This window comes from Curtobacterium sp. VKM Ac-2889 (assembly GCF_015350855.1).
Taxonomy (GTDB): domain Bacteria; phylum Actinomycetota; class Actinomycetes; order Actinomycetales; family Microbacteriaceae; genus Curtobacterium; species Curtobacterium poinsettiae.
In genome coordinates this window covers 305,917-536,602 of sequence record NZ_JADKSC010000002.1, presented here as the reverse complement: position 1 = coordinate 536,602, position 230,686 = coordinate 305,917, and the positions used below count along the sequence as shown (strand labels likewise).

The window sequence follows — 230,686 nt, the reverse complement described above, 5'->3', positions numbered from 1 at the left end:
GCTCCGCCGGTCTCCTCGCCAACCACAAGGCGGCCATGGAGCTCATGGGTGCGTGGGACCCGGGCGTGATCGCATCGCTGACGCCGGACGCCAAGCCGCTGCCCGACCTCGGCTGGTTCCCGTTCCCCGCGACCGACGGTGGCAAGGGTGACCCGAAGTCGATGATGGGTGGTGTCGACGGCAACTCCTGCTCCGCACAGGCCCCGAAGAAGGCGTGCACCGACTTCCTGAACTTCATCGTGCAGAAGGACAACCAGGAGGCGTACTACAAGGCCTTCAACGCCATCCCGGTGAACAAGGACGCCCAGTCGGTCGTCGACTCGGACTACCTGAAGTCGGCCCTGGCCGCCTACCAGGACGCCCCGTTCGTCTCGCAGTACCTGGACACCCTGTACGGCCAGAACGTCGGCAACGCGCTGAACACCAGCGTCGTCGACCTGCTGGCCGGCAAGGGTGACGCGAAGGACATCGTCGAGACCACCAACCAGGCTGCGGCCAAGGGCTGAGCATGGCCCTCGACACCTCGCTCGGTACGACTCCGGCCACCGGGTCGGACACGGCCGCGGGGACGTCCCCGGCGGGGAGCGGTTCGCCGCTCCCCGCCGGTCGGCGGACCACGCGCCGCATCGCGGACTGGCGGAAGCGCGTCGAGATCGCGGTCCTCGCCGGACCCGCGGTCATCGTCTTCGTCACGTTCGTGATCCTGCCCGTGGGCCTCGCCGCCTACTACGGGTTCTTCAAGTGGCAGGGCTACGGCCCGCCCACCGACTTCGTCGGGCTGCAGAACTACCTGATCATCTTCCAGGACAAGGCGTTCCACGCGGTCCTGATGCACAACGGCTTCATCGTCGTGCTCTCGCTGGTGCTGCAGGGGCCGATCGCGATCGTGCTCGCCCTGCTGCTCAACCAGAAGATGCACGGCCGCGGGCTCGTCCGCGTGCTCGTCTTCGTGCCGTACGTCATCTCCGAGGTGATCGTCGGCACCGGGTGGAGCCTCATGCTCCAGTCGAACGGCGCCGTGAACGACCTGTTCCAGAGCATCGGCCTGGGCGGACTCCGTGCGGACTGGCTGTCGAACCCCGACATCGCCATCTGGACGCTGCTCGTGATCATCTCGTGGAAGTACATCGGCTTCGCGGTGATCCTGTTCCTCGCCGGCCTGCAGAGCATCCCCGAGGAACTGTTCGAGGCCGCCGCCATCGACGGTGCCGGCTACTGGCAGATCCAGCGGCGCATCACCCTGCCGCTCCTCGGACCGACCATCCGCATCTGGGCGTTCCTGTCGATCATCGGCTCGCTGCAGCTGTTCGACCTCGTCTACATCATCTGGGGCCAGTACATCGCCTCGACCGCGGGTACCTCGACGATGGCGACGTACATGGTCGCCAACGGCCGGACCTCGGGCAACTTCGGCTTCGGCAGCGCCGTCGCGGTCGTGATGTTCGTGATCTCGCTCGTGGTCGCCCTGATCTACCAGCGCTTCGTACTCCGCCGTGACACCGCGGGTGCACTCACCGAGAGGAAGAACTGATGGCCACCACGAGCATCGTCGCCCCCGGGCGCCGGGCCGTGCGGGAGCGCCGGTCCAGTGCCGCGATCGGACGCGCCAACCCGCTGACCTACGTCGTCGCGATCCTGTTCGTCGCCGCCAACCTGGCACCCGTGCTCTACATCGTGCTGGGCGGCTTCCGGACCAACTCACAGATCACCACGAGCCCCGCCGGGCTGCCGGCACCGTTCGAGTTCGGCAACTACGGCTCCGTGCTGTCGAGCGGCATCTTCTGGCAGCAGCTCGGCAACTCGACGATCAGCGCCGTCACGACCACCCTCGGGGTCGTCGTGCTCGGGCTGATGGTGAGCTTCGTGCTCGCCCGCTACCGGTTCGCCGGCCGCGGGGCGCTCTACGCCCTGTTCGCCGCGGGCCTGATGTTCCCGATCACCGTCGCGATCACCCCGCTGTACCTGCTCGTCAAGGACCTCGGTCTGACGAACAGCCTGGCCGGCGTGATCCTGCCGCAGATCGCGTTCGCGCTGCCGACCACCGTGATCATCCTGGTGCCGTTCCTGCGCGCCATCCCCGACGAGCTCGAGGAGGCCGCGTCGATCGACGGGGCGAGCCGTCTCGGGTTCTTCTTCCGGATGGTCGTGCCGCTGTCGCTGCCCGGCGTCGTCACGGTCGGCATCCTGGCGTTCATCGCCAGCTGGAACAGCTACATCCTGCCGCTGTTCATCCTGAACAACGAGGCCGCCTACACGCTGCCGCTCGGGGTCCAGTCGTTCTCGTCGCAGTACTCCGTCGACACCGCCAAGGTGCTCGCGTTCACCTCGATGTCGATGATCCCGGCGCTCGTGTTCTTCACGATCTTCCAGCGCCGCATCGTCGGCGGCCTGACCGGGGCGGTGAAGGGGTGACCGCGACCGACGCGACGCGGACCGCCGGACGCGACCCGCGCCTCCAGGCCGACAGCGCGACGGACGCGACCGCGACGACCGCGACCGCGACCGCGACCGCGACGGACGCGACCGCGACCCCCTCCGGCCCCCGCGCCGACGCCCTGCTCGCCGAGATGACCCTCGACGAGAAGGTCGCCCAGCTCGTCGGCTACTGGCTCGACCAGAACGGCGTCGTCGCCCCCATGCAGGGCGAGATGGCGGCCGTGCAGCAGGGCGGCATCCTGGCGGACATCACCCGCGACGGCATCGGGCAGTTCACCCGCGTCTACGGCACCCGCCCCGTCGAACCCGACGAGCGTGCCGCCTGGCTCTGGGCGGAACAGCGCCGCCTGCAGTGCGAGACCCGGCTCGGGATCCCGGCGCTCGTCCACGAGGAGTGCCTGACCGGCCTCGCCGCGTGGAAGGCCGCGACGTTCCCGACGCCGCTGGCGTGGGGCGCGTCGTTCGACCCGGAGCTCGTCGAGCAGGTCGGCGCCGCGATCGGTGCGTCGATGCGGCAGCTCGGCGTCCACCAGGGCCTCGCGCCGGTCCTCGACGTCATCCGCGACCCGCGTTGGGGGCGGGTCGACGAGTGCATCGCCGAGGACCCCTACCTGGTCGGCACGGTCGGCACCGCGTACGTGCGCGGGTTGCAGTCGGCCGGGGTCGACGCGACCCTGAAGCACTTCCTCGGGTACTCGGCGTCGCAGGCGGGGCGGAACCACGCCCCCGTGCACGCCGGGGCCCGTGAGGTCGCGGACGTGTACCTGCCGCCGTTCGAGATGGCGCTGCGCGACGGGGGCGCCCGGAGCGTCATGAACTCGTACGCCGAGATCGACGGCGTGCCCGTCGCGGCGAACGGCGAGCTGCTGACCGGCCTGCTCCGCGACCGGCTCGGTTTCGACGGCACGGTCGTCGCGGACTACTTCTCGGTGGCGTTCCTCGAGGTCATGCACGGCATTGCCGCCGACCGTGGCGAGGCCGCGGCGCTGGCGCTCGAGGCCGGCATCGACGTCGAGCTCCCGACCGGTGACGCGTACCTCGCACCGCTCGTCGAGCGGGTCCGCAGCGGGCAGGTGGACGAGGCTCTCGTCGACCGTGCCGTGCTCCGGGTGCTCCGGCAGAAGGAGCGGCTCGGCCTGCTCGAACCGGATGCCTTCGCCGAGGACGCCCCCACCGGGATCGACCTCGACACCCCGCTGCACCAGGCGCTCGCGAAGCGGCTGGCAGCCGAGTCGCTCGTGCTGCTGTCGAACGAGGGCGGCAGCGCCAGCGTCGACAGCGGCACCGCCGACGGCACCACCCCCGTCCTCCCGCTCGCACCGGGGGCCTCGGTCGCCGTCATCGGCCCGAACGCCGACCGCGCCGAGGCGCTGCAGGGCTGCTACTCGTTCGCCAACCACGTGCTCGCCTCGCACCCCGACCTGCCGCTCGGCTTCGCGATCCCGACCGTCCGCGAAGCCGTCGCCCAGGCGCTCGGTCCGGCAGCGGTCCGCTTCGCCACGGGCTGCGCCGTGACGGGGAACGACCGGGCCGGCTTCGCCGAAGCCGTTGCGGTCGCATCCGCCTCGGACGTCGCGGTGGTCGTCGTCGGCGACCAGGCGGGCCTGTTCGGCCGGGGCACGGTCGGCGAGGGCAACGACACCGAGTCGCTCGACCTGCCCGGCGTGCAGCGCGAGCTGGTCGAGGCCCTCGTCGCGACCGGCACCCCCACCGTGATGGTGCTGCTCACCGGCCGGCCGTACGCGATCGGCTGGGCGCTCGACGGCGACCAGCCGCGCCCGGCCGCGGTCGTGCAGGCGTTCTTCCCGGGAGAGGGCGGCGGGCCGGCGATCGCCGACCTGCTGACCGGCGTGGCCTCGCCCTCGGGCCGGCTGCCGCTGTCCTTGCCCCGGTCCGCTGGTGCGCAGCCGTTCACGTACCTGCACCCGCGGCTCGGCGGTCCGTCCGACGTCACCGCCGCGGACTCGACGCCGGTGCGACCGTTCGGTTTCGGCCTCGGCTACACCGACTTCGCGTACGACGAGCTCGTCGTCGACCCGGACGTCCGGTCCGACGGCGTCTTCACCGTGTCGGTGACGGTCCGGAACACCGGGGTGCGCGACGGCGAGGACGTCGTGCAGCTCTACGGGCACGACGTGCACGGCAGCGTCACCCGGCCCGAGGTGCAGCTCCTCGGCTACGCGCGCGTCGCGGTCGCAGCGGGGGAGTCCGTGCGGGTCCGCTTCCGCGTCCCGGTGCAGCGCTTCGCGTTCACCGACCGTCGGATGCGCAGGGTGGTCGAGCCCGGCGACGTGCAGGTCTGGGTGGCGTCGCACGCGGCGGCGTCGCGGCCGTCAGGCTCGGTGGCAGCGGGTGGGATCGTCGCCTCGGGCGACGGTCCGGTCCGACACCCCGTCCCCGGCACCGCCACCCAGCGCGCCACCGTCGCGGTCACGGGCGCGGTGCACGAGGTCACCCCGGGCGACCCCCGCCTGGTGGCGTGGTCGCTCGTCTGACCCGGTGACGGACCACGTGCCCTGGGCGTGACCGGGTGACGGACAGGAGGCGCGGTGCGGGCTCGCACCGCGCCTCCCGTCCGTCAGCGGGTCCTGATCACCCGACCGGCTCGAGCCGGTCGCAGAGGTCCAGTGACCAGACGGCAACGCCCGTCAGGCCGAGCCGCTCCGCCAGCGCGACCCGCGCACGCAGTGAGCGTGCGTCGGACCACCAGAGCACCTCGCCGCTCGGCAGGGTCGCGGTCCACTCGCCGACCGTCGCGTCCCAGCGGGCGGTCGCGCCCGCCTTCCGGACCCGGAGCCGGGCCTGGGCGTCGGAGAGCTGACCGGCCGGACGCTTCCCCTTCCAGTGGTAGCCGTACCCGGCGACACCGAGCACGATCTGGTCGGCGGGAGCGAGGCTCACGAGTGCACGGGCGGCCTTCGACGACCACGCGAGCGAACCGACCGGACCGGGTGCGTCCGGCTCCCAGGGGCCGTGCTGGTCGTAGGCCATGAGCGTCAGGTGGTCGAGCGGGGCACGGAGGGCGCGCACGTCGTAGCCGAGGCGGGCGTACCCGGCCGCGGTGGTCGACGCGGACAGGGCGATGTCGAGCCGGACGTCGTCGCCGACGGCGGCCCGGAGCTCGCGGGCGAAGGCGGTGAGACCGGGTTTTTCGGCCGGGGTCAGCGCCTCGAGGTCGATCATGACCGAGTCCCAACCGCCCGTGGCCACGTCGGCGGCGAGTGATCGGACGACCCGGGCGCGGTTCGCGGGCGAGGTGAGCAGCCTGCGGGCGATCGGCTCGCTGAAGTCCCCGTCGGCCTCGGAGTAGTTGCTGACGAGCAGCTGCGCGGTGAGCCCGTTGGCGTGTGCCCGGTTGCGCTGGGCCTTGGCGGCGCGCGACGGTGCGGTGACCTTCGACCCCGTGCGGTTCAGCAGCAACCCGTCGACGCCGACCACGTCCATCGCGGCGGCGTTCGCGTCCACCAGGACGGTGTCGGCGTTCTCGGGCTGGAAGCCGGTCACGTCGAACCCATCAGCGTGGGCGGCGGTCGGGGCCGTGTAGCCGGCGAGTGCGAGTCCTGCGGTGAGCGCGGCGGCGAGCAGTGCGGAGCGGCGTCGACGCGGGGTGCCGGTCATGCGGTGGGTCCGTCCGGTCGTCCGGGGTGGCCGGGTGCCGACCACGGCGGGAGCTCGGCCGACGGATACCCGCCGTGCTGGTCGGGCGCCCGCAGCATCGGGTTGACGGCACGCAACCGGATGCCGGAGGTGTCACCGGCGACCCCGCGGACGGCGCTCGCCAGCAGGAACGCGACGACGTCAGCGGTGCTGCCGTCCGGGTCGTAGCCGTGCCAGGGGTGGTCGTCGCCCTGGGCGCGGCGCAGGGCGCTGGCGAACGTCGCGTCGGCGTCCTCGATCTCCACCTCGCAGTCGAGCACGACGCGGAAGCGCGAGCCCTCGCCCGGGGGGACACCGAGGTCCGTCGTGGCGCGGGGGTCCGGGTCCGCCGGGTCGAACGACCGGAGCGCCGCCGACGGTGCGGTGCCGAACGCGGCGCGGTACTCGGCCGCCATCCGCCCGGCGTTGCTGAAGTGCCAGTGCTTCGCGACGTCCGCGATGGTGCGACGGTCCGCCGGTGTCATGGAGAGCAGGTCGCGGCGGACGCCCTCGAGCCGGACCCCGCGCAGGTACGACGCTGGCGAGGTCTGCAGCTCCCGCCGGAACGCGCTCTGCAGGCCTCGGGTCGACAGGTTCGCGGCGGCGGCGATGTCCGGTACCGAGATCGCTTCGCGGGCGTGTGCGTGCACGAACCGCAGCGCCTCGTGCACGGTGCGGGACAGCCGTGCTCCGCCGTGCTCGGGACCACTCGCCGTGGTCGGTGCCTGGTCCATACGTGGGAGCGTACGAGGCGCTCGTGTGGATCGGCCTCCGACGCCACGACGCCGTCGGTATCCGAGGTGCGCGGATGTGACCCGCACCCGTTCGGGGGGGCATTGTGGACGCCGCGCGAGGCGTTTACCGTCCAAGAGGTACTCAAACTGTCCTCCTCCGAACAGGGTCGGAGGCTCGGGGACAGATCGGAGGATCTGATGAGTGGTTACGAGCGTGCACCGGGGGTCGCCCCGGTCCACATCACCTCCTACCGGGCGCGGGCACGGGCTGCCAGACGCGGCTGGATCGTGCAGTCCGAGGACGACGTCAACCGCGAGCGCTTCACCTTCGGGGACCTCCGCGCGCAGCGTGGACCGAACCCGTGAGCAGCGACCGCTGACGCGCGACGTCCGTCAGCGCAGGCGGTCCGCCAGGAACGCCGCCTGACGCTCCCAATGCCGGAAGCCGCCGCCCTCGTGCCCGTTGTACGGGTACACGGCGATCTCGCGGTCGGTGGAGCCCAGGGCGTTGAACGCGGCGAAGGTCGTGCGCGGCGGGACGACGTCGTCCATCAGCGCGACCGAGAACAGCGCCGGTGCGGTGATGCCGGCGGCGTGGTTCACCCCGTCGAAGTACGCGGCGGTCTCCCACACGCCCTCGGCCGCGTCGCGGTGCACGGCGAGGTACTGCGCGAGCTCCAGGTACGGACCGCCCACCGCGACGTCGGTGCCGTTCCGCCAGTCGGCGAGGAACGCCACGTCGGGCAGCACCGCGGTGATCGGTCCGACGTGTGCCTCGACCAGGGCCGCTGCGGCGATGGCGATCCCGCCGCCCTGGCTCCCGCCGGTCAGCGCGATGCGATCGGGGTCGACGCCGGGCAGCGTGCGGACGGCGTCGACCAGGCGGACCGCGTCGGTGTACACGCGGCGGTAGTAGTGGTCGGCAGGGGAGCCGATGCCGTTCGTCATCCACCCGCTGGCGTGCGGTGCGGAGCCGTGCGGGTCCGGGGTGTCGCCGCCGGCCCACCCGGAGCCCTGGCCGCGGGTGTCCATCACCACGTGCACGTACCCGGCGAGGGCCCAGTGCACGCGCTCACCCGGGCGACCGCGGCCACCGCCGTAGCCGAGGAACTCGACGACGACCGGCAGTGCGCCCGGGTCGTCGGTCACGGGACGGTTGACCCACGCCCGCACCGGGTCACCGGCGAACCCGGGGAACGTCAGGTCCTCGACGACGAGACCGGTGACCGGGGTCTCGGCCGGCGCGAGGGCCGGCTCGACCCCCTCGCCCGCGGTCCGGGCGGCGGCGATCGTGTCCGCCCAGAAGGCGTCGAAGTCATCTGGGCGCCGGACGTCGGAGCGGTGGGCGCGGAGCGCGTCGAGGGGCAGGTCGGTCAGTGGCATGGTGTGTCCTCCAGGACGATCGTGCCCCCGGCACCGTCGAGGACGGCGCCGGGGGCACGGAGTGTCGGTTCAGCGCGCCGCCGCGCGGTACTGCTCGAGCACCTCCGGGTGCGGGTCGGACGGCACGGTGGTCGTCGCGGTGTCCCACGTCGGCAGGGCTCCGGTGAGCGCCCACACGGCCTGCTTCGCAGCCCCCGCGGCGACGTACTCGCCGGGCTCCGGCACCAGGACGTCACGGCCGAACACCTGCGCGGCGACGGCGCGGACCGCCGGGTTCCGCGCAGCGCCCCCGATGAGCAGCAGCCGCTCGACGGTCACGCCGGTGTCCTGCACCGCGGCCAGTCCGTCGGCGAGGGCGCAGAGCATCCCCTCGACGGCCGCCCGGGCCAGGTGCGCCCGGTCGGTGGTCGCCGGCGTCATGCCGAGCAGCGAGGCGGTCGCGTCCGGCCGGTTCGGCGTGCGCTCGCCGACGAAGTACGGCACCAGGACGAGGCCGTCGGCCCCGGCCGGCGCCTGCAGTGCCAGCTCGCCGAGCGCGTCGTGGTCGACGCCGAGCAGGCCGCCGATCACCTCGAGCACGCGGGCCGCGTTGAGCGTCGTGACGATCGGGAGGCGCGACCCGGTCCCGTCGGCGAAGCCCGCCACGGTCCCGCTCGGGTCACGCACCTCGGCGTCGCTGACCCCGAAGACCGTGCCGCTCGTGCCGAGGGACACCGCGACGTCGCCCGGGCCGAGACCCAGGCCGAGCGCTGCCCCGGCGTTGTCACCGAGTCCGGCGCCGACGACGAGGCCGGAGGGCGCGACCGCGCCGCCGGGCAGCTCGACGTCGGTGGACAGGGTGCCCATCGCCTCGTCGGGAGCAACCACGCGGGGCACGACCACGGCGCCGTCGTCACCCATCGACGCCGGCCGCATCGGCCGCCCGAGTGCGAGCTCGAACAGTTCCGGGTCGTACTCGCGGCGCACCGGGTCCCAGTACGCCGTGCCGCTGGCGTCGGACGCGTCCGTCGCCAGGGCCTCCAGGTCGGGGCCGAGCGGACTCTCGTCCGCCGGACCGTACCCGCGGAGCCGCCATGACAGCCAGTCGTGGGGGAGCGCCACGGCCGCGACGCGGGCCGCGTTCTCGGGCTCGGCGTCGCGGAGCCACCGCAGCTTGGTCCCGGTGAACGACGCGACCGGCACCAGCCCCGTCCGGGCGACCCACGCCTCCTGGCCGAGCTCGTCGACCATCTGCGCGGCCGCGTCCGCACTGCGGACGTCGTTCCAGAGCAGGGCGTCGCGGACGACGCGGCCCTCGGCGTCGAGCGCGACCATGCCGTGCTGCTGCCCGGCGACGGCGACGGCACCGACGTCGTCGAGGCCGCCGGCGTCCGCGACGGCGGCACCGAGGGCGTCCCACCAGTGGCGGGGGTCGACGGAGGTGCCGTCCGGGTGGGAAGCGCGGCCCTCGCGGACGACCGCACCGGTCACGGCGTCACGGATGGTGACCTTGCAGGACTGGGTCGAGGAGTCGACCCCCGCGACCAGGTCAGCCACGAGCGCCCATGAGGTGCTCCATCGCGAGCTGCTGCAGGCGGACGAAGCCGAAGCCCTTGCCGCCGAAGTAGGCGTCGGTGTCGAAGTCCTCGTAGGCGGAGCGGTCGGCGAGGAACGTGTCGTACGACTCGCCGTCGTTCAGCGTCGGCGTCGACAGCTCGCCGACCTTCGACGCCTCGAGTGCCGCCTGCACCTCGGGGTCGGCGCGGAACGCCTGCGCACGCTCCTTGAGGAGCAGGTACATGCGCATGTTGGCCGACGCGGAGTCCCAGACACCGCTGATGTCCTCGGTGCGGCTGGGCTTGTAGTCGAAGTGGCGCGGGCCGTCGTACGCCGGGCCGCCCTGCGGGGCACCGTGCTCGAGCAGGTCGACGAGCGAGAACGCGTTCTGCAGGTCGCCGTGGCCGAACACCAGGTCCTGGTCGTACTTGATGCCGCGCTGACCGTTGAGGTCGATGTGGAAGAGCTTGCCCTGGTAGAGCGCCTGGGCGATGCCGGCGGTGAAGTTCAGGCCCGCCATCTGCTCGTGGCCGACCTCGGGGTTGATGCCGAACAGCTCCGGGCGCTCGAGCGTCTCGGTGAAGGCGATCGCGTGGCCGAGGGTCGGCAGGAGGATGTCGCCGCGGGGCTCGTTCGGCTTCGGCTCGATGGCGAACCGGATGCCGTAGCCCTTGTCGGTGACGTACTGGGCGAGCAGGTTGACGGCCTCGCGGTACCGCTCGAGCGCGGCCTGCACGTCCTTGGCGCTGTCGTACTCGGAGCCTTCGCGGCCACCCCACATCACGAACGTCGAGGCGCCGAGCTCGGCGGCGAGGTCGATGTTGCGCAGGACCTTGCGGAGCGCGAAGCGGCGGACCTGTCGGTCGTTCGAGGTGAAGCCGCCGTCCTTGAAGACCGGGGCGGAGAACAGGTTCGTCGTGACCATCGGCACGACGATCCCCGTCGACTCGAGGGCGCCCTTGAGGCGGTCGATCTGGGTCTGGCGCTCGGCGTCGGTGGAACCGAACGCGAACAGGTCGTCGTCGTGGAAGGTCAGGCCGTAGGCCCCGAGCTCGTCGAGCTTCTCGACCGCCTCGACCACGTCGAGGGCGGGACGGGTCGGCCCGCCGAAGGGGTCCGAGCCGTTGTAGCCGATGGTCCAGAGACCGAAGGAGAACTTGTCTGCACGGGTGGGCGTCGTTGCCATGGTGGTCACCGTTCGTCGTCGAAACAAAATGTTGCCGCGCCCAACATAAGCGGTAGTGTTGGCTGTGGCAAGCACGTGATCGCAAAGGAGCGAGCGGATGGCACAAGAACGACTGCGGGTCGCGATGGTGGGGCACGGCTTCATGGGAGCCGCACACTCACAGGCGTGGCGGACCGCTCCCCGGTTCTTCGACCTCGGGGCCGACCCGGAGATGGCGGTGATCGTCGGGCGTGATCCCGAACGCACCGAGGCAGCCCGGCAGCGGTACGGCTGGCAGGCGGCGTCCACCGACTGGCGTGCCGTCGTCGCCGATCCGGACATCGACGTGGTCGACGTGGTGTCCCCGGGGTCCTCGCACGTCGAGATCGCGATCGCCGCGCTCCAGGCCGGCAAGCACGTCCTGTGCGAGAAGCCGCTCGCCAACACCGTTGCCGAGGCCGAGGCGATGACCGCCGCTGCCGCTGCAGCCCGGGCGCACGGGGTCCGCGCCATGGTCGGGTTCAGCTACCGCCGCGTGCCTGCGATCGCGTTCGCCCGGCAGCTGGTGCAGGACGGCCGGATCGGCACCGTGCGCCAGGTCCGCGCGCTCTACCTGCAGGACTGGTTGTCGGACGAGGACGGCCCGATGACCTGGCGGCTCGACAAGTCGCTCGCGGGCTCCGGTGCGCTCGGCGACATCGGCGCGCACGCCATCGACCTGGTCGAGCACGTCACCGGTTCGTCGCTCGCCACCGTGTCGGGCACGCTCGAGACCTTCGTGACCGAGCGTCCGTTGATGGCCGAGGGGGTCGGGCTCTCCGGCACCGCGTCGAGCGAACGCGGGCAGGTCACCGTCGACGACGCCGCGTTCTTCACGGCACGGCTCAGCGGCGGCGCGGCCGACCGTGCGATCGGCACCTTCGAGGCGACGCGCTACGCGACCGGGCGGAAGAACGGCCTGACGCTCGAGATCAGCGGTTCCGACGGCGCGATCCAGTTCGACCTCGAGGCGATGAACGAGCTGCGGTTGTACGAGTCGAACGCCCCGGCTGGGGAGCAGGGCTTCCGGCGCATCCTGGTCACCGAGCCCGAGCACCCCTACATGGCCGCGTGGTGGCCGACCGGACACCTCATCGGGTACGAGCACACGTTCAGCCACCAGGTGAAGGACTTCATCGACGCCGTCGCCACCGGCACCGACCCGTCACCGTCGTTCGCCGACGGCCTGCACGTGCAGCGGGTCCTCGACGCCGTCGAACGCAGCGCGGCCGCCGGCAGCACCTGGACGGCGACCTCGTGAGCGCCGCCGAGCAGACCCGCCGGGCGCTCGTCGTCCGCGGCGGGTGGGACGGCCACCAGCCCGTCGAGACCACCGACCTGTTCATCCCGTTCCTGCAGGAGAACGGGTTCGAGGTCCGGGTGTCGGACTCGACGGCCGTCTACGCCGACGCCGCCGTCATGGACGAGGTCGACCTGATCGTGCAGGTCGTCACGATGTCGACCATCGCCGACGACGAGTTCGCCGGGCTGCAGCGCGCGGTCCTGGGCGGCGCCGGACTGGCCGGCTGGCACGGCGGCATCGCGGACGCGTTCCGGAACACCGCCGACTACCTGCACATGGTCGGCGGCCAGTTCGCCCACCACGCCGGCAAGCACCCCGACGAGCGCGTCGGGGAACAGTCGGACACCTACATCCCGTACACGGTGCACATCACCGACCTCGGGCACGAGCACCCGATCACGCAGGGCGTCGAGGACTTCGACCTCGTCACCGAGCAGTACTGGGTGCTGTCCGACGAGTACAACGACGTCCTCGCGACCACCACTCAGGACGCGCGCGACTTCGACGCCTGGAACCGACCGGTCACCGCACCGGCGATCTGGACACGGCAGTGGGGCGAGGGCCGCGTGTTCGTCTCCGCACCAGGGCACCGCCTCGAGGTCGTCGAGTCGCAGCCACTCCGCACCATCATCGAACGGGGACTCCTGTGGGCAGCACGGTGAACGAGGGGGTGCTCCGGGTCGGCGTGGTCGGCGTCGGGGTCATCAGCCAGCAGTACTTCGAGCACTTCCCGGCCCTGCCCGGACTCGAACTCGCCGCGGTCGCCGACCTCGACGTCGCCCGTGCCCAGCAGGTCGGTGCGGCACAGGGCGTGCGCGGCACCACCGTGGACGACCTGCTCGCCGCCGACGACGTCGACGTGGTGCTCAACCTGACGATCCCGGCCGCACACGCCGACATCGCCACCCGGGCACTCGCCGCCGGCAAGCACGTCTACGGCGAGAAGCCGCTAGCGATGTCCACCGCCGAGGCCGCACCGGTGCTCGAGGCCGCCCGCACCGCCGGCCTGCGCGTCGGCAGCGCCCCGGACACCGTCCTCGGCACCGGCATCCAGACCGCGCGCGCCGCGCTCGACGACGGCGCGATCGGCACCCCGGTCGGCGCAGCCGTCGCCTGGAGCGCCCCCGGGCACGAACGCTGGCACCCCGCGCCGGCCTTCTACTACCAGCCCGGCGGCGGACCGCTGCTCGACATGGGGCCGTACTACCTGACCAGCCTCGTCACGTTCTTCGGCCCCGTCGTCCGGGTCAGCGGCAGCGCGACCCGCTCCACCCGCGAGCGCACCGTCGCCACGGGGCCGAACGCCGGCACCCCGATCCCGGTCGACATCGACACGCACGTCGTCGCGATCCTCGAGCACGAGGGCGGCGTGGTCTCCACCGTGACCGTCTCGTTCGAGGTCTGGGCCACCCGCGCCCCGCTGTTCGAGGTGTACGGCACCGCGGGCACCCTGGGCGTCCCCGACCCGAACCGGTTCTCGGACACCGTGTCGATCGCCACCGCCGACGACCGCTCGTGGCGGGACCTGCCGGTCGCCGCCGGGTACGCCGACGCCGGTCGCGGCTACGGCCTCGCCGACATGGCCCACGCGATCGCGACGGACCGGCCGCACCGGGCCTCCGGCGACCTCGCGTTCCACGTGCTCGAGGTCATGGAGGCGGTCTCCGCCGCCGCCCGAGACCACTCGGTCGTCGATGTGCACTCGCGCGTCGAGCGACCCGCCACCGTCCCGGCCGGGTCCGCGCCCGGATCCTGGTGACGGAACCCGACCACCGCGAAGAAGGACGACGACGATGACGACGACGGACGCGAGCGACACGACGGACACGACCCGGGCCTCCCGGCCGGTCACCCTGTTCACCGGACAGTGGGCCGACCTGCCCTTCGAAGAGGTGGCCCGACTCGCCGGCGAGTGGGGCTACGACGGGCTGGAGATCGCCTGCTGGGGCGACCACCTGGACGTCCGGCGCGCCGCGACGGACCCGGAGTACGTCGCCGGGCGCAAGGCGATCCTCGAACGCAACGGGCTGCAGGTCTGGACGATCGCCAACCACCTGGTCGGCCAGGCCGTGTGCGACGACCCGATCGACCAGCGGCACGAGGACATCGTGCCGCCGCACGTGTGGGGCGACGGCGACCCCGAGGGCGTGCGGCAGCGTGCGGCCGAGGAACTGCAGTGGACCGCCCGTGCCGCCGCCGCGCTCGGGGTCGACACCGTCACCGGCTTCTCCGGGTCGTCGATCTGGAAGACCGTCGCCGGGTTCCCGCCCGTGCCGCCGGCGATGATCGACGCCGGGTACCAGGACTTCCACGACCGCTGGTCACCGATCCTCGACGTCTTCGAGGAGGTCGGGGTCCGGTTCGCGCTCGAGGTGCACCCGTCCGAGATCGCCTACGACTACTGGACCGCGAAGCGCTCGCTCCAGGTGTTCCAGGACCGCCCGGCGTTCGGGTTCAACTTCGACCCGTCCCACTTCGTCTGGCAGGACCTGGACCCCGCCGCGTTCCTGCTCGACTTCGCCGACCGGGTGTACCACGTGCACTGCAAGGAGTCGGTGAAGCAGCTCGACGGGCGCAACGGCCGGCTCGGGTCGCACCTGCCGTGGGGTGACCCCCGGCGCGGGTGGGACTTCGTCACCGCCGGCCACGGGGACGTGCCGTGGGAGCGGGTGTTCCGCGTGCTGAACCACATCGGGTACGCCGGCCCGACCAGCGTCGAGTGGGAGGACGCCGGCATGGACCGCCTCGTCGGCGGGCCCGAGGCGCTGGCGTTCGTACGGCGGCTCGGCACCATCGCGCCGCCGGAGGCGTCGTTCGACGCCGCGTTCTCGCAGTCGCGCTGACCGGGCCGCCTGCGTTCGAACGCCCTCACCGCTTCCGGGCGTACCTGCTGAATCCGGGCACACCTGGTCGTTCGTTTCGACCAGGTACGCCCGATCCCGCTCTCCATCGCAGGCGTTCTGGGAAGGACCGAGCACGCGAAGATGGGCAAGCAAGCAAGCAAGCAAGCAAGCAAGCAAGCAAGCAAGGACCGACCGAGAGGACCCGATGGCACGTACAGCTGCAGCACCCGGTGTCGCGCAGACCCCGGCGCTGCGCAACGCCGCACGTGTCCTCCGCCTGGCGCACGAGGACGGTCCGATCACCCGCGCCGAGCTCACCCGCCGCACCGGACTCAACCGCTCAACCACGCTCACGCTCGTCGGCGAACTGGTCGAACTCGGGCTGGTGCACGAGGACGTGCCCGGGACCGGCAGCACGAGTGCTGGCGTCGGCCGCCCGAGCCCGGTGGTCCGTGCCTCGGCCGAGGTGGTCGCGGTCGCCGTCACGGTCGAGGTGGACGCCGTGACCGTCGCACTCGTCGGACTCGACGGCAGCGTGCGCACCCGCGCGGTGGCGGCGAGCGAGAGCGCCCCGACCGCTGCCGAGGCGGTCGAGACCATCGCCGGACTCCTGGACGAGTTGATCGCCGGGGAAGGCCCGCCCACGCGGATCGCCGGAATCGGTGTCGCGGTCCCCGGGACCGTGCGGGTCGAGGACGGCGTGGTCCGCTACGCGCCGCACCTCGGCTGGCACGACGAACCGATCGCCCGTCCCCTCGCCGAGCGCACCGGTCTGCCGGTCCGGGCCGCGAACGACGCGAACTCCGGCGCCTGGGCGGAGCGGCTGTACGGCAGTGGCCGCGGAGTCGACGACCTGATCTACCTCAACGGTGGCGCGAGCGGTATCGGCGGCGGCGTCATCAGTGCCGCTCGGCCCCTCAGCGGTGCGGACGGGTACGCCGGCGAGCTCGGTCACACCTTCGTCGCAGCGAACGGTGTCCGTTGTCACTGCGGTGCTGTCGGGTGTCTCGAGACCGAGGCGTCGCGTGATGCCCTGGTCGCTGCCGCCGGCGTCGCCTCGGACGACCCGTCAGCGCTCGCCGCGGCGCTCGCGCAGCGCCGTCCCGAGGTCGAGCGGGTGGTCGACCGCCAGGTCACGGCCCTCGCGACCGCACTCCGCAATGCCATCCACACCGTCAACCCCGAGGTGGTCGTCCTCGGTGGGTTCCTCGGAGTGCTCCTCGGCCACGTCGGGAACCGCATCGAGGCCGAGGTCCGGGCCCAGTCGATGGCTGCCGTGACCGAGCGGCTGCGCATCGCACCGGCGGCGCTCGGTGCCGATGTCCTGCTCCGAGGCGCTGCTGAACTCGGGTTCCGTGATCTGCTGCGCGACCCGACGGCAGCGCGGCTCAGACCGGCCACCGCGGCGCCCGCGGCGCCCGCGGCGACCACGGCCACCACGCCCGCGGCATCCGCCGCCGCCCCCTCCACCACCCTCACGTCCGGCCGCGACGACGCGGCCGAGGAAGCGAGAACCGCATGACCTCCACCCAGCGCACCAGTGTCCTGCTCGGCACCCAGGACCTCACCGTCGAGGACCGCCCGGTCCCTGGCGTCGACGCCGGCGACGTGCTCGTCCGGGTCGCCGCCGTGGGCGTCTGCGGCTCCGACGTGCACTACTACCGCCACGGCCGCATCGGCGACTTCGTCGTCGAGGAGCCCCTCGTCCTCGGCCACGAACTCTCCGGCACGATCGAGGCGGTCGGCGAGGGCGTCGACCCGTCCCGTGTGGGGGAGCGCGTGGCCATCGAGCCGCAGCGCCCCTGCCACCGCTGCGCGCAGTGCCTGGCCGGTCGCTACAACCTCTGCCCGCACATGCGCTTCTACGCGACGCCGCCGGTCGACGGCGCCTTCACCGAGTTGGTCACGATCGAGTCCGAGTTCGCGCACGTCCTGCCCGACTCCGTCTCGTTCGAGGCAGGTGCGCTCCTCGAGCCCCTGTCGGTCGGCATCGCCGCCGTCCGCAAGGCCGGCATCGTGCCCGGTTCGTCGGTGCTCATCGCCGGTGCCGGTCCGATCGGCATCATCTGCGCGCAGGTCGCGAAGGCGTTCGGTGCGTCACGCATCGTCGTCAGCGACCTGGTCCCGGAGCGCCGTGCGCGGGCCCTGGAGTACGGCGCCACCGAGGTCGTCGACCCCACCGCCGTGTCCGTCGCGTCCGACATCGTCCCCGTCGACGCGTTCATCGACGCCAGCGGTGCGCCCCGTGCGGTCTCGGACGGCATCAAGGCGGTCGGTCCGGCGGGTGCCGCGGTGCTGGTCGGGCTCGGCAACTCCGAGATGACCCTGCCGGTCGAGCACATCCAGAACCTCGAGGTCACGGTCACCGGGATCTTCCGGTACACGAACACGTGGCCGGTGGCGATCCAGCTGGTCGCGTCCGGGCAGGTCGACCTCGACTCGCTCGTCACCGGCCGGTTCGGGCTCGACGACGTCCGCGAGGCTCTCGAGAGCGACACCGACCCGGAGTCGCTCAAGTCCGTCGTCTACCCCGGCGGCGTCCCGGCCTGAGCCGGCACGGTGCAGGCTTCGCTGGCTCGGGCCGCGTTGCGTGCCTGGTGCGGTGTTGCGGCGGGGCACGGTGCGTGGAAGTGCGCACCGGGTGACGACGTGGGCACGGTGCGGACGGGAGGCGCGGCGCCGGGCCGCCCCGCGCCTCCCGTCCGGCACGGTGCAGGCTTCGCCGGCCCGGGCCGCGTTGCGTGCCTGGTGCGGTGTTGCGGCCGGGCACGGCGCAGGCTTCGCCAGCCCGGGCCGCGTTGCGTGCCCGGTGCGGCGTTGCAGCCGGGCACGGTGCGTGGAAGCCCGCACCGGGTGACGACGCGGGCACGGTGCGGACGGGAGGCGCGGGGCCGGGCCGCGACGTGCCTCCCGTCCGGGACTATGCACGGTCTGTCGGACGGTGCGGTCTCGGCCGCTTGGTGCGGTGTTGCGGCGGGGCACGGTGCGTGGAAGTGCGCACCGGGTGACGACGTGGGCACGGTGCGGACGGGAGGCGCGGGGCCGGGCCGCGACGTGCCTCCCGTCCGGCACGGTGCACGGTCTGTCGGACGGTGCGGTCTCGGCCGCTTGGTGCGGCGTTGCAGCCGGGCACGGTACGTGGAAGTGCGCACCGGGTGACGACGTGGGCACGGTGCGGACGGGAGGCGCGGTGCCGGGCTGCGACGTGCCTCCCGTCCGGCACGGTGCGGGCTTCGCTGGCTCGGGCCGCGTTGCGTGCCCGGTGCGGCGTTGCAGCCGGGCACGGTGCGTGGAAGCGCGCACCGGGTGCCGACGCGCGCGCGGTGCGGACGGGCGGCGCGGGGCCGGGCCGCGACGTGCCTCCCGTCCGGCACGGTGCGGGCTTCGCCAGCCCGGGCCGCGTTGCGTGCCTGGTGCGGCGTTGCAGCCGGGCACGGTGCGTGGAAGCTCGCACCGGGTGACGGCGCGCGCACGGTGCGGACGGGCGGCGCGGGGCCGGGCCACGACGTGCCTCCCGTCCCGCACGTGACCCGGAACGGGGCCACCGCCGCGTCACCGGGACGCGCTACGGTTCGCGCATGACCGCTTCACCGGCCGCCGTCGTGCCGCAGCGCACCGACCGGCGCGCGCTCGTCTCCTGGGCGCTCTGGGACTGGGGGTCGGCCGCGTTCAACGCGGTCGTCACCACCTTCGTGTTCAGCACGTACCTGGCGAGCCGGGCGTTCGTGGACCCGGCGCTCGTCGGCGACACGTCGGCGGCGGGCAAGGCGATCGTGGAGCGGGAGCTCGCGCACAACGCCGCCGTCGTGTCGACCGCACTGACCATCGCGGGGATCGTCGTCGCGCTCGTGGCGCCGGCCATGGGGCGGCTCGCGGACTCGTCCGGACACCGCCGTCGCTCCGTCCTCATCGCCACGATCGGTGTCGCGCTGTCGATCGGCGGCATGGTCTTCGTCGCGCCGAGCCAGCCGTACCTGTTCCTCGGCGCAGCCCTGCTCGGCATCGGCACCGTGGCCTACGAGATCGCGACCGTCGGGTACAACGCCATGCTCGGGCAGGTCGCCTCCGGGGAACGCACCGGCCGGGTGTCCGCCATCGGGTGGGCGGCTGGGTACTTCGGCGGGATCGTGCTGCTCGTGCTGCTGCTCGTGCTCTGCATCCAGGACTTCCGGGGCGACGGGGTCGTCGGCGGGCTCCTGCAGCTGCCGGCGACCGTCGCCACCGGGCAGTGGGACGTCCGCGTCGCGATCGGCATCGCCGCCGTCTGGCTGGCCGTCAGCTCGATCCCGCTGTTCCTCACCGTGCCCGAGGCAGTGCCGGACCGCACCCGCGGCGGTGGCGTGTTCGGCGCCTACGCGGACCTCGGTCGCGACATCGCCCGGCTCTGGCGCGAGCGGCGCAACGTCCTGGCGTTCCTGCTCGCCAGCGCGGTGTTCCGCGACGGCGTCGGTGCCGTCTTCACGTTCGGCGGGATCGTCGCCGCCCAGGTGTTCGGGTTCACGCCGTCCCAGGTCATCCTGTTCGCCATCGCCGCGAACGTCGTGGCCGGCATCGCGACGTTCGTCTCCGGACGCCTCGACGACCGGTTCGGGTCGCGTGCGCTCATCATGGTCTCGCTCGTCGGACTCGCCGTCTGCGGGGTCGGGGTCTTCGCCGCCGGCAACGAGACGCAGTGGTTCTGGGTGCTCGGGCTGACCCTCGCGGTGTTCGTCGGCCCGGTGCAGTCGTCGTCGCGTGCCCACCTGGCGCGGTTGACGACCCCCGGCCGCGAAGGCGAGCTCTTCGGCCTCTACGCCACCACCGGCCGCGCCGCGTCGTTCCTCGCGCCGGCGCTGTTCGGCGTCGCGGTGACCGTCGGTGGGTCCACCCGGTTCGGGATCCTCGGCGTGGTCGTCGTGCTCATCGCCGGGCTGGTGCTCATGGCGTTCGTCAAGCGAGAGCCGCAGGTGCAGGGCTGACAGCGACATCCGCTGCTGCTATCGTCACCGTCGGACAGCCGGAACGATGGGGGGACCGTCATGGGGGCGTCAGAACTCAGGATCGAGTCGGAGACACTCGCGTCGGTCGCGACCGCGCTCACCGACGCCCGCACCGCGCTCGGTGCGGACACCGACCGGTTCACGGGACAGAGCACCGCGTGCCTGGGAGTGTCCGAGGTCATCAGCCGGACGGCGGGTCTCTCCCTGGCACACCAGGGCATGATCGATGCCGTCGACTCCGCGCTCGAGCAAGCCGCGACGTTCCCCCACGACCTCGGTCTGCAGGTCGATGCAGAGGAAGCAGCACTCGCCGCGAAGGCGGACGGCAAGTGAGCGGCGAAGAGCCCGACGTCGGCGATCCGGCCGGCATCACCGCGCTCGCCGGGCACTGGCACGACCGCGCCGACGCGGTGCAGGACGCACTCGCGAAGATCGGCGCGGCGTCGGACGTCACTGCCTCGCCGTCGTGGAAGGGGGAGGCCCAGACGCGGTTCGCGGCCCTGCTCGACGACATGCGCCCGAGTGCCACGGGGCTGGTCGCCCTGTTCGACGCGGCGGGCGACGCCTTCGACCAGTACGCGAAGGACGTCCAGCGGATCAAGGACGACGCGGACACCATCCGCCTGCAGCGCGCGACGCTGGCGATCGCGGTCGCCGCCCAACAGTCCGCGATGCCGGCGATCGAGCGAGCAGCGAAGGCGGACGGCGCGACCGAGGCGGACGCCACGAGCCTCTCGAACGCACAACGGGCGGTCACGGAGAACGCCGACCAGTCGTCGGCGCTCGATGCGCAGTGGGACCAGCTCGTGCTCGACCGCGCAGCTGCGGACGCCGCCCTGCTCCGTGTGATCACGGGGCCGGAGACCCTCGGGCGGTTGGGGAGCATCGACGGTCGTGGCGTGGGCCTGTCCGACGCGGACCTGGCGAGCACCCTCGCGTCGTTGTCGCCGACCGAGCTCGGCGCGCTCTTGATGCTCGACCGGAACCTCGCCGACCGCCTCGGTGAGATGTCCCCGGAGGACGTCGCGGCGCTCTGGAAAGCACTCGGCGGTGGACAGGACACCACGGGCGCAGACCACACGGCAGCGCAAGACGCCCTGATCGGTCTGCTGCCCGCGGTCGTCGGGAACCTCAGCGGGCTGCCCGCCTGGGCGCGGGACCGGGCGAACCGGATGACCCTCGTGACCGCGACGGCGCAGGCGGAGCAGGACCTCGCCGACGCGAAGGAGCGGCGGGAGGGGCTCGGATGGCCGGCGTCCCAGTCAGCGGACATGTCCATCGACGCGGCGCAGGCGGACCTGGACGCCTACCGCAACATCGAGAAGACCCTCGCTTCGAGCAAGGAGCCCGGTCGCACCCTGCTGACCCTGGACACCGGACACGAACCACCGCTCGCCGCGGTCGCCGTGGGGGACGTCGACACGGCGTCGAACGTCTCCTACATGGTGCCGGGTATGGGAACGACGACGAAGGACATGTCGGGGTGGACCACGGCGGCGCAGAACCTCTGGCAGACGCAGGAGGACCTCGAGGACTCGGGTGGCAGCCACGCGGTGGTCGCGTGGATCAACTACGAGCCGCCGCCCGTGCCGAGCGGGCCGACGACCTTGGGCGTCCTGCACGGGGACGCGGCGCGAGTCGGTGCCGACCGCCTCGCGGATGATCTGCTCGGGTTCCAGGCATCTCGATCCGATCCACCGACCCTCAACGTCGTGGCGCACTCGTACGGCACGACGACCGCAGCAGACACCCTGCACGGCAAGGGCGTCCACGTCGACAACTTCGTGAGCGTCGCGTCGGCGGGGATCGAGGGCGACGTCGGTGGTGCAGCGGGCATCGACGCCGACCACGTCTACGCGGGACAGGGATCGTCCGGCCTGCCGACGAAGGACCCGGCCGACAACCCGCGCGACCAGTGGGCGTGGTTGGGCCGACTCGGCAGCGGGCGGGAGAACCCGATGGACTCGTCGTTCGGGGCCACCACGTTCGGGACCAACGGCGGGGACCCGTCAGAGGGCGCCGGCGTCACCATGCACGACCCGATCGGGTACGGCGGTGGCGACGGGTACTTCGACCTCGGCACCGAATCCTTGAACAACGTCGCCAGGGCGACCGTCGCCGACGGCACGGGGATGACCCCGGCGGACGATGCTGGTGTGAGCGAGCACGACCAGATGCTGCTCGACAACATGATGGGACCGTCTCTGTGAACCGACGACCGGCGATGATCGGCCTGGTGATGCTCGTCACGATGCTCGCGGGCTGTGCGGCGGGAACCCCGAACAAGGAGAACAGCATGAGCGCAGCACCGACGGCGGAGCACCAGCGGGAGCTCGCGGTGGCGTACGTCGACTCGACGATGAAGCGTTCCGGCGTGGACTGGGACGCCGATCGGTCCGAGGAGTACGCGCAGGACTGTGTGCTCGCCGACGGCTCGACCGGCGCACTGTACAACGTCGTCCGCACCGGCGCGGGGGTCGCCGACCCCGAGGCCGTGACGAAGTCGGTGGGCACGGCGTGGTCTGCGGACGGGCTCACCGTGGAGTACTCGACGGACCGGATGACCTCCGGGGCGAAGCGGTACCTGGTGAACGGGAGCGGCGGGGACGTCGAGCGCATCCAGTTCGGCGCGGCGACGACGAAGTCGAGCATGAGTGGTGTGTCGCGGTGCGGCACCGGGAACGCCGCCGACCTCGGCTGAGCCACCAGGATTCGGCTGAGCCACCGGACTCGGCTGCTGGGCGCGAGCGCTGCCAGGAGGCACGGTGCCGGTCCGTCCACAGGCTGCGGTTGTGCGCACGGTTGGGCACAGGACCGTGCTCGCGTCGGACGCCACGGGCTCGGGTGCGCCAGGATGGGTCCATGACCGACCAGCGCATCGCCGTCGTCGTCCTCGCCGCCGGGCAGGGCACGCGCATGAAGTCGTCCACGCCCAAGGTGCTGCACCGGCTCGCCGGGCTGCCGCTCATCGGGCACGTGCTGCGCACGGCGTCGTCGCTCAGCCCCGAGCACGTCGCCGTGGTCGTGCGGCACGAGCGTGATCGTGTCGCGGCCGAGGTCGTCGAGCGCGCCCCTGACGCGATCATCGTCGACCAGGACGCCGTCCCCGGCACCGGCCGTGCGGTCGAGGTGGCGGTCGACGCCCTGCCCGCCGACTTCGACGGTGCCGTCGTCGTGCTCTCCGGCGACGTGCCGCTGCTCGACGCGGCGTCGCTCCGCCTGCTCGTCGATGCCCATGTCGGTGCCGCCAACGGGGCGACCTTCGTCAGCGCGATCGCCCCCGACCCGACGGGCCTCGGACGGATCGTGCGTGATGACGCCGGCGCCTTCGTCAGCGTCGTCGAGCACAAGGACGCGACGGCCGAACAGCTGGCCATCACCGAGGCGAACGCGGGCATCTACGCGTTCGACGTCGCGCGGTTGCGGGCGGTCCTGCCGTCGCTCACCACGGCGAACGCGCAGGGCGAGAAGTACATCACCGACGCCCCCGCGCTGATCAGTGAGCGCGGCGGGCGCATCGACGTCGTCACCCTGACCGACCCGTGGCTCGTCGCCGGCATCAACGACCGTGCGCAGCTCTCCGACGCTGCGCGCGAGCTCAACGCCCGCATCGTCCGCGGCCACCAGCGCGCCGGTGTCACCGTGCAGGACCCGGCGACCACCTGGATCGACCTCGACGTCACCATCGAGCCCGACGCCGAAGTCCTGCCCGGCACCCAGCTCATCGGTGCCACCGCGATCGCCGCCGGTGCCGTCGTCGGTCCGGACACCACGCTGCGCGACACCGAGGTCGGTGCCCGCGCCACGGTCAACCGCGTCGACGCCACCCTCGCGGTGATCGGGGACGGCGCCTCGGTCGGCCCGTTCGCCTACCTGCGGCCCGGCACGATCCTCGGCGACGACGGCAAGATCGGCACCTTCGTCGAGACGAAGAACGCCCGGATCGGTCGCGGCAGCAAGGTCCCGCACCTGTCCTACATCGGCGACGCCGAGGTGGGCGAGGACTCGAACATCGGCGCGAACACCATCACCGCGAACTACGACGGCGTGCACAAGCACCGAACCGAGGTCGGCTCGAACGTCCGTACAGGCTCGCACAACGTGTTCGTCGCCCCCGTTAGGATTGGTGACGGTGCGTACACCGGCGCCGGGACCACCGTCCGCAAGGACGTTCCGGCAGGATCGCTCGCGATCAGCTACGCCCCACAGCGCAACACCGACGGATGGGTCGAGGAACACCGACCCGGCACACCGGCGGCCGAGGCTGCTCGGCTCGCGAACGGCGAATAGATCCTGGCGACCACCCGTCGCCGACATCGACCCCTCGTGGGTCAGGGAGTGAGCACCGCACTTGTCCGGAATCAAGACAACCGGCCAGAAACGACTCGTCCTCGTCTCGGGGCGAGCACACCCGGCGCTCTCTGCCGAGATCGCGGAGGAGCTCGGGGTCGACCTCGTGCCGACGGATGCACGGACGTTCGCGAACGGTGAGCTCTACGCCCGCTTCGACGAGTCGGTCCGTGGCTGCGACGCCTTCGTCATCCAGTCGCACACCGCGCCGATCAACGAGTGGCTCATGGAGCAGCTCATCATGGTCGATGCCCTGAAGCGTGCCTCGGCGAAGCGCATCACCGTCGTGGCGCCGTTCTACCCCTACGCCCGCCAGGACAAGAAGGGCCGCGGCCGCGAGCCGATCTCGGCTCGCCTCGTCGCCGACCTGTTCAAGGCTGCCGGCGCGCACCGCATCATGAGCGTCGACCTGCACGCTGCGCAGATCCAGGGCTTCTTCGACGGCCCCGTCGACCACCTGTTCGCGATGCCGGTGCTGCTCGAGCGCTTCCGCCAGATCCTCGACCCGAAGACGCTCACCGTCGTGTCGCCGGACATGGGCCGCGTCCGTGTCGCCGACATCTGGTCCGAGAAGCTCGGCGCGCCGCTCGCCATCATCCACAAGCGTCGCGACCCGCTCGTGCCGAACCAGGTCTCGGTGCACGAGATCGTCGGTGACGTCAGCGGTCGCGTCTGCCTGCTCGTCGACGACCTGATCGACACCGGCCGCACGATCGCGAAGGCTGCCGAGGCGCTCAAGGACGCCGGCGCCACGGGTGTCGTCGTCGCCGCGACCCACGCCGTGTTCTCCGACCCCGCCACCGAGCTGCTGCAGAGCGAGTTCATCGACCGCGTGGTCGTGACGGACACCCTGCCCCTGCCGATGGACAAGCGCTGGGACCGCCTCGAGGTGCTGCCGATCGCGCCGCTCATCGCCCGTGCCATCCACGAGGTCTTCGACGACGGTTCCGTGACGTCGATGTTCGACGGCGCAGCGTAGCGAGCCGTCGACCCATGGGCACAGCGCACGGCGCAGGACCATCTCCGCGACGTGACGTGTCCCGTTGCCCGTGGTGACCCATCCCGCGCGTGACGCCCTCGCGGCCCGGCTCCGGGCCGCGGGGAGCGTCTTCGCCGAGGACGAAGCCGACCTGCTGCTCGAGGCCGGTGACGGTGAGCCGGTGCGACTCCGCGCCCTGGTGCAGCGTCGGCTGGCCGGTGAGCCGCTCGAGTACGTGCTCGGCTGGGCCGCCTTCGATGGGCACCGCATCCGGGTGACCCCCGGGGTCTTCGTGCCGCGCGCCCGCACCACCGTCGTCGTCGAGCAGGCTGCGCGTCGGCTGCAGCGCTACGACCGCGTGGTCGACCTGTGCTGCGGCGCGGGTGCGATCTCGGTCGCCCTGTTCGGACGCGTCGGCGCGCTCGACCTCGTCGCCACCGACATCGACCCGGACGCCGTCGACGTCGCGGCCGAGAACATCGGCGACCGCGGCATCGTCGTCGCAGGCGATCTGTTCGCGCCGTTGCCCGAGCGGTTCCGCGGGGCCGTGACGGTCATCGCGGTGAACGCCCCGTACGTGCCGACGGCCTCGATCGCGTTGATGCCGACCGAGGCCCGGGAACACGAGCACCGCATCGCCCTCGACGGTGGTGCGGACGGTCTCGACCTGCACCGTCGGATCGCCGCGAGCGCGGGGGAGTGGCTCCGGCCCGGTGGCGCGGTCGTCATCGAGGTGTCCGAAGCCCAGGCCGAGGCGTCCGCCGCTGCGTTCGCGGCCGCCGGCTTCACCACCGCCGTCGAGCGGGACGCCGAGGTCGACGGCACCTGCATCGTCGCGACCCTGCCCGCCTGACCGCACCCTGCCCGCCGGTGCTCGGTGCCCCGTGCCCGGCCCCCGCCGCCGAGTGGTCACGACATGCCGCTCAGGTTCGCCGGGGCGGCACGAAGTGTCGCCTGCGCGTCCGCGAACGGACGCTTCCTGCACCCCCGGCGCGACGCATGTGGCGTGTCACGCGACCGGGGTGAGGGGCGGAGCGGGCCGGCACCGGTCCTCCAGGCCGTCGGGTGACCGGAGCACGCCTGCGGCCAGTGGTCACGACATGCCGCTCAGGTTCGCCGGGGCGGCACGAAGTGTCGCCTGCGCGTCCGCGAACCGACCTTTCCTGCTCCCTCGGCGGACCTCAGCGGGCGTGTCCCGCGACCCTGCGACTCCGAGACTCCGCTGCCGGAGCGTCAGCGCGCGTCGACCGTCACCGTGTGCCAGCCCGTCGCCCCGTTCGGCGCCGGCGGCCGGTCCATGCTCGTCTGCACCTCGCCGTCCGCACTGGTCGCGCGCACCTCGATGCGGTGCGAGCCGGAGGTCGGCGTCCACCGCACCACCCACTGCCGCCAGGTGTCCGCGGAGACCGAGTCGGCGAGTTCGGCGCGCTGCCAGTCGCCGCCTCCGACGCGGACCTCGACGGCCTTCACGCCCTTGTGCGGCTGCCATGCGACCCCGGCGATCGCCACCGGCTTGCCCGCGGTCACGGTCGACCCGTTCCGCGGTGTGTCGATGCGCGACTCGAGCTTGACCGGGCCACGCTCCGACCAGCCGCGCGGGGTCCAGTAGCCCTGCGCGTCGGCGAAGCGGGTGACCTCGAGCTCGGTGACCCACTTCGTCGCCGAGACGTACCCGAACAGCCCCGGCACGACCATCCGCACGGGGAACCCGTGCTCGGTCGGCAGGGGTTCGCCGTTCATCCCGACCGCGAGGAGCGCCGCGGTGCCGTCGTCCTGCAGCACGTCGAGCGGGGTGCCGGCGGAGAACCCGTCGATGCTCCGTGAGAGCACCATGTCGGCGTCGCCCGTCGGACGCGCCCGGGCGAGGAGTTCGCGGATCGGGTAGCCCAGCCAGCGGGCCGTCCCGATGAGGTCACCGCCGACCTCGTTCGACACGCAGCTCAGCGTGGCGACGTGCTCCTCGAGCGGCAGGGCGAGCAGCTCGTCCCACGTCAGCGTGATCTCGTTCTCCACCGCTCCGTGGATCCGGAGCGACCAGTCGGCGGGGTCGACCATGGGCACGCGCAGGGCCGTGTCGATCCGGTAGAAGTCAGCGTTCGGCGTGATGTACGGGGTGATGCCGTCGACGTCGAGCGACGCACCGGCGGGGACCGCCGGTGCCGCGGTCGCCGCCGCGGGCAGCCGGATGGCCCGCCGGGCAGCAGCGGCCGCCTGCATCGCGGACGACCCGAGCCGGGAGGCGGTGCCCACCACGACCGCGAGGCTCGCCGTCGCGACGCCCCAGATCAAGAACGTCCGGCGCTCCGCCGAGGCGGGTCGCGGGGACGCTGACGGCACGGCAGCCGCTGCTTCCCACCGTCGCAGCCGCTGGAGCAGCAGGCGCAGGACGACCACGGCCGCGGCGATCCCGAGGACCGTCGGGGCGCCGTCCAGGCTCCCGCTGCCCGAGCGGGTGCTGACGGCCAACAGCGCCAGCACACCACCGGCGGCGAACACGAGCGCACCGAAGGGCGGGCGTGCGCGCTCGAGGACTCCGGCACCGGCACTGATCGCGATGACGATCACCGTCATGAGCCCGAACAGGGCGACCTTGTCCCCGGTGCCGAACACGGCGACCATGAAGTCCTTCGCACCCGGGGGAGCGAGGTCGATGACCGCTGAACCGACGGCGACCAGGGGGCTGCCCGCCCCGCCGAGCAGCAGTGCGCCGAACTCGGCGACACCGAGGAACGCGGCGGCGGCCACGACGCCGACGATCGCGGCGATCAGCGTACAACGTCGGTTCGAAGGTGCATCGGGCCCGCGCGTCCCGGAGGACGGATCCGCCGTCGGTCGGCCGATCGGTTCGTCCGTCGTCTCGGTGGTCACCGCCCGAGCGTAGGTCGTCAGGCCGCTCGTGGGCTGTGTGCGGGCTTCCCCGCGCGTTCACCGGGTCCGGCCAGCAGGTGGCGCGCGCCTCGTGGGAGGATCAGACCGTGCTGCAGCGTCCGGATGGTGTCCCGCGGTCCGGTCGTGCCCGCGGCGCCGGGCGGACACCGATGTCGCCGGCACGTCGACTCGCCACCCTGCGCTGGGTCATCGTCGCCGTTTGGATGGCACTCCTGATCACCCGGATCGTCGTCGTCTCGACGGCACCCAGCGTGGACCTGTCCTGGTACGGCATCGTCGAGTTCGGTGCGATCGGACTCGGTGTCGTGGTCATCGTGATCGCGGTGGTGCGGACCGCGACGGCACGGCGGCGGCAGGCGGACGAGGCGCTCGCGCTCGCCATCCGTCGGATCGACCCGACGGTGTGGCTGGTGCCGGCGGCGCCGACGCCCGAACTCCGCGGCGTCATCGACGAAGTCCGTCCGGACACCCACCTCGGTTCGCGCGTGACGTGGGCCTTCGGCGCCACCGAGGCCTCCCTGTGGGAACTCGACGAACGGCGGGCGACCCGGCTGCTCGTGATCCGGTGGAGTCGGGTCGTGCACGTCGGGCTCGAGGACGTGCCGGAACGGACGGACGGCTCGGGTGCCTCGCGCCGCTCGGGTGGCTCGGGTCGCGCTGGCGGCTCGGACGGTGCTCGCCGAGCCTGTGCGGTGGCGATCCACCACGTGCGGCCGGACGACACCCCGGCCGTCGCGACCTTCTTCGTCCGGACTGCACCGGGTTCGCGGCGGCTGCTCGGGCGTGGTCCGCGGCTGGACCGGCTCGTCGCCGACCTGGCACGGGAGCGCATCGTCGCCTGATGCGACGAAGGGCCCCGCGTTCGGCGAGGCCCTCCGTGCTGCGCACGCACCGACGTCGGTCGTCGGCGGGCGCGGTTCGTCAGTGCGTCGACGGCTCCTGCTCGACCTCGCGGCGGTCGTCGTCGGACCACAGCGTGTGGAAGGTGCCGTCCTTGTCGATGCGCTGGTAGGTGTGCGCTCCGAAGAAGTCGCGCTGGCCCTGGATCAGCGCTGCGGGCAGCCGGTCGGACGCGAGCGAGTCGAAGTACGACAGCGCGGACGAGAAGCCCGGCGCGGGGACACCGGATGCGGCGGCGATCCCGACGATGCGCCGCCAGGCTGCTTCGCCCTCGGCGACGGCGTTCGCGAAGTACGGGTCGACCAGCAGCGACTCGAGCTTCGGGTTCTCGTCGTACGCCTCGACGATGCGGTTCAGGAACTGCGCCCGGATGATGCAACCGCCTCGCCAGATCTTCGCGACGTTGCCGAGGTCGATGTCCCAGCCGTACTCCTTCGCCCCGGCGATGATGAGGTCGAACCCCTGCGCGTACGCGACGACCTTCGAGGCGTAGAGCGCCGCACGGACGTCGTCGGCGAAGGTGTCCGGCACCTCGGCGATCTGCGGACGGTTCTTGACCGACTGCTGCACGGCGGCACGCTGCGTCGGCTTGGACGACACCGCACGGGCGAACACGGCTTCGCCGATGCCCGACACCGGGATGCCCAGACCCACCGCGTTCTGCACGGTCCAGACGCCGGTGCCCTTCGAGCCGGCCGCGTCACGGATGACGTCGACGAGCGGCTTGCCGGTGTCGGCGTCGCGCTGCTTGAGGACCTCGCCGGTGATCTCGATCAGGTAGGACTCGAGGTCGCCCTTGTTCCACTCGTCGAAGACCTGCACCAGGTCCTCCACCGAGAGCCCGCCGACGCGACGGAGCAGGTCGTACGACTCGGCGATGAGCTGCATGTCGGCGTACTCGATGCCGTTGTGCACCATCTTGACGAAGTGCCCGGCGCCGTCGGTGCCGATGTGGGTCACGCACGGTTCACCTTCGGCCACCGCGGCGATCGACTTGAGGATCGGCCCGAGCGTCTCCCAGGCCTCCTTCGAGCCACCGGGCATGATCGACGGGCCCTTCAGCGCGCCCTCTTCACCACCGGAGATGCCGATGCCGACGAAGTTCAGCCCTTGCTCGCGCAGATCGTGCTCACGGCGGATGGTGTCGTGGAAGTTCGCGTTGCCCCCGTCGACGATGATGTCGCCCGGCTCGAATCGTTCGGCGAGCTGCCCGATCACGGCGTCGGTGCCCTTGCCGGCCTGCACCATGATGATCGCGGTGCGGGGCTTCGACAGCGACGCGACGAACCCGTCGATGTCCTCGGACGCGATGAACCCTGCGTCGCCGTGCTCCTGGAGCAGTTCCTCGGTGCGGGCGTACGTGCGGTTGTAGACCGCCACCGTGTTGCCTTCGCGCGATGCGAGGTTGCGGGCAAGGTTCGAGCCCATCACTGCGAGTCCGACGACTCCGATGTTCGCCTGACCGTTGTTGTCTGCCACGAGGGTCTCCTTTGTCCTGACGTTGGCGCCCAACCTACGACCGGTGGTCTGGGACCGCACAGGAGTTCCGGGAACTGGGGACCAGAGTTCACCGGATCAATACTGTGGAGGGATGAGCGAGTTCGCTGTCCACCCGCCCGTCCTCGTCATGGGAGTCTCGGGCTCCGGCAAGTCCACCATCGGCCAGACCCTCACCGACGCACTGGTCGCGCAGGGCGAACCCTGTGTCTTCGTCGATGCCGACGACCTGCACCCGGCCGCCAACAAGGAGAAGATGCGGCAGGGCACGCCGCTCACCGACGAGGACCGCTGGCCGTGGCTCGACGCCTGCGCCGAGCGGATCGCCGCGGTCGAGGCCGACGGGTCCCGGTGCGTGATGGCGAACTCAGCGCTCAAGCGCGTCTACCGGGACCGTCTGCGCGCATCCGCACCGGGGCTCGTCATCGCCTTCCTCGACGGGTCCCGCGACCTCATCGCCGAGCGGCAGTCCCACCGTCACCACGAGTACATGCCGACGACCCTGCTCGACTCGCAGTTCGCGACCCTCGAGCGGCCGCAGCCCGACGAGGCGGCGGTCGCGGTGTCGATCGACGGATCGGTCGACGACACCGTGCGGGAGATCCTCGCCGCGCTCGCGGTCACCACCGACTGACGAACGTCGACGACCTGCGACGGATCCTGGCAGTTCCTCCACAGGGCGCAGCGCGGCCGTCGTCATCCCCATCCGACCCCTGGTCTCGTCTGCGTCGACGGGGACGCTCGTACCGTCGTTCCATGACCACGATCACTGGGGCCCGTTCAGGTACCACCGTTGATACCATCGACTCCATGGCCATGACCCTCCGACTCGACGATGCCGAGGCAGCGGCGTTGCGCAAGCGTGCTGACCTCGAGGAGCGCTCGATGCAGGACGTCGCCCGCGCCGCCATCCGCGAGTACGTCGAGCAGCACAGCCGCAGCGACCTGATCGACGGCATCCTCGACCGAGAACTCCCGCGCTACGCCGAGGCGCTCGAACGACTCGGCAAGTGATCCACCTCACGACCGACGAGGCGTTGCACATCGCTCGTCGGACCCTGGGGGCTGACTCCGTGATCCGCGACGTCGGACTGCTCGAGGCGGCGGTCGCGCGACCCGCCGCGTCGGTGGGCGGGAACGACGCCTACCCGGCACTGGTCGAGAAAGCGGCGGCGCTCGTCCACTCCGCCATCCGGAACCACGCCTTGGTCGACGGCAACAAGCGCCTCGGGCTGATGCTGCTCGTGGTCTTCCTCGGCGTGAACGGTGTCCGGCTCCACGCCTCGAACGATCAGGCGTACGACTTCATCGTCGCGATCGCGGAAGGGGAACTCGATGCCGTGACGGAGATCGCCGCTGCTCTGAGCGCGATGGTCTCGGACGCCTGACCGGCCGCTCGGACGGACGGCGGTCAGCGGTCAGCGGTCAGCGATCAGCGATCAGCGGCGCACCGCACTGATCGCCCCGTGCGGCCGGTGCTCCGGAGCCGTGCGGGTGTGGACGTCCGCGACGTCGAACCCCGCTTCGTCCAGCAGCGCCGCCAGGGACGCGACCGGCCAGCGGTACGCGGTGACGACCGCGTGGTCGAAGGCCTCGACCGCGGCGCCCTCGAAGAACCCGAGCAACAGCCCACCGCCGGGGGCGAGCACCCGACAGAACTCGGCGAGTGCCCCACCGATCTGCGATGGGTCGTGGTGGATCACCGAGTACCACGCGAGGACCCCGTCGACGCTGCCGTCCGCCAGCGGCAGCGCGTCGAGCGACCCGACCCGGAAGTCGAGGTCCGCGTCCACAGCGCCGTGCGTCCGTCGTGCGTGCTCGACGAACTGCGGCACCGCGTCGATGCCGGTGACGCGGTGCCCCTGCCGTGCGAGGTGCGCCGTCCAGTGACCGGGACCGCACCCGGCGTCGACCAGGGGACCGCTGCGACCGGCTGCCCAGGCGTCGACGAGTCCGCGGTCGTCCGGGTGGACGGCGCTCATCGACCCGAGCAGTGCCGCGTACTCATCGGCCCGAGCACCGTACGCCGCCGTCACCCGCTCCGTCATGTGCCCGACGGTACCGGCGCATCACTGAACCGTGCGAGGTTCCGTGTTCCGTGCGACCCGGCAACCTCGCACCAGGCACGGAACCTCGCACCACGCGGCCACCAGCGCGCCGCACCCCGCACCACGCGCCCCCCCCCGCTCAGAGCTTGAACGTCGCCTTCGGGATGTCGGACACGATGCGCCGGGCCGTGTGCACGGCGTCCTCCTCCGAGATCTGGTGCGTGACCACGAGTGACGCCAGGTACGCCGCGTCCGCCCGCCGAGCCATGTCGTGCCGCGCCGGGATCGAGCAGTACGCGCGGGTGTCGTCGATGAACCCGGAGGTCTTGGTGAACGACGCCGAGTCGGTGACGGCCGAGCGGTAGCGCCCGATGGCCGCCGGGGTGTCGATGAACCACCACGGCGCGCCCGCGTACACGGCGGGGTAGAAGCCCGCGAGCGGCCCGATCTCGCGCGAGAAGACGGTCTCGTCGACGGTGAACAGCACCAGGTGGAACCCGGGAGCGGTGCCGAAGGACTCGAGCAGCGGCCGGAGCGGCTCGGTGAACGACCCGACGGCCGGCAGGTCGTGGCCGGTGTCCGGCCCGAAGCGCTCGAGCGTCGGGGTGTGGTGGTTCCGGATCACCCCGGGGTGCAGCTGCATGACGAGGCCGTCCTCGACGCTCATCTCGGCCCAGCGGTAGAGCATGTCGTGGCGGTACGCCGTCGCCTCGGCATCGGTGACCGAGGACGCATCCCGCAGCGCCGCCGCGTGGATGCGTTCCCGCTCGCTCGACGACAGTGGGGCGGAGCCCGCGTCGAGCACCCCGGTGTCGGTGGCGGTCGCGCCGTGCTCGATGAAGTGGTGGCGACGTGCGCGGAGCGCCGCCAACAGTCCTGCGTGGGTACCCGTGTCGATGCCTGCGGCCTCGCCGATCGACGCGACCACGGGCCTCCAGTCCGACCGCGTCGGGTCGAACACGGCGTCCGCGCGGAACGTCGGGAGGACCCGGCCGGTGAAGCCGGGGTCGGCGGCGAGCTGCGCGTGCGCAGCGAGGTCGTCCGCCGGGCCGTCCGTGGTGGCGAGGACCTCGATCCCGAAGGTGTCGAAGAGCGCGCGTGGCCGGAAGGCGGGGGATGCCAGCAGGCCGGCGATGTGGTCGTACTGGTCGTCCGCGTTCGCGGCGGACGGTGCCTGGTCGAGCCCGAACACGTCGTGGAGCTCCGTCTCGAACCAGTAGCGCACGGGGGTCCCGAGGAAGTCGTCCCAGTGCTCCGCCAGCTGCCGCCAGACGGCACGGCCTGGCGGCGTCGGCTCAGCGGCATCGCGCCAGCGATGCGCCGACGCCGCCGGGCGAGCCTGCGAGCCCGGGCGGGGCCCCGACAGGTCCGCGCGTCCCAGCGCAGCCAGGTCCACCCCGTTCGCGTGCAGCAGGCGGAGCACGTAGTGGTCGGGCGTGATGAGCAGCGACGCGGGGTCGCTGAACGGCTGGTCCGCGGCGATCAGTGCTGCATCGACGTGCCCGTGCGGCGAGATGATCGGGGCGTCCTTGACCGCCTCGTACACGGTGCGTGCCACGGCTCGGGCCCCGGGGTCGGCGGGGAACAGCCGGTCGGGGTGCGGCGCGAGCCGGGTGGGGGTGCTGGTGCGGGTCATCATCGACTCCTTCGGGGCGGCGAGTTCGGGGCGGTGAGTTCTGGGGGCGTGCGGGATCAGGCGGTGCCAGCCAGGGGCGCCGGCCCGGTCGACTCGCGCACGGTCAGGTGGGTGGGCAGGGCGACGGCGCCGGACATGTGCTCCCCGGGCAGCTCGTCTGCGGGCAGGGCGCCGAGGCGGCCGAGCAGCATCCGGATCGCGACCCGGCCGGCCCGTTCGATCGGCGAGGTCATCGTGGTGAGCGGCGGGTTGCAGAAGTCGGCGCCGAAGATGTCGTCGCAGCCGACGATGCTCATGTCCCGGGGGACGCGGACCCCGCGCTCCCGCAGTCGGGCGAGCATCCCGATGGCGATCAGGTCGTTGAAGGCGATGCACGCGGTCGCCCCGGCGTGCACGGCGGCGTCGGCAGCGGCGGCACCGGAGTCCACGAAGGGCGCGTGCGGGCCGATCCGGGCGACGCGGACGCCCAGGCGCTTGGCGACCTGCACGAGTGCTCGCCACCGTCGCTCGTTCGACCACGAGCTGTCTGGCCCGGCGACGTACAGGATCTCCCGGTGTCCCAGCGACACCAGGTGCTGGACCGCCTGCTCGACGCCGCCGGGGGTGTCGATGAGCACCGAGGGCACGCCCGCGGGCCTGCGGTTCACGACGACCAGGGGGATCCGCTCGGCGAACCGGGCGATCTGCGCGTCGGACAGGCGGGACGCGGTGAGCACGACCCCGTCGGCCTTCGCCCCGACGGCGGTGAGCGCGGCCATCTCGGCGTCTGCGGACTCCTCGGTGTCGACGAGCAACTGGGTCCAGCCGGCCCCGGCGAGCTGGTGCTGCGTGCCGCGGATGACGTCGAAGTAGAACGGGTTCGTGATGTCGGACACGAGCACGGCGACGGCGCGGGTGCGGCCCGAGGTCAGCGCCCGGGCCTGCGAGTTGGCGACGTACCCGAGCTCGCGGGCCGCCTGCTGGATGCGCTCCTGGGTGACGGGGTTGACCCGGTCGGGCAGGGACAGGGCGCGGGAGACGGTGGAGGCGGCGACCCCGGTCGCGTCGGCGATGTCGCGGATGGTGACGCGACGCGCGGCACCAGCGGCGGCACCGGCAGCGCGAGCACCGCCTGCAGCGCCGGCAGTGCGAGCACCAGCGGCGGTGCCCGCGCCAGCGGCGCCAGCGGCACCAGCAGCGCCCGCGGCACCGCCCGTGCGCCCGCCGCCGTCCGTCGAGAGGTCCTTCACGAGGCCGAACGTATTCGCGTCTGGCAACAAGTGGCAACCGGTTGCCGCATGTTGCCAACGGCGGAACAGTGGTGCCACCGAGCAGCGCCGCTCGGAGGAGGTCTCGAGGAGGAAACCCCCGTGAAGACGCGAAGACTGCAAGTCCGCACCCTCGTCGGTGCCGTCGCCGTGGTCGCCCTCGCCGCACTGTCCCTGCAGGGATGCGCCGTGGTGAACGGCAGCGGCGACGACCCGAACACCCTCCGCGTGATGATGGGCGCGGACACCACCTACCCCAAGGAACGCAAGCAGTGGCAGCGGGACACCGCCGCCGAGTTCAAGCGCACCACCGGTGCGGACATCCAGTGGGAGACCTACTCGTCCGCGCAGGAGGAACTGACCGCGATCCAGACGAGCGTCATCTCCGGCCAGGGCCCCGACGTCTACGCGATCGGCACCACGTTCACCCCGACCGCCTACGCCACCGGCGCCTTCGTCGAGATGGGCACGAAGGAGTGGGACGCGATCGGCGGCAAGGACCAGTTCGACCCCGCGTCGTTCGGCATCTCCGGTCCGAGTGCGTCGAAGCAGATCGGGATCCCGTTCGCCAGCCGGCCGTTCGTGATGGCCGTGAACAAGGACCTGCTCGCGAAGGCCGGGATCACCGACATGCCCACCACCTGGGACGAGCTGACCGCCGACGCGAAGGCCACCACGGGTGACGGACGGTACGGCATGGCGATCGCCTACGCCGACGGCTTCGACCCGTGGAAGTTCGTGTGGGGGATGGCCCAGAACGCCGGCAACACGATCGTCGACGGCTCGAAGGCCGAGATCGACAGCAAGGCCGTCGAGAACGCCTACCGCACCTACTTCGACTGGGTCACCAAGGACGGTGTCGTCGACCCGGCCGCGATCGGCTGGAACAACGCCCAGGCCCTGGCACAGTTCACCGAGGGCAAGGCCGCGTTCTTCCCGATGACCACCACCACCGCGATCAACTCGTTCAAGGGCACCAAGGTCGACGGCGACTACGAGTTCGCCCTGCTGCCCACCGTCCCCCCGGGTGCGACCGAGCGGCCGTCCGACGGCATCGAGGCCGCCAGCATCCTGTCCGGCGACAACTGGGTCGTCGCCGACTACGGCACCAAGCAGAAGCTGTCGTTCGCGTTCGTCAAGCAGCTCAGCGCCCCGAAGGCGCAGCTCGAGTACTACGACCTGTTCGGCAACCTGCCGACCAACGCATCGGCCGCCGCCGACCTGGCCGCCGACAACCCGCAGCTCAAGCCGATCATCGACGCCGGCCGCCTGTCCAAGCCGACCGCGTTCACCGGCGCCTGGTCCGACATCCAGCTCGCCCTGGTCGACGTGGTCGTGCAGTCGATCCCGTCGCTGAAGTCCGGCGAGGTCACCGACGACCAGCTCCGCAAGCGCCTGCAGGACGCCCAGAAGGACGCCCAGGCCACCCTCGACCGTCAGAAGAACGGAGGTCTGTGATGACCAGCACGCAGACCAGGCCCCGCACCGATTCGGCGCCGCCCCGCCCGGTCCGTCCGGCCGGCAAGACGCCCCTGTACAAACGCGAGCGCCCGCTGTGGATGCTCCTGCCCGGCGGGCTCCTCATGCTCGCCGTCATCGTGGTGCCGCTGGTGGTGGGCTTCTGGATCGCGATGCTCGACCTCGACCAGTACACGCTCCGCCAGTGGTTCAGCGCCCCGTTCGTCGGGTTCGCCAACTTCACCGAGGCGTTCACGAACTCGCCGCTGCTGCACTCGATCTGGATCTCGGTGTCGCTGTCGGTGCTCGTCACCGCGGTGACCGTGCCGATCGGCGTCGCCGCCGCGATCTCGACGCAGAACCGGTTCCCCGGTCGCGGGCTCGTCCGCTCGATCTACCTGATCCCGTACGTGCTCCCGGCATTCGTCGTCGGCACGTTCTTCCGCACGATGCTCCAGCCGCAGGGAGTCGTGAACTCGATCCTGCACACCGACGTGCTGTGGCTGAACGGCTCGGCGTCGTACTGGGCGCTCGCCGGCGTGATGATCTGGACGAGCTGGCCCTTCGTCTACCTGCTGTCCCTGGCCGGGCTGCAGGCCGTGGACAACGAGGTGCACGAGGCCGCCGCACTCGACGGGGTGACCTGGTGGGCGAAGCTGCGGTACATCATCTTCCCGTACCTGCGCGGCCCGCTGAGCCTCGCGGTGATCATCTCGATCCTGCACAACATCAACAACTTCACGCTGCCGTTCGTGCTGTTCGGCATCCCGCTGCCGTCCAGCGTCGAGGTGATGCCCGTCCTGACGTACATCGCGAGCTTCCAGTCGTTCCGCTTCGGCCTGTCCGCGGCGATGGCGATCTGCTCACTCGTGATCGTCGCGATCCCGCTGTTCGTCTACCTGCGGGCGGTCAAGCTCGACACCGGCGACGACGCCGGCCCCAACCGGAAGCAGCGTCGCGCCGACCGCGCCACGCTCGCCGCCGCCCCGACCGCCGCCGACATCGACGGAGCACGCGCATGACCACCCCGAGCACGTCCTTCAGCACCCGCACCCGCCCCACCGCGACGCTCACCGAGAGCATCACGACCGGCAGCGGCGGACGACGGACCAAACGCCCCTACGACACCGACGTCACCCGGCTGCTGCCGCGCTGGCTGCTCGTCACCGTCATCGCGGTGATCATCGCGTTCATCGCCGTCCCGGTGCTCTACATCCTGTTCGGCTCGGTCAACTCCGACGTCGCGGTCGCCCGCGGCGAGTACTTCCCGTCCGAGTTCACCCTGTCGAACTACGTCGAGATCTGGTCCACCGTCGCCCTCGGCGAGGGACTGGTGAACTCGATGCTCACCGCCGGAGCCGTCGCCGTCGCGAGTGCCGCGCTCGCCGTGTCCACGGCCTACGTGCTGGTGCGGTTCCGGTTCCTCGGCCGCCTGACGATCCTCCGCGGACTCCTCGCCCTGCAGTCGATCCCCGGCACGCTCCTGCTGCTGCCGGTCTTCGTGGTGTTCTCGAACATCGCCAGTGCCACCGGCGTGCAGATCATCGGCACCCGGTGGGGCCTGTTCGTCACCTACCTGACGTTCGCGCTGCCGTTCTCGACGTGGGTCATGGTCACGTACCTGCGCGGCCTGCCGAAGGAACTCGAGGAAGCGGCGCGCATCGACGGCGCCAGCTCGACGAAGATCCTGACCAAGATCGTGCTCCCACTGTCGTGGCCGGGCATCGTCGTGTCCGCGATCTTCGCGTTCCTGCTCGGGTGGAACGACGTCCTGTTCTCCACGATCATGACGACCCCGAACACCCGGACGGTCGCCGTGGTGCTGCAGGTGCTCGGCACCACGCAAGAGGGCGGTGCCGTCCCGATCTACGGCCAGATGATGGCCGCCTCGATCGTGTGCGCCGTCCCCGTCGTCGCCCTGTACCTGATCTTCCAGCGCTACCTGGTCGGCGGTCTGACCGCCGGCTCCGTCAAGTAGGCCGCAACCCAGAACCGGACTGGAGGCCCGAGGCGGCCCCGCCACGCGCCTCCCGTCCGAACGAAAGGACACCATGACCGACCAGCCCACGTGGGAACTCTCCGGTTTCGGCGACGAGATCGACGCCGACCCGGTCGTCCAGGTCGCGGTCCTGCAGGCGCTCGGCGCGAGCGCCATCGAGGTCCGCAGCGCCTGGGGCGTCAACGTCGTCGACCTCGACGACGACCAGCTCGCCGGACTCCACCGGCTGCTCGACGAGCGTGGGCAGACCGTGTCCGCGATCGCCTCGCCGATCGGCAAGGTGCCCGTCGACGAACCCGTCGAGCACGAGGTCGCACGCCTCGCCCGCGCGATCCGTGCCGCGCACGCCCTCGGCACCACGAACATCCGGATCTTCTCGTTCTACTTCGAAGGTCGGCAGCCGGACGACGTCCGTGACGACGTCCTCGTCCGGATGCGGGCGCTCGCCGACCTCGCCGAGCGCGAAGGGGTGACCCTGCTGCACGAGAACGAGAAGGACATCTACGGCGACGTCCCCGCGCGCGTGCTCGACATCGTCGAGAGCGTCGGTTCGTCCGCGCTCCGACTGGCCTGGGACAACGCGAACTACGTGCAGTGCGGAGTCCGGCCCTTCACCGACGGCTGGGAGCAGCTCGCCCCGTACGTCGACTACCTGCAGGTGAAGGACGCCCTCGCCGACGACTCGTCGGTGGTGCCGGCGGGCGAGGGCGACGGCGAACTGCTCCAGACCCTCACCGCGCTCCGCGACGCCGGGTACTCCGGGTACGCCTCGCTCGAACCGCACCTCAGCGACTTCACCTCCCTCGGCGGGTTCTCCGGCCCCGCGGCCTTCGGTCGTGCCGGCCGGGCCTTCCGCACCCTCACCGACCAGATCGGAGTCACCCTGCGATGACCACCCCACTGAAGTTGGCAGTCGTCGGCGCCGGCGTCATCGGCCGTCACCACGCCACCGTCGCCGTGCACCACCCCGACCTGCAGGTCGTCGCCTTCGTCGACGCCGTGCCCGAAGCCGCCACGAGCGCGGCCGACGCGATCGAGGCGATGGGCGTCGCCCGTCCGATCACGACGTCCACCATCGGAGAGGCGATCGACCAGTCCGACATCGACGTCGTCGCGATCTGCTCGCCCTCGGGCATGCACGTGCAGCTGGCCGAGGCCGCCCTGGCCGCCGGCAAGCACGTCGTCATCGAGAAGCCGCTCGACACCACGATGCCCCGGGCGCGGCAGATCGCGGCGCTCGCCGCAGCCGCTCGCGACCGCGGGCTCGTCACGAGCGTCATCAGCCAGCACCGTTTCGACCCGGCCTCGGCGGCCGTCGCCCGGGCGGCGCACGACGGCGGGTTCGGCACCGTGACCTCGGGCCTGGCGAGCGTGGCCTGGTACCGGTCGCAGGGGTACTACGACTCCGGTGACTGGCGCGGCACCTGGGCGCTCGACGGCGGCGGCGCGGTGATGAACCAGGGCGTGCACACCGTCGACCTGCTCGTCTGGGCGCTCGGCCGTCCGGTCGAGATCTCGGCCCAGACCGGGCTCCTCGCCCACGACCGCATCGAGGTCGAGGACACCGCGGTCGCCACCGTCCGGTTCGACGGCGGGGCGCTCGGCGTCGTCCACTGCACGACCGCCGCGTACCCGGGGCTCTCCGCCCGGTACGCCGTGTACGGCACGCACGGGTCCGCGATCGTCGACGACGACCGGCTCGCCTACTTCCACATCGCCCCGGACACCGCGACGCTCGAGTCCGCCGCGACCACGTCGAACGCCAGCGCGGTCGCCGGAGCCGTCGACCAGAAGGACGACGTCGTCCCGCCCGAGCACGTCGTCGGCGGCCCGGCCGAGCCCGACCACTTCGCCGCCGGGCACGCTCGGCAGTACACCGACATCGTCGACGCGATCCGGCAGGGCCGCGAACCGGGCGTCACCGTCGACGCCGCCCTGGTCTCGCTCGCCACCGTCCGCGGGCTCTACGTCAGTGCGACGCTCGGACACCCCGTGCGCATCGACGACGTGATCGAGGGCACGTACGACGACGTGGTGCCGGTCGTCGGCGGGCCTGATCGAGGGCAAGGCAGCGCCAGCCCAGCCGACGTGGTGCCGGTCGTCGGCACCCCCGCAACCGCCGCCGCGACCGAAGGAGCCACCCGATGAAGTTCTCCGTGTTCACCGCCTCCACCCCCGACTGGACCCCCGCCGAAGCCGCCGAGACCCTGGCGGCGCAGGGCTGGGACGGCATCGAGTGGCGCGTGGTCGACGACCGCCCGGCCGCCGGCGAAGCCATCCCCGCCGAGCGGTCGTTCTGGGCGGGCAACAACTCGACGTGGCAGTACACCGGCATCCGCGACCGGGTGGGCGACATCGCCCGGATCACCGACGGTGCCGGACTCGAGTACTCGGGCATCGGCGGCTACCAGCCGGCCGCGGACCACGACGGCGTCGAGACGATGCTCCGCGTGACGAGCGAACTCGGGGCCCGCCAGGTGCGGGTCACGATGCCGCACTACCGAGCCGAGAAGGAGCGCACGGGGGAGACGTACGGTCAGCTGTTCGACCGCACCCGGGCCGACCTCGAGTGGGTCGCGGCGCGTGCGTCGGAGCTCGGCGTGAAAGCACTCGTCGAGCTGCACCACATGACGATCACGCCGTCGGCATCCGCGGCACTGCGGCTGATCGACGGTCTCGACCCCGCGCACGTCGGCGTCATCCACGACCTCGGCAACCTCGTGATCGAGGGGTACGAAGACCACCTCGCCGCCTTCGAACTGCTCGGGCCGTACCTGGCACACGCCCACGTGAAGAACGCCCGCTGGGTCGACACCGGCGACACCCGTGCCGACGGCAGCTCGATCTGGCAGCACGAGTGGGCACCCCTGCGCACCGGCCAGGCGTCGGTGTCCGAGTACCTCGACGCGCTCCGCCAGGTGGGCTACGACGGCTGGGTCACCATCGAGGACTTCTCCACCGACCTGCCGCTCGAGGCCCGCACCGCCGACAACCTCGCCTACCTCCGCTCGCTCGTCCCGGTGACCGCATGACCGATCGCCGACCGGGCATCGTCCACGTGGGGGTGGGCGCGTTCGCGCGCGCCCACCTCGCCTGGTACACCGCCCACACCGACGGCGAACCGTGGGGGATCACTGCCTTCACCGGGCGCTCGCCCGACGTCGCCGACGCCCTGACTGCCCAGGGCTGCCGGTACACGCTGGTCACCCGCGCCGCGTCCGGCGACAGCGCCGAGGTGGTCGACACGATCACGGCCGCCCACCCGGGCAGCGACGACACCGCCTGGAGGCACGTGGTCGCGTCCCCGGAGACGACCATCGTCACGCTGACGGTCACCGAGCAGGGCTACCGGCCCGGTTCCGACGTGCCGGCCCGGTTGGTCGCAGGGCTCGATGCCCGCCGCACCGCCGGCTCCGGGCGCATCGCGCTGGTCAGCCTCGACAACCTGACGCACAACGGGGCGGTCCTGCGCGACGCCGTGCTCGACGCCGTCACCGACGACGCCCTGCGCGACTGGATCGAGGCGAACGTCACGTTCCCGAGTTCGATGGTGGACCGGATCACCCCGGCCACCACCGACGACGACGTCGCGCACCTGCCGGAACTGCCGGGTGCGCTCGCCGGCGACCGGGTCCCCGTCGTCACCGAGCCGTTCGCGGAGTGGGTGCTCGAGGACGCCTTCGACGGGATCGACCGCCCGGCGTGGCAGACGGCGGGCGTCCGGATCGTCGACGACGTCACCCCGTACGAACAGCGGAAGCTCTGGCTGCTGAACGGCTCGCACTCGCTCCTGGCCTACCTGGGGCTGCAGCTCGGCCACGACACCGTGGCCGAGGCGATGGACGACCCCGTCTGCCGCACCGCCGTCGAGCAGCTCTGGGACGAAGCCGCGCTCGAGCTGCCCCTGCCCGAGGCCGAGGTCACCGACGCCCGCGCGGCCCTGGTCGAGCGGTTCGCCAACCCGCGCATCCGGCACACCCTGCGGCAGATCGCGTCCGGCGGCTCGCAGAAGCTGCCCGTCCGCATCGTCGACGTCGTGCGGCACCGGCTCAGCCGCGACCCCTCGGCCGGTATCGGCGCCGGGGCGGCCACCGCCCTCGCCGCGTGGTGGCTGCACGTCACGGGGCGGCCCGACCTGGTGGGCGACCCCGGCGCCCCCGGGCCAGACTCGGACGTGCACGACGTCCTGGCCGTCGTCGCCCCCGAACTCGACACCACCCCCGTGGTCGCTGCCGTGACGGCGGCGGCCGAGGGCATCCGCACCGCCGCGGCAGCAGCCCGCCAGAGCTCCAACGGAGGAGTCCACGCATGACCGACACGAACACCACGAACCCCGCGGCCCCGGTCCCCGGCGCCACCGACAGCGGGCCGGCCGAGACCACCGCCGGCCGTCCGGACACCTGGGCCTCGGCGGACCGCGGGCAGCTGATCGAGCGGGCCGAGGTCATCGTGACCAGCCCGAACCGGAACTTCGTGACGCTCAAGCTCACGACCGCCGACGGCGTCACCGGACTCGGCGACGCCACCCTGAACGGCCGGGAACTCGCCGTCTCCGCGTACCTGTCCGAGCACGTCGTCCCGCTGCTCGTCGGCCGTGATGCCAGCCGCATCGAGGACGCCTGGCAGTTCCTGTACCGGTCGTCGTACTGGCGCCGCGGACCGGTCACGATGGCCGCGATCGCCGCCGTCGACATGGCCCTCTGGGACATCAAGGCGAAGGTCGCCGGGATGCCGCTCTACCAGCTGCTCGGCGGGGCGTCGCGCACCGGGCTGATGGCGTACGGCCACGCCTCGGGCAAGGAACTGCCCGAGCTGTTCGACTCCATCCGAGAGCACCAGGAAGAGGGCTACCGCTCCATCCGCGTGCAGACCGGTGTCCCCGGCCTCGAGTCCATCTACGGCATCGCGTCGAACACGACCACCGAGGGCAACGCCGGCGTCCGCTACGACTTCGAACCCGCCCAGCGCGGTGCGTACCCGGCGATGGAGGACTGGGACACCCGTGCCTACCTGCGCCACGTGCCCACCGTGTTCGAGGCCGTCCGCAACGAGTTCGGCCCGGAGCTGCCCCTGCTGCACGACGGTCACCACCGGATGACCCCGCTGCAGGCCGCGAAGCTCGGCAAGTCGCTCGAGCCGTACGACCTGTTCTGGCTCGAGGACTGCACCCCCGCAGAGAACCAGGAGGCCCTGCAGCTCGTCCGGCAGCACACCACGACGCCGCTGGCGATCGGGGAGGTCTTCAACACCATCTGGGACTTCAAGGACATCATCCGCGACCAGCTCATCGACTACGTCCGCGGTGCCGTCACGCACATGGGCGGCGTCACCCCGCTCAAGAAGACGATGGAGTACGCGGCGCTGTACCAGGTCAAGTCCGGGTTCCACGGGCCGACCGACATCTCCCCGGTGGGGCTCGCCGCGCAGATGCACCTCGGGCTCGCGATCCACAACTTCGGCATCCAGGAGTACATGCAGCACGGACCGCAGACCAACCAGGTGTTCCACCAGACGTTCACGTTCACCGACGGCTACCTGCACCCGGGGGACGAGCCGGGTCTCGGGGTCAGTCTCGATGTCGACGAGGCCGGCAAGTACCCGTACGAGCAGGCGTACCTGCCGTTCAACCGCCTGGCCGACGGCACCGTCCACGACTGGTAGTACCCGGCATCCTGCTGGCACAGTGGTCGCATGGAGTTCGCCGACGTCGCCAGGGAGCTGCTGCTCGTCGCGCCGCCGGACTTCGTCGCCGAGCGCACCGCACGGCAGCGCGCGGTGCGCAAGGACGACCGTGCCCTCGCCACGGCGATCGGGAAGCTCCGGAAGCCCTCACCGGCCGCCTGGGTGATCGACCTGCTCGCCCACGACGGTGCCCTCGACGACGCCGTCGACCTCGGACCGGCGCTCCGCAAGGCCCAAGCCGACGCCGACCCCGACGCGATCCGGACCCTCCGTCGGCAGCGCGCCGAGGTCGTCGACGCCCTCGCGCAGGCCGGTGCGGACCTGGCGTCCGACGCCGGACATCCCGTCACCCCGGCGGTGCTCGAGCAGGTCCGGTCGACGATCGAGGCGGCGATGGCGGATCCGCACGCCGGCGCGGCCGTCCGGTCGGGGCTGCTCGTGACGGCGCTCGAGAGCGTGGGGTTCGACGCGGTCGACCTCGACGGGGCGCTCGCGGATCCGGACGCGGTGCCCGATGCCTGGTCCGGCAGCGATGCCCCACCCATCCCCATCTCCCAGGCGAGGGGTGCGCGGAAGGCGAGCCGTGCCTCCAGGCCCGCGCAGCGCGACGCCGCGGAACCGGACGCCGAACCCGAACCGAAGCGCGACCCGGCCGCCGACCGGAAGGCCGCGCGCCAGGCCGAGACCGCAGCGCGCACGGAGTCCCGCGACGCCGACGCAGCACTCGACACCGCCGAGGCCGATCTCGAACAGGCGGAGGAGCGGCGCGCGGAGCTCCAGCGTGCCCTCGAGCAGGCCGAGGCCGAGATCACCCGGCGCGAGGCAGCCCGCGACGAGGCCGAGGCGGCGAGCGACCGCGCGCGGGACGTCCTCCACGCCGCGCAGGAGCACCGTCGGCAGGTCCGTCGCTGAGCGAACCGACGCGTCCTCATCACCTCGGATGAAAAGCGGTCGCGCGGCTCGGTCCCCGTGCAGCGCGGCCCATACGCTCGCGTCATGACCTCCTTCCTCCGCCGGTACCGGCACCTGCTGGCCCCCGCCGCCGGCGCCGTGTACCTCGTGCTCTGGATCGTCGCCGAAGCCGGACGTGCGGGACTCGCCGACCACGTCGTCGTGGTGTCGGCCTTCGCCGTCGCCATCGGCCTCGCCGCGTGGATGCCCGCGACCGCGCTCGGACTGGTCGTCGGCATCCCGCTCCTGCAGGCTGCCCGGCTGCTCCCCCGGCCGACCGACACGACCTGGCCGGAGTACCTGGCGATCGCGATCGTCGTCGGCGTCGTCGGCGCCGGTCGGTCCGACCTGCTCCGCTACCTCGCGGTCCCCGTGCTCCTGCTCGCGAGTGCGGCGGCCGCCTGGGCGATGGCGGTCCCGACCGCTGCCGACCAGGACGTCTGGGGCAGCTGGGTGGGGAACGCGGGCGGGACCCGGTCGGACCTCGTCACGATCACGTTCGCGTTCGTCGGGGTCAGCGGTGTCGCCTGGGCCGTCGGCGTGGCCATCGGTGCCGCGTGGCGGATCGGCCTCGCCCGGGTCCGTGTGGTCGAGGCGCAGCGCCGCACCGAGGTGACCACGACCGAGCTCCGCGCCGAGCAGGACCGTGCCCGCATCGCCCGCGACGTGCACGACTCGCTGGCCCACTCACTGGCGGTCGTCGTGTCCCAGGCCCAGGGGGCCGCAGCCATCGCCGTGCGGGACGAACACGCTGCCCGGGCGCTGGAAGACATCGCTGACGTGAGCCGCTCGGCACTGGGCGACGTCCGGGCCCTGGTCGAACGCATCCAGGCGAGCGACGACGCCGACCGTCACGGCTTGCTCGATGTCCCCGACCTGGTCGAGGACATGCGGGAGCTCGGGATGACCGCGACGTTCGAGGAGCACGGCGCAGCCGGTCAGGTCCCCGCGGGCAGCGCCAGCGCGGTGCACCGGATCGTCCAGGAGAGCCTGACGAACGTGCTGAAGCACCAGGGGCGGACAGCGACGGCCCGGGTGGCGCTCGACTGGCGCGGGCCGGGGCTCGGCGTCGTCGTGACGTCACGGGGCAGCGAACCGCTCGTGGCGCTCGACGGTGCCGGTTCCGGTGTCGCCGGGATGCAGGAGCGTGCACGACTGGCCGGCGGCTGGCTGCGTGCCGGTGTGGGCGACACCACGGACGAGTGGGTGGTCACCGCGTGGCTGCCGACGACCGCCGCCGTGCCGACCACGGCGACGCACGACACCGACACCGACACCGCGGCCGTCCGGCCGGAGCGCGTCCGATGAGCGCCGTCCGCGTCGCCGTCGTCGACGACCAACGACTGTTCGCCACCGGGATGCAGATGCTCGTGGACGCCCAGGACGACATGACCTGTGTCGGGACCGCCGGCGACGGTGCCGCCGCCCTCGAGCTCTGCGCCGCCGAACACCCCGACGTGCTGCTGCTCGACCTGCGGATGCCGGTCATGAACGGCATCGAGACCCTGACCCGGCTCGCCGCGTCGACCCAGGACCGCCCGCGGGTCGTCGCGCTCACGACCATCCGCCGCGACGACGCCGTGCTCGCCGCACTCCGCGCCGGCGCCGCAGCGTTCCTGACGAAGGACGCCCTGCCCGACGTCGTCACCGCGACCATCCGCGACGTGCACGCGGGCCGACCGGCACCGACGGAAGCGGAGGCGCTCGACCTGCTGCGCGCGCAGGGCACCCCGGCCGTCACCGATCGGCGCGACGAGGTGCTCGACTCGCTGACGGCTCGCGAGCGCGAGGTCTTCATGCTCGTCGCGAAGGGGCTCAGCAACGCCGAGATCGCCGAGTCGGTCTTCCTGAGCGACGCCACCGTGAAGACCCACGTCCGCGCCGTCCTGACGAAGCTCGGCCTCCGGAACCGGATCCAGGTCGTCATCACCGCACACGAACGCGGCCTCGTCCGCGCCTAGGGGGAACCATGCAGATCACGAACCGCGTCGCGAAGACCGGCACCCTCGTCGTCGTCCTCGCCGGACTGGCCACCGCGGTCGTCCACGGGCTGCCCGAACGCGCCGACGTCGCGGTCGCACCCACCGTCGAACAGGACAGCACCGCGTGGGCGATGCCGCTCGACGCCTTCGTCGCACCGGCCTCGTCGAAGACCACGTACGCAGAGGACCTCGTGGCCGAGCCCTGCCTGCGGAAGGCCGGCATCGACGATCCGGCGCCCTGGGCGACCGCGGCCGGGCTGCAGGCCGACGACGACGCGGCAGACACCGCCGCCCGGGCGAACCCGTCACCCGCACTCGCGACCACCCGGCCCCTCACCGCGGCGCTCGCCGAGACCCGCGGCTACCACGGGTCGTCCGTGGCCGGTGCGAACCAGGCGGGCATGCGGAAGTGGGGGGACGACCCCGACCGCCAGGCGGCGTTCGCGGCACTCCCGGATGACGTGGCCGCCCGCTGCTGGAAGGCCGCCCGGAAGACCCTCGGTACCACGCTGCGCGGCACCGAGCAGGCGGCGTCCGAGCTCGCCCAGCGCCTGACGTACCTGGCTGCGCTGGACGCACGTCAGGACGACACGGTCCGGACGGCGGCGGCCGAGTGGCGCACCTGCATGGCGCCGTCCGGTGTGCCGGACCTGCCGGAGGGGCCGGAGGGCATGCCGACCCCCTCGATGCACGTCAGCGTCCGTGACGGCGACCAGGTCGTCCTGTTCTCGGACGACCCAGGGAAGGCCGAGGTCGCCGTCGCCGAACGGGACGTCGCGTGCCAGGAGTCCTCCGGCTACCGCAGCGCGCTGTACGCGGCGGAGTGGGAACGGCTCCTGCACGTCACCGCGACCGACGCCGCCGTGCTCCGGAAGGGGTCGACCCGGCAACCGCAGGTGGATGCCCGCCTCGACCGGGTGATCGCGCGGCTCGCGCCGGCGGCGCCGGCCGGGATCGACTGACGCGGCGGTCGCGGGGAGCGGTCCTGGGGGGAGCGCCCCGCGCCCGTCGCATGGGGACGACGGACAGGAGGCCCGTGGCGGGACAGCCACGGGCCTCCTGTCCGTCGCGGTTGGCGTCCGGACCGTGCCGCGCGACACGCCCGGACGGCCCTGCTAGACTCAGTCCCTGACTTCGGCGAGGGCTGCGTACGCGCGGCCGTGATCGACGCGGTGGGATACCCGGCAAGACCCTGGGATCGTTCCTCACGCGTGCACGCGTTCGAGTTGCAACACCACAGACCCCCACGATGCCGGCACCCCGGCGTCGTCCCCGACACCAGGAGGCACCATGGCCGACTACACCAAGCTCGCAGCGGAAGTCCGCACCAAGTTCGGCAAGGGCGCTGCTCGCAAGCTCCGCGCGGCCGACAAGATCCCCGCCGTCGTCTACGGCCACGGGACCGAGCCGAAGCACATCTCGCTGCCCGGTCACGAGACCATGCTGCTCGTCCGTACCGCCAACGCGGTCGTCGACCTCGACATCGAGGGTGCTGCCCAGCTCGCCCTCGTCAAGGACGTCCAGCGTGACCCGGTGCGTCAGATCATCGAGCACATCGACCTCGTGGTCCTCCGCCGTGGCGAGAAGGTCACGGTCGACGTGCCCGTCGTCATCGAGGGCGAGTCCTTCTCCGGCACCATCCACGTGCAGGACCTCAACACGATCTCGCTGCTCGTGCTCGCCACCGACATCCCGGAGCACGTCTCCGTGAACGTCGAGGGCCTCGAGGACGGCGTGCAGATCCACGCCTCGCAGCTCGAGCTCCCCGAGGGCGCCGAGCTCGAGACCGACCCCGAGGCGCTCGTCGTCGCGATCGTCACCCCGCGTGGCACCGCTGACGACGACGCTGCGGACGAAGCCTCGGCCGAGGCCGGCGCCGAGTCGGGTGCCGAGGGCGCCGCGGACTCCGAGTAACACCCCCTTCGAAGACATCTGGTCGACGCTGTGACGGACAACATCCTCGTGGTGGTCGGGCTCGGGAACCCCGGGCCCGACTACGCGGGCAACCGCCACAACGTCGGCCAGATGGTCCTCGACGAACTCGCGTCCCGCATGGGTGCGACGTTCAAGAAGCACAAGACGCCGAACCAGGTCGCCGAGGGGCGCCTGGTGCCCGGCGGCACACGACTCGTGCTGGCGAAGCCCGGGTCGTTCATGAACACCTCGGGCGGACCGGTCTCCTCGGTGCTCGGGTTCTACAGCGCCACCCCGGCCGACCTCGTCGTCGTGCACGATGAGCTCGACCTGCCGTTCGACACCGTCCGCCTGAAGGGTAGTGGCGGGCACGGCGGGCACAACGGGCTGCGCGACATCATCAAGGCCACCGGGACGAACGAGTTCATGCGCGTCCGGGTCGGCATCGGGCGTCCGCCCGGTCGGCAGGACCCGGCCGACTACGTGCTGCGTGACTTCTCCGCAGCCGAGAAGAAGACGCTCCCGATCCTGCTGGCCGACGCCGCCGACGCGGTCGAGGCGATCGCCGAGGTCGGCCTGCTCGCCGCACAGCAGCGCGTGCACGCTCCGTCCTGAGTGTTCCGCGCTGTTCGCCCGTCGCGCACGGCGCGGTCGGCGTCGGTGGTGGCCGGTACCATCTCCTGAGTGACGATCTCGGGCATCATCCCTGCGCTCTCGCGCGCCTCCGCCTTCGATCGCGTGCTGCGCGCCGCACCGCGCGACGCCGACTTCTCCGTCGTGGACGGCCTGCGCGTGCCGCTGCTCGGTGCGCTGCTCGCCGAGCGCAACGGTCCGCAGTGCGTCCTCGTCATCACGGCGACTGGGCGTGAAGCCGAAGCGGTCCGCGAAGCGTTCGGCAGCTACGTCCCCGACGCCGAGGTGCTCGAGTTCCCCGCGTGGGAGACCCTGCCGCACGAGCGTCTCAGCCCGAGCCCCCAGACCGTCGGCACACGCATCGCGACGCTCCGCAAGCTCGCTGCGTGGCAGGCGACGGACCCGACCGAGCGGCGCCAGACCGTCGTCGTCGCGAGCGTCCGAGCCGCGCTGCAGCCGATCGCGAGCAACCTGACGTCCCTGGCGCCGGTGGTGCTCCGGACCGACTCGCGGGGCAACGACCTGGCGGCGATCTCGGCGCAGCTGGTGGACCTCGCCTACTCGCGCGTCGACCTCGTCACCCGCCGTGGTGAGTTCGCGGTGCGCGGTGGCATCCTCGACGTCTTCCCGCCGGCGGCCGACCACCCGGCGCGTGTCGACTTCTTCGGCGACGAGATCGAGGCGATCAAGGCGTTCTCCGTCGCCGACCAGCGCACCACCGAGGACGACCTCGGTTCGGTCGAGCTGACCGCCTCGCGCGAACTCCTGCTCAGCGAGGAAGTCCGGCAGCGGGCCCGCGAGATGCTGCACGAGTTCCCGAACCTGTCCCAGATGCTCGCGAAGATCGCCGAGGGCATCCCGGTCGAGGGCATGGAGTCGCTCGCTCCGGCGCTCGTGCAGGACCTCGTTCCGATGACCTCCTACCTGCCGGACGACGCCACCATCGCGGTGTTCTCGCCCGAGCGGGTGAACGGCCGCGCGAACAGCCTGGCCGAGACGAACACCGAGTTCCTGCAGGCGGCCTGGAGCGCAGCGGTCGCCGGGGCACAGGCCCCGATCGACCTCGACGCGGGCAACTTCCTGACCGTGCAGCAGCTCAAGAACACCCGCGGGCAGCGCACCTGGTGGACGGTGTCGCCGTTCGACTCCGGCCTCGACGAAGGGGACACCGAGCGCGTCCTCACCGACGCCGAGGCCGCTGCCGAAGCCGGCGAGTACATCCGCGTCCGGGCGGAGGCGGTGCCGAGCTTCGCGGGCAGCGCCGACGGGGCGATCGCGCACGTCAAGTCGCTGACCGACGACGGGTGGGCGGTCGTGGTGACCGCGCAGGGGCAGGGCCTGGTCGAACGTGCGGTGCAGGTGCTGGCCGACGCCGGGGTCGCCGCCCGTGCCGCAGCGGTCGACGCGCCGCCCGAGCCGGGGTTCGCCGTCGTGACGACCGCGACCGTCGAGCACGGTTTCGCCATCCCCGACCCCCGCATCGCGGTCCTGAGCGAGGCCGAGTTCTACGGCCGCAGCGTCCAGCAGGGGGCCCGCACCGTCAAGAAGCTCGCGAGCCGGCGCAAGAACGTCGTCGACCCGCTGCAGCTCAAGCCGGGCGACGTCGTCGTGCACGCGACCCACGGCATCGGCAAGTTCGTCGAGCTCGTCAGCCGCGAAGTGAGCTCGGGTGGACGCAACGCGGTGAAGACGCAGCGCGAGTACCTCGTGCTCGAGTACGCGCCGTCGAAGCGCAACTACCCGGGCGACAAGCTCTTCGTGCCGACCGACCAGCTCGACCAGCTGTCCCGCTACGTCGGTGGTGAGTCCCCGACCCTGTCGAAGATGGGCGGCTCGGACTGGTCCGCCGCCAAGTCGAAGGCGCGCAAGGCCGTCCGCGACATCGCCGTCGACCTGGTCAAGCTGTACTCGGCGCGGATGGCGTCGAAGGGGCACGCGTTCGGTCCCGACACCCCGTGGCAGCGCGAGCTGGAAGAGGCGTTCCCGTTCGCCGAGACCGCCGACCAGCTCACCACGATCGACGAGATCAAGCGCGACATGGAACGGCCGATCCCGATGGACCGCCTGCTCTCCGGCGACGTCGGCTACGGCAAGACCGAGGTCGCGATCCGTGCCGCGTTCAAGGCCGTGCAGGACGGCAAGCAGGTCGTCATGCTCGTCCCGACGACCCTGCTCGTCCGCCAGCACATGGAGACCTTCCAGGAGCGCTTCGCCGGGTTCCCGGTGCACCTGCGCGCCCTGAGCCGGTTCCAGACCGAGAAGGAGTCGAAGGAGACCATCGCCGGGCTCGCCGACGGCACGGTCGACATCGTCATCGCGACCCACCGGATCCTGTCGCAGGGCATCACGTTCAAGGACGTCGGTCTCGTCATCATCGACGAGGAACAGCGGTTCGGCGTCGAGCACAAGGACCAGCTCAAGAAGTTCAAGACGAACGTCGACGTGCTGGCGATGTCGGCGACCCCGATCCCGCGCTCGCTCGAGATGGCGGTCACGGGCATCCGCGAGATGTCGACCCTGGCCACCCCGCCAGAGGACCGGCACCCCATCCTGACCTTCGTCGGGCCGCAGTCCGACCTGCAGGTCGCCGCCGCAATCCGCCGCGAGCTCCTGCGTGAGGGCCAGGTGTTCTACGTGCACAACCGGGTGAAGGACATCCAGTCGGTCGCCGCACACCTGGCCGAGATCGTGCCGGACGCCCGCATCGCCGTGGCGCACGGGCAGATGTCGGAGACCACCCTCGAGCAGGTCATGGTCGACTTCTGGGAGCGTCGCTTCGACGTCCTCGTCTCGACGACGATCATCGAGACCGGTCTCGACATCGCGAACGCCAACACGCTCATCATCGACAAGGCCGACAAGTACGGGCTGTCGCAGCTGCACCAGCTGCGCGGTCGGGTCGGCCGTGGCCGCGAGCGCGGGTACGCGTACTTCCTCTACGACTCCGACAAGCCGCTGTCCGAGACCGCGCAGGACCGCCTCGAGACCATCGCCGCGAACAACGAGCTCGGTGCGGGCATGCAGGTCGCCATGAAGGACCTCGAGATCCGCGGGGCGGGCAACCTGCTCGGTGGTGAGCAGTCCGGCCACATCGCGGGTGTCGGGTTCGACCTGTACCTCCGGATGATCGGCGAGGCGGTGTCGCAGTTCCGTGGCGACGTCGCCGAGGGGCAGACCGAGCTCCGCCTCGAGATCCCCGTCGACGCGCACATCCCCGAGGACTACGTCGAGTCCGAGCGGCTCCGGCTCGAGGCGTACCAGAAGCTGTCGGCGGCCTCGGCTCCGACGGCGCAGCCGAACGCGATCGACATGGTGCTCGACGAGCTCACCGACCGCTACGGGCAGCCGCCGCAGGCCGTGCAGACCCTGGTCGAGGTCTCCCGCCTGCGTCGGATGGCGCAGCAGGTCGGCTTGTCCGACGTCGTCGTGATGGGTTCCAACCTGCGGGTTGCCGGCAAGGAACTCGCCGACTCGTCACAGGTGCGCCTGAAGCGCATGTTCCCGGGGGCGCGCTGGTTCCCGCAGCAGAACGCGTCGAGCATCCCCGTGCCGCGCCCGCACGACCAGGCGCTGCCGGACGACGCCCTCATCCAGTGGGTGGAGAGCATCCTCACCGCCGTGTACGGGGCGACGACCCCGGCGGAGGCGCCGGCCGCGTAGACGCGGCCCGTGACGGACTGGTCCACGGCGCGCACGCCGCTCGCGACGATCCACGCGTCGAACGACGCGTGCCGTGTCGCGGAACGGGTGCGAAGCCGCTACTCGGTGTCCTCGGCCTCGGACAGTTCGCGGCGCGCGCGGTACGCCCGCGCACGCAGGGTGACGACGACCGCCGACGCGACGATGGCGATGCCCGATCCGACGAGCACGGCGAGGACGCCCTCGTCGAGGATCTCCTCGTTGCGGGCGAACGCCAGCTCGTTCATGAGCAGCGACACCGTGAACCCGATGCCGCCGAGCACGCCGACGGTGATGATGGAGAAGAACGACAGCGACGAGCGGCCGGGGGAGCGGAAGATCCGCGTGGCGATCGTGCCGAACAGGGTGATGCCGATGACCTTGCCGACCGGTAGCGCGAGGACGACCGCCCAGAACGTGGGGGAGAGCTCGCTGATGCCGACCGCGGGGATGATGACGGCGGCCGACGCGAACGCGAACACCGGCAGCACGATGGCGTTCGACCACGGCTCGACGTTCTCGTGCAGGGTGTGGCCCGGGCGGCGGGGCAGCACGAGCCCGAGGGCGACGCCGGCGATGGTGGCGTGCACACCGGAGTGGTAGACGAGCCACCAGGTCAGGAGCCCGACGACGACCATCGCCACGATGATCAGCGTCTGTCCGGAGCGCCCCGGACGGAGCATCCGGCCGAGCAGCCAGAACGCCGCGAGCGTGACGACGGCACCGGCGAGGGCCAGGAAGTCGGTGTCGTGGGCGAACACCACGGCGATGATGATGATCGCGATGAGGTCGTCGAGGACGGCCAGCGCGAGCAGGAACACCCGGATGCCGCTCGGCAGCCCGCGACCGAACATGGCGAGCACCCCGAGCGCGAACGCGATGTCCGTCGCCGTCGGGATCGGCCACCCGTGCGTGTACTGCGTGCCCGCGGTGACGAGCAGGAAGATGCCGGCCGGGACGAGCACGCCGCCGACCGCGGCGATGGCGGGGATGATCGCGGTCTTGGGGTTCGACAGCTCACCGTCGACGAGTTCCTGCTTCAGCTCGATCGCGACGAGCAGGAAGAAGACCGCGAGCAGGCCGTCGCTGATCCAGTGCGCGATCGACAGGTCGAGGCCGAGGGCGCCGAGCGGCAGGTGCGCGTCGAGCAGCCGTTCGAGGCCGGGGCCGACCGGGGAGTTCGCCACCAGCAGGCCGAGGACGGCGGCGGTGAGGAGCGCGATGGCGCTGAAGCGGGGGGAGCGGACGAGGGACGACATGGATCTCCGTCTCGAGGGGTCGGGTGAGTGTCCGTCGACCAGACTTCCCGACACACCACCGCCAGTCTACGGGAGTGGGACCATGGCCGGATGACCGCCGTACCGGACCTCGTGACCGTCGTCGACCGCCTGCTCGCCGAGGACGGCGGGTGCGTCTGGAACCGGGCGCAGACCCACGCCTCACTCGCCCGGTACGCCGTCGAGGAGTCGTACGAACTCGTCGACGCCATCGACGACGGCGACCCGGCCGACGTCCGCGAGGAACTCGGCGACCTGCTCTACCAGGTGGTCCTGCACGCGGGGATCGCCGCCCGGGCGGGGGACTTCACGCTCGAGGACGTCGCCGCCGGGGTGCGGGACAAGATGACCAGGCGGCACCCGCACGTGTTCGGTGACGAGACGGCGGACACCGTCGAGGACGTCGTGCGGGTCTGGCGTGCGGCGAAGGCGTCCGAGAAGGCGAGCCGGCGGAGTGCGTTCGACGGGGTGCCGCGGGCGATGCCGCCGCTGGAGCGTGCGGTGAAGCTGTTGGAACGGCTGCAGGAGCGTGGGGACGCCGACGCGGTCGTCGCCTCCGTCGTCGGGGCCGGTTCCGGCGTCGGCCTGGAGGCCCGTGGTGCGTCCGCCGCGCTGGCGGCGGACGACGGGGTGGGCACGGCCGACCCCGTGTGGGGGCGAGCGGTGCTCGGGGAGATCGCGGCTGCAGCGGGGCGCGGGGTGGACCCGGTAGCGAGTCTGCGGGCCGCGGTGACGGAGCTCGAGGAGGCCGGTCGCGCTGCAGAGTGATCCCCGGTGCGCGAGGTCGCTCCGGGCTCGGAGGATTCGGGCGGGAGAGAACGGGCGCCCTCCCAACCCGAAAAAGAGAGGGCGCCCGTGAGCGGGCGTCGGCTCCACCAGGGAGAGGGGCCGACAGGGAATCCCGCTCGAACCGCGGGACGCACTGCAGCACGTCGCCCCGCGAACGATCCGGAACGTGGATCAGGCACGATCCGGACCGAGGTTCTGCATGCAGTATGCCAGTGGATCGGAAGGCGCGCAAGCCGGGGACGGCCGTCTGCCAGAATTGGCCGCATGGCAACGACCGTGACGGCACCCCGTGGCATGCGTGACTTCCTCCCGGCGGACAAGGCCCGGCGCGAGCACGTGCTCGGTGTCGTGCGGGACGTCTACTCGCGGCACGGTTTCGACGAGATCGAGACCCCGGTGGTGGAGGACGCTGCGCGGCTGCACTCCGGGCTGGGTGGCGACAACGAGAAGCTGGCGTTCGCGGTGATGAAGCGCGGGCTGACCACCGAGGACCTGCAGGGCGCCGTGGCCCCGCTGGACCTCGCCGACCTCGGTCTGCGGTTCGACCTGACCGTTCCCCTCGCACGCTTCTACGCCTCGCACCGTGCGGAGCTGCCGTCGGTCTTCCGTTCCGTGCAGATCGCCCCGGTCTGGCGCGCTGAGCGCCCGCAGAAGGGCCGCTACCGCCAGTTCGTGCAGTGCGACATCGACATCCTGGGGGAGCCCGGGCAGCTCGCCGAGATCGAGCTCATCCGCGCGACGACGGCGGCCCTCGACGCCCTCGGTGTCAGTGGCACGACGATCCGGATCAACGACCGCCGGATCCTCCTGGCACTCCTCGCGTCGTGGGGGATCACCGAGCCCGCTGCTGCCGACCGCGCGCTCATCACGATCGACAAGCTCGACAAGATCGGCGCGGACGGCGTCGCGGCAGAGCTCCGCAGCACCGTGGGCGCCGACCTGCCCGGGCTCGAGGACACCATCCGCGCGCTCGAGGCCGCGGACTGGACGTCGGTCGAGGGCGCGCCGTGGCTGGACGCCGAGGCCTTCGCCGACCTGCTCCGCCTGCGCGAGGCGCTGCCCGGGGTGGACCTGCGGTTCGACCCGACGCTCGTGCGCGGCATGGGCTACTACACGGGCACGATCTTCGAGGTCGCGCACCCCGACTTCGGCTACAGCCTCGGTGGCGGTGGCCGGTACGACGGCATGATCGGCCGGTTCCTCGGGCAGGACGTCCCCGCCGTCGGGTTCTCGCTCGGCTTCGAACGGCTCGTCGACCTGGTGACCCTGCCGGAGTCCGCCGAGGCCGACGCCGTCGTGCTCGTGTACGACAAGGACGTCGACCCGGTCCGGCTCGCCGCGCTGAAGACCGAGGCGCTGGCGTCCCACCGGCGCGTCCGGCTCGAGCGCCGCACGAAGAACACGAAGAACCTGCTCGCCGGCCTCGCCGCGCAGGGCTTCACGGCGTTCGCGACCGTCTCGGCCGACACCGCGTCGCTCGAGGGCGTCGCGTTCCGCCCGCTCGACTGAGCACCCTGTCCCCGTTCCAGCACGGACTCGTCCACAGGTCGGCGTCACGGCCGACGTCGTGTTCACCTCCGCTCGCTAGGATCGACACCGCAATCACCACAACCAATGTGTAGGGAGTACCCCGTGGCCCTGATCGATGCCGTAGGCGCACGCGAAGTCCTCGATTCCCGAGGCAACCCGACGGTCGAGGTCGAGGTCCTCCTCGACGACGGCGTCGTGTCCCGCGCGCTCGTCCCGTCCGGTGCATCCACCGGCGCGTTCGAGGCGTACGAGCTGCGCGACGGCGACGCCTCGCGCTACGGCGGCAAGGGCGTGCTCAAGGCCGTCGACGCCGTCCTCGACGAGATCGGCCCGGCGCTCGAGGGCTTCGACGCCACCGACCAGCGCCTCGTCGACGCCGCGCTCATCGAGCTCGACGGCACCGAGAACAAGTCCCGCCTCGGCGCGAACGCGATCCTCGGTGCCTCGCTCGCCGTCGCCCGTGCCGCAGCCGACTCGGTCGACCTGCCGCTGTTCCGCTACCTCGGCGGCCCGAACGCGCACACGCTGCCCGTCCCGCTGATGAACGTCGTCAACGGCGGTGCCCACGCGGACACCAACGTCGACATCCAGGAGTTCTTCCTGGTGCCGTACGGCGCCGAGTCCTTCTCCGAGGCACTCCGCTGGGGCGTCGAGACCTACCACGCCCTCAAGGGCGAGCTGAAGAAGCAGGGCCTGGCCACCGGCCTCGGCGACGAGGGTGGCTTCGCGCCGGAGCTCGCGTCGAACCGCGCCGCGCTCGACTTCCTGCTCACCGCGATCGAGAAGGCCGGCTACACGCCCGGCAAGGACATCGCCGTCGGCCTCGACGTCGCGTCCACCGAGTTCTTCTCGGACGGCAAGTACCAGTTCGAGGGCAAGCAGCTCTCGAGCCAGGAGTTCACCTCCTACTTCGCCGAGCTCGTCGCGAACTACCCCCTCGTCACCATCGAGGACCCGCTGGCCGAGGACGACTGGGAAGGCTGGTCGCACCTGACCGCCGAGCTCGGCGACAAGGTCCAGATCGTCGGCGACGACCTGTTCGTCACGAACCCGAAGCGTCTGCAGCGGGGCATCGACGAGAAGGCCGCGAACTCGATCCTCGTCAAGGTCAACCAGATCGGCACGCTCACCGAGACCCTCGACGCGGTCTCGCTCGCGCACCGTCACGGCCTGACCTCGATCCTGTCGCACCGCTCCGGCGAGACCGAGGACACCACGATCGCGGACATCGCGGTCGCGGTCGACGGTGGTCAGATCAAGACCGGCGCCCCGGCCCGCTCGGACCGCGTCGCGAAGTACAACCAGCTGCTCCGCATCGAGGAAGAGCTCGGCGACGCCGCGGTGTACGCCGGCCGCTCGGCCTTCCCGCGCGCCGCGTCGCTGTAACCAGCCGGGCCAGCAGCACCCGCACCACCGAGACGCCGTCCTCCTCCACGAGGACGGCGTCTCGTCGTGTGTGCGGCCCCGGACTGCCGAGCGGTCAGCATGCGCCGTGCGGTCAGCACGTGCCGAGCGGTCAGCACGCGCCGCGCGCGCTGCGTCGAGTGGTCACGAGTCGTCGGCTGGCCCGGGCCCGGACGACAGGACGTGACCACCGGACGTGCGTCGGGCGGTGTGTGGTGACCACTCCGAGTGCGGGGCGGACGGACGGGCCGGAGCCGTGCCTCCCGGCTGCCTCGATCGGACCCGGACCCGCCCGCCGCCGGCGTCACGCCGTCGTGTCAGCCTGACGCCCCGAAGTCCGTGAGACGCCGCCGGATCCGGAGGCGTCTCGACGAGACGACGGCGTCTTCTGGTGGGCAGCACCGTGGGACGCGAGACGCTGAGAGGGCGCCGAACGGCCGCGTGCCGGGCTGCCCGACCGACCAGCCCGGGTTATCGTCGGACCGTGCCCAGCCAGAAGCCCCGCGTCCGCCGCGTCCCCGTGGCGATGCCCGACGGCAGCACGCCCGCGCACCCCTGGTACCGCTCGATCCACTTCTCCGGGTTCAGCCTGCTCATGCTCGCGATCATCGTGCTGTTCGTGGTGGTGCTCGCGCCGTCGCTCCGGACGCTCATCCAGCAGCAGGAGCAGATCGCCCAGCAGCAGCAGGAGGTCGCCAACCAGAAGGCCGACGTCACGCAGAAGAAGCAGGACGTCGCGCGCTGGGACGACCCGGCGTACATCGAGGCGCAGGCCCGCGACCGGCTGCTCTACGTGTACCCGGGCGAGGAGAGCTACCTCGTGATGGGCACCGAGGACAAGCGGGCCGCGAAGACCCCGACCACCGACTCCGGCACCCCCGTGAGCGCGAAGGTGCAGACCCCCAAGGTCGACTGGGTGCAGGCGATGCTCTCGTCGGTGCTGCAGTCCGGACTGACGGACGAGCGTGCTGCCGACCTCGTCGCCCCCGACGTCTCCGGTACGGGCGACAGCAAGTAGTCCGAGGCGCGGAGCCGTCCGGGCCGACGGTGCGCGGGGTTCCGCTTCTCCGGTAGGCTCACGTTCCCGTGACGACCCCTCCCTTCGACCCGCCCTCCGAACGCGACGTCCAGGTCGTGTCGGCGCAGCTCGGCCGACCGGCACGTGACGTCATCGGGATCGCGGCACGCTGCGTCTGTGGCAACCCCACCGTCGTCTCCACGAAGCCCCGGCTGTCGAACGGCACCCCGTTCCCGACGTTCTACTACCTGTGCCACCCCGCGGCCACCGCTGCGGTCAGCACCCTCGAGGCCAACCAGGTCATGCCCGAGCTGGCAGCCCTGCTCGAGGACCCCGAAGTCGCCGCGCAGTACCGCGCGGCCCACCAGGCCTACCTGGCCGACCGCGAGTCGATCGAACACGTCGACGAGATCGACGGCATCAGCGCCGGTGGCATGCCCACCCGCGTGAAGTGCCTGCACGCCCTCGTCGGACACGCCCTCGCCGCCGGACCCGGCGTCAACCCCATCGGCGACCTCGCGCTGGAGCGCGCGGACTGGTCGCCCTCCCGGTGTGTGTGCCGGGCGTATGATGACGGTGCAGACGCTGGAGTCGGGGCGGGTGGCGGCGAAGTCTGACCCGACTCCCGCACACCCCCATCCAAGGAGATCATCCCCCGTGCCCAAGATCCTCGTCGTCGGCGGCGGTTACGCCGGTTTCTACACCGCATGGAAGCTCGAGAAGCACCTTCGCCAGGGCGAAGCCGAGGTCGTCATGGTGGACCCGCTGCCGTACATGACGTACCAGCCGTTCCTGCCCGAGGTCGCCGCCGGTTCGATCGAGCCGCGTCACGCGGTCGTCGCGCACCGCCGCCACCTCAAGAAGACGCGCGTCGTCACGGCGAAGGTCACCAAGGTCGACCACGCCACCAAGACGGCGACGATCACCCCGACCGAGGGCGAGGCGTGGGAGGAGTCCTACGACCAGATCGTCATGACCGCCGGCGCGGTGTCCCGCACGTTCCCGATCCCGGGCGTCGCGGACGAGGCCATCGGCCTGAAGACCATCGAGGAAGCCGCGTCCATCCGTGACCGCATCCTCAGCAACTTCCACAAGGCGGCGAACCTGCCGGCCGGTCCCGAGCGCGACCGCCTGCTCACCGTCGTCGTCGTCGGTGGTGGCTTCGCCGGCATCGAGGTGTTCGCCGAGCTCCGCTCCTTCGTCACCGACCTGCTGAAGAGCCACCCGCAGCTGTCCTTCGACGACACGCACTTCCACCTGGTCGAGGCGATGGGCCGCATCATGCCCGAGGTCTCGCTGGAGACCTCGCACTGGGTGCTCAAGAACCTCGCCGAGCGCGGCGCGACCGTGCACCTCGAGACCCAGCTGGCCTCGGCCGTCGGCGGCGTCTGCGAGCTCAAGACGAGCGACGGCGCGATCGAGACGATCCCGTCCGACCTCATCATCTGGACCGCCGGCGTCATGGCGAACCCGATGGTCAAGGGCACCGACTTCCCGCTCGAGCAGCGTGGCCGCATCCGCGTGCAGCCCGACCTGCGCGTGGTCGACGACAACGGCGTGATCGCCGACGCATGGGCCTGCGGCGATGTCGCAGCCGTGCCGGACCTGACCGGTGGCGGTGTCGGCGGGTTCTGCGTGCCGAACGCCCAGCACGCCGTGCGCCAGGCCAAGCAGCTCGCGAAGAACGTCGTCGCGACCATCCGTGGCGAGGCGACGACCGACTACAAGCACGAGAACCTCGGTGCCGTCGCGGGCCTCGGCCTGGGAACCGGTGTGTTCCAGTCCGGCAAGTTCGCCATGAAGGGCTTCCTGGCCTGGGGCGCACACCGCGGCTACCACGGCCTGGCCATGCCGTCGTGGGAGCGCAAGTGGCGCGTCATCGGCGACTGGGTCGGTGGCTTCTTCCTGGGCCGCGACATCGTGTCGCTCGACGACCGCGAGACCCCGCGTGCCGCGTTCGAGGCGTTCGCGTCCCGTCCGAAGCCCGCTGCCGAGGCCCCGGCTGGGCCCGCCGCAGCCCCCGCTCCGGAAGAGGGCAAGGTCGCCGGTGCCGCCGGCCCCGTCTACGGCGAGCCCGCGAAGGACGTCTCGAACGCCCCCGAGCCGGTGACGGCCCCGGCCGACGCCAAGTAGCACCGCTCGCCACGAAGGCGGTCACCCCGTGCGGGGTGACCGCCTTCGTGCATCGGTAGGCTGTTGCGGCCCGCCCCCGTGGCCCAATCGGTAGAGGCACGCGACTTAAAATCGCTGAGTTGTGGGTTCGAGTCCCACCGGGGGTACCGACTTCGAGAACCGACACACGACTTACAATCGCTGAGTTGTGGGTTCGAGTCCCACCGGGGGTACCAATTACCGCGCACCCCGCGGAACCCGCACGACCAGTAGCATCGACGATCGTGGTCGGACTCGGAAGCGCACTCGCCAACCTGCAGAACGCCCTCCGCCGACCGGAGGCCCACGTCGAGGTCGTCGACGGCGAGAGCGTCCCGGTCGGCATGCTCCTCGGCACCCTCGGTGCGCTGCTCCTGGACGCCGGCAGCTCCGTCACCGACGTCCGGTCGGCGCTCGAGAAGGCCCGGGACGCCGCCGGGGTCGGACCGACGCTCGCGATCGGCGTCCTGCCCGCCCTGGTGATGGTGAGCGAGGTCTCCACCGGCGCCGCCACCATCGTCAACGCCGAGGGCATCGAACTGTCCTCCCGCCAGGCGGCTCGTGCGAACCGCGTGGTGCTCGGGCTCGAGAGCGGCTCCATCGCCCTCGCCGAGATCCCCGCCCGCGTCCGGGCCATCCGCGCCGGCACCGTCCCGCCGCCCGCCCTGCCGTGGATCCTCGGCAACGCCCTGACCTCGGCCGGCCTGGCCGTCGTGTTCCGCTGCCCGTGGTGGGCGATCGTCCTGGCGCTCGTCGTCGGTGGGCTGGTCGGGGTGATCGGCCTGGTCCTCCGGCGCTTCCGCGAGGCCGTTGCGATCATCCCGTTCCTGGCCGCGTTCGTGTCGACGGCCATCGTCGGCCTCGTCGCCGCGGGTGCCGGGTTCGAGCAGGTCCCGCTCTTCGCCGTGTGCGCTCCGGTGGCGGTGTTCGTCCCCGGCGCCCTCATCACCAATGCCCTGCTCGAACTCACCGCCGCGGACATCGTCACCGGGTCGTCGCGACTGGTGCAGGGCCTCATCATGCTCGGCTTCATGGCCGCCGGCATCGCGTCGGGCAGTGCCCTGACCGGGCTGCACGTGGACCCGTCGTCGGCAGCGCTCGTGGGCGAGGTCGCGGGCGTCGGCACGGACCTGGCCGGCTGGGAGGCCGTGCCGGTCTACTGGGTCTCGTGGGTGGCGGTCGTGGTGCTCGCGGTCGGACTCGGCCTGGTGTTCCGGTCCGGGTGGCGCCTGACGCTCGTGTCGGTGGCGGTCATGGTCACCGCCTACGCCGTGGTGAGCGGGACGACGCCGCTCTGGGGCAGTGTCGTCGCGACCGGCGCCGCAGCGGCGCTGCTCTTCGTCGCGACACGGTTGCTCGAGCGGCTGGTGCCGGCGATCCCGGCGACGGTGTCGTTCTTCCCGGCGTTCCTGCTGCTCGTGCCGGGGACGGTCGGTCTGGTGGCGGTGGCCACCTTCGACCCCGAGGCGCTCGCCACTCCGCTCGCGACCTTCGTCAGCCTGTGCATCGGGACGAAGATCGGCGGGCTCCTGCCCGGCCTCTTCGCCCGCAACGCGCCCCGGCGCGCGGTGGACGCGACCGGCTGACGGACGGCAGGCGCGGGGCGGCGTCACCACGGGCCTCCAGGCCGTCGCCGTCCGAGCGCCGTCCGAGCACCGTCGTGACGCGACCAGTGGACCCGGTCGGGAGGCCCGGCTCGTTTCAGACGCGCGCCGCGCGCCGCTCGGTGCGCAGCCAGACCAGGGCCGCGATCGCGGCCGCCACGCACGCTGCGGCGATCCCGACGAGCAGTACCGGGGCAGCGTGCGTCCCGGTGGTCCCCGAGTAGACGGCCGTGGTCAGCGCCACGGCGACCACCGCGAGCGCGACGTACCGACCGCGCGAAGCGGCGAGCAGCGCGCTGCCGGCGGACCCGGTGACGGGCAGCAGGGTCGCGACCACGGCACCCAGGCCGCCGACGCACAGCGTGATGGCGAACTCCGACCCGAGCGACACCCAGAAGCCCCCGCCGGCGAGCAGGCTGTGCAGCACCCAGCCGACCGCCGCGAGACCGAGCAGGGCCAGCACCCGCCAGGTCGCTCCCCGGGCGCTCCCGGCGATCCCGGTACCGAGGCGGAGCGGGCCGGTGCCCAGACCGGGCCTGCCCGACGGGACGAGGACGACGCCGACGATGAGGGCGGGGGAGAGGTCTGCCACGCGCGTGATGCCGCAGGCCACGAGCGCCGCGAGCACCAGCCACGGCGACACCCGGAAGCCGATGGTCCGGTGGTCGGTGCCCGCTGCCCACCGTGTGGCGAACACGACCGCGGCGGTCAGGACCGCGGTACCGGCGAGGACCGCGATCGCCAGACGGGCGTACCGGGCCTCGAGCTCGACACCGACGCCGAGCAGGGTGCAGAGAGCCGCGACGGACACCGCGATGGTGATGGATGCCCAGGTCGGCAGGACGTCGTCGCCCCGGGCACGGTCGGACCGGGAGCGGTTGCGGCCGAGGAGCCCGGCGAACGGCGACCGGAGACGGCCGCGGGCGACGGCGGCCACCAGCGCCAGCGGCGCGGCGATCAACAGGAGGAACCCGGCTGCGACGGCGGTGGCGACCAGGACGGTCCGCCACGAGAACGCGGCCTGGATGGTCGGGACGGTGCCGTCGTAGGAGGTCGCCGCGGTCCAGTCGCCGGCGGGGCCGGACCAGTCGGTGTGTCCTCCGGCGCTGCCGACGCCGGCCGGGCTACCGGTGCCGGAGCCACTGCCGCTGCCTGAGCCACCGCCGGCCGTGGGGCCGTTGCCACCGTTGCCGTGGTCGCCGCTGTCCGTTCCGGTGCCGGTGCCGGGCGTGCCAGCGCCGGGCGTGCCGTCGACGCCGGTGCCCGCCGTGCCGGGGGTGCCCGCCGTCGCGTCGGAGCCCGGCGTCGGCCCTCCGGGGGTCCCCGGGGTGTCCGTCGCGCCCGGGGTCGGTGTGCCGGTCGGCGCCGTCGTCGCGGATCCCGCCGTGACCCGCACGGCGGCCGAGGACCGGGAGTAGTTGCCCGCAGCGTCGTGCTGCGTCGCGGTGAGCCGGTGCTCGCCGGCGCGCAGGGTCGATCCCGCGGTGGAGCACGACCACGAGGCGTCCGTCCCCACCAACACGCCGCACACCGGAGCACGATCGACGTACACCGTCACGCGAGCGCCGGGCTCGCCGGTGCCGGTCACCGTCGTCGACCGGGTGCCGATCCGCTGGCCGTCGTCCGGCGTCGTGATGCGCGGGGCAGCCGGTGCGGTGCGGTCGACCGTGACCGTCACGGGCGCCGAGGCCGCGCTCCGCAGGTCGGACCGGTAGCCGCGCGCGGTACTGGCCGTCTGCGAGGCGGTCACGGTGAACCGGCCGTCCGCTCGGGTGCCGAGTGCTGCGACCCACCGACCGTCCGGGCCGACCGGGGCGGTCTGCTCGGTCGTGGACCCGGACACCGACAGCGTCACCGTCGATCCGGGGAACCCGGTGCCGGACACGGTGCCGCCGGTGGGGCCGGCAGCCTGCAGGGTCGGCGGGACGATGACGTCCGAGGCCGGAGCGTTCGCGACGGGGAGTCCGGTGGCGACGAGGTCACGCACCGTGAAGACCTGCTGCGGGCCGGACCGGACGGTGCCGAGGCATGCCCAGGATCCGTCGGACCCCACCCGAGCCGTGCACCCGGACGAACCGGTCGCGGTCGGACCGGACACCCGGACGCTGTGCCCCGGCGTGCCGGTGCCGTGGAAGCGGGTGGTGCCCGTCGTGACGTCACCGGGATCCGCGATCGTGGGCCGCACGGCCGGACGCGTGGGGGTCGGCAACGGAGCGCCCGGTCGGCCCGTGCTCGGCGGCGCGATCTCGCTCGGATCGGGACTCGCCGTCGGCTCGGCCGTGGGCGGGGACGCGTCGGTGGGAGCCGCTGCGGCTCGGGGTTCCGCAGCCGCGGCGGCCTGGGGCTCCGCAGTCACGGCGACCGCGACGGCCGGTGCTGCCGCGGCACCGAGGAGGGCCGCGACGAGGACCGTCGTCGCCGCTGCGAGCAGGGCGAAGCGGGGTCGACGACGAGGGCCGTCGCCCCCGACGGCCCCTTCGTCCACGTTGTCCCCGCGCGTGTTCACCGGACCCATCCCACGGGATCGAGCGCCTCTGGTCAATACACCTCGCGGATGAGGTTGCGGATCGGGCAGCAGTCCGAATGCGCGGTGTGCGTGACTCGGGAATCGGCCGTGAACACTGCTCAGCGAACGGAGCATGCAGACTGCATCGATAGACTTCACGACGGCCGTTCAGGCCATCGCAGCACCGCGGATCCCGACGCGCAAAGGAGTACGCCCGCATGGACACCGGACTCGTCACGACGCTCATCGTCGTCGGAGTGGTGGTGGTCATCCTGGTGATCATCGGGATCTACCTCTGGGTGACGTACAACGCCCTCGTCACGCTCAAGGTGCGGGTCGACGAAGCCTGGAGCGACATCTCGGTGCAGCTGAAGCGCCGCGCCGACCTCATCCCCACGATCGTCGACACCGTCAAGGGGTACGCCACGCACGAGAAGGCGGTCTTCGACGACGTGACGAAGGCCCGCGCCGAGACCCTGTCGGCCGGTGACGCCGACACGGCCTCCGCTGCCGAGGGACACATGCAGAAGGCACTGAAGAGCGTCTTCGCGGTGGCCGAGGGGTACCCGCAGTTGCAGTCGAGCCAGAACTTCCTGCAGCTGCAGTCCGAGCTCGTCGACACCGAGGACAAGATCCAGGCCGCTCGACGGTTCTACAACGGTGGCGTGCGCGAGCTGAACACGAAGATCCGGGTGTTCCCGAACTCCACGTTCGCGAAGAACCGCGGCTTCACCGAGGCCACGTTCTTCGAGACGAACGAGCCGGCGGCCATCGCCGAGCCGCCGCGCGTCCAGTTCTGACCCCAGCGTCGGAGCCGACGTGTACAGCGCCATCGCGCGGAACAAGCGGAACACCGTCGTCATCGTCCTGGTGTTCCTGCTGATCATCGGTGCGCTCGGGTTCCTCGGCGGGTACCTCGCCGGGAACGTCTCGATCGGGTTCATCGTCCTGGTGGTCGCACTGGGCTACGCCGTGCTGCAGTACTTCCTGGCGGCACGACAGGCCACCGCCATCGCGGGTGGGATCGAGATCGACCGGGCCGCCGAGCCGCGACTCTGGCGCACCGTCGAGAACCTGGCCATCTCGACCGGCATGCCGATGCCCCGGGTGTTCGTCATCCCCGACCCCGCCCCGAACGCCTTCGCCACCGGGCGGGACCCCGAGCACGCGGTCGTCGCGGCGACGACCGGGCTGCTCGAGCTCATGGACGAACAGGAGCTGCAGGGCGTGATGGCGCACGAGCTCGGGCACGTCCGCAACTACGACATCCGGGTGTCCACGATGGTCTTCGGTCTCGTCGTGGCCGTCGGATTCATCGCCGACATCCTGCTCCGCATCTCGGTCTTCAGCGGTCTGTCCGGCGGGCGGAACCGCAACTCGGACAACGGCGGCAGCGCCAACCCGGTCCTGTTGATCGCCGGCATCGCCGCCGTCGTCGTGGCCCCGATCGCCGCGGCGGGCGTGCAAGCCGCGGTGTCCCGGCAGCGCGAGTACCTGGCGGACGCGACGGGCGTGATGACCACGCGGTACCCCGAGGGCCTGGCGCGGGCGCTCGAGAAGCTCGGGGCGTACGGCCGTCCGGTGCAGACGCAGAACTCCTCGATGGCGCACCTGTGGATCGCCGACCCGATGCGCCCCGGGGTGATGGACCGGCTGTTCTCGACGCACCCGCCGCTGCCCGACCGCATCGCTCGTCTGCGCGCGAACGCCGAGCGGTTCTGACGGGTCAGCGAGCGTCACCAGCGTCGTCGACTGCCGCGTCCTGCTCGGCACGCGCGACCGGCTGGGCCGCATCCGTGTCGTCCGCGGACACGTGCGGCACCAGGGGGAGACCGAGCGCTCCGGCAACGGCAGGTGCTGCGGTGCCACGATCGGTCACCTCGATCGCCCCCAGGCCCTGCCAGCTCGCGGTCCGCCGCAGGGTCTCGGCGAGTCGCTCGGGGTCCAGGTGCTCGCCGGGTTCCTGCCACGCGGTCCGGACCCGGAGCACGCCCCGCTGCCGGTCGCTCTTCAGGTCGATCCGACCGACGAGCCGGTCGTCCTGCAGCACCGGGAGCACGTAGTAGCCGAACACCCGCTTCGGCGCCGGCGTGTAGATCTCGATCCGGTAGTGGAAGCCGTACATCCGCTCGGCCCGCCGTCGGAACCAGACGACCGGGTCGAAGGGGCTCAGCACCGCGTCCGCCGTCAGCTGCCGGGGTACCCGCGCATCGGCGTGGAGCCAGGCCCGCTCGCCCCAGCCCTCGACCCGCACCGGGACGAGTTCCCCGGCGGCGGCGAGTGCGGCGATCGCGGCGGCGGTGTCGTCGGAGCGCAGTCGGTAGTAGTCCGCGATGTCCGCTCGGGTGCCGACACCGAGCGCGCGCGATGCCCGACGCACGAGTTCGAGCACGGCGTCGGCGCGTGCCGGAGCGGTCTCGAGGAAGCCGTCGGGCAGCACCTGCTCGGGCAGGGCGTAGACGCGCTCGAACCCGGCGCGTCCGGCGCTGACCGTCTCGCCCCACCGGAACATCTGCTCGAGCCCGAGCTTCACGTCGCTCCACCCCCACCAGGGGCCACGTCGCACGTTCGACTCGTGCTCCACCGCGCTGGCGGGCATCGGCCCCTCGCCCCGCAGCAGGGCGTGCAGCTCGCGGCGGACGGCAGCGGTCCGGGTGACCCCGTCGATCCTGGTCGGTCCGGCGTCGCGCTCCCGCAGGGCGTCCATCCGCCACCGGAACAGCCGCAGGTCGTCGCGGGGGATGAACGCGGCCTCGTGCGCCCAGTACTCGGTGTACGGGCCGGACCGCCCGAGCGTCAGCCGGTCGAGCGTCGAGCGGTCGTAGGTGCCGAGCCGGGCGAAGAGCGGCAGGTAGTGGCTGCGTTCGAACACGTTGACGGAGTCGATCTGCAGCAGGCCGAGCCGCCCGAACGCGGCGTTCACCGCACGTGTCGACACCGGGTCGGCGGGTGGTCGTCCGAACCCCTGTGCGGCGAGTGCGACCCGACGGGCCTCGGCGGCGGAGAGCGTCGACCTGGGCATGCGGCGACGCTACCGAAGGCCGCCGACACGAGGATCCATGCACGTATGCCGCATCTGGCACCTGACCGGAAGCACGTCGGTACAATCAGGCCATGGCATGGGGAAGCAAGCAGACTCATCCCGACCCCGTGGTCGAGGAATCGGTCCCGATCGGCGTCCGCATCGCCGGTGCGTGGTCGTGGCGAGCGCTCGTCGTCGTGGGTGTGATCGCCGTCTTCATCTGGCTGGTCACGGTCTTCAGCGAGATCCTCATCCCCTTCCTGGTCGGGATCGTCGTCTCGGCGCTCCTGGTGCCGATCTCGAACTGGCTGCAGCGCCACCACGTGCCGAAGTGGCTCGCGGTCGTCATGAGCCTGCTCGGCGGCGTCGCGGCCCTGGGTGCCCTGGTCTGGCTCGTCGTCGACCAGGTGATCGCGTCGTACCCGTCCCTGCGTGACCGGACGATCGACCAGTACGCCAACATCAAGGACTTCGTCCTGAACTCCGGGTTCGGCATCAGCCAGACCGACGTCAACGGCTGGCTGGACGACGGCACGAAGTGGCTGCAGGACAACTCCGCGTCGATCCTGTCCGGTGTCGCCAGTGCCGGGTCGGGCGCGACCCATGCGTTCGCAGCGCTCTTCATCACCCTGTTCACCACGATCTTCCTGCTGATCGACGGCAAGAACGTCTGGCGCTGGTCCGTCCGGCTGTTCCCGAAGAAGGCGCGTGCAGCGGTCGACGGCGCCGGTGTCGCCGGCTGGATCACCCTGACGAGCTTCATCCGGGTGCAGATCTTCGTCGCCTTCGTCGACGCGGTCGGCATCGGCCTTGGGTCCTTCATCGTCGGGCTCTTCTTCGGTGGCATGCCGCTCGTGATCCCGATCGCGGCCTTCGTCTTCCTCGGCGCCTTCATCCCGGTCGTCGGCGCCATCGTCACGGGCTTCTTGGCGGTGTTCGTCGCACTGATCTTCAACGGCCCCCTCGCCGCCGTCCTGGTCCTCGGCGTCGTGCTCCTCGTGCAGCAGATCGAGGGGCACATCCTGCAGCCCCTCGTCATGGGCAACGCGGTCAAGGTCCACCCGCTCGCGGTCGTCCTCGGCGTCACCGCGGCGTCGGGTCTCGCCGGCATCGCCGGAGCCTTCTTCGCCGTGCCGCTGATCGCGACGCTGAACGCCATGGTCACCACCATCGCGAGCGGCCGCTGGCGCCGGCTCGACTCCGACCACGTGCTCGAAGCGACGCCGAAGCGCGGGCAGCACGGCCAGATCCAGTTGCTCCGGCGGCGCCGGCACAAGGTCGGCGACGACGTCCCGGCCCCGGGTGTCGACGCTGGTCCCTCGGCCGAAGAAGGCACCGCCAGCACCAACTGAGCGTCACACGAGTTCGCCGCCGCGGCTCGGAACGACGATGATGGGGGAGTGACCGACACCAGCGCATCCCCGCACACGCTCACCGCGATCCCGACCCTCGCGGACATCGAGGCGGCGCGCGAGACCATCAAGGGCGTCGCGCGAGTCACCCCGATGGAGACGTCGCAGTTCCTCGCCGAACTGCTCGGGTCCCCGGTGCACCTGAAGTGCGAGAACCTGCAGCGCACCGGTGCGTACAAGGTGCGCGGTGCCTACAACCGGCTCTCCACCCTGTCCGCCGAACAGCGCGCCAAGGGCGTCGTCGCCGCCAGTGCCGGCAACCACGCGCAGGGCGTCGCGCTCGCTGCGCGCGAGCTCGGGATCCCCGCGACGATCTTCACGCCGGTCGGGGTCGCCCTGCCGAAGCTGCAGGCCACCCGCCACTACGGCGCCGACGTCGTGCTGCGGGGCCACTCCGTGGAAGAGGCGTTGAGCGCCGCGAAGGACTTCGCCGCCCACACCGGTGCCGTGTTCATCCCGCCGTTCGACCACCCGGCCGTCATCGCGGGGCAGGGCACGCTCGGCCTCGAGATCATCGACCAGGTGCCGGACGTCGACACCGTGGTGGTGCCGATCGGTGGCGGCGGTGTCATCTCCGGCATCGCACTCGCGGTCAAGGGCATGGCCGAACGGCTCGGTCGGCCGATCCGGGTGATCGGCGTGCAGGCCGAGAACGCCGCTGCCTACCCGTCGTCGATCCGCGCCGGTGAACCCGTCACGATCACCACGAAGCCGACCATCTCCGACGGGATCGCGGTGGCGCGGCCCGGCGACCTGAACTTCCCGATCATCCGCGACCTGGTCGACGACATCGTCACCGTCTCGGACGACGACACCGCCCGCGCCCTGCTCGTCCTGCTCGAGCGCGCCAAGCTCGTGGTCGAGGCCGCGGGGGCCGTCGGCGTCGCCGCGATCATGTCCGGCGCCGTCCGCGACACCGGCCGCACCGTGGTGCTGCTGAGCGGCGGCAACATCGACCCGCTGATGATGGAGCGCGTGATCACCCGCGGTCTCGTTGCAGCGTCCCGGTACATCGGGATCCGCATCATGCTGCCGGACCGCCCGGGCCAGCTGTCCCGCGTCGCCCAGGTCATCTCGGACGCCGGCGCGAACGTGGTCGAGGTGCTGCACACCCGCCACGGGCAGGGCCTGGTCATCAACGAGGTCGCGCTCGACCTGTCGATCGAGGCCCGCGGCCCCGAGCACGCGCAAGAGGTCATCCAGCGTCTGCACGAGGTCGGGTTCCGCCCCGAGCTCCTGGAGCACTAGTCCGCGACGGGCTGACGCGACATGAACGCTGTCGTGCGACAGCGTTCATGTCGTTCCGCGTCCGCCCCGCGCCCTGGGCGCGACCAGCGGAGAGACAGGAGGCCCATGGCGGTCTCGCCACGGGCCTCCTGTCTGCAGTGGGCCGGGTCTACGGCTCGTAGCGCTCGATCTTGACGACCTCGACGGCGATCTCCTTGCCGTTCGGCGCCGTGTAGGTGGCCTTGTCGCCGGCCTTGAGGCCGACGATGGCCGCGCCGACGGGGCTGACCGGGCTGTAGACCGTCAGGTCCGAGCCCTCGGCCACGATCTCGCGGCTGCCGACCAGGAAGGTGGACTCGTCGCCGGCGATGACCGCCGTGACGACGGTGCCCGGCTCGACGGTGCCGTCGAACTCGGCTTCGCTGACGGTGGCGTGCTTGAGGAGCTCGGTGAGGACGCGGATGCGGGCCTCGATCTTGCCCTGCTCGTCCTTGGCGGCGTGGTAGCCGCCGTTCTCCTTGAGGTCGCCCTCTTCGCGAGCGGCCTCGATGCGGCGCGCGATCTCGGCACGGCCCTCGCCGCTCAGCTCGTCGAGCTCCGCCTTGAGACGGTCGTGCGCCTCCTGGGTCAGCCAGGTGACCTGCGTGTCGTTGCTCATGTTCTGTCCCTTCGACCATGAAAAAACGAGACCGGCCGAGTGGTCGGTCTCGAGAGGCGAATCAGGACAGTCTAGGGAATCCAGCAGTCGTGGATCAACCCGGTCACGCCCCGCGTCGTCGTGGTGACCTGCGTGGAGATGCTCCGACTGCGCTGTTCGGACGCCGGCACGGTGATCTCCTTCCAGCCCACGATCGAGTAGCTCTTGTCGAGCACCTGGACGGCGCACTTCGCCTCGACGCCCGGATCGACGGACACCTGCGAGTGGACGACGGTGCTGTGCTCGGACAGGACCTCGTACCCGATGACGTCCTGGTCGAGGCCACGATCGGACTGGTCGAGCCCCGCCCAGATCACCCACGCCCCGAAGACCACGACGACCGCGATGGCCGCGACGATCGCGAAGAGGCGGCTGCGGCGCTTGCGGGCCGGGGTGCGGCCGTAGCGCTCGTCGAGCGTGGCGGTCTGGTGCTGTTCGGACAGTTCGGGGCTCCCGGGGTGGATATCCTGATCCCAGGGTAGTTCACGCGATGCTGTGCGCTGCCCGCGTCCGACGCCGCTCACCCGCAGTGAGGAACCCCACGTGCCCTACCGCCTGCTGGCAGTCCACGCCCACCCCGACGACGAGTCGAGCAAGGGTGCCGCGACCGCCGCGAAGTACGTGGCCGACGGGCACCAGGTGCTCGTCGTGTCCTGCACCGGCGGCGAGGCCGGCGACATCCTGAACGACCAGCTCGGCGAGCCGGCGACGAGCCGTGCGCACCGCGACATGGCCGGGTACCGCCGCACCGAGATGGCCGCGGCGCAGCAGGCACTCGGCATCGACCACCTGTGGCTCGGGTACCACGACTCGGGGTTGCCCGACGCCGAGAAGGGCGAGACGGTGCGGCCGGGCACGTTCTCGACGGTCCCGCTCGAGTACAGCACCGAGGCGCTGGTCCGCGTGATCCGCCGGTTCCGCCCCCACGTGCTCGTCACCTACGACGAGAACGGCGGCTACCCGCACCCCGACCACATCCGCACGCACGAGGTGTCGATGGCCGCGTGGTCCGCCGCCGCAGACCCGTCGGCGTACCCGACCGCCGGTGCACCCTGGTCGATCGCGAAGCTCTACTACGAGCGCACGATGAACCCGCGCCGTTTCAGCACGATCTTCGAAGCCCTGCAGGAGCGCGACCCGGACAGCCCCGCGGTCGAGCAGCTGCGCGAGTGGGTCGAGCGGTTCGCCGACCGGCCCGACCTCGCCACCACCCACGTGGACGTGCACGAGTACTTCGACCAGCGCGACGCCGCACTCCGCGCGCACGCCAGCCAGGTCGCCCCGGACAGCGCCTTCTTCTACTGGCCGAACGACCTCCTCGCGACGGTGTGGCCGACCGAGGACTACCAGCTCGTGGAGGCACGCGTGCCGACCGAACTCCCGGAGACCGACCTGTTCGCCGGGATCCCAGCCGACAAGGAACCGACCTCGTGAGCACCATCGCGGCGGCACTCGCCGCCACCCCCAGTCCCAGCCCCTCGGTCGTCCCCGACGTCGACGTCACCCCGGGTGTCGTCGGGTTCATCGCGATCGCGCTCGTCGCCATCGTGACGATCCTGCTCGTCGTCGACATGACCCGGCGCATCCGCCGGACCCGCTACCGCGCCGAGGTGCGGGAGCGGCTCGAGGCCGAGGCGAACGGCACCGCGGGTGACGGCACCGCGACGGACGAGCCGGAGGGGCGTGCGGCCGAGGACGGCCGGGCCGACGTCGGCGACGACACCGAGCGCGGCTGACGCGACCGGGTAGGGACTGGAGGCCCGTGGCGGCATCGCCACGGGCCTCCCGTTCGCCTTGTGCGCGCGCCGACCGGAACCGGGCGCGGGCGCACCAGGAACGTGCGACGGTCAGCGCACGGGGTCCAGCGCGACGATGAGCACGCCGACCCACTGCGCACCGAACGCCACGACGGTCAGGGCGTGGAACACCTCGTGGAACCCGAACTGCGTCGGCACCGGGTTCGGCCGCTTGAAGCCGTAGACCAACGCCCCGATGATGTACGCGACGCCGCCGGACAGGATGAGCACGGTCATCGGGACGCTCGCGGCGAAGAACTGCGGCAGCAGCGCCAGGGCAGCGCACCCGAGCACCAGGTAGATCGGCACGTACAGCCAGCGGGGCGCGTTGATCCAGAGCACCCGGAACGCGATGCCGAGCGCTGCGCCCGACCACATCACCCACAGCACGACGACCATCAGCGTGTGCGGCAGGGCGCAGATCGCGATCGGCGTGTAGGTGCCGGCGATGAGCAGCAGGATGTTCGTGTGGTCGATGCGCTTCAGCACGGCCTTCACCTTCGGCCCCCACGGGAACCGGTGGTAGGTCGCCGAGACGCCGAACATCGCCAGCGACGTCGCCATGAACACGGCACTGCCGACCTTCGCCGCGGTGCTGTCGGCGAGGGTGATCAGGACGACCCCCATCGCGATCGCGAACGGGAACGCGCCGAGGTGGATCCAGCCGCGCCAGGCGGGACGGGGCTCCGAGGTGGGGGCCGTCGCCTCTTCCGTGAACGGGACGTGGGGGAGGGTGCCGGTCTCGTGCTCGTCCTGCATGGACCCGACCATAGGGCCTGATCCCGAACGACCGCCACGTGTCCGCAGAGCGGGCACCCCCAGGGCTCTCGTCCAGGTGGTGCACTACGCTCGGTGCGTGACCGGGACGGCGGGATGGACAGGGCGGGGGATCCTCTACCGCGCCTACCAGCGCCGGATCCGCCGCCAGCTCGAAGGGGCCGCGAAGCCCAAGCACGTCGCCATGATCGTGGACGGCAACCGCCGCTGGGCGAAGCAGCTCGGGCTCGAGTCCGCCGCACACGGCCACCGCGCCGGCGCCGCGAAGATCCCGGAGTTCCTGACCTGGTGCGACGACCTCGGCATCGAGGTCGTGACGCTCTACCTGCTGTCCGCCGACAACCTGACGGGTCGTGGCGGCGAAGAGCTCGAGGAACTCGTCGGGATCATCGCCGACCTCGCCGGGGTCCTGGCCGACAACCGTGACTGGCGCGTGCAGCACGTCGGCTCGAACGAGGGGCTGCCGGACAACCTGGTGACCGCGCTCGAACGGGCCGAGCAGCGCACCGCCGGACGCACGGGGCTGCACGTCAACCTGGCCGTCGGCTACGGGGGCCGTCGCGAGATCGCGGACGCCATGCGCAGCATCGTGCAGTCGCACGGCGCGGGTGGCGGCACCATCGACACCCTGGCCGAGGTGCTGACGCCGGAGCTCATCGGCGACCACCTGTACACGCAGGGCCAGCCGGACCCCGACCTGGTGATCCGGACCTCGGGCGAGCAGCGGCTGTCCGACTTCATGCTGTGGCAGAGCGCGCACAGCGAGTTCTACTTCGTCGAGGCGTTCTACCCGGACCTGCGCGAGGTCGACTTCCTCCGTGCGGTCCGCGACTTCGGGCTCCGCTCGCGTCGCTTCGGCGGCTGAGCGTCGCTTCGGCGGCTGAGCGTCGCTTCGTCCGTTGAGCGTCGCTTCGGCGACCGAGCGCGGCTGAGTGCGGTCGGGCGCGGCTGGTCGCCCAGCCGCCAGCCACCTGCCGCACCGGGTTCGTCGGCGGAGCCACGTCCCAGTAGGCTCTCAGGGTTCAACCCTGTGAAAGGTGCACCACCTGTGAACATCGACGAGTACGCCGCCGGCTTCTCCGAAGACCCCGGTTACCTCGACCACGCTGCGTTCGGCCCCGTGCAGACCGCCGTGCTCGAGGAGCAGCGCGTGCTCGGCACGATCCAGGCCCACATGCGATTCGGCGCGATGGAGACCCTCGACGAGCAGGACGCCCGCGTCCGCGCCGTCGCCGCGCGGCTGGTCGGCCGCCGCGAGGACCAGGTCGTCTCGCAGGCCGCCACGACCCCCGGCCTGCTGCACACCGCCTTCGGCCTGACCGGGGGTGTGCTCGTGTCCGCCGACGAGTACCCGTCGCTGCCGCTCGCACTGGCCAGCGCCGCGTCGGCCACCGGAGGACGGGTGCAGCCCGTCGTCATCGAGTCGGGTGCCGGCTGGGTGACGCCGGAGCTGATCCGTGAGCGCCTGACCGACGAGGTGACCGCCGTCGCGGTGTCGCTGGTCGACTGGCGCACCGGCTACCTGACCGACCTCGCCGCCATCCGCGAGGTCATCGGCGACCGCCTGCTCATCGTCGACGCCATCCAGGGTTTCGGTGTCGTCGACGCCCCGTACGAGGTCGCCGACGTGGTCGCCACCGGCGGGCAGAAGTGGCTGCACGCCGGGTGGGGCACCGGGTTCGTGGCCTTCAGCGACCGCGCCCTGAACCGGATCCGTCCGGCGCTGTCCGGTCCGCACGGCACGTCCGGCTGGCCGACCGAGGTCCCCGCCGTCCGTCCAGCAGCCGCAGGCTTCCAGATGTCCCGCATCGACCCGGTCGCGCAGGCCCGGCTCGCGGTGTCGCTCGAGCGCCTCACCGCCGTCGGTGTCGCCGCCGTGCAGGAGCGAGTCGCCGACCGTGTCGAGCGCGTCTTCGCGATCGCCGACGAGTTCGGGCTCGAGGTCGAGTCCAGCCGCGACCCGGCAGAGCGCGCCGGCATCGTGGTGCTGCGGCCGACGCAGGGTCGCGTGACCGCCTTGTCCGCGGCGATGCACAACCACGGCGTCACCGCGACCACGCGGCTCGGGGTCGCGCGCGTGTCGGTGTTCCCGTCGACCACCGACGAGACCCTCGACATGTTCCGCGACGCCTGCGTCTCGTACGCCACCATGCAGTAGCAGCGCGGCGCCGCGCTGCGGGTTCGCGGTCCGCGGGTGGGCACGACACCCCGCTCACGTCCGCCGGGTGGTCACCACCTGTCGGCTGGCGCCGCAGCGGCCGACGGTTCGTGACCAGTCGACGTCGCGCGCGCGACGAGTCGCGACCAACGGACGGCCTGGAGGCGCGGTGCCGGGCCGCCACGGGCCTCCCGTCCGTTGCCTGCGCGCGGTCACGACACCCCGCTCGCGTCCGCCGGGTGGTCACCACCTGTCGGCTGGCGCCGCAGCGGCCGACAGTTCGTGACCAGTCGACGCGGCGCGCGCGACGAGTCGCGACCAACGGACGGCCTGGAGGCGCGGTGCCGGGCCGCCACGGGCCTCCCGTCCGTTGCCTGCTCGCGGTCACGACACCCCGCTCACGTCCGCCGGGTGGTCACCACCTGTCGGCTGGAGCGGTCGCAACAGACAACTCGTGACCAGCCGCGTCACGAGCTGCGCTCGCGTTGTTCACGCGACCGTAACTCCAGAAACCGCGTGTCGCTGGCGGGGTGTCGGGGGCCGGACGTACGTTGTCCCCATCGGGCACCGCGCCCGATCGAAGCGGCCACAGTCGGTGCTTCGGGACCCGCTCCGTGGCCGCGTTCGAGGACAGGACCGGGCCCGTCGCGGCCCGGGGATGGAGTGGTCGTGACCTCTCAGAACGTCTCTCGCGGAACACAGGAACAGCACACCGCGGACTCGTCCACATCGGTCGCCCAGCGCACGTACGTGCTCGACACATCGGTGCTCCTCAGCGATCCGCGGGCCTTGTTCCGCTTCGCCGAGCACGCCGTGGTCCTGCCCGTGGTGGTCGTCAGCGAACTCGAAGCGAAGCGCAACGACCCGGAGATCGGGTACTTCGCCCGGCAGGCCCTGCGGCTGCTCGACGAACTGCGCATCGAACACGAGCGGCTCGACTTCCCGATCGCGATCGGCGACGGCGGCTCGTTCCGCGTCGAACTGAACCACTCCAACCAGTCCGTCCTGCCGTCGGGCCTGCAGCTCGGCGACAACGACTCCCGCATCCTCGCCGTCGCGTCGAACCTGAAGAACGACGGGCTCGACGTCGTCGTCGTGTCGAAGGACCTGCCGCTCCGGGTCAAGGCGTCGTCGATCGGCATGGCGGCCGAGGAGTACCGCGCCGAACTCGCGGTCGACTCTGGCTACACCGGCATCGCCGACCTGCAGGTGTCCGGCGAGCAGATGTCCGACCTGTACGAGAAAGAGGAGATCCGCTCCGCGAAGCTCGACGGCGTCCCCGTGAACACCGGGGTCGTCATCCACTCCGAGCGTGGATCGGCGCTCGGCCGCGTGCACGTCGCCGGAACAGTCGCCCTGGTGCGCGGCGACCGTGAGGTCTTCGGCCTCCGCGGGCGCTCGGCCGAGCAGCGGCTCGCGATCGACGCGCTGCTCGACTCCGAGATCGGCATCGTCTCGCTCGGCGGCAGTGCCGGCACCGGCAAGTCGGCGCTCGCCCTGTGCGCCGGACTCGAAGCGGTGCTCGAACGGCAGCAGCACAAGAAGATCATGGTGTTCCGGCCGCTGTACGCCGTGGGCGGGCAGGACCTCGGCTTCCTGCCGGGTGACGCCGGCGAGAAGATGAACCCGTGGGCGCAGGCCGTCTACGACACCCTCGGTTCGGTGGTCTCGGACAACGTGCTCGACGAGGTGATCGAGCGCGGCCTGATCGAGGTGCTGCCCCTGACGCACATCCGTGGCCGCTCCCTGCACGACGCCTTCGTGATCGTCGACGAGGCCCAGTCGCTCGAACGGAACGTGCTCCTCACCATGCTCTCGCGCATCGGCCAGAACTCGCGGGTGGTGCTCACCCACGACGTCGCGCAACGCGACAACCTGCGGGTCGGCCGGCACGACGGGATCGCGTCGGTCATCGAGCGGCTCAAGGGGCACCCGCTCTTCGCGCACGTGACGCTGACGCGTTCCGAGCGCTCCGCGATCGCCGCTCTGGTCACGGACCTGCTGGACTCGCCCGATCTGGTGTAGCGCGCGTCGAGCCGCCACGTGACGGACACGAGGCCCGGTGCCAGCTGGCACCGGGCCTCCCGTCCGTCCTGGGGATGCGTCAGGAGCGTCGCGTCAGTTCGGGTGGGTCATGCTGAGGACGTCGAGCGCCTCGTCGAGCTGCGCCTCGGTGACCTCGCCGCGCTCCACGTGGCCGAGGGCCACGACGGCCTCGCGCACGGTGATGCCCTCGGCGACGGCGTACTTCGCGACCTTCGCCGCCGCCTCGTAGCCGATGACCCGGTTGAGCGGGGTGACGATCGACGGCGAGGACTCCGCGAAGGCGCGGGCACGCTCGAGGTTCGCCTGCAGCCCGTCGATGGTCTTGTCCGCGAGCACGCGCGAGCTGTTCGCCAGCAGGCGGACCGACTCGAGCAGCGCCGTGCCCATCACCGGGATGGCGACGTTCAGCTCGAACGCACCCGATGCGCCCGCCCAGGCGATGGTGGCGTCGTTGCCGATGACCCGGGCGCCGACCATCAGGGTGGCCTCGGGGATCACCGGGTTCACCTTGCCGGGCATGATCGAGGAACCGGGCTGCAGGTCGGGGATGTGCAGCTCGCCCAGCCCGGTGTTCGGACCGGAACCCATCCAGCGCAGGTCGTTGTTGATCTTCGTCAGGCTGACGGCGAGCACCTTGAGCGCACCGGACGCCTCGACCAGGGCATCTCGTGCGCCCTGTGCCTCGAAGTGGTCGACGGCCTCGGTGATCGGCAGGTCGGTGTCGCTCGCGAGCTGGGCGATGACCCGCTGCGGGAAGCCCTTGGGGGTGTTGATGCCGGTGCCGACCGCGGTGCCGCCGAGCGGGACCTCGGCGACGCGGGGGAGCGTCGCCTGCACCCGCTCGATGCCCAGGCGGATCTGGCGGGCGTAGCCGCCGAACTCCTGCCCGAGGGTGACGGGCGTGGCGTCCATCAGGTGCGTCCGGCCGGACTTGACGGCGTCGGCCCACAGGGTGGCCTTCGCCTCGAGCGACTCGGCGAGGTGCTCGAGCGCGGGCACGAGCGTGCGGATGAGCGCTTCCGTCACGGCGACGTGCACGGAGGTGGGGAAGACGTCGTTCGACGACTGCGAGGCGTTGACGTGATCGTTCGGGTGCACGGCGGAACCCGCGATGTCGGACGCCAGTGTCGCGAGCACCTCGTTCATGTTCATGTTCGACGACGTGCCGCTGCCGGTCTGGTAGACGTCGACCGGGAACTGGTCGTGGTGCTGCCCACCGATGATCAGGTCGGCCGCACCCGCGATGGCGTCGGCGACGGCGGGCTCGACGATGCCGAGCTCACCGTTCACGATGGCCGCGGCGCGCTTGATCCGCGCGAGCGCCACGATCTGCGCCGACTCGAGCCCGGTGCCCGAGATGGGGAAGTTCTCGACGGCGCGCTGGGTCTGGGCACGGTAGAGCGCCGACTTCGGCACCCGTACCTCGCCCATGGTGTCGTGCTCGATGCGGAACTCGGTCGGGGTGGTGTCGGTCACGTCGTCGTGGTCCTTCCTGGGGTGCTCGCCGGTCGCGGTCGCGCCGGCCCGTGCCTGCGCCCCGGGGTCGCCGGGGCGGTCGTCGTCGGGGTCGGTGTCGGTGTCGGCGTCGGTCAGACCTGGCCGACGACGGTGTCGATGGTGACCTCTCCGGTGGCGAGGTCGTAGGTCGCCCCGACGACGGCCAATCTACCCTCGGCCACGGCGTCGGAGACCGCGCCGGAGCGCTCGATCACCTGGCGGAGGGTCGCTTCGAGGTGTGCGGCGCCGACGGCTTCCTGCGGCAGCTCGGCGTCGGTGCGCCGGACCTTCTCGACGCTCGGGGCGATCGCGTCGACGAGGGCCTGCAGGTGCGGGGCGGGGACGGGCTCACCGGAGCGCGCGGCCGCGACGGCACCGCACCGGGTGTGCCGGAGCACGACGACCAGGGGGGTGCCCAGCGCGACGACCGCGAACTCGATCGAGCCGAGGACGACGTCGTCGACGATCTGGCCCGCGTTGCGGATGGCGAACAGGTCACCGATGCCGGCGTCGAAGACGTGCTCGAACGGCACCCGCGAGTCCGAGCAGCCGAGGACGGTCGCGAACGGCGACTGCGATCCTTCGAGTTCGGTGCGGCGGTCCGGGTCCACGCGGCCCATCCGGCGCTTGTCGGCGGCGAAGCGGGCGTTGCCGTCGACGAGCAGGCGCAGGGCGTCGGACGGGGTGGAGGCGGCGCGGTCGGGCATGGGACTCCTCGGTTCGGATGGGACGCAGCGGGGCGGGTGCGGTGGTGACGGGCGGCGGTCGTGCCGGTCGTCGTCTACTCGGTCAGTTGTCGGGAGACGGCGGTGGCCACGGTCCGGAAGGCCTTGTCGTCGGCGGTACCGGAGAGCACGATCGTGTCCTTGCCGAACGTCGAGACGAGCGAGTACGCGTGGTTGCCGGCGTCGGTGCCCTCGGCGCGGCGGTCGTAGACGGTCCACTCCGTGTCGCCGATGGTGCGGTCACCGGTGGACGGACGCTGGTCGAGCTGGTTCGACACCCACGAGGCGTTGGCGTCGATGCCCTGCTGCAGACCGAGGTACTGCTTGTCCGGGGTCACGAAGCCGACGGTCCAGACGTCCACACCGTCGGTGGTCTTGTTCGCGAAGTCCGCTCGGTTGGCGCTGTAGCCGTCGGGCAGCGGGGGCGCCACCAGGGTGACGTCGTCGACCTGGGCCTTGGCCGCGATCTGCTGGTAGTCGACGGTGCGGTCCACGGTGGTGTCGGGCCGGACGACGACGGCGACCAGGAACAGCACGATGCCGAGCGAGGCGATGAGCGCGATGACCAGGTTGAACGCGGTCTGGTGCTGCCGGCGGGCGGTCCGGGCGGCGTCCTTGCGCGCCCAGGTCTCCTCTGCCGTCTCGGGGCGACCGAGCTCGGCGACGATCGGACGGCCGTTCGGGTCGGTCATCGGCCTGAGCCGTCCTGGGCATCGCTGGCGGCACGGGCCGCGTCGAGTCGCGCGCGGGCACCGACGAGCCACTCTTCGCACCGGGCGGCGAGGGCTTCGCCCCGCTCCCACAGCGCCAGTGAACGTTCGAGGGTCGCGGAGCCCTGTTCGAGCTCGCTCACGACGCGCACGAGTTCGTCGCGGGCCGCTTCGTAGCTCAGCGACTGGACGTCGGTCTGCTCGGGTTCCTGCTGGGATGGCACGGGACGATCCTACCGAGCGTCCACCGACGATCCGCCGCCCGGACCCAGGCTGTGGAGAACACCCGTCGTGCTCAGGAGCCGTCCGGGCCGGGGCCGTCCGGTTCGAGCGTGCCCGTGGCCGTGCCGGCACCGAGCGTGACGTGCACCGGCGTCGCTCCGGACAGGTCGTCGGTGCCCCGGACGACACCCCCGTCGGCCCGCTGCACGATGGCGTACCCGCGGCGCAGGGTGTCGCGGGGCGAGAGCGCCCGGAGGCGAGCGGTCAGGTGCCCGACCTCGGAGTGTCCGCGCTCGAGTCGGCGGTCGAGCAGTTCGCGGGCGCGGGACAGGTCGCGCGCGACCTCTTCCGCACGGGTGTCGACGAGCCACGCGGTCGACGCCAGGGCCGGCCGCGAACGCAGCGCGGCGAGCCGGTCGGCCTCGACCGACAGCGTGTGCGAGAGCCGCAGCCCGAGCCTGGCGCGGGCGGCCCGCACGTTGGCGAGCTCCTCGGCGACGTCGGGCACGACCCGCTTGGCGGCGTCCGTGGGGGTGGAGGCGCGCAGGTCGGCGACCTCGTCGAGGATCGGGCGGTCGGCCTCGTGCCCGATCGCCGAGACGATCGGGGTCGACGCCGCCGCCGCCGCACGGACGAGTCCTTCGTCGCTGAAGCCGAGCAGGTTCTGGAAGTCGCCGCCGCCACGGGCGATGATGATGACGTCGACCTCGGGGTCGGCGTCGAGCTCGAGGATCGCCGCGGTGACCTCGGCGACGGTCCGTTCGCCCTGCACCGCGGTGTGCACGGTGCGGAACTCCACCTGGGGCCACCGCAGCTGCGCGTTCCGCTTGACGTCCTTCTCGGCGTCGGAGTCCTTGCCGGTGACCAGGCCGATGCGGTGCGGCAGGAACGGCAGACGCTGCTTGCGAGCCGGGTCGAACAGGCCTTCCTCGGCGAGGGTGCGGCGGAGGCGCTCGAGGCGTTCGAGCAGGTCACCGAGCCCGACGTGCTTCATCTCGACGACCTGCATGGTCAGCGAGCCGCCCTTGACCCAGTAGTTCGGCTTGAGTGCCGCGACGACCCGGTCGCCCTGCTTGATGTCCGCCGGCACCCGGGAGCGCACGCTCGACCAGATGGAGAACGACACGGTGGCGTCGACCTCGACGTCCTTGAGCTTGCCGTACACGTTGCCGCCGGCGACGTTCCACTGCGTGATCTCGCCCTCGACCCAGGCGGTGCCGAGCCGGTCGATCCAGTCCCGGAGCTTCGCGCCGAGGAGCGCCACCGGCCACGGGTTGTCGGCCGTCGGCGGGCCCTGTTCGATCGCCATGTCGCTCCTCGTCCTGCTGGGACGTCCATCGTGCCCGAGACCGGTGACAGAGGACGGACGTCGTGTTGTCCACAGGCACCCCACGCGCCCAGGTCGCGTGCGTGCCGCTCACCTATCATCGGGGACGTGACGATCACCAACGGCCACACGGTCCCGCTCGCCCCACCGCGTGTGCACGCGGCACGGGGCCGACTGCGTGACGAGCCGGTCGCCGGCCCCAAGAAGGTGCTGCTCGCCGCGCCCCGTGGCTACTGCGCCGGGGTCGACCGCGCGGTCGTCGCCGTCGAGAAGGCGTTGCAGCAGTACGGCGAGCCCGTCTACGTCCGCAAGCAGATCGTCCACAACGTGCACGTGGTCTCGACGCTCGAGCAGCGCGGCGCCGTCTTCGTCGACGACGTCGCCGAAGTCCCCCGCGGCTCGCACGTGGTCTTCAGCGCGCACGGTGTGTCGCCGGCCGTCGTCGCGGGTGCCGAAGCGCGCGACCTGCACGCCATCGACGCCACCTGCCCCCTCGTCACCAAGGTCCACCGCGAAGCCACACGGTTCGCGAAGGCCGAGCGCACCATCATCCTGATCGGGCACGCCGGCCACGAAGAGGTCGAGGGCACCATGGGACACGCCCCGGACCGCACGATCCTGGTGAGCGGCCCCGCCGACGTCGCGGCGCTCTCGGTGCCGGACCCGGACAACCTCGTCTGGCTGTCGCAGACCACGCTCAGCGTCGACGAGACGATGGAGACCGTGCGGCTGCTGCGCGAGAAGTTCCCGGCCATCCAGGACCCCCCGTCGGACGACATCTGCTACGCCACGCAGAACCGCCAGGTCGCGATCAAGAAGGTCGCGCCCGGTGCCGACCTGGTGATCGTGGTCGGCTCGGCGAACTCGTCGAACAGCGTCCGCCTGGTCGAGGTCGCGCTCGAGCACGGTGCCCGCGCCGCGCACCGCGTCGACTACGCCGAAGAGATCCAGCAGGACTGGCTCGACGGCGTCGAGACGGTCGGCGTGACGAGCGGTGCGTCCGTGCCGGAAGAACTCGTGGCCGAGGTGCTCGAACAGCTCGCCGACGCCGGCTACGCCGCCGTCGAAGAAGTCGTCACCGCACACGAAGACCTGATGTTCTCGCTCCCCAAGGAACTCCGCACCGACGCCTCGGGCAACCCGACGCGCGCGCTCGGCGGGCGTCGGGCATGAGCGGCGCGGACGGCTGGTCCTCGGTGCCGCGCCGCCACCCGGCGGACCACGGCGACGCCGGCGTCGGTTCCGGCCAGGAGGCCCGGGGAGCGTCCCCGACGTCGCCCGCCGGTCCCGCGAACGGTCGGCCACAGGGCCGTCCCGCCCCGGGCTACGGCGAGTACGCGCCCGAAGGCTGGGTGAACCCGGTCCTCGTCGAGCAGGAGCGGCAGGACCGCGAGCGACAGGACCAGGCCGAGGCCGTCGGCGGGCGCGACGCTGCTCCGCGCGACAGCGTCCGCACCGACCACGCTCGTCCGGACGCTCGCTCCGGTGCGGCCCCTGCCGGGGTGCAGCGGACGATGCCACGGAGCCGGTTCGGCCGCACGCCGGCCGATTTCGTGCTCACCGTCGGGCTCCTGGCATTCGGACTCGTCTCCGTGGTGCAGTCCCTGTCGGTCGGTGACGTCGCCTCCACCGTGCGGCGCACCCTCGAGACCCAGTACACGGCACTGAACGACCCGAGTGCCCTGAGCACGGCCGCCGTCATCGCCGCGATCACCAACGTGGTCGTCTTCGCCCTCGTCGCCTGGTGGTCCATCCGCCGGCTCCGGGCACGGAAGCGGACGTTCTGGGTGCCGCTGGTCGGCGCGGTCGTCGCCACGGCCATCAGCACGATCGCGTTCGTCGTCGTGGTCCTGCAGGACCAGGCCTTCGTCGACTTCATGCTGCGACAGTCCGGCGCCTGACCGCCTGACCGCCGGGCTGCTCGCCGCGCCCGCCCTCGGCCACCGAGTGGTCGCAACGTGCCGCGTTCCCGCCGTCGAGTGGTCGCAAAGTGTCGTCCGGCATCGGCGCGACCGACACTTCGTGACCACTCGGCCTTGCGCGCGTGGGGAGTCGTGACCACTCGGCAGCCGGTCCGTCGGCCAGTCGCGGTGCCGGTGCCCTTCCGGCGATCGTCGTCAGCCTCGCAGACACACCCAGTCGCCCCTGCCGAGCGGTCGCAACACGCCGCGGGCCCGCCGTCGAGTGGCCAGGAAGTGTCGTCCGGCATCAGCGCGACCGACACTTCGTGACCGCTCGGCCTTGCGCGCGTGGGGAGTCGTGACCACTCGGCAGGCGGTCCGTCGGCCAGTCGCGGTGCCGGTGCCCTTCCGGCGATCGTCGTCAGCCTCACCGACACACCCAGCACCTGCGGTCGAGCGGTCGCAACACGCCGCGGGCCCGCCGTCGAGTGGCCAGGAAGTGTCGTCCGGCATCGTCGCGACCGACACTTCGTGACCGCTCGGCCCTGCGCGCACAGGGAGTCTTGACCACCCCGGCCCGCCGACGACGCCGCCCGGAGGTCAGCCGGCCAGGAAGGCCGCGACCGCGCCGTGCAGGGCGGCCAGGTCGTCGACGTGCACGAGCTCCCGGATCGAGTGCATCGACAGCAGCCCGACGCCGATGTCGATCGTCGGGATCCCGAGTCGGGTCGCCGCGATCGGGCCGATCGTCGAGCCGCCGGGGATCGTGTTCACGTTGACGAACGGCTGCCACGGCACACCGGCGGTCTCGCACGCGGCGGCCCAGACGGCTTCGCCCTTCGCCTCGGTCATGTAGCGCTGGTTCGCGCTGATCTTCAGCAGCGGACCGGCTCCGGGACGCGGACGGTTCGTCGGGTCGTGCTTCTCCGGCTGGTTCGGGTGCACCAGGTGCCCGGCGTCGCTCGACAGCAGCCACGATGCACGGAACGCCCGGGCAGCTTCGGATCGGGTGGCGCCGAGGCCCTCCTGCACACGGCCGAGAACGTCCTCGAGGAACGGACCCCCGGCACCGGACGGCGTCGACGAGCCGATCTCCTCGTGGTCGAACGCCGCGAACACCGGGATGTGGTCACCGTCGGTGGGAGCGTCGACGATGCCCCGGAGTCCGGCGTGCACGCTCGTCAGGTTGTCCATCCGGCCGGACGCCAGGAACTCCCGCTCGATGCCGATCCGGGCCGGCGCCTGGGTGTCCGCGAGGAACAGGTCCCACGACACGGCACCCTCGCCGAGCCGGGCGAGCAGCCACTCCACGACAGAGGTCCCACCGGCGTCGCCGTCGACCCCGACGATCGGCAGGGTGTGGCGCTGGCGGTCGATCTCCTTGCCGTCGTTCACCCCACGGTCCAGGTGGATCGCCAGGTTGGGGATCCGGGCGACGGCATCGGTGCTGACGAGCCGCACGCTGCCGTCGGCGTCGACGACCCGGCCGGCGATCCGGAGGTCGCGGTCGAACCAGGTGGACAGGAGTGCGCCGCCGTAGACCTCCACGCCCAGCTGCTCCCAGCCCCCGGTGCGGACGCCGGGGTTCGGCTTGATGCGGAAGCCGGGGGAGTCGGTGTGGGCGCCGAGGATCCGGAACGGCGTCGTCGGTCCGGCACCGTCGGGCAGACGCCACGCGATGACGGCGCCGTCGCGGACCACCACGTACGCACCGGGTTCGGTCGGCCAGGCGTCGAGCTCGGACAGCTCGGTGAACCCGGCAGCGACGAGACGGTCACGGGTCGCCGCAGCCGCGTGGAACGCGGTCGGCGACTCGGTGACGAACTGGGCGAACTCGGAGGCGATGGCGTCGACGGTCACCCGACCATCGTGGCACGTGACGAGCGTGGCGGAGGCGAGCCGTGCCTCCAGGCCGTCCGTCGAGACGCCGGCGTCATCGCAAGACGCCCCCGGAAACGCGAGACGCCGCCGGAATCCGCGGTGTTTCGCGGACACGACGGCGTCTCGCGACGGGTCGGACGGGACGGACCTGCTCAGCCCTTGGCGTGACCGGCCGAGCCGAGGACCTTCGCGGCCTCGACGACGCGAGCCGCCATGGCGGTCTCGGCGACCTTGCCCCAGGCGCGGGGGTCGTACTGCTTCTTGTTCCCGACCTCGCCGTCGATCTTCAGCACGCCCTCGTAGTTGCGGAACATCGAGTCCGCGATCGAGCGGGTGAACGCGTACTGCGTGTCCGTGTCGATGTTCATCTTGATGACACCGTTGCGGACGGCCTCGTGGATCTCGTCGTCGGTCGAGCCGGAGCCGCCGTGGAAGACGAGGTCGAGGGGGTTCTCGCCGGTGCCGTGCTTCGCCGCGACGGACGCCTGGATCTCGCCGAGGAGCTCGGGACGGAGCTTGACGTTGCCCGGCTTGTAGACGCCGTGCACGTTGCCGAAGGTGAGCGCCGCGATCCAGCGGCCCTTGTCGCCGAGGCCGAGCGCGTCGACGACCTTCTCGACGTCGTTCGGGGTGGTGTAGAGCGCGTCGTTCGTGCCCTCGTGCTGGACGCCGTCCTCTTCGCCGCCGACCACCCCGATCTCGACCTCGAGGATCGCGTTGATGTTCCGCGTCTTCTCGATCATCGTCTTCGCGATCTCGATGTTCTCGTCGAGCGGCACGGCCGAACCGTCCCACATGTGCGACTGGAAGATCGGGTTGCGTCCCTGCCGGACCTCTTCCTCGCTCGCGGCGATGAGCGGCAGGACGAAGCCGTCGAGGGCGTCCTTCGGGCAGTGGTCGGTGTGCAGGGCGACCGTGATGTCGTAGTTCTTCGCGACCTCGTGGGCGAACTTCGCCATCGCGAGGGCACCCGCTGCGCGGTTCTTGATGGTGTGGCCGGCGAAGTAGTCGGCACCGCCCGTCGTGACCTGGAGGATGCCGTCGGAACCGGCTTCCTGCAGGCCCTGGAGGACCGCGTTGATGGTCTGCGAGGAGGAGACGTTGACCGCGGGGTACGCGAACTTGCCCGCCTTCGCGCGTTCGATCATCTCGGCGTACTGTTCCGGCGTTGCGATGGGCACGTGGATCTCCTTCGACTTCGGTGATGTCCCCGCCGATCGTAGTCAGCCGGACTGGAGGCGCGGTCCGGGTTACGCGGTCGGCTCACGTCCGGCGTGCACATGCGTGCACGGGCCCGGTGTCCGGACCGTGGGTCGGCCGGCGGTCGGTAGGCTCGGGTCGTGACTCCCACGACTGAGACCGGCTCCCTGTTCCTCCAGCCCGACCGCAACCTCGCGCTCGAGCTCGTGCGTGCGACGGAGGCCGCCGCGATCCGTGCGCAGCCGTGGGTGGGGCGTGGCGAGAAGAACCTCGCCGACGGCGCCGCGGTCGACGCGATGCGAAAGTTCCTCGGCACGGTGAACTTCGACGGCGTCGTCGTCATCGGCGAGGGTGAGAAGGACAACGCCCCGATGCTCTACAACGGCGAGCACGTCGGCAACGGTCACGGCCCGGCCTGCGACATCGCGGTCGACCCGATCGACGGCACCTCGCTCACCGCCGCCGGCCGCCAGAACGCCATCTCCGTCATGGCCGTCTCGGACCGTGGCTCGATGTACGACCCGTCCGCCGTCTTCTACATGGACAAGATCGCCGCCGGCCCCGAGGGGCGCGGTGTCCTGGACCTCGAGAAGCCGATCGGCGACAACATCCGCGCGCTGGCGAAGGCCAAGGGCAAGGACCTCGCGGACATGGTCGTCGCCGTGCTCGACCGCCCGCGCCACGACGAACTGATCCGCGCCATCCGTGCGACCGGTGCCGGCACGCGACTGCTGCTCGACGGTGACGTCGCCGGTGGCATCGCCGCCGCCCTGCCCGGCTCGACCATCGACATGTGCGTCGGTGTCGGCGGCACCCCCGAGGGCATCATCACGGCGTGCGCGATCAAGGCGCTCGGCGGCGTGATCCTCGGCAAGCTCCAGCCGAAGGACGACGAGGAGCGCGAGCGCGCCATCGCCGCCGGCCACGACCTGGACAAGGTCCTCGACCAGGACGACCTGGTCACGGGGGACAACACGTTCTTCGTCGCCACCGGCGTCACCGACGGCGTCCTGGTCGACGGCGTGCGTCGTTCGCGCGGCGTCATCCACACCGACTCGCTCGTGCTCCGCTCGCGCTCGAACACGATCCGCCGCATCCAGGCGGACCACCGTGCGGAGAAGTGGTTCTAGGCCGGACGATCGTCTGCCGCTTCGGGGCGTCGCCGGTCTTCCGGCGGCGCCCCGTTGTGCGAGCCCTTGCGTAGGCTCGACGCATGACTGCGACAACGGCACGGATTGTCGGACTGGACACCGCGGGCATCCGCACGCTGCACGCGCAGGCGGACGGCACGGCCGACCGGCTGCCGCACGTCGTGCCGGTTGCGCCCGACCTCGGCGTGATCCTGGCGGACGAGGACGGTGCGATCCTCACCGCCCCGGCGCTCGCCGAGATGGGCTGGGCGGACGACGACGTCCTGCGTGCAGCCGTCGCCGCCGCGCAGGAGCAGGCCGGAGGCGACGTGGCGGTGATCCAGCCGGGCACGATCGTCATCCGGGACCCCGACCTCGCGGTGGTGCTCGTACTCGCACCGCAGGCGTTCCAGGGCATCGAGTTCCACGGCAGCGCAGTGGTCTTCCCGGTCGCGCCGACGACGTTCATCGTCACCGGCGACCAGGACGAGGACGGGCTCCAGGTCGCGGCCGGTGTCGCCCAGCAGATCCTGGCCGACGACGAGGGCGAGGTCCTGAGTGGACCGCCCATGGTGCTGCGCGGTGACGGGTGGGTCCGGTTCGAGCACCCGTCACTCGACGGCGAGCTCCGGACGATCCGCGCGCTCTGGACGGCGACCGCCGCGAACCTGCAGCAGGACGCCCTGCAGGAGTCGTTCGACCGGCGGGGCGAGGACGTCCACGTCGGTGCGGTCTCGGTCGCCCGGCTCGCCGAGGACGACCCGGCCTTCTCGTACTCGTCGTGGACCGAGGACGTCGAGACCGTCGTCGCCGCGGTCGACACGATCGTGCTCGTGACCCTCGACGGGCAGACGCAGCCCGTGCCGTTCGGTCGGCTGCGGGAGCTGGCCTCCGGGTTGATCGAGGAACTCGAGGTCCGCCCGACGCGCTACCGGCTCCGCGGTTTCCCGGATCTCGAGTCGGTCCGCTTGGCCCTCTGACCACTCGCACCGTCGTTCGCAGCAAGGAGCGCCGCGGCGGCCGTCAGTCCTCGTCGCCGGCGCCGACGAGCTCCGGGGCCGTGAGCAGCCGCGGCTCGTCCTCGATCGGGGACGGGTCCGCGATGACCTTCGACTCGTCGAGCAGCGACAGCCGACGGGCGCTCGGCAGCACCTGGCGCTCGAGGGACCCGACGAACCGGTTGTAGTCGACGACGGAGCCCCGGATCGAGCGGCCGAGCTTGTCGACGTGCCCGGCCATCGTGGACAGCCGGCCGTAGAGCTCGCGGGAGACCTTGAAGAGCTCGTGCGCCTCTTGCGAGACGACGTCCTGCTGCCACGAGAACGCCACGGTCTTGAGCACGGACCACAGGGTCACGGGCGAAGCGAGTGCGATGCGCTTGCGGAAGGCGTGGTCGAGCAGGCCGGGGTCGGCGGCGAGGGCGCTCGAGATGAGCGACTCGGACGGGATGAAGGCGACGGTGAGCTCGGGGGAGGCGTCGTAGCCGGTCCAGTACTCCCGTGCGGCAAGGGCGTCGACGTGGGCTCGGAGCGCCTTGACGTGCTGGGCGATGAGCTGGTCGCGTCGAGCTGCCTCGGCACCGGTGGCGGTCGCCGGGATCTCGGCGGCCTGCAGGTAGGCGCTGAACGGCACCTTGGCGTCGACGGCGATGGTCTTGCCGCCGGGCAGGTGCACGACCATGTCCGGGCGGGCGGAGCCGACGGCGGTGGTGACGGAGGACTGCACGTCGAAGTCGACGCGTTCGAGCAGCCCGGCAGCCTCGACCACGTTGCGCAGCTGCGTCTCGCCCCAGACGCCGCGCGTGCTGTTCGACGACAGGGCGCTGGCCAGGGTGTCGGCGGTGGCGCGCAGGCGCTCTTCCGACTCGGCGGCCGACCGGAGCTGCGCCGACAGCGCGCCGTACTGCTCGCTCCGCGACTGCTCGAGCTCGGCGATCTTCGTGCGCATCACGTCGAGCGTCTGTGCCACGGGGCTGAGCGCGGAGAGCACCTTGGACTCGTTCTGGTTGCGGGCCGCGTCGACGCCGTGCATGCGCTGCACCAGGTGCTCGAGCTCGGCAGAGCGCCGTTCGAGCGAGTCGACCTGGCGGCGGTACTGCGTGTCCTGGGCGTCGAGGCGTTCCTCGGCGTCGCGTCGGGCCGCCTCGAGCTGGCCGCGGAGCGCCTCGGCCGTCGCACGGGCCGACGCTGCGTCGATGCCCGCGCGCGAGCGGGCGAGCGACCAGGCGACGACCGCACCGACGGCGATGCCGATCACGAGACCGATGACCAGGGCGAGGATCTGCATGTCGCGACCCTGGCAGAACCCACCGACACCGCGCCTCCCGGCACTCCGGCGCGCCCCGCAGAACCGGCGTGACCAGCGCCACGGGGCCAACGTGACGGACCACGGAATCCATGTCATGACATTAGGGCAAACAGGGTGTACAGTCGTGATCGTCCGCCGATGAAGCCGCACGGAAGGTCCACCGCGTCGCATGACGAACCAAGCTCCCCACGCCTACGACGTGATCACGATGGGACGCGTCAGCGTCGACATCTACCCGCAGCAGACCGGCCCGCTCGAGGACGTCTCGACCTTCTCGAAGTCCGTCGGCGGCAGCGCCACGAACGTCGCCATCGCCGCTGCTCGCCACGGCGCGGACGCCGCGGTCATCACCCGGACGGGCAACGACCCCTTCGGCCGGTACATCGCCCGCACGTTGCCCGAGTTCGGCGTCGCGAACGCCTTCGTCGAGACGGTGGAGGGGCTGAACACCCCCGTCGCCTTCTGTGAGATCTTCCCGCCGGACGACTTCCCGCTCTACTTCTACCGGGCCCCGAAGGCGCCGGACCTGATGATCACGGCGAAGTCCCTGCCGCTGCACGAGATCGAGCGCGCGAAGATCTTCTGGACCACGGTGACCGGCCTCAGCGAGGAGCCGAGTCGACAGGCGCACCACGTCGCCTACGAAGCCCGGTCCGCCGCGCGGAACAGCACGAAGACCCACACCGTCTTGGACCTGGACTACCGGTCGATGTTCTGGTCGAGCCCCGAGGCCGCGACGCGCGAGGTCGCGATCGCCCTCGAGCACGCCACCGTCGCCGTCGGCAACCGCGAGGAGTGCGAGGTCGCGGTCGGTGAGACCGACCCGGTCCGCGCCGCCGACGCCCTGCTCGACCGCGGTGTCGAGATCGCGATCGTGAAGCAGGGGCCGAAGGGCGTGCTCGCGAAGACCCACGACGAGTTCGTCGAGTTCCGTCCGCACCACATCGACGTCGTGAACGGGCTCGGCTCGGGCGACGGTTTCGGCGGCGCGCTGACCCATGGCCTGCTGCAGGGCTGGAGCCTCGAACGGATCCTGGCGTTCTGCAACGCAGCCGGCGCGATCGTCGCGACGCGGTTCGAGTGCTCGACGGCGATGCCGACGAGCGACGAGATCGAGCGGTTCCTGACCGACAACCCGGCCGAGGGAACGAACCACACGGGTGAGACGCACACCGAGGAGAAGACCCATGCCTGAGCTCAGCCCCGCTGACTTCCAGCGCCTCCGCGACATCCGTGCCGGGCAGCCGGACCTGGTGCGTGCCACGCTCGATGCCCGCCGCAAGCGCTCCCTGCTCGCCGACGACGGCAAGCTCTTCATCGTCGCCGCCGACCACCCCGCCCGCGGTGCGCTGGCGGTGCGCGACGACGAGTCCGCGATGGCGGACCGCTACGACCTGCTCGAGCGGCTCGTCACGGCCCTCGGTCGTCCTGGCGTCGACGGCGTGCTCGGCACTCCCGACATCCTCGAGGACCTCGCACTGCTCGGCGCCCTCGACGGCAAGGTCGTCGTCGGGTCGATGAACCGCGGCGGACTCCGCGGCGCCACGTTCGAGATGGACGACCGGTACACCGCGTACTCGGCGCAGGCCATCAAGGACTCCGGGCTCGACTTCGCCAAGCTCCTGGTGCGCATCGCGCTGGAGGACTCAGGCACCGCTCCGACGCTCGAGGCCACGGCCCGCGCCGTCAGCGAGGCCGCGGCACTCCAGCTGCCGATCATGCTCGAGCCGTTCATGTCCGAGTGGCGGGACGGCCGGGTCGTCAACGACCTGTCAGCCGATGCCGTGATCACCTCGATGGCGATCGCTGCCGGCCTCGGCGAGTCCAGCGCCTACAGCTGGCTCAAGATCCCCGTCGTCGACGACATGGAGCGCGTGATGGCCGCGACGACGCTGCCGACGCTGCTGCTCGGCGGCGACCCGGCTTCGCGCCCGCTGGAGACGTACGCCAAGTGGGCTGACGCCCTGGCCCTGCCCGGCGTCCGTGGCCTGGTCGTCGGACGCACCCTGCTCTACCCCTCGGACGGCGACGTCGCCGCCGCCGTGGACGTCGCCGCCGGTCTCGTCCACAGCCAGGAGGCCCGGGCCGGGTTCTCCACAGATGCCCACGACCCAGCCGCTCGGCTCGCGGGCGCCACCACCATGGACTCGTCCATCTCGGAAGGAACCAACGCATGACGCTCACCGACACGACCACCACCACCGTCGGGCACTGGATCGACGGGGCTCGCGTCCCGTCCTCGTCGGGGCGGACGGCACCGGTGTACGACCCGGCGCTGGGCGTCGCGACCAAGCAGGTCGCGCTGGCCGACGAGTCCGAGATCCAGGCGGCCATCGGCAGCGCCAAGGCGGCGTTCCCCGGCTGGAGCAACCTGTCGCTGGCCAAGCGCCAGGCGATCCTGTTCTCGTTCCGCGAGATCCTGAACCGCGACAAGGCCGAGCTGGCCGAGATCATCACGAGCGAGCACGGCAAGGTCATCGACGACGCCATGGGGGAGATCGCCCGTGGGCAAGAGGTCGTGGAGCTCGCCACCAACATCCCGAGCCTGATGAAGGGCGAGTTCTCCGACCAGGTCTCGACCGGCATCGACGTCTACTCGATCCGCCAGCCGCTCGGCGTCGTGGGCATCATCAGCCCCTTCAACTTCCCCGCGATGGTGCCGCTCTGGTTCCTGCCGATCGCGATCGCCGCTGGCAACACCGTCGTGCTGAAGCCGAGCGAGAAGGACCCGTCGGCCGCCATCTGGCTCGCCGAGAAGTTCAAGGAGGCCGGGCTGCCCGACGGCGTCTTCAACGTGCTCAACGGCGACAAGCTGTCCGTCGACGGTCTGCTCACCAGCGACGACGTCGAGTCGATCTCGTTCGTCGGCTCCACGCCCATCGCGCAGTACGTCTACGAGACCGGCACGAAGCACGGCAAGCGCGTGCAGGCCCTCGGCGGCGCGAAGAACCACATGCTCGTCCTGCCCGACGCCGACCTCGACCTGGTCGCCGACAACGCGATCAACGCGGGCTTCGGTTCGGCCGGTGAACGCTGCATGGCGATCTCGGTCGTCGTCGCCGTCGAGCCGGTGGCCGATGAGCTCATCCAGAAGATCAAGGACCGCGCGGCCACCCTGCGCATCGGCGACGGTCGTCGCGGGTGCGACATGGGGCCGCTCGTCACGAAGCAGCACCGTGACAAGGTCGCCTCGTACATCGAGGTCGCAGAGCAGGACGGTGCGGTGGTTGTGGTGGACGGCCGCACCGTCCGACCCGACGGCGACGAGAACGGCTTCTGGCTGGGCCCGACGCTGATCGACCAGGTGCCCACCACCAGCCGCGTCTACACCGAGGAGATCTTCGGGCCGGTGCTGAGCGTCGTGCGCGTCGCCACCTACGAAGAGGGCCTCGAGCTCATCAACTCCGGCGCGTACGGGAACGGCACCGCCATCTTCACGAACGACGGCGGCGCGGCCCGACGGTTCCAGCGCGATGTGCAGGTCGGCATGATCGGCATCAACGTCCCGATCCCGGTGCCCGTCGCCTACTACTCGTTCGGTGGCTGGAAGAACTCGCTGTTCGGTGACCACAAGGCGTACGGGGCCGACGGCGTGAGCTTCTTCACCCGCCAGAAGGCGATCACGAGCCGGTGGCTCGACCCGTCGCACGGCGGCATCAACCTCGGCTTCCCGTCGAACGACTGAGCCGCAGCATGGCGAACGAACAGCACCAGCACGACCAGTGGTTCATCCCGGCGGGTTCCAGGCCCGAAGCGGGCTGGACCGACGTCGTCGACGGACGCATCGAGGGATGGGCGCACACCGGGCTCCGGACCGGCGCGGTGGCCGACGGGGGCGAGCTGCGCCTCCCGGCCGACGCCGTGGAGCGCATCATCGTGCCGCTCGCCGGGTCGTTCCACGTGACCCACTCGGGCGCCGCCGGTGACGGCGAGCAGGACCTGCAGGGGCGGGGGAGCGTCTTCGACGGTCCCAGCGACGTCCTGTACCTGGGCTCCGGTTCCGCGGCCACCATCACCGGCGACGGTCGGTTCGCCGTCGCGGAAGCCCCCACCGACATCGTCAAGCCGACCACGTACGTGGCCCGGCCGGACGTGCCGGTGGAGCTCCGCGGCGCCGGGCAGTCGAGCCGCCAGGTGCACAACTTCGGCACCCCGGCCGCGCTCGACGCCGTCAAGTTCATCGTGTGCGAAGTGATCACGCCGGCCGGCAACTGGTCGTCGTACCCGCCGCACAAGCACGACACGAACGTGCCCGGGTCGGAGTCCAACCTGGAAGAGATCTACTACTACGAGGCAGCGGTGTCCCGTGGGCTCGAGTCGATCACTCCCGAGGCCGCCGACCCGTTCGCCCTGCACCGCACGTACGCCTCGGACGACCGCGCCATCGACGAGTTCCGGCAGGTCCGCACCGGTGACGTCGCCCTGGTGCCGTACGGCTGGCACGGTCCCGCTGTCGCCGCTCCCGGCTACGACATGTACTACCTGAACGTGATGGCCGGGCCCGACCCGGAGCGCGTCTGGAACATCACCGACGACCCGGCCCACGGCTGGGTCCGCCGGGCGTGGGAGAGCGAGCAGCTCGACCCGCGCCTGCCCTACCAGAAGGAGGACGCGTGACCACCACCACGCGCCAGGCCGGCGCGACGCGTCGGATGACCGTCGGCCAGGCACTCGTCGAGTTCCTGGCCAACCAGTGGACCGTCGACGGTGACGTCCGCGAACGCACCATCCCGGGGATCTTCGGCATCTTCGGGCACGGCAACGTCGCCGGTGTCGGTCAGGCGATCAAGCAGCTCCACGTCGAGCAGCCCGGCCTGTTGCCCTACCACCAGGCCCGCAACGAGCAGGCGATGGTGCACGAGGCCGTCGGCTTCGCCCGCATGCACCGCCGCCGTGCGACGTTCGCGTCGACCGCGTCGGTCGGTCCGGGCGCCGCCAACATGCTGACCGCCGCAGCACTCGCCACGACGAACCGGTTGCCGGCACTGCTCCTGCCGTCGGACACCTTCGCCACGCGCACCACCGACCCGGTGCTCCAGCAGATCGAGTTGCCGCACGACACGTCGTTGCAGGTCACCGACGCCTTCCGTCCGCTGTCGCGCTACTTCGACCGCGTGGAGCGTCCGGAGCAGCTGTTCTCGATCGCGCTCGCCGCGATGCGGGTCCTGACCGACCCGGCCGAGACCGGTGCGGTGACGATCGCCCTGCCCGAGGACGTCCAGGCCGAGGAGTTCGACGTGCCCGTCGCGTTCCTGCAGCCGCGCGAGTGGCACATCCGCCGTCCGCTGCCCGAGCGTGGCCCGCTCGAGCGTGCCGTGGCCGCGATCCGTGCCGGCCGGCGTCCGGTCATCGTGGCCGGCGGCGGGGTCCTGTACTCCGACGCCGCCGACGAGCTCCGTGCCTTCGTCGAGGCCACGGGGATCCCGGTCGGCACGTCGCAGGCCGGCGGCGGATCCCTGGTCTGGGACCACCCGCAGTACCTCGGCGGGATCGGCGCGACCGGCACCGCCGCCGCCAACGCGATCGCCGCCCAGGCCGACGTCGTCATCGGGATCGGCACCCGCTACAGCGACTTCACCACGGCGTCGCGCACGGCGTTCCAGAACCCCGACGTCACGTTCGTCAACGTCAACGTGGCCGCGTTCGACGCCTACAAGCACGGATCGCAGCTGCCGCTGATCGCGGACGCCCGGGAGGCCCTGGTCGCCCTGACCGAGTCGCTCACGTCGGACACGGCGTACGTCGTCGAGCCCGGCTACGCGTCCGAGGTCGCCTCACTGAAGGCGGCGTGGGACGCTGCCGTCGACGGCGCGTTCGCGCCGTCCGGCGCGGATCTGCCCGGCCAGCCGGAGATCATCGGAGCCGTGCAGTCGGTCTCCGACCCGCGCGACGTCGTGATCCAGGCCGCGGGCTCGCTGCCCGGCGACCTGCACAAGCTCTGGCGGGTGCGCGACGAGCTCGGATACCACGTCGAGTACGCGTTCTCGTGCATGGGCTACGAGATCGCCGGCGGCATCGGGGTCCGGCGCGGGGCGCCGGACCGCGACGCGATCGTGATGGTCGGTGACGGCAGCTACCTCATGCTGCACACCGAGCTCGTCACCGCCGTGGCCGAGGGCATCAAGATCATCGTCGTGCTCATCCAGAACCACGGGTACGCGTCGATCGGGCACCTGTCCGAGACCGTCGGCTCCGAGCGCTTCGGCACGAAGTACCGCTACCTCGACGAGACCGAGTCGTTCGAGAACGGCGAGCCCCTGCCCGTCGACCTCGCCGCCAACGCCCGCTCGTACGGCGTCGACGTCATCGAGGTGCAGCCCGGTCCGGACAGCATCGAGGACCTGAAGGCCGCGCTGCGTCAGGCGAAGGCGAACGACCACACCACCCTGGTGCACATCAACTCCGACCCGCTGGTCTACGCCCCCGAGGGCGACGGCTGGTGGGACGTGCCGGTCGCGCAGACCTCCACCCTCCCCAGCACCCAGGCCGCCCGCGCCGAGTACGAGCAGCAGGTCGCCACGCAGCGTCCGCTGCTCGGCTGAACCGTTCACGAGACAGAAAGCGACAGCGACGTCATGACCGACACCGTCACCCCCATCGGCAGCCCCGCGACCGACGCGGCGCCCGCCTCGATCCGCATCGGCACCGCACCTGACTCGTGGGGCGTCTGGTTCCCGGACGACCCGAAGCAGGTGCCGTGGCAGCGCTTCCTCGACGAGGCCTCCGCTGCCGGGTACGAGTGGATCGAGCTCGGCCCGTACGGGTACCTGCCGACCGACCCGTCCCAGCTGTCCGACGAGCTCGAGTCCCGCGGGCTCAAGCTGTCGGCGGGCACGGTCTTCACCGGGTTCCACAAGGGCGAGGACCAGTTCCAGCGTGCGTGGGACCAGGCCGTCGCCGTCGCCGGCCTGGCCGCGAAGCTCGGTGCCGAGCACCTGGTGACGATCCCCGACCTGTGGCGCTCGGACGCCACCGAAGAGGTGCTCGAGGCGCGCACGCTCACCGACGAGCAGTGGGAGCGACTCGGCAAGGGACACGACCAGCTCGGCAAGGCGCTGCTCGAGGAGTACGGCGTCCACCAGCAGTTCCACACCCACGCGGACAGCCACGTCGGCACCTACAAGGAGACCGTGCGGTTCCTCGAGGTCACGAACCCCGAGTACACGAACCTCTGCCTCGACACCGGCCACTTCGCCTACTACGGCGGCGACAACCTCAAGCTCATCGCCGCCCACCCGGAGCGCATCGGCTACCTGCACCTGAAGCAGGTCGACACCGACCTGCTGTTCGACGTGCTCAAGAACGACGTGCCGTTCGCCACCGCCGTGTCGCAGGGCATCATGACCGAGCCGCCGCACGGCACCCCCGAGCTCGCCCCGATCATCGAGGCCGTCGCCGCGATCGACCCGGACATCTTCGGCATCGTCGAGCAGGACATGTACGGCTGCTCCGTCGACGCCCCCGGCCCGATCGCCGAACGCACCTTCCAGCACATCTTCGGCTCGACCTCGGCCGCCCGCGCCTCCTGACGCGCCGTCCACGCAGCGTCAACAACCACCAGGAGAACACCACCATGACCACCACGCAGAACCTCCGCGTCGCCGTCGTCGGCGCCGGCATGATGGGCGCCGACCACGTCCGCCGCATCACCGCCAAGATCTCGAACGCCGACGTCGTCGCCGTCGTCGAGCCCGACCAGGCCCGTGCCGCTGCGGCAGCCACCCTGGCGCCCGGTGCGATCACCGCCGCGTCCTTCGACGAGGCGCTCGAGCAGACCGAGATCGACGCCGTCATCATCGCGACGCCCGGGTTCCTGCACGAGCCGATCCTGGTGACCGCGCTCGAGCGCGGCCTCACCGTCCTGTGCGAGAAGCCGCTGACGACCAGCGCCGAGGACTCGCTGCGCATCGTCGAGCTCGAGCAGCAGCACGCCGCCCGGCCCGTCATCCAGGTCGGCTTCATGCGCCGGTTCGACGCCGGGTACCAGGAGCTCAAGGCCCTGCGCGAGTCGGGGGCGAACGGTGCCCTGCTCGCCCTGCACCACGCGCACCGCAACCCGACGACGCCGCCGAACTTCAGCGAGTCGATGCTCATCCACGACTCGGTGATCCACGAGATCGACATCATCCCGTTCCTGACCGGCGAAGCCATCACGAGCGTCGAGGTGAAGAAGCCGCGCAAGAACTCCCTCGCGCCGGCCGACCTGCCCGAGCCGCAGTTCGTCCTGTTCACCACCGAGTCCGGCACGATGGCGATCGTCGAGATCAACGTCAACGCCCAGTTCGGCTACCAGGTCACCACCGACGCCGTGTTCGAGTCCGGTGTCGCGTACATCGGCCGCGACACGTCGCTCTCGCTCGTCGCAGCCGGAGCGACCTCGCAGGGCGTCACGCCGTCCTTCAAGGAGCGCTTCGGTGCCGCCTACGACGAAGAGGTCCAGCGCTGGGTCGACGCGGCCCGGACCGGCGGCATCGACGGGCCGAGCGCCTGGGACGGCTACACCGCCTCCGTCGTCGCCGAGGTCGCGGTCCGGGCCCAGCAGTCCGGCGCGCACGAAGTGGTGGAGTACGCGGTCACGAAGCCGGCGTTCTACGACGAGACCAGCGACGCGACGAGCGACACCGCCGCGCTCGCCGGGGCCTGATCGATGCCGAAGATCGCGCTCGACCCCACCCCGTTCCACCACGACCTGTCGCTGCTCGAGTTCCCGCGCAAGGTCGCGGAGCTCGGGTACGAGTACCTGCAGCTCACCCCGCACAAGGACTTCATCCCCTTCTACCGACACCCCAAGGCCGACGACGACCTGGTCGACGCGTTCGCCGCGGCCTGCCGTGACGCCGGGGTCCAGGTGGCGAGCGTGCTGCCGGTGCTGCGCTGGTCGGGTCCGGACGAGGACGCCCGACAGGCTGCGGTGCAGAAGTGGAAGCGGGTCATCGAGATCACGAAGCGCCTCGGCGTGGACACCATCAACACGGAGTTCTCCGGCCGCCCCGAGCGCGCCGAGGAGTCCGAGGACCAGTTCTACCGGTCGATGGAGGAACTGCTGCCGATCATCGAGGACGCCGGCATCCGGGTGCTCATCGACCCGCACCCCGACGACTTCGTCGAGGACGGGCTCGAGGCGCTCCGGGTGATCCGCGGCCTGAACTCGAAGCACGTCGGCTTCGTGTACGTCGCCTGCCACACGTTCCACTACGGCGGCAACATGGACGAGATCATCGACGCCGCCGGTGACTCGCTGCAGCTGGTCCACGTCGCCGACGCGTACGACCACCGTCGCTCGCACGGCCTGCGCTACATCACGAACCCGCCCGGCAACCCGGTCCGCGTGCACCAGCACCTGCCGGTCGGCCAGGCGGACGTCGACTTCGACGCTTTCTGGGCGGCACTCGACCGGGTCGGTTTCTCGGCGCGCGCGGACACCGTCGCGGTCTCGAGCGTCTTCGCCGAGGACGAGAACGCCGACGCGGTGTCGCGGTCTCAGCTCGACACGATCACGAAGGGACTCCACCGATGACCACCACCCTCGAGACGCAGGCGTCCACCGACGCCGACTCCCGTCCCGTCACCCTGCAGGCCGCGGAACAGACCCCGACCGCCCTGTGGAACGACTCCGCCGACCCGCGGGAGCTGTCGACCGCCATCCGCGAGTACGGTGCCGTCGGTGCGACCTGCAACCCGGTGATCGCGTACACCTGCATCCAGCAGGACCCGGAGACCTGGGTCCCCCGCATCCGTGCGATCGCTGCCGAGCACCCGACGGCGGGGGAGTCCTGGATCGGCTGGAAGGCCGTCGAGGAGCTCTCCATCGCCGCCGCGGCGCAGCTGCTGCCCGCGTTCGAGGCGTCCGGCGGCCGCAACGGTCGACTGTCGATGCAGACCGATCCCCGGTTCCACCGCGACCAGGACGCGCTCGTCGAGCAGGCCGTGCGGTTCTCGCAGCTCGCGCCGAACATCATCGTGAAGATCCCCGCCACGAAGGTCGGCATCGCCGCGATCGAGGAAGCCGCCTACCGCGGGGTCTCGATCAACGCCACGGTGTCCTTCACCGTGCCGCAGGTCGTCGCCGTGGGCGAAGCCATCGAGCGTGCCCTCGACCGTCGTGCTGCCGAGGGCAAGCCGGAGCAGGAGTTCGGCCACGTCGTCACCCTGATGGCCGGCCGCTTCGACGACTGGCTGAAGACCGTCGTCAAGCGTGACCACGTGATGGTGGACCCGGGCATCCTCGAGTGGGCCGGTGTCGCGGCGGTGAAGAACGCCTACCGCGTCTTCCAGGAGCGGGGGTTCCGCTCGCGCGTGCTGGTCGCCGCGTTCCGCAACGCACTGCAGTGGTCCGAGTTCCAGGGCGGTGACCTCGTCGTCTCGCCGCCGTTCCAGTGGACGAAGGACATCAACGACAACGCGTTCCCGTTCCGCCCGCATGCCATCGACGACGAGGTCCCCGTGCACGTCATCGAGGCGCTCCGGGCCGCGACGCCGGAGTTCGCCCGCGGCTACGACGTGGACGGCATGGCCATCGACGAGTTCGACCGCTTCGGTGCGACCGTGACGACGCTCCGGCAGTTCCTGGACGCCGACGCGAAGCTCGATGCCCTGGTCCGCGACATCATCGTCCCCGCGAACTGAGACGTGACCAGCTGCGCAGCGCGATCCACGGTCGGAACCGCGGGGTCGCGCCCCGGGCGCTGCCGCACCAGCCTGGAGGCCCGGTGCCGGTCCCTGAGACCGGCACCGGGCCTCCGGGCAGTTGCGGCATGTGCTGACAAAGTCCGCAGCATCGGCTAGGGTCATTGTCGCGCTCCAACGCGCGTCACCTGAACGAAGGAGTTCCCCATGGACAGCATCGGCGTCGGGCTGATCTCGGTCGGCTGGATGGGGCGGTTGCACTCGCGCGCCTACCGGGCGTTGCCGGACCACTTCCCGGAGCTCGGCGTCCAGCCGCGGCTCGTCGTCGCGGCCGACCCGGTCGAGGCGGCGCGCGACCAGGCGGTGACGCGGCTCGGGTACGAACGTGCCGTCGCCGACTACCACGAGGTCTTCGCCGACCCGGCCGTCGACGTCGTGTCGATCTGTTCGCCGAACTTCCTGCACCGCGAGATGGCCGTCGCCGCGGCCGAGGCGGGCAAGCCGTTCTGGATCGAGAAGCCGATGGGGCGGTACGCCAGCGACTCCCGCGCCATCCACCAGGCGGTGCAACAGGCGGGCGTCATCACGAGCGTCGGGTTCAACTACCGGCACGCCCCGGCGATCGAGCGTGCCCGTGAACTCGTCCGCAGCGGGCGGCTCGGCCGGATCACGAACGTGCGCGGATCGTTGCTCGCCGACTACTCGTCCGACCCGGCGGCCCCGCTGACCTGGCGCTTCGAGCGTGAGCGCGCAGGATCGGGCGTGCTCGGCGACCTGCTGTCGCACGGGCTCGACCTGGCGCAGTACGTGGTCGGTCGGATCGCTTCGGTCAGTGCGCTCGCGGAGACGTTCATCGAGTCGCGGCCCCGGCCTGCTGCCGGCATCGTCGACCGCAGTGCGGCGGCGACCGGTGAACTGGGCGCCGTCGAGAACGAGGACTACGCCGCGCTGCTGTTCCGGTTCGAGGACGGTGCGGTCGGCACGATGGACTCGAGTCGGGTCATGCGTGGGCCGCACGCCGAGTACACGCTCGAGATCTACGGCACCCGCGGTTCGGTCCGGTGGGACTTCCAGCGCCTCAACGAGCTCGAGGTGTACCTCGACGGACAAGAGGTCGACGGGTACGCCACCCACTACGTCGCTCCCGGTGACGGCGACTTCGGTCGGTTCCAGCCCGGCGCCGGCACGGCGATGGGCTACGACGACCTGAAGACGATCGAGGCGGCGCAGTTCATCGCGAGTGTCCGGCGCGGGGAGCAGCTGGCGCCGTCGGTCGCGGACGGGCTCGCTGCCGCGTCGATCGTCGAGGCGGCGGAGGCCTCGCTGGTCGACGGTGCGTGGCACGATGTCGCCCTGGTCGACGGGCCGCTGACGTACGGGGCGCCGACACCCAGGATCTAGACACGCGGTGCCGCTCCCTTGTTAGTATGTAAGGACAAAGTCCGAGCAACCAGGAGGCACCATGCCGCTCGTCCGAATCGACCTCACCACCGGCCGCACGCCCGAGGCCGTCCGTGGCATCGCCGACGCCATCCACCAGGCCATCGTCGACGTGTACGGGATCCCGGTGCGAGACCGGTTCCAGGTGATCACCGAGCACCCGGCGCAGCAGATCATCGCCGAGGACGCCGGTCTGGGGTTCGAGCGCACCGAGGGTGTCGTGATGATCCAGGTGTTCACGCAGCGCGGACGGACCGACGAGGCAAAGGCGTCACTGTACCGGGCGATCCACGACGCCCTCGCGGCGATCGGCGTCGCGTCCGAGGACGTCTTCATCGGCTACGTCGAGAACGGGCCGCAGGACTGGTCGTTCGGATTCGGACGGGCCCAGTACGTCACGGGCGAGCTCGGGGTGCCCGCGCTCGGTTGAGGCCGTGCGAGGGCGGGGCGGGGGCGGCGCGGTCACGACACCCCGCTCAGTTCCGTCGAGTGGTCACGAAGTGTCGGTTGCCGGGCGTCCGGGCGACAGTTCGTGACCACTCGGCGCACTGCCGACGGCGAGTCGTGATCGCTCGACGAGCGACCTACTTGTCGACGAGCGTGACCTCGAACGAGTACCGGTCGGGGCGGTAGCAGTGCACGCCGTACTCGACCGCCCGGCCCGAGGCGTCGTACGCGGTCCGGCTCATCGTGAGCACCGGGTCGCCGTCCTCGATCTCGAGCAGACCGGCCTCTTCGTCGGTGACGGCCCGGGCACCGATCCGCTGCTTGGCCACCCGCATCGTGACGCCCCGGCCGCGGAGCAGCTGGTACAGCCCGTGCGCCTGCAGGTCATCGTCCGTCAGGTCGAGGAACTCCGGCGGCAGGTAGTTCTCGAGGATCGCCATCGGGACGTCCTCGGCGAACCGCACCCGTCGGATGTGCGCGACGATCGTGCCCGGCTCGACGCTCAGCGCTGCGGCCACGTCGTCGGGAGCGGGGACGTCGTCGCGCTGCAGCAGCTTCGTCGCCGGAGCCTGCGCACCCTGGGCCAGGTCGTCGTACAGGCTGGTCAGCTCGACCTTGCGCGTGACCGGGCCGTGCACGACCTGGGTCCCGATGCCGCGGCGGCGCACCAGCAGACCCTTGTCGACGAGGTCCTGGATCGCACGACGGATCGTCGGCCGCGACAGGCCCAGACGCTCACCGAGGGCGATCTCGTTCTCGAGCCGGGCCCCTGGCGGCATCGCGCCGGAGCGGATCGACTCCTCGATGCGCGAGGCAACCTGGAAGTAGAGGGGCATGGGACCCGACCGGTCCAGGTCCATGAACAGGTCGGACGGCAGCTGGCCTTCGTTGGTCATCGCGGTCCTTCACACGTGCGGAGATGCCGGCGACGGTGCCGACGGCATTGTCGTGACAATACCACTGGGGATGTGGCACCCCGGCCGAGCGCAACGGGCGTTGCGCCAGTCGGCGAACCCCGTCAGTCGGCGAAGACCATCGGTCGGTTCGACAGCCGCGGCTGGTTCGCGGCCTTCGGCTTCTCGGCACGAGCACGGACCGGGGCGATAGTCACCCGGGTGACCGCGCCGAGTGCCTCGACCGTCTCGACACCGTGGTGCCCGGCGGCGTGCACCACGATCGCAGCGCAGGCCTCGGCGTCGGCAGCGGCGTCGTGGTGCTGGAACCCCTCGAACCCGGCGGCCATCGCGGCGACCGGCAGGCGGTAGGAGTCGAGCGTGTAGGTCTTGCGGGCGACCGCCAGGGAGCACAGCGAGTGGTGCTCGGCCAGGTCGATCCCCGTCGCGGAGCACCCACCGGCGATGACGCCCATGTCGAAGCGGGCGTTGTGCGCCACCAGGACGTCGCCCTCGGCGAAGGCCACCAGGTCGGGGTACTGCTGCTCCCACGTCTTGGCGCGCGCGACGTCCTCGGCGACGATGCCGTGGATGCGGGTGTTCCACTCGAGGAACGCGTCGTGCCCGAACGGCGGGCGGATGAACCACGACGCCCGATCGACGACCCGGCCGGCGCGGACCTTCACCAGCCCGACGGAGCAGGCGCTGGCGGGCGAGCTGTTGGCGGTCTCGAAGTCGATCGCGGTGAAGTTCAACGGCACGGTCCCGATCGTCGCACGGGGTTCCGACATCGCCGTCCGTTCCCCTCGGCGTTGCGTGTGGCTACTCTCAGCGCATGGGGAACGACGCCGACCGACGTCCGCTCGTCCTGGTGCTCGCCGGGACCGGCTACGGGCAGCAGGCGCCGCTGCTCTGGTGGACGAGCGAGATCGCGCTCGCTGCGGGGTGCGAGGTCATCGCGCCACGATGGCAGGTCGACGACGCTGCCGGAGCCGATCCGGTCGGCTTCGTCGAGGCCGCTGTCGCCGCGGCGCTGGGGGACCGGCTGCCCGACCTCGTCGTCGCGAAGTCGTTCGGCTGCTTCGCCCTGCCATGGGCGATCCGCAACGACGTGCCCGGGGTCTGGCTCACCCCGGTGCTCACGCACGACGATGTGGCCACGGCGCTCGCCGCCGCGACTGACGCGCACGACGCGATCGGGGGTGGAGCCGACACCGCGTGGCGGCCCGAGCGGGTCTCGGGGACTGCTGCGCGCCTCCAGACCGTCGACCGTGCCGACCACTCGCTCCAGGTGCCGGGGGACTGGCGACGATCACAGCGGCTGCAGGTCGACGTCTTCGACGTCGTCGAGCGGCGCATCACTGCCCTGCTGCGGCCCCCGCTGGGCGCGTCGCGTCCGCTGTACTGACGGACGGACTGGAGGCCCGGGTCGGCTCCGACAGGCCGCCGCCGGTAGGCTCTTCTTCCGTGGCTCTCACCATCGGAATCGTCGGTCTCCCGAACGTCGGCAAGTCGACCCTGTTCAACGCCCTGACCAAGAACCAGGTCCTCGCCGCGAACTACCCGTTCGCGACGATCGAGCCGAACGTCGGGGTGGTGAACCTGCCCGACTCGCGGCTCGACCAGCTCGCCGAGCTCTTCCACTCGGAGAAGACCGTGCCGGCGCCGGTGTCGTTCGTCGACATCGCGGGCATCGTCAAGGGCGCGAGCGAGGGCGAAGGCCTGGGCAACAAGTTCCTCGCCAACATCCGCGAGGCCGACGCCATCGCGCAGGTCGTCCGTGGCTTCACCGACGACGACGTCGTGCACGTCGCGAACAAGGTCTCCCCGAAGGACGACCTCGAGGTCATCAACACCGAGCTGATCCTCGCCGACATGGAGACCATCGACAAGGCGCTCCCGCGGTACGAGAAGATGCTCAAGCTCAAGCAGGCCGAGCCGGTCGTGCTCGAGACCGCTCGCGAGGCCCGTGCCGCGCTCGAGCAGGGCACGCTGCTGTCCGCCACGAAGATCGACCTGTCGCCGATCGCCGAGCTCGGGCTGCTCAGCGCCAAGCCGTTCATCTTCGTCTTCAACGTCGACGAGGCGATCCTGACCGACGAGTCCCGCAAGGCCGAACTGGCCGCGCTGGTCGCCCCCGCCCAGGCTGTCTTCCTCGACGCCCAGGTCGAGTCGGAGCTCATCGACCTCGACCCTGCCGACGCCGCCGAACTGCTCGAGTCGACCGGGCAGACCGAGTCGGGCCTCGACCAGCTCGCCCGCATCGGGTTCGACACCCTCGGGCTGCAGACCTACCTGACGGCCGGTCCGAAGGAAGCCCGTGCGTGGACGATCGGCAAGGGGTGGAAGGCTCCCCAGGCTGCCGGCGTCATCCACACCGACTTCGAGAAGGGCTTCATCAAGGCCGAGGTCATCTCGTTCGACGACCTGGTCGCGACCGGCTCGATCGCCGAGGCCCGCGCTGCCGGCAAAGCCCGCATCGAGGGCAAGGACTACGTCATGCAGGACGGCGACGTGGTGGAGTTCCGCTTCAACAACTAGACCGAGGGGCACATGAGCCAACAGTTCGCCTTCTGGCGCACGAGCGAGCGACTCGATTCCGCGCAGGTGTACGAGCGCCTAGTGGACGGTGAGCACGTCTCCGGACTCGAGGCCCTCGACCACGAGGCTGTCGAGGCCGCCCTCATCGCCGCCTTTCCGCACTGGGCCGTCGAGAAGACCCGCGCGGACGGTGCCGACCAGACGATGCTCGCCGGGCCGGGGAACCGCGGTGCGATCGATGTGAGCTACAGCCCGCAGATGGTGACCACGACCTGTTACGGCATGGACTCGGAGCAGTGGAACGTCGTCATCTCTGCGGTGGTCGACCTGGGCTTGCCGCTGTACGACCCGCAGATCAGCTACCGCTTCGACGGGTACGAGTGAAGCCGACGGACGGCCCCGGCATCCGACCGGGTAGGTCGTCGGTGAGGACGTCGACCTCGAAACCGGTGATGCGCTCGACCTCGTGCGCGAACCCACCGAGATCGAACAGCGATGCTGTGGGGGTCAGGTGGACCAGCAGGTCGATGTCACTGTGTTCCGTGTCCTGCCCGCGCACCGCGGAGCCGAAGACGCGGACGTCGTCGAGGTGGAAGCGCTTCGCCTCGTCGAGGATCGCGTCGGCGTAGACGGCGAGCGGGATGCTCGGGCGGGTGTGCGCCGCTTCGAGGATCCGCCGGAGCGACCCCTCGCGCGGCCGCTTCCGTCCGCTCTCGTACGCCGAGATGGTGGGCTGCTGCATGCAGGCGGCGGCAGCGAGACCGGTCCGCGAGAGGCCGAGGTCTTCGCGGGCAGCGCGGATCAACTCCGCAGCACGTTCGATCCGCATGGCGACCTCCCATACAGCTCTCGACTCTAGACGAGCACCGGGAACGACGAAGCGCCGCCGAGCAGACTCGGCGGCGCTTCGTGGTGGTGCTGGTCGGACCTAGGCTGCGAGGGCCATCTCGCCTGCCTGCACGGACTGTGCCTGCAGCAGGGTGCGGCTGGCCTCGCCCGCCCAGGAGCGGCCCGGGACGGTCCAGCCGGCCTCGCCGACGGCGTCGAGCCGGGTACCCCGGGTGACGAAGGTCCCCAGGTCATCGGCTGCGATGCGGACGAGGTACTCGCGCTGCGAGCGGTCGTCGCGCACCGGGAACTCGGCGATGCGGTCGGGGGTGATCGTCGGGGCCGCGAGTGCGGTCCCGAACACGGTGATTCGTTCGTTGCTGGTCATGGTGCTGTACTTCCTGGTCATTCGGCGCCAGGGCGACTCGGTGTCGGCGGACGTCTCAGTCCAGCGCGACGCATCGAGTGCGGGGCGCGCACGTCGAGTTTCAACGTGCAGCTCGTCCGTTCGGATCGAGCGGTGTCTCGAGTGGAATGCGACTCGGGTGAGTCGGTGTCGAGAGGGCGGTGTGCGCGAGTCAGATGGGTTCGCTGCAGTGCACCAACCAGAGACTATACGCCCACCCTGCCGAGAAGTCCAGCGAGCGACCGGACCGAGCGTCAGGACGCCAGGAAGGCTGCCCAGCGTTCCCCGCCGGCGGCGACGTTGCCCGACCCGTCCAGCCGGGCCGCGGCCGAGGATGGCTTGCGCGAGGCCTGCTCGTGGATCAGCCCGTCGAACGTCGCCGAGAAGTCCAGACGGGGCAGCGCGCCCGTGACGTCCCGCAGGTCGTTCGACGACCACCTGTCGAAGCCCACGCCGGAGACGTCGAGCGAGGTCGCGACCTCGAGCAGGTGCCCCTCGGCGTCGAGCTCCGGGTCGACGGACCGCCACATGTGCCGCTCGATGATCTCCCCGACCCGACGGGCTCGCACGGCGTCCCACCCGGCACCGAGCGCGAAGACCGAGCCGACCGCGCCGCCGGCGTCCTCGAAGGGCACCCCGTGGGCGTCGAACGACGGGGTCACGCCGAGGTCGTGGAGCATCGTCGCGACGAAGAGCAGCTCGGGGTCCGGTTCGAGGTCGACCGTGGGGGCGAGCAGGACTGCCCATGCCCACGACCGCAGGCAGTGGTTGACGAGAGCCGGTTCGGACCATGCCCGCACGACGTCCAGTGCGCGCGCAGCGACGGGGGAGGGCGGGGTGAGCAGGGCTTCGACGTCGACCGGCATGGCACGACAGTAGCGGCAGGAGCATGCCCCGCCAGGCCGGGTTCGCATGCTCCGGATCGGCACACGTGCCCCGGATCGCAACGACGTGCGCATGGGTGCGGGGGGCGTGACGCGACCACGGGACGGACGGGAGGCCCGTGGCGACACCGCCACGGGCCTCCCGTCCGTCTGCTCCGTCAGTTCAGGGTCGGGGTGTCCTCCGGCACGACGCCGTCGGCGTACAGGTCGGTCGCCAGGTCGCGGAGCGCACGCAGCGCGACCCGCTGCGTGAGCGGGCCGTAGGAGATGCGGGCGACGCCGAGCGCCTCGTACTCCGCGGCGGGCAGGGCGCCGGGCAGGCCGATGACCGAGAGCTTGCCGCGACCGAGACCGGCGACGAGCCGCTCGACCACGGAACGATCGATCGCGCCGGGCACGAAGACCAGGGCGGCGCCGTTGTCCAGGAACGCCTTGCCTCGGGCGATCGCGTCCTCGATGCTCTCGTCGATCGGGCGCTCGCCGCCGCGGGCGATCGCGTCGGTGCGGGCGTTCAGCTGGAAGTCGACACCCTCGGCCTGCGCCGCTGCGGTGATCGCGGCGACGCGGGCGACCGCCTCGTCGAAGGGACGCAGCCGGTCCTCGACGTTGGCACCCACGATGCCCGAGCCGATGGCGCGGCGGATCGTCTCGGCGGGGTCCTGGTACCCGTCGTCCAGGTCGGCGGTGACCGGCAGGTCCGTCGCGGCGGCAACGATCGCGGCGCCCGACAGGGCGAGGTCGAGCGGCATGCCGCCGTCCTCGTACCCGTACGACGCGGCGATCGAGTGCCCGGCGGTCGCGATGGCCTTCGTGCCGGGCAGGTCGCTGACGACCTTCGCGGTGATCGCGTCCCACACGTTCACGACGCGCAGGATATCGGGGGCTTCGTGCAGCTGCTTGAGGGTGACGGCCTTGTCGGCGGTGCTCGTGCTCATGTCGCAGAGCGTAGGCCGACGGGGCGGCCCCCGGCCGTGACCCCACCCGAAGACGACGTGGGATGACGTCGGGAGTCGCGCCGGGCCTCCCGGCAGGGGCATGCTGGGACGCATGGCGAGCGACGAGCAGGACCCGGTCGGCACGCTCCGTGGGGTCCGGACGAGCATCAAGTGGACGCGGTACGCGCCCGACGTGCTGCCCCTGTTCGTCGCCGAGATGGACCACGACGTCGCCCCGGCGATCCGGCAGGCGCTGATCGAACGGGTCTCGCAGTCCGACCTCGGGTACCTCGACGGCCCCGGGCCGCTCGCACCGGCCTTCGCGCAGTTCGCGCTGGACCGCTGGGGCTGGCAGATCGACCCGTCGCGGATCCACCTGGCCACCGACGTCAGCGTCGGGATCGTCGAGTCGCTCCGGCTCGCGCTGCCTGACGGCGGCCGCGTCGCGATCACCCCGCCGGTCTACCCGCCGTTCTTCGAGCTCGTCGAAGAAGCTCGATGTCAGGTCGAGGAGGTCCCACTGCTCGAACAGTGGGGGCAGTACCGGCTCGACCTCGAGGGCCTCGAGCGGGCGTTCGCCAGCGGGGTCGGCGTCTTCCTGCTCTGCAATCCGCACAACCCCGTCGGGCTCGTGCACGACCGGGCCGACCTCGTCGCGATCGCTGAACTCGCGGCGAAGTACGACGTCCTCGTCATCAGCGACGAGATCCACGCGCCCCTGACCCACCCCGGCGTGCAGTTCACCCCGTTCGCCGCCGTCGCCGAGCCGCTCGGTGCCCGCAGCGTGTGCGTGACCTCGGCGAGCAAGGGGTGGAACCTCGCCGGTGTGAAGTGCTCGGTCATCGTCGCCGGCGATCCCCGGACCGCCGCGCTCCTCGACACCCTGTGGGAGGAGGTCGCCTGCCGTACAAGCATCCTCGGGCTGCACGCGAACCTGGCGGCGTTCACCCTGGCGACGGACTGGCTCGACGACGTCGTGGCGCGCATCGTGGCGAACGACCGACTGCTCGCCAAGCTCCTCGCCGAACACTTGCCCGGCGTGGTCTACACGAGGCCGCGCGCCGGGTACCTGGCGTGGCTCGACTTCCGCGGGATCGGCCTCGGCGACGACCCCGCGGTGCCGCTGCGCGAGAACGCGTACGTCGCGCTGAACTCCGGGCTGGGGTTCGGGTCCGAAGGGCGGGGGTTCGTCCGGCTCAACCTGGCCTGTTCTCCGGAGACCCTGCGCGAGGCCGTGTTCCGGATCGCGTCGGCGTACCCGTCGAGCGCACAGGAAGGGCTGGTCTGGCACGTCGCGTGACCGGTGGAACGGCGTCGTTGCCGGCTACACAGCACCGAGTGAACACGAGACGTCGGGTCGGCGCCACGCACTCGATGTCTTCTGCTCACTCGAGCCCGCCGGGGTCAGGCCACGTACTGGTTGCGGCCGACGACGCGGATGCGCAGGTCGTCGTCGCGGTCCATCGCGAGGAGTTCGCGGGCGACGAACCCGACGGACGGCCACCGGGAGACCTCGGTCACCATGAAGCCGTCGATGAACACCTGCCACGCGCCGGCCTCGCGGACCGCCTGCACCTCGTACATCGCCATGCCGTGAGCGTACCGGGACGGGGCCGCCGTCGGCGCAGGTCGAACGTCAGCGCAGGTCGAGCGTCATGTGCACGTCGGCCCGCACGTACGGGCTCGGGGCGATCTCATCCTCGTGCAGGTGCCGGAAGCCGAACGCCTCGTACAGGTGCACGGCGCTGGTGAGCTGCGCGTTGCTCTCCAGGTCGATGCGGTGTGCTCCGAGCTCGCGGGCCCGGTCGAGTGCCGCGGTGATGAGCTTCCGCCCGGTGCCGTGCCCCTGGTGGTCGGGGGAGACGGCCATCTTCACGAGTTCGAACACGCCGGGGGTGGTGGGCACGACCCCGATGCACCCGACGACCTGGTCGTCGAGCCGGGCGACCAGGACGGCACCGCCCTGCTCGACGACGCGGCCGACGGGGTCGGAGAGGAACACACGGTCCTCGTCCTCGAGGGTGAAGTACCGGGTGATCCAGGCCTCGTTGAGCGTGCGGAACGCCTCGGCGTCGGCGGGGGTGGCGAGGTCGGCGATGGTGACGGTGGAGGTTGCTTCGGGCATGCCTCCATCCTCGATCGACGATGCAGTCGAGTCCAATACTCGTTCGCGCTGATCGATACGCTGTGTGCATGGATCGAGAACCCGACGTCGACCTCCGTCACCTGCGGGCCTTCCTGGCCGTCGCCGACGAGTTGCACTTCGGCCGAGCAGCCGGACAGCTGCGGATGGCTCAGCCCGCACTGTCCCAGCAGATCCGGCGGACCGAGCGCGCGCTCGGCGTCGACCTGTTCGTCCGGACCAGCCGCAGCGTCGCCCTGACCGCCGCCGGCCGGGTGCTACAGGGCCGTGCGCGGTCGTTGCTCGGGCAGGTGCGGCGCGACCTCGACGAGACGGTCCGGGTCGGTCGGGGCGAGGTCGGTCGGCTCGACGTCGGGTTCGTGGTCTCCGCGCTGCCCCTCGGGCCGATCGAACGGGTGCAGTCGTTCCGGGAGCGCTACCCCCTGGTCCGGGTGGAACTGACCGAGGGGTACTCGTCGACGCTGCTGGCGCGGATCGTCCGCGGCGAGCTCGACCTCGCCGTCGTCCGCGATGCCGACCCGGACCCCGCCGTGCGCCTGCTGCCGTTCCGGTCCGAGGCCTTCGTCGCCGCCGTCCCGCGCGGGCACCGACTGGCAGACCGCGAGCGCATCCGCGGTACCGAGCTGGTCGACGAACCGTTCGTGTTCTTCCCGGCGGTCGCCGGAGCACTGGCGACCGAGCGCAACCTGGCACCGGTCACCGCCGGTGGGCGCCGACCCGTCGTCGTGCAGGAGGCCACCACCTGGGCGACCGTGCTGCACCTGGTCGGGGTGGGCCTCGGCGTGACGGTGGTGCCGGAGAGCGCCGCGCTCGCCGCACCCGACACGGTGACGCTCCTGCCGCTCGAGGGCAGCGACCACCGCAGCGAGCTCGCGTGGGCAATGCGCGCCGACGACGACCGCGAGATCCTGCGCAACTTCGTCGCCGCGGACTGACCGAGCGGCCTCGGTGCACGGACGTGAGCCGGTCGGCCGTCCTCGTTCAGCCGAGCGACAGGACGGGCGCCCGGTGGTCACCGAGCTCGTCGATGCGCCACGGCCGGGCCCCGCGCAGCGTCAGGCCGAGCTGCACGAGCACGAACCCGACGTGCGGTTCGACATCGGGGTCCCACGGGCCCTCGACCCCCAGGCCGAACGCGCCGAGTTCATCGTCGGCTTCGTCCCGCAGGGTGAGTCGCCACCGTCCGTCGCCGAGTTCCTCGACCACGGCCCAGCGGGCGGTGCCGAACCGACTCACGCCGTCTTCATGATGTCCGCGGTGAAGTTCTGCACGCGCTGGAGCAGGGACGCACCCCGCATCGCGATGGTCGCCGGCGGGTTCAGGTGCGGCGGTGCGGTACGGATGAGCATCGGGCAGCCGAGGTCTTCGCAGATGTACGTGCCGATGGTGTTGCCGTTGCGGCCGGACTCACCGGCACGTGCGGCGGAGAACAGCCGGACCTGGGTCGCGGGCTGCGGGGAGTGGCAGAACGAGCACATCGCGGCGATGCCGGGGCGCAGCGATCCACCGGCGGACCGGACGACGATGCCCACGGGGCGCTCGTCGATCCAGGACACGATGTACCCGCGGCGGGCGGCCTGCGGGTCGCGCCACCCCAGGAACTCGCGCTCGTCCCAGAGGGTCTCGTGCAGGCCGGGGATGGGCAGCTGCGCGAGTTCGTCGGCTGTGGCGTTCACGAACGACGATCGGATGTCGGCTTCGGTCAGTGGCTTCACGGTGCTGACACCCTATTCCCCGCCTCCGACAGGGGTGCTACGACAGTCTGGAGGCGCGGATCGCGCCGAGCGCGCTGCTCCCGTCCGCCACCAGCACCGCCCGGCGCAGGGCGTCGCGTCCGACGCGACGGGCCGCCGCGTCGTCCGCGGCGAACTCCACGAGCACACGCGTCGACCGCGCCATGGCGCGCGCACCGGGCACCCACGGGACCGCACGCTCGATCGATTCGGCGACTGCGACCGCAGCCGCGTGGTGCTGGGTCAGGTGGGCGCGTTCGTGGGCGACCACGGCCTCCAGTTCGTCGGTGCGCAACCGGTCTGCCAAGCCGGTGCTGACCAGGACCCCACCGCTCCGGCCCGGCACGGCGCACGCCAGTGCGTGGTCCGCCTCGACGACGGCGACGGGGGTGCCGTCGATCTCGCGGTGCGGGGCGACCCCGGAACGCATCGCCTGCCGGACGGCCTCGTGTTCGGGGCCGGGGCGGACCCGGACCGCGACGACGAACGCGACGACCGCGAGCACCGCGACGCCCACGTTGAAGCCGTGCGTGGGGGAGCCGTCCCCGCCGAAGAGCTCGGTGACCGGACGGTCGGCGAGCACGACCAGGGCGATGCCGGCCACGAAGCCGACGACGCCGAGCAGGACCGCGATCGACCAGCAGACCAGCGCGGTGCGGGGCAGGTCGATCGTCCAGGCGGAACGGGTCAGGACCCGGGGCGCGAACACCACCACCGCGAGTGCGAGGACGATGAGCGCGATGCCGGCGACGACCACGGTGTGCGGCCGGTCAGGAGCGGGCGCGGGCGTCGAGGGCGCGGCGCAGGGCCTCGAGGTCGTCCGAGGCGAGCGACCCGGTGAACTGCAGCAGTGCGGCCTCGCGGTCGGTCGAGGCGGCCAGCGCACTCGACATCAGTGAGGCGGTCTGCTCGTCGCGACTGTGCACGGCGCGGAAGGTCAGGGGAGCGTCGTCGTGCTGCTCCCGTTCCACCTGGCCCTTGCGGCCGAGTCGGTCGAGCACGGTGAGCACGGTCGTCAGCGCGGGGCGGGGCTCGGGGAACGCGTCGAGGACCTGGCGTGCGGTGAGCCCGGCGTCGGCGGAGCGGAGCGCGTCGAGCACCGCCTGCTCCAGCTGCCCGCGGGGGCGCGATCGTTGTCCGGCCATCCCCGCATTCTACGAGATGTCGAAGGTTCGCTCGCGACACACGCCCGAAACGCGGCCTCGGTATGCTCGACGCGGACAACTGAACACACCGGCCGTTCATCCGTCGCGGGAGACGCCGTGCAGTACCTCTGGGTACATCGTGCCCTCGGGCGCGCGCACGGCACCGAAGGAGCAATCCCCCCGTCAATCTCTCAGGTCCCACACCGCAGCGGACAGGCCACTCTGAAAAGCAGACGCTCGGTCGTCTCGCCCACGGTGAAAGCCGCCGGACCTCACGGGCCGCGGTGAAACTCTCAGGCCCATGACAGAGGGGGAGTTCCACCCGGCGATCGTCGCCGGGCCCTGCCGATGCCAGGAGAACTCCGCCATGAGTCCGTCCCCACAGCCCACTCCGGGGCAGCGTTCGTCGCCGCTCGAAGCCGTGCACGAGGCCGCCGGTGCGACCTTCACCGACTTCGCCGGGTACCGCATGCCCGTGCGCTACTCGTCGGACCTCGCCGAGCACCACGCCGTGCGCCAGGCCGCCGGGGTCTTCGACCTGTCCCACATGGCCGAGATCGGGGTGACCGGCACCGACGCCGTCGCCTTCCTCGACCACGCGCTCGCCGGGTCCTTCGGGAAGATGCCGGTCGGTCGCGCCAAGTACTCGCTGCTGCTCGCCGAGAACGGCGGGATCCTCGACGACCTGGTCGTGTACCGGACCGACGACGACGTCTTCCTCGTCGTCGCGAACGCCTCCAACCGTGACGTCGCCGTCGCCGCGCTGACCGCCCGGGCCGACGGCTTCGACGTCGAGGTCTCCGACGACTCCGACACCACGGCCCTCGTCGCCATCCAGGGCCCCGCGGCGGCCGGCACGCTCGACGCCCTCGTCGTCGCCGACCGCCTGCAGCCCGAGACCCCGCTCGACGAGCTCGGCTACTACCGGGTGCTGCACGCGCTGTTCGACGGCGCCGACGTGCTCGTCGCGCGCACCGGCTACACCGGCGAGGACGGCTTCGAGGTCTACACCGACCCGGACACCGCCCCGGTGCTCTGGGACACGCTGCTCGAGGCCGGTGCCGACCGCGGGGTCGTCCCCGCCGGGCTCGCCGCACGCGACACCCTGCGGCTCGAGGCGGGCATGCCCCTGTACGGGCACGAGCTCGGCACCGACGTCCGTCCGGCCCAGGCAGGCCTGGGCCGCGTCGTCGCGAAGGACGGCGAGTTCGTCGGTGCTGCCGGCGTCACCCCGTCCGCGGACGCCCGCGTGCTCGTCGGGCTGGTGACCGAGGGCCGTCGTGCTCCCCGGGCCGGCTACGACGTCGTGCTCGACGGTGCGGTCGTCGGCACCGTGACCTCGGGCGCGCTCTCGCCGACGCTCGGTCACCCCGTCGCGATGGCCTTCGTCGACCCGGCTGCGCTCGCCGCCGCGTCGGACGGGGCACAGGTCCTCCACATCGACGTCCGCGGGACTGCCGTCCCCAGCACGGTCTCCGCGTTCCCCTTCTACCGCCGCGCCTCGAAAGGCTGACCCCATGACCGACCAGACCGCACTCCAGTACACGGCCGACCACGAGTGGCTGCTCGTCGAGGGCGACACCGTCACCGTCGGCATCACCGACCACGCCGCCGAGCAGCTCGGTGACGTCGTCTACGTCGAACTCCCCGCCGTCGGCACCGCCACCACCGCCGGCGACCAGATCGGCGAGATCGAGTCGACCAAGAGCGTCGGCGAGCTCTTCGCCCCGATCGAGGGCGAGGTCGTCGAGGTCAACGACGCCGTCGTCGACACCCCAGACACCGTCAACCAGGACCCCTTCGGTGCCGGCTGGCTCGTGAAGATCAAGGTCGACGGCACCTCGTTCCCCGAGGACCTGATGGACCACGACGCCTACCGGGCCTCCATCGCATGACCGCGTTCGAGAACCTCCAGACGTCCTTCGCCGACCGCCACATCGGCACCACCCCGGCCGACCAGCAGGAGATGCTCGACGTCGTCGGGCAGCCGTCGCTCGACGCCCTGGTCCGTGCCGCGATCCCGGAGTCCATCCACGTCGGGCCCGTCGCCGACTCGGTGATCCCGGCCGCCGTCGGCGAGACCGAGGCGCTCGCCGAACTCCGCGCGAAGGCCGGTCGCAACACCGTCCGACGCGCCATGATCGGTCTCGGCTACCACGGCACCCACACCCCCGCGGTGATCCAGCGGAACGTGCTCGAGAACCCGAGCTGGTACACGGCGTACACGCCCTACCAGCCCGAGATCTCGCAGGGCCGCCTCGAAGCGCTCATCAACTTCCAGACCATGGTGTCCGACCTGACCGGCATGGCCACCGCCGGCGCCTCGATGCTCGACGAGGGCACCGCCGTGGTCGAGGGCATGCTCCTCGCTCGCCGCGCCTCGAAGGTCAAGGGCGACGCGTTCCTCGTCGACGCCGACCTGCTGCCGCAGACCCGTGCGTTGCTCGACCACCGTGCCGACGCCGTGGGCATCACGCTGCGCGCGTTCGACGCCGTCGACGGCCCGAGCGACGAGCAGCTCGACGGGGCGTTCGGCGTCATCCTGCAGTACCCGGGCGCCTCGGGCCGCATCGTCGACCCGTCGTCCGTCATCGAGCGCGTCCACGCCGGTGGTGGCATCGCCGTCGTCGCCGCCGACCTGCTCGCGATGACCCTGCTCGCCAGCCCCGGCGACCTGGGGGCCGACGTCGCCGTCGGCACCAGCCAGCGTTTCGGTGTCCCGCTCGGCTTCGGCGGCCCGCACGCCGGCTACCTCGCCGTGCGCGCCGGCCTGGAGCGCCAGCTGCCCGGTCGCCTGGTCGGGGTGTCCTTCGACGCCGACGGCCAGATGGCCTACCGCCTCAGCCTGCAGACCCGCGAGCAGCACATCCGCCGCGAGAAGGCGACGAGCAACATCTGCACCGCGCAGGTCCTGCTCGCCGTGATGGCGTCGATGTACGCGGTCTACCACGGGCCCGAAGGCCTGCGGTTCATCGCCGGTCGGGTCGCACGGACCACCGGTGCGCTCGCCGCCGTGGCACGCGACGCCGGGGTGGAGGTCGTGCACGACGCGTACTTCGACACGCTCACCCTGCGGGCCGTCGGTCGCGCCGAGACGATCGTCGCGGCAGCGCAGGACGCCGGCTACCTGCTGCACACGGTGGACGCCGACACCTTCCAGCTCTCCGTCGACGAGACGACCACGCCCGACGACGTCGTGGCGCTGGCGGGCGTGCTCGGCGCGGTGGACGTGACGGTGCCCGCGACCGAAGCAGCCGTGCGCGACGCGGCCACGGGCCTCCCGTCCGCCCTGCAGCGCGAGAGCGACTACCTGACGCACCCCGTGTTCAGCGCACACCGCAGCGAGACCCGCATGATGCGGTACCTCAAGCACCTGTCCGACAAGGACTACGCGCTCGACCGCGGCATGATCCCGCTCGGCAGCTGCACGATGAAGCTCAACGCGGCGACCGAGATGGCCGCCGTGACCTGGCCGGAGTTCGCGAACATCCACCCGTTCGCACCGCGTGCGGACGTCGAGGGGTACCTCGACATGATCGGCGACCTCGAGTCGTGGCTCGCCGAGGTCACCGGGTACGACACCGTGTCCCTGCAGCCGAATGCCGGCAGCCAGGGCGAACTCGCCGGGCTGCTGGCCATCCGCGGGTACCACCAGGCTCGTGGCGACGAGGACCGGACGGTCTGCCTGATCCCGTCGAGCGCGCACGGCACGAACGCCGCATCCGCGGTGCTCGCCGGGATGAAGGTCGTCGTGGTGGCCTGCGACGAGAACGGCAACGTCGACCTCGAGGACCTCCGGGCCCGCGTCGCCGCCAACGCCGACACCCTCGCAGCGCTGATGATCACGTACCCGTCCACCCACGGCGTCTACGAGCACGACATCCGCGAGATCTGCGACGCCGTGCACGACGCCGGCGGCCAGGTCTACGTCGACGGCGCGAACCTCAACGCGCTGCTCGGGCACGCCCGCTTCGGCGACTTCGGCGGCGACGTGTCGCACCTCAACCTGCACAAGACCTTCTGCATCCCGCACGGTGGTGGCGGCCCCGGCGTGGGTCCCGTCGCCGCGAAGGCACACCTGGCGCCGTTCCTGCCCGGGCACCCGTTCGCGCAGCAGGCCGACCGGCGCTCCGGTGCGACGACGGCCGACGCCGACGACCGCCTGGCGCACGCCGGTGGGCCGGTCAGCGCGGCGCCGTACGGCAGCCCGAGCATCCTGCCCATCACGTGGACCTACGTCCGGATGATGGGGCTCGAGGGCCTCACCCGTGCGACCGAGGCCGCCGTGCTCGGGGCGAACTACATCGCGTCCCGCCTGCGCGAGGCGTTCCCGGTGCTGTACACGGGCGACGACGGGCTCGTCGCGCACGAGTGCATCCTCGACCTCCGACCGCTGCGGGACACCACGGGGATCACGGTCGACGACGTCGCGAAGCGCCTGGTCGACTACGGGTTCCACGCGCCGACGATGTCGTTCCCGGTCGCGGGCACGCTCATGGTCGAACCGACCGAGAGCGAGGACCTCGCCGAGCTCGACCGCTTCGTCGACGCCATGCTCGCGATCCGGGCCGAGGCCGCAGCGGTCGAGCGCGGAGAGTGGCCGGCGGACGACAACCCGCTCGTGCACGCGCCGCACACCGCCTCGTCGGTGATCTCGGGGGAGTGGGCGCACGCCTACACCCGCGAGCAGGCCGTCTACCCGCTGCCGGGCATCCGCGGCCGGAAGTACTGGCCGCCGGTGCGCCGCATCGACCAGGCGTACGGCGACCGCAACCTGGTGTGCGCCTGCCCGCCGATCGAGGCGTTCGCCTGATCCGGTCGGGCGCCGACACCCTGTGGTGATCGTCGCCGAGTGATTCGTGCCCCGTGCCTCGTGCCCTGCCTCGTGCCCCGTCCGGTTCTTCCGGGCGGGGCGCGGTCACGTCCGGACGGAAGGTGCCGGTCTGTGTCCCGGTCCCGGTCTCGATCTGGGGGCCGGCCTTGCCCGGTCTGGCCCGGCCTTGTCCGGCCCTGCCCGGACCGGGCGCGGTCCGGGCGTCACTCGCCCCGGCCCGCTGGCGTCGGGTGGCCACGACACCCCGCTCAGTTCCTTCGAGTGGTCACGAACCGTCGTCCGGGCCCCCGCCGAGCGACGATTCGTGACCACTCGGCGGTGCACTCGCGGCATGTCGTGACCGCGGACCAGTGCCCCGGAGCCGTACCCCTGAGCGATGCTCGGCCGTCCCCCGACTTGCACAGAACTGTGCCGGAGTGCAACAGATTTCATGCGGATGCAACAAAAACGCACCCTTCACCTGAGTGCGCGCGAATCTTGCATCGTCTCGCAAGGATCGTGCAAGTTGGTTACCGGCGTGTAACCGTTCGCTCCAGGGTTTGGACGCCACTGTTCACCTTGCCTACGCTGCAAAGGTCAAACGCGCCCGGGTGACACAGCTGTGCCCGAACGCGTCCCATGCACCAGGAGGAACCTTGATCAAGAAGCGCGCCGGGCTCACCGCCCTCGCCGTGCTCGGGGCCACAGCACTCGCCCTGACCGCCTGCTCCAGCAACAGCTCCAACGGGGGTGGCTCGGGCTCGGCGAACGCGTCCGGGATCGTCACCACGAACGGCACCGAGCCGCAGAAGCCCCTCATCCCGTCGAACACCACCGAGACCGGTGGCGGCAAGGTCATCGACTCGCTCTTCGAGGGCCTCGTCTCGTACGACGCCGACGGCAAGCCCGTCAACGAGGTCGCGAAGAGCATCGACACCGATGACTCGAAGACCTTCGACATCAAGCTGAACACGGGTTACACCTTCACCAACGGCGAGAAGGTCACTGCCGAGTCGTTCACGAAGGCGTGGAACTGGGCAGCCCAGTTCTCGAACAAGCAGAGCGCCTCGTACTTCTTCGAGAACATCGAGGGGTACAACGCCGAGAAGGACTCCGAGCTCACCGGCCTCAAGGTCGTGAGCGACGACGAGTTCACCGTGAAGCTGAAGTCGGCCCAGTCGGACTTCCCGCTCTCGCTCGGCTACTCGGCCTTCGTGCCGCTGCCGTCCTCGTTCTACGACGACACCAAGGCCTTCGGTGAGAACCCGATCGGCAACGGTCCGTACAAGTTCGACGGCAAGAAGGCCTGGACGCACAACCAGTCCATCAAGCTCGTCGCCAACAAGGACTACGAGGGCAAGCGCAAGCCGAAGAACGGTGGTCTGACGATCACGTTCTACACCTCGCAGGACACCGCCTACGCCGACGCGCAGGGCGGCAACCTCGACGTCCTCGACGCCGTGCCGGACGCGAACTTCCAGACGTACAAGTCGGACTTCCCGGACTCGAACGTCAACCAGCCGGCCGCGATCTTCCAGGGCATCTACCTGCCCTACTACCTCGACCACTGGAAGGGCGAGGAAGGCAAGCTGCGTCGCGAGGCCGTCTCGATGGCGATCAACCGCAAGGAGATCACCGACAAGATCTTCGACGGCACCCGCACCCCGGCCAAGGACTTCACCTCGCCGGTGATCGCCGGCTGGAACGACGACCTCGAGGGCTCCGAGGTCCTGGACTACAACAAGTCCGAGGCCAAGAAGCTCTGGGCCGAGGCCGACAAGATCTCGAAGTACAACGACACCCTCACCATCACGTACAACGCCGATGGTGGCCACCAGGCGTGGGTGACCGCGGTCACGAACTCGATCTCGAGCACGCTCGGCATCAAGGCCGAGGGCAACGCGATCCCGACGTTCCAGGAAGCCCTGGACCTGCAGACGAACGACAAGCTCACGGGCGGCAGCCGTACCGGTTGGCAGGCCGACTACCCGTCGCTGTACAACTTCCTCGGCCCGACCATGGGCAAGGGCTCGTCGAGCAACTACGCGCGCTACGACTCGGCTGAGTACAACGAGCTGCTCGCCAAGGGCCGTTCGGCAGCCACCGTCGAAGAGGGCAACAAGATCTTCGACCAGGCCCAGGAACTCCTGTTCAAGGACCTGCCCGAGATCCCGCTCTGGTACTCCAACGTGACCGGCGTCTGGAACGCCGACACGGTGTCGAACGTCAAGTTCGGCTGGAACTCGGTGCCGCTCTACTACGACGTCGAGGTCAAGAACTGACCCTGGTCTCGTAGAGACCACCCCGCGAGCAGGTATCCTGCCTCGCGACCACCGGACGGGGGTTCGGGGACCACACGGTCCCCGAACCCCCGTACCGCGGCGGCAAGACCTTCCCCCACACTGCGGGCGCCCTCCCGCACCGGACTTCCGTGCCGACCCTCGGACCGTCCACCCCTCACCACAATGAACCTGATCGACATCGCTCCGGACCGGGCAGTGATCTGATGCTCTGGTACCTCGGCAAGCGCCTCCTGCAACTCATCCCCGTGTTCTTCGGGGCCACGTTCCTCATCTACTTCATGGTCTTCTCGCTGCCCGGCGACCCGATCGCCGCGCTGTTCGGCGACCGTCAGCCGACGCCGCAGGTGATCGAGCAGCTGCGACAGCAGTACAACCTCGACAAGCCGTTCATCGTCCAGTACCTGCTCTGGATCGGCGGCGTGTTCCGCGGCGACCTCGGCGTGACGTACTCGGGCCTGCCGGTCAGCTCGCAGCTCGCCTCGGCGTTCCCGATCACCGCTCGCCTGGCGATCCTGGCGCTGCTGTTCGAGTCGGTCGCCGGCATCGTCGTCGGTGTCATCGCTGGTCTGCGCAAGGGCAAGCTGTTCGACGCCACCGCACTCGTCGTGTCGCTGCTGCTCATCTCGGTCCCGACCTTCGTCGTCGGGTTCCTGCTGCAGTACGTCTTCGGCATCAACCTCGGCCTGTTCCGGGTGACGGTGTCGGGCGAAGCGCCGTGGGACGAACTCGTGCTGCCAGCGATCGTGCTCGCCTCGGTGTCGTTCGCGTACATCGTGCGTCTGACGCGCGCGAGCGTGGCCGAGAACATGAGCGCGGACTTCGTCCGCACCGCGACGGCCAAGGGTCTCCCGCGTCGTCGGGTGATCGGGGTGCACATCTTCCGCAACTCGCTCATCCCCGTGGTGACGTACCTGGGTGTCGACATCGGCAACCTGATGGTCGGCGCCGTGGTGACCGAGGGCATCTTCAACATCCACGGTGTGGGTGGCACGGTGTTCCAGGCCGTCAAGCTCGGCGAGGGTCCGACCGTCGTGTCGTTCGTCGCCGTGATGGTCATCATCTTCATGCTCGCCAACCTCCTGGTCGACCTGCTCTACGCCGTCCTGGACCCGAGGATCCGCTATGCCAAGTAACGCCGCATCCCGCTCGGCGACGCACTACGTCGCTCCGATCGAGGAGACCCCGCTCCAAGCGGTCGACCAGGTCGACGAGAACGAGAAGACCCGGTCCACCTGGACCGATGCCTGGGACTCCATGCGTGTCCGCCCGATGTTCTGGGTGTCCGCCGTGCTCATCCTGCTCATCGTCGTCGTGGCGCTGTTCCCGGGTCTCTTCACGCACATCGACCCGAGGAAGGCGATCCTGGCGAAGAGCAACGAGGGCCCGGAAGCCGGCCACATCTTCGGGTACAACCGCCAGGGGTACGACGTGTACTCACGCGTGATCTGGGGTGCACGGAACTCGCTGATCGTCGGCATCGTCGCCACCGTGCTGGTCACGATCGTCGGTGTCATCATCGGCGCTCTCGCCGGCTTCTACGGCGGATGGCTCGACACGATCGTGTCCCGCATCGCGGACATCTTCTTCTCCATCCCCACCGTGCTCGGCGCGATCGTGATCATGTCGGTCATCCCGGCGCGGAACGCGATCACCGTGGCGTTGGTCCTCGCGGCGTTCGCTTGGCCGCAGATCGCTCGCATCATGCGTGGTGCCGTGCTCAGCGCGAAGCAGTCCGACTACGTCATGGCCTCGGCCGCGCTCGGCGTCAGTCGCTTCAAGACGCTGGTCCGGCACGTGATCCCGAACTCGGTGGCGCCGGTCATCGTCGTGTCGACCGTGTCGCTCGGCACGTTCATCGTGGCCGAGGCGACCCTGTCGTTCCTCGGTATCGGGCTCCCGGACTCAGCGCTCAGCTGGGGCCTCGACATCGGGACCGCGCAGGTCTCGATCCGAACGGCACCGTCGACGATCTTCTGGCCGTCGGCAGCCCTGTCCATCACCGTGCTCGCGTTCCTGCTCCTCGGTGACGTGGTGCGCGATGCGCTCGACCCGAAGGCGAGGGCCCGCCGATGAGCGAGACACTGACCCAGCCGAACAGCCGCCGTACCGGCGGCTCCGGCGCCCCGCTGCTCGAGATCACCGACCTGCAGGTCGGCTTCAAGACCCAGAGCGGCCTCGTGCAGGCCGTCCGCGGCGTGAACCTCACCCTCGAACAGGGCGAGCGCCTGGCCATCGTCGGCGAGTCCGGTTCCGGCAAGTCGACGAGCGCCCAGGCGATCATCAAGCTGCTCCCCGGCACCGGTGAGGTCACCGGCGGCTCGATCAAGTTCAACGGGCGCGAGCTCGTCGGGCTGAGCGACAAGGAGATGTCGGAGATCCGCGGGAAGGAGATCGGCTACGTCCCCCAGGACCCGATGTCGAACCTCAACCCGCTGTGGTCGATCGGCTTCCAGGTCGAAGAGGCCATCCGTGCGAACGGCATGGCGACCGGCAAGGCCGCCGTCCGCGCCCGCGCGGTCGAGGTCCTGCAGGAAGCCGGCCTCGGCGACGCGTCGACCCGCCTGAAGCAGTACCCGCACGAGTTCTCCGGCGGCATGCGGCAGCGTGTGCTCATCGGCATCGGTCTGTCGAGCCGCCCGCAGCTGCTCATCGCCGACGAGCCGACGAGTGCGCTCGACGTCACGGTCCAGCGCGTCATCCTCGACCACCTCGAGACCCTGACCCGCGACTTCGGCACCTCGGTGCTGTTCATCACGCACGACCTCGGCCTCGCTGCCGAGCGGGCCGAGAAGCTCGTCGTGATGTACAAGGGACAGGTCGTCGAGGCCGGCCCCTCCAAGGAGATCCTGGCCAACCCGCAGCACCCGTACACGCAGCGCCTCGTCGCGGCGGCCCCCTCGCTGGCCAGCCGTCGCATCCAGTCGAAGGTGCAGCACCAGCGGATCGACATCGCCGACACCGGCAGTGACGACGCCGAGCTCATCGCCCGCGCCCAGGAGCGCGAGCACCGTCCAGCCGAGGACCTCATCGTGGTGAAGAACCTCGAGAAGGTCTACAAGCTGCGCGGCAAGAGCCTCGCCACGCGGGAGCTCAAGGCCGTCGACGACGTGTCGTTCTCGATCCAGAAGGGCACCACCACGGCGCTCGTCGGCGAGTCCGGTTCGGGCAAGTCGACCGTCGCGAAGCTCGTCCTGCAGCTCGAGAGCATCACGAGCGGCACCGTGCAGTTCGACGGCATCGACATCGGCGCGCTGAAGGGCAAGGACCTCTTCGACTTCCGCCGCCGTGTGCAGCCGGTGTTCCAGGACCCGTACGGCTCCCTGGACCCGATGTACAACGTCGGGAACACGATCGCCGAGCCGCTCGCCACGCACAAGGTGGGCGACAAGGCCTCGCGCCGTGCCCGGGTGCTCGAGCTCCTCGACCAGGTCGCGCTCCCGAAGTCGATGGTGAACCGCTACCCGAACGAGCTGTCCGGTGGTCAGCGACAGCGCATCGCCGTCGCTCGCGCGCTGGCGCTCAAGCCGGAGGTCATCGTCCTCGACGAGGCCGTCTCCGCGCTCGACGTGCTCGTGCAGGGCCAGATCCTCGACCTGCTCACCGAGCTGCAGACCGAGCTCGGCCTGACGTACCTGTTCATCACGCACGACCTCGCGGTCGTCCGCCTCGTCGCGGACAACGTGTGCGTCATGCGTCGTGGGCAGATCGTCGAGAAGGCGACGACCGACGAGGTCTTCGCCGCCCCGAAGGAGCAGTACACGAAGGACCTCCTGGCCGCTATCCCCGGCGCCGGGTTCGAGTTCGGACGCTGATCCCCCTGGACACGAACGAGGCCGGACGCCCCCTCGTCCTCCGCGCTGGTCGCGGGGGCGCGGTGGCGGCCGGCCTCGTCGCCGTCCTGGGCGTCTTCCTGCTGGGCGACGCCGCGTTCCGGGGGAGCTGGGACGTCGTGCTCCGCGCCGCCGGCCCGATCGCCGTGCTCGTCTGGGCGCTCTGGGTCCTGACCTTCCGCCCGTGCATCGTCATCGACGACCGTGCGGTCACGGTGCTCAACCCGCTCCGCCGCACCGTGGTGCCGTGGCACGCGGTCGCCGACGTCCGGCTCCGCTGGCAGATCGTGATCGAGACTGTCGCCGGACGCAAGGTCCAGTGCTGGGGCGGCCCGTCGCTGCCGCGGCCGAAACCCGCCCGACGCGGCGAGCGTGCCGTGCTGCGCCAGCCCGACGAGATGACGGTCCTGCTCGACCGATGGTCTGAGCGCCGCGCGGCGACCGGCACCGGTGATGCCGTGCGCGGCTGGGACGCGCCGGCACTGGCGGTCGGCGCCGCTGCGCTGGCGCTGCTCGCCGCCTCGCTGCTCAGCCTGTGGCTGGGAGCCTGACGCGGCTCGCGATCGCGACCACACGACGGACGGGAGGCCCGGCGCACGACGTGCGCCGTCCCTCCCGTCACGGCCGTCGCCCCGCTGGCGCGGTGCGCCGGTACCGGCGGGATGGGCCCTCCTCCCGTCCGTCTGCTGGTCACGACCGCTGCCGCGCTTGGTGAGCAGAAATGGTCGGGTCCGCGGGTGGGACCCGACCATTCCTGCTCACCATGCGGAGCGGTGAACGTGACCGTCGTCGTCAGACGACCGCGCCGACCCGCTCGGTGAGCAGGTGCTCCTGGTCGGTCTGGATGCAGGCGACGCCACGGCCGTGCACGGGCTCGAGGCCCGGGTCGATGGTGCGGCACTGCTCCTGCCGGCCCTCGTCGAGGAGCTGGTAGAGCGGGCAGCGCGTGCGGAACCGGCAGCCGTCGATGCGCTCCGTGGGGGAGGGCAGGTCGCCCTCGAGCAGGATGCGCCCGCGGGCGGCCTCGGCCATCGGGTCCGGCACCGGGACAGCCGACAGCAGGGCCCGCGTGTACGGGTGCTGCGGGTCCGAGAAGACCGCGTCCCCGTCGCCGTACTCGACGATGCGGCCGAGGTACATGACGGCGACGTCGTCGGCGATGTGCCGGACGACGGACAGGTCGTGCGCCACGAACAGGTAGGACAGGCCGAGACGGTGCTTGAGGTCCTCGAGCAGGTTGATCACACCGGCCTGCACCGAGACGTCGAGTGCGGACACCGGCTCGTCGAGCACCAGGATCTTCGGCTCGACGATCAGCGCACGGGCGATGCCGATGCGCTGCCGCTGGCCGCCCGAGAACTCGTGCGGGTACCGGTCGATGTAGGTCGGCTCGAGGCCGACCAGCTCGAGCACCTCGCGCACGCGCCGACGGATCTCGTCCTTCGCGACGCCGTGCACCGTGAGGGGTTCGCCGATCACCGAACCGATGTCGAGGCGCGGGTCGATCGACGCCATCGGGTCCTGGAAGACCACCTGGATGTCGCGGCGCAGGGCCAGACGGTCCTTCTTGGAGAGCGAGGCGGTGTCGACGCCGTTCACCCGGATGGTGCCGTGCTGGGCGCCGGCGAGTTCGAGGATCTCCATGATCGTCGTCGTCTTGCCGCAGCCGGACTCGCCGACCAGGCCGAGCACCTGCCCGCGCTTGAGCGTCAGGGAGATGCCGTCCACCGCGTGCACCTCGCCGATCTGCCGGCGGAACAGTGCGCCCTTGGTGAGCGGGAACGTCTTGACCACGTCGTCCAGTTCGAGCACGACGTCGTCGCCGTGGTCGACGCTGGCCTCGGGGACGTCCTCGGGGCGGGGGAAGATCTCCGAGCGCTCGAGGGTGCCCGCGGCGATCTCGTCGCGGCGGATGCACGCGGCGGTGTGCTCGTCGAGCAGGGTGCCGTTGCCGATCGTCTGCACGGCGCCGGTCATGACCGGGTTGTCGGCGCTCTGCGGCACCGTCGTCGCGACGAGGGCGGGTTCGCCGTCGCGGCAGGCGTCGAGGACGGCCGGGCAGCGGTCGGCGAACGGGCAGCCCGTCGGCTTCTGCGTCAGCAGGGGCGGGCGGCCGTCGAGCGGGACGAGCCGCTCGGTGCGGGCGGAGGTCATGTTCGGCATCGAGCGGAGCAGCCCGATCGTGTACGGCATCACCGGCTCGCGGAACAGCGGCAGGACCGGTGCCGTCTCGACGATCCGGCCGGCGTACATCACGGCGACGCGGTCGGCGTTGCCGGCGACGACGCCCAGGTCGTGCGTGATGAGCACGACGGCCGCACCGGTCATGTCCTTCGCGGTCTGCAGCACGTCGAGGATCTGCGCCTGGATCGTCACGTCGAGGGCGGTGGTCGGCTCGTCGGCGATGATCAGCTTCGGGTCGTTCGCGATGGCGATCGCGATCATCGCGCGCTGCCGCATGCCGCCGGAGAACTCGTGCGGGAACGCGTCGAGCCGTCGCGCCGGGTTCGGGATGCCGACGATGCGCAGCAGTTCCTCGGCGCGGGTGCGCGCGGCGTGCGCGGTCAGCGACCGGTCGTGCAGGCGCAGGCCCTCGACGATCTGCTGCCCGATCGTGTACACCGGCGTCAGGGCGGACAGCGGGTCCTGGAACACCATCGCGATGTCACGACCGCGCAGCGCCGACATCTCACGGTCGTTCTTGCCGACGAGCTCCTGCCCGTCGAAGCGGATGCTGCCCTGCACCTGGGCGGACGACGGCAGCAGGCCCATCACGGCCATCGAGGACACCGACTTGCCGGACCCCGATTCACCGACGATGCCGAGGAACTCGCCGGGGGCCACCGAGTAGTCGACACCCCGGACCGCGTAGACGGGCTTGGTCTTCGGGTTGAACGTGACCGACAGGTCGGACACGGTGAGCAGCGGCTCAGTCACGGTTGGCTCCGGAGGTGGGGTCGATGGCGTCGCGCAGGGCGTCGCCGAGCAGGCTGGTCGAGAGCACGGTCGCGACGAGGGTCGCTGCGGGCAGGACGAAGAGCCACGGGCGGGTGACGGCCGACTGGCTGCCGGCGGCGAGCAGGGTGCCGAGCGAGACGTCGGGGATCTGGATGCCGAAGCCGAAGTAGCTGAGGGCGCTCTCGGAGAGGATCATCGCCCCGACACCCAGCGTCGCGTCGATGATGAGCAGCGATGCCACGTTGGGCAGGATGTGCCGTCGGATGATGGTGAACGAGGGCACACCCATGAACCGGGCGGCCTTGACGTAGTCGCGCTCGCGCAGGGACATCGTCTGCCCCCGGATCACCCGGGCCATGATCATCCAGCCGAAGATCGCCAGCCCCACGATGAGTGCGAGCCAGCTGAGGTTCTTGAACAGCGGGCTGAGGAGCACGAGCGCGTAGAACGACGGGATCACCAGGAGCAGGTCGATGCCCCAGACGAGCGCACGGTCGACGAACCCACCGAAGTACCCGGCGACGGCGCCGACGATGCCGGCGATGAGGGTCGCGGCCGGTCCGGCGATGAGTCCGATGAGCAGCGACTTCTGCAGGCCGACCAGGGTCTGCGCGTAGATGTCCTGGCCGATGTCGTTCGTGCCGAACCAGTGCGCGGCGCTTGGCGGCATGCCGAACGCGAGCCCGTCGGAGTCGGAGGCGTTCCAGTGGTACAGGTGCGGGCCGACGAACGCCCAGAGGATGATGAGCAGCAGCGCACCGCCGCCGATGCGCGCGCGCCAGGTGCCGAACACCTTGCGCCAGAGCGGGGTGCGGCCGCCCTTCACCTCGATGACGTGCGCCGGCGTCCCGGCGTTGCCGTCGCCGGGGTCACCGGCGGTGGTCGTGGTCGTGGGGTCGAGAACAGACACGGGTCACACCCTCACTCGCGGGTCGAGCGCGGCGTACAGCAGGTCCGCGAGGGTCCCTGCGATGAGCACGAGGATCGCCGTGAAGAGGATCGTGCCCGCTGCCGCGTTGATGTCGTTGTTCGTGATGCTCTGGATGAAGTACTCACCCATGCCGTGCCAGCTGAAGACCAGCTCGGTGATGCTCGCACCCGTCAGGATCAACCCGAACGAGTAGGCGAAGAAGGTCGACATCGGGATGAGGGCGACCCGCACGCCGTGGCGCATGATCGCCGATCCGCGCGTGCGGCCCTTCGACCGGGCGGTCCGGATGAAGTCGTTCGACAGGACGTCGAGCATCGCGGAGCGCTGGTAGCGCGAGTACGACGCGACGGCGCCGACCGTCAGCGAGATCGTGGGTAACAACAGGTGCACGAGTCGGTCGCCGAGCACCGGGAAGAACCCGCTCACCCCCGGCGTGTACTCACCGGTGAAGCTGATCACCTGTGCGCCGACGCCCTGGTTGAGGGACGTCGCCAGGATCATCAGCACGACCGCGATCACGAACGGCGGGGTCGCGAGCACCGTGAACGACGCGTAGGTCGAGACCTGGTCGGACACCTTGTACTGCCGGACCGCGTTCCAGACGCCGAGCAGCACGCCGAAGAGCGCACCGAGCAGCGTGCCGATCACGAGCAGCCGCAGGCTCGTCCCGGACCGGGCGATGATGTCGGCCGTCACCTCGGTGCCGCGCGAACTCATGCCGAGCGACCCGTGCGTGACCAGGCCGACCCACCAGTCCCAGGTGCGGACGAGGATGGGGGTGTTCGGATCGGCGCCGAGCTTGCGGAGCGACGCGTCGATGGTGCCCTGCGGCACGGCCGGGTTGCGCCCGAGGAACCGGGCGGCCGGGTTGAGCGTCGTGCTGGCGAGGATGTACCCGAGCGTGGTCGCCACGATCGTCAGGACGATGTAGTTGACGATCCGCTTTGCGATGAAGGCGAGCATGTGGTTGGTGACCTCTGGGTGCGGCCGTCCGTCCGGACGGCGTTGTCGGTGGCGACAGGCTAGCCGGTCCGGACGGCGGGGTGGGACAACGGAAGTGACGTTATGCAACATTCGTTACGAGCGTGTTTCGATTCCTCGCAGAGACCCTTGTGCAGCCTTCGGATGTGGCTAGGGTTCTCAACCAACAGACGCGACGGCGGGGCCGCCGCGGTCCAGCGCGAACTGCGCGAACCACAACGAAAGGGAATCCTCGCCATGCGAAAGAGGATCAAGGGCATCGCGGTCCTGGCCACCGCTGCGGCAGCTGCCGTCGTGCTGGCGGGCTGCTCCGGCGGCGGAGAAGCGGGCGGCGACAACTCCGCGGTCGCCGAGTCGTCACTGAAGTCGACCGGCTGGACCGTCGCGGACCGCGCCGACGTCAAGGACGGCGGGTCGATCGCCCTGCCGATCGACACAGCTCCGGCGAACTGGCAGCTGGCCAACCTTGACTCGGGGACGGTCGACGACACGACGATCTCGCAGACCTACCTGCCGGGGTTCATCCAGTTCAAGGAGAACGGCGAGTGGGAGGCGAACAAGGACTACGCGACCTCCGTCGAGCTGACCAAGGACTCGCCCCAGACCGTCGAGATCAAGATCAACCCGAAGGCCGTCTGGTCGGACGGCACCCCGATCAGCGCAAAGGACGTCATCGCGAACTGGAAGGCGCTGAACGGCACGAACAAGGCCTTCGCGCCCCTCGCCACCAACGTGTGGGAGGACGTGGACTCGGTCAAGCAAGGCTCCGACGAGCGTGACGTCATCATGACGTTCTCGAAGACCAACGCCGACTGGGCGAGCGTCCTCGGCGCGATCTACCCGTACTGGGCCGTCGACACCCCGGACCACTTCAACAAGGCCTGGGCCAAGGGTCCGTACGCCGCCGACGGCAAGACCTACGTCTCCGGTGGTCCCTACATCCTGAAGTCCTTCGACGCCAACGGTGGCGTCGTGACCTTCGAGAAGAACTCCAAGTGGTGGGGCGACCCGGGCAAGCTCGACACGATCGTCTTCAAGACGGTCTCGCGTGACGGCGTCGCCCAGGCGTACGGCAACAAGGAGCTCGACGCGTTCAACCTGAACGGCAGCGCCGACAACCTCAAGACGGCGAACTCGCGGTCCGACTCGAAGATCGAGCGCTCGCTCGGCACCACGCAGCGTCAGATCACGCTGAACGGCACCTCGGACGTCTTCAAGGACCAGGACGTGCGCCAGGCGTTCGCACAGGCCATCAACCGCAAGGTCGTGGCCCAGGCGATCCTGTCGCCGGTGAAGAGCCCGGGCGACGTGCTCAACAACCTCGTCTACCTGCCCGGTCAGCAGGGCTACGAGGACGACGCGTCGAGCGTCTACGGCTACAGCACCGACAAGGCGAAGTCGAAGCTCGAGGACGCCGGCTGGAAGATCGGTTCGGACGGCTACGCGACCAAGGGCGGCAAGGAACTCGACGTCCGCTTCGTGATCCCCTCGGACAACCCGAACTCGGCGAACGTCGCGCAGCTCGTGCAGCAGCAGACGAAGCTCGCCGGCTTCAAGGTCACCATCGACACCGTCCCGACCGACGACTTCTTCACGAAGTACGTCACCACGTCGACGCGTGACTTCGACGCCACGTACTTCGCGTGGCAGGGCACCCCGTTCCCGATCTCGTCGCTGAAGTCGATCTACTACCCCGCCGACGCCGGCCAGAACTACAGCGGCGTGACGGACGACTCGCTCGGCGCCGCCTGGGACAAGGCGAACGGCGAACTCGACGCGGATGCCCGCATCAAGGACGCGCAGGCCATCGGCAAGAAGATCGTCGCGGTCGCCGGCACCATCCCGCTGTTCGCCGAGCCGTACGCCTGGGGCGTTCGCAAGGACCTGGTGAACTACGGTCCGGCGCAGTTCCAGCAGTCGTCGGTCAAGTGGCAGGACGTCGGCTACAAGAAGTAGCCACACCGCACGAGAACGACACCGCACACGAACGACACCCCCGACGTCGCACGACGTCGGGGGTGTCGTTCGTGTGCGGCCCGTTGACGACGCGCCTGCCCAGACCTTCAGTTGACATCCGATGTTGTGCCCTGCAACTGTTGCCGAGGGCGGTAGGGGCTACCGCCTCTGTGAAACAAGGGGCAGATCCATGCGTAAGAAGAAGATGATGATGGGCGTCGCAGCGATGACGCTCGCGTTCTTGGGATTCACCGCCACTTCGGCGAGCGCTGCCGAGGTCGTCATCGTGCACATCGGCGGGACCACGGTCGTCGGCGGTTCCAACACTTTCAAGGACAACGACGGCAAGACGAATGTCTACCGCACCACGGCGACCTTCAGCCAGGTGAAGGCGAAAAGTGCAAGGCTTGTCAGCTTCCAGGTCTGCTACAGCCGGACTGGTGGGGGCCAAGCGACGCTGTCGCCGTACACGCGGAACGTCAACGGGAACTTCTGGGACTCCGGGGTGTACAAGGTGATCACGTCCGGGACCTGCTACACCTACAAGCCGAACAAGGTGTACAAGAAGCAGAGCAACGGTGAGATCGTCCGAGTTGTGAACCGCATCACGCCGAACCGCGAGGAGACCGTCGGTTTCTACCGCTGAGACCGGCTCCGGACGGAGAACCTTCAACGACACCCCCGACGTCGCACGACGTCGGGGGTGTCGTTCTGCGTCCGGGCGAGTCAGAACTGTGCCGCCGCGAGCGACGCGGCGAACCCGAGGACCACGAGCGCCAGGATCGTCCAGCCGTGGGTGCGGTGCGTGATCGGCGCAGCCGTCACGGACGACGGGGGCGGGCCGTCCTGCGTCACCGGAGCGGGCACGTGGGTCAGCATCAGCGCGGCCGCAGCGTCGACGTCCAGGCGATCCGGGCCTCCTGGCCGGTCACCGGTGTGCGCGGCGAGACGCGCCGTCGGGCGGGTCGCGATCCAGACGCGGCGAACGCCCTCGCTGGTGACCACCTCGATGCCGTACTTCGTGCGCACCTCGCTGACGCGCGACCAGGTGTAGGTGCTGGTGCGCCGGACGTCGACGATGCGCAGGTGCTCGGGCGTCAGCTCGAACCGCGGCCGCCACAGCACCGCCCACGCGACGAAGGCGACGGCGATGCTCGGGATCGGCACGAGCCACGGGGTTCCGCCGCCGATCAGGGCCAGCGGGACGAGCACGACGGCCACGACCCAGAGGACGAGGGCGAGGGCGCGCAGGCCCGGGGCGACGATGGTGGTGTGCACCGGACGAGGGTACGAGATGCCTCCCCGGAGACGCCCGGGGAGCGGGTGTGACACACCGGCGCGTATCTCCGGACGACCCGATTCCCCGGGGAGGCAGATCCTTGACGGACCCTCGTGCCGTCCATGGTCGTCGCCCCCGGTTGGGGTGTCAACACCCCGTTTCGACGAGTTCAGCGGACTCCCACGCCGGGGCTACGAAACGAGCAGTTCGATCTGTTCGCGGATCGTCTCGGCCTTCGGGAACCGCAGGCCGACCAGGCCGATGTGGCGCCATCGGAGCACGCCGTCGGGGCCGATCACGAACACGGATCGTCGCAGGCCGATCCCCGGTGCCTGGACGCCGTAGGCGCGGATGACCGAGCCCGCGGTGTCGCTGAGCAGGGGGAACGCGAGCGAGGAGCCGCGGGCGAACTCCTCGTGCGAGTCGAGCGCCTGGGGGCTGATGCCCCACACCGTGGCACCGAGGTCGGTGAACTCGTCGAGTTCGGCCTGGTAGCTGCAGAGCTGGGCCGTGCAGACCGCCGTCGCGTCGCCCGGGTAGAAGGCCAGCACGACCGTCCGGCCGATCTCGGCGGACAGGTCGTACTCGTCGTCGGAGCGGACGCCACGGCGCACGACCATCCCCGGCAGGGTGAACGACGGTGCGGACTCGCCGATCGCGGGGATGCTCATGCGCTCACCGTAGGGCTGCGGTTCGGCCCTCGGACCTCGGCGCGCTGTGCTGGGGTTGTGGATGCGCCCGGTGGCGCGCCGAACGGCCAGCGGGCCAGCGAGCCGGCGGCCCCGCGACGCGGCGTTCCGCCAGCGACCCGGCGGCCTACGCGAACAACTGCGGGAACGCGTGCGCCACCCAGGGGTACCCGACGAAGACCACCGCGTCGAGCAGGGCGTGCGTGATCACGAGCGGCAGCAGCCGACCCCACTTCGTGTAGATCCAGCCGAACACGACGCCCATCACCGCGTTGCCGATGAACGCCCCGAAGCCCTGGTACAGGTGGTAGCTGCCACGCAGCAGTGCGGTCGACAGGATCATCTGCCAGCGGCCCCACCCGAGGTCCCCGAGCCGGGCGTAGAGGTACCCGATCACGATCACCTCCTCCTGCAGCCCCGAGCGGATCGCGGACAGCAGCAGGACCGGGATCGTCCACCAGTACGAGTTCAGTGCGGCGGGGTCGACGGCGACCGTGATGCCGAGCGCACGTCCGGCGAAGTACAGCGCGAGCCCCGGGATCCCGATGCAGAGCGCGATCAGGGCCGGGCCGCCCAGGTCCGGCTTCGCCCGGAACCGGTCGATGCCGAGCCGGCCGAGGTGCGGTCGCGAGGTGCTCCACAGCAGGTAGCAGACGAGTGCCACCGGGGCCAGGTCCACCGCGATGCCCAGGAGCTGCCGGGCGAGGTCGACGTACTGCACCGTCGTCGACGAGGTGTTCAGGGCCGTCGACTGCTCGCCGAGCGGCGTCGTCTGCGACAGGTCGTCGATGATCTGCAGGATCGAGTACAGGGCGCTGGCGCCGAGCGAGAGCAGCAGGACGATGGTGATCTCGACCCACGTTCGCCGACGGCTCATCGTCAGTACTCCTGTCTGTTGCGAACTACCGGTAGACTGGCGTGTCGGGCGTTCTGCCCGCGGGTGCGGTGCTGTGAAGACACTGGCCCGACACTCTCCCAGAAATTGAAGGATGTCCTGTATGGCGCTCGCCACCCGGTCCGACCTGCGCAACGTCGCCATCGTGGCACACGTCGACCACGGCAAGACCACCCTCGTCGACGCGATGCTCACGCAGACCAACTCGTTCGACGCCCACTTCGAGGGCGAAGACCGCATGATGGACTCGAACGACCTCGAGCGCGAGAAGGGCATCACGATCCTCGCGAAGAACACGTCGGTGCTCTACAACGGCAAGCACGCGACCGAGTTCGGCTCGGACGGCCCGATCACCATCAACGTGATCGACACCCCGGGTCACGCCGACTTCGGTGGCGAGGTCGAGCGCGGTCTGTCCATGGTCGACGGTGTCGTCCTGCTGGTCGACGCGTCCGAGGGCCCGCTGCCCCAGACCCGCTTCGTGCTCCGCAAGGCGCTCGCCGCGAAGCTCCCGGTGATCCTGCTCGTCAACAAGACGGACCGCCCCGACTCCCGCATCGACGAGGTCGTCTCCGAGTCGCAGGACCTGCTGCTCGGCCTGGCCTCCGACCTGTCGGACGAGGTCGACGACCTCGACCTCGACGCGATCCTCGACGTCCCGGTGGTCTACGCCTCGGGCCGCAACGGTGCCGCGTCGCGCAACAAGCCGAACGACGGCGAGCTGCCCGACAACGACGACCTCGAGCCCCTGTTCGAGGCCATCCTGCAGCACGTCCCGGCGCCGAAGTACGACGACCAGCACCCGCTGCAGGCCCACGTCACCAACCTCGACGCGTCGCCGTTCCTCGGTCGTCTCGCGCTGCTGCGCATCTTCCACGGCACGATGAAGAAGGGCCAGACGGTCGCGTGGGTCAAGCACGACGGCACCGTCGTCAACGCCCGCATCACCGAGCTCCTCATCACCAAGGCGCTCGAGCGCTACCCGGCCGAGTCGGCCGGCCCCGGTGACATCGTCGCCGTCGCCGGGTTCGACACGATCACCATCGGTGAGACCCTGTCCGACCCCGAGGACGTCCGCCCGCTGCCGACCATCACGGTCGACGACCCGGCGATCTCGATGACGATCGGCACGAACACCAGCCCGCTCGTCGGCAAGGTCAAGGGCCACAAGCTGACCGCCCGCATGGTCAAGGAGCGCCTCGACCGCGAGCTCATCGGCAACGTCTCGCTCAAGGTCCTCGACATCGGTCGTCCGGACGCGTGGGAGGTCCAGGGTCGCGGCGAGCTCGCACTGGCCATCCTCGTCGAGCAGATGCGTCGTGAGGGCTTCGAGCTCACCGTCGGCAAGCCGCAGGTCGTCACCAAGCGTGACGAGAACGGCAAGCTGCAGGAGCCGTACGAGCACATGACGATCGACACGCCGGAGGAGTACCTCGGCGCGATCACGCAGCTCATGGCAGCTCGCAAGGGTCGCATGGAGAACATGACGAACCACGGCACCGGCTGGGTGCGCATGGAGTTCATCGTGCCGTCGCGTGGTCTGATCGGCTTCCGCACGTCGTTCCTGACCGAGACCCGCGGCACCGGCATCGCCAACGCGATCTCGCACGGCTACGACGAGTGGGCCGGCCCGATCCAGACCCGCATCAACGGCTCGATCGTCTCCGACCGTTCGGGTGTCGTCACGCCGTTCGCCATCACGAACCTCCAGGAGCGGATGACGTTCTTCGTCAACCCGACCGAAGAGGTCTACGAGGGCATGGTCATCGGCGAGAACTCGCGCGCCGACGACATGGACGTCAACATCACGAAGGAGAAGAAGCTCACGAACATGCGTTCGGCGAACGCCGACTCCTTCGAGTCGATGACGCCGTCGCGCCAGCTCTCGCTCGAGGAGTGCCTGGAGTTCGCGCGCGAGGACGAGTGCGTCGAGGTCACCCCGGCCGTCGTCCGCATCCGCAAGGTGGAGCTCGACGCGCAGGCCCGCCAGCGCTCGTACGCCCGCCTGAAGCGCCAGGACGCGTAAGCACCAGCACGAGCAACACCCCCGGAGGCCCGTCCTCCGTCCGACGGCCCGGTCACCTGCAACAGGTGGTCGGGCCGTTCGCGGTTGTACCGTGGTCAGCGTGACTCTCGACCTGCTCTCGATCTACCAGGACCTGCACGCCCACCCGGAGCTCGGCTTCCAGGAGCACCGCACCGCCGGTGTCATCGCCGCGAAGCTCGCCGAGATCGGGGGGATCGACGTGACGACGGGCGTCGGCGGCACCGGCGTCGTCGGTGTCGTCGCGAACGGCGAGGGCCCCGTGGTGTGGCTCCGCGCCGACATGGACGGCCTGCCGGTGCAGGAGCGCACCGGCCTGTCGTACGCCAGCGAGCACGTCGGCACCGACGACGAGGGCCGGGACGTCCCGACCATGCACGCCTGTGGCCACGACATCCACGTCACGTGGCTGCTCGGCACCCTTGAGCGCCTCGTCGCGACCACGGGGGACTGGCGCGGCACGGTCGTCGCCGTCTTCCAGCCTGCTGAAGAGGTCATCTCCGGCGCACGCGCGATGGTCGAGGACGGCCTGGTCGAGCGGTTCCCGAGGCCGGACGTCGTGCTCGGGCAGCACTCCGCGCCCGCACCGGTCGGCATCGTCGCCGTCGGCACCGGCCCGGTGATGGCGTCGAGCGACCGGCTGACGGTGACGTTCAACGGCCGTGGGGCGCACGGCTCGGCGCCGCAGGCCTCGCTCGACCCGGTCGTCACCGCGGCGTCGGCCGTCGTGCGACTGCAGACCGTCGTCGCGCGCGAGGTCTCGCCGAGCGACGCGGGTGTCGTCACCGTCGGCAGCTTCCACGCCGGCACGCGGGCGAACATCATCCCCGACGAGGCCGTGATCGAGATCTCGACCCGTGCCCGCAACGAGGAGACCCGCCAGCGCATCATCGCCTCGATCGAACGCATCGTCCGTGCCGAGAGCGCGGCCGGTGGGCTGTCCGAGCCGACGATCGTGCGGGCTCCGGGTGCCGAGGTCACCGTGAACGACGCCGAGGCCGCCGCCACCGTGCTCGACGCCATCCGCGCCGAGGTGCCGGGTGCTCGCGACCTCGAGATCGGGCTCGCCATGGCGTCGGAGGACGTCGGACAGCTGGCCACCGCCGCCGGCGCGCCGCTCGTGTACTGGTTCACGGGCATCACCGACCCGGAGTGCTTCCGCCGTGGCGAGGAGATCCCGAGCAACCACTCGCCGTTCTACGCGCCGCAGGCCGAGACGGCGATCCCGGTGGGTGTCGACGCCCTGGTGGCGGCGACGCGCGCCTACGTCGCCTGAACCGTCCGTCGGCACGGAGGCCCGGGGCGGCCCCGCCGCGCAGGTGACCGCCCCGGGGACGGCACGTTCACAGCCAACTCGCGCCGCGCCTCCCGGCTCGTCCGTTACGGTCACGCCATGCGTTCCCTCCGTACCCCGCTGATCGCCGCCGTCGCTGCCGGCATCGCCCTGGCCGGACTCACCGGCTGCTCGACCGAGGCCGTGCAGCAGGCCACCGACCTCGGGTCCTCCGTCGCGTCGAACGTGGCCGACGGGGTCGCCGGCATCGACGGCAAGGCGATCCAGGACGGCATGTCCTCGGTCGCCGGTGGCATCGACGGCGCGCTCGACACGGCGCTCAAGGGCGCCGACGTGACCTCCGACGGCAAGGTGCCGGACGGGTTCCCGTCGGCCGACGTCCCGCTCGTCGACGGCACGGTGCTGGGCGGGGGAGCCGGACCGAACGGCTCCGGGTGGGTCGCGCAGGTCCGGGCGGCCTCCGTCGACGACTTCCGGACGGCCGCGCAGCAGCTCACGGATGCCGGGTACACCGAGTCGGCGAAGCGCGCGGACTCGTCCAGCGCGTTCGGCATGTTCCGGAGCGACGGGTACCGCGTCGTGCTGACGTTCTCGGACAGCAAGGACAGCGGTGGCGTCACGGCGACCTACATCGTCACGCCCCGCTAGTCCCGTACCCTTGGGGACGATGTCCAAGGCCCCCGCCACGCGCCCGGAGCGCGTCCTGATCGTGCACGCCCACCCCGACGACGAGACGCTCTCGTCGGGTGGGACCATCGCCACCCTGCTCGAGCGCGGTGCCGAGGTGACCGTGCTCACCGCGACCCGGGGCGAGCGCGGCGAGATGCTCACGGAGCAGCTGGCTCCGCTCGCGGGCGACCCCGCGCGGGTGGCGCGGCACCGGGAGACCGAGATCGCCGCGGCCCTCGCCGCCCTCGGCGGGCCGCAGCACCTGTGGCTCGGTGGGCGCGGCGCGCGGCCGACCGACCTGCCCGAGCGTCGGTACGTCGACTCCGGCATGCAGTGGGGCCCGGACGGCCGGGCCACCGCTGCGGCCGACGCCCCGGCCGACTCGCTGACCGCGGCCGACCTGGGCGAGGTGGTCGACGACGTGCGCGCAGCCATCCGCTCCACCGGAGCCGACGCGGTGATCAGCTACGCCGACGACGGCGGCTACGGACACCCCGACCACGTGCGGATGCACCACGCGGCGCAGTACGCGGCCCGTGCCGAAGAGGTCCCGTTCTCGATGATCGTCGACCCCGACAGCGGGCAGGCCGACGTCACCGTCGACGTCCTGCCGGTCCGGGCCAAGGTGCGGGCGGCCGTCGAGCAGTACCGCTCCCAGGTCGCCGTCGACCCCGTCGACCCCGCCGACCCGGCCGCGCTGTCGTGGGTGATGCCGCACGGTGTCCGACAACACGCCCCTGCGGTGGAGGCGTTCCGGCACGACGCGGCCCCGCAGCCGGCGGCGCCGCAGACCTACGGCGAGATGTCCGGTCAGGGCAAGGCCGCGGCGGCCGTGGTGTCGCTGCTGGTCGGGCTGCTCGCCGGCGGCCTCGGCACGGTGACGCACCAGCAGACGCTCGGCGCGTTCCCGGTCGGACTCGTCGTCACCACCCTCATCGTGCTCGGCCTGACCGTGGGCGTGCGGCTCGTCTACCGCTCGCGGACGATGGTCGCCGCGATCGGCATCGGCATCCTCGTCGCGACGCAGGTGCTCGTGTCGGTCGGTGGCGAGAGCTCGCCGCTCGTCCTCGCCAACGCGGCCGGGTACGTGTGGACCTTCGCCCCCGCGGCCATCACCGCCCTCGTCCTCGCGTGGCCGGACCTGTCGGGGCTGCGGTCCCGGACGGCCCCGGGCCACGAGTAGACTCGAACCCGCTCGTCGAAGGGAGCACCCGAACCGTGACCTACGTGATCGCCCAGCCGTGTGTCGACGTCAAGGACCGCGCCTGCATCGACGAATGCCCGGTCGACTGCATCTACGAGGGCGACCGCTCGCTGTACATCCACCCCGACGAGTGCGTCGACTGCGGTGCGTGTGAGCCGGTCTGCCCCGTCGAGGCCATCTACTACGAGGACGACCTGCCCGACCAGTGGGCCGACTACTACAAGGCCAACGTCGAGTTCTTCGACGAGGTCGGGTCGCCCGGTGGCGCTGCGAAGGTCGGCGTGATCCACAAGGACCACCCCGTCGTCGCTGCCGAGCCCGTCCGCGGCTGACCGGACCCCTCGTGGCGCTCGACCTCCCCGAATTCCCCTGGGACCAGCTCGTCCCGTTCAAGCAGCGCGCCGCGGCGTACGAGGGCGGGATCGTCGACCTCAGCGTCGGCTCGCCCGTCGACCCCACGCCCGAGGTCGTTCGCACCGCCCTGGCCACCGCAACCGACGCGCACGCCTACCCGCAGGTCGCCGGCACCCCGGCGCTCCGGCAGGCCATCGCCGACTGGTACGGCCGCCGGCACGGTGTCGCCCTGACCGAGGCGAACGCGCTGCCGACGATCGGCTCCAAGGAGTTCATCGCGGGCCTGGCGCTCTGGCTCGGCATCGGCCCCGGCGACACCGTGGTGTTCCCGGCAGCGGCGTACCCGACGTACGAGCTCGGTGCCGCGCTGGTCCGGGCCGACGCCCTCGCCTCGGACGACCCCGCCGAGTGGCCGTCCACCACGAAGCTCGTCTGGCTGAACTCCCCGGGCAACCCGGACGGCCGCGTGCTCACCATCGACCAGCTTCGTGCCGCCGTGGTGCGCGCCCGCGAGCTCGGGGCCGTCATCGTCGGCGACGAGTGCTACGCCGAGCTCGGCTGGGACCCGGAGTACGCCACCACCCCGACCCCCACGATCCTCGACCCCCGGGTCGTCGGCGACTCGCTCGACGGCGTGCTCAGCGTGTACTCGCTGTCGAAGCAGTCGAACCTCGCCGGCTACCGTGCTGCCTTCGTCGCCGGTGACGCCGCGATCTTGGCCGACGTGCTGGCCGTCCGCAAGCACGCCGGGCTGATGCCACCGCTGCCCGTGCAGCAGGCGATGGTCGTCGCGCTGCAGGACGAGACCCACGTGCAGCAGCAGAAGGCCCGCTACCGTGCCCGTCGGAACATGCTCCGGCAGGCACTCGAGGGCGCGGGCTTCCGCATCGACCACAGCGAAGCCGGGCTCTACCTCTGGGCGACCCGCGGCGAGCCGGCGCTCGACACCGTCGCCTGGCTCGCCGACCGCGGGATCCTCGTCGCACCGGGCACGTTCTACGGTGCAGCCGGGGACGAACACGTCCGCGTGGCCCTGACGTCGACCGACGAACGGATCGCCGCAGCCTCCCAGCGACTGGCGAGCAGCCGGCGCCTCGGCACCGCGTAGCACGGACACGAGCACTCCCGCCGGCGCCCGCAATCCCTGGGAACCACCAAATCGTCACCTGGGATGTGTGCACGACCGACAGGTGCCGCGATTAGGCTGTCCTCGTGACTGACACTGCCAATGACGCTCAGAAGACGGCCACACCGCCCACCACGCCCGTCCCCGTGAGTCCCGCCGCCGAACAGCAGGGCGCGACCGCGACGCTGACGTTCCCGGGTGGCACGGCGGAGTTCCCGATCCTGCAGAGCGTCGACGGCGCGTCCGCGATCGACATCTCGACCTTCAAGAAGCAGACCGGGATGAACACGCTCGACTACGGGTTCGTGAACACCGGTGCGACGAAGAGCGCGATCACCTACATCGACGGCGACCAGGGGATCCTGCGCTACCGCGGGTACCCGATCGACCAGATCGCCGCGAACTGCACCTTCCTCGAGGTCGCGTGGCTCCTGATCTACGGCGAGCTGCCGACCCCCACCGAGCTCGAGCAGTTCGACGCCCGCATCCGTCGGCACACCCTGCTGCACGAGGACCTCCGTCGCCTGTTCGACGCCCTGCCGCACTCGGCGCACCCGATGTCGGTGCTGTCGAGCGCCGTGAGCGCCCTGTCCACGTACTACGAGGACGACATGGACGTCGACGACCCCGAGAAGGTCGAGCTGCAGACCGTCCGGCTCCTCGCCAAGCTCCCGGTCATCGCGGCCTACGCCCACAAGAAGGCCATCGGGCAGGCGTTCCTGTACCCGGACAACTCGCTGTCGTTCGTCGACAACTTCCTGCGGCTGAACTTCGGCACCATGGCCGAGACCTACAAGCCGAACCCGGTGCTCTCCAAGGCGCTGGAGCGGCTCCTCATCCTGCACGAGGACCACGAGCAGAACGCCTCGACCTCGACGGTGCGCATGGTGGGTTCGACGAAGGCGAACATGTTCGCCTCGATCTCGGCCGGCATCAACGCCCTGTACGGCCCGCTGCACGGCGGCGCGAACGAAGCCGTGCTCGAGATGCTCCAGCAGATCAAGGACTCGGGCGAGCCCGTCACGCGGTTCGTCGAGCGGGTGAAGAACAAGGAGCAGGGTGTCAAGCTCATGGGCTTCGGGCACCGCGTCTACAAGAACTACGACCCGCGCGCCAAGCTCGTCAAGGAGTCCGCGCACGAGGTCCTCGAGTCCCTCGGCGTGCAGGACGACCTGCTCGACATCGCGATGGAGCTCGAGCAGATCGCACTCGAGGACGAGTACTTCGTCAGCCGCAAGCTCTACCCGAACGTCGACTTCTACACCGGCATCATCTACAAGGCGATGGGCTTCCCGCCGCGGATGTTCACCGTCCTGTTCGCGATCGGTCGTCTGCCGGGCTGGATCGCCCAGTGGCGCGAGCTGAACAACGACCCGCTCAACAAGATCGGTCGCCCGCAGCAGCTCTACGTGGGTGCGCCCGAGCGCGACGTCCCCGAGCGCTGACCGACTCCGAACGCCCCGCCCCACGAACCCGTGGCGCGGGGCATTCGTGTGTCTGCGCCCGCCGTCACATCGAGCGGGCGGAACACCCGGGTGGCGCGGCGGGCGCACGCCGGCATTCCGCCCGCTCGTTGCGTTGCGTTGTGTCGTGTCGAGCCGGGGGAGGGGCCGGAGGGGCGGCGGGGTGCGCTGCTGCGGATCGAACGGGCGGAATGCCACGGTGGGGCCGACGGCGCACCCCGGCATTTCGCCCGCTCGCGGGGCGGGGGAGCTCCGGACGCGACGGCATGGAGGCCCGGTGCCGGTCTCGTGGACCGGCGCCGGGCCTCCTGTGCGTGCGTCGGTGGGTGCGCGATCGTGGGACGCGCCGCTCACCTGCGCCGGGTGGTCGCGAACGGTCGTCCGGCGGGCGTCGAAACGACGGTTCGTGCGCCCTCGGCGCACGCGGACGGCGTGTTGTGACCACTCGCGGGGCACTGGAGGCGACGACCTGGAGGCCCGGTGCCGGTCTCGTGGGCCGGCTCCGGGCCTCCTGTGCGCGCGTCGGTGGGTGCGTGATCGTGGGACGCGCCGCTCACCTGCGCCGGGTGGTCGCGAACGGTCGTCCGGCGGGCGTCGAAACGACGGTTCGTGCGCCCTCGGCACCCGCCGGCGGCGTGTCGTGACGGCTCGCCGGGCGGGGCGCTACGCGTGCAGCGCGGTGTTCAGCTGGATGCCCTCGCCCTTGCGCTGCAGGGCTTCGACGGCGCCGCTGACGCTGTTGCGGCGGAACAGGATGTTCGGGGTGCCGGAGAGCTCGGCGGCCTTGACGGTCTTCGGGGTGCCGTCGGGGTTCGGGGCCGCACCGACGAGGACCACCTTCGTGCCGGCCGTCACGTAGAGGCCGGCCTCGACGACGGAGTCGTCACCGAGCGAGATGCCGAGGCCCGCGTTCGCGCCGAGGAGCGCACGTTCGCCGAGGGAGACACGGTGTGTGCCGCCGCCGGACAGGGTGCCCATGATCGAGGAGCCACCGCCGACGTCGGTGCCGTGCCCGACGACGACGCCCTGCGAGACGCGGCCCTCGATCATGGCGTCACCGAGGGTGCCGGCGTTGAAGTTGACGAAGCCCTCGTGCATGACGGTCGTGCCCGGTGCCAGGTGTGCGCCGAGGCGGACGCGGCTCGCGTCGGCGATCCGGACGCGGTCCGGCACGACGTAGTCGAGCAGGCGCGGGAACTTGTCGATGCCGTGCACGGCGATGCCGGCGCGCTGCAGCGCGGGGCGCAGGCGCGTCAGCGACTCGGGGTGCACGGGGCCGGCGTTCGTCCACGCGACGATCGGCAGGTGGCCGAAGACGCCGTCCAGGGAGACCTCGTTCGGGCGGACGTGCAGGTGGCTCAGCAGGTGCAGGCGGAGGTACGCGTCCGGGGTGCTCGTCGGGCTCGCGTCGATCGTGATCTCGGTGGTGACGGCCTCGATCCGGACCTCGCGGCGGGGGTCGTCGCCGACGTGCGCCTGCAGCTCGGCGGGGAACACGGCGTCGGCGGGCAGGGCGCCGAGGTGGGTCTCCGGGTACCAGGTGTCGAGCGTCGTGCCGTCGGCGGCGATCGTCGCGAGGCCGTGGCCCCAGGCGTGGGTCGGGCGGTCGGAGGCAGTCGTGTCGGTCACGGCTCCAGGGTACCGAGCGGCCGTCGGAGGGCACCGTCCGGCCGGACGGCCGGGGCGGCGGGGATCCCGTCCGGCCGGACGGCCGGGGCGGTGCGAGGGTCGGCCGGTAGGCTGCCCGCATGCCGGAGCACCTCGACCTCACCGCCTCGTCCATCGACATCACCCGTGCCATCTGCGACATCGAGTCGGTGTCCGGCAACGAGCAGGCCCTCGCCGACGCGATCGAGGCCGTGCTCGACCCGCTGCCGCACCTCGAGGTCATCCGCGACGGCGACGCGATCGTCGCGCGGACGAACCTGGGCCGCGACCGCCGGGTGGTCATCGCGGGGCACATCGACACCGTCCCGCTCAACGACAACCTGCCGACCGAGTTCCGCACCACCGAGGACGGCACCGAGATCCTCTGGGGCCGCGGCACCGTCGACATGAAGGCCGGCTGCGCGGTGCAGCTCAAGCTCGCGTACGACCTGGCCGACCCCTCGGTCGACGTCACGTGGGTCTGGTACGACCACGAGGAGGTCAGCGACGCCCTGAACGGCCTCGGTCGTCTGGCCCGCACGCGGCCCGAGCTGCTCGCCGCCGACTTCGCGATCCTCGGTGAGCCGTCCGGGGCGCAGATCGAGGGCGGCTGCAACGGCAACCTCCGCGCCGAGATCCGCACGTTCGGCAAGCGCTCGCACAGCGCCCGGAGCTGGATCGGCGACAACGCCATCCACAAGACCGCCCCGATCCTGGCCACCCTGGCCGCGTACGAGCCCCGCACCGTCACGGTCGACGGGCTCGAGTACCGCGAGGGTCTGAACGCCGTCGGCATCAGCGGCGGCATCGCGGGCAACATCATCCCGGACGAGGCGATGGTGCACGTGAACTACCGGTTCGCCCCGTCCCGTTCGGCCGACGAGGCCGTCGCCCACATCCGCGAGCTGTTCGACGGCTACGAGGTCGCGATCGTCGACCTCGCCGCCGGTGCACGTCCCGGGCTCGACGCTCCGCTCGCGCAGGACTTCGTGGCTGCCGTCGGTGGACCGGCACCCCGCCCGAAGTACGGCTGGACCGACGTCGCACGGTTCTCGGGCCTCGGCGTCCCCGCGGTCAACTACGGCCCCGGCGAACCGGTCTTCGCCCACCACGACGACGAGCAGGTCCCGGTCGCGCAGATCACCACGGTCGAGGCCGGGCTGCGTCGGTGGCTGACGGCCTGACGACGGCGGGGGCCACCCGGAGGACCCCTGCTCGGAACCGCTGGCGGGCCCGGTACCGGCTCGTGCCCTGGTGGGTGCGCATCACCGTCGTCTACGTGCTGGCGCGGCTCGTCACCGGCGCGATGATGCTCGTCTTCGCCGGCGTGCAGGCGGCGAACTCGTTCACCGTCCAGAGCCCCGGCTACCTGTCGTTCGCGTCCATCTGGGACGGCGCCTGGTACCGCGTGATCGCCACGGGTGGGTACCCGTCGACGCTGCCGGTCGACGCCGCGGGACACGTGACCGAGAACGCGTGGGCGTTCATGCCCGCCTACCCGTTCCTGGTGCGCGGGTTCATGCTGCTCACCGGAGCGCCGTTCGAGTTCGTCGCGGTCTCGGTGTCGTTGCTCGCCGGCCTCGGCGCCGCGCTGGTGTTCCGCCGGCTGATGGGCCGGTTCCTCGACCCCGCGCGGGCGACGTTCGCCACGGTGCTGTTCTGCGTCGCACCGGTGTCGGCGGTGTTCCAGGTGGCCTACGCGGAGTCGATGGGCCTGTTCCTGCTGCTCGTCGCGCTGCTGCTCATGGTGGATCGACGGTGGTGGGCGATGCTGCCCGTCGTCCTCCTGCTCGGCATGACCCGACCGACGGGGCTCGCCTTCGCGTTCCTGGTGGTGCTCTTCGTGGCCGCGTGGGCGATCCGCCCGGCGTGGGTGCGCTCGTCGGAACCGCTGACCCTCCGCCGGCTCGTCCCACCCGCGGTGGTCGCCACGGTGTCGGGTCTGGTCGGTCTGGCGTGGCCGGCCATCGCGTGGGCGGTCACCGGCGTGCCGAAGGCCTACACGGACACCGAGCTCGCCTGGCGCTCGTCGTACATCGGGTGGAAGGAACTCGTGCCGTTCGCGCCGTGGGTGCAGGGGTTCGGGTGGTGGTTCGGGCAGCCGGCCGGGACGGTGCTGCTCGTCGTCGTGCTCATCGGGTTCGCCGCGTTCGTGTGCATGCCCGCTGCGCGCCGGATCGGCATCGAGCTGCGACTCTGGGGCGTGGCGTACCTGGTGTACCTGCTGGCGGTGTTCTTCCCGCAGTCGAGCACCTGGCGCATCCTCGTGCCGATCGCGCCGCTGCTCGGCATCGTGGCGCTGCCGCGGTCGCGGGTGTACCGCGTGGCCGTCGTCGTCGCGTTCGTCGGGCTGCAGTGGGTCTGGCTGTACTACACGTGGTGGATCGACGGCTACGACTGGACCCCGCCGTGATCGACGCGGAGCACCGGAAGGCCCGTGGATCCGCGTTCTGCGGAGCACCGGAACGCCACATCCGACACCCCCAACCTGGGCGGTTTCGCAGTTGCCCCCTCCATACGGGATAATGGGACAGCATTTACTGCACGAAAGGGGACATCTGATGGCAGCCATGAAGCCGAGGACCGGTGACGGGCCGATGGAGGCTGTTAAGGAGGGTCGACTCATCATCGTGCGGGTTCCGCTCGAAGGTGGAGGCCGCCTGGTCGTCTCGGTCAACGATGCCGAGGCCAAGGAACTCCACGACGCACTCGCCGAGGTCGTCTCGGCCTAGTACGTCGAAGTACCAGAACGGGAAGCCCGGAGCGTGTACGCTCCGGGCTTCCCGTCTGTCTGCCTGGAGCGGGCAGCCCCCCCTGGTGTCGGTCGGCTCCGGCAGGATGAGGACGTGCCGAGGACCCACCTGCCCATCCGACGTGTCGACGAGTACCGCGACCCGGACCCGATGCCGCGCGACGCCTGGCCGGCCACGCTCCCGCCGATCCGGCAGCTGCTCGACGAAGGCCTCGACCTGGACCCGGTGACGGTGTTCGTCGGGGACAACGGTGTCGGCAAGTCGACCCTGATCGAGGCCATCGCGCTCGCGTTCGGGATGTCCCCGGAGGGCGGCTCGACCGGGGCGCACCACTCGACCCGCCCGTCCGAGTCGGACCTGTGGCAGCACATCGTCCTGCGACGGGACTTCGGTGCGCCCCGTGGCGGCTTCTTCCTGCGTGCTGAGACCATGCACGGCTTCTTCACCTACCTCGAGGAGCACCCGAACCGCAGTCGCCCCGAACCGGTCTTCCACGAGCGCAGCCACGGTGAGGCGTTCCTGGACTTCGTCATCGACCGGGCGCGCTGGCCCGGGCTCTGGATCCTCGACGAGCCGGAGTCAGCCCTGTCGTTCTCGGGCTGCCTCACCCTGATCGCCCTGCTGCGGTCGATCGTCGAGAGCGGTGTCGGACAGGTCGTGCTCTCGACGCACTCACCCGTGCTGGCCGCGTTCCCGGGCGCGACGATCCACGAGGTCGGCGAATGGGGCCTGCGGCGCGCCGAGTGGAGTGAGCTCGACCTGGTGCGGAACCAGCGGGCGTTCCTCGAGTCCCCGGAGCGGTACCTGCGGCACCTCGACTGACCCGCGCGAGCGCCGGCGGGCCGAGGACTAGTTGGTGACCTTCGTCAGCTGCAGCAGCCCGTCACCGGCCGGCGACAGCGCGCTGCGCACCGCACCCGACGTCGACACCTCGGTCAGCAGCAGCCGGAAGTCCGTGGTGGCACGGTCGCGCTTGACCGGGTCGGCCACGCGTCCGCGCCACAGGGCGTGCGGTACCAGGACGGTGCCGCCCAGGCGTGCGAGGCGCAGCCCGTGCTCGACGTACTCGATGACGTGCTCCGGGTCGGCGTCGACGAGGACGACGTCGTACGAGGCCTCGTTCATGCGGGGGAGCACCTGGTTGGCCCGACCGGGGATGAGCCGGATCCGTGCGGGGGCGGTGCCGGCGCTGATGTAGGCGTCACGGGCGAACTGCTGGTGGTCGACCTCGACGTCGATCGTGGTCAGGGTCGCGTTCGGGGCACCGGCGAGCAGGTACAGGCCGGAGACGCCGAGACCGGTGCCGATCTCGATGATGCTCGTGGCTCGCGAGGCTGCGGCGATGACCCCGATCTGCGCACCGATCGCGGGCGAGATCGCTTCGACCCCGAGTTCCAGGGAGTGCTCACGAGCACGGGCGATCGCCTCGGTCTCCGAGACGATGTCCTCGGCGAACTTCCAGTTCGACTCTTTCTCTGACACGCACACTCCGTTCGGGAGACAACTCTAGAGGTGCAACGCAGCAGCACGCGTTAGGCTCGCTCGCGTGGACATCCCGCTCGACAAGATCCTGATCATCGGGGTCATCGGCGTCCTCTTGCTCGGGCCGCAGCGCCTGCCGATGTACGCCCAGAAGCTGGCCGAGTTCGTCAAGGCCGTCCGCCGGTTCGCCGACACCGCCAAGGAGCGGATGCGCGACGAGATGGGCCCCGAGTTCGACGACATCGAGTGGCAGAAGCTCGACCCGCGCCAGTACGACCCGAGACGCATCATCCGTGATGCCCTGCTCGACTCCGGTTCCAGTGCCGCAGCCGTGCAGACCGCACAGGTCTCCGCGTCCAAGGTGCGTGCGACGGCTCCCGTCGTGCCCCTGGCCGCCGGTGAGGCCGCGCCCTTCGACGCCGAGGCGACCTGACGCTCGTCGCGTCACCACCTGACGCTCGTCGCGTCACCACCTGACGGACTGGAGGCCCGTGGCAGATCCGCCACGGGCCTCCGGTCCGCCATGGTGTCGCGTCGTCAGTCGCGGGTGGCGACGATCGTGTAGGTCGTGGGGATGCGGTCGCGGTCGTGCTCCGGCCAGGCCCACGAACCGGTGCCGGTCTCGACCATGCGCGCGCTGAAGCGCCACGGCAGCGTGCGGCCCTCGTCGAGCCGGCGGAGCCGCAGCCCGGCGCCGAGCAGGGCGTTCACGATCTCGGACAGCGGGTGCGGCCACTCGAAGGTGCGGGTGTTCGCCACCGTGCCGTCGCCCGCGTAGGTGCCCGCGTCGTCCCACTGCTGGGCCGTGCCGTCGGGGAAGTACCGGTACCGGGTGACGAGCTCGTCCGCGTCCTCGTCGAGGGCGTACAGGGCCGGGTGGCCGTCGCGGATGAAGAACACCCCGCCGGGGCGCAGCAGTCCGGCGACCTGGGCGGCCCAGCGGTCGAGGTCGGGGAGCCAGCAGATCGTGCCGATGCTCGTGTACACGACGTCGAAGTCCCCGGGGACGGCGGCCCGGGCGTCGAGGACGTCGGACTCGACCCAGGTGACGTCGATGCCGAGTCGCGATGCGAGCCCACTGGCCGAGGTGAGTGCTGCGGGCGAGAAGTCGACGCCGGTCAGCCGGGCACCCTCGCGGGCGAGCGACACCGTGTCGGTGCCGATGTGGCACTGCAGGTGGCAGACGTCGAGGCCGTCGAGCGAGCCGTTCGGCAGCCACGGCGTCAGCGCCGGCAGGTCCTCACGCACGACGTCCGAGCGGTGGTCGGGGTCGACGAGGGCGTCGATCTCGTAGGCACCCTCGTGGATCGGCACCCGGTCGTCCCAGTTCGCCTGGTTCGTGGCGCGTGCGTGCTTCCAGTCGACGTCGACGTGATCCGTGCTCATGCCCCCGAGCCTAGGACAGTGAGAGCCCGAGCTTCCGGCCGGCGAGCCCGCGTCCCATCGTGGTGATCCGGTCGGCGATCGCGGTCAGGGCCACCGCGGCCGGGTCCTCCGGGCTGCCGAGCACCACCGGTACCCCTCCGTCGCCGCCCTCGCGCAGCGGCACCGACAGCGGCACGCTGCCGAGCACCGGGACGGGGGCGTCCTGCCCGCGGGAGAGCCGCGATGCGGTCTCCGCACCACCGCCCTCGCCGAACAGGTGCAGGACCGACCCGTCCGGCTGCACGAGCCCGGACATGTTCTCGACCACGCCGATGACCCGCTGCCCGGTCTGCCGGGCGACGATCCCGCTGCGCTCGGCGACGTCGGCCGCGGCGGCCTGCGGGGTCGTGACGACCAGGACCTCGGCGTGCGGCAGGAGCTGCCCCACCGAGATCGCGACGTCGCCGGTGCCCGGGGGCAGGTCGAGCAGCAGGACGTCGAGGTCGCCGAAGAACACGTCGGTCAGGAACTGGTTCACGGTGCGGTGCAGCATCGGTCCGCGCCACGACACCGCGGTCGAGACGTCGTCGACGAACATGCCGATCGACACGACCTTCACGTCGTGGGCCACCGGCGGCAGGATCATGCTGTCCACACGCGTCGGACGCGGCGCGACCCCGTGCTCGTCGGTCAGGCCCATCAGCCCGGGCACGCTGAAGCCGTGCACGTCGACGTCGACGACCCCGACCCGCAGGCCCCGGCGGGCGAGCGCGACGGCGAGGTTCACGGTGACGGTGGACTTGCCGACGCCGCCCTTGCCACTCGTGACGGCGATGACGCGGGTGAGGGAGTCCGCCGTGAACTGCACGCCCTTCGGCCGGCCGGCGCGGAGCCGCTCGGTCAGCGCGGCGCGTGTCGCCGGGTCCATCACGGACACGTCGACGTCGACGGCGGCGACCCCCGGGACGGACGCGGCGGCGACGCGGACGTCGCGCTCGATGGTGTCGGCGGCGGGGCACCCCACGATCGTGAGCTGCAGGTCGACGCGCACCGAGCCTCCAGGCTGCACGTCGACACCACGGATCATGTCGAGCTCCGTGACGGGGCGACGGATCTCGGGGTCGATGACGCGGCCGAGCGCAGCGAGGACCGCCGTGCCGAGCTGATCGTCGGTGGGGACGGGTTCAGCCACGGGTGGAGCTGTCGTGTTCGTCCGCGTAGCCGGCCTCGTCGGCGTCGCGGCGGTCGAGTTCCTCGAGCAGGGAGCGGAGCTCGGCACGGATGAAGTCCTTGGACGCCATGTCCCGCATCGCCAGGCGCAGGGCCACGACCTCGCGGGCCAGGTACTCCGTGTCGGCCAGGTTGCGCTCGGCACGCTGGCGGTCCTGTTCGAACTGCACGCGGTCGCGGTCGTCCTGCCGGTTCTGCGCGAGCAGGATCAGCGGGGCCGCGTACGAGGCCTGCAGCGAGAGCACGAGGGTCAGCGCCGTGAAGCCGATCGCGGCCGAGTCGAACTGCCACGGCTTCGGCGCCAGGGTGTTGTAGCCCATCCAGACCACGCAGAACAGCGTGAGGCCGATGAGGAACCACGGCGTACCCATGCCCCGGGCGATGCCCTCGGTCGCGCGACCGAAGGTGTCCCCGCGACCACGGCGACGGCTGGGGAGCACGCGCGTACGCATGCCCTTGGGGGAGTCGAGCCGGACCTCTTGGCGGTCACGGTCGCGACGGGTGTCATCCGTTCGGGCCACGGGTGGTCCTCCTTCCCGTCGTCACGGGTGTCCTGCGCGGGCGTTGGCGTGGAAGCGGTGAGGGTTCCCCCTCGCCCTGACTTCGCCAGTCGTCCGGCAGGACGTGGTCGAGGACATCGTCGATCGTCACCACCCCGACGAGACGGTGGGCGTCGTCGACCACGGGCACGGAGAGCAGGTTGTAGGTCGCCATGATGCGGGTGACCTCGGCGGCGCTCGCGTCGACCCGGACCGGTTCGGTCTGCTGGTCGATGAGCGTGCCGAGCCGCTCGTTCGGCGGGTAGCGGAGCATCCGCTGGAAGTGCACGAGCCCGAGGAACCGACCGGTCGGCGGCTCGTACGGCGGCAGGGTGACGCAGACGGCGGCGCCGAGCACCGGCGCGAGCTCGTGGCGGCGGACCAGGGCCAGGCCCTCGGCCACGGTGGCGTCGGCCGAGACGATCACCGGTTCGGTGGTCATGAGACCACCGGCGGTGTCCGGCTCGTACTCCAGGAGCATGCGGACGTCCTGCGCCTCTTCCGGCTCCATGAGCTGCAGGAGGGCTTCGCTCCGCTCGTCGGAGAACTGGGCCAGGACGTCGGCCGCGTCGTCGGGCTGCATCTGGTCGAGGACGTCGGCGGCACGGGCGTCCGTCAGCCGGGTGAGGATCTCGATGCGTTCCTGGTCCGGCATCTCCTCGAGCACGTCGGCGAGGCGGTCGTCCGGCAGTTCCTCGGAGACCTCGAACCGACGCTCGGCGGGCAGGTCGAGGAGCGTCGACGCCAGGTCTGCGGGCAGCAGGTCGGAGTACGCGGCGATGACGTGCTCGGCGGACTGGGCCTCGCCGGGGAGCTCGTCCTCGGTGACCTCGTTCCACGTCGCGAAGGTCGTCGGGCCCTTGCCGAACGGCGACGGCGTGGTCTTCGGCTTGCGGAGGAAGAGCTGCGCGACCTCCCAGTCGCCCTGCCCGCGGTCCTCGATCGCGACGTCCTCGATGGTGGCGCGGATGCGCTGGTTCTTGATGAGCACCTTGCGGCCGAGCATCTCGGCGATGACGCGGACCTCGCCGCCGCGCTGCTCGAAGCGGCGCATGTTCACCAGGCCGGTCGTGATGACCTGCCCGGCACCGATCGAGGTGATGCGGCCGATGCTCACGAAGATGCGGCGCTTGCCGGGCACCTCGACGATGAGCCCGACGACGTGCGGGGGATCGGCCCGGCGGTAGACGACCAGGACGTCCCGGACCCGTCCGACGCGGTCGCCCGCGGGGTCGAAGACGGAGCACCCGGCGAGGCGGGCGACGAAGACCTTCGTGGCGCTCACCCGACCCAGCGTAGTCGCTCGGGTGTGCGCGTTCGCCCGCGCCGGTCGGCGGCTTCCCTGAGAGTGCACGTGCGATTGCAAGGTGTGCGGTGAATGATGGCTGGGTGAGCAATCAGAGCCCCTTCGCCGGCAGGACCGCCCAGGCGTTCCCGACGCTGCCCAAGGGCGACGTCCTGGGAACGTACGACAGCTACCCCGACGCGCAGCGCGTGGTGGCGAAGCTGGCCGAGGCCGACTTCCCCGTCAACCAGCTCTCCATCGTCGGCAACGACCTGAAGACGGTCGAACGGGTCACCGGCAAGATGACCTACGGCCGCGCCGCCATCGCCGGCGCGCTGTCCGGTCTGTGGCTCGGCATCTTCTTCGGCATCGTGCTCACCCTCTTCTCGCCGAGCGCCGGCGGCCTGATCCTCGCCGCGGCGATCATCGGTGCCGCGTTCGGCATGCTCTACGGCATCGCCTCGTTCGCCATCACCAAGCGGCAGCGTGACTTCACCAGCGTCCACCAGGTGCTCGCCACGAACTACCAGATCGTCGTCAACCCGCAGCTGACCGGGCAGGCGCAGCGGATCCTGGGTGAGCACGGGGCGACCCCGTCCACGCACTGGAACGACGCTCCCCAGCAGCAGCAGCAGCAGCAGCAGCAGTGGCGCCCGGGCCCCGGCGGGGTCCCGCCGCAGCAGCAGTCGCCGTACGGCGGGCACGCCACCCCGCACCAGCAGCCAGGAGGCCCGCAGCACCCCGGTACGTCGGCCCCCGGTGCGCAGACCGCCGCGCCCTCGGGCCCGCCGCGCTACGGCACGAACGACGGGCCCCGGTACGGGGAGACCCCGGAGACCGCTGCCGCCCCCGCGGCCCCGCCGGTGCCGGAGCGTCGGCCCGAGGAGCCGCCGCGCTACGGCGAGCGGGTGGCCGGTGCGACGCCGCCGTCGGCTCCCGCGTCCTCGGACCAGTCGTCCGCGCCGGATGCTCCGCGCGACGGCGAGGGCGACCGCCGCTAGCGGTCCTCGGCTGGCTGCGCGCCGATTGCCGATTGCCGCTCGCCCTCCGGCGTCATCGGCCGTCGGTCGTGCGTGGAAGCACGCAACACGCTGCTCACGTCCGCTGAGGTCGCACGAATTGTCGCCTCCGGACCCCGCGGGCGGCAGCTGGTACGACTTCCGGGGCGCGGGCATGGCGGGCGGGCGGTCGCAACACTCCGCGCGCCTGCGGTCGAGTGGTCGGAGATCGTCGTTCGGGGCCGGCTCGGGCGACGGTTCGTGACCGCTCAGCATCGGGCAGGCGGCATGTCGTGACCGGGCGCGATGCCGACTCGGGCACGGTGCGGCACGGCACCGCGCGGGCGGCAGTTCGTGCGACTTCGTCGGGAGGGGGGCATGCCGGGCGGGCGGTCGCAACACTCCGCGCGCCTGCGGTCGAGTGGTCGGAGATCGTCGTTCGGGGCCGGCCCAGACGACGGTTCGTGACCGCTCGGCCTCGGGCCGACGGCACGTCGTGACCGAGAGCCGAGCGGGCTCGGGCGCGCGCGAGCCGGGCTTTCGCGCGGCGCGGTCCGGGCAGGCTCGGGCTGGCTAGAGGACCTTCGAGTAGCAGACCGACAGGGGCGCCCCGACGTAGGGCCCGAAGTTCGCGATCCGCCGGAAGCCCTCGCGCTGGTAGAACCCGACGGCGCGCTGCTGCTCCGTGCCCGTCTCGAGGACGAGCGCCGGGGACCCGAGGTCGAGCGCGGCTTCTTCCAGCCGACGCAGCAACGCAGCCGCGGCGCCGGACCCGCGGGATTCCGGCCGGACGTACATCCGCTTGATCTCGGCGATGCCGTCGTCGACGACGCGCAGGCCCCCACACGCCAGGGGCGTGCCGGACTCGTCCCGCGCGACGAAGAACACAGAGATCGAGTCGGCGGTCGGCTTCTCGCCCGGTTCGGTGTCGCCGCCGTGCGCCCGGTCGATCTCCAGTCGCTGTGCGGCGCGGACCCGCTGGGCGTCGGGTGAGTCGAAGTGCTCGACCTCGATCGAGAAGGTGTTCGGGGAGACCTCGGGCGTCGTCACCCGCTCACGCTAGCGGCCGGAACGGGCGATCCACCCCTCCACTTCCGAGGGGGTCCGGGGGATGCCGACGGACAGGTTCTCGGCGCCGTCCTCGGTGACCAGGATGTCGTCCTCGATGCGGACGCCGATGCCGCGGAACTCCTCGGGCACGGTCAGGTCGTCCTGCTGGAAGTACAGCCCGGGCTCGATCGTGAAGACCATGCCGGCCTGCACGGTGCCGTCGAGGTACATCTCGCGGCGGGCCTTCGCGCAGTCGTGCACGTCGAGGCCGAGGTGGTGGCTCGTGCCGTGCACCATGTAGCGGCGGTGGAACTGGTTGTCCGGCTCGAGCGACTCGGCGGCCGAGACCGGCAGGAAGCCCCACTCGGCGGTCTTCCGCGCGATGACCTGCATCGCGGTGGCGTGCACCTGGCGGAACGTGATGCCCGGCTTGACGATCGCGAAGGCGGCGTCGGCTGCTTCGAGCACGGCTTCGTAGACCATGCGCTGCACGGGCGAGAACGTGCCGCTCACCGGAAGCGTGCGGGTGATGTCGGCGGTGTAGAACGAGTCGACCTCGACCCCCGCGTCGATGAGGATGAGGTCGCCGGGCTGCACGGCGCCGTCGTTGCGGGTCCAGTGCAGGATGCAGGCGTGGTGGCCCGAAGCGGCGATGGTGTCGTAGCCCACGGTGTTGCCGTCGGCGCGGGCCCGCCGGTTGAACGTCCCCTCGACGATGCGCTCCCCGCGCGGGTGGGCGAGCACGGCGTCGAAGTCGGCGATGACGTCGTCGAACCCGTGCTTCGTGGCGTCGACGGCCTTGCGGAGCTCACGGACTTCGTACGCGTCCTTGACCAGTCGGAGCTCGGACAGGTCGCGGGCGAGCAGGTCGTCGGTCGCCGGGGAGTCGTCGGTCTCGTCGACGCCACCGATCGCCGCACCGATGCGGGTGTCGAGCGACCGGGTCAGGTCGTCGTCTGCTTCGCGCACCAGCAGCGCCGAGGCGTCGAGCGCGTCGGCGACGGCGGTGAACGCACCGAGGTCGGCCGTGGCCAGCCCCAGGTCGGCGGCGACGGCGTCGAGCGAGGGGCGCGGCCCGACCCAGAACTCGCCGATCTCGGGATTGGCGTAGAACTCTTCCGAGTCGCGGCCCGCGGTGGCGCGGAAGTACAGCGTGGCGTCGTGCCCGGAGCCGTTCGGCGTCATCACGAGCACGGAGCCGACGACGGTGTCGGTGCCCCAGCCGGTCAGGTGCGCGAAGGTGGAGTGCGGGCGGAACGGGTAGTCGCAGTCGTTCGAGCGGACCTTGGCCTGTCCGGCGGGCACCACGATCGTGCGGCCCGGGTGCAGCTCGGAGATGCGGGCGCGACGTTCGGCGGCGAACGCGGCCTGCTCGCGGGGTTCGGGCTGCGCTTCGTCGCGCTCGGCCCACTGCGACCCGATGAAGTCCTTGAAGGTCGAGGACCCGGGGGTCGTGGATCGGTTGCTCGTCGCGCGGGGAGTCGTGTCGGCCATGCGTCCATCATCGCACCGCCGGACGACACCCGGCCTGTGCGGCCGCTCACCTGTGGATAGCATTGGCCACGTGCCAGACCCGTTCATCGACCTGCACGCGCACTCCAGTGTCTCCGACGGCACCGAGCGTCCCGCGGAGCTCGTGCGAGCAGCCGCGGCCGCCGGACTCGACGCCGTCGCGCTGACCGACCACGACACGACGGCCGGGTGGGCGGACGCCACGACCGCGGCACTCGAGCTGCCCCTGACCCTGCTGCCGGGGCTCGAGCTGAGCACGCGGATCGGGTACCGGAGCGTGCACGTGCTCGGCTACCTGGTCGACCCCGAGCACCCCGGTCTGGTCGAGGAGACGACCCGCATCCGCGACGGTCGGCTCTCGCGCGCGCACCGCATGGTCGACCGCATCGCCGAGGACCACCCGATCACCTGGGCCGACGTCCTGGCCCAGTCCAGCCCCGGCGCCACGATCGGCCGCCCGCACATCGCGGACGCCCTGGTCGCCCGTGGGCTCGAGTCCGACCGGTCGGCGGCGTTCCGCGGCATCCTGCACCCGGCGTCCGGCTACTACGAACCCCACGAGGCACCGTCGCCCCTGCGCGGCGTCGAGCTCATCCGGCAGGCAGGCGGCGTGCCCGTCATCGCGCACCCGGCGGCGTCGTCGCGCGGGATCGTCATCGACGAACCGATGCTCCGCTCCCTGGTCGACGCCGGGCTCGGCGGTCTCGAGGTCGACCACCGCGAGAACCTGGCGCACGGCAAGCGCACCCTGCTCGACTGGGCGACCCGCTACGACCTGTTCGTCACCGGTTCGAGCGACTACCACGGCACCGGCAAGCCGAACCGGCTGGGGGAACACCGGACCGCGTGCGTGTCCTTCGACGCCATCGTCGCCCAGGCCACGGGCAGCGCCCCCGTGGTCGGCCCCGGCTCGCGCCTGTCCTGACCCGAGGCTCGTCTCACCGAAGCGACACATCTCGCTCGCGGCGGCCTGACCCCTCCGCGAAAGCGACAGATTCCCGCCGACGGTTCGCGGCGATCTGTCGCTTTCGCGGGGGCAGTCGGCAGGTGGGGACGACGAAGGGCCCGTCGCGTCAGCGACGGGCCCTTCGGTCTGGAGGCGCTACTCGCCGTCCGACGTGCCCTGCGGTGCCGAGGCGGTCGCCGAGGCATCGCCGGTGCCCGCACCGCGACGGCGGCGACGGCGGCGACGCTTCGCGGCGCCGTCGGTGGAACCACCCTCGGCGGCGGAGCCGTCCTCGGCGCCAGCCACGGCCGTGGGGGCGACCGACTCGGTTGCCGGAGCCTGCGGGGCGGACTGCTCCGAGCCTCCTGACCGGGTGCGGCTGCGCGACCGCGAACGCGACGCGTCACGTGAACCCGTCGCCGGGCGGTCGCTGCTGCGCTTCTCGGCGGGGGCACCGGCAGAAGCCGCGTGCGACGACGAGCCGGGCAGACGGCCCTTGGTGCCCTTGGGGATGTCGAGTTCCTCGAACAGGTGGGGCGACGACGAGTAGGTCTCGACGGGCTCGGGGATACCGAACTCGAGGGCCTTGTCGATCAGCGTCCACTTGTGCAGGTCGTCCCAGTCGACGAACGTGACCGCGATGCCGGTCTTGCCGGCGCGGCCGGTGCGGCCAGCGCGGTGCAGGTACGTGTCCGGGTCGTCCGGGATCGTGTGGTTGATCACGTGCGTGACGTCGTCGACGTCGATGCCGCGGGCGGCGACGTCGGTGGCGATGAGCACGTCGCGCTTGCCGGCCTTGAACGCAGCCATGGCGCGCTCGCGCTGCTCCTGGTTGAGGTCACCGTGCACCGCTGCCGCGTTGAACCCGCGGTCCTTGAGTTCCTCGACCAGCTTCGCCGCGGCACGCTTCGTGCGCGTGAAGATCACGGTCTTGCCGCGACCCTCGGCCTGCAGGATGCGGGCGATGACCTCGTCCTTGTCCAGCGAGTGCGCGCGGTAGATGAGGTGCTTGATGTTGGCCTGCATGAGGCCCTCGTCCGGGTCGGTCGCCCGGATGTGCACCGGACGGCTCATGAACCGTCGTGCGAGCGCGACGATCGGCGCGGGCATCGTCGCCGAGAACAGCATCGTGTGCCGCACCTCGGGGACCGCCTGGAAGATCCGCTCGATGTCCGACAGGAACCCGAGGTCGAGCATGCGGTCGGCCTCGTCGAGCACGACCTCTTGCACGTGGGAGAGGTCGAGCAGACGCTGCCGCTGCAGGTCGATGAGTCGCCCGGGCGTGCCGACGACGATCTGGGCGCCGGCCTTGAGCTGTTCGACCTGGCCTTCGTAGGCCTTGCCGCCGTAGATCGAGACGACCGTGGTCGGGCGGTTGGACGCCGCGAGCTCGAGGTCCTCGGTGACCTGGACCGCGAGTTCACGGGTCGGGACGACGACGAGCGCCTTCACACCGTGGGCCGGGTCGGCACCGAGTCGCTGGATCAGCGGCAGGCCGAACCCGAGGGTCTTGCCGGTACCCGTCTTGGCCTGGCCGATGATGTCCTGGCCGGTCAGGCCGAGCGGGATGGTCTGTTCCTGGATCGGGAAGGGCTCGATGATGCCCTTGCCGGCCAGTGCATCGACGATGTCCTGGTCGATGTTGAGGTCTGAGAAAGTCAAAGAATCACCTTAGTTCTGGTGGAAGTCCGGGCCAGTCTACCGACGGGCGCGTGGTCCGGGGCACTCCGGGGTGCCGCTGGGCGTCGGGCCGGGCGCCCGGCGGGTGCCGCTGGACGTCGGGGCGGGCGCCCTCCGGGCGCCGCTGGGCGTCGGGCGGGTGACCGGCGGGTGCCCTCTATGCTGGTCGGGTGGTGTCGTGGTGGAACCGGAAGCGCGCGGCGCAGCTCGCTGCCGCATGGCTCGCGTCGCGGAACCCGCGCGGAGCAGCACAGGTCAAGCGGCTCGCGCTCGACGACGTCACCCCGGAGCTCGATGTCTACCTGGGGCAGGCCGCCTACCTGCAGCTCTCCGTCTACGAGACGATGGGACGAGCCGGTGCTTCGGCACCGACGCTCTCCGGCCGTCTGGTCACCGGGGTGCTCGCGACCACGGCGCTCGAGCGGCACCGCACGATCGTGGCCGAGATCGAGCGCACCGGCGGGGACCCGGCGGCGCTGATGGCACCGCACCGCGAGGCGATCGACCTGTTCCTCGAACGGACGAGCGGTGCCGACTGGTACGAGTCGATGCTCACCGGCTACGTGACGGCAGGCATCCTGAACGACCTGTTCGGCAACCTGCTCCGCTCGCTGCCGATCGACGTGCGGCAGCGGCTGCGTTCGGTGTTCGACGCGCGCGAGGAAGCGGCGGTCGTCGAGGAGCTCACTGCCCACATCGAGGACGACCCGCAGATCGGATCGCGCCTGGCGATGTGGGGACGGCGTCTGGTGGGCGACACCCTGCTCGTCGCCCGGTCCGCCCTGGCGTCGCACGCCCGTGAGGACCAGGAGCGACTGGAGCCGGTCTGGACCGAGCTCATCGCCGCGCACACCCGACGGATGGACGCGCTCGGCCTGACGGCTTGAGCGGCAGGCCCGCTCGAGCTTCACGCTTGATCGAGCGTCACGCTTGCTCGATCGTTGGCTTGCTCGGGTGTCGGGCTTGCTCGGGTGTCAGGCGCCGCGCGTCTTGAGCTGCTCGTAGTACGCGGCGTCGCCCTTGTCGCGCCGGGTTCCGAGGAGCCACTCGACCACGACTGCGACCACGCCGGCCCCCACGAGGGCCACGACCCAGATCCAGGTGCCGTCGTACCGCCACCCGGCCCAGGTCAGCGCTTCCCACAGGACGGCTGCGGCGATGCCGCCGGCAGCAGGGCCGACGAGCACGCCGCGGTTCGACCGCCACGGCAGGATCACGTGCGCGACCGCGCCGATGATGATGCCGCCGAGGACGGCGAAGAGCAGTTCCACGTCGTCAGGCGACGAAGCCGATGCGCCGTGCCTCTTCCGCGCCGACCTCGACGTACGCCAGGGCCGAGACGGGGACGATGAAGCGACGGCCCTTGTCGTCCTGCAGCGACAGGTGCGTCGACTTCGCGGTGAGCGCCTCGGACACGGCCTTCTCGACCTCGTCCGCGGTCTGGGCGGTCTCGAACGCGATCTCGCGCGGGCTGTTGATGATGCCGATCTTGATGTCCACGAGCACAGCGTATCCGAGCGGTCCCGTGCGGCATCGGCCGTTCGCCGCGGGCGCACTCGGGCGGTCGGACGACCGGTGCCCCGCGCGTCCGGGGCGGTGCTGTCGGCGGTCCTCGGTACCGTACGAGCGTGCCGCAGACCACGCTGATGCCCGCTCCCGAAGACACCGGGTTCGCGCGCGCACTGGTCGACGACCCCTCGCAGGCTGCGGTGCTCGCCTTGCCGGACGGCCGCCACGGTGCGGTGATCGGCGCCCCGGGCAGCGGCAAGACGACCACGCTCGCTCGCCTGGTCGCCGACCGCCTGCACCGCCCCGATGCGATCACCCCGGACGGGCACGCGACGGTCCTGGCCCTGACCTCGGCACGCACAGCGGCGACGGCGCTGCGCGACCGACTGGCGCGGACGGTCGACCGGGTCGTTCCCGGGGCCCTCGCACGCACCGTGAACTCCCTGGCGTTCCAGATCGTCACGCACGCGGCGGCGGTGCAGGGGCAGGAACCCCCGACGCTGCTGACCGGTGGCGAGCAGGACCGGATCATCGCCGACCTGCTCGCCGGGCACGAACTCGACGCAGCCGGTCCGGCCTGGCCCGACCCGATCACCGCGGTCGTCCGTGAACGCGCCGGGTTCCGCACCGCACTCCGCGACGTGATGATGCGCGCGGTCGCCGCTGGTGTCGAGCCCGACGACATGCGCGAACTCGGCGACGAGCTCGGTCGACCCGAGTGGCACGCCGTGGGTGACTTCGTCGACGACTACCGCGCCTCGGTCACCGCGTTCCGGCCGACCGGACTCGACTCCGGCGAGCTCGTGGCGTACGCCACCGCCGCGGTGCTGCGGCACGAGCTCCCCGCGAGCATCGCCGCCCTGCGGCTGGTCGTCGTCGACGACACGCAAGAACTGGTGGAGGGCGAGATCGCCCTGCTCGGAGCCCTCGCGCGTTCCGGGGTGCAGATCGTCGCGTTCGGCGATCCGGACATCGCTGCCTCGGCGTTCCGCGGCGCCGAACCGGACGTGCTCGGACGGCTCGCCGTACGACTCGGGGTGGACCGCGTCGACGAGCTGTTCCTCGGCGCCGTGCACCGGCACCCCGCGCCGATCCGCGCCCTGGTCTCCGGCATCACGGGCCGCATCGGCACCGCGGCGGCCGGACGACAGAGAAGCGCCGCGGCGAGCCACCAGGACGCGCGGTCCGACGCCGTCGTCCACCTCGAGGCTGCCAGCCGGTCCGCCCTCGTGGTCGCGATCGCTCGTCGACTCCGCGAACACCGCCTGCTGGACGGCGTGCCGTGGCACCGGATGGCCGTGGTCACCCGGAGCGGCGCTGCCATCCCGGAACTCGTGCGGGCGCTCTCCGTGGCCGAGGTCCCTGCGACCGCCGGCGCGGCGCCCGTCCGTCCGCGCGACGACTCCGCGGCGCGGGCGCTGCTCGACGCGGCTGCGGTGGCGCTCGACGTCCTGCCGCTCGACGCCGCCCTGGCCACCGCGTTCGCCACGGGGCCCCTCGGCGGCCTCGACACCCTGGCGATGCGCAGACTCCGGCTCGCACTGCGGCGCGAGGAGCTCGCGGGCGACGGCAGCCGCACCGCCGACGAACTGCTGGTCGAGGCGCTGGGCGCACCGGAGCGACTGGCGACGGTCGACGCCGGGTTCGCGCGGCGTGCGACCCGACTTGCCCGGAGCCTGGTACAGGCGCGTGCCGACGCCGATGCGGGGTCGAGCATCGAGGAGATCCTCTGGGGGCTCTGGGAACGCAGTGGCCTCGCGAAGTCGTGGGGTGCCCAGTCCGCCGCCGGTGGTGTGGGTGCGGGGGAGGCCGACCGCCACCTGGACGCCGTCGTCGGCCTGTTCACCGCCGCCAAGCGCTTCGTCGAGCGCACGCCGGACGCCCCCGCGCGGGTCTTCGTCGACGACCTGCTCGGTGCCGACCTGCCCGAGGACTCGATCGGCCCCGACCGGACCGCCGGCCGTGTGCGGGTGCTGACCCCCTCGGCGACGATCGGACTCGAGTGCGACGTGGTCGTGGTGCTCGGCCTGCAGGACGGTGTCTGGCCGAACACCCGGGTGCGCGGCAGCCTGCTCGACCCGGACGGCCTGGTGCGCGCGGCCGCCGGTGTCGAGCGTTCGCCCATCGACGACCGCGCCGCCGTCGTCGCCGACGAACTCCGACTCTTCGCCCGGGCGGTGTCCCGCGCGACCACGCAGGTCGTCATCGGCACCGTCGCGAACGACGACGAGTCACCGTCGCCCTTCGTCCGTCTCGTCCCGGTCCCGCCGGACCGCCAGCCGACCGTTCATCCACTGTCGCTGCGCGGGCTCGCCGGGTCGCTGCGCCGACGGGTGGTGGGCTCCGGCGACCACGAAGCCGCGTCCGCGTTGGCCCGCCTGGCCGAGGCAGAGGTACCCGGGGCGGCTCCGGACGAGTGGTACGGACTCGCCGAGCCGACCACCGACGAACCCCTGGTCGACCTCGACGCCGAGCCCGTGCCCGAGGTCGAGGGCGGGGAGCCCGTCGCGCCGGCCGTGTCGGTGTCGCCGTCACGGATCGGCACCTTCGAGGAGTGCCCGGTGCACTGGTTCGCGCAGACCTTCGGTGGCGGTGCCCCGAGCCCGGCGATGGGCATCGGCACCATCGTGCACGAAGCGATGGAGCACGCCACCGAGATCGACGTCGAGTCGCTGTGGGAGCGGGTCGAGTCACGGTGGGACGAGCTCACGTTCGAGTCGCCCTGGGTCGCCGACCGCGAGCGCGCGCGGACGCGGCGGATGATCGAGGGACTGAGCGACTACCTCCGCACCTTCGCCAGCGCCGGGCGCCAGTTGCTCGGCGCCGAGACCTCGTTCGCGCTCGTGACCGGTCCAGCACGCATCCGGGGGAGCATCGACCGCATCGAGGTCGACCCCGACGGCCGTGTCAGCGTCGTCGACCTGAAGACCGGCCGCTCGATGCCCAGCGAGAAGAACGACATGCCGGAACACCCGCAGCTCGGTGCCTACCAACTCGCGGTCGAGGACGGCGCGGTCGACGGTGTACCCGCCGGCTCCCCGATGACCGATGCACGGCTGGTCTTCGTCCAGAACCCCCGCGGTGGCCACGCCTTCTCGGAGCGGACGCAGCACGCGTTCGACGCCGAGGCGCGTGAGGCGTACCGCGAGCGCCTGCACGGTGTGGCGCGGGGCATGGCCGGCCGGACGTTCGTGGCGAACGTGGACGACCACTGCGAGAAGGCCCGGACCGGGGTCGAGTGCCGGATCCACGTGGTGGCGGAGGTGACCTGGTGAGCGACCCGACCGAGACGACCGACACGGCTGCTGCTGCTGCGCCGCCCGTCATCCGGCACGGTGCCGACGCCATCGCCGACGCGCTGGGCCGCCCCCGTCCCACCGCCCAGCAGCGCGCCGTCATCGAGTCGCCGCTCGTGCCTGCGCTGGTCGTCGCCGGAGCGGGCAGCGGGAAGACCGAGACGATGGCCTCGCGCGTGGTCTGGCTGCTGGCCAACGGGTTCGTCCGCCCCGACGAGGTCCTCGGCCTGACCTTCACCCGCAAGGCCGCCGGCGAACTGTCGGTCCGCATCAACGACCGCATCCGCGCGCTCGAGGACGTCGGGCTGATCACCCCGGGGGACGCCTTCGAAGCGCCCACCGTCTCGACGTACAACGCCTTCGCGAACGCGGTCTTCCGCGAGAACGCCCTGCTCGTCGGCCGCGACGGCGAGTCCCAGGTGCTGACCGAACCCTCGGCCTGGCAGCTCGCCCGTCGGGTCGTGGTGGCCGCCCGCGACGACCGGCTCGCCGGACTCGACCGCGACGTCGACACCCTGACCGCCGCCGTGGTCGCGCTCGCCGGCGCCACCTCCGAACACCTCGTCGAACCAGAAGACCTGCGCCGGTTCGCCATCGAGTTCTCCGAGCTGCTCGAACTCCCCGGCAACCGGGGCAAGCCGTACAAGGCGATCACCGACGCGGTCGCCGCCATCGGCGCCCTCGAACCCCTGGCCGACCTGGTCGCCGAGTTCCGTCGACAGAAGGTCGACCGCGGGTTCGTGGAGTTCTCCGACCAGATCGCCCTGGCGCTCGCCGCGGCCGAGTCGGCACCGCGCGTCGTCGACGACCTGCGGAGTCGGTACGGCGTGGTGCTCCTCGACGAGTACCAGGACACCTCGGTGGTGCAGACCCGGTTCCTCGCCCGGCTGTTCCGCGGGCACTCGGTGATGGCGGTCGGCGACCCACACCAGTCGATCTACGGGTTCCGTGGGGCGAGTGCGGCGAACCTCGCCCGGTTCCCGCACGACTTCGGGGGCGACGAACCCGGCGTGGCCGAGCCGGTGACCTTCGCGCTGTCGACGAGCTGGCGGAACCCGGTCGACGTGCTCGCGGGGGCGAACGCGATCGTGGCGCCGCTGTCCGAGGCGTCCGAGGTCGACGTCGAACGGCTCTCGCCACGACCGGGCGCCGACGCCGGCACGGTGCGTTTGGTGTTCCCCGAGACCCTGCCGGAAGAGGCCGACGAGGTCGCGGCGTGGTTCCAGGACCACCGTCGGCGGGCCCCGGCGGGCTCGATGGCGCTGCTGCTGCGGGCCCGGAAGGACCTCGCGGCGTTCACAGCGGCGCTCGGAGCACGTGGGGTGCCCTACCACGTGCTCGGGACCGGAGGGCTGCTCCAGCGCCCGGAGATCGTCGACCTGGTGGCATGCCTGCGCGTGCTGCACGACCCGGCGGCCGGCAACGACCTGATCCGGCTGCTCGCGGGCTCGCGGTGGCGGGTCGGCGCGGCGGACATCGTCGCCCTGCACCAGCTCGCCCGGTGGCTGTTCCAGCGCGACCACACCCAGCAGCGTCTCGACGACGACCTGACCGCGGCGTTCCGGGCCTCGGTCGCCGCAGGGGAGCACGGGTCGATCGTCGACGCGCTCGACTTCGTCGCGACCGCGCCCGACGAGCACGGTGCGCTCGAGGGCATCACCGCCGCCGGTCGCAGCCGGATGCGCGCGCTCGGCGGGCAGCTCGCGATGCTCCGCTCACGCGCGGGGAGTGACCTGGTCGACTTCGTGACGCTCGTCGTGCAGGAGATGCGACTCGACATCGAGGTCGCCGCGCACGAACAGGGCAGCGGCGCGTACCTCGACGCCTTCATCGACGAGCTCGCCGGCTTCGTGTCGACCGACGACCGCGCCGACCTCGGCTCGTTCCTCGGCTGGATCGACGCCGCAGCCCGGCGTGACGACATGGGCCCGCGTTCCGAGGAGCCCGAGGCCGGCACCGTGCAGATCCTGACGATCCACGGGTCCAAGGGGCTCGAGTGGGACGCCGTCGCGGTGCCCCGGATGGTGGAGGGCGGTCTGCCCGCGCGTCCGCAGGAGGGCTCGTCCGGCTGGCTCGGGTTCGGCCGTTTGCCGTACGAGTTCCGCGGGGACGCCGCGGAGCTGCCCCGGCTCGCCTGGCGCGGACAGGAGACCCAGAAGGACGTCACCACGGCGATCGACGCCTTCAAGGAACAGGTGAAGGCCCGCAACGAGGACGAGGAACGCCGGCTCACCTACGTCGCCCTGACCCGCGCCAAGCACGACCTGCTGGTGTCCGGCTCGTTCTGGGCCGGCGGGGTCCGACCCACCGAACCGAGCCGCTACCTGCGCGACCTGGTGGACGCCGACGTCATCGACGGCGCGGCGATCCCGGAGACGACGGTGCACGACGAGAACCCGATGGGGGAGAGCGGCGCGACCCAGACCTGGCCGCACGTGCCGTTCGGGCAGCGGGCGCCGCGGGTCCTGGCCGCGGCCGAGCGGGTGCGGAACGCGAACCCCGGAGCCGCCGGGCGCTTCGCCGCCGACATCGACCTGCTGCTCGCCGAGCGGCACGCCACCCGGAACGCGAAGCACGCGGTCGCCGTCCCGCACCGCGTCCCGGCGTCGGGCTTCAAGGACTACCTGACCGAACCCGACTCCGTGGCCGAGCGGCTCCGCCGGCCGATGCCCGAGCGACCGTACCGTGCCACCCGTCTCGGCACGCTCTTCCACCAGTGGGTGGAGCAGCGGGCGCGGAGCGGTGGCGGGCTCGAGACCCTCGACGTCTGGGACGGCGAGCTCGACCTCGACGCCGACGACCTCGTCGACGCATCGCCGGACGCCGTGGTCACCGACGACGACGCCCGCCGACTCGCGGACTTCCAGGCGACGTTCGCCCGCTCACGGTGGGCCGGGCTGACACCGATCGAGGTCGAACGCGAGATCCACATCCCGTTCCTCGGGCACAGCGTCGTGTGCAAGCTCGACGCCGTCTACGAGATCGACGGGCGTGCCGAGGTCGTCGACTGGAAGACGGGCAAGGCTCCCTCGGGGGCAGACGACCTGGCTCGTCGCACCCTGCAGCTCGCGTTGTACCGCGTCGCGTACGCCGAGTTCACCGGACGGCCGCTCGACCAGGTCGACGCGGTGTTCTACTTCGTCGCCGACGACCTCGAGGTCCGTCCGTCCGAGCTGCTGGACCGCGCCGGCCTGGAGCGCGCGTGGTCCGAGGCCATCGGCAGCTGACGTCCCGCGGCGGGCGGAAGGCGCGCGCGACCGCCCGCGGTGCGTCCGGCGCGGGCCGCGCCGGACCTGCCGAGCCTGCCGTGTCGCGCGCGGCGCCCGCCGCGGGACGCGCCTGACGGGATGTGCCGGAAGAACCGCACCTGCCGTGTCGCCGCCCTGCGCCTGCAGCGCGCTGTGCCGGTCGTGCTCCGCCCGGTTGTGCTCCGCCGGTCGTGCTCCGCCCTGGAGGCCCGGACGCGAGCCGACGACCGGCACCGGGCCTCCAGACGGTCGCGTCCCGGACGCGAGCCGACGACCGGAACCGGTCACGACACCCCGCGTTCGGTGCAGCGAGCGGTCACAGACCGTCGGATGGACGCGACGCAGCCGACGATCTGTGACCGCCCGGCGGAACCGAGCGGGGAGTCGTGACCGACGTTCGGCGGCGCGATCCGGGGTCAGCCGTGGCGACGCTCGGTGGAGGACAACAGCTGCTCCACCTCGCCGATCTCCATCGTCTCCGGCGACACGGACTGCAGCGGCTCCGCACTCGGGGCGTGCACAGCGTCGACCAGGCGGTGCATCATCGCGACGGCGTCGTCGACGACCTCGGTGCTCTTCGCCTGGACGCCGTGCAGCAGCCAGTGCGCTGTCTCGAGCTCGTGGTGCACACGTGCACGCTGTGCGAGCTGGCGGTCGCGACCGCCGCCGTTCGCTTCGTAGGCACTGAGGACGGTGTCGAACGCGTCGCGACGGCCGGCGAGCACCCAGGCGAGGTCCTTGGCCGGGTCGCCGAGCCGCAGCTCGCCCCAGTCGAGGATCCCCGTGACCGCGTCACCGTCGACGAGCAGGGCGCCGGTGCCGAGCGAGCCGTGCACGACGGTCGGCGTGAACTGCCAGAGCTGTTGGTCGCGTGCGGCGCCCTCCCAACGCTCGACGAGCGCGGCGGGGACGAGCTTGGTCGCGACGGCACGGTCCATCACCGAGACGGCGGACCGGAGCACCTCGAACGGTGTGAGCGAGGGCAGGCCCGCGTCGGAGACGAAGCTCGTCGGCAGCTGGTGGATCGCGGCGACGGCACGGCCGACGCTGGTGGCGAGGTCGGGGTGCTCGACGAGTGACGCGAGCGTCGGGTGGGTCCCGGTCAACCGTGTCGTGACGATGGCGCGCGTCGATCCGATCGGTGCCTGGCCGCGGTACTCGACGACCCCGAACGGCAGGCGGGTGCGGATCCCGGCGCTCAGCGCCCGGATTGCGACGAGGTCGGCCGACTGGCGGGCCTCGGCGCGCTGGTTCCGGGGGCGGCGGATGACGATCTCGGTGCCGTCGGCGTCGCGGAGGAGCGCCGACTCGTAGTCGCCGGCCGCGGCCGAGCCGAGCGTGCGCGTGCCCGTGACGAGGAGACCTGGAACGGCCGTCGTCGCCAACGCGGCTAGAGTGAACTGGGATCCCGCCATGCCCCTCAGGGTAGGCGCGTGACGCGTGCACGGCTGCACGCCACGCTGTTCGGCGGCCCGCACGCCCACCGCACGTCTCCTGCACGTCCGCACCCGATCCGAGGAGCTCTCCCGCCGTGACCGTCGAGTTCGCCGCCCGGCTCCCGCTCTCCCGCAACGAACTCGACCGCGACGCCGAGTTCCGCACGACCGACGACCTCGAGCGCGTCCTGCGCCAGGACGAGCGCACCCGGTACCTGCCGGTCCGCGGCGCCGAGATGCTCCGGAACGCCGACGGGACCCTGCGCTTCGTGACCGCGGCCCAGATCCCGGTCGAGACCGTCACCCTGTACCTCGGCCGAGCTGTCTCGGACGCCCCGGACGCCGCGGCGGGGACCCGTTTCGTCGCTGCGCTGATCGACAGCGCGACGGCAACCGCCATCGAACCCGACGACGACGCCTGGCAGAGCCTCCGGATGTTCGGCACCGAGCTCTCGCCGCGCGACCAGGGACTGGCGGTCGAAGCCGTCGCGATGGCCAACTGGCACGCAGTGCACGGCTTCTCCCCGCGCACCGGATCGCCCACCGCCGTCGTGAGCGGTGGATGGGTCCGTCGCGACCCGGAGGGGCACGACCTGTTCCCCCGGACCGACGCGGCGATCATCGTCGGGGTGGTCGACGCCGACGACCGGATCCTGCTCGGTTCGAACGCCGCGTGGGACGCCGACCGGTACTCGCTCCTCGCCGGGTTCGTCGAGCCGGGGGAGTCGCTCGAGGACGCCGTCCGCCGCGAGGTCTGGGAGGAATCCGGCGTCCGCGTCGAGGAGCCCGAGTACCTCGGCTCGCAGCCGTGGCCGTTCCCCGCGTCGCTGATGGTGGGCTTCCGTGCGCGTGCAGCAGGCGGTGACCCGACGACCGCCCGCCCCGACGGTGTGGAGATCCTGGACGTGCGGTGGTTCTCGCGCGACGAGATCCGCGAGCGTGCCGGGGACACCCTGCTGCTGCCCGGACGCACCTCGATCGCCCGCGCCATCATCGAGGAGTGGTACGGCAGGCCGCTGGACCTGCCGTGAGCGTCGCCGGTCCGCGCGGCACAGCCGGCGCAGGGGCTGTCGAACCCCGTCCGCCGTCGCCCGACGAACTGCTCGCCGCGCTCGACACCGAGCAGCGGACGGTCGCCCGGACACTGCTCGGACCGGTCGCGGTGCTGGCCGGTGCCGGGACGGGCAAGACGCGTGCGATCACGCACCGCATCGCCTACGGGGTCGCCACGGGGACCTACGCCCCGAACCACGTCCTCGCGCTGACGTTCACGAGCCGTGCCGCTGGTGAGCTGCGGTCGCGACTGCGCGCGCTCGGTGCCGGGACGGTGCAGGCACGCACCTTCCACGCCGCAGCGATGGCGCAGCTCAGCTACTTCTGGCCGGACACCGTCGGCGGGCACGCCCCCAAGATCGTCGAGTCCAAGGGGCGGATGATCGCGCACGCCGCCGACACGGTCGGCATGCACGTCGACACCCCGGTGCTCCGCGACCTGGCCGCCGAGGTCGAGTGGCGCAAGGTGCAGATGCTCTCGCTCGACGAGTACGAGGCCGCCGCCGCTGACCGGGTGATGCCGCGCGACACCACGCCGCGCCGGGTCATCGACCTGATGAAGGCGTACGAGCGGCTGAAGGACGACCGGCGGCAGCTCGACTTCGAGGACGTCCTGCTGGCGACCCTCGGCATGGTCGAGTCCGAGCCCCGTGTGGCGTCGTACGTGCGGCAGCAGTACCGGTTCTTCGTCGTCGACGAGTACCAGGACGTCTCGCCGGTGCAGCACGACCTGCTGCGCGCCTGGCTCGGCGGGCGCGACGACCTGTGCGTCGTCGGCGACGCCAGTCAGACCATCTACTCGTTCGCAGGGGCGTCGAGCGACTACCTGCTCGGGTTCGGGTCGGAGTTCCCGCGCGGATCGGTCCTGCGGCTCGAACGCAACTACCGCTCCACGCGCGAGGTGGTGTCCGCTGCGAACACGCTGATGCGCGGTCAGCCCGGGGCGCTCGACCTGGTGGCCCAGAGCCAGGAACCGGGCCCGGACCCGGTCGTGCTGGCCTGCGTCCACGACGGTGACGAGGCGCAGACCATCGCCCGCCGGATCGCGGAGCTCGTCGGGGCCGGCGCGTCCTTCGGGGACTGCGCCGTGCTCTTCCGCGTCGGGGCGCAGTCCGCCGCGCTCGAGTCCGCCCTCGGCCGGAACGGGATCCCGTACCGGGTGCAGGGCGGCACGCGGTTCTTCAACCGCCCGGAGGTCAAGCTCGCCGTCCACCACATGCGCGGCGAGGCGATCCGGCAGACCGACGACGAGCTGACCCGACGGGTCCGGCTCGTGCTGCAGGTCAGCGGCTGGACGGAGACGCCGCCCGAGGGCACGGGCGCAGTGCGCGAGCAGTGGGAGGCGCTGCAGGCCATCATGGGCCTGGCCGAGGACGCCCCCGCGGGCACGACGATGCAGCAGTTCACCCAGGACCTGGTCGATCGCGCGGCGACGCACCACGAACCCGAGGTCGACGCCGTCACGCTCGCGACGCTGCACTCGTCGAAGGGTCTGGAGTGGCCGCACGTGGTCATCGCCGGCGCCGCCGAGGGGCTGCTGCCCATCTCGCACGCGTCGACCGACACCGAGGTGGACGAGGAACGACGGCTGTTCTACGTCGGGCTGACCCGCGCCCGCCGATCCGTCACGATCACGTGGTCGCAACAGGGGTCCACGCGTGGGGGAGCCCGGGCTCCGAGTCGGTTCCTGGCAGCGCTCGGCACGCACATCGCGGATGGGGCCGGACCGGGGAACGGCTGACGGACAGGTCGTCCCGCTCGAAGACGACCTGGTCGGGCTCGGCACGTTGCGTCCGGAGCGGGAGCCGTTCCAGCAGCATCCGTGCCGTGGCTGCGGCCACCGCCGCCGACCGCCACGGCGACAGCGGCGCCGGGTGCCGACCCCAGACCTGGGCCGCGATGGCCGGCCAGGCCGGGTCGTCGTCGACGCGTGCGTACTCCGCGCACTGCAGGCAGGGGCCGGCTCCCGGCACGACGAACGGCCCGAGGCGGACCCGGCCGTCCCCCACCACGACCGCCAGGTGCGGCACGCCACGACGGGTCCACGCGGCACGGAGCGCCGGGTCGACCACGTGGTCGGCCACCACCACCGCGAGCCGGGGTTCCGGGTCGGGCAGTGTGATGGGACCCCCGGCCGGGGAGGTGGTTCGGCTGACCGTCACGCCCTCGCCGGTCAGGAACGTCGCCACGGTGTCGGCGAGCGTGCCGGGGCCGTGCACCTCGATGCGTTCGAGCGGCTCGGGCAGGACCTCGACCACAGCGGGCGACGCTGCGCCGAGCACCCCGGCCGCACGTTCCGGGGAGCAGCCCGACGCCACCGCGAGGCCGGACAGCACGTCGTGCCCGGTCTCGCGCCGGAGGCCGTTGAGGAACCGCTCTTCCCCGGTGGTGGGCACGGCGACGACGGCACGCGGGGGATCGACCCCGAGCTGGACCGTGGCGGGGTCACGCCAGACGAACTCGAGTGTCGGATCGATGCGGATGCCCATGACCCCACGGTGCCGGAGTGGGCGGCACGCGTGGGGTCACGGAGCGGATCTGTGGAGAACTCAGCGGGGCTGGTCGCCCGTGTGGTCCCCTGGACCGTCGCCCGATCCGCCCTCGGGGTCGTCGGCCACGTGGCCGGACTCGTCCTCGTGCGGGCGTGCTCCGGTCGAGTCGTTCAGCAGGTCTTCGAGTGCCTTGTCGAACGCGTCGTCCTCGTCGGTCTGCGACGGGTTCCGCAGCCGTGCGACGAGGGCGTCGGGCGCGTCGACGTCGTCCGAGGTCGGCACGAGGTCGAAGTGTGCCCACAGGGCATCGCGCTGTTCGGCACCGAGCTCGTCGGTCACCCGCTGCCACATCGCCGCGGCCTCGCGCAGACGGCGCGGACGCAGCTCCAGGCCGACCAGCGTGGCGAACGCCGACTCGGCGGGGCCACCGGCGGCCCGACGACGCCGCACCATCTCCGCGATCGCTCCGGCCTTGGGGAGACGGACGGTCGCCGCGGCGGTCACCGTGTCCACCCAGCCCTCGACCAGCGCGAGCATCGTCTCGAGCCGCGCGAGTGCGGCGTCCTGCTCGGCAGTGCGCGGCGGGATGAGGGCACCCGAGGCGAGTGCGTCGCGCAGCTGCTCCTGGTTGGTCGGGTCGATGTCGGCCGCGAGCTCCTCGACGCGGTCGAACGGGATGTGGATGCCCCGCGCGTAGTCCGTGATCGACGAGATGATGTGCAGCCGGAGCCACCGTGCCGACCGGAAGAGCCGGGCATGCGCGAGTTCGCGGACGGCCAGGTAGATGCGGACTTCGTCCTCGGAGACGTCGAGGCCCTCGGCGAACTCGGCGACGTTCTGCGGCAGGAGCGCGGCGACCTGCTCGTCGAGGAGCGGCACGCCGACGTCGCCGCCGGACACGACCTCCTTCGAGAGCTGCCCGACGACCTGGCCGAGCTGGATCGCGAAGAGTGCTCCGCCGATGCCGCGCATCGCCTTCGAGACGTCCCCGAGCATCGCCTTGAGCTGCTCGGGCGCACGCTGGTCGATCGCCTCGGTCAGGGCGTCGGCGATGCTGAAGGCGACGGGCTCGGCGATCTGCGTCCACACCGGGGTGGTGGCCTTCGCCCACTGCTCACGCGTGTAGAGGCTCGGGGCTGCGGTCAGTTCGGCGACCGTCGTCACCTCGTCGAGCCACAGTGCAGCGACCTGGAACGCCTGGTCGGCCGCCTGCGAGGTGGCCGGGTCGACTGCGTGACCGCCGTCGCGGGCGATGGCGGTTGCACGTTCGGCGGTGGCCGAGAAGTCGATGCCGTCGCCGCCGGACTGCGCGGCGCGCTGGAGCTGGCTCATCAGGTTCGCCACGGAGGCCGGGTCGTTCGGCAGACCGGCGGCACCGGCGAGCTGCGACGGGTCGATCTGCCCCTCGCCCGAGAGCAGCTTGCGCAGCATCTCCTGGAAGTCGTCGTCCGGCCCCGGCTGTGGTTCATCAGGCATGCCGACTACGCTAATCGCTGCTCACGGGGCCGCACCTGGGATGCCCCCGTGGGAACGCCCGAAGTGCTGCGCCCAGGGCGAACAGCCCCGCTGCCAGGCGTGGGCGACCACCCTGCCGCCAGGCGCGGGTGCCCATCTGGAAGGACCCCGCGTGACCCTCTTCGCCCCCGCGCCCCGTCGTCGCTCGCGTGCCCGGAGGGTCGGGTGGGCGTTCCTGATCGGCGCCGTCGTGCTGGGCCTGCTGGCGAGCCTGCTGCCCAGTCCGTACCTCATCGAGGTGCCCGGACCGGTCTACAACACCATCGGCACGCAGCAGCAGGGCACCGGCAAGGACGCGAAGGACGTCAAGCTCATCCAGGTCTCCGGGCACGAGACGTACCCGACGGCGGGTGCCCTCGACATGCTCACCGTCGGCATCCAGGGCGACGCGACGAACCGCCCGTCGTGGACCAGCGTCATCCGCGCGATCTTCACCCGGTCGCAGGCGGTGATCCCGGTCGAGGCGATCTACCCGAGCGGCACCACCACCGAGCAGGTCAACGAGCGTGACTCCGCGGACATGCAGGCGTCGCAGCAGTCGGCCGTCGCAGCCGCGCTCATCCAGCAGGGGAACGACCTGCCGACCCAGCTCGAGGTCAGCGCCGTGCAGGAGGGCTCGGCAGCGGACGGTGCGATCGAGAAGGGTGACGTGATCACGGCGTTCGACGGCAAGTCGCTCACGACCAACGCCGACGCCACGAGCCTGCGCGAAGCCGTCGCGCAGCACGGCACCTCGCGACCCGCGACCGTCACCGTCGAGCGGGGCGGCGCGACGAAGGAGCTCCGGGTCACGCCCCGCAGCGAGCAGGGCACGGCGTTGCTCGGCGTCGGCGTCACCGAGCGCTACGACTTCCCGTTCAAGGTGTCTATCCGGCTGCAGGACGTGGGCGGGCCGTCCGCCGGCATGATGTTCGCGCTCGGGATCATCGACGAGATCACGCCGGGCAAGCTCAACGGCGGCAAGCACGTCGCGGGTACCGGAACGATCACCGCCGACGGCGAGGTCGGTCCCATCGGCGGCATCCGCCAGAAGCTCTACGGGGCGGCCGACGCGGGTGCGACGGTCTTCCTGGCCCCCGCGGACAACTGCGACGAGGTCGTCGGGCACGTGCCGGACGGGCTCGACGTCTACAGCGTCGCAACCCTCGACCAGGCGGTCACCGACCTGCAGACGATCGCCGACGGCAAGAGCACCGCCAAGCTCGCCCGCTGCGGTTCCTGACCCGTCCCTGAGCCCCCGTACAGCTTCACGCCCGGTCCGGTCCCATAGGATCAGTGTCACTGACGGCCCGCCGCGAGCCGGGCCCGCCGGTCCGACACGTCTGGAGCACATCAAGTGACGACAACCTCGTCCACCTCGGGGCGGCGCTCGCCGCGGGTCCCGATCGTGGTCACGATCATCGTGCTGGCCGCACTGGTGATCGCCTTCTTCATCTTCGCCAGCCTGTACACCGACTACGCGTGGTTCGCGCAGCTCGGATTCCAGCAGGTCCTCACGACCCGGTGGATCGCCGGCACGCTGATGTTCGTGGCCGGCTTCCTCGGCATGGCGGTCCCGGTCTTCGTGAGCATCGCGCTCGCGTTCCGGTTCCGTCCGGTCTACGCGAAGCTCAACTCGCAGCTCGACCGCTACCAGCAGGTCATCGAGCCGCTGCGACGCGCCGTCATGATCGGCATCCCCGTGGTGCTCGGCATCTTCGCCGGGCTCTCGACGGCCGGCCGCTGGAGCATGGTCCTCGAGTACTTCAACCGGACGCCGTTCGGCAAGACCGATCCGCAGTTCGGCCTGGACATCGGGTTCTACGTGTTCGAGCTGCCCTTCTGGCGCTCGATCGTGGCCTACTCGTCGGCCGTCGTCCTGATCGCCGGACTCGCCGCGCTCGCCGCGAGCTACCTCTACGGCGCACTCCGCTTCGGTGGTCGTGAGGTCCGGATCTCCCGCGCTGCGCGCATCCAGCTCGCGGTCACTGCGGCGCTCTACATCGCGCTGCAGGCGGTCAGCCTCTGGCTCGACCAGTACGCGGCGCTGACGAAGTCGAACTCGCTCATCACCGGTGCCCAGTACACCGATGTCAACGCGGTAATCCCGGGTCGCGAGATCATGGCGGGCATCGCAGCGATCGTCGCGCTGCTCTTCATCCTGACGGCGGTCATCGGCCGCTGGCGCATCTCGATCGTCGGCACCGGCCTGCTGCTCGTCGCCGCGATCGTGATCGGCGGCATCTACCCGTGGGTCGTCCAGCGGCTGCAGGTGAAGCCCTCGGAGCGGACCTTCGAGTCCGCCTACATCGAGCGGAACATCAAGGCCACCCGTGACGCGTACGGGGTCGCCGGTGTCGAGGAGCAGAACTACGACGCCACGACCGAGGCGAGCTCGGGCGCACTGGCGCAGGACGCCCAGACGACGGCCAACATCCGCCTGATCGACCCGAAGATCGTCTCCGACACGTTCAGCCAGCTGCAGCAGTACCGGCAGTACTACCAGTTCCCGAAGGAGCTCGACGTCGACCGCTACGACGTCAAGGGCGAGACCGAGGACACCGTGATCGCGGTCCGCGACATCGACCTCGACGGCCTCAGCTCGGCCGCGAACACCCAGTACAACCGGGCGTTCGTCTACACCCACGGGTACGGCGTCACCGCGGCCTACGGCAACCAGCGCGCGAGTGACGGCAAGCCGGTGTTCCTCGAGTCCGGCATCCCGTCGAACGGTGCGCTGGGCGACTTCCAGCAGCGCGTGTACTTCGGTGAGACCTCGCCGCCGTACTCGATCGTCGGTGCGCCGAAGGGCACGAAGAACGTCGAGCTCGACTACCCGTCCGGCTCCGACGACGACAACGGCGGCAACGCCACCACCACGTACGCCGGGAACGGCGGGCCGAGCCTCGGCAACTTCTTCAACCGGCTCGTCTACGCCGCGAAGTTCCAGTCGGAGCAGATCCTGCTCTCGAACGCGGTGAACAAGGACTCGCAGATCCTCTACGACCGCGACCCGATCACCCGTGTGCAGAAGGCGGCGCCGTACCTGACCGTCGACAGCGACGCCTACCCGGCGATCGTCGACCACCGCATCCAGTGGGTCGTGGACGGCTACACCACGAGCGACGCCTACCCGTACTCGCAGAGCCAGAGCCTGTCGGACAGCATCGCGGGTGCCGAGTCCTCGACGTACCGCACCGACCAGGTGAACTACATCCGGAACTCGGTGAAGGCCACGGTCGACGCCTACACGGGCAAGGTGACCCTGTACACGTGGGACACGAAGGACCCGGTCCTGAAGACGTGGCAGAAGATCTTCCCGACGTCGATGAAGCCGGTGTCGAGCATGAGCGCCGAACTCCTCGACCACGTGCGGTACCCGACCGACCTGTTCAAGGTGCAGCGCTCGATCCTCGGCACGTACCACGTGACCAACGCCAACTCGTTCTACTCGGGTGACGACGCGTGGAACACCCCGCAGGAACCGACGAGCACGGCGACGTCCGACAGTGACGCCGACACCGCGGCGACGTCGACGAACGCGCTCGGGGCGCAGACCACGACGACGGCCAACCGCGCGAACCTGCAGGACCCGTACTACCTGACCATGAAGGTGCCGGGGCAGGGGACCGCCTACTCGCTGTACACGACGTACATCCCACAGCAGACCGCGGGCGCGAACAACCGCAACGTGTTGACCGGCTACCTGGCGGTGAACTCCGATGCAGGTGGTGCCGGCAAGGGCGAGAAGGGGTCGGGCTACGGCAAGCTCACGCTGTTGACGATGCCGAAGACCGACAACATCCCAGGGCCCGGACAGGTGCAGAGCCTGTTCAACGGTGACTCGAACGTGTCGCAGGAGCTGAACATCCTGAAGCGCGGCAACTCGACCGTGAAGCAGGGCAACCTGCTCACGCTCCCGGTCGGTGGTGGGTTCCTCTACGTCCAGCCCGTCTACGTCCAGTCGACCTCGAGTGGTTCCTACCCGCTGTTGCAGAAGGTCCTGGTGGCCTTCGGTGACAAGATCGCGTTCGAGGACACCCTCGACGAGGCCCTGAACTCGCTGTTCGGTGGTGACTCGGGCGCCGCAGCGGGTGACTCCGGTGCGAGCGGCAGCGGCAGCGGGTCCGGTTCTGGTTCCGGTTCCGGCAGCGGATCCGGCTCGGACGCGGGCTCCGGTTCGGGTTCGTCCGGGTCGGGCGAGGGCTCGGGCGAGGGTTCGACCGGTGGTTCGACGGGCTCCGGCTCGACCGACAACGACGCGCTGCAGAAGGCGCTGTCCGAGGCCAAGGCGGCCCTGCAGGACCGCCAGGAGGCCTACGCCGACAACGACCTGGTCGCTGCGGCGGAAGCCGACCAGCGCCTCCAGGACGCGATCGAGGCAGCGACAGCAGCCGAGAACGACAACTGACACACCGTGGCGGGGCACTCGATTTGTGTCCCGCCACGGCCCCGTGTAGGCTTCTAAACGTGCCGCGGGGTGGAGCAGTTCGGTAGCTCGCTGGGCTCATAACCCAGAGGTCGTAGGTTCAAATCCTGCCCCCGCAACCAAGCGTCACATGAAGGCCCCGGTCCAACAGGACCGGGGCCTTCTTCGTGTGCCGGCCCCCGGGTACGCTCGCCGCATGGCCACCCTCACGATCGCGGCGGCGCAGTTCGCCCCCGTGAACGATCCCGTCGCCAACCTCGCCACCGTGCGCACCGCCGCCGTCGACGCGGCAGCCCGGGGCGCGGACCTCCTCGTCACGCCGGAGTACACCTCGTACTTCTCCGCAGACATCGACGATCGGTTCGTGGCCGCCGCACAGCCGTTGGACGGCCCGTTCGTCACGGGCCTCCGCGACATCGCCCGGGCGACGGGCATCGCCCTGGTCGTCGGGGTCGCTGAGTCGGCGGACACGCCACAGCGTTTCCGGAACACCCTGGTCGCGGTGCTCCCCTCTGGGGACCTGGCGGCGACGTACCGGAAGGTCCACCTCTACGACGCGTTCGGCTCGCGGGAGTCCGACCGCATCGAGTCCGGCGACCCGGAGCAGCTCCCCGTCTTCACGCTCGGCGGGCTCCGCATCGGTCTCGAGACCTGCTACGACCTGCGGTTCCCGGAGGTCACCCGTCGACTCGCCGCCCCGGAGACCGGTGCGGCCGACGTCGTCGTGCTCCCTGCCGAGTGGGTGCGTGGCCCCGGCAAGGAACACCACTGGCGAACGCTCCTCACCGCACGTGCGATCGAGAACACCGTCTGGGTCGTCGGGGTCGGCCAGACGCCGCCGATCGGGATCGGCGGTTCGGTCGTCCTCGACCCGTCGGGCGTCGCGGTCGCCTCGGCCGGCGCCGCGCCGGGCATGCTCACCGCCACGATCGACACCACCGTGACGGACACCGTCCGTCGGGTGAACCCGTCGCTGTCGCTGCGGCGCTACGACGTGTCCGTGCGCACCCTGCCTGGAGGCCCGGGGCAGCGCTGACACGTCCGTCGCGTCCCGACGCGGTCGCGTCTCAGGCGCGTGGGCGCGCTCCGAGGGTCGCCAGGCGTGCGGCGGCGTCCTCGAGGACGCTCCGACGCTTGCAGAACGCGAAGCGCACCAGGGACCGGTACCCGGCGACGTGGTCCGGGCGGACGAACGCCGAGACCGGCACCCCGGCGACCCCGGCCAGGGCGGGCAGCTCGAGGCAGAACGCGCGGGCGTCGTCGTACCCGAGGGGGGCGGCGTCGGCGAGGACGAAGTACCCGCCGTCCGGTCGCATCACGTCGAAGCCCGCTGCCGTCAGCCCGTCGGCGAGCAGTTCGTGCTTCGCGCGCAGGTCGGCGGCGATGCCGGTGAACACGGTGTCGGGCAGACGGAGGCCCACGGCGACGGCCGGCTGGAAGGGTGCGCCGTTCACGAACGTCAGGTACTGCTTGACCGTCGTGATCGCGTCGACGAGTGCCGGGGGAGCGGTGAGCCAGCCGATCTTCCAGCCGGTCGTGTTGAAGGTCTTGCCAGCGCTCGACACCGAGACGGTCCGCTCGGCGGCGCCCGGCAGGGTGGCGATGGGCGTGTGCGGGACGTCGAACGTCAGGTGCTCGTAGACCTCGTCGGTGATGATCACGGCGTCGCGTTCGGTGGCCAGGTCGACGATCGTCTGCAGGACCTCGGTGGGCAGGACCCGTCCGGTCGGGTTGTGCGGGGTGTTCACGAGCACGGCGCGGGTGCGGTCGGTGAAGGCCGCCCGGAGCGTCCGCTCGTCGGGCAGGAAGTCGGGTGCGGTGAGGGGGACCGTGACGTGCACGCCGCCGGCGAGCCGGACGAGTGCCCCGTAGGCGTCGTAGAACGGCTCGAAGGTGATCACCTCGTCGCCGGGCTCGACCAGGGCGAGGAGCGTCGCGGCCAGCGCCTCGGTCGCGCCGGCGGTGACCAGGACCTCGCGGTCGGGGTCGACCTGGAGGCCGTACCACCGCTGCTGGTGCTCGGCGATCGCCGCTCGCAGGTCGGGGGTACCGCGGCCCGGCGGGTACTGGTTCGCGCCGTCGCGGATCGCCTGCACCGCGGCCTCGAGCACCGCGGCCGGACCGTCCTCGTCCGGGAAGCCCTGCCCCAGGTTGACCGCGCCGGTGGTGGCGGCGAGGGCGCTCATCTCGGCGAACACCGTCGGTGCGGGGACCCCGTCGGGGCCCAGCAGCATCGCTCCGTCGGCGGCTCGCAGCCACGGTCCTGCCTGGCGCATGTGGTTCCCTCCGGTGCGGGCGACGACGTGTCGCGCTGAACGGTCCCCAACCTAGCTGTCCGTCCCGCGGTGGACTGGGTCCCGCCGTTCAGCGCACGCATAAGATCGCCAGGGGTGGCTCGCAGCCTCGACAGAAGGACCGCTCAGGTGCTTGCGACAGACTGCACGAGCTTGAAAGGAGCACGTCCAGCATGACCGACACCACGCCCAACGGGCAGGGCGACGACCGCCGTCCGGACGATGCGGCTCCGCCTGCCGCCAGTGAGGACGCCGCAGCAGCGGCCACGAGAGGGAACACGTCGATGCCGAACGACTCCGACCAGCCGGACGAGACCCCTCGCCCGAACCAGGACGAGAACCACAACCAGAACCAGAACCAGAACCGGAGCGACGAGACGTCCCCGGACAACACGGACGTGATCCCGTCGTCGACGGAGCACCCGACCGACCGCTACACCGCGCCGTACCCAGCCGTCTCCGGTGACTCCTCGGGTGCGCAGCAGGGCGGCTACGGGCAGCAGACGTCGCCGTACGGCCAGTCGCAGTCGCAGCCGAGCCAGAACCCGTCCGGTCAGCAGGCTCCGCAGAGCCAGAACCCCTCCGCTCAGCAGTCGCAGTACGGCCAGCAGCCGCAGCAGAGCCAGAACCCGTCCGGACAGCAGTCGCAGTACGGCCAGCAGGCCCAGCAGAGCCAGAACCCGTACGGCCAGCAGAGCCAGTACGGCCAGCCGTCGCAGTACGGCCAGCCGTCGCAGTACGGCCAGCAGAGCCAGTACGGCCAGCAGCCCCAGAACCCCGCCGGCCAGCAGTCGCCGTACGGCCAGCAGTCGCCGTACGGCCAGCAGTCGCCGTACGGCCAGCCGGTCGGCGACCGTCCCCGCTACGGCGAGTACGCCCAGCCGACGTCCTCGGCCGCGCCGAGCTCGTCCTCCGAGTACGCGACCGCGTCCGCACCGGCCCCGCAGTCGGCCACGAGCGGCTTCGGTGACGTCGACGGTTCGAACCAGCGCAACGGCCACTACTTCAGCGACGACGCCTCCGGCGCAGCCGCGACCACGACGACGAAGGACCGCTCGGGCCGCAACAAGCTGCTCCTGCCGGTCATCGCCGGTGTCGTCGTTGCCGGGCTCGTGGGTGGCGGCGCCGGGTGGCTCGCCTCGTCGGCGACCAACGACGGGGGCAGCGTGGTGTCCTCCGGCTCGTCGCAGGGCGGCAACCTGACCGTCAACGACTACGACTCCGCCACCGTGGTCACCGCCGTCGCGGCACAGGCCACCCCGTCGGTCGTCACCATCAACGTGTCAGCGAGCAACGAGGCCGGCACTGGTTCCGGTGTGGTGATGAGCAAGGACGGCTACATCGTCACCAACACCCACGTGGTCACCCTCGACGGCGACAGCTCGAACGGCCGCATCACCGTGACGACCTCGAACGGCAAGATCTACGCGGGCAAGCTCATCGGCACCGACCCGACGGTCGACCTCGCGGTCATCAAGATCGACGCGACCGACCTCAAGCCGATGGAGTTCGCGGACTCGTCCAAGCTCAACGTCGGCGACACCGCCGTGGCGATCGGCGCTCCGCTCGGTCTGTCGAACACCGTCACCGACGGCATCGTCTCGACGCTGAACCGCAGCATCCAGGTCACCTCGAGCGCCCCCAGCGAGGGCGGCGACTCGAACGAGGGCGGCAACGGCGGCTCGGGTCCCTTCGACTTCTGGGGAAACGGGGACAACGGCAGCAGCTCGTCGGCGAACACCACGGTCTCGCTCCCGGTCATCCAGACCGACGCGTCGATCAACCCGGGCAACTCCGGCGGCGCACTGCTCGACTCGAAGGGCCGCCTGATCGGCATCAACGTGGCCATCGCCTCGGCCGGCAGCTCGTCGTCGTCGGAGTCGGCCGCCGGCAGCATCGGCGTCGGCTTCTCGATCCCGGCGAACCTGGTCAAGCGGGTCGCGAACGAGATCAAGGACAACGGTTCGGCGACCCACGGTCTCCTCGGCGCAACCGTCGGCGACGCCACCGACGAGGCCAGCGCCACGCAGGTGGGCGCTCTCATCAAGTCGGTCTCCAACGGCGGTGCCGCGGCGAAGGCCGGTCTGCAGAAGGGCGACGTCGTCACCAAGATCGGCTCGGCGTCCGTCTCGAACGCCACCGACCTGACCGCGCAGGTGCGCTTCTTCGCGGGTGGCGCCTCGACGACGATCAGCTTCATCCGCGACGGCCAGACCCGCCAGGCCGACGTGAAGCTGGGGACGTTCGACAGCAAGGGCTGACGCCACCACACGGCGGACAGGAGGCCCGGGGCACGTCGTGCGCCGGGCCTCCTGTCCGTCACGGGGTGCGTCCCGCGCCGACGCAGGTGAGCGGTTCGGCCTCTTGATAGGCTCATGGTCGCTCTGCGGGGCGGCACCGCCCCGGTGCGTCCCGTGCCGCCAGCCAGCACCCCGAGGTACGCATGCAGTCAGACGGACAGCCCCTGCCGGGCGTCTCGTACGTGATGCCCGTGCTCAACGAGGTCACCGAGGTCCGGTCCGCCGTGGGCAGTCTGCTCGACCAGGACTACACGGGCCCGTTCGAGGTCATCCTCGCGCTCGGACCGTCGATCGACGGCACGAACGAGCTCGTCGCCGAGATGAGCGCAGCCGACCCGCGGATCCGCGCGATCGACAACCCGGCCGGCTCGACGCCCGCCGGTCTGAACGTCGCGATCCGGGCGTCCGTGCACCCCGTCGTCATCCGTGTCGACGCGCACTCGGTCCTGCCCACCGACTACACGCGCATCGCGGTGCGCACGCTCCTGGACTCCGGTGCGGACAACGTCGGCGGCATCATGCGCGCCGAGGGCCGGACCCCCTTCGAACGGGCCGTCGCACTGGCGTACGGCAGTCGCGTCGGCTTGGGTGGTACGCCGCACCACGTCGGCGGCACCGCCGGCCCGGCCGAGACCGCCTACCTCGGCGTGTTCCGACGGGAGCGGCTGTTCGACGTCGGACTCTTCGACGAGGGCATCAAGCGCGGACAGGACTGGGAGCTCAACCGGCGGCTGCGGCAGACCGGCGGGACCGTCTGGTTCACGCCGGAGCTCGTCGTCACGTACCGCCCGCGGCCGAGCCTGAAGCGCCTGGTGCGGCAGTTCGTCGCCACCGGTCTCTGGCGCGGCGAGCTCGCCCGTCGGTTCCCGGCGAACAACGGGCTGCGGTACTTCGTGCCGCCGGCCATGGTCGCGGCGATGGCCCTGGGCATCGTCGCCGGGCTCGTCGGCATCGTCGGCGCCGTGTTGGCCGCCCCGCTCGCCTGGGCGCTGCTCGGGTTCGTGGTGCCCGTCGTCTACCTGCTCTTCGTCGTGCTCGGGTCGGTCGCGGTGGCGCGCCGTTCCGGGTTGCCGACGCTCCTCTGGCTGCTCGTCGTGCTGCCCTGCATCCACGTGGGATGGGGGCTCGGGTTCATCATCGGGTTCCTGACCCGCACGTCCGAGCTGACCACCCACACGGGACGGTGACCGAATGACCGACCAGCCCACGACCGGCCGCGGATCCGCACGGCCGACCTCGATCGCCGAACTCCGCGCCGTCGCCCAGCCAGACGAGGTCCGTGCGCGCGCCAACGCCGAGCACTGGACCGCATCGCTGTACCTGCGCGACGTCTCGCCGTACCTGACCTGGGTGCTCCTGAAGACCCGTGTCAGTGCGAACCAGGTCACCGGCCTGATGATCCTGGTCGGGTGGAGCGTCGCTGCCGCCCTGCTGATCCCGGGCATCTGGGGCGCGGCACTGGCGCTGGTGCTCGGCCAGCTGCAGATGCTCGTCGACTGCTCCGACGGTGAGGTCGCACGGTGGCGTGGCACCAAGTCGCCCGCCGGTGTGTTCCTGGACAAGGTCGGGCACTACACGACCGAGGGGTTGATCCCGGTCGCGCTCGGCATCCGGGCCGCCACGTGGCCGATCCACGACGCGGACTGGATGTGGACCACGATCGGCTGCGCACTCGGCCTGGTCATCGTGCTGAACAAGGCCCTCAACGACATGGTGCACGTGGCCCGCGCGAACGCCGGGCTCGACAAGCTGGTCGACCGGCGGGACGCCTCCACCGCGCCGTCCGGCCGCAAGCTCGCCTCGCTCCGCCGACTGGCGAAGTTCCTGCCGTTCCACCGTCTGTACCACTCGGTCGAGCTGAGCATGCTCGCCTTCGTCTTCGCCCTGGTCGCCCTGGTGATCGGCGACCCGCTGGCCAGCCGGATCCTGGTCGGTGCACTGCTGCCGCTGGCCGTGCTCGCGACGGCCGGGCACTTCCTGGCGATCATCGCGTCGAAGCGGGTCAAGGCGTGACCGAGGGCACGACCGTCCCCGGCACCGGCCGTCGCCACGCGGTGGTGCACCGCGAACGACCGCGCGTCGCCGTCGTGAGCCTGTCGCAGGGCACCCGGCCGGACGACCTGCGCCGCGGTCTGGACAGTGTGCTCGCGCAGCAGGGTGTCGAGCTCGACGTCGTCTGCGTCGGCAACGGCTGGGCGCCGACCGGGCTGCCGGACGGCGTGCGCGCGCTGGCCCTGCCCGAGAACGTCGGGATCCCGGCGGGGCGGAACGCCGGGGCCGAGGCGGTCGACGGCGACTACGTGTTCTTCCTCGACGACGACGCATCCGTGCCGTCGCCGACGTTCCTGCGTGACGCGATCGCGCTGTTCGAGCACGACCCGTCGCTGGGCCTCGTGCAACCACGGGTCGTCGACCCCACGGGCGCCGCGAACCCGCGCCGGTGGGTGCCGCGCATCCGCAAGGGCGAACCGGACCACTCGTCGCCGGTCTTCTCGGTCTGGGAAGGCGCCGTCGTGCTGCCGATGGACGTGTACCGGGTCGTCGGTGGCTGGGGCGCCGAGTACTTCTACGCCCACGAGGGCATCGAGCTCGCCTGGCGCGTCTGGGACGCCGGGCGACGGACCTGGTACGCCGGGGACCTCGTCGCGCACCACCCCGCTATCGACCCGGCACGGCACGCCGAGTACTACCGGTTGAACGCCCGCAACCGGGTGTGGCTCGCTCGCCGGAACCTGCCGGCGGTGCTGCGGCCGCTGTACGTGGGGTCGTGGGCCGTGATCCAGATCGCACGTTGGTGGCGTCATCCCCGCCGGCTGGCCACCTGGTTCGGAGCGATCCGTGAAGGCTGGACGACCGACTGCGGACCGGCCCGGCCGATGGGCTGGCTCACAGTCGCACGGATGACCATCGCAGGGCGGCCACCGGTCGTCTGACCCGTCAGCCCCGTCCCGCCAGAGCAGACCCGGAAGAAGCACCATGTCGATCATCAGCGACCTACGGACCGCACTGCGGCTCGCCGAGCGACTCCTGACGTCACGCCGGAGCCGTCGTCAGCTCGCACAGCGACTGCCGTCCGCGCGGCAGCCGAAGCCCGGTTCGATCGAGATCGCCGTGTACTTCGCCGACGGCCCGGTCAACATGTACCAGGTGCGTCAGTGGTACGCACCGCTGGCCGAGCTCGCGAAGACGCACCCGGTGGCGATCATCTCGCGGAGCCCGGGGACCATGCTGACGCTGCTCGACGAGTCGCCCGTGCCCGCGGTCTACGCCCGGCAGGTGGTCGACCTCGAGCACTTCGTCGACACCCAGGCGCCGAAGGTGGTGCTGTACGTCAACCAGAACGCCCGCAACTTCCAGATGATGCGGTACGGGCGGATGTGGCACGTCTTCGTCAACCACGGCGAGAGCGACAAGATGTACATGACCACGAACCAGTTCAAGGCGTACGACTACGCCCTGGTCGCGGGCGATGCCGCGCGTGACCGACTGGCCGAGGCACTGTGGGACTACGACCTGGACGCCCGGACGATCGCGATCGGACGCCCGCAGGCCGACCACTTCGCCGGAGCGGCTCCGTACCCGGACGACGACCGGACCGTCGTGCTCTACGCCCCGACGTGGGAGGGCGACCGCGGCGCCGCGGCGTACGGGTCGATCGCGTCGCACGGCACGGTCATCGCGGACCAGGTGCTCGCGTCGCCCCGACACCGTCTGGTGTACCGCCCGCACCCGCGCAGCGGCGTGCTCGACCCGGCGTACCGCGCGGCGCACGAACGGATCGTCGCGGCGATCAGCGCCGCGAACACCGCCGACCCTGCGGCGCACCACCTGTACGACGACGGTGGTGACCTGGGCTGGCAGCTGGCGGACGCCGACGTGGCGATCACCGACATCAGCGCGATGATCTACGACCGGCTCGCGGTGGGCAAGCCGCTCATCGTCACGCGTCCGGTCTCGCCCGAGGCCGACGTCGACGAGCGTGGGTACCTGAGCGACGCGAACTGGTTGACCGTGGCCGACGCCACATCGGTGCTCGCCCGCGTCGACGCCGCTGCGAGCGACGCCGAGGAACTCGCACGTCTGCAGCACTGGGTCGCCCGGTACTTCGGCGACACGACGCCGGGCGCCGCCACGGAGCGGTTCCACGCCGCCGTGGAGTGGCTGCTGGAACGGTGGCGGACCGTCGCCGCCGAACGCGACGGGCGCTGACGCTCCGTCGTCACCCCGGACGTCCGGTGCCGGGTGCTCGGGCCGCGTCACGGCTGGAGGCCCGGCCCGACGAGTGACATCCGCCAGAGGTACTCGGAGCGGTCGGGTCGGCGCCACCGCACGATGACGACCCCGGTGTCCTCGGGGTCGGCGCCGAAGACCGCCAGGGACAGCGAACGGCCCGGGTCGAGACGACGCACCGCGAGCGGGGGGCAGTAGCCGTTGCCCAGATGGGTGAGGGAGAGTCCGTCGACCGGCTCGGAGCCGGTGTTGACGAGGTCGTACCGGCGCGGTGCGTGCGATCGGTCGACGGCGAACGGGACGGCGTACGCGGTTGGTGGGTGGTGCATGGGTGGAACGCTAGGGGGAGGGTCCGACGGCGGGACCCCGGTTGCGGCCACGAGGACCGGGGGCTGTGGAGGGAGCCACCGGTGCGCGCGTTCGTGCGGGGGAGTACCCCGGCCGGTCAGGAGCCGTAGTCCGCCGCGTACCGGGCGAGCGCGGCCTCGATGGTGCCGTCGAGCTGCAGACGACCCTTGTCGAGGTAGAGCCCGCGATCACAGAAACGACGGAGGTCCTTGTCGCTGTGGGAGACGAAGAACAGCGTCCGACCGCCGGCCAGGAGCTCCTCGATGCGCTTGTAGCACTTCTCGCGGAAGGCCTTGTCGCCCACGGCCAGGACCTCGTCGACCAGGATGACCGGTTCGTCGAGCCGGGAGATCACGGCGAACGCGATGCGGACCTTCATGCCGCTCGACAGGTGCTTGTACGGGGTGTCGACGAAGTCGGCGATCTCGGCGAACTCGATGATCTCGTCGAAGGCGTCGCGGATCTCGGCCCGTGACATGCCGTGCAGACCGGCGGTCAGGTACACGTTGTCCCGGACCGTGAGGTCGCCGACGAACCCACCGGTGATCTCGATGAGCGGCGCGACGCCGGCGCCCACGTCGACGCGGCCCTCGTCGGGCAACATGACCTGGGCCACCAGCTTCAGCAGGGTCGACTTGCCCTGGCCGTTCCGTCCCACGACCCCGATCGCCTCGCCCGGGCGGACGTCGAACGACACGTTGCGCAGGGCCCAGAACTCGTCGGCGCGCTTGCGGCGTCCACGCCCGGCGAACAGGTCCTTGAAGTTCCGGCTCGCCCGACGGTTGCGTTTGAAGCAGATGCCGGCGTCGCGGACGGAGATGACCGGTGCGACGGTCTCGGTGCGCCGGGTCTGGTCGGTCGCGGTCATCACAGCTCCTTCAGCACGCGGTGCTCGCTGCGGCGGAACACCGCGAACCCGATCACGAGCACGATGCCGGTCACGACCACCGACGCGCAGACCTCGAGCCAGTCGAGCTGACCCGGGAAGAACGCCGCACGGTACATGCCGAAGATGCCGGTGAGCGGGTTGACCGCGGCGATGTCGCGCAGTGCAGAGGGCAGCGCGTGGGTGCCGTAGATGATCGGGGACGCGTAGAACAGGAACCGCAGGACGAGCTTGGTGGCCCGCTCGAGGTCGCGGAAGAAAACCACGAGCGGAGCGACGATGAGCCCCAGGCCGTAGACCAGCGCGCACTGCAGCACGATCGCCAACGGGAAGAACACGACCTGCCAGTGCAGGTGCGCACCCGTCGCGATCGCGAAGGCCGCCAGGACCGGCAGGCTCAGCAGGAACTCGATGCCCTTCGACGCGTCGATCCGTGCCACCCAGATCGTGCGGGGGATGGTGGTGGAGCGGATGAGCTTCGATTCCTTGATGAACGCCCGGGTGGAGTCCGAGACCCCGCCGGTGAACCACATCCACGGCAGCAGCGCGGACAGCAGGAACACGATGTACGGATCTTCACCGACGGAACCGCGGTGGAAGACCTGCGTGAAGACGAACCAGTAGATCCCCGACATCACGAGCGGGTCGAGGATCGACCACACGTAGCCGAGCGCCGACGTCGAGTAGCGGACGCGGAGGTCGCGGACGGTCAGCAGCCAGAGGGCCTGACGATAGCGCCGACCGGCGCTCCGGGCGCTCGCAGGTGCGGCAGCCGCGGGCGCGGTCGGCGCACTCGCTGTGGTCACGGTTTCCCTTCGGGCGGAACCGCCGAGGGGTCCTGACGGGTGGTTCAGGCGAACAGGTTGTTCGCGCGCTCGAGGTCCTCGGCGAAGTCGATCTCGACCGCGTACAGGTCGGAGATGTCGATCGGCGTCCAGCGTAGCCCGTCCTCGGCGATGGCAGCTTCGATGCCGCCCTCGAAGTACTCCTGGTCGTCGACGCGACCGAGCTGACGGATGAGGGCCTGCTTGTCGGCCGCGGAGACGTAGTTGATCCCGACGGCTTCGCCGAGACCCCCGACGACCTGCTTGGACAGCTTGTGGATGAAGCCCTCGGCGTCGACCGTGTACTTGACCTCTTCGTCGGAGACCTTGTCGGTGTTGACGCTGACGAAGGAACGGCCTTCGTCGATCATGTCGGCCGCACGGACGAGCGCCATCGGGTCGAAGACCACGTCGCCGTTCATCCAGAGGACACCGCTCTTGCCGGTGGCCTTGAGCGCGCGCAGCAGGCTCTTCGAGGTGTTCGTGGAGTCGTACGACTCGTTGTAGACGAAGTTCGCTTCGGGGAAGGCCTCGACGATGTGCTCCGACTTGTAGCCGACGACGATCGTCACGCGGGCGCTCGAACCGAACGCGGCGCGGATGTTGTCGAACTGCTGCTGCATGATGGTGCGGCCGTCACTGAGCTCCGTGAGCGGCTTCGGCAGGCTGCGGCCGAGCCGGCTGCCCATCCCCGCTGCGAGGATCACGATCTGCGTGGTCATGCTGGTCCCTTCTGGTGTCCGCCCGCGCACCCTGGGGTACGGGCGGGCCTCGTCGAGTCTGCGCTTCCAACGTCCGAGTTGCCCGAGAACCGGCCGCGTCGACGTGGAAGTCGCTGCGAGGAGGCCGCCGGGATCGCCTGCTGGAGCAGGTTTCCAAGTGGTGAACACTCCTTCGTGCCCTGGTGAATGATACGGAAACACCCCCTCGCTGGGTACGGGTCGGCGCGCTTCGTACTCAATTCGTGACCCTGGCCGACTCGGTCCCCGCCGGTCGGAGAGCGTTGGTACGGTGGGTCGATGCCAGCGCGAGCAGAGAACGAGGACGTGTACGCCACGGCCGACGCTGCCTGGATGACCGAGGCGGGGGACGCCGACGACGCGGACACCGCCGCGGCTGAGGAGGACGCAGCAGACGACGACACGGGGGACACGGATGCGGACGACACCGCCACTGATGACGCGATGACCGGCGAGACGACGGTCACCCGCACCGGGGAGACGACGGACGCCAGCACCGACGAGACGACGGACGCCAGCACCGTCGAGACGACGGGCACCCGCGCCGACGGCGTGACGGACGCCCGCTCCGACGAGGCTTCGGGCCCGGCAGACGCCCCGGCAGCGGCGCCGCGCCCCGCGAAGGCGCGCGGCGGCAAGGGACGCACCAAGCGCCCGACGAAGGCCGCCCCGCGGACCGATGCCGAGCCTCCCGTGCCGACGGCCGCCGACGACGCCACGGGCGACGCCGACCAGGCGACCACCGCCGCTTCGCCCGCGGCGAAGAAGCGTGCACCCCGCACCGCCGCGCCGAAGCAACCCCAGACGCTCCAGCCCGTGGTGCTCGCGGCGAGCGGCCTCGTGAAGCGGTACGGACAGACCCTGGCCGTCGACGAGGTGGACCTCGAGATCCGGCAGGGCTCGATCTTCGGCGTGGTCGGCCCGAACGGCGCCGGCAAGACGACGACCCTCTCGATGATCACCGGACTGCTGCGCCCCGACGCCGGCTCGGTGACCGTGCTCGACCACGACGTGTGGGCCGACCCCACGGCCGCGAAGCGGAGCCTCGGGGTCCTGCCGGACCGGCTCCGCCTGTTCGACCGGCTGACCGGTGCGCAGCTGCTGTACTACTCGGCCACGCTCCGCGGGCTCGACGGCACCACCGCCCGGAAGCGCAGCGCCGACCTCGCCGAGGCCTTCGGGCTGGGCGAGGCGCTCGGACGCCAGGTCGCCGACTACTCCGTCGGCATGGCGAAGAAGATCGCCCTGGCCGCGACCCTCATCCACTCACCGCGGGTGCTCGTGCTCGACGAGCCGTTCGAGTCGGTCGACCCGGTGAGCGCCGCGACGATCACGGACATCCTGCGCCGCTACACCCGGGGCGGCGGCACCGTGGTGCTGTCGAGCCACTCGATGGAGCTCGTGCAGCGCACCTGCGACTCGGTCGCCATCATCGTCGGCGGCAAGGTCCTGGCGTCCGGCACCATGGCCCAGGTCCGCGGCCGCAAGAGCCTCGAGGACAAGTTCGTCGAACTCGCCGGCGGTCGTGTCGTCGCAGAGAGCATGGAATGGTTGCACAGCTTCTCCGGCTGAGGGCGGACCTGCTCGCGGGCGAGGTCCGCGGCACCGCCCGCCGTTCCGTCGCCGTCGTGCTCGCCAGCCTCGTCGGTCTCCTCGCCGCCGTGTTCGTCGCGTCGCGGACGATCGCGCTCGGCGACGCCGACCCGGACGTCGCACGCGCCGTGGTCGTGCCCGTCGGCACCCTGATCGCCTTCGGGTTCACGGTCGTGCCACTCGTCGTCGGGCGGAGCGACCAGCTCGACCCGCGGCGCTTCGCCGTGTTCGGGATCGAGCGACGTCGCCTGGCGATCGGGCTCGTGGTCGCCGGACTCGTCGGCATCCCCGTCATCGGTGTGGTCGTCGTCGCGGCCGGTCAGGTCGTCGCCTGGGCCCGTGACCCCGGGCTCGGACTGCTCGCGGTCGTCGGTGGTCTGCTCGGCGTCGCGACCTGCGCGTTGCTGATCCGGGTGTGCTGCACCGTCGGTTCGCGGCTGATCGGCCCGGACCGCTCCCGGGACGCCGGGTGGCTGGTGGCCCTCGTCATCGTCGTCCTCTCGATCCCGACGGTGGCGCTGTTGCTGCGCGTCGAGTGGCTCGACCCGCAGGGCGCCGAGATGCAGCGCGTCGCGGACGTCGCCGGGTGGACCCCCTGGGGCGCCGCCTGGGCCGTGCCGGCCGAGGTCGCGAGCGGCCACGTCGGTGCCGGCCTCCTGAAGCTCCTGATCGCGGTCGTCGTCGTCGCACTCCTCGCGTGGGCGTGGTGGTCGCTCGTCGGCCGTGCCCTCGAGACCGTCGACGACCGACCCCGCACTCGCCGGTACCAGGGCCTCGGCTGGTTCGACCGCTTCGGGTCGGCCCCGGTGTCCGCCGTCGCCGCCCGGGCGCTCACCTACTGGGTGCGCGACCCGCGGTACCGCACGTCGTACCTGATCATCCTGCTCGTGCCGATCGTCGTGATCCCGCTCGGTGTCGCCGGGGTGCCGTGGCAGTGGACCGCGCTCGTGCCGCTGCCGCTGATGGCCCTCATCGCCGGGTTCCTGCCGCACAACGACGTCTCCTACGACAACACGGCCGTGTGGCTGCACGTCGCCTCCGGTGCGCCCGGGTGGAGCGATCGGCTCGGTCGCGTCGTGCCCGTGCTGGTCGTGGGAGCGCCCGCGATCGTCGCCGGCGCCGCGCTCTCCGCACGGCTGTTCGGCGACTGGGCGGCGTTCCCGCTGCTCATCGGTGTGAGTGCGAGTGCACTGCTGTCCGGCCTCGGGCTGTCGAGCGTCCTGTCGGTGCTGATGCCGTACCCGACGGTGCGCCCGGGCGATCACCCGTTCCAGCAGCCGCAGGCCGCCGGCGTCACGGCGACGGTGGCGCAGGCCTCCATGGTGATCGGCATCGTGCTCTGCACGGTCCCCGCCGCCTGTCTCGCGGTGCTCGCCGTCGTGCAGGGTCCGGAGCCGTGGTCGGTGCTGACGCTCCTGGTGGGCATCGGGGTCGGTGCCGTCGTGCTCGTCATCGGTGTCTCCGTCGGCGGACGCCTGTTCGACCGACGCGGCCCCGACCTGCTCGCCGCGGCACAGCGCAACTAGCGGCACGACGCAACCAGCGGCACAGCGCGACTAACGGCCCAGCGGCACAGCGCGACGAGCGGGACGGGCGGCGCGCCCGAGGGCGGACCGTCGTACCCTGGAGCCATGAGCATGACGGAACCAGGCGGCGGCCTCGACGTGATGGACCGGGAGCTCGAGAAGCTCCTCGAAGAAGAAGCGATCGAACCCGGTGACCACGAGCGGTTCTCGCACTACGTCAAGAAGGACAAGATCCTGCAGTCGGCCCTGTCCGGCAAGCCGGTCAAGGCCCTGTGCGGCAAGAAGTGGATCCCGGGCCGCGACCCGGAGAAGTTCCCGGTCTGCCCGGACTGCAAGGCGATCTACGAGAAGATGAAGTCCGAGTAGACGCGACCGACAGGCGGACAGGAGGCCCGTGGCGACGCCGCCACGGGCCTCCTGTCCGTCTGCCGCGTCCGCCGGCTGCGCATCGTGAGCAGAAGCGGTCGGGTCGCCGTCGGGCAGGCGACCATTCCTGCTCACCAAGCGGGCACGCGACGCGACGCGACACGACGTGCGCGGCGCGCGCCGCGACGTCAGATCACGAGGGTCGGGATGGCGGGGTCGCCACGTCCGATGCGCGACGCGTCGGCTGGCAGCTCCGCCTTCGCGCGCTTGTGGTGCGCGCGTGCGGCCTCGACGCCCTGCGTGCCGAGGAACGCCGGGTCGACCTCGCCGCCGGTGACGACGGGGACGAGGAGCGGTCGCTCATCCGGACCGACCTGCGCTCCGGTGAGCACGACCTCGGCGGTGGCGACGCCGTTGCGGAGGCGTCGGCCCGCCTCCTTCCGGCCGCCGATCGACGCCTTGTCGGCTGACTTCTTGGCGACGGGGACCCAGTCACCACCGTCGGCGTCCCGGTGTGCCACGAGCTTGAACACCATGCCGGCGGCGGGGTGCCCCGAGCCGGAGACCACCGAGGTCCCGACGCCGTACGAGTCCACCGGGGCGGCTCGGAGTGCGGCGATCGTGTACTCGTCGAGGTCGTTCGTCACCGTGATCTTCGTGCTCGTCGCGCCGAGCCGGTCGAGCTGTGCGCGCACCGCGGCGACGACCGACGGCAGGTCACCGCTGTCGATCCGGACACCGCCGAGCTTGCCGTCGGTGAGCCGCACGGCGGTCTCCACGGCTGCCTCGATGTCGTAGGTGTCGACGAGCAGGGTCGTGGCGTTGCCGAGCGCGTCGAGCTGCGAGCGGAAGGCCTGCTCCTCGGAGTCGTGCAGCAGCGTGAAGGCGTGCGCGGCGGTGCCCATCGTCGGGATGCCCCAGGTGCGCCCGGCTTCGAGGTTGCTCGTCGCGCCGAACCCGGCGATGTACGCGGCACGGGCGGCGGCGACGGCGTTCCACTCGCCGGTGCGGCGGGAACCCATCTCGGCGAGCGGGCGGCCGTCTGCGGCGGAGACCATGCGGGCGGCGGCCGAGGCGATCGCGGAGTCCGCGTTGTAGATGCTCAGCGCGAGGGTCTCGAGCACGACTGCCTCGGCGAAGGTGCCCTCGATCTGCAGGATGGGGGAGTTCGGGAAGTACACCTCGCCCTCGCGGTACGCCCGGACGTCGCCGGTGAACCGGTAGTCGGCGAGCCACGCCGCGGTGCCGGCGTCGATGACGCCGCGGTCGCGCAGGAACCCGATCTCCTCGTCGCCGAAGCGGAAGTCGCCGAGGGCGGTGAGGAAGCGTCCGAGGCCGGCCGCGACACCGTAGCGGCGGCCGTCCGGCAGCCGCCGGGCGAACACCTCGAAGACGCATCGCCGGTCGGCGGTCCCGTCCTTCAGGGCCGCGTCGACCATGGTGAGTTCGTACTGGTCCGTCAGGAGCGCGCTGGTCACGTCTCCGACACTAGTGACGTGCCGGTGGGGAGGCCCGGATCACCCCGTGCGCCCGGCCAGCGTGGCGCGCGTGGTCGCGTCGGTGCTCGTCGGCGGGCGTCGGTACGCTGGTGCCGTGACGGATGCACCGATCGGAGTCTTCGACAGCGGGGTCGGTGGGCTCACGGTGGCCCGCGCCATCATCGACCAGCTCCCGCGCGAGAGCATCCGGTACGTCGGGGACACCGTGCACTCGCCCTACGGTCCGAAGCCCATCGCGGACGTCCGCCGCTACGCGCTCGAGGTCATGGACGACCTGGTCGACCAGGGCGTCAAGGCGCTGGTGATCGCGTGCAACACCGCCTCGTCCGCCGTGCTCCGGGACGCCCGCGAACGCTACGAGCAGGCGTACGGCATCCCGGTGGTCGAGGTCATCCAGCCGGCCGCCCGCGCCGCCGTCAAGCAGACCCGGACGGGCCGCATCGGGGTCATCGGCACCGTCGGCACCATCGCGTCGCGCGCCTACGAGGACGCCTTCGCGGTCGCTGCCGACGTCAGGCTGACCACGGCCGCGTGCCCGCGGTTCGTCGAGTTCGTCGAGGCGGGTGACACCTCGTCGCCGTCGCTCCGTGCGGTCGCGGCCGGGTACCTCGACCCGATCCGCGCCGCCGACGTCGACACCCTGGTGCTCGGCTGCACCCACTACCCGCTGATGTCCGCCGCGATCCAGTTCGTCATGGGTCCGGAGGTCACGCTCGTCTCCAGCGCCGAGGAGACCGCGAACGACGTCTACCGCCGACTCGTGGAGCACGGGCTCGAGCGCACCGCGACCACCGCCCCGACCTACTCGTTCGAGGCGACGGGCGACGACAAGAACGGCTTCATCCGGCTCGCCCGGCGCTTCCTCGGACCCGAGGTCTCGAGCGTCGGCCACCTCCAGACGGGGGCCATCACGCTGCCCCGCACCGAAAGGACCCCATGACCGACACACTCCGCGTCGACGGCCGCACCGCCACCGACCACCGTCCCGTCACGATCGAGCGGGGGTGGAGCTCGCAGGCCGAGGGCAGCGCGCTCATCTCGTTCGGTGACACCAGGGTGCTCTGCACCGCGTCGTTCACCAACGGCGTGCCCCGCTGGCTCGCCGGCAAGGGCACCGGCTGGGTCACCGCCGAGTACTCGATGCTGCCGCGGTCGACGAACGAGCGCATGCAGCGCGAGTCCATCAAGGGCAAGGTCGGCGGCCGCACGCACGAGATCTCCCGCCTGATCGGCCGGTCGCTCCGGGCCGTCGTCGACACGAAGGCCCTGGGCGAGAACACCCTGGTCATCGACTGCGACGTGCTGCAGGCCGACGGCGGCACCCGCACGGCGTCGATCACGGGCGCGTACGTCGCGATGGTCGACGCGATCGAGTGGGGGCGCGCCAAGGGCTTCATCGCCAAGAAGGCCACCCCGCTCACCGACAGTGTGCAGGCGATCTCCGTCGGCATCGTCAAGGGCGAGCCGATGCTCGACCTGGCCTACACCGAGGACTCCGCCGCCGACACCGACATGAACATCGTCACGACGGGGTCGGGCAAGTTCATCGAGGTGCAGGGCACCGCCGAGCACGCGCCGTTCGACCGCGACGAGCTGAACGTCCTGCTCGACCTGGGCCTGGCCGGCAACCAGTCGCTCGCGGCGATCCAGCGTTCGGTCCTGGGCCTGGCGTGACGTCCCGCGAGGTGGTGCTGGCCACCCACAACCAGGGCAAGGTCGTCGAACTGCGCGAGATCCTCGGGTCGGCGTTGGGCGAGGGCGTCGAACTCGTCGGGTACGACGGTCCGGAGCCGGTCGAGGACGGCGACAGCTACGCGGCGAACGCCCTGATCAAGGCCCGTGCCGCGGTCGCCCACACGGGGCTGCCGGCGCTCGCCGACGACTCCGGCATCGCCGTCGACGCACTCGACGGCGCACCGGGCATCCACTCGGCCCGGTACGCCGGCACCCGGTCGGACGCCGACAACATCGCGCTGCTGCTGCAGAACCTGGACGGCGTCGTCGAGCGCACCGCTGCCTTCGTGTGCGCGGCCGCGTTCGTGACGCCCGACGGTCAGGAGCACGTGGTCGAGGCCGTCTGGAACGGCGAGGTCCTGACCGAACCCGTCGGCGACGGCGGCCACGGCTACGACCCGGTGTTCCGGCCGGACGACGCGGATCGTTCGTCGGCGGAGCTCACCCGCGACGAGAAGAACGCGCTGTCGCACCGCAGCAAGGCGTTCCGCGGGATCGCGCCGGTCGTGCGGGAGCACTTCGGCGTCTGAGCGCCGGCGCCCGTTCCGTTCCGAACGACCGAAGTCGCCCCGGACCACGTGATCACGTGGCCCGGGGCGACTTCGTTGTCCGTCGACGCGCGGACGCGCCGGACAGTCGGTGCTGCGACTAGAGCGTCGGGTCGACCGTCGGGGTCGCGGCGGCCTCGGCCTCGTTCGCGTGCTTCGCCTTGCGGGCGTTGCGCAGGTACGTCAGCGCCATCGGCACGACGGTCACGACGACGGCGGCCAGCAGGATGATGTCGATGTACTCGCGGACGATGTGCGCCACGAAGGGGATGTGCCCGATGAAGTACCCGAGGAACGTCACCCCGACGCCCCAGACCACGGCGCCGATGGCGTTGTAGAGCGAGTACTTCTTGTAGTCCATCCGGCCGACGCCCGCGGCGATCGGGGCAAAGGTGCGGACGACCGGCACGAAGCGCGCCAGGATCACGGCGAGGGGGCCGAAGCGGTGGAAGAACGCGTTGGTGCGCTCGACGTTCGCCTTCGAGAAGAGCCCGCTGTCCTTACGTTCGAAGATCGGTGGCCCGGCCTTCTTGCCGATGTAGTACCCGAGCTCGCCGCCGAGGAACGCGGCAGCGCCGATCATCAGCGCTGCGACCCAGATCGGGATGCCGCCGATCTCGCCGCCGCGGTCGAAGGCGAACAGACCGGTGATGACCAGCAGGCTGTCGCCCGGGAAGATGAAGCCGATGAGCAGACCGGTCTCGGCGAACACGATCGCGCAGACCACGAGCACGGCGATGGCCCCGAAGTGGTCGAGGATGTACTGCGGATCGAGCCACGGGATCAGGGCGAGTGCGACGGAGTGCATGGTTCTTCCGGTCGTGGAGGCGGGGGTCACGGGGAGGACACCCGCGGGACGAGGGTACCGCCCGGGAGTGGCCGGGCCATCCCTCGCAGGAATGACCTGCTCGAGGCGTGCGGATGACCGCAACCGTGTGGCAGGGGGGACTCGGTGCGGAAGGAGGGACTCGAACCCTCACGCCTGGGGCACAGGAACCTAAATCCTGCGTGTCTACCGATTCCACCACTCCCGCGAGCAGCGGCAGTCTACCGAGCACGGGGTGCGCGGCGGACGTGCACCGGGCCTCCAGGCCGTGGGACGCACTGTGCGCGATCCGCCACCCGGTGCGACCTTGGCGGCTGGGTGCGGCGCTGTGGATGCGCACGGTGCGGTCAACGGCGCACGGAGCGGAGGAGCGCGCACGGTGCGCCACGAAGCGACAGCGCGCACGGTGCGCGCCGTGCGTCAGCGCAACGGGCGCGGCAGGTACCGGGGCACGTAGCGGAGCAGGATGCCCGCGCCGACCAGGCCGAGCACGCCCATGACCCCGCTCGCGACCGCGATGGAGGCGACGGCGGTCACGCCGGAGATGAGGAGCGGTGCCGCCGCCGACCCGAAGTCGCCGGTGAACCGCCACGCCCCCAGGAACGGTGCCGGGGCGTCGCGCGGGGCGAGGTCCGCGCCGAGCGTCATGAGGATGCCGGAACCGACGCCGTTCGCCAGCGACATGCCCATCGCGATCGCGACGAACCAGCCGACCCGGGCGTCCAGGTGGCCGCTCCAGGCGAGCAGGAAGTAGCTGATGCTCAGGCCGAGCATGCAGGGCAGGGCGCTCGCGAGCCGCCCCCAGCGGTCCATGATCTGCCCGCTCGTGTAGAACAGCGCGAAGTCGACCGCTCCGGCGATGCCGATCACCAGCGCCGCGGTCGAGTCGTCGAGGCCGACGCTCACCGCCCACAGCGGCAGGATCACCTGCCGCCCGGCGCGCATCGCGCCGATCAGGCCGGCGCCGCTGCCGAGCCGCAGCAGGACCGCCCCGTTCGCGCGGATGGTGCGGAAGAGCCCCTGCGCCTCCTGCTGGACGAACTGCGCGCCCGTGTCGGCGGGCGGTTCGGTCGCGTGGCCGCTCGCGTCCGCCCCGTGGCCGGTCGACCGGCTGGAGGCCCGTGGCGGCAACCGCAGACCGCGTGTGCCCGTCGCCGGGTCGCGCAGCACCAGGAGCACGACCGCCGCCGCCAGGCAGCAGACGACGTGGATCCAGAAGGCGCTGCTGGTGGTGCCGGTCAGGTGGATGACACCGGCGGCGATGAACGGCCCGACGAAGTAGCCGAAGCGGAAGACGCCGCCGAGGCTCGACAACGCCCTGGCGCGGATCCGCAGCGGGATCGCGGTGGTCATGTAGGCGTGCCGAGCGAGGGCGAAGACCGCGGTGGAGACACCGACCAGGAACACCCCGAGTGCCAGGACCCAGGCGTTCGTGGCCGTCGTGGCGACCACGAGCCCGACCACCGAGACGAGTGCGGCGCCGATCATCGCGTTCCGCTCACCGATGCGGGCGACGACGATGCCGGACGGCACGTCGCCGATGAGCTCGCCGACCAGGATGAGTGAGGCGACGAAGCCCGCGAACGCCAGGCTGGCACCGAGCGAGTCGGCGGCGATCGGGATGATCGGGATGATCGCGCCCTCGCCGATCGCGAAGAGCGCTGCGGGCAGGAACCCGGACAGCAGGACGGACCGGAAGTCGAATGAGTCGTTCCCCGTCGTGGCCATCGCTCGACCAACCGTACGCCAGCGGTACCGCTTCGTCGGCGGGTTACCCTGGGGGCATGCGTGTTCTTGCGGCGATGAGCGGTGGTGTCGACTCGGCGGTGGCCGCAGCCCGGGCGGTCGACGCTGGCCACGACGTGGTGGGCGTGCACCTGGCCCTGAGTCGGATGCCCGGCACCCTGCGCACCGGCAGCCGCGGGTGCTGCACCATCGAGGACTCGATGGACGCCCAGCGCGCCGCGTCGGCCCTCGGGATCCCGTACTACGTGTGGGACTTCTCGGCCCGGTTCAAGGAGGACGTCGTCGACGACTTCGTGGCCGAGTACCAGGCCGGCCGCACCCCGAACCCCTGCATGCGCTGCAACGAGCGGATCAAGTTCGCGGCGCTGCTCGAGAAGGCCCTGGCCCTGGGCTTCGACGCCGTCGCGACCGGGCACTACGCCTCGATCGTCACCGGCCCGGACGGCTCCCGCGAGCTGCACCGGTCGGCCGCCTGGGCGAAGGACCAGTCGTACGTGCTCGGGGTCCTGACCGCCGAGCAGCTGCAGCACGCCATGTTCCCGCTCGGCGCGACCCCGTCGAAGGACGAGGTCCGGGCCGAGGCCGCCGAGCGCGGGCTGACGGTCGCCCAGAAGCCGGACTCGTACGACATCTGCTTCATCCCGGACGGCGACACCCGCGGCTGGCTGGCGGACCGCGTCGGCACGGCTCCCGGCGAGGTCGTCGAGCGGGACGGCACGGTCGTCGGCTCGCACGAGGGCGCGACCGGCTACACCGTCGGACAGCGTCGCGGCCTGGCCCTCGGTCGTCCGGCGCCGGACGGCAAGCCGCGGTTCGTGCTCGAGATCCGCCCGAAGGACAACACCGTCGTCGTCGGCCCGAAGGAAGCCCTCGCCGTCACCTCGATGTCGGGCTCGCGCTTCACCTGGGCGGGCACGGCGCCGGCTGACCCGGCCACGCCGTTCGCCTGCGACGTGCAGATCCGCGCGCACGCCGACCCGGTGCCGGCGACCGCCCGGGTGCAGGACGACGTGCTCGTGATCGACGTCGACGAGCCGCTGCACGGGGTCGCTCCCGGACAGACGGCCGTGGTCTACGTCGGCACGCGGGTGCTCGGCCAGTGCACGATCGACACCACGGTCAGCGCCGTCCCCGTCGACGCCTGACCCCGCCGCTCCCGGGGCACACGCCCGCTGCACGCCGCGTCGGTGGTGCACGGTAGAACTGATGCCATGAGCGAGACCGACGCGACGTTCGAGACCATCGCCCCCGACGGGCTCGACGCCGCCCAGGCCGCGCGAGAAGTCGACCGGTTGCGCGCCCGCGTCAACGAGCTGCGGCACGACTACTACGAGGGCAACGCCTCGCCCCTGTCCGACGCCGACTACGACGCGCTGGTGCACCGCCTCGACGCGATCGAGCGGCGGTTCCCGGAACTCGTGACGCCCGACAGCCCGACGCAGACCGTGGGCGGGCAGGCACAGACGACGCAGTTCGCCCCCGTCGAGCACGCCGAACGCATGCTCTCGCTCGACAACGTGTTCAGCCCCGACGAACTGACCGAGTGGGGCGTCAAGGTGCAGCGGGACGCCGGCGCCGAGCGGGTGCGGTTCCTGACCGAGCTGAAGATCGACGGTCTGGCGATCAACCTGCGGTACGAGCACGGTCGGCTCGTCTCGGCGGCCACCCGCGGCGACGGCGTGGTCGGCGAGGACGTCACCGGCAACGTCCGCACGATGGGCACGATCCCGGACCGCCTGTCCGGCACCGGTCACCCGCCCCTGGTCGAGGTCCGGGGCGAGATCTTCTTCCCGGTCGCCGAGTTCGACGAGCTGAACGCCAACCAGCGCGAAGCGGGGGAGCGGGTGTTCGCCAACCCGCGCAACGCCGCCGCCGGGTCGCTCCGCCAGAAGGAAGAGGGCAAGTCCGAGGCGAAGCGGGCACTGATGGTCGACCGGTTGCGGCGTCTGCGGATGCTCGTGCACGGCATCGGCGCGTGGCCCGTCCGTGAACTCGAGCAGGGCACCGACGTCCGCAGCCAGTCCGAGGTGTACGAGCTCCTGCAGACCTGGGGACTGCCGACGAGCAGCCACTACCGGGTGTTCGACACCATCGACGAGGTCAACGGCTTCGTCCGCACCACGGGGGAACGCCGATCGTCGGTCGAGCACCAGATCGACGGCGTCGTCGTCAAGGTCGACGACCTCGCCCTGCACGAAGAACTCGGGTCGACCTCGCGTGCGCCGCGGTGGGCGATCGCGTACAAGTACCCGCCGGAAGAAGTCCACACGACGCTCACCGACATCGTGGTCAGCGTCGGTCGGACCGGCCGTGCCACCCCGTTCGCCGTGATGGCCCCGGCCGAGGTCGCGGGGTCCGTCGTCCGCCAGGCCACACTGCACAACCAGCAGGTCGTCAAGGCGAAGGGCGTGCTGATCGGGGACACCGTCGTGCTGCGGAAGGCCGGCGACGTCATCCCCGAGGTCCTGGGCCCGGTGGTCGAGCTCCGCGACGGCTCCGAGCGCGAGTTCGTGATGCCGACCCACTGCCCCGAGTGCGGCACGGAGCTCGCCCCGGCGAAGGAAGGCGACATCGACCTGCGCTGCCCGAACGCGAAGAGCTGCCCGGCGCAGGTGCGCGGCCGGGTCGAGCACATCGCCTCGCGCGGGTCGCTCGACATCGAGGGGCTCGGCGAGGTCGCGGCCGCGGCTCTGACGCAGCCGCTCCGCCCGGAGACCCCGCCGCTCGTGACCGAGGCCGGACTGTTCGACCTGACGATGCAGGACATCGTCCCGATCGAGGTCATCGTCCGCGACGCCGAGACCGGCATGGAGAAGGTCGACGACGACGGCACACCCAAGCGCGTCACGCCGTTCAGCCGGGCGCGCAAGAAGACCGACCCGCCGTTCGACCCCGGAGCACGCGGTGCCGACTACACCGGTGAGCCGAGCCGCTACCCGTCGAAGAACGCGTTCGAGATGCTCGCGAACATCGACGCCGCGAAGACGAAGCCGCTGTGGCGGATCCTGGTCGGCCTGAGCATCCGCCACGTCGGACCCGTCGCCGCCCGTGCCCTGGCGAACCACTTCGGCTCCCTCGACGCCATCCGGTCGGCCTCGCGCGAGGACCTCGCCGCCGTCGACGGGGTGGGCGGCATCATCGCCGACGCCCTGCTCGCCTGGTTCGAGGTCGACTGGCACCGCGAGATCATCGACCGGTGGACCGCGGCCGGCGTGCAGTTCACCACCCCGGGCCACCCCGGCCCCGGCAGCGCCGAGGTCGAGGGCGGCGTGCTGAGCGGCGTCACCGTCGTCGCGACCGGTTCACTCGAGGGCTACACGCGCGAAGGTGCGCTCGAGGCCATCATGACCGCCGGCGGCAAGGCGGCCTCGAGCGTGAGCAAGAAGACCGACTTCGTGGCCGCCGGACCGGGAGCCGGTTCGAAGCTCACGAAGGCCGAACAGCTCGGGGTTCGGATCATCGACGCCGAGCAGTTCCACCTGCTCGTCACCGAAGGGCCTGCGGCGCTCGCCGAGCCGGAGGCGCCCGCGACCGAGGACTGAGCGGGGCGCGAGCACACGGGATCCCATCCGCTGCGCGCGGCGCGGAGCCGACGGCGCCCAGTCCGGGGGACAAGTTGCATCACGCATGGATGATCCGCGGACATCTCCGTAGACTCGGCGGAGCATCACCCGTCGTCTGCAGGGGGACGTCGGGACGGCCTTCCCGGGGGAGATCCGATTGTTGCTCATCGCCGCGGCTCTGCTCACCGCCTCGATGCACTCGCTCGGAGTGATCGAGGCCCCGGGCGTGCCCCCGGTCCCGGTCGCCAGGGCCACCGCCGTCGCAACGGCCCCGTCACGCATCGTGCCGCTCGACGACCTCACCGTCGTCGCCACGTCGGCGTCGCTGCGACGGGTCGGAGTCGACGACCTCGCCGTCGCCCACGGGCGGGCATTCGTCGAGGACCTCGGTGCACTCGGGCCCGCAGCCCTGCGCCGTGCGGCCACTGACCGCCGCGTCGTGGCAGCCGTGCAGGACGACCCCCCGCCCGCCCAGACCGTCGCGCAGTGGTGGTCGCACCTGCCCGCCGACGAGCAGGACCGCCTCCTCGTGCACGCACCGGCTCTGGTCGGCAACCTCGAGGGCGTGCCCTACGTCGTCCGCGACCAGGCGAACCGCGCGACGCTGCACTCCGGTCTCGCCGACGCCCACGTCGGTGCCGCCCGGGCCGCGATGCTCGGGCAGGTGCGGGACTCGCTGGTGCACGAACCGGGTGACCCGCGGCGCTTCCTCGTGACGCTGGACACCCGGGGCTCCGGGCGTGCGGCGATCAGCATCGGTGACCTCGACACGGCGGCCGACGTCACCGTCGTGGTGCCGGGCATGTTCTTCACGGTCACCGGACAGATGACCGACTTCACGAACACGGCGAACGACCTGTCCAGCGAGCAGGCCACCCTCGCCCCGCTCGCCGCGACCGGCAACGGGTCGGGTGTCGCCGTGGTCGCCTGGATGGGGTACCGCACGCCGGACCTGTCCAACATCATGTCGCTCGAACTCGCGCGGACCGGGGCCCAGCGGCTCGAACGGACCGTCGCCGGACTGCGTGCGCTCCGCGCGGACGACCGACCGCGGGTCAACATCGTCGCGCACTCGTACGGGTCGACGGCGGCGATGATGGCCCTGGCGTCGGGCCGGATAACCGCGGACACCCTGACGGTCCTCGGGTCACCGGGCAGCGACGTCCGCTCCGCGTCCGACCTCGCCGTCGCCACCGGGCAGGTCTTCGTCGGCGGCGCGCACAGCGACCCCATCGCGGGCTCCGGGTACTTCGGCACCGACCCCGGCGGAGCCTCGTTCGGGTCCACCGTACTCGACCTGGCCGGCGGCGCCGACGCTCTGTCCGCCGGGGACGTGTTCCGCCGACCGGTCGGGCACAACGACTACCTGAAGCCCGGAACGGCGTCGCTGCACGACGTCGCCCTGATCGGGATCGGGCGCGGGGACCTGGTGCGCGAGCAGATCCGGCGCGGACGGTCGGGTGGTGACGGCATCGTCGGTGCCTCGCCGGACATGTACCTCGTGCGCCCGCAGGACCTGCAGCCCCGTGACTGACGGACCGTGTCCGACGGGCGGTGCCCTGCGGATCCTGACGACGCGGTGAGCGTGACCCGATCGTGACCGCCGGCCGACGTGCCGGGGCCGCCGCGGGCCTCCCGGCCGGATCGGTGCACACGTGCGGATCGCGACGCCGCCTCGAAGGCCGCCTGGGTGGCAACCTGAACGCGACCGCAGCCTGCACTCGTTCCAGGGCAGAACCAGTACAGCACTGCTGCCTACGGTTCCGTCATGCGTGTGGTGCGATGGCCTGGTGCTCTCCTGATGTTCGTGGTGATGTCCGTGCTCGCCGGCATGCTCGTCGCCGTCGCGGTGACCCCGGCGGTCGCCGTCGCGGGAGAGGGGACGTCGGGGGCGGTGTCGTTCTTCGAGGACCTGCCGACCTACCTCGACGTGCAGACCCCGCAGCAGGTGTCGTCCGTGTACGCGGAGCAGGGCGGGAAACAGGTCAAGATCGCCTCGTTCTACGCCGAGAACCGCACGAACGTGACGGCCGACCAGATGGCGGACACGCTCAAGGAAGCCGCGATCGACACCGAGGACCCGCGCTACTACGACGAGGGCGGCATCGACGTGCTCGGCACCCTGCGCGGTGTCGCCGCGACCGTCGTCGGCGGGGACGTGCAGGGCGGCTCGAGCATCACGCAGCAGTACGTCAAGAACGTCCTGGTGCAGCAGTGCGAACAGCTCACCGGCAAGGACCAGGCCGCGACCAAGAAGAAGATCGACGCGTGCTACCTGGACGTCGCCGGCGTCACCCCGCAGCGCAAGCTGCAGGAGATGCGGTACGCCATCGCCGTCAACAAGAAGTACTCGAAGGACGAGATCCTGACCGGGTACCTGAACCTCGTCGGGCTCGGCGGCCGGGTCTACGGTGCCGAGGCGGGGGCCGAGTACTACTTCGGCGTGCACGCCAAGGACCTGTCGCTCGTGCAGTCCGCCACGCTCGTCGCGATCCTGAACAACCCGTCGAACCTGCGCATCGACGTCCCGGGCGACAAGGAGAACGGCAAGGCGAACGGGTACGCGCTGACGAAGGAGCGCCGCGACTACGTGCTCCGCCGGATGCAGGTGCACGGCTCCATCACGAAGGCCGAGATGACGAAGGCGATCGCGACGCCCGTGACGCCCAAGATCACCGAGACCGCCAACGGGTGCTCGGCGGCCGCGACGAGCTACGACGCCGGGTACTTCTGCGACTACGTCCGCGATCAGGTGCTGCAGGACCCCGCGTTCGGCAAGACCGCCGCGGCGCGCATCGCCACGCTCGACACCAAGGGCCTGCAGATCCACACCTCGCTCGACCTCGACCTGCAGGGCCAGGCGCAGAACGCCCTGTCGACCTACGTGCCGGCGACCATGGCCGGCGTCGACGTCGGTGGCTCGAACGTCACCGTCGAGCCGGGGACCGGGCGGATCATGTCGATGGTGCAGAACACCACGTACACGCAGGGCGACAACGCCGGCGCCGGTGCCACCGCGGTCAACTACAGCGCCGACTCGGGGTACGGCAACTCCGGCGGGTTCCAGACCGGCTCGACCTACAAGGTGTTCACCCTGGCCGAGTGGCTCGCCAGCGGCCACACCCTGTCCGAATCCGTCTCCACGACCGAGCACACGTTCCAGAACTCCGAGTTCACGAACTCGTGCCAGAACGTCAGCGGCGGGGTCTGGCCCGTCGCGAACGCCGAGACGGTGCCGGCGTCGATGACCGTGCAGGCCGCGACCGTCGAGTCGATCAACACGGCCTTCGGCGCGATGGGCAAGCAGCTCGACCTGTGCAAGATCGCCCAGCTCGCGCAGGCGATGGGGATCCACCGGGCCGACGGGGCCGCCCTCGGCCAGACGCCGTCGTCGATCCTCGGCGTCAACGAGCTGTCGCCGATCGACCTGGCCGAGGCCTACGCGGGCTTCGCCAACGGCGGCGTCGTCTGCACGCCCACAGCGATCGACTCGGTCACCGAGGCCGACGGCACGAAGATCACCCCGACGCCGTCGTCCTGCACGCAGGGTGTCTCCGCCGACGTCGCGGGCACCGTCGACTACGCGCTGCAGGGTGTGCTGTCCGGATCGGGGACCGCCGCGACCGCGAACCCCGGGGACAGCGTGCCGAAGTTCGCGAAGACCGGCACCACCGACGGTGACGTGCAGAACTGGCTGGTGGCGTCGTCGACGAAGTACACGAACGCCACCTGGATCGGCAACGTCCAGGGCGGCGTGAGCCTGGCGCACTGGCCGTTCCTGCAGGGCACGACCGGGTACAGCGCGAAGTTCGGGGTCGGGAAGTCGATGATGGCGTACCTGGACCAGACCGTCGGCGGGGGAGCGCTGCCGGCACCGAGCCAGGCGATGATCGGGCAGGCGAGCAAGTCGTCTTCGTCGTCGTCTTCCTCGTCGTCGGGCTCCTCGTCCGGGCAGGGGAACGCGCAGGACGACCAGGCGACACCGGCGCCGACGTCCGCGCCCGACGGGGGTGCTGCCGCGTCTCCCGCTCCGGCTGCTCCCGCTGCTCCGGCGGCTCCGGCGGCTCCGGCGGCTCCGGCGGCTCCGGCCGCGCCGGCTGGCGGCGGCAAGGACGGGAAGTGACCGCTCGGGTCCACGCCGCCGGTTCCTGAACGACGCGCCAGCGTCGGGCAGGCCGTGCCCGTGGGGCGCGGCCCGCTGCCGGTCCGGACGCCCGGCACCGGGCCGGGCGTGCGTTGTCCACAGCCGCGCCTGCGCGCTCGACGCAGCCAATAGACTGTTGGGCATTCCACGAACCGATCGACGGAGCACCATGCCTGACATCACGAGCGAGCAGGTCGCGCACCTGGCGAACCTCGCACGTATCGCACTCACGCCCGACGAGATCGAGAAGCTGACCGGGGAGCTGTCGCACATCGTCGAGAGCGTCGCCAAGGTCGCCGAGGTCGCGACCGACGACGTCCCGGCGACGAGCCACCCCGTGCCGCTCGGCAACGTCACCCGACCCGACGTGGTCGGCACGACGCTGACGCAGGAGCAGGCGCTCTCCGGGGCGCCCGACTCCGACGGCGAACGGTTCCGCGTGACCGCCATCCTCGGCGAAGAACAGTAGGGCGAAGAACAGTGACCGACGACATCACCAAGCTGAGCGCCGCGGCGCTCGCCGACGCCCTGGTGGCCCGCGACGTCTCGAGCGTCGAGGCCACCCAGGCCCACCTCGACCGGATCGCCGCCGTCGACGGCGACGTGCACGCGTTCCTGCACGTCAACCAGAACGCCCTGGCAGCCGCGAAGTCGATCGACTCGCGCCGTGCCGCCGGCGACGACCTCGGGCCGCTCGCGGGTGTGCCGATCGCCGTCAAGGACGTCCTGTGCACGCAGGACATGCCGACGACATCGGGGTCCAAGATCCTCGAAGGCTGGGTGCCGCCGTACGACGCGACCCCCGTCGCGAAGCTCCGCGCCGCCGGCCTCGTGCCGCTCGGCAAGACCAACATGGACGAGTTCGCGATGGGCTCGACCACCGAGTTCTCGGCCTACGGGCCCACCCGCAACCCGTGGGACCTCGACCGGATCCCCGGCGGGTCCGGTGGTGGCTCGGCCGCTGCGGTCGCGGCGCACGAGGCACCGCTGGCCCTCGGGTCCGACACAGGTGGCTCCATCCGCCAGCCGGGTGCGGTGACGGGCACGGTCGGTGTGAAGCCGACCTACGGCGGGGTGAGCCGATACGGCGCCATCGCCCTGGCGTCCAGCCTCGACCAGATCGGTCCGGTGTCCCGCACGGTCCTCGACGCCGCGCTCCTGCACGACGTCATCGGCGGGCACGACCCGAAGGACTCCACGTCCATCCCGGACGCCTGGCCCTCGATGGCCGCCGCCGCACGCGAAGGGCTGCAGGCGGACACGCTCCGCGGCCTGCGGGTCGGCGTGGTCAAGGAACTCGCCGGTGGTGACGGCTTCCAGGCCGGTGTCACGCAGCGTTTCCAGGAGACCGTCGCGCTGCTCGAGTCGGCCGGCGCGGTCGTCGTCGAGATCGATGCGCCGTCGTTCGCGTACGCCATCAGCGCGTACTACCTGATCCTCCCGGCCGAGGCGTCGTCGAACCTCGCCAAGTTCGACTCGGTGCGCTTCGGCCTCCGCGTCACGCCCGAGAACGGTGCCACCGTCGAGGACGTCATGGCCGCCACGCGTGAAGCCGGCTTCGGGCCCGAGGTCAAGCGGCGCATCATCCTCGGCACCTACGCCCTGAGCGCCGGGTACTACGACGCCTACTACGGCTCGGCGCAGAAGGTCCGCACGCTCGTGCAGCGCGACTTCCAGGCCGCGTTCGAGCAGGTCGACCTGCTCGTCAGCCCGTCCGCGCCGACGACCGCGTTCCCGATCGGTGAGCGCATCGACGACCCGCTGGCGATGTACCTCAACGACCTCACGACGATCCCGGCGAACCTGGCCGGCGTGCCCGGCATGAGCATCCCGAACGGCCTCGCGCCCGAGGACGGCCTGCCCGTCGGCGTGCAGCTCATGGCGCCCCAGCGCGAGGACGCCCGGCTGTACCGCTACGGTGCCGCGCTCGAGCGTCTGCTCGAACAGCAGTGGGGCGCACCGCTCATCGCGTCCGTCCCGGACCTCGACCAGAGTCAGCAGTCCGCTGCGCAGGAAGGTGTGATCTGATGGCGCAGAAGGACGCGCTGATGGACTTCGACGAGGCGCTCGAGCGCTACGAGCCGGTGCTCGGCTTCGAGGTCCACGTCGAACTCGCGACGAAGACCAAGATGTTCTCGGACGCCCCGAACTTCTTCGGCGGCGAACCCAACACGAACGTCACCCCGGTCGACCTGGGGCTGCCCGGGTCGCTGCCGGTCGTGAACGCGCAGGCCGTGCGGTACTCGATCCAGCTCGGGCTCGCGCTCGGCTGCTCGATCGCCGAGTCCTCGCGGTTTGCCCGGAAGAACTACTTCTACCCGGACAACCCGAAGAACTACCAGGTCTCGCAGTACGACGAGCCCATCGCCTACGAGGGCGAGGTCGAGGTCGAGCTCGCCGACGGCACGATCTACAACATCCCGATCGAGCGCGCCCACATGGAAGAGGACGCCGGCAAGCTGACCCACGTCGGTGGTGCCACCGGCCGCATCCAGGGTGCCGAGTACTCGCTCGTCGACTACAACCGTGCCGGTGTGCCGCTGGTCGAGATCGTCACGAAGCCGATCTTCGGTGCCGAGCACCGCGCCCCCGAGCTCGGTGCGGCGTACGTGCAGGTCATCCGCGACCTCGTCCGGGCGCTCGGTGTCTCCGAGGCGCGCATGGAGCGCGGCAACCTGCGGTGCGACGCGAACATCTCGCTGCGTCCCCGCGGGCAGGAGAAGCTCGGCACCCGCACCGAGACGAAGAACGTCAACTCGTTCCGCGCCGTCGAACGTGCGATCCGCTACGAGATCCAGCGTCAGGCCGCGATCCTCGCCGCCGGTGGCTCGATCACGCAGGAGACCCGCCACTGGCACGAGGACACCGGTCGCACCTCGGCCGGTCGCCCGAAGTCCGACGCCGACGACTACCGGTACTTCCCGGAGCCCGACCTGCTGCCCGTCGTGCCCGACCCGGCCGTCGTGGCGGAGCTCCGGGCCTCGCTGCCCGAGGCCCCGGTCGCACGTCGTCGTCGTCTGAAGGCGGACTGGGGCTTCGCCGACCTGGAGTTCCAGGACGTCGTCAACGGCGGGCTGCTCGACGAGGTCGAGGGCACCGTCGCCGCCGGCGCTGCACCGCAGGCCGCCCGCAAGTGGTGGACCGGTGAGATCAGCCGCGTCGCCAACGCGCAGGACGCCGCCCCCGGTGACCTGGTGTCGCCGAAGCACGTCGCCGAGGTCATCGCGCTCGTCGAGTCCGGTGACCTGACCGACCGCCTGGCGCGCCAGGTGCTCGAGGGCGTCATCGCGGGCGAGGGTTCGCCGGCCCAGGTCGTCGAGGCCCGGGGGCTCAAGGTCGTCTCGGACGACTCCGCCCTGACCGCCGCGGTCGACGAAGCGCTCGCGGCGCAGCCCGACGTGCTGGCCAAGATCCAGGACGGCAAGGTCCAGGCGGCCGGAGCCATCATCGGTGCCGTCATGAAGGCCATGAAGGGCCAGGCCGACGCCGCACGCGTGCGTGAACTCGTGCTCGAGCGCGCGCAGCAGTCGTAGGCGGTCCCACCTCGCAAGGGCACGGTACCGGTCGGTGCCGTGCCCTCCGTGCGTCCCGGTTGCCGTGTGCATCCTGGGGACACGTCAGCGATCGGGTGACAGGATGAACCGTGTCCGCAACGATCCGCGCCATCGGAACCGCCGTCCCCGAGACGACCCTCGACCAGCCCCGGGTGCGTGACCTCTTCTCTGCCCAACCCGACCTCGGGCGGCTCGGCCAGCGCCTGGTCCCCGCCGCGTTCGACGGATCGGCGGTCGACCAGCGGCACACCGTCCTCGAGGAACTCGACTCCGCACGTGCCGGTGGTGCCTTCCGTGACGACGACGGCACCCTGCGCTCGCCGTCCACCGGCTCACGCAACGACCGGTACCGCGAACTCGCCCCGCCGTTGTTCGTCGGCGCCGCCCGTGACGCCGTCGAACGTGCCGGCATCGCGCCCGAGTCCGTCACGCACCTGGTGACCGTGTCCTGCACCGGGTTCACGCAGCCCGGGCCCGACATCGACGTCGTCGAGCAGCTCGGACTCCCCGCCGGGGTCTTCCGGCACCACATCGGCTTCATGGGATGCTGCGCCGCGTTCCCCGCGCTCCGGATCGCCGCCGCGTTCGTCGACCAGGACCCGGACGCCGTCGTGCTCGTGGTGTGCGGTGAACTCTGCACCCTGCACGTCCGCGCGTCGAACGACCCCGACCAGATCGTCGCGAACAGCGTCTTCGGGGACGGTGCCGCGGCCGCGGTCGTCGCCCGTGACGGCGCCGGCCTGCGACTCGACGACTTCACGACGGCCGTGGTGCCCGAGGGCGCGTCCGAGATGGCGTGGAACATCGGGGACGAGGGCTTCGAGATGGTCCTGTCCACCGCCGTGCCGAAGCTCGTCGGCCTGCACGTCCCGAGCGCCGTGCAGCCGCTGCTCGACGGCGGGTCGGCCTCGGCCGTGCCGGTGTGGGCCGTCCACCCCGGCGGCCGGGCCATCCTCGACCGCACCCAGGAGTCGCTCGGCCTGCCCGACAGCGCGATGGAGTCGAGCCGGCGGGTGCTCCGGGAACACGGCAACATGTCGAGCGCCACCGTGCTCTTCGTGCTCCGTGACGCCGTCGACGCCGGCATGGCTGACGGCAGCGCGGTCGTCGCGCTGGCCTTCGGTCCCGGCCTGACGGTGGAGAGCGCCCGGCTCACCGCGGTGCGGACCGAGGCGTCGCTCGCCGGAGAGCCGCTGCGCGTGCCCGTCGCGACCACGGGCGCGGCGTGAGCCGTCCGGACGGCGGCACCACGGGCCTCCCGGCCGTCGACCTGCGCACCCGCGCGCTCGACCTGACCGAGCTGATGGACGACCCGGACTGCGATCCGCGCGCGCTCGCCCGCACCTTCCGGCGCTTCGCCGTCGTGAACGCGCTCGTCAGCGGCTGGCGCGCGGCCTGGCGCTCGCACGTCGTGCCCGCGCTGCCCGCACAGGGGCGTGGCCGCGTGCTCGACCTGGGGTGCGGCGGCGGCGACCTGGCCCGGTCGCTGGTGCGGTGGGCGGCGAGTGACGGCTTCGACCTCGAGGTCGTCGGTGTCGACCCCGACGAACGCGCCATCGCCGCCGCACGGCGGTCCTCACCGGCCGGCGTCACGTTCCGGCAGCAGTCGAGCGGCGACCTGGTCGCGGCGGGCGAGCGGTTCGACGTCGTCGTCTCGAACCACGTGCTGCACCACCTGGGCGACGAGGAACGGCGGGGGTTCCTGGCCGATTCCGAGCTGCTCGCGAGCGGACGCAGCCTGCACTCCGACATCCGACGGTCGTCGGCCGCCTACCGCGCGTACGCGCTGGCGTCACCGCTCGTCGCGGCGGGGACCTTCGTCCGGGTCGACGGCCTGCGGTCCATCCGACGGAGCTTCACGGTGCCCGAACTCCGCGACGTGCTGCCCGGTGGGTGGCGGGCCGAGGCGGCTGCGCCGCACCGGGTGCTGGCGATCCGCGACGCGTGACCGGGCGGCGTCCGGTGGTCGGGACGCGACCAGACGACGGACGGGAGGCCCGTGGCGACGCCGCCACGGGCCTCCCGTCCGTCCGCCGCTGCGTCCACGACGCACGCCGCTACGGGCGCAGCAGCACCTTGATGGCCCGGCGCTCGTCCATCGCGCGGTAGGCCTCGGCGGCCTCGTCGAGCGGCAGCTCCAGGTCGAAGACGCGACCGGGGTCGATCGCGCCGGAGAGCACGTCCGGCAGCAGCTCCGGGATGTACTTCCGGGCCGGGGCCATGCCGCCCGCGATCGCGATGTTCGTGTCGAACAGGTAGCGCGTGCCGATCGTCGGCACCCCGTGCGGGACCCCGACGAAGCCGACGTTGCCGCCGGGCCTGACCGAGTGCAGCGCCTGGTCCATGCTCTCCTCGGTGCCGACGGCTTCGACGCCGCAGTCCGCCAGGTCGCCGCCGAGCAGCGCGCGGACCGCCGCGACGCCCTCGTCGCCGCGCTCCGCCACGATGTCGGTGGCACCGAACTCGCGGGCGAGCGCCTGACGGTCGGCGTGCCGGCTCATCGCGATGATGCGCTCCGCACCGAGCCGCTTCGACGCGAGGACGGCGGACAGGCCGACCGCGCCGTCGCCGACCACGACGACGGTCTTGCCGGGGCCGACCGCTGCCGACACGGCGGCGTGGTGGCCGGTCGAGAAGACGTCGGACAGGGTGAGCAGCGACGGCACCAGCGCCGGGTCGACCGGGCCGGGCACCACGACGAGCGTGGCGTCGGCGTCCGGGATCCGCACGTACTCGGCCTGCGCGCCGCCGACCGGGTCGCCGTGGGCGTCCGTGCTGCCGAACCCGGACAGGTGGTCGCAGCCGGTGGTCATGCCGTTGCGGCAGGCCTGGCAGGTGCCGTCGTTCATGGTGAAGGGGGAGATGACGAAGTCGCCCTCGTGCAGGCCCGTGACGTCGTCACCGACGGCGACGACCTCGCCGACGAGCTCGTGCCCGATCGGCCGGGGCTGCTTCGTCTCGGTGACGCCGCGGTAGGGCCAGAGGTCCGACCCGCAGACACAGGCCGCGAGGACCTTGACGACGACGTCCTTGCCGGACAGGAGTCCGGGACGGTCGCGCTCCTCGACGCGGATGTCGTTCGGGGCGTGGATGATCGCTGCGCGCACGGGCGGGCCTTCCGTCGAGATGATGGGGAACCGGCGCGGTCGACGTCGTCCGGGCCGTCGTCGACAGTACCCTCGTGCGGGTGGACGACGACCGGTACGGCGGCGATGTGCTCTCGGGGGACTGGCGCTCGCGCGGGGTGAAGAAGGTGCGGCAGGTGCCGCTCGAACGGGACATGGTGCTCGAGGACCCGGACTCCGGGTGGGCCGGTGCCGTGGTGGGGCTCGAGGCGGGCAACATCGCGCTCGAGGACTGGAAGGGCCGCACGCGCTCCTTCCCCTTCACCGGGCAGTTCCTGCTCGAGGGTGAGTTGGTGACGCTGGGGCGGCCGTCGGCGCCGGTCGGTCGTTCTGCCGGGGGTGCCGCTGGCCGGGCTGGTGCTGCTGGTTCCGTCGGTGCCGTGCACGCGGACTGGAGGCCCGGGGCCGCGCCCGCCGTGCGGCAGGCGTCCGACGGTGGTCGCCTCCGCACCGCGTCCGGATCGTTCGCCGTGGAGTCGCAGCGTGCTCGGGTGGCGCTCCCCAGCCGCATCATGGTCGAGGGCAAGCACGACGCGGAACTCGTCGAGAAGGTCTGGGGCGCCGACCTGCGGGTCGAGGGCGTCGTGGTCGAGGAACTCTCCGGCGTCGACAACCTGGCCGCGGTGCTCGACGAGTTCCAGCCGACGCGGGAGCGGCGGGTCGGGGTGCTCGTCGACCACCTGGTGCCCGGGTCGAAGGAGTCCCGCTTCGCCGACGCCGTGATGCGTGGCAAGTGGGGCGCGCACGTGCTCGTCGTCGGGCACCCGTTCGTCGACGTCTGGCAGTCGGTCAAGCCGGCGCGGGTCGGGCTGCGGGCGTGGCCGACGATCCCGCGCTCGATCGAGTGGAAGGCGGGCATCTGCCAGGCGCTCGGGTGGCCGCACGCCGAGCAGGCCGACATCGCTCGGGCATGGCAGCGGATCCTCGGGCAGGTGCGTACCTTCGCCGACCTCGAGCCGGAGCTCCTCGGCCGTGTCGAGGAGCTGATCGACTTCGTGACGGAACCACAGGCCTGAGGACCGGTGGATTGCCCGACCGGCGCGGTGCGCCGGGGGTGATCCGCGCCTCCAGGCCTACTGTTGGGGGATGGACGGCATCGACGGGCGCGTGCGGGGCGCGGTCGACCTGTGGCTGCGCTGGCTGCCGCGCTGGCAGATCGGGACCGCCCGCCCGCGCACGCGCATCTGCCGGAAGTGCACCGGATCCCCGATCGCCGCGGCCGCGGGGTTCGGACCCGACGTGCCGCACGCCGTCCAGCACGCGCTGATCGGGCGGATCTCGACCATCGTCGAGGACGCCGTCGACGACTACACGGCGAAGAACCTGCCGTTGCTGCAGCGTGAGCTCGAGCGCGCGGCGGCCCGGAAGCGGCACGCGGGGTACCAGCCGGCCGAGGGGTTGTCGCCTGAGTTCCAGGGCCTCGACGTGGACCCCGAGCCGTCGCCGGGGTCGCCGTTCCTGTTCACGCTCGGCGAGCTGGCCGGCACCGGCGCGGGGGAGCAGACGCCGCGCGAGCCGTTGTCCGACGAGGCGAAGGCTGCGCTCCGGCACGAGATCGCGCTGTCCGACGAGTGCGCTCGGTCGACCGGTACCGCGGTGTGCCTGGCGCTCATCGACCACCGCCCGCGGATCGCCGAGGCCGTCGAACGCCTGGTCGAGCCGCAGATCGAGGCGCTCGTGTCCGACATGTTCCGCGGGTTCGACGGTCCGGAGGACGGGCCGCGCTCGGGCTTGTTCTAGGCGGGGGCGGGTGCGGGGGCGGGTGCGGGCGTCGCCGTGGGCGTCGCCGTGGGCGGAAGCCGCACGGTGCTGTCTGTGTCGGCCCGTGCGAGGTTGACCGCTCGGTGCGCGCTTGTAGCGCCGCACCGAGCCACCACGGTGGCACCGCTTGACGAACCTCGCACCGTGCGTGCTTCTCGAACCTCGCACCGCATCACGAATCGTGCGCGGGTTTGCGCGACCTCGCACCGTGCGCGGTGCCCGGAGCCTGCACGGGGTGAGTCGACGCGCACCGTGCGAGGTCAGCGGGCCGGCGTCAGCGGGGGAGCAGGGTGCGGCCGGGGATCACGGTGCCGCGCAGTGACCGGTGCTCGACCGGGCGCGTGGGGTCGTCGATGCGGCCGATGACCAGGTCGATGGCCTCGCGGCCGATGCGCTCGATCGGTTGCTCGAGTGTCGTGAAGCCGATCCAGTCGCTCGCCAGCGGGTAGACGCCGTCGAACCCGGTGACGGAGAGGTCGCGCGGGACCTCGACACCGCGGCGGGCGAGCGCCTCGCACACGTCGAGCATGAGCCGGTCGGTCGGACACATCACCGCGGTCACGCCCGACTCCTGCACGGCGTCCACCAGGTCGGCGGCGAGGTCGTCGGGTGGCCGCACGAAGCTCGCGTCGATGTCGATCACCCGGACGCCACGTGCTCGGAGCCGCGCGACCATCGCCGATGATCGCGCGTGCTGCGTGATGGCGTCGTCGAGCGGGACCGTGAACACCACGGCCGTGGTGTGGCCGGCATCGGCGACGGCGTCCGCGATGGAAGCCCCACCGTCGACCTCGTCGCAGTAGACGCTCGAGAGCGCCGGGTGCAGCTCGGGCCGACCGGCGACGACGGTGGCGATGCGGGGCGCGAACTCGGCGATGTCGGCGGACGGCATCAGCCCGCTGCACACGACCAGGCCGTCGACGCGCATCGACACGAGCGCGGCGAGGGCGGACTTCTCGTCCTCGACCCGGCCGACGCCCGTCGTGGTGACGACTCGGTAGCCGAGCTCCGATGCGCGGCGCTCCATCACGGCGTGCAGTGCGGTGTAGACCATCGACGAGGCGTCACGGACGAGCATCCCGATCGTGTTCGTGCGCCCGCTGACCAGCCCGCGGGCCATCGCGTTCGCGACGTACCCGAGCTCGGTCGCGGCGCGCTCGACTCGCTCACGCGTCTCGTCGGAGAACCGACCTGTTCCGGAGAGGACCCGGCTCACCGCCGACTTCGAGACACCCGCACGTGCGGCGACGTCGAGGATGGTCGGCTGGGAACCGCGGCTGCCGTTCACGCGTCGGTCGCTGCAGCATCCTGCCGCGACCGCGACGAGGTGAACCGGAGCACACCGCGGACGATCGCCCGCCAACCGAGCAGGAACACCCCGAGCACGATCGTGGCGACGATGACGAACGAGATCGGCAGCGGGTTGCCGTCGACGTCGCCCTGGCCGGTGACGACACGGATCGCCAGACCGACGAAGACCGTCAGCACCCAGACCACGACGCCGGTCGGCCACAAACGCAGTGGTCGTGCCCAGGCTCCGCTCGCCACGTACCCGATCGCCCAACCGGCCAGGAACGGGTAGGCGGTCGTCCACAGCGCCAGCGCCGTGTTCGCCTCACCATGGGACGAGCGCCCGATGAGCGCGAAGACAACGATGAGGACGACGTCGATGACGGCTGCGAGCCAACCCCAGGTGCGTGCGTTCACCCGCTCATTCTCGCAGGCCTCGGGCTGCTCGCTCATTCCTCCACAAGGTGCTCGGCGCGGCTGCTCCTCCACAGCACGCCCACGCGGTGCTGCTCCGAAGGCGGAGGATCCGGAGCATCACGAGTATGTCGATGAACCTCAAGCTCGCACCGGTCCCCGAAGTCCTCACGTTCCGAACCTCAGCCCAGCGCCCCGATGAGTCCGATGTCATCAGGCGTCGGGCCGCTGCGGGGGAGCTCACACGGGTAGCACGCGGACTCTACGCGGAGTCTGCGGGATGGGCCGCACTCCGCCCCACCGAACAGCACCACCTCCGGCTGCGCTCGTTCGCCGACCGGATCCGGCCAGGAGACCTGATCTCACACGTCTCCGCCGCCGTCGTGTTCGGTGTGCCCCTGCTCACCCCGCCACCGACCCGGATCCACGTGACCTCACGCGGTGCCGACCGGCGCACCACGAACGCGACCTTCGTGGTGCACGCCGACCTCGACGCCGAACGGAACGAGCGTCCGGTCGCCACGCCCGACGGGCTGCTGTTGTGCGGACTCGATCGGCTGGCGACCGACCTCGCACTCACACTGCCGTTCACCGACGCAGTCGTGTCCCTCGATGCGCTCCTGCGTCGCGAGGTCGAGCGCGAGGACGTCCTATCGGCGATCGAGCGGCGCGGGCAGAAGGGACGACGTCGGGCACTCCGGGCGATCGGGTTCGCCGATGCCGCATCGGACTCACCGGGGGAGTCGTACGCACGAGCGCGGTTCGACCAGTTCGGGACACCACCGCCGGTCCTCCAGCACCGCTTCCGGGCACTCGGCGAGCCGGACATCGTGGTGGACTTCTGGTTCCCGGATGCCGGGGTCGTGGTCGAGTTCGACGGAGCCGTGAAGTACCGGAGCAGTGCGTACCTGCGGGGACGGACACCGGAGGAAGCGCTGTTCGACGAGAAGATCCGGGAAGACCGGCTCCGCGCGTTCCCCGAGGTGCGAACCGTGGTGCGGCTCACCTGGTCGGACCTGCGCAACGAGTGGGTCCTCCGCGCGAAGCTCCGCAAGGCCGGAGTCCGCATGTCGCGCTGAGGGCCATCAGTCACGCACCGTGCGAGATTGTTCGGCATCTTGCCGGTGCGCACGGTGCGCGGTTCGTCGCCCACCGCGGACCTGGCCGCTCGGTGCGGGGTCGTCGGCAGCGAACGGGGCCGCGCACCGTGCATCGTTCGCCGGTCGGGGGCGAGCAGCCCGCTCCGTGCCGGGTTGTAGCCGGGCACGAAGCCGTCAACCCCGCACGGGGCGTCGGAACTCGCACCGTGCGCCGTCACCGCGCCCACGCCCGCCGCCCGCGCCCGCCGCCCGCGCCCCGCACCCGGAGTTCACCCGCCGGCGGCGCCGGAGGCACCCGGAGTTCACCCGGCAGCGCCACACTCGACCCCGGCGCGGGAACGTTCCCACACGGCCCGCCCGACCAGCACCCCGCACCACCGCACCACCGCACCAGCCCCCGCACCACCCCCACCCCGCACGACCCCCACCGCATCACCCACGGAACAGGGAGTACCCACGTGAAGACCCGAGCCCTCGCCGGCCTCGCCATCGCGGCAGCCGCGACCGTCGCACTCTCCGGCTGCGTCCAGAGCGCCAACGCCTCGAACGCTGCCGACGGCAACGGCACCACCAGCCTCACCGTGTTCATCAGCGGCGACACCAACGTCCAGGACCTCTGGGACAAGTCGCTCATCCCCGCCTTCGAGAAGGCGAACCCGAAGATCAAGGTCAGCACGAGCATCGACCTGCACGGCGAGCACGACGCCCAGACGCAGGCGAACCTCGCCACCGCGGTCAAGGCCGGCAAGTCCGTCGCGTACGACCTCGTCGACGCCGGCTTCGTCACCACCGCCGGCAAGGCCGGGCTGCTCAGCACGGTCAGCGACAGCACCATCCCGAACCTCAAGGACGTCCCCGACGCGACGAAGCAGCAGGGCGGCGACAGCGCCATCCCGTACCGCGCCTCGAGCGTGCTGCTGGCGTACGACGCGAAGAAGGTCACGGACCCGCCGAAGACCCTCGACGACCTGCTCGCCTGGATCAAGGCGAACCCGGGCGAGTTCGCCTACAACTCCCCGTCGTCCGGCGGTTCGGGCGGCTCGTTCGTGGCCACGGTGCTCGCGAAGTACCTGACGCCCGCCGAGCAGGAGACGATGCAGACGAAGTACGACAAGTCGCTCGAGTCGAAGTGGGACAAGGGCTTCGCGGCCCTGAAGGACCTCGGCCCGTCGACGTACCAGAAGGGCGTCTACCCGAACGGCAACGATCAGGTCGTGCAGCTGCTCGGCAGCGGTCAGATCGCGATGGCCCCGGTCTGGAGCGACCAGTTCATCACCTCGCAGAAGACCGGCATCATCCCGAAGACCACCAAGGCCGTGCAGATCGACGACCCGTCGTTCACCGGCAGCGCGAGCTTCCTCGGCATCCCGAAGACCGAGCCCAAGGAGAAGAAGGCGGCAGCCGAGAAGCTCGCCGACTTCGTGCTCAGCGCGAAGGGGCAGCAGCTCGTCGCGAGCGCCGTCTCCGGCTACCCGGTGATCCCGCTCGACAGCCTGCCGAAGTCGGTCGCCGAGCAGTTCACCGACGCGAACCCCTCGCAGCTCCGCCTCGGGTTCCAGAGCGACTTCGCCGCTGACATGAACGCGGCGTGGGACGCGAAGGTCCCGCAGTGACCCAGACCGTCCAGGACGGCCCAGCAACCGGCCGGGAGGCCCGTGGCGACTCCGCCACTGGCCTCCCGCCCGTCCCGCCCCACGCCCAGGGCCCGGCGCACCCCGCCGGCGGGCGCACGACGCAGGAACGGCTGGCCCGCCGCCGGCGGTGGCAGGGCCTCGCCCTCGTCGCCGCCCCGGTGCTCGTCGTCATCCTGTTCGTCGGCGTCCCGGTGGTGAACGCCGCCCTGTTCAGCCTCGGGTTCACCGGCGGCCTGAACCAGGCGCTCGCCGACATCGGCGGCGACACCGTGCGCGGCTTCTCGTTCGCGGTCTACACCACCCTGCTCGGCAACCCCACGTTCCTGCGTGACCTGGTCGCGACGCTCGGGGTCACGGCGCTGTCGACCGGCCTGACCGTGGGGCTGGCGGTCGTCGTCGCGGTGATCCTGCGGCTCCGCGGAGGCTTCCTCGGCAAGACCCTCAGCGTCCTGGCCGTGGTGCCGATCTTCGTGCCGGTGGTCATCGCGAGCTGGTCGATCCTGACCTTCACCGACGCGCAGGGCTTCCTCCGCAGCCTCGGTGCGCAGTTCGGCCTCGACGTCCCGGTGTGGGGCTACACCCTCGTCGCCGTGGTGTTCGGCAGCGTCTGGACCAGCCTGCCGTTCGCGGTGCTGATGATCGCCGGGGCGCTCCAGGGCACCCCGGATGCCCTGGTCGAGGCCGCGAAGGACGCCGGGGCGAGCACCTGGCGCGTCGTCTGGCAGGTGCTCCTGCCGATGGCCGCGACCCCGCTCGTCATCGCGACGACGTTCACCGTCATCGGGGTCCTCGGGTCGTTCACCGTGCCGTACTTCACCGGCCCGAACGCCCCGACGATGCTCGGCGTCGACATTTCGAAGTACTTCCAGGCCTACAACCGTCCGCAGCAGTCGACGGCGATGGCGTTCATCGTGTTCGCGTTCGCCGCGGCCGCGAGCGTCTTCTACCTCCGCTCGACGGTCCGCTCGAACGCGGGCGAGCTCGACAAGAAGCGTCAGGAGCAGCAGTGATCAAGCGTCTGACCGGCAACGCCCTCGTCTGGGCGACCGCGATCGTGCTGGCGGTGTTCATCCTCGGTCCGCTCGTCTGGCTGGCCGCCCGTGCCTTCGCCACGACGTGGACCTACCCGAACCTGCTGCCCGACGGCTGGACCCTGCAGTGGTGGGGCACCGTGTTCGAGGACCGCAGCCTGGCCGTCGCGGTGCAGAACTCGCTCGTCCTCGCGCCGCTCACGGTCCTCATCGCCGCGGTCGTGTGTCTGCCCGCTGCCTGGGCGATCAGCCGCATCGAGTTCCCCGGGCGGCGGCTCGTGCTCGTCGGACTGTTCGCCACGAACGCGTTCCCGAAGATGGGCCTCTTCGTCACGATGTCGGCGATGTTCACCGCGCTGAACCTCATGAACACGGTGACCGGGATCCTGATCGTGCACGTCCTGGGCTGCGTCGTCTTCATGACGTGGCTGCCCGCCGCGGCGTTCTCGGCCGTGCCACGGTCCCTCGAGGAAGCCGCCCGCGACGCCGGGGCCAGCCGCTGGCGCACCTTCTGGAAGGTGACGTTCCCGATCGCCTGGCCGGGGATCCTCGTCGCGATGGTGATGTCGTTCCTGGCGTCCTTCGACGAGGCACAGGGCACGTACCTGGTCGGCGCCCCGACGTACATGACGATGCCGACGGCGATGTACTCGCTCGTCCTCAACTCCCCGCGTCAGGTCTCGGCGGTGTTCGCGATCGCGCTGAGCATCCCGTCCGTGGTCCTGCTGCTGCTCGCCCGGAAGCACATCATGGGCGGCCGTCTGGCGGACGGCTTCCAGATCCGATGACCACCACCAGCACGAAAGGCGACCAGATGACGGACAAGGCGCTCGTCGCGGAACGCACACCGGGCCTCCAGGCCGACGGCAGCACGACGGACCGGACCGGCGGACTCACCATCCGCGGACTGCGCAAGACGCTCGGCGGACGCGACGTCGTCGCGGGCATCGACCTCGACGTCGCGAAGGGCGAGCTCGTCTCGCTCCTCGGGCCGTCGGGCTGCGGCAAGACCACGACGCTCCGCATGGTGGCGGGGTTCCTGCCCGCCGACGGCGGCGTCGTGACGATGGGGGACCGCGACGTCACGTCGCTCGGTCCGGAGCGCCGACCGAGCGCGATGGTGTTCCAGAACTACGCGCTGTGGCCGCACATGACGGTGACGCAGAACGTCGCGTTCCCGCTGCGGACCCGACGGGTGCCGAAGCAGCGGGTCGCCGAGCGGGTGCGCGATGCGCTCGAGCTCGTCGGGCTGAGCCACCACGCCGGCTCGAAGCCGACCGCGATCTCGGGCGGTGAGCAGCAGCGCGTCGCCCTCGCCCGTGCGATCGTGCAGGAGCCGGACGTGCTGCTCCTCGACGAGCCGCTGTCGAACCTCGACGCGAAGCTCCGCGTCAGTGTCCGCGACGAGATCCGGCGCATCCAGCAGCGCCTCGGCATCACGACCGTGATCGTGACGCACGACCAGGACGAAGCGCTCAGCATCTCCGACCGGATCGCCGTCATGCACGACGGCCGGATCGAGCAGATCGCCACACCGACCGAGCTCTACGCCCGCCCCGCCACCGGGTTCGTCGCGTCGTTCATCGGCTCGACGAGCGTCGTCACCGGCCGGTTCCTCGCCGGCACGTCCGTCAGCCCGACCGCGGCCGACACGGTGCTGGTCCGCCCGGAGCAGGTCGTGCTCACCGATGACTCGCCGATCCGTGCGACCGTCGCACGGGTGCTCATGCGCGGCCACTTCGCCGAGGTCGTGCTCAGCACCGACGGCGCGGAGCTCCGCGCCTACGTCACCGGGCCACCGCCGGCGGTCGGCACCGAGACCGGGGTGCGCCTGGGCGAAGTGCTCGTGCACCGCGACGGCGTGCTGCTCGAGGTCGCACGATGAGCGCGGGGGTCCCGACGCCGGTTGCGGCCGTGTCGTCTGCGTCGGCTGCGTCAGCCTCGGTTGCGTCTGCGTCTGCGTCTGTCGCTGCGGTCGACCGTGTGGTCTCGACCAGCCTGGACGCCAGGCCCGGCGTGCGTCCGCCACGCCTCGTCGCTCACCGTGGTGCGCCGCGCGTCCGGCGCGAGAACACGCTGCCCGCCCTCGCGGTCGCCGAGGCGCTCGGCGCCGAGGTGATCGAGGTCGACGTCCGTCGCACCGCCGACGGCGTCGCCGTCCTGCTGCACGACGAGACCCTCGGCCGGATGTGGGGTGACGCCCGCCGCGTGGCCGACGTCGACTGGTGCGACGTCGCGCGGCTCGGCAACGGCCTCGACCGGATCCCGCGGCTCGACGGTGCGCTCGAACGCCTCGACGGCTGCCGGTCGACCCTGCTCGTCGACCTGACCGACGCCGAGGACGCCCTGGTCGCCGCCCGCACCGTCGCGGGCTTCACCGGTTCCACCGCGGTGGCCTGGTGCGGGGCGCCCGCGGCGATGGCAGCCGTCCGCTCCGTGCTGCCCGACGCCGACGTCTGGCTGGCGTGGGAGTCGCTCGACCCGCCCGTCCCCGCGGACCTCGACGCGCTCCACCCGTCGACGCTCAACCTCGACGTCGCCTTCCTCACCCCGCACACCGTCGAGGTCGCGCACGCCCTGGGCCTGCGCGTCGCCGTCTGGACCATCGACGACGTCGAACCCGCGATCTGGGCCGCCCGGCTCGGCGTCGACTCGATCACCACGAACGACGTCGGGGCCATCGGCGCCGCGTTGTCGGCGGCGGAACGCGACGGCTGGCCCGAGCGTGACCGCGAGGCCACCGAGACCGAGGTCGCCTCGCGCGCCCAGGCCTTGGCCCACCGCATCGCCCACGAGGTCATCGCCTACACGCGGGAACACCCCGTCAGCGAGGTCCACACGAAGGCCAACCCCGCCGACCTGGTCACCGACGTCGACCGCCTGGTGGAGCAGCACGTCCGCTCCCGCGTGCGGATGGTGTTCCCGACGCACGGGTTCACCGGCGAGGAGTACGGCGAGGCCCCCGGCGACCGGCACCGCTGGTTCCTCGACCCCGTCGACGGCACCACGAACCTGGCGAACGGAGTCCCCTGGACCTCGATGTCACTCTGCCTGACCCGTGGCGGACGCCCACTCGTCGGCGTCGTCGCGGACCCCTGGCGCGGTGAGGTGCTCGAGGCGCGACGCGGGCGCGGTGCCACCCTGCGCGACCGGCAGCTCCGGCTCGACGACGCACCCCGGCCGCTCGCCGGCGCCGTCGTCGGCACCGAGCTCGACGGGCACCGACCGTGGGCGGGCTTCGGGGCGTTCCTCGACGCGCTGGCCGACCGGTCGTGCACGCTCCGGGTGCAGGGATCGGGGACGCTGACCATCGCGCAGGTCGCGGCCGGACGGGGGATCGGCGGCTGCGTGTCGGCGTTCAACCCCATCGACCACGGCGCCGCGGTGCTGCTCGTGCACGAGGCCGGGGGCGTCGTGCTGACGCGATCCGGTCCCGTCGAGGGCTTCCCGCCCGTGGGGGACCCCTTCCTGGTGGCGCACCCGGGGGCCGCGGACGAACTGCACGCGGTGTGGACGGCGGCGCTCGCCGCGGGGTGAGCCGCGCGGCGCACGGTGCTGGGTCTGCGATCCGGTGCGGGGTTGGCTGCCGGGTGCGGTGCTGCAAGCGCGCACGGGGCTGGGAAGCGCGCACGGGGTGCGCAGGTGCGCACGGTGCGGACTGGAGGCGCGGTGCCAGCCCGGTACGCGCCTCCCGGCCGGTGGGCGGTGCGCACGGTGCGGGGTCCGCGATGCGGTGCGGGGTTGGCTGCCGGGTGCGGTGCTGCAAGCGCGCACGGGGCGGCTAACCGAGCACGGGGTGCGCAGGTGCGCACGGTGCGGACCGGAGGCGCGGTGCCAGCCTGGCACGCGCCTCCCGGCCGGTGGGTGGTGCGCACGGTGCGGGGTCTGCGATCTGGTGCGGGGTTGGCTGCGGGGTGCGGTGCTGCATCCGCGCACGGGGCTGGGAAGCGCGCACGGGGTGCGCAGGTGCGCACGGTGCGGACTGGAGGCACGGTGCCAGCCCGGTACGCGCCTCCCGGCCGGTGGGTGGTGCGCACGGTGCGGGGTCTGCGATCTGGTGCGGGGTTGGCTGCCGGGTGCGGTGTCGCAAGCGCGCACGGGGCTGGGAAGCGCGCACGGGGTGCGCTGGTGCGCACGGTGCGGACTGGAGGCACGGTGCCGGTCCGGCACGCGCCTCCCGGCCGGTGGGTGGTGCGCACGGTGCGGGGTCCGCGATGCGGTGCGGGGTTGGCTGCCGGGTGCGGTGTTGCATCCGCGCACGGGGCTGGGAACCGCGCACGGGGTGCGCAGGTGCGCATGGTGCGGGCTGGAGGCGCGGTGCCGGTCCGGCACGCGCCTCCCGGCCGACTCTGAGCGGGCGCTCAGTCAGCCGACGCCGTGGGTTCGTAGGGTTGCAGTCCACGACCGGTCCGTCCGGACCGACCGTGCACCCGAAGGAGCATCGACCATGGGATTCCTCGACCGCCTGCTCGGACGTCCGGAGCGAGACCGATCCGCCGACGCACAGCAGAACCAGTGGGGGCAGCCGCCGCAGCAGCAGGGCTACCGGTACGGCCAGCAGTCGTACCAGCAGCCCGCACCGTCCGCGCCGCAGGGCGGCGGCGACCAGTACGGCGTCCCGCAGTGGGGTGACGCACCGACGCAGCAGCAGGGTGCGACGACCGACGACGAGCGTGCGGTCGAGCGCTACCGCTACCTGCTCCGCACCGCGCCGCCGGAGCGCATCGAAGAGGTCCACGCCGAGGCCTTCGCCAAGCTGACCGACGAGCAGCGCCGGATGGTCTACGACGAGTTCACCCGCACGGCCCCTCCTGGTGAGGCGCCCCGTGGGGACGACCCACGCTCGCTGGCCCAGTCGGCGACCCGGTCCGAGATCCGCCAGCCGGGCTTCATGGAGCGCTCGCTCGGCGGTGTCGGTGGGGGCGGCGGCCGCTTCGGCGGGCAGCGCGGTGGACCCTCGTTCGGCAGCATGATCGGTGCCTCGATCCTCGGGACGGTGGCCGGCTACGTCATCGGATCCGCGATCATGAGCGCCTTCCTGCCCGACCCCGGTTCGTTCGATGGCGGTACCGACGCTGCGGGTGACGGCGGTTCGGAGGACACTGGTGCTGAATCCGGTGATGCCGGGGCGTCCGACGGTGGCGCATCCGACGGCGGCGGCTTCGACAATGCGGGCTGGGGCGACAGCGGATCCGACTTCGGCGGTGGCTTCAGCGACTTCGGTGGTGGCGACTTCGACGTCTGAGTGACGTCCGTCGCTCCACCGGACCCCGGGTACCCACCGTGTCCGACGAAGGAGCGACATGGCCATCATCGAAGCCTCCGGGCTGACCAAGACGTACAAGTCGAAGTCCGGGCCGGTGCACGCACTGGCCGGACTCGACCTGTCGGTGCCGCAGGGCACCGTGAAGGCACTGCTCGGGCCGAACGGCGCGGGCAAGACGACCACCGTGAAGGTGCTGACCACCCTCATCACGCCCGACTCCGGCACCGCGACGATCGACGGCATCGACGTGATCGCCGATCCGCAGGCCACCCGGCGCTCGATCGGGGTGTCCGGACAGTACGCGGCGGTCGACGAGAACCTGACCGGGTTCGAGAACCTCGAGATGATCGGGCGGCTGTACCACCTGGGTCGTCGGACCTCGCGCGACCGGGCTCGTGAGCTCATCGACGTCTTCGACCTGTCCGAGGCGGGGGACCGCCCGGTCAAGGGCTTCTCGGGCGGCATGCGACGACGGATCGACCTGGCCGGGGCCCTCGTGATGAACCCGCGGGTGCTGTTCCTCGACGAGCCGACGACGGGCCTCGACCCCCGCAGCCGGCTGGCGCTCTGGGGCATCATCGAGGACCTCGTGGCCGAGGGCGCGACGGTGCTCCTCACCACCCAGTACCTGGAAGAGGCCGACCGGCTCGCCGACGACATCGCGGTCATCGACGACGGGACGGTCATCGCCGAGGGGACCTCCGACCACCTGAAGGCGCAGGTCGGTGGGCACCGGGTCGTCGTGACCCTGGTGGACGAGGCCGACGGCGACGCGGCGACCACCGTCCTCCGCCGCTACGGGGTCGGCGAGGTCGAGACCTCGGGCGACGGCCGCACCCGTGCCATCGCGGTCGAGGCCGGACCGGCCGCCCTGCAGCGCGTGCTCGCCGACCTCGGTGCGGCCGGCATCGACCTGCACGACGCCGGCATGCGGCGCCCGACCCTCGACGACGTCTTCCTCCGCCTGACCGGCCACGCCGCGACGGACGACGACGCCGACGGCCCCGCGGCGACCACGCAGAAGACCAAGCAGAAGGAGACGGCACGATGACCGCCACCTCCCTGGCTCCGGGCCGTCAGCTGCCCGTCGTCGTCACCTCGCCGCTCGCCGTCTGGGTCGAGGACGGCTGGACCGTCACCAAGCGCAACCTCATCAAGCTCAAGCGGTCGCCGGACATGCTCGTCTTCGCCGTGCTGCAGCCGATCATGTTCGTCCTGCTGTTCAGCCAGGTCTACGGCGGCGCCATCCAGGTGCAGGGCACCGACTACACGCAGTTCCTGATGGCGGGGATCTTCGCGCAGACCGTGGTGTTCGGCGCGACGTTCTCCGGCTCGGCGATGGCGCAGGACCTGAAGGAAGGACTGATCGACCGGTTCCGCACGCTGCCGATGTCGGCGTCCGCCGTGCTCGTCGGACGGACCAACTCCGACCTCGTGCTCAACTCGATCTCGATGGCGATCATGATGCTCACCGGTCTGGCGGTCGGGTGGCGCGTCAACTCGTCCCCGCTCGAGTTCCTGGCCGGCATCGCCCTGCTGCTGCTCTTCAGCTACGCGTTCAGCTGGGTGATGGCGTTGCTCGGCATGAGCGTCAAGACACCCGAGGTCATCAACAACGCCTCGTTCATGATCCTGTTCCCGCTGACGTTCATCTCGAACGCGTTCGTGCCGAGCGACACCCTGCCGCTGGTGCTGCGCGTGTTCGCGGAGTGGAACCCGGTGTCGTCGCTCGTGCAGGCCGCGCGCGAACTGTTCGGCAACGTCGGGTCCGCGCCGGTGCCGGACATCTGGACGATGCAGCACCCCGTGCTGACCGTCCTGATCGGGATCGCCGTGATGCTCGTGGTGTTCGTGCCGTGGTCGGTGAACAAGTACACCA

Annotated in this window: 202 protein-coding genes, 3 tRNA genes, 1 pseudogene and 1 riboswitch (1 of these 207 cut by a window edge); of the genes and pseudogenes, 138 read left to right on the top strand and 68 right to left on the bottom strand. The window is 71.3% G+C overall.

The features are described from left to right. The 4 genes from ITJ50_RS08305 to ITJ50_RS08290 all read left to right on the top strand — a co-directional run. A protein-coding gene (locus ITJ50_RS08305; RefSeq protein ID WP_017886793.1) for an ABC transporter substrate-binding protein crosses the window boundary here: on the top strand, window positions 1-506 show its 3' portion. Its footprint begins 790 nt before the window's first position; 506 of the gene's 1,296 nt are visible here — the last part of the coding sequence; its start codon lies beyond the left edge, outside the window; its stop codon occupies window positions 504-506. Between the two features lie 2 nt (window positions 507-508). Next, the gene (locus ITJ50_RS08300; RefSeq protein ID WP_017886792.1) at window positions 509-1,531 is read left to right on the top strand and encodes a carbohydrate ABC transporter permease; all 1,023 of its coding nucleotides are present in this window, start codon (window positions 509-511) and stop codon (window positions 1,529-1,531) included. Further along, window positions 1,531-2,412 carry a carbohydrate ABC transporter permease gene (locus tag ITJ50_RS08295; protein WP_017886791.1) on the top strand — a complete coding sequence of 294 codons (882 nt, stop codon included), beginning with the start codon at window positions 1,531-1,533 and terminating at the stop codon, window positions 2,410-2,412. Before ITJ50_RS08300 ends, ITJ50_RS08295 begins: the two co-directional genes overlap by 1 nt. Before the next feature lie 155 nt (window positions 2,413-2,567). Next, window positions 2,568-4,931, top strand: a complete 2,364-nt coding sequence (locus ITJ50_RS08290; RefSeq protein ID WP_416354617.1) for a glycoside hydrolase family 3 N-terminal domain-containing protein — start codon at window positions 2,568-2,570, stop codon at window positions 4,929-4,931. Window positions 4,932-5,028: 97 nt separating this feature from the next. Here ITJ50_RS08290 and ITJ50_RS08285 read toward each other — a convergent pair whose 3' ends face one another. Together ITJ50_RS08285 and ITJ50_RS08280 are read right to left on the bottom strand one after the other, a co-directional pair. Continuing rightward, on the bottom strand, window positions 5,029-6,054 hold the full coding sequence (locus tag ITJ50_RS08285) for a glycosyl hydrolase family 18 protein (protein ID WP_194590286.1): 1,026 nt from the start codon (window positions 6,052-6,054) through the stop codon (window positions 5,029-5,031). After that, the gene (locus ITJ50_RS08280) at window positions 6,051-6,806 is read right to left on the bottom strand and encodes a helix-turn-helix domain-containing protein (RefSeq protein ID WP_017886788.1); all 756 of its coding nucleotides are present in this window, start codon (window positions 6,804-6,806) and stop codon (window positions 6,051-6,053) included. The genes ITJ50_RS08285 and ITJ50_RS08280 overlap by 4 nt, the downstream gene beginning before the upstream one ends. Window positions 6,807-7,004: 198 nt before the next feature. Between ITJ50_RS08280 and ITJ50_RS08275 the strand changes: the two genes are divergently transcribed. Next, complete coding sequence (locus ITJ50_RS08275) at window positions 7,005-7,172, top strand: hypothetical protein (RefSeq protein ID WP_194590285.1); 168 nt, start codon at window positions 7,005-7,007, stop codon at window positions 7,170-7,172. A gap of 27 nt (window positions 7,173-7,199) precedes the next feature. On the opposite strand, the gene ITJ50_RS08270 is transcribed toward ITJ50_RS08275, so the two are convergent. The 3 genes from ITJ50_RS08270 to xylA all read right to left on the bottom strand — a co-directional run bounded on the left by ITJ50_RS08270 (window position 7,200) and on the right by xylA (window position 10,911). Next, window positions 7,200-8,189 carry an acetylxylan esterase gene (locus ITJ50_RS08270; RefSeq protein ID WP_194590284.1) on the bottom strand — a complete coding sequence of 330 codons (990 nt, stop codon included), beginning with the start codon at window positions 8,187-8,189 and terminating at the stop codon, window positions 7,200-7,202. A 69-nt stretch (window positions 8,190-8,258) separates the two neighbouring features. Next, the gene (gene xylB / locus ITJ50_RS08265) at window positions 8,259-9,725 is read right to left on the bottom strand and encodes a xylulokinase (RefSeq protein ID WP_194590283.1); all 1,467 of its coding nucleotides are present in this window, start codon (window positions 9,723-9,725) and stop codon (window positions 8,259-8,261) included. Further along, window positions 9,718-10,911, bottom strand: a complete 1,194-nt coding sequence (gene xylA, locus ITJ50_RS08260) for a xylose isomerase (protein ID WP_042537878.1) — start codon at window positions 10,909-10,911, stop codon at window positions 9,718-9,720. Before xylA ends, xylB begins: the two co-directional genes overlap by 8 nt. A 97-nt stretch (window positions 10,912-11,008) precedes the next feature. On the opposite strand from xylA, the gene ITJ50_RS08255 reads away from it, so the two are divergent. The 13 genes from ITJ50_RS08255 (at window position 11,009) to ITJ50_RS08195 (ending at window position 26,236) form a co-directional block, all read left to right on the top strand. Continuing rightward, complete coding sequence (locus tag ITJ50_RS08255) at window positions 11,009-12,190, top strand: Gfo/Idh/MocA family protein (RefSeq protein WP_017886784.1); 1,182 nt, start codon at window positions 11,009-11,011, stop codon at window positions 12,188-12,190. Then, entirely contained in the window at window positions 12,187-12,894 is a 708-nt protein-coding gene (locus ITJ50_RS08250; RefSeq protein ID WP_194590282.1) for a ThuA domain-containing protein, read from the top strand. The genes ITJ50_RS08255 and ITJ50_RS08250 overlap by 4 nt, the downstream gene beginning before the upstream one ends. Further along, a complete protein-coding gene (locus tag ITJ50_RS08245) occupies window positions 12,879-13,991 on the top strand; it encodes a Gfo/Idh/MocA family protein (RefSeq protein WP_159557467.1) in 1,113 nt (370 codons plus the stop codon). Before ITJ50_RS08250 ends, ITJ50_RS08245 begins: the two co-directional genes overlap by 16 nt. A gap of 34 nt (window positions 13,992-14,025) precedes the next feature. Beyond that, entirely contained in the window at window positions 14,026-15,075 is a 1,050-nt protein-coding gene (locus ITJ50_RS08240; RefSeq protein WP_194590281.1) for a sugar phosphate isomerase/epimerase family protein, read from the top strand. Window positions 15,076-15,280: 205 nt separating this feature from the next. Continuing rightward, window positions 15,281-16,597 carry an ROK family transcriptional regulator gene (locus ITJ50_RS08235; RefSeq protein WP_017886780.1) on the top strand — a complete coding sequence of 439 codons (1,317 nt, stop codon included), beginning with the start codon at window positions 15,281-15,283 and terminating at the stop codon, window positions 16,595-16,597. Then, window positions 16,594-17,625 (top strand): NAD(P)-dependent alcohol dehydrogenase, encoded by a 1,032-nt coding sequence (locus ITJ50_RS08230; RefSeq protein WP_042537745.1) that lies wholly within the window; start codon window positions 16,594-16,596, stop codon window positions 17,623-17,625. Before ITJ50_RS08235 ends, ITJ50_RS08230 begins: the two co-directional genes overlap by 4 nt. A gap of 1,028 nt (window positions 17,626-18,653) precedes the next feature. After that, the gene (locus ITJ50_RS08225; protein WP_071251662.1) at window positions 18,654-20,033 is read left to right on the top strand and encodes an MFS transporter; all 1,380 of its coding nucleotides are present in this window, start codon (window positions 18,654-18,656) and stop codon (window positions 20,031-20,033) included. A gap of 60 nt (window positions 20,034-20,093) precedes the next feature. Then, window positions 20,094-20,387 (top strand): hypothetical protein, encoded by a 294-nt coding sequence (locus tag ITJ50_RS08220; RefSeq protein WP_052481666.1) that lies wholly within the window; start codon window positions 20,094-20,096, stop codon window positions 20,385-20,387. After that, on the top strand, window positions 20,384-22,264 hold the full coding sequence (locus ITJ50_RS17810; protein ID WP_071251661.1) for an alpha/beta hydrolase: 1,881 nt from the start codon (window positions 20,384-20,386) through the stop codon (window positions 22,262-22,264). The genes ITJ50_RS08220 and ITJ50_RS17810 overlap by 4 nt, the downstream gene beginning before the upstream one ends. An 86-nt stretch (window positions 22,265-22,350) precedes the next feature. Beyond that, window positions 22,351-22,755, top strand: a complete 405-nt coding sequence (locus ITJ50_RS08210; RefSeq protein WP_139179749.1) for a hypothetical protein — start codon at window positions 22,351-22,353, stop codon at window positions 22,753-22,755. Between the two features lie 161 nt (window positions 22,756-22,916). Next, window positions 22,917-24,344, top strand: a complete 1,428-nt coding sequence (glmU, locus tag ITJ50_RS08205) for a bifunctional UDP-N-acetylglucosamine diphosphorylase/glucosamine-1-phosphate N-acetyltransferase GlmU (RefSeq protein ID WP_194590280.1) — start codon at window positions 22,917-22,919, stop codon at window positions 24,342-24,344. A 61-nt stretch (window positions 24,345-24,405) separates the two neighbouring features. Continuing rightward, window positions 24,406-25,383: a ribose-phosphate diphosphokinase gene (locus tag ITJ50_RS08200; RefSeq protein WP_017886775.1), complete on the top strand. Its 978-nt coding sequence runs from the start codon at window positions 24,406-24,408 to the stop codon at window positions 25,381-25,383. Between the two features lie 73 nt (window positions 25,384-25,456). Beyond that, window positions 25,457-26,236 carry a putative protein N(5)-glutamine methyltransferase gene (locus ITJ50_RS08195; protein ID WP_307858761.1) on the top strand — a complete coding sequence of 260 codons (780 nt, stop codon included), beginning with the start codon at window positions 25,457-25,459 and terminating at the stop codon, window positions 26,234-26,236. A 380-nt stretch (window positions 26,237-26,616) separates the two neighbouring features. Here the strand turns inward: ITJ50_RS08195 and ITJ50_RS08190 are convergent, their stop codons facing one another. Next, window positions 26,617-28,251 carry a molybdopterin-dependent oxidoreductase gene (locus tag ITJ50_RS08190; RefSeq protein ID WP_194590278.1) on the bottom strand — a complete coding sequence of 545 codons (1,635 nt, stop codon included), beginning with the start codon at window positions 28,249-28,251 and terminating at the stop codon, window positions 26,617-26,619. A 107-nt stretch (window positions 28,252-28,358) separates the two neighbouring features. On the opposite strand from ITJ50_RS08190, the gene ITJ50_RS08185 reads away from it, so the two are divergent. Beyond that, window positions 28,359-29,114 carry a hypothetical protein gene (locus tag ITJ50_RS08185; RefSeq protein WP_194590277.1) on the top strand — a complete coding sequence of 252 codons (756 nt, stop codon included), beginning with the start codon at window positions 28,359-28,361 and terminating at the stop codon, window positions 29,112-29,114. Window positions 29,115-29,193: 79 nt separating this feature from the next. On the opposite strand, the gene gndA is transcribed toward ITJ50_RS08185, so the two are convergent. Further along, window positions 29,194-30,651, bottom strand: coding sequence for an NADP-dependent phosphogluconate dehydrogenase (gene gndA / locus ITJ50_RS08180; RefSeq protein ID WP_194590276.1), 1,458 nt, complete (start codon window positions 30,649-30,651; stop codon window positions 29,194-29,196). A gap of 112 nt (window positions 30,652-30,763) precedes the next feature. Between gndA and ITJ50_RS08175 the strand changes: the two genes are divergently transcribed. From ITJ50_RS08175 to ITJ50_RS08165, 3 genes are all read left to right on the top strand, one after another. Further along, window positions 30,764-31,303 carry a gluconokinase gene (locus ITJ50_RS08175; protein ID WP_159557479.1) on the top strand — a complete coding sequence of 180 codons (540 nt, stop codon included), beginning with the start codon at window positions 30,764-30,766 and terminating at the stop codon, window positions 31,301-31,303. A gap of 176 nt (window positions 31,304-31,479) precedes the next feature. Beyond that, window positions 31,480-31,683 carry a ribbon-helix-helix protein, CopG family gene (locus ITJ50_RS08170; RefSeq protein ID WP_017886769.1) on the top strand — a complete coding sequence of 68 codons (204 nt, stop codon included), beginning with the start codon at window positions 31,480-31,482 and terminating at the stop codon, window positions 31,681-31,683. Next, complete coding sequence (locus tag ITJ50_RS08165; RefSeq protein WP_159557481.1) at window positions 31,680-32,057, top strand: type II toxin-antitoxin system death-on-curing family toxin; 378 nt, start codon at window positions 31,680-31,682, stop codon at window positions 32,055-32,057. The genes ITJ50_RS08170 and ITJ50_RS08165 overlap by 4 nt, the downstream gene beginning before the upstream one ends. A 51-nt stretch (window positions 32,058-32,108) precedes the next feature. On the opposite strand, the gene ITJ50_RS08160 is transcribed toward ITJ50_RS08165, so the two are convergent. The 3 genes from ITJ50_RS08160 to ITJ50_RS08150 form a co-directional block, all read right to left on the bottom strand. Further along, window positions 32,109-32,717 carry a class I SAM-dependent methyltransferase gene (locus ITJ50_RS08160; protein ID WP_194590275.1) on the bottom strand — a complete coding sequence of 203 codons (609 nt, stop codon included), beginning with the start codon at window positions 32,715-32,717 and terminating at the stop codon, window positions 32,109-32,111. A gap of 139 nt (window positions 32,718-32,856) precedes the next feature. Further along, window positions 32,857-34,353, bottom strand: coding sequence for a glucuronate isomerase (gene uxaC / locus ITJ50_RS08155; RefSeq protein WP_194590274.1), 1,497 nt, complete (start codon window positions 34,351-34,353; stop codon window positions 32,857-32,859). Window positions 34,354-34,409: 56 nt separating this feature from the next. Then, a complete protein-coding gene (locus ITJ50_RS08150; protein ID WP_194590273.1) occupies window positions 34,410-35,582 on the bottom strand; it encodes a LacI family DNA-binding transcriptional regulator in 1,173 nt (390 codons plus the stop codon). A 120-nt stretch (window positions 35,583-35,702) separates the two neighbouring features. Here ITJ50_RS08150 and ITJ50_RS08145 point away from each other — a divergent pair, with 120 nt between their 5' ends. The 15 genes from ITJ50_RS08145 to mfd all read left to right on the top strand — a co-directional run bounded on the left by ITJ50_RS08145 (window position 35,703) and on the right by mfd (window position 53,879). Beyond that, window positions 35,703-37,058, top strand: a complete 1,356-nt coding sequence (locus tag ITJ50_RS08145; protein WP_175470753.1) for an ABC transporter substrate-binding protein — start codon at window positions 35,703-35,705, stop codon at window positions 37,056-37,058. After that, window positions 37,058-38,080 (top strand): carbohydrate ABC transporter permease, encoded by a 1,023-nt coding sequence (locus tag ITJ50_RS08140; protein WP_056072810.1) that lies wholly within the window; start codon window positions 37,058-37,060, stop codon window positions 38,078-38,080. The genes ITJ50_RS08145 and ITJ50_RS08140 overlap by 1 nt, the downstream gene beginning before the upstream one ends. After that, window positions 38,077-39,036 (top strand): carbohydrate ABC transporter permease, encoded by a 960-nt coding sequence (locus ITJ50_RS08135; protein WP_175470752.1) that lies wholly within the window; start codon window positions 38,077-38,079, stop codon window positions 39,034-39,036. The genes ITJ50_RS08140 and ITJ50_RS08135 overlap by 4 nt, the downstream gene beginning before the upstream one ends. Window positions 39,037-39,109: 73 nt before the next feature. Continuing rightward, window positions 39,110-39,949 (top strand): sugar phosphate isomerase/epimerase family protein, encoded by an 840-nt coding sequence (locus ITJ50_RS08130; protein ID WP_071251657.1) that lies wholly within the window; start codon window positions 39,110-39,112, stop codon window positions 39,947-39,949. Continuing rightward, window positions 39,946-41,205 carry a Gfo/Idh/MocA family oxidoreductase gene (locus ITJ50_RS08125; RefSeq protein WP_194590272.1) on the top strand — a complete coding sequence of 420 codons (1,260 nt, stop codon included), beginning with the start codon at window positions 39,946-39,948 and terminating at the stop codon, window positions 41,203-41,205. Before ITJ50_RS08130 ends, ITJ50_RS08125 begins: the two co-directional genes overlap by 4 nt. Continuing rightward, window positions 41,202-42,089: a sugar phosphate isomerase/epimerase family protein gene (locus ITJ50_RS08120; RefSeq protein ID WP_056072819.1), complete on the top strand. Its 888-nt coding sequence runs from the start codon at window positions 41,202-41,204 to the stop codon at window positions 42,087-42,089. Before ITJ50_RS08125 ends, ITJ50_RS08120 begins: the two co-directional genes overlap by 4 nt. Then, window positions 42,086-43,369, top strand: coding sequence for a mannitol dehydrogenase family protein (locus tag ITJ50_RS08115; protein ID WP_194590271.1), 1,284 nt, complete (start codon window positions 42,086-42,088; stop codon window positions 43,367-43,369). The genes ITJ50_RS08120 and ITJ50_RS08115 overlap by 4 nt, the downstream gene beginning before the upstream one ends. After that, a complete protein-coding gene (gene manD / locus ITJ50_RS08110) occupies window positions 43,366-44,718 on the top strand; it encodes a D-mannonate dehydratase ManD (RefSeq protein WP_017886757.1) in 1,353 nt (450 codons plus the stop codon). The genes ITJ50_RS08115 and manD overlap by 4 nt, the downstream gene beginning before the upstream one ends. Before the next feature lie 30 nt (window positions 44,719-44,748). Next, window positions 44,749-45,651, top strand: coding sequence for a hypothetical protein (locus ITJ50_RS08105; protein WP_194590270.1), 903 nt, complete (start codon window positions 44,749-44,751; stop codon window positions 45,649-45,651). A gap of 84 nt (window positions 45,652-45,735) precedes the next feature. Beyond that, window positions 45,736-46,998 carry a sensor histidine kinase gene (locus ITJ50_RS08100; RefSeq protein ID WP_194590269.1) on the top strand — a complete coding sequence of 421 codons (1,263 nt, stop codon included), beginning with the start codon at window positions 45,736-45,738 and terminating at the stop codon, window positions 46,996-46,998. Continuing rightward, window positions 46,995-47,651, top strand: coding sequence for a response regulator transcription factor (locus tag ITJ50_RS08095; RefSeq protein WP_042537855.1), 657 nt, complete (start codon window positions 46,995-46,997; stop codon window positions 47,649-47,651). Before ITJ50_RS08100 ends, ITJ50_RS08095 begins: the two co-directional genes overlap by 4 nt. A gap of 8 nt (window positions 47,652-47,659) precedes the next feature. Beyond that, on the top strand, window positions 47,660-48,634 hold the full coding sequence (locus ITJ50_RS08090; protein ID WP_194590268.1) for a hypothetical protein: 975 nt from the start codon (window positions 47,660-47,662) through the stop codon (window positions 48,632-48,634). A 328-nt stretch (window positions 48,635-48,962) separates the two neighbouring features. Further along, entirely contained in the window at window positions 48,963-49,586 is a 624-nt protein-coding gene (locus ITJ50_RS08085; RefSeq protein WP_042537722.1) for a 50S ribosomal protein L25/general stress protein Ctc, read from the top strand. Window positions 49,587-49,616: 30 nt separating this feature from the next. Then, complete coding sequence (pth, locus tag ITJ50_RS08080) at window positions 49,617-50,201, top strand: aminoacyl-tRNA hydrolase (protein WP_017886754.1); 585 nt, start codon at window positions 49,617-49,619, stop codon at window positions 50,199-50,201. Window positions 50,202-50,270: 69 nt separating this feature from the next. Then, complete coding sequence (gene mfd, locus ITJ50_RS08075; RefSeq protein WP_194590267.1) at window positions 50,271-53,879, top strand: transcription-repair coupling factor; 3,609 nt, start codon at window positions 50,271-50,273, stop codon at window positions 53,877-53,879. Between the two features lie 98 nt (window positions 53,880-53,977). Here the strand turns inward: mfd and nhaA are convergent, their stop codons facing one another. Further along, a complete protein-coding gene (gene nhaA / locus ITJ50_RS08070) occupies window positions 53,978-55,156 on the bottom strand; it encodes a Na+/H+ antiporter NhaA (RefSeq protein ID WP_194590266.1) in 1,179 nt (392 codons plus the stop codon). A 90-nt stretch (window positions 55,157-55,246) separates the two neighbouring features. On the opposite strand from nhaA, the gene ITJ50_RS08065 reads away from it, so the two are divergent. From ITJ50_RS08065 to ITJ50_RS08030, 8 genes are all read left to right on the top strand, one after another. Next, window positions 55,247-55,942: a MazG family protein gene (locus ITJ50_RS08065; RefSeq protein WP_159557497.1), complete on the top strand. Its 696-nt coding sequence runs from the start codon at window positions 55,247-55,249 to the stop codon at window positions 55,940-55,942. 285 nt (window positions 55,943-56,227) lie between these two features. Beyond that, window positions 56,228-57,472: a histidine--tRNA ligase gene (gene hisS, locus ITJ50_RS08060; RefSeq protein ID WP_159557499.1), complete on the top strand. Its 1,245-nt coding sequence runs from the start codon at window positions 56,228-56,230 to the stop codon at window positions 57,470-57,472. Window positions 57,473-57,595: 123 nt separating this feature from the next. Beyond that, window positions 57,596-58,879 carry a phosphopyruvate hydratase gene (gene eno / locus ITJ50_RS08055; protein WP_027464494.1) on the top strand — a complete coding sequence of 428 codons (1,284 nt, stop codon included), beginning with the start codon at window positions 57,596-57,598 and terminating at the stop codon, window positions 58,877-58,879. Window positions 58,880-59,381: 502 nt separating this feature from the next. Further along, on the top strand, window positions 59,382-59,915 hold the full coding sequence (locus ITJ50_RS08050) for an FtsB family cell division protein (protein ID WP_194590265.1): 534 nt from the start codon (window positions 59,382-59,384) through the stop codon (window positions 59,913-59,915). Window positions 59,916-59,983: 68 nt separating this feature from the next. After that, window positions 59,984-60,532 carry a DUF501 domain-containing protein gene (locus ITJ50_RS08045; RefSeq protein WP_017886747.1) on the top strand — a complete coding sequence of 183 codons (549 nt, stop codon included), beginning with the start codon at window positions 59,984-59,986 and terminating at the stop codon, window positions 60,530-60,532. Window positions 60,533-60,572: 40 nt separating this feature from the next. After that, the gene (locus tag ITJ50_RS08040) at window positions 60,573-62,048 is read left to right on the top strand and encodes an NAD(P)/FAD-dependent oxidoreductase (protein WP_194590264.1); all 1,476 of its coding nucleotides are present in this window, start codon (window positions 60,573-60,575) and stop codon (window positions 62,046-62,048) included. 72 nt (window positions 62,049-62,120) lie between these two features. After that, window positions 62,121-62,194, top strand: a tRNA-Leu gene (locus ITJ50_RS08035). 117 nt (window positions 62,195-62,311) lie between these two features. Beyond that, complete coding sequence (locus tag ITJ50_RS08030; RefSeq protein WP_017886745.1) at window positions 62,312-63,652, top strand: threonine/serine exporter family protein; 1,341 nt, start codon at window positions 62,312-62,314, stop codon at window positions 63,650-63,652. 115 nt (window positions 63,653-63,767) lie between these two features. Here ITJ50_RS08030 and ITJ50_RS08025 read toward each other — a convergent pair whose 3' ends face one another. Further along, window positions 63,768-66,176 (bottom strand): Ig-like domain-containing protein, encoded by a 2,409-nt coding sequence (locus ITJ50_RS08025; protein WP_194590263.1) that lies wholly within the window; start codon window positions 66,174-66,176, stop codon window positions 63,768-63,770. Window positions 66,177-66,394: 218 nt separating this feature from the next. Here ITJ50_RS08025 and ITJ50_RS08020 point away from each other — a divergent pair, with 218 nt between their 5' ends. Both ITJ50_RS08020 and ITJ50_RS08015 read left to right on the top strand, forming a co-directional pair. Further along, on the top strand, window positions 66,395-66,976 hold the full coding sequence (locus ITJ50_RS08020) for a LemA family protein (protein WP_017886744.1): 582 nt from the start codon (window positions 66,395-66,397) through the stop codon (window positions 66,974-66,976). Window positions 66,977-66,995: 19 nt separating this feature from the next. Next, on the top strand, window positions 66,996-67,898 hold the full coding sequence (locus tag ITJ50_RS08015; protein WP_194590262.1) for a M48 family metalloprotease: 903 nt from the start codon (window positions 66,996-66,998) through the stop codon (window positions 67,896-67,898). Between the two features lie 4 nt (window positions 67,899-67,902). Here the strand turns inward: ITJ50_RS08015 and ITJ50_RS08010 are convergent, their stop codons facing one another. After that, on the bottom strand, window positions 67,903-69,198 hold the full coding sequence (locus ITJ50_RS08010) for a winged helix-turn-helix domain-containing protein (RefSeq protein WP_194590261.1): 1,296 nt from the start codon (window positions 69,196-69,198) through the stop codon (window positions 67,903-67,905). 92 nt (window positions 69,199-69,290) lie between these two features. On the opposite strand from ITJ50_RS08010, the gene ITJ50_RS08005 reads away from it, so the two are divergent. Together ITJ50_RS08005 and ilvA are read left to right on the top strand one after the other, a co-directional pair. Then, window positions 69,291-70,550, top strand: coding sequence for an AI-2E family transporter (locus tag ITJ50_RS08005; protein ID WP_042537710.1), 1,260 nt, complete (start codon window positions 69,291-69,293; stop codon window positions 70,548-70,550). A 48-nt stretch (window positions 70,551-70,598) separates the two neighbouring features. After that, window positions 70,599-71,858 carry a threonine ammonia-lyase gene (ilvA, locus tag ITJ50_RS08000; RefSeq protein WP_017886740.1) on the top strand — a complete coding sequence of 420 codons (1,260 nt, stop codon included), beginning with the start codon at window positions 70,599-70,601 and terminating at the stop codon, window positions 71,856-71,858. A gap of 148 nt (window positions 71,859-72,006) precedes the next feature. Here ilvA and greA read toward each other — a convergent pair whose 3' ends face one another. Together greA and ITJ50_RS07990 are read right to left on the bottom strand one after the other, a co-directional pair. Beyond that, entirely contained in the window at window positions 72,007-72,495 is a 489-nt protein-coding gene (gene greA, locus ITJ50_RS07995; protein WP_017886739.1) for a transcription elongation factor GreA, read from the bottom strand. Between the two features lie 71 nt (window positions 72,496-72,566). Continuing rightward, window positions 72,567-73,058 (bottom strand): DUF4307 domain-containing protein, encoded by a 492-nt coding sequence (locus ITJ50_RS07990; protein WP_017886738.1) that lies wholly within the window; start codon window positions 73,056-73,058, stop codon window positions 72,567-72,569. Window positions 73,059-73,077: 19 nt separating this feature from the next. Here ITJ50_RS07990 and mca point away from each other — a divergent pair, with 19 nt between their 5' ends. Next, window positions 73,078-73,968, top strand: coding sequence for a mycothiol conjugate amidase Mca (mca, locus tag ITJ50_RS07985; RefSeq protein ID WP_139179747.1), 891 nt, complete (start codon window positions 73,078-73,080; stop codon window positions 73,966-73,968). After that, window positions 73,965-74,270 (top strand): hypothetical protein, encoded by a 306-nt coding sequence (locus ITJ50_RS07980; protein WP_194590260.1) that lies wholly within the window; start codon window positions 73,965-73,967, stop codon window positions 74,268-74,270. Before mca ends, ITJ50_RS07980 begins: the two co-directional genes overlap by 4 nt. Window positions 74,271-74,381: 111 nt before the next feature. Here the strand turns inward: ITJ50_RS07980 and trhA are convergent, their stop codons facing one another. Further along, window positions 74,382-75,089: a PAQR family membrane homeostasis protein TrhA gene (gene trhA / locus ITJ50_RS07975; RefSeq protein WP_042537844.1), complete on the bottom strand. Its 708-nt coding sequence runs from the start codon at window positions 75,087-75,089 to the stop codon at window positions 74,382-74,384. A 97-nt stretch (window positions 75,090-75,186) separates the two neighbouring features. Here trhA and ITJ50_RS07970 point away from each other — a divergent pair, with 97 nt between their 5' ends. From ITJ50_RS07970 to ITJ50_RS07960, 3 genes are all read left to right on the top strand, one after another. Then, a complete protein-coding gene (locus tag ITJ50_RS07970; protein ID WP_031259495.1) occupies window positions 75,187-75,972 on the top strand; it encodes an isoprenyl transferase in 786 nt (261 codons plus the stop codon). Window positions 75,973-76,155: 183 nt separating this feature from the next. Continuing rightward, window positions 76,156-77,265, top strand: coding sequence for an aminotransferase class V-fold PLP-dependent enzyme (locus tag ITJ50_RS07965; RefSeq protein ID WP_042537708.1), 1,110 nt, complete (start codon window positions 76,156-76,158; stop codon window positions 77,263-77,265). Between the two features lie 663 nt (window positions 77,266-77,928). Beyond that, window positions 77,929-79,290 carry a PhoH family protein gene (locus ITJ50_RS07960; RefSeq protein WP_194590259.1) on the top strand — a complete coding sequence of 454 codons (1,362 nt, stop codon included), beginning with the start codon at window positions 77,929-77,931 and terminating at the stop codon, window positions 79,288-79,290. 93 nt (window positions 79,291-79,383) lie between these two features. On the opposite strand, the gene ITJ50_RS07955 is transcribed toward ITJ50_RS07960, so the two are convergent. From ITJ50_RS07955 to xseA, 5 genes are all read right to left on the bottom strand, one after another. Further along, window positions 79,384-80,787 carry a class II fumarate hydratase gene (locus tag ITJ50_RS07955; protein WP_194590258.1) on the bottom strand — a complete coding sequence of 468 codons (1,404 nt, stop codon included), beginning with the start codon at window positions 80,785-80,787 and terminating at the stop codon, window positions 79,384-79,386. 113 nt (window positions 80,788-80,900) lie between these two features. Beyond that, on the bottom strand, window positions 80,901-81,515 hold the full coding sequence (locus ITJ50_RS07950) for a carbonic anhydrase (protein ID WP_017886730.1): 615 nt from the start codon (window positions 81,513-81,515) through the stop codon (window positions 80,901-80,903). Between the two features lie 74 nt (window positions 81,516-81,589). Further along, window positions 81,590-82,225 (bottom strand): DUF4245 domain-containing protein, encoded by a 636-nt coding sequence (locus tag ITJ50_RS07945; protein WP_056072848.1) that lies wholly within the window; start codon window positions 82,223-82,225, stop codon window positions 81,590-81,592. Then, window positions 82,222-82,467, bottom strand: coding sequence for an exodeoxyribonuclease VII small subunit (locus ITJ50_RS07940; RefSeq protein WP_017886728.1), 246 nt, complete (start codon window positions 82,465-82,467; stop codon window positions 82,222-82,224). The genes ITJ50_RS07945 and ITJ50_RS07940 overlap by 4 nt, the downstream gene beginning before the upstream one ends. A gap of 71 nt (window positions 82,468-82,538) precedes the next feature. After that, window positions 82,539-83,774, bottom strand: coding sequence for an exodeoxyribonuclease VII large subunit (gene xseA, locus ITJ50_RS07935; RefSeq protein ID WP_159557513.1), 1,236 nt, complete (start codon window positions 83,772-83,774; stop codon window positions 82,539-82,541). 126 nt (window positions 83,775-83,900) lie between these two features. On the opposite strand from xseA, the gene ITJ50_RS07930 reads away from it, so the two are divergent. Both ITJ50_RS07930 and ITJ50_RS07925 read left to right on the top strand, forming a co-directional pair. Continuing rightward, entirely contained in the window at window positions 83,901-84,965 is a 1,065-nt protein-coding gene (locus ITJ50_RS07930) for a 4-hydroxy-3-methylbut-2-enyl diphosphate reductase (protein ID WP_416354614.1), read from the top strand. After that, window positions 84,962-85,693: a DUF6264 family protein gene (locus ITJ50_RS07925; protein WP_194590257.1), complete on the top strand. Its 732-nt coding sequence runs from the start codon at window positions 84,962-84,964 to the stop codon at window positions 85,691-85,693. Before ITJ50_RS07930 ends, ITJ50_RS07925 begins: the two co-directional genes overlap by 4 nt. 600 nt (window positions 85,694-86,293) lie before the next feature. Here the strand turns inward: ITJ50_RS07925 and ITJ50_RS07920 are convergent. Together ITJ50_RS07920 and fbaA are read right to left on the bottom strand one after the other, a co-directional pair. Further along, on the bottom strand, window positions 86,294-87,553 hold the full coding sequence (locus tag ITJ50_RS07920; protein ID WP_042539407.1) for a M18 family aminopeptidase: 1,260 nt from the start codon (window positions 87,551-87,553) through the stop codon (window positions 86,294-86,296). Between the two features lie 173 nt (window positions 87,554-87,726). Then, window positions 87,727-88,755, bottom strand: coding sequence for a class II fructose-bisphosphate aldolase (gene fbaA, locus ITJ50_RS07915; RefSeq protein ID WP_017886723.1), 1,029 nt, complete (start codon window positions 88,753-88,755; stop codon window positions 87,727-87,729). A 159-nt stretch (window positions 88,756-88,914) separates the two neighbouring features. Here fbaA and glpX point away from each other — a divergent pair, with 159 nt between their 5' ends. Together glpX and ITJ50_RS07905 are read left to right on the top strand one after the other, a co-directional pair. After that, on the top strand, window positions 88,915-89,904 hold the full coding sequence (glpX, locus tag ITJ50_RS07910; protein ID WP_194590256.1) for a class II fructose-bisphosphatase: 990 nt from the start codon (window positions 88,915-88,917) through the stop codon (window positions 89,902-89,904). A gap of 83 nt (window positions 89,905-89,987) precedes the next feature. Then, the gene (locus ITJ50_RS07905) at window positions 89,988-90,884 is read left to right on the top strand and encodes a hypothetical protein (protein WP_194590255.1); all 897 of its coding nucleotides are present in this window, start codon (window positions 89,988-89,990) and stop codon (window positions 90,882-90,884) included. A 43-nt stretch (window positions 90,885-90,927) separates the two neighbouring features. On the opposite strand, the gene ITJ50_RS07900 is transcribed toward ITJ50_RS07905, so the two are convergent. Further along, a complete protein-coding gene (locus tag ITJ50_RS07900) occupies window positions 90,928-92,190 on the bottom strand; it encodes a DNA recombination protein RmuC (RefSeq protein WP_017887109.1) in 1,263 nt (420 codons plus the stop codon). A gap of 190 nt (window positions 92,191-92,380) precedes the next feature. On the opposite strand from ITJ50_RS07900, the gene iolC reads away from it, so the two are divergent. The 11 genes from iolC (at window position 92,381) to ITJ50_RS07845 (ending at window position 104,707) form a co-directional block, all read left to right on the top strand. Then, entirely contained in the window at window positions 92,381-93,406 is a 1,026-nt protein-coding gene (gene iolC / locus ITJ50_RS07895) for a 5-dehydro-2-deoxygluconokinase (protein ID WP_194590254.1), read from the top strand. After that, on the top strand, window positions 93,399-94,388 hold the full coding sequence (locus ITJ50_RS07890) for a class I fructose-bisphosphate aldolase (RefSeq protein WP_017887107.1): 990 nt from the start codon (window positions 93,399-93,401) through the stop codon (window positions 94,386-94,388). Before iolC ends, ITJ50_RS07890 begins: the two co-directional genes overlap by 8 nt. Then, window positions 94,385-95,896 (top strand): CoA-acylating methylmalonate-semialdehyde dehydrogenase, encoded by a 1,512-nt coding sequence (locus tag ITJ50_RS07885; RefSeq protein WP_017887106.1) that lies wholly within the window; start codon window positions 94,385-94,387, stop codon window positions 95,894-95,896. Before ITJ50_RS07890 ends, ITJ50_RS07885 begins: the two co-directional genes overlap by 4 nt. A gap of 8 nt (window positions 95,897-95,904) precedes the next feature. Further along, the gene (gene iolB, locus ITJ50_RS07880) at window positions 95,905-96,828 is read left to right on the top strand and encodes a 5-deoxy-glucuronate isomerase (RefSeq protein ID WP_017887105.1); all 924 of its coding nucleotides are present in this window, start codon (window positions 95,905-95,907) and stop codon (window positions 96,826-96,828) included. 35 nt (window positions 96,829-96,863) lie between these two features. Beyond that, window positions 96,864-98,753 carry a 3D-(3,5/4)-trihydroxycyclohexane-1,2-dione acylhydrolase (decyclizing) gene (gene iolD, locus ITJ50_RS07875; protein WP_194590431.1) on the top strand — a complete coding sequence of 630 codons (1,890 nt, stop codon included), beginning with the start codon at window positions 96,864-96,866 and terminating at the stop codon, window positions 98,751-98,753. Between the two features lie 33 nt (window positions 98,754-98,786). Further along, window positions 98,787-99,740 carry a sugar phosphate isomerase/epimerase family protein gene (locus ITJ50_RS07870; protein WP_194590253.1) on the top strand — a complete coding sequence of 318 codons (954 nt, stop codon included), beginning with the start codon at window positions 98,787-98,789 and terminating at the stop codon, window positions 99,738-99,740. A gap of 44 nt (window positions 99,741-99,784) precedes the next feature. Beyond that, window positions 99,785-100,855 carry a Gfo/Idh/MocA family protein gene (locus ITJ50_RS07865; protein ID WP_194590252.1) on the top strand — a complete coding sequence of 357 codons (1,071 nt, stop codon included), beginning with the start codon at window positions 99,785-99,787 and terminating at the stop codon, window positions 100,853-100,855. A 3-nt stretch (window positions 100,856-100,858) separates the two neighbouring features. Then, window positions 100,859-101,728, top strand: a complete 870-nt coding sequence (locus ITJ50_RS07860) for a sugar phosphate isomerase/epimerase family protein (RefSeq protein WP_140448420.1) — start codon at window positions 100,859-100,861, stop codon at window positions 101,726-101,728. After that, a complete protein-coding gene (locus ITJ50_RS07855; RefSeq protein ID WP_140448421.1) occupies window positions 101,725-102,837 on the top strand; it encodes a transaldolase family protein in 1,113 nt (370 codons plus the stop codon). Before ITJ50_RS07860 ends, ITJ50_RS07855 begins: the two co-directional genes overlap by 4 nt. 207 nt (window positions 102,838-103,044) lie before the next feature. Further along, complete coding sequence (locus ITJ50_RS07850) at window positions 103,045-104,238, top strand: Gfo/Idh/MocA family protein (RefSeq protein ID WP_140448422.1); 1,194 nt, start codon at window positions 103,045-103,047, stop codon at window positions 104,236-104,238. 61 nt (window positions 104,239-104,299) lie between these two features. After that, complete coding sequence (locus ITJ50_RS07845; RefSeq protein WP_017887098.1) at window positions 104,300-104,707, top strand: tautomerase family protein; 408 nt, start codon at window positions 104,300-104,302, stop codon at window positions 104,705-104,707. A 154-nt stretch (window positions 104,708-104,861) separates the two neighbouring features. Here the strand turns inward: ITJ50_RS07845 and ITJ50_RS07840 are convergent, their stop codons facing one another. Together ITJ50_RS07840 and ITJ50_RS07835 are read right to left on the bottom strand one after the other, a co-directional pair. Continuing rightward, window positions 104,862-105,620 carry a GntR family transcriptional regulator gene (locus ITJ50_RS07840; RefSeq protein WP_017887097.1) on the bottom strand — a complete coding sequence of 253 codons (759 nt, stop codon included), beginning with the start codon at window positions 105,618-105,620 and terminating at the stop codon, window positions 104,862-104,864. Window positions 105,621-105,742: 122 nt separating this feature from the next. After that, on the bottom strand, window positions 105,743-106,408 hold the full coding sequence (locus ITJ50_RS07835; RefSeq protein WP_017887096.1) for an exonuclease domain-containing protein: 666 nt from the start codon (window positions 106,406-106,408) through the stop codon (window positions 105,743-105,745). Between the two features lie 44 nt (window positions 106,409-106,452). Between ITJ50_RS07835 and ITJ50_RS07830 the strand changes: the two genes are divergently transcribed. Genes ITJ50_RS07830 through ITJ50_RS07820 form a run of 3 tightly spaced genes read left to right on the top strand, consistent with a single transcriptional unit; the run spans window position 106,453 to window position 108,542 of the window. After that, window positions 106,453-107,025 carry a hypothetical protein gene (locus ITJ50_RS07830; protein WP_194590251.1) on the top strand — a complete coding sequence of 191 codons (573 nt, stop codon included), beginning with the start codon at window positions 106,453-106,455 and terminating at the stop codon, window positions 107,023-107,025. Window positions 107,026-107,084: 59 nt separating this feature from the next. Then, window positions 107,085-108,158, top strand: a complete 1,074-nt coding sequence (gene ychF, locus ITJ50_RS07825) for a redox-regulated ATPase YchF (protein WP_017887094.1) — start codon at window positions 107,085-107,087, stop codon at window positions 108,156-108,158. Window positions 108,159-108,170: 12 nt separating this feature from the next. Further along, entirely contained in the window at window positions 108,171-108,542 is a 372-nt protein-coding gene (locus tag ITJ50_RS07820) for a hypothetical protein (protein WP_017887093.1), read from the top strand. On the opposite strand, the gene ITJ50_RS07815 is transcribed toward ITJ50_RS07820, so the two are convergent. The 4 genes from ITJ50_RS07815 to ITJ50_RS07800 form a co-directional block, all read right to left on the bottom strand. Beyond that, window positions 108,514-108,987, bottom strand: coding sequence for a nucleotidyltransferase domain-containing protein (locus tag ITJ50_RS07815; protein WP_194590250.1), 474 nt, complete (start codon window positions 108,985-108,987; stop codon window positions 108,514-108,516). The genes ITJ50_RS07820 and ITJ50_RS07815 overlap by 29 nt on opposite strands. Window positions 108,988-109,086: 99 nt before the next feature. After that, window positions 109,087-109,374, bottom strand: a complete 288-nt coding sequence (locus ITJ50_RS07810) for a hypothetical protein (RefSeq protein ID WP_017887091.1) — start codon at window positions 109,372-109,374, stop codon at window positions 109,087-109,089. A 272-nt stretch (window positions 109,375-109,646) separates the two neighbouring features. Beyond that, window positions 109,647-110,258: an HD domain-containing protein gene (locus tag ITJ50_RS07805; RefSeq protein WP_194590249.1), complete on the bottom strand. Its 612-nt coding sequence runs from the start codon at window positions 110,256-110,258 to the stop codon at window positions 109,647-109,649. A 176-nt stretch (window positions 110,259-110,434) separates the two neighbouring features. Beyond that, window positions 110,435-111,211, bottom strand: coding sequence for an isocitrate lyase/PEP mutase family protein (locus ITJ50_RS07800; RefSeq protein WP_071251914.1), 777 nt, complete (start codon window positions 111,209-111,211; stop codon window positions 110,435-110,437). A 112-nt stretch (window positions 111,212-111,323) separates the two neighbouring features. Here ITJ50_RS07800 and ITJ50_RS07795 point away from each other — a divergent pair, with 112 nt between their 5' ends. Next, window positions 111,324-112,511, top strand: coding sequence for a MalY/PatB family protein (locus ITJ50_RS07795; protein WP_042539430.1), 1,188 nt, complete (start codon window positions 111,324-111,326; stop codon window positions 112,509-112,511). 104 nt (window positions 112,512-112,615) lie between these two features. Here ITJ50_RS07795 and ITJ50_RS07790 read toward each other — a convergent pair whose 3' ends face one another. Together ITJ50_RS07790 and ITJ50_RS07785 are read right to left on the bottom strand one after the other, a co-directional pair. Continuing rightward, entirely contained in the window at window positions 112,616-112,801 is a 186-nt protein-coding gene (locus tag ITJ50_RS07790) for a hypothetical protein (RefSeq protein WP_042539381.1), read from the bottom strand. A gap of 46 nt (window positions 112,802-112,847) precedes the next feature. Next, complete coding sequence (locus ITJ50_RS07785; RefSeq protein ID WP_159557561.1) at window positions 112,848-113,336, bottom strand: GNAT family N-acetyltransferase; 489 nt, start codon at window positions 113,334-113,336, stop codon at window positions 112,848-112,850. 68 nt (window positions 113,337-113,404) lie between these two features. On the opposite strand from ITJ50_RS07785, the gene ITJ50_RS07780 reads away from it, so the two are divergent. Further along, window positions 113,405-114,289 (top strand): LysR substrate-binding domain-containing protein, encoded by an 885-nt coding sequence (locus tag ITJ50_RS07780; protein ID WP_194590248.1) that lies wholly within the window; start codon window positions 113,405-113,407, stop codon window positions 114,287-114,289. 46 nt (window positions 114,290-114,335) lie between these two features. Here ITJ50_RS07780 and ITJ50_RS07775 read toward each other — a convergent pair whose 3' ends face one another. From ITJ50_RS07775 to ITJ50_RS07760, 4 genes are read right to left on the bottom strand one after another with little or no spacing between them, the layout of a single operon-like run. After that, window positions 114,336-114,590, bottom strand: coding sequence for a hypothetical protein (locus tag ITJ50_RS07775; protein WP_017887084.1), 255 nt, complete (start codon window positions 114,588-114,590; stop codon window positions 114,336-114,338). Beyond that, on the bottom strand, window positions 114,587-115,069 hold the full coding sequence (locus ITJ50_RS07770; RefSeq protein WP_017887083.1) for an FBP domain-containing protein: 483 nt from the start codon (window positions 115,067-115,069) through the stop codon (window positions 114,587-114,589). The genes ITJ50_RS07775 and ITJ50_RS07770 overlap by 4 nt, the downstream gene beginning before the upstream one ends. Before the next feature lie 37 nt (window positions 115,070-115,106). Then, entirely contained in the window at window positions 115,107-115,844 is a 738-nt protein-coding gene (locus ITJ50_RS17805; RefSeq protein ID WP_017887082.1) for a M48 family metalloprotease, read from the bottom strand. Window positions 115,845-115,857: 13 nt separating this feature from the next. Beyond that, complete coding sequence (locus ITJ50_RS07760; RefSeq protein WP_031259691.1) at window positions 115,858-116,232, bottom strand: BlaI/MecI/CopY family transcriptional regulator; 375 nt, start codon at window positions 116,230-116,232, stop codon at window positions 115,858-115,860. Window positions 116,233-116,328: 96 nt separating this feature from the next. Next, a riboswitch (glycine riboswitch) is annotated at window positions 116,329-116,448 on the top strand. A gap of 151 nt (window positions 116,449-116,599) precedes the next feature. On the opposite strand from ITJ50_RS07760, the gene gcvT reads away from it, so the two are divergent. The 8 genes from gcvT to ITJ50_RS07720 all read left to right on the top strand — a co-directional run bounded on the left by gcvT (window position 116,600) and on the right by ITJ50_RS07720 (window position 127,729). Then, the gene (gene gcvT / locus ITJ50_RS07755) at window positions 116,600-117,745 is read left to right on the top strand and encodes a glycine cleavage system aminomethyltransferase GcvT (RefSeq protein ID WP_031259689.1); all 1,146 of its coding nucleotides are present in this window, start codon (window positions 116,600-116,602) and stop codon (window positions 117,743-117,745) included. Window positions 117,746-117,749: 4 nt separating this feature from the next. Beyond that, on the top strand, window positions 117,750-118,127 hold the full coding sequence (gene gcvH, locus ITJ50_RS07750; protein ID WP_017887079.1) for a glycine cleavage system protein GcvH: 378 nt from the start codon (window positions 117,750-117,752) through the stop codon (window positions 118,125-118,127). Next, the gene (gene gcvP, locus ITJ50_RS07745; protein WP_194590247.1) at window positions 118,124-121,045 is read left to right on the top strand and encodes an aminomethyl-transferring glycine dehydrogenase; all 2,922 of its coding nucleotides are present in this window, start codon (window positions 118,124-118,126) and stop codon (window positions 121,043-121,045) included. The genes gcvH and gcvP overlap by 4 nt, the downstream gene beginning before the upstream one ends. 656 nt (window positions 121,046-121,701) lie before the next feature. Next, on the top strand, window positions 121,702-123,327 hold the full coding sequence (locus ITJ50_RS07740) for a peptide ABC transporter substrate-binding protein (protein ID WP_056072930.1): 1,626 nt from the start codon (window positions 121,702-121,704) through the stop codon (window positions 123,325-123,327). A gap of 224 nt (window positions 123,328-123,551) precedes the next feature. Continuing rightward, entirely contained in the window at window positions 123,552-124,481 is a 930-nt protein-coding gene (locus tag ITJ50_RS07735; protein ID WP_017887076.1) for an ABC transporter permease, read from the top strand. Next, window positions 124,471-125,421: an ABC transporter permease gene (locus ITJ50_RS07730; RefSeq protein WP_017887075.1), complete on the top strand. Its 951-nt coding sequence runs from the start codon at window positions 124,471-124,473 to the stop codon at window positions 125,419-125,421. Before ITJ50_RS07735 ends, ITJ50_RS07730 begins: the two co-directional genes overlap by 11 nt. Further along, the gene (locus tag ITJ50_RS07725; RefSeq protein ID WP_017887074.1) at window positions 125,418-127,160 is read left to right on the top strand and encodes a dipeptide ABC transporter ATP-binding protein; all 1,743 of its coding nucleotides are present in this window, start codon (window positions 125,418-125,420) and stop codon (window positions 127,158-127,160) included. Before ITJ50_RS07730 ends, ITJ50_RS07725 begins: the two co-directional genes overlap by 4 nt. Window positions 127,161-127,222: 62 nt before the next feature. Further along, the gene (locus ITJ50_RS07720; RefSeq protein ID WP_071251919.1) at window positions 127,223-127,729 is read left to right on the top strand and encodes a PH domain-containing protein; all 507 of its coding nucleotides are present in this window, start codon (window positions 127,223-127,225) and stop codon (window positions 127,727-127,729) included. Window positions 127,730-127,970: 241 nt separating this feature from the next. Here the strand turns inward: ITJ50_RS07720 and ITJ50_RS07715 are convergent, their stop codons facing one another. Genes ITJ50_RS07715 through ITJ50_RS07705 form a run of 3 tightly spaced genes read right to left on the bottom strand, consistent with a single transcriptional unit; the run spans window position 127,971 to window position 132,030 of the window. Next, window positions 127,971-130,115 carry an ABC transporter ATP-binding protein gene (locus ITJ50_RS07715; RefSeq protein WP_017887072.1) on the bottom strand — a complete coding sequence of 715 codons (2,145 nt, stop codon included), beginning with the start codon at window positions 130,113-130,115 and terminating at the stop codon, window positions 127,971-127,973. After that, window positions 130,108-131,046, bottom strand: a complete 939-nt coding sequence (locus ITJ50_RS07710; protein WP_017887071.1) for an ABC transporter permease — start codon at window positions 131,044-131,046, stop codon at window positions 130,108-130,110. The genes ITJ50_RS07715 and ITJ50_RS07710 overlap by 8 nt, the downstream gene beginning before the upstream one ends. 3 nt (window positions 131,047-131,049) lie before the next feature. Then, complete coding sequence (locus ITJ50_RS07705) at window positions 131,050-132,030, bottom strand: ABC transporter permease (protein ID WP_017887070.1); 981 nt, start codon at window positions 132,028-132,030, stop codon at window positions 131,050-131,052. Window positions 132,031-132,285: 255 nt separating this feature from the next. Between ITJ50_RS07705 and ITJ50_RS07700 the strand changes: the two genes are divergently transcribed. Both ITJ50_RS07700 and ITJ50_RS07695 read left to right on the top strand, forming a co-directional pair. Continuing rightward, entirely contained in the window at window positions 132,286-134,004 is a 1,719-nt protein-coding gene (locus tag ITJ50_RS07700; RefSeq protein ID WP_194590246.1) for an ABC transporter family substrate-binding protein, read from the top strand. A gap of 190 nt (window positions 134,005-134,194) precedes the next feature. Next, window positions 134,195-134,650, top strand: coding sequence for a hypothetical protein (locus tag ITJ50_RS07695; RefSeq protein WP_152427246.1), 456 nt, complete (start codon window positions 134,195-134,197; stop codon window positions 134,648-134,650). Window positions 134,651-134,730: 80 nt separating this feature from the next. Here the strand turns inward: ITJ50_RS07695 and ITJ50_RS07690 are convergent, their stop codons facing one another. From ITJ50_RS07690 to ITJ50_RS07680, 3 genes are all read right to left on the bottom strand, one after another. Next, window positions 134,731-135,282: a PH domain-containing protein gene (locus tag ITJ50_RS07690; protein WP_042539359.1), complete on the bottom strand. Its 552-nt coding sequence runs from the start codon at window positions 135,280-135,282 to the stop codon at window positions 134,731-134,733. A 192-nt stretch (window positions 135,283-135,474) separates the two neighbouring features. Further along, window positions 135,475-135,954 carry a peroxiredoxin gene (locus tag ITJ50_RS07685; protein ID WP_042539357.1) on the bottom strand — a complete coding sequence of 160 codons (480 nt, stop codon included), beginning with the start codon at window positions 135,952-135,954 and terminating at the stop codon, window positions 135,475-135,477. A gap of 145 nt (window positions 135,955-136,099) precedes the next feature. Further along, entirely contained in the window at window positions 136,100-136,849 is a 750-nt protein-coding gene (locus ITJ50_RS07680) for a CPBP family intramembrane glutamic endopeptidase (RefSeq protein ID WP_017887065.1), read from the bottom strand. Between the two features lie 121 nt (window positions 136,850-136,970). Between ITJ50_RS07680 and typA the strand changes: the two genes are divergently transcribed. The 7 genes from typA to ITJ50_RS07645 all read left to right on the top strand — a co-directional run bounded on the left by typA (window position 136,971) and on the right by ITJ50_RS07645 (window position 145,003). Continuing rightward, the gene (gene typA, locus ITJ50_RS07675) at window positions 136,971-138,893 is read left to right on the top strand and encodes a translational GTPase TypA (RefSeq protein ID WP_017887064.1); all 1,923 of its coding nucleotides are present in this window, start codon (window positions 136,971-136,973) and stop codon (window positions 138,891-138,893) included. A gap of 100 nt (window positions 138,894-138,993) precedes the next feature. Beyond that, complete coding sequence (locus tag ITJ50_RS07670) at window positions 138,994-140,187, top strand: amidohydrolase (RefSeq protein ID WP_323749893.1); 1,194 nt, start codon at window positions 138,994-138,996, stop codon at window positions 140,185-140,187. 117 nt (window positions 140,188-140,304) lie between these two features. Beyond that, the gene (locus ITJ50_RS07665) at window positions 140,305-140,853 is read left to right on the top strand and encodes a hypothetical protein (RefSeq protein WP_017887062.1); all 549 of its coding nucleotides are present in this window, start codon (window positions 140,305-140,307) and stop codon (window positions 140,851-140,853) included. Window positions 140,854-140,872: 19 nt separating this feature from the next. Further along, a complete protein-coding gene (locus ITJ50_RS07660) occupies window positions 140,873-142,057 on the top strand; it encodes a PIG-L family deacetylase (RefSeq protein ID WP_194590244.1) in 1,185 nt (394 codons plus the stop codon). Between the two features lie 35 nt (window positions 142,058-142,092). Next, window positions 142,093-142,410, top strand: a complete 318-nt coding sequence (gene fdxA, locus ITJ50_RS07655; protein ID WP_017887060.1) for a ferredoxin — start codon at window positions 142,093-142,095, stop codon at window positions 142,408-142,410. A gap of 11 nt (window positions 142,411-142,421) precedes the next feature. Next, window positions 142,422-143,540: a succinyldiaminopimelate transaminase gene (gene dapC, locus ITJ50_RS07650; RefSeq protein ID WP_194590243.1), complete on the top strand. Its 1,119-nt coding sequence runs from the start codon at window positions 142,422-142,424 to the stop codon at window positions 143,538-143,540. Between the two features lie 164 nt (window positions 143,541-143,704). Continuing rightward, on the top strand, window positions 143,705-145,003 hold the full coding sequence (locus ITJ50_RS07645; protein WP_017887058.1) for a citrate synthase: 1,299 nt from the start codon (window positions 143,705-143,707) through the stop codon (window positions 145,001-145,003). 681 nt (window positions 145,004-145,684) lie between these two features. Here ITJ50_RS07645 and dapD read toward each other — a convergent pair. After that, the gene (gene dapD, locus ITJ50_RS07640) at window positions 145,685-146,650 is read right to left on the bottom strand and encodes a 2,3,4,5-tetrahydropyridine-2,6-dicarboxylate N-succinyltransferase (RefSeq protein WP_017887057.1); all 966 of its coding nucleotides are present in this window, start codon (window positions 146,648-146,650) and stop codon (window positions 145,685-145,687) included. A gap of 119 nt (window positions 146,651-146,769) precedes the next feature. On the opposite strand from dapD, the gene dapE reads away from it, so the two are divergent. The 4 genes from dapE to ITJ50_RS07620 all read left to right on the top strand — a co-directional run bounded on the left by dapE (window position 146,770) and on the right by ITJ50_RS07620 (window position 150,243). Continuing rightward, a complete protein-coding gene (gene dapE / locus ITJ50_RS07635) occupies window positions 146,770-147,852 on the top strand; it encodes a succinyl-diaminopimelate desuccinylase (RefSeq protein WP_194590242.1) in 1,083 nt (360 codons plus the stop codon). Then, window positions 147,837-149,081, top strand: a complete 1,245-nt coding sequence (locus ITJ50_RS07630) for a hypothetical protein (RefSeq protein ID WP_194590241.1) — start codon at window positions 147,837-147,839, stop codon at window positions 149,079-149,081. Before dapE ends, ITJ50_RS07630 begins: the two co-directional genes overlap by 16 nt. A gap of 148 nt (window positions 149,082-149,229) precedes the next feature. After that, window positions 149,230-149,400, top strand: coding sequence for a DUF3117 domain-containing protein (locus ITJ50_RS07625; protein WP_017887054.1), 171 nt, complete (start codon window positions 149,230-149,232; stop codon window positions 149,398-149,400). Window positions 149,401-149,514: 114 nt separating this feature from the next. Next, a complete protein-coding gene (locus ITJ50_RS07620; protein ID WP_017887053.1) occupies window positions 149,515-150,243 on the top strand; it encodes an AAA family ATPase in 729 nt (242 codons plus the stop codon). A gap of 27 nt (window positions 150,244-150,270) precedes the next feature. Here the strand turns inward: ITJ50_RS07620 and ITJ50_RS07615 are convergent, their stop codons facing one another. Next, window positions 150,271-150,903, bottom strand: a complete 633-nt coding sequence (locus ITJ50_RS07615) for an O-methyltransferase (protein ID WP_017887052.1) — start codon at window positions 150,901-150,903, stop codon at window positions 150,271-150,273. Between the two features lie 64 nt (window positions 150,904-150,967). On the opposite strand from ITJ50_RS07615, the gene ITJ50_RS07610 reads away from it, so the two are divergent. Continuing rightward, window positions 150,968-151,336, top strand: a complete 369-nt coding sequence (locus tag ITJ50_RS07610; RefSeq protein WP_017887051.1) for a twin-arginine translocase TatA/TatE family subunit — start codon at window positions 150,968-150,970, stop codon at window positions 151,334-151,336. 104 nt (window positions 151,337-151,440) lie between these two features. Here the strand turns inward: ITJ50_RS07610 and ITJ50_RS07605 are convergent, their stop codons facing one another. From ITJ50_RS07605 to ITJ50_RS07590, 4 genes are read right to left on the bottom strand one after another with little or no spacing between them, the layout of a single operon-like run. After that, on the bottom strand, window positions 151,441-152,289 hold the full coding sequence (locus tag ITJ50_RS07605; RefSeq protein ID WP_194590240.1) for a class I SAM-dependent methyltransferase: 849 nt from the start codon (window positions 152,287-152,289) through the stop codon (window positions 151,441-151,443). A 10-nt stretch (window positions 152,290-152,299) separates the two neighbouring features. After that, window positions 152,300-153,460, bottom strand: coding sequence for a P-loop NTPase (locus ITJ50_RS07600; protein ID WP_194590239.1), 1,161 nt, complete (start codon window positions 153,458-153,460; stop codon window positions 152,300-152,302). Then, window positions 153,453-153,950 carry a DUF1003 domain-containing protein gene (locus ITJ50_RS07595; RefSeq protein WP_042539423.1) on the bottom strand — a complete coding sequence of 166 codons (498 nt, stop codon included), beginning with the start codon at window positions 153,948-153,950 and terminating at the stop codon, window positions 153,453-153,455. The genes ITJ50_RS07600 and ITJ50_RS07595 overlap by 8 nt, the downstream gene beginning before the upstream one ends. A 52-nt stretch (window positions 153,951-154,002) precedes the next feature. After that, window positions 154,003-155,322: a magnesium transporter MgtE N-terminal domain-containing protein gene (locus ITJ50_RS07590; protein ID WP_017887047.1), complete on the bottom strand. Its 1,320-nt coding sequence runs from the start codon at window positions 155,320-155,322 to the stop codon at window positions 154,003-154,005. A gap of 104 nt (window positions 155,323-155,426) precedes the next feature. On the opposite strand from ITJ50_RS07590, the gene ITJ50_RS07585 reads away from it, so the two are divergent. Further along, window positions 155,427-156,323 carry a general stress protein gene (locus tag ITJ50_RS07585; RefSeq protein WP_194590238.1) on the top strand — a complete coding sequence of 299 codons (897 nt, stop codon included), beginning with the start codon at window positions 155,427-155,429 and terminating at the stop codon, window positions 156,321-156,323. Between the two features lie 570 nt (window positions 156,324-156,893). On the opposite strand, the gene ITJ50_RS07580 is transcribed toward ITJ50_RS07585, so the two are convergent. After that, window positions 156,894-157,370, bottom strand: a complete 477-nt coding sequence (locus ITJ50_RS07580; protein WP_194590237.1) for a GNAT family N-acetyltransferase — start codon at window positions 157,368-157,370, stop codon at window positions 156,894-156,896. Window positions 157,371-157,379: 9 nt separating this feature from the next. Then, the gene (locus tag ITJ50_RS07575; RefSeq protein ID WP_159557593.1) at window positions 157,380-158,864 is read right to left on the bottom strand and encodes an aminopeptidase P family protein; all 1,485 of its coding nucleotides are present in this window, start codon (window positions 158,862-158,864) and stop codon (window positions 157,380-157,382) included. Between the two features lie 70 nt (window positions 158,865-158,934). Between ITJ50_RS07575 and ITJ50_RS07570 the strand changes: the two genes are divergently transcribed. Continuing rightward, on the top strand, window positions 158,935-159,807 hold the full coding sequence (locus ITJ50_RS07570) for a PHP domain-containing protein (RefSeq protein ID WP_194590236.1): 873 nt from the start codon (window positions 158,935-158,937) through the stop codon (window positions 159,805-159,807). Between the two features lie 177 nt (window positions 159,808-159,984). On the opposite strand, the gene ITJ50_RS07565 is transcribed toward ITJ50_RS07570, so the two are convergent. Beyond that, on the bottom strand, window positions 159,985-161,490 hold the full coding sequence (locus ITJ50_RS07565) for a DEAD/DEAH box helicase (protein ID WP_194590235.1): 1,506 nt from the start codon (window positions 161,488-161,490) through the stop codon (window positions 159,985-159,987). Between the two features lie 191 nt (window positions 161,491-161,681). On the opposite strand from ITJ50_RS07565, the gene ITJ50_RS07560 reads away from it, so the two are divergent. Then, on the top strand, window positions 161,682-162,395 hold the full coding sequence (locus ITJ50_RS07560) for a ferritin-like fold-containing protein (protein ID WP_231564082.1): 714 nt from the start codon (window positions 161,682-161,684) through the stop codon (window positions 162,393-162,395). A gap of 87 nt (window positions 162,396-162,482) precedes the next feature. On the opposite strand, the gene ITJ50_RS07555 is transcribed toward ITJ50_RS07560, so the two are convergent. Both ITJ50_RS07555 and ITJ50_RS07550 read right to left on the bottom strand, forming a co-directional pair. Next, the gene (locus tag ITJ50_RS07555) at window positions 162,483-162,779 is read right to left on the bottom strand and encodes a hypothetical protein (protein WP_140448450.1); all 297 of its coding nucleotides are present in this window, start codon (window positions 162,777-162,779) and stop codon (window positions 162,483-162,485) included. 4 nt (window positions 162,780-162,783) lie between these two features. Further along, complete coding sequence (locus ITJ50_RS07550; RefSeq protein ID WP_031259670.1) at window positions 162,784-163,008, bottom strand: DUF3107 domain-containing protein; 225 nt, start codon at window positions 163,006-163,008, stop codon at window positions 162,784-162,786. A 128-nt stretch (window positions 163,009-163,136) separates the two neighbouring features. Between ITJ50_RS07550 and ITJ50_RS07545 the strand changes: the two genes are divergently transcribed. Next, entirely contained in the window at window positions 163,137-166,292 is a 3,156-nt protein-coding gene (locus ITJ50_RS07545; protein ID WP_194590234.1) for a PD-(D/E)XK nuclease family protein, read from the top strand. Beyond that, on the top strand, window positions 166,289-169,540 hold the full coding sequence (locus tag ITJ50_RS07540; protein ID WP_194590233.1) for an ATP-dependent DNA helicase: 3,252 nt from the start codon (window positions 166,289-166,291) through the stop codon (window positions 169,538-169,540). Before ITJ50_RS07545 ends, ITJ50_RS07540 begins: the two co-directional genes overlap by 4 nt. A gap of 437 nt (window positions 169,541-169,977) precedes the next feature. Here the strand turns inward: ITJ50_RS07540 and ITJ50_RS07535 are convergent, their stop codons facing one another. Beyond that, window positions 169,978-170,976 carry a phosphotransferase gene (locus tag ITJ50_RS07535; RefSeq protein WP_140448453.1) on the bottom strand — a complete coding sequence of 333 codons (999 nt, stop codon included), beginning with the start codon at window positions 170,974-170,976 and terminating at the stop codon, window positions 169,978-169,980. A gap of 116 nt (window positions 170,977-171,092) precedes the next feature. Here ITJ50_RS07535 and nudC point away from each other — a divergent pair, with 116 nt between their 5' ends. Together nudC and ITJ50_RS07525 are read left to right on the top strand one after the other, a co-directional pair. Next, window positions 171,093-172,028, top strand: coding sequence for an NAD(+) diphosphatase (gene nudC / locus ITJ50_RS07530; RefSeq protein WP_194590232.1), 936 nt, complete (start codon window positions 171,093-171,095; stop codon window positions 172,026-172,028). Further along, the gene (locus ITJ50_RS07525; RefSeq protein WP_017887034.1) at window positions 172,025-173,791 is read left to right on the top strand and encodes an ATP-dependent helicase; all 1,767 of its coding nucleotides are present in this window, start codon (window positions 172,025-172,027) and stop codon (window positions 173,789-173,791) included. The genes nudC and ITJ50_RS07525 overlap by 4 nt, the downstream gene beginning before the upstream one ends. On the opposite strand, the gene ITJ50_RS07520 is transcribed toward ITJ50_RS07525, so the two are convergent. Continuing rightward, window positions 173,682-174,539, bottom strand: a complete 858-nt coding sequence (locus tag ITJ50_RS07520; protein ID WP_052481803.1) for a TOMM precursor leader peptide-binding protein — start codon at window positions 174,537-174,539, stop codon at window positions 173,682-173,684. The genes ITJ50_RS07525 and ITJ50_RS07520 overlap by 110 nt on opposite strands. A gap of 60 nt (window positions 174,540-174,599) precedes the next feature. Next, window positions 174,600-176,018 carry a zinc-dependent metalloprotease gene (locus ITJ50_RS07515; protein ID WP_031259664.1) on the bottom strand — a complete coding sequence of 473 codons (1,419 nt, stop codon included), beginning with the start codon at window positions 176,016-176,018 and terminating at the stop codon, window positions 174,600-174,602. 151 nt (window positions 176,019-176,169) lie between these two features. Between ITJ50_RS07515 and ITJ50_RS07510 the strand changes: the two genes are divergently transcribed. The 4 genes from ITJ50_RS07510 to ITJ50_RS07495 all read left to right on the top strand — a co-directional run bounded on the left by ITJ50_RS07510 (window position 176,170) and on the right by ITJ50_RS07495 (window position 181,501). Next, complete coding sequence (locus tag ITJ50_RS07510; protein WP_042539187.1) at window positions 176,170-177,279, top strand: PDZ domain-containing protein; 1,110 nt, start codon at window positions 176,170-176,172, stop codon at window positions 177,277-177,279. 114 nt (window positions 177,280-177,393) lie between these two features. Next, window positions 177,394-180,447: a UPF0182 family protein gene (locus ITJ50_RS07505; protein WP_236559552.1), complete on the top strand. Its 3,054-nt coding sequence runs from the start codon at window positions 177,394-177,396 to the stop codon at window positions 180,445-180,447. Window positions 180,448-180,510: 63 nt separating this feature from the next. Continuing rightward, window positions 180,511-180,587 (top strand) — tRNA-Met (locus ITJ50_RS07500). A 74-nt stretch (window positions 180,588-180,661) separates the two neighbouring features. Then, a complete protein-coding gene (locus tag ITJ50_RS07495) occupies window positions 180,662-181,501 on the top strand; it encodes a carbon-nitrogen hydrolase family protein (protein WP_194590231.1) in 840 nt (279 codons plus the stop codon). A gap of 31 nt (window positions 181,502-181,532) precedes the next feature. On the opposite strand, the gene ITJ50_RS07490 is transcribed toward ITJ50_RS07495, so the two are convergent. Beyond that, window positions 181,533-182,741 (bottom strand): aminotransferase class I/II-fold pyridoxal phosphate-dependent enzyme, encoded by a 1,209-nt coding sequence (locus tag ITJ50_RS07490; protein WP_071251158.1) that lies wholly within the window; start codon window positions 182,739-182,741, stop codon window positions 181,533-181,535. Window positions 182,742-182,932: 191 nt separating this feature from the next. Here ITJ50_RS07490 and ITJ50_RS17350 point away from each other — a divergent pair, with 191 nt between their 5' ends. The 5 genes from ITJ50_RS17350 (at window position 182,933) to ITJ50_RS07465 (ending at window position 189,268) form a co-directional block, all read left to right on the top strand. Further along, window positions 182,933-185,020, top strand: coding sequence for a S1C family serine protease (locus ITJ50_RS17350; RefSeq protein ID WP_228499421.1), 2,088 nt, complete (start codon window positions 182,933-182,935; stop codon window positions 185,018-185,020). Between the two features lie 182 nt (window positions 185,021-185,202). Further along, window positions 185,203-186,246, top strand: coding sequence for a glycosyltransferase family 2 protein (locus tag ITJ50_RS07480; RefSeq protein ID WP_194590230.1), 1,044 nt, complete (start codon window positions 185,203-185,205; stop codon window positions 186,244-186,246). A gap of 4 nt (window positions 186,247-186,250) precedes the next feature. After that, window positions 186,251-187,072, top strand: a complete 822-nt coding sequence (locus ITJ50_RS07475; protein ID WP_071251162.1) for a CDP-alcohol phosphatidyltransferase family protein — start codon at window positions 186,251-186,253, stop codon at window positions 187,070-187,072. After that, a complete protein-coding gene (locus ITJ50_RS07470; RefSeq protein WP_374101240.1) occupies window positions 187,069-187,992 on the top strand; it encodes a glycosyltransferase family 2 protein in 924 nt (307 codons plus the stop codon). Before ITJ50_RS07475 ends, ITJ50_RS07470 begins: the two co-directional genes overlap by 4 nt. Before the next feature lie 43 nt (window positions 187,993-188,035). Next, the gene (locus ITJ50_RS07465; protein WP_140448455.1) at window positions 188,036-189,268 is read left to right on the top strand and encodes a CDP-glycerol glycerophosphotransferase family protein; all 1,233 of its coding nucleotides are present in this window, start codon (window positions 188,036-188,038) and stop codon (window positions 189,266-189,268) included. A 47-nt stretch (window positions 189,269-189,315) separates the two neighbouring features. On the opposite strand, the gene ITJ50_RS07460 is transcribed toward ITJ50_RS07465, so the two are convergent. From ITJ50_RS07460 to ITJ50_RS07445, 4 genes are all read right to left on the bottom strand, one after another. Then, window positions 189,316-189,618 (bottom strand): hypothetical protein, encoded by a 303-nt coding sequence (locus tag ITJ50_RS07460; RefSeq protein ID WP_017887022.1) that lies wholly within the window; start codon window positions 189,616-189,618, stop codon window positions 189,316-189,318. Window positions 189,619-189,734: 116 nt separating this feature from the next. Further along, complete coding sequence (locus ITJ50_RS07455) at window positions 189,735-190,505, bottom strand: ABC transporter ATP-binding protein (RefSeq protein ID WP_042539197.1); 771 nt, start codon at window positions 190,503-190,505, stop codon at window positions 189,735-189,737. Beyond that, entirely contained in the window at window positions 190,505-191,329 is an 825-nt protein-coding gene (locus tag ITJ50_RS07450; protein WP_017887020.1) for an ABC transporter permease, read from the bottom strand. The genes ITJ50_RS07455 and ITJ50_RS07450 overlap by 1 nt, the downstream gene beginning before the upstream one ends. 44 nt (window positions 191,330-191,373) lie before the next feature. Then, on the bottom strand, window positions 191,374-192,069 hold the full coding sequence (locus ITJ50_RS07445; RefSeq protein ID WP_017887019.1) for an NTP transferase domain-containing protein: 696 nt from the start codon (window positions 192,067-192,069) through the stop codon (window positions 191,374-191,376). Window positions 192,070-192,366: 297 nt separating this feature from the next. Here ITJ50_RS07445 and ITJ50_RS07440 point away from each other — a divergent pair, with 297 nt between their 5' ends. The 3 genes from ITJ50_RS07440 to ITJ50_RS07430 all read left to right on the top strand — a co-directional run bounded on the left by ITJ50_RS07440 (window position 192,367) and on the right by ITJ50_RS07430 (window position 195,572). After that, window positions 192,367-193,659 (top strand): ABC transporter ATP-binding protein, encoded by a 1,293-nt coding sequence (locus ITJ50_RS07440; RefSeq protein ID WP_228499418.1) that lies wholly within the window; start codon window positions 192,367-192,369, stop codon window positions 193,657-193,659. Next, a complete protein-coding gene (locus ITJ50_RS07435; protein WP_140448456.1) occupies window positions 193,635-195,206 on the top strand; it encodes an ABC transporter permease in 1,572 nt (523 codons plus the stop codon). The genes ITJ50_RS07440 and ITJ50_RS07435 overlap by 25 nt, the downstream gene beginning before the upstream one ends. 105 nt (window positions 195,207-195,311) lie before the next feature. Then, window positions 195,312-195,572: a DUF3039 domain-containing protein gene (locus ITJ50_RS07430; protein WP_017887016.1), complete on the top strand. Its 261-nt coding sequence runs from the start codon at window positions 195,312-195,314 to the stop codon at window positions 195,570-195,572. A 188-nt stretch (window positions 195,573-195,760) separates the two neighbouring features. Here the strand turns inward: ITJ50_RS07430 and ITJ50_RS07425 are convergent. Beyond that, window positions 195,761-197,053: pseudogene (locus ITJ50_RS07425) on the bottom strand (nicotinate phosphoribosyltransferase); the annotation flags it as partial. 112 nt (window positions 197,054-197,165) lie between these two features. On the opposite strand from ITJ50_RS07425, the gene murI reads away from it, so the two are divergent. Genes murI through rdgB form a run of 3 tightly spaced genes read left to right on the top strand, consistent with a single transcriptional unit; the run spans window position 197,166 to window position 199,335 of the window. Next, the gene (gene murI, locus ITJ50_RS07420; protein ID WP_042539226.1) at window positions 197,166-198,011 is read left to right on the top strand and encodes a glutamate racemase; all 846 of its coding nucleotides are present in this window, start codon (window positions 197,166-197,168) and stop codon (window positions 198,009-198,011) included. Beyond that, a complete protein-coding gene (gene rph, locus ITJ50_RS07415; RefSeq protein ID WP_194590229.1) occupies window positions 198,008-198,745 on the top strand; it encodes a ribonuclease PH in 738 nt (245 codons plus the stop codon). Before murI ends, rph begins: the two co-directional genes overlap by 4 nt. After that, on the top strand, window positions 198,742-199,335 hold the full coding sequence (rdgB, locus tag ITJ50_RS07410; RefSeq protein ID WP_042539203.1) for an RdgB/HAM1 family non-canonical purine NTP pyrophosphatase: 594 nt from the start codon (window positions 198,742-198,744) through the stop codon (window positions 199,333-199,335). Before rph ends, rdgB begins: the two co-directional genes overlap by 4 nt. Before the next feature lie 118 nt (window positions 199,336-199,453). On the opposite strand, the gene ITJ50_RS07405 is transcribed toward rdgB, so the two are convergent. From ITJ50_RS07405 to ITJ50_RS07395, 3 genes are all read right to left on the bottom strand, one after another. Beyond that, the gene (locus ITJ50_RS07405) at window positions 199,454-200,161 is read right to left on the bottom strand and encodes a DedA family protein (protein WP_017887011.1); all 708 of its coding nucleotides are present in this window, start codon (window positions 200,159-200,161) and stop codon (window positions 199,454-199,456) included. Between the two features lie 145 nt (window positions 200,162-200,306). Then, window positions 200,307-200,387, bottom strand: a tRNA-Leu gene (locus ITJ50_RS07400). A gap of 212 nt (window positions 200,388-200,599) precedes the next feature. Further along, window positions 200,600-201,907 (bottom strand): MFS transporter, encoded by a 1,308-nt coding sequence (locus ITJ50_RS07395; protein WP_042539205.1) that lies wholly within the window; start codon window positions 201,905-201,907, stop codon window positions 200,600-200,602. A 56-nt stretch (window positions 201,908-201,963) separates the two neighbouring features. Between ITJ50_RS07395 and mnmA the strand changes: the two genes are divergently transcribed. The 9 genes from mnmA to ITJ50_RS07350 all read left to right on the top strand — a co-directional run bounded on the left by mnmA (window position 201,964) and on the right by ITJ50_RS07350 (window position 215,134). Then, a complete protein-coding gene (mnmA, locus tag ITJ50_RS07390) occupies window positions 201,964-203,070 on the top strand; it encodes a tRNA 2-thiouridine(34) synthase MnmA (protein ID WP_031259645.1) in 1,107 nt (368 codons plus the stop codon). A 66-nt stretch (window positions 203,071-203,136) separates the two neighbouring features. Beyond that, window positions 203,137-205,467 (top strand): NAD-dependent DNA ligase LigA, encoded by a 2,331-nt coding sequence (ligA, locus tag ITJ50_RS07385; RefSeq protein WP_194590228.1) that lies wholly within the window; start codon window positions 203,137-203,139, stop codon window positions 205,465-205,467. A gap of 178 nt (window positions 205,468-205,645) precedes the next feature. After that, window positions 205,646-207,022 carry an alpha/beta hydrolase gene (locus tag ITJ50_RS07380; RefSeq protein ID WP_194590227.1) on the top strand — a complete coding sequence of 459 codons (1,377 nt, stop codon included), beginning with the start codon at window positions 205,646-205,648 and terminating at the stop codon, window positions 207,020-207,022. Window positions 207,023-207,256: 234 nt separating this feature from the next. Then, on the top strand, window positions 207,257-209,611 hold the full coding sequence (locus ITJ50_RS07375; protein WP_194590226.1) for a transglycosylase domain-containing protein: 2,355 nt from the start codon (window positions 207,257-207,259) through the stop codon (window positions 209,609-209,611). A gap of 190 nt (window positions 209,612-209,801) precedes the next feature. Continuing rightward, entirely contained in the window at window positions 209,802-210,101 is a 300-nt protein-coding gene (gene gatC / locus ITJ50_RS07370; RefSeq protein WP_017887005.1) for an Asp-tRNA(Asn)/Glu-tRNA(Gln) amidotransferase subunit GatC, read from the top strand. An 11-nt stretch (window positions 210,102-210,112) separates the two neighbouring features. Then, window positions 210,113-211,660: an Asp-tRNA(Asn)/Glu-tRNA(Gln) amidotransferase subunit GatA gene (gene gatA / locus ITJ50_RS07365; protein WP_017887004.1), complete on the top strand. Its 1,548-nt coding sequence runs from the start codon at window positions 210,113-210,115 to the stop codon at window positions 211,658-211,660. Continuing rightward, a complete protein-coding gene (gene gatB / locus ITJ50_RS07360) occupies window positions 211,660-213,165 on the top strand; it encodes an Asp-tRNA(Asn)/Glu-tRNA(Gln) amidotransferase subunit GatB (RefSeq protein WP_017887003.1) in 1,506 nt (501 codons plus the stop codon). The genes gatA and gatB overlap by 1 nt, the downstream gene beginning before the upstream one ends. A gap of 110 nt (window positions 213,166-213,275) precedes the next feature. Beyond that, on the top strand, window positions 213,276-214,415 hold the full coding sequence (locus ITJ50_RS07355; RefSeq protein WP_194590225.1) for a type III polyketide synthase: 1,140 nt from the start codon (window positions 213,276-213,278) through the stop codon (window positions 214,413-214,415). Beyond that, window positions 214,412-215,134, top strand: a complete 723-nt coding sequence (locus ITJ50_RS07350) for a methyltransferase domain-containing protein (protein ID WP_159557619.1) — start codon at window positions 214,412-214,414, stop codon at window positions 215,132-215,134. Before ITJ50_RS07355 ends, ITJ50_RS07350 begins: the two co-directional genes overlap by 4 nt. 109 nt (window positions 215,135-215,243) lie before the next feature. Here the strand turns inward: ITJ50_RS07350 and ITJ50_RS07345 are convergent, their stop codons facing one another. Next, window positions 215,244-216,293: a zinc-dependent alcohol dehydrogenase family protein gene (locus tag ITJ50_RS07345; protein ID WP_017887000.1), complete on the bottom strand. Its 1,050-nt coding sequence runs from the start codon at window positions 216,291-216,293 to the stop codon at window positions 215,244-215,246. Window positions 216,294-216,373: 80 nt separating this feature from the next. Here ITJ50_RS07345 and ITJ50_RS07340 point away from each other — a divergent pair, with 80 nt between their 5' ends. Both ITJ50_RS07340 and ITJ50_RS07335 read left to right on the top strand, forming a co-directional pair. After that, complete coding sequence (locus ITJ50_RS07340; RefSeq protein ID WP_017886999.1) at window positions 216,374-217,327, top strand: DUF3097 domain-containing protein; 954 nt, start codon at window positions 216,374-216,376, stop codon at window positions 217,325-217,327. A 70-nt stretch (window positions 217,328-217,397) separates the two neighbouring features. After that, window positions 217,398-218,051, top strand: a complete 654-nt coding sequence (locus tag ITJ50_RS07335) for a hypothetical protein (RefSeq protein WP_017886998.1) — start codon at window positions 217,398-217,400, stop codon at window positions 218,049-218,051. Between the two features lie 295 nt (window positions 218,052-218,346). Here ITJ50_RS07335 and ITJ50_RS07330 read toward each other — a convergent pair whose 3' ends face one another. Together ITJ50_RS07330 and ITJ50_RS07325 are read right to left on the bottom strand one after the other, a co-directional pair. After that, window positions 218,347-219,360: a LacI family DNA-binding transcriptional regulator gene (locus ITJ50_RS07330; protein WP_056073029.1), complete on the bottom strand. Its 1,014-nt coding sequence runs from the start codon at window positions 219,358-219,360 to the stop codon at window positions 218,347-218,349. Then, window positions 219,357-219,779, bottom strand: a complete 423-nt coding sequence (locus ITJ50_RS07325; protein WP_235517725.1) for a DUF3054 domain-containing protein — start codon at window positions 219,777-219,779, stop codon at window positions 219,357-219,359. The genes ITJ50_RS07330 and ITJ50_RS07325 overlap by 4 nt, the downstream gene beginning before the upstream one ends. 425 nt (window positions 219,780-220,204) lie before the next feature. Here ITJ50_RS07325 and ITJ50_RS17800 point away from each other — a divergent pair, with 425 nt between their 5' ends. The 9 genes from ITJ50_RS17800 to ITJ50_RS07280 form a co-directional block, all read left to right on the top strand. After that, a complete protein-coding gene (locus ITJ50_RS17800) occupies window positions 220,205-220,855 on the top strand; it encodes a hypothetical protein (protein WP_194590224.1) in 651 nt (216 codons plus the stop codon). A 479-nt stretch (window positions 220,856-221,334) separates the two neighbouring features. After that, window positions 221,335-222,489: an extracellular solute-binding protein gene (locus ITJ50_RS17795; protein WP_056073040.1), complete on the top strand. Its 1,155-nt coding sequence runs from the start codon at window positions 221,335-221,337 to the stop codon at window positions 222,487-222,489. After that, the gene (locus ITJ50_RS17790) at window positions 222,486-223,520 is read left to right on the top strand and encodes an ABC transporter permease (RefSeq protein ID WP_017886993.1); all 1,035 of its coding nucleotides are present in this window, start codon (window positions 222,486-222,488) and stop codon (window positions 223,518-223,520) included. Before ITJ50_RS17795 ends, ITJ50_RS17790 begins: the two co-directional genes overlap by 4 nt. Further along, a complete protein-coding gene (locus ITJ50_RS07305) occupies window positions 223,517-224,329 on the top strand; it encodes an ABC transporter permease (RefSeq protein WP_017886992.1) in 813 nt (270 codons plus the stop codon). Before ITJ50_RS17790 ends, ITJ50_RS07305 begins: the two co-directional genes overlap by 4 nt. Then, window positions 224,326-225,426: an ABC transporter ATP-binding protein gene (locus ITJ50_RS07300; RefSeq protein ID WP_017886991.1), complete on the top strand. Its 1,101-nt coding sequence runs from the start codon at window positions 224,326-224,328 to the stop codon at window positions 225,424-225,426. The genes ITJ50_RS07305 and ITJ50_RS07300 overlap by 4 nt, the downstream gene beginning before the upstream one ends. Before the next feature lie 131 nt (window positions 225,427-225,557). Then, complete coding sequence (locus tag ITJ50_RS07295) at window positions 225,558-227,078, top strand: inositol monophosphatase family protein (protein WP_194590223.1); 1,521 nt, start codon at window positions 225,558-225,560, stop codon at window positions 227,076-227,078. A gap of 910 nt (window positions 227,079-227,988) precedes the next feature. Further along, on the top strand, window positions 227,989-228,786 hold the full coding sequence (locus tag ITJ50_RS07290; protein WP_228499407.1) for a hypothetical protein: 798 nt from the start codon (window positions 227,989-227,991) through the stop codon (window positions 228,784-228,786). 58 nt (window positions 228,787-228,844) lie between these two features. Beyond that, window positions 228,845-229,858: a daunorubicin resistance protein DrrA family ABC transporter ATP-binding protein gene (locus ITJ50_RS07285; protein WP_017886988.1), complete on the top strand. Its 1,014-nt coding sequence runs from the start codon at window positions 228,845-228,847 to the stop codon at window positions 229,856-229,858. Then, the coding region (locus tag ITJ50_RS07280) for an ABC transporter permease (RefSeq protein ID WP_194590222.1) at window positions 229,855-230,686 on the top strand (832 nt) is incomplete at its 3' end. The genes ITJ50_RS07285 and ITJ50_RS07280, both read left to right, overlap by 4 nt.

Bases quoted from the DNA above. Each gene is read 5' to 3' on its own strand.
- ITJ50_RS07735 (WP_017887076.1), top strand. From the start codon at position 123,552: ATGCTCTGGTACCTCGGCAAGCGCCTCCTGCAACTCATCCCCGTGTTC.
- ITJ50_RS07790 (WP_042539381.1), bottom strand. From the start codon at position 112,801: ATGGCGATGTACGAGGTGCAGGCGGTCCGCGAGGCCGGCGCGTGGCAG.
- ITJ50_RS07785 (WP_159557561.1), bottom strand. From the start codon at position 113,336: ATGCCCGAAGCAACCTCCACCGTCACCATCGCCGACCTCGCCACCCCC.
- ITJ50_RS08240 (WP_194590281.1), top strand. From the start codon at position 14,026: ATGACGACGACGGACGCGAGCGACACGACGGACACGACCCGGGCCTCC.
- ITJ50_RS08065 (WP_159557497.1), top strand. From the start codon at position 55,247: ATGACCGCCGTACCGGACCTCGTGACCGTCGTCGACCGCCTGCTCGCC.
- ITJ50_RS07810 (WP_017887091.1), bottom strand. From the start codon at position 109,374: ATGACCAGCAACGAACGAATCACCGTGTTCGGGACCGCACTCGCGGCC.
- ITJ50_RS07445 (WP_017887019.1), bottom strand. From the start codon at position 192,069: ATGACCACGCAGATCGTGATCCTCGCAGCGGGGATGGGCAGCCGGCTC.
- ITJ50_RS07840 (WP_017887097.1), bottom strand. From the start codon at position 105,620: ATGACCAACGAAGGCCAGCTGCCGTCCGACCTGTTCATGGACCTGGAC.
- trhA (WP_042537844.1), bottom strand. From the start codon at position 75,089: ATGCAGGACGAGCACGAGACCGGCACCCTCCCCCACGTCCCGTTCACG.
- ITJ50_RS07625 (WP_017887054.1), top strand. From the start codon at position 149,230: ATGGCAGCCATGAAGCCGAGGACCGGTGACGGGCCGATGGAGGCTGTT.
- gatC (WP_017887005.1), top strand. From the start codon at position 209,802: ATGCCTGACATCACGAGCGAGCAGGTCGCGCACCTGGCGAACCTCGCA.
- ITJ50_RS08300 (WP_017886792.1), top strand. From the start codon at position 509: ATGGCCCTCGACACCTCGCTCGGTACGACTCCGGCCACCGGGTCGGAC.
- ITJ50_RS08285 (WP_194590286.1), bottom strand. From the start codon at position 6,054: ATGACCGGCACCCCGCGTCGACGCCGCTCCGCACTGCTCGCCGCCGCG.
- ITJ50_RS07760 (WP_031259691.1), bottom strand. From the start codon at position 116,232: ATGGCCGGACAACGATCGCGCCCCCGCGGGCAGCTGGAGCAGGCGGTG.
- iolC (WP_194590254.1), top strand. From the start codon at position 92,381: ATGACGAACCAAGCTCCCCACGCCTACGACGTGATCACGATGGGACGC.
- ITJ50_RS17350 (WP_228499421.1), top strand. From the start codon at position 182,933: ATGACCGACACCACGCCCAACGGGCAGGGCGACGACCGCCGTCCGGAC.
- manD (WP_017886757.1), top strand. From the start codon at position 43,366: ATGACCGACACGAACACCACGAACCCCGCGGCCCCGGTCCCCGGCGCC.
- ITJ50_RS07885 (WP_017887106.1), top strand. From the start codon at position 94,385: ATGACGCTCACCGACACGACCACCACCACCGTCGGGCACTGGATCGAC.
- ITJ50_RS08210 (WP_139179749.1), top strand. From the start codon at position 22,351: ATGAGCGCAGCACCGACGGCGGAGCACCAGCGGGAGCTCGCGGTGGCG.
- ITJ50_RS07835 (WP_017887096.1), bottom strand. From the start codon at position 106,408: ATGTCGGAACCCCGTGCGACGATCGGGACCGTGCCGTTGAACTTCACC.
- ITJ50_RS07405 (WP_017887011.1), bottom strand. From the start codon at position 200,161: ATGCACTCCGTCGCACTCGCCCTGATCCCGTGGCTCGATCCGCAGTAC.
- ITJ50_RS07685 (WP_042539357.1), bottom strand. From the start codon at position 135,954: ATGAGCATCCCCGCGATCGGCGAGTCCGCACCGTCGTTCACCCTGCCG.
- ITJ50_RS08100 (WP_194590269.1), top strand. From the start codon at position 45,736: ATGACCTCCTTCCTCCGCCGGTACCGGCACCTGCTGGCCCCCGCCGCC.
- uxaC (WP_194590274.1), bottom strand. From the start codon at position 34,353: ATGACCCGCACCAGCACCCCCACCCGGCTCGCGCCGCACCCCGACCGG.
- ITJ50_RS07335 (WP_017886998.1), top strand. From the start codon at position 217,398: ATGGACGGCATCGACGGGCGCGTGCGGGGCGCGGTCGACCTGTGGCTG.
- ITJ50_RS07490 (WP_071251158.1), bottom strand. From the start codon at position 182,741: ATGCGCCAGGCAGGACCGTGGCTGCGAGCCGCCGACGGAGCGATGCTG.
- mnmA (WP_031259645.1), top strand. From the start codon at position 201,964: ATGCGTGTTCTTGCGGCGATGAGCGGTGGTGTCGACTCGGCGGTGGCC.
- hisS (WP_159557499.1), top strand. From the start codon at position 56,228: ATGGCAACGACCGTGACGGCACCCCGTGGCATGCGTGACTTCCTCCCG.
- ITJ50_RS07290 (WP_228499407.1), top strand. From the start codon at position 227,989: ATGGGATTCCTCGACCGCCTGCTCGGACGTCCGGAGCGAGACCGATCC.
- ITJ50_RS07850 (WP_140448422.1), top strand. From the start codon at position 103,045: ATGGACAGCATCGGCGTCGGGCTGATCTCGGTCGGCTGGATGGGGCGG.
- ITJ50_RS07860 (WP_140448420.1), top strand. From the start codon at position 100,859: ATGCCGAAGATCGCGCTCGACCCCACCCCGTTCCACCACGACCTGTCG.
- ITJ50_RS08125 (WP_194590272.1), top strand. From the start codon at position 39,946: ATGACCACCCCACTGAAGTTGGCAGTCGTCGGCGCCGGCGTCATCGGC.
- ITJ50_RS07900 (WP_017887109.1), bottom strand. From the start codon at position 92,190: ATGCAGATCCTCGCCCTGGTCATCGGTCTCGTGATCGGCATCGCCGTC.
- ITJ50_RS07845 (WP_017887098.1), top strand. From the start codon at position 104,300: ATGCCGCTCGTCCGAATCGACCTCACCACCGGCCGCACGCCCGAGGCC.
- ITJ50_RS07680 (WP_017887065.1), bottom strand. From the start codon at position 136,849: ATGAGCCGTCGGCGAACGTGGGTCGAGATCACCATCGTCCTGCTGCTC.
- ITJ50_RS07480 (WP_194590230.1), top strand. From the start codon at position 185,203: ATGCAGTCAGACGGACAGCCCCTGCCGGGCGTCTCGTACGTGATGCCC.
- gcvT (WP_031259689.1), top strand. From the start codon at position 116,600: ATGAGTCCGTCCCCACAGCCCACTCCGGGGCAGCGTTCGTCGCCGCTC.
- ITJ50_RS08225 (WP_071251662.1), top strand. From the start codon at position 18,654: ATGACCGCTTCACCGGCCGCCGTCGTGCCGCAGCGCACCGACCGGCGC.
- gatB (WP_017887003.1), top strand. From the start codon at position 211,660: ATGGCGCAGAAGGACGCGCTGATGGACTTCGACGAGGCGCTCGAGCGC.
- ITJ50_RS08090 (WP_194590268.1), top strand. From the start codon at position 47,660: ATGCAGATCACGAACCGCGTCGCGAAGACCGGCACCCTCGTCGTCGTC.
- ITJ50_RS07795 (WP_042539430.1), top strand. From the start codon at position 111,324: ATGGCGAGCGACGAGCAGGACCCGGTCGGCACGCTCCGTGGGGTCCGG.
- ITJ50_RS07430 (WP_017887016.1), top strand. From the start codon at position 195,312: ATGAGCATGACGGAACCAGGCGGCGGCCTCGACGTGATGGACCGGGAG.
- ITJ50_RS08230 (WP_042537745.1), top strand. From the start codon at position 16,594: ATGACCTCCACCCAGCGCACCAGTGTCCTGCTCGGCACCCAGGACCTC.
- dapE (WP_194590242.1), top strand. From the start codon at position 146,770: ATGCCGGAGCACCTCGACCTCACCGCCTCGTCCATCGACATCACCCGT.
- ITJ50_RS07285 (WP_017886988.1), top strand. From the start codon at position 228,845: ATGGCCATCATCGAAGCCTCCGGGCTGACCAAGACGTACAAGTCGAAG.
- ITJ50_RS07440 (WP_228499418.1), top strand. From the start codon at position 192,367: ATGCCAGCGCGAGCAGAGAACGAGGACGTGTACGCCACGGCCGACGCT.
- ITJ50_RS07805 (WP_194590249.1), bottom strand. From the start codon at position 110,258: ATGCCGGTCGACGTCGAAGCCCTGCTCACCCCGCCCTCCCCCGTCGCT.
- ITJ50_RS07800 (WP_071251914.1), bottom strand. From the start codon at position 111,211: ATGAGCACGAGCACCGCCGACAAGGCCGTCACCCTCAAGCAGCTGCAC.
- ITJ50_RS08275 (WP_194590285.1), top strand. From the start codon at position 7,005: ATGAGTGGTTACGAGCGTGCACCGGGGGTCGCCCCGGTCCACATCACC.
- gcvP (WP_194590247.1), top strand. From the start codon at position 118,124: ATGACCGCGTTCGAGAACCTCCAGACGTCCTTCGCCGACCGCCACATC.
- ITJ50_RS08160 (WP_194590275.1), bottom strand. From the start codon at position 32,717: ATGACGGAGCGGGTGACGGCGGCGTACGGTGCTCGGGCCGATGAGTAC.
- ITJ50_RS07575 (WP_159557593.1), bottom strand. From the start codon at position 158,864: ATGGCCGACACGACTCCCCGCGCGACGAGCAACCGATCCACGACCCCC.
- ITJ50_RS08255 (WP_017886784.1), top strand. From the start codon at position 11,009: ATGGCACAAGAACGACTGCGGGTCGCGATGGTGGGGCACGGCTTCATG.
- ITJ50_RS08095 (WP_042537855.1), top strand. From the start codon at position 46,995: ATGAGCGCCGTCCGCGTCGCCGTCGTCGACGACCAACGACTGTTCGCC.
- ITJ50_RS07515 (WP_031259664.1), bottom strand. From the start codon at position 176,018: ATGCCTGATGAACCACAGCCGGGGCCGGACGACGACTTCCAGGAGATG.
- xylA (WP_042537878.1), bottom strand. From the start codon at position 10,911: ATGGCAACGACGCCCACCCGTGCAGACAAGTTCTCCTTCGGTCTCTGG.
- ITJ50_RS08020 (WP_017886744.1), top strand. From the start codon at position 66,395: ATGGACACCGGACTCGTCACGACGCTCATCGTCGTCGGAGTGGTGGTG.
- ITJ50_RS07700 (WP_194590246.1), top strand. From the start codon at position 132,286: ATGCGAAAGAGGATCAAGGGCATCGCGGTCCTGGCCACCGCTGCGGCA.
- greA (WP_017886739.1), bottom strand. From the start codon at position 72,495: ATGAGCAACGACACGCAGGTCACCTGGCTGACCCAGGAGGCGCACGAC.
- rph (WP_194590229.1), top strand. From the start codon at position 198,008: ATGACCGACACACTCCGCGTCGACGGCCGCACCGCCACCGACCACCGT.
- ITJ50_RS08115 (WP_194590271.1), top strand. From the start codon at position 42,086: ATGACCGATCGCCGACCGGGCATCGTCCACGTGGGGGTGGGCGCGTTC.
- ITJ50_RS07905 (WP_194590255.1), top strand. From the start codon at position 89,988: ATGACTGCGACAACGGCACGGATTGTCGGACTGGACACCGCGGGCATC.
- ITJ50_RS08005 (WP_042537710.1), top strand. From the start codon at position 69,291: ATGGCATGGGGAAGCAAGCAGACTCATCCCGACCCCGTGGTCGAGGAA.
- ITJ50_RS07395 (WP_042539205.1), bottom strand. From the start codon at position 201,907: ATGGCCACGACGGGGAACGACTCATTCGACTTCCGGTCCGTCCTGCTG.
- ITJ50_RS07605 (WP_194590240.1), bottom strand. From the start codon at position 152,289: ATGAGCACGGATCACGTCGACGTCGACTGGAAGCACGCACGCGCCACG.
- ITJ50_RS08135 (WP_175470752.1), top strand. From the start codon at position 38,077: ATGACCACCCCGAGCACGTCCTTCAGCACCCGCACCCGCCCCACCGCG.
- ITJ50_RS08140 (WP_056072810.1), top strand. From the start codon at position 37,058: ATGACCAGCACGCAGACCAGGCCCCGCACCGATTCGGCGCCGCCCCGC.
- ITJ50_RS07945 (WP_056072848.1), bottom strand. From the start codon at position 82,225: ATGACCGACCCGAACGGCCGTCCGATCGTCGCCGAGCTCGGTCGCCCC.
- ligA (WP_194590228.1), top strand. From the start codon at position 203,137: ATGAGCGAGACCGACGCGACGTTCGAGACCATCGCCCCCGACGGGCTC.
- ITJ50_RS08220 (WP_052481666.1), top strand. From the start codon at position 20,094: ATGGGGGCGTCAGAACTCAGGATCGAGTCGGAGACACTCGCGTCGGTC.
- ITJ50_RS07595 (WP_042539423.1), bottom strand. From the start codon at position 153,950: ATGCGTACGCGCGTGCTCCCCAGCCGTCGCCGTGGTCGCGGGGACACC.
- ITJ50_RS07460 (WP_017887022.1), bottom strand. From the start codon at position 189,618: ATGCACCACCCACCAACCGCGTACGCCGTCCCGTTCGCCGTCGACCGA.
- ITJ50_RS07950 (WP_017886730.1), bottom strand. From the start codon at position 81,515: ATGCCCGACCGCGCCGCCTCCACCCCGTCCGACGCCCTGCGCCTGCTC.
- ITJ50_RS07465 (WP_140448455.1), top strand. From the start codon at position 188,036: ATGTCGATCATCAGCGACCTACGGACCGCACTGCGGCTCGCCGAGCGA.
- ITJ50_RS07725 (WP_017887074.1), top strand. From the start codon at position 125,418: ATGAGCGAGACACTGACCCAGCCGAACAGCCGCCGTACCGGCGGCTCC.
- iolB (WP_017887105.1), top strand. From the start codon at position 95,905: ATGGCGAACGAACAGCACCAGCACGACCAGTGGTTCATCCCGGCGGGT.
- ITJ50_RS07925 (WP_194590257.1), top strand. From the start codon at position 84,962: ATGAGCGGCGCGGACGGCTGGTCCTCGGTGCCGCGCCGCCACCCGGCG.
- ITJ50_RS07890 (WP_017887107.1), top strand. From the start codon at position 93,399: ATGCCTGAGCTCAGCCCCGCTGACTTCCAGCGCCTCCGCGACATCCGT.
- iolD (WP_194590431.1), top strand. From the start codon at position 96,864: ATGACCGTCGGCCAGGCACTCGTCGAGTTCCTGGCCAACCAGTGGACC.
- ITJ50_RS07705 (WP_017887070.1), bottom strand. From the start codon at position 132,030: ATGCTCGCCTTCATCGCAAAGCGGATCGTCAACTACATCGTCCTGACG.
- ITJ50_RS08120 (WP_056072819.1), top strand. From the start codon at position 41,202: ATGAAGTTCTCCGTGTTCACCGCCTCCACCCCCGACTGGACCCCCGCC.
- ITJ50_RS08105 (WP_194590270.1), top strand. From the start codon at position 44,749: ATGGAGTTCGCCGACGTCGCCAGGGAGCTGCTGCTCGTCGCGCCGCCG.
- ITJ50_RS07820 (WP_017887093.1), top strand. From the start codon at position 108,171: ATGAGCCAACAGTTCGCCTTCTGGCGCACGAGCGAGCGACTCGATTCC.
- gcvH (WP_017887079.1), top strand. From the start codon at position 117,750: ATGACCGACCAGACCGCACTCCAGTACACGGCCGACCACGAGTGGCTG.
- ITJ50_RS08175 (WP_159557479.1), top strand. From the start codon at position 30,764: ATGAGCGAGTTCGCTGTCCACCCGCCCGTCCTCGTCATGGGAGTCTCG.
- ITJ50_RS07495 (WP_194590231.1), top strand. From the start codon at position 180,662: ATGGCCACCCTCACGATCGCGGCGGCGCAGTTCGCCCCCGTGAACGAT.
- ITJ50_RS08235 (WP_017886780.1), top strand. From the start codon at position 15,281: ATGGCACGTACAGCTGCAGCACCCGGTGTCGCGCAGACCCCGGCGCTG.
- ITJ50_RS07535 (WP_140448453.1), bottom strand. From the start codon at position 170,976: ATGGCGGGATCCCAGTTCACTCTAGCCGCGTTGGCGACGACGGCCGTT.
- ITJ50_RS08280 (WP_017886788.1), bottom strand. From the start codon at position 6,806: ATGGACCAGGCACCGACCACGGCGAGTGGTCCCGAGCACGGCGGAGCA.
- nhaA (WP_194590266.1), bottom strand. From the start codon at position 55,156: ATGTCGTCCCTCGTCCGCTCCCCCCGCTTCAGCGCCATCGCGCTCCTC.
- ITJ50_RS07300 (WP_017886991.1), top strand. From the start codon at position 224,326: ATGACCACCACCAGCACGAAAGGCGACCAGATGACGGACAAGGCGCTC.
- ITJ50_RS07665 (WP_017887062.1), top strand. From the start codon at position 140,305: ATGCGTTCCCTCCGTACCCCGCTGATCGCCGCCGTCGCTGCCGGCATC.
- ITJ50_RS08290 (WP_416354617.1), top strand. From the start codon at position 2,568: ATGACCCTCGACGAGAAGGTCGCCCAGCTCGTCGGCTACTGGCTCGAC.
- ITJ50_RS07475 (WP_071251162.1), top strand. From the start codon at position 186,251: ATGACCGACCAGCCCACGACCGGCCGCGGATCCGCACGGCCGACCTCG.
- ITJ50_RS07660 (WP_194590244.1), top strand. From the start codon at position 140,873: ATGTCCAAGGCCCCCGCCACGCGCCCGGAGCGCGTCCTGATCGTGCAC.
- xseA (WP_159557513.1), bottom strand. From the start codon at position 83,774: ATGGCGATCGAACAGGGCCCGCCGACGGCCGACAACCCGTGGCCGGTG.
- ITJ50_RS08130 (WP_071251657.1), top strand. From the start codon at position 39,110: ATGACCGACCAGCCCACGTGGGAACTCTCCGGTTTCGGCGACGAGATC.
- ITJ50_RS07830 (WP_194590251.1), top strand. From the start codon at position 106,453: ATGGGGAACGACGCCGACCGACGTCCGCTCGTCCTGGTGCTCGCCGGG.
- ITJ50_RS07455 (WP_042539197.1), bottom strand. From the start codon at position 190,505: ATGACCGCGACCGACCAGACCCGGCGCACCGAGACCGTCGCACCGGTC.
- ITJ50_RS07730 (WP_017887075.1), top strand. From the start codon at position 124,471: ATGCCAAGTAACGCCGCATCCCGCTCGGCGACGCACTACGTCGCTCCG.
- ITJ50_RS07375 (WP_194590226.1), top strand. From the start codon at position 207,257: ATGCGTGTGGTGCGATGGCCTGGTGCTCTCCTGATGTTCGTGGTGATG.
- ITJ50_RS07435 (WP_140448456.1), top strand. From the start codon at position 193,635: ATGGTTGCACAGCTTCTCCGGCTGAGGGCGGACCTGCTCGCGGGCGAG.
- ITJ50_RS07695 (WP_152427246.1), top strand. From the start codon at position 134,195: ATGCGTAAGAAGAAGATGATGATGGGCGTCGCAGCGATGACGCTCGCG.
- ITJ50_RS08270 (WP_194590284.1), bottom strand. From the start codon at position 8,189: ATGCCACTGACCGACCTGCCCCTCGACGCGCTCCGCGCCCACCGCTCC.
- glmU (WP_194590280.1), top strand. From the start codon at position 22,917: ATGACCGACCAGCGCATCGCCGTCGTCGTCCTCGCCGCCGGGCAGGGC.
- ITJ50_RS07780 (WP_194590248.1), top strand. From the start codon at position 113,405: ATGGATCGAGAACCCGACGTCGACCTCCGTCACCTGCGGGCCTTCCTG.
- ITJ50_RS07855 (WP_140448421.1), top strand. From the start codon at position 101,725: ATGACCACCACCCTCGAGACGCAGGCGTCCACCGACGCCGACTCCCGT.
- ITJ50_RS07870 (WP_194590253.1), top strand. From the start codon at position 98,787: ATGACCGACACCGTCACCCCCATCGGCAGCCCCGCGACCGACGCGGCG.
- ITJ50_RS08085 (WP_042537722.1), top strand. From the start codon at position 48,963: ATGGCCGACTACACCAAGCTCGCAGCGGAAGTCCGCACCAAGTTCGGC.
- ITJ50_RS08010 (WP_194590261.1), bottom strand. From the start codon at position 69,198: ATGCCCAGGTCGACGCTCTCCGCCGCCGAGGCCCGTCGGGTCGCACTC.
- ITJ50_RS08170 (WP_017886769.1), top strand. From the start codon at position 31,480: ATGGCCATGACCCTCCGACTCGACGATGCCGAGGCAGCGGCGTTGCGC.
- ITJ50_RS07865 (WP_194590252.1), top strand. From the start codon at position 99,785: ATGACCACCACGCAGAACCTCCGCGTCGCCGTCGTCGGCGCCGGCATG.
- typA (WP_017887064.1), top strand. From the start codon at position 136,971: ATGGCGCTCGCCACCCGGTCCGACCTGCGCAACGTCGCCATCGTGGCA.
- ITJ50_RS07815 (WP_194590250.1), bottom strand. From the start codon at position 108,987: ATGCGGATCGAACGTGCTGCGGAGTTGATCCGCGCTGCCCGCGAAGAC.
- ITJ50_RS07520 (WP_052481803.1), bottom strand. From the start codon at position 174,539: ATGGGCATCCGCATCGATCCGACACTCGAGTTCGTCTGGCGTGACCCC.
- ITJ50_RS08295 (WP_017886791.1), top strand. From the start codon at position 1,531: ATGGCCACCACGAGCATCGTCGCCCCCGGGCGCCGGGCCGTGCGGGAG.